General features: G+C 68.5%; 208 protein-coding genes and 5 tRNA genes (1 of these 213 cut by a window edge). 111 read left to right on the plus strand and 102 right to left on the minus strand.

Going from position 1 to position 230,686, the window contains the following annotated elements:
• The 5 genes from FQ377_RS04625 to secG all read left to right on the plus strand — a co-directional run.
• Nucleotides 1-129 (plus strand): Fe-Mn family superoxide dismutase (locus FQ377_RS04625; protein WP_316245913.1); only part of this gene is annotated, 129 nt, incomplete at its 5' end.
• A 109-nt stretch (nucleotides 130-238) separates the two neighbouring features.
• Entirely contained in the window at nucleotides 239-1,249 is a 1,011-nt protein-coding gene (gene gap / locus FQ377_RS04630; RefSeq protein ID WP_148600104.1) for a type I glyceraldehyde-3-phosphate dehydrogenase, read from the plus strand.
• A gap of 12 nt (nucleotides 1,250-1,261) precedes the next feature.
• Nucleotides 1,262-2,512, plus strand: coding sequence for a phosphoglycerate kinase (locus tag FQ377_RS04635; RefSeq protein WP_148600105.1), 1,251 nt, complete (start codon nucleotides 1,262-1,264; stop codon nucleotides 2,510-2,512).
• Nucleotides 2,513-2,607: 95 nt separating this feature from the next.
• Nucleotides 2,608-3,423: a triose-phosphate isomerase gene (gene tpiA, locus FQ377_RS04640; RefSeq protein WP_148600106.1), complete on the plus strand. Its 816-nt coding sequence runs from the start codon at nucleotides 2,608-2,610 to the stop codon at nucleotides 3,421-3,423.
• 54 nt (nucleotides 3,424-3,477) lie between these two features.
• Entirely contained in the window at nucleotides 3,478-3,729 is a 252-nt protein-coding gene (gene secG, locus FQ377_RS04645; protein ID WP_148600107.1) for a preprotein translocase subunit SecG, read from the plus strand.
• Between the two features lie 147 nt (nucleotides 3,730-3,876).
• Here the strand turns inward: secG and pgl are convergent, their stop codons facing one another.
• From pgl to tkt, 6 genes are read right to left on the minus strand one after another with little or no spacing between them, the layout of a single operon-like run.
• Nucleotides 3,877-4,692, minus strand: coding sequence for a 6-phosphogluconolactonase (pgl, locus tag FQ377_RS04650; protein ID WP_148600108.1), 816 nt, complete (start codon nucleotides 4,690-4,692; stop codon nucleotides 3,877-3,879).
• Nucleotides 4,682-5,626 carry a glucose-6-phosphate dehydrogenase assembly protein OpcA gene (locus FQ377_RS04655; protein WP_148600109.1) on the minus strand — a complete coding sequence of 315 codons (945 nt, stop codon included), beginning with the start codon at nucleotides 5,624-5,626 and terminating at the stop codon, nucleotides 4,682-4,684. The genes pgl and FQ377_RS04655 overlap by 11 nt, the downstream gene beginning before the upstream one ends.
• Nucleotides 5,623-7,170, minus strand: coding sequence for a glucose-6-phosphate dehydrogenase (gene zwf, locus FQ377_RS04660; protein ID WP_148600110.1), 1,548 nt, complete (start codon nucleotides 7,168-7,170; stop codon nucleotides 5,623-5,625). Before zwf ends, FQ377_RS04655 begins: the two co-directional genes overlap by 4 nt.
• Nucleotides 7,167-8,819, minus strand: coding sequence for a glucose-6-phosphate isomerase (locus FQ377_RS04665; RefSeq protein ID WP_148600111.1), 1,653 nt, complete (start codon nucleotides 8,817-8,819; stop codon nucleotides 7,167-7,169). The genes zwf and FQ377_RS04665 overlap by 4 nt, the downstream gene beginning before the upstream one ends.
• A gap of 5 nt (nucleotides 8,820-8,824) precedes the next feature.
• On the minus strand, nucleotides 8,825-9,934 hold the full coding sequence (gene tal / locus FQ377_RS04670) for a transaldolase (protein WP_148600112.1): 1,110 nt from the start codon (nucleotides 9,932-9,934) through the stop codon (nucleotides 8,825-8,827).
• 59 nt (nucleotides 9,935-9,993) lie between these two features.
• Nucleotides 9,994-12,180, minus strand: coding sequence for a transketolase (gene tkt, locus FQ377_RS04675; RefSeq protein WP_148600113.1), 2,187 nt, complete (start codon nucleotides 12,178-12,180; stop codon nucleotides 9,994-9,996).
• Between the two features lie 337 nt (nucleotides 12,181-12,517).
• Here tkt and FQ377_RS04680 point away from each other — a divergent pair, with 337 nt between their 5' ends.
• Both FQ377_RS04680 and FQ377_RS04685 read left to right on the plus strand, forming a co-directional pair.
• A complete protein-coding gene (locus tag FQ377_RS04680; RefSeq protein ID WP_148600114.1) occupies nucleotides 12,518-13,462 on the plus strand; it encodes a heme o synthase in 945 nt (314 codons plus the stop codon).
• 78 nt (nucleotides 13,463-13,540) lie between these two features.
• Nucleotides 13,541-14,440, plus strand: coding sequence for a dihydrodipicolinate synthase family protein (locus tag FQ377_RS04685; protein WP_148600115.1), 900 nt, complete (start codon nucleotides 13,541-13,543; stop codon nucleotides 14,438-14,440).
• A gap of 27 nt (nucleotides 14,441-14,467) precedes the next feature.
• On the opposite strand, the gene FQ377_RS04690 is transcribed toward FQ377_RS04685, so the two are convergent.
• From FQ377_RS04690 to FQ377_RS04700, 3 genes are read right to left on the minus strand one after another with little or no spacing between them, the layout of a single operon-like run.
• Nucleotides 14,468-15,442: a COX15/CtaA family protein gene (locus FQ377_RS04690; protein WP_148600116.1), complete on the minus strand. Its 975-nt coding sequence runs from the start codon at nucleotides 15,440-15,442 to the stop codon at nucleotides 14,468-14,470.
• Between the two features lie 5 nt (nucleotides 15,443-15,447).
• Entirely contained in the window at nucleotides 15,448-16,245 is a 798-nt protein-coding gene (locus FQ377_RS04695; RefSeq protein WP_148600117.1) for an ABC transporter permease, read from the minus strand.
• Nucleotides 16,242-17,153, minus strand: coding sequence for an ABC transporter ATP-binding protein (locus tag FQ377_RS04700; RefSeq protein ID WP_148600519.1), 912 nt, complete (start codon nucleotides 17,151-17,153; stop codon nucleotides 16,242-16,244). Before FQ377_RS04700 ends, FQ377_RS04695 begins: the two co-directional genes overlap by 4 nt.
• Nucleotides 17,154-17,318: 165 nt before the next feature.
• Here FQ377_RS04700 and FQ377_RS04705 point away from each other — a divergent pair, with 165 nt between their 5' ends.
• The 6 genes from FQ377_RS04705 to FQ377_RS04730 all read left to right on the plus strand — a co-directional run bounded on the left by FQ377_RS04705 (nucleotide 17,319) and on the right by FQ377_RS04730 (nucleotide 22,504).
• Nucleotides 17,319-18,143 (plus strand): helix-turn-helix transcriptional regulator, encoded by an 825-nt coding sequence (locus FQ377_RS04705; protein ID WP_395858465.1) that lies wholly within the window; start codon nucleotides 17,319-17,321, stop codon nucleotides 18,141-18,143.
• The gene (gene sufB, locus FQ377_RS04710; protein ID WP_148600119.1) at nucleotides 18,143-19,615 is read left to right on the plus strand and encodes a Fe-S cluster assembly protein SufB; all 1,473 of its coding nucleotides are present in this window, start codon (nucleotides 18,143-18,145) and stop codon (nucleotides 19,613-19,615) included. Before FQ377_RS04705 ends, sufB begins: the two co-directional genes overlap by 1 nt.
• A gap of 2 nt (nucleotides 19,616-19,617) precedes the next feature.
• The gene (gene sufD, locus FQ377_RS04715) at nucleotides 19,618-20,943 is read left to right on the plus strand and encodes a Fe-S cluster assembly protein SufD (protein ID WP_148600120.1); all 1,326 of its coding nucleotides are present in this window, start codon (nucleotides 19,618-19,620) and stop codon (nucleotides 20,941-20,943) included.
• The gene (locus tag FQ377_RS04720; protein ID WP_395858466.1) at nucleotides 20,943-21,299 is read left to right on the plus strand and encodes a non-heme iron oxygenase ferredoxin subunit; all 357 of its coding nucleotides are present in this window, start codon (nucleotides 20,943-20,945) and stop codon (nucleotides 21,297-21,299) included. Before sufD ends, FQ377_RS04720 begins: the two co-directional genes overlap by 1 nt.
• Nucleotides 21,300-21,361: 62 nt before the next feature.
• Nucleotides 21,362-22,120: a Fe-S cluster assembly ATPase SufC gene (gene sufC, locus FQ377_RS04725; protein WP_148600122.1), complete on the plus strand. Its 759-nt coding sequence runs from the start codon at nucleotides 21,362-21,364 to the stop codon at nucleotides 22,118-22,120.
• Nucleotides 22,121-22,174: 54 nt separating this feature from the next.
• Nucleotides 22,175-22,504, plus strand: a complete 330-nt coding sequence (locus FQ377_RS04730; protein WP_148600123.1) for a metal-sulfur cluster assembly factor — start codon at nucleotides 22,175-22,177, stop codon at nucleotides 22,502-22,504.
• Nucleotides 22,505-22,643: 139 nt separating this feature from the next.
• Here the strand turns inward: FQ377_RS04730 and FQ377_RS04735 are convergent, their stop codons facing one another.
• From FQ377_RS04735 to FQ377_RS04745, 3 genes are read right to left on the minus strand one after another with little or no spacing between them, the layout of a single operon-like run.
• Nucleotides 22,644-23,303, minus strand: a complete 660-nt coding sequence (locus tag FQ377_RS04735) for an energy-coupling factor transporter transmembrane component T family protein (RefSeq protein ID WP_148600124.1) — start codon at nucleotides 23,301-23,303, stop codon at nucleotides 22,644-22,646.
• Nucleotides 23,300-24,010, minus strand: coding sequence for an energy-coupling factor ABC transporter ATP-binding protein (locus FQ377_RS04740; RefSeq protein ID WP_262364280.1), 711 nt, complete (start codon nucleotides 24,008-24,010; stop codon nucleotides 23,300-23,302). Before FQ377_RS04740 ends, FQ377_RS04735 begins: the two co-directional genes overlap by 4 nt.
• Nucleotides 24,003-24,641 carry a biotin transporter BioY gene (locus FQ377_RS04745; RefSeq protein ID WP_148600126.1) on the minus strand — a complete coding sequence of 213 codons (639 nt, stop codon included), beginning with the start codon at nucleotides 24,639-24,641 and terminating at the stop codon, nucleotides 24,003-24,005. The genes FQ377_RS04740 and FQ377_RS04745 overlap by 8 nt, the downstream gene beginning before the upstream one ends.
• 165 nt (nucleotides 24,642-24,806) lie before the next feature.
• Between FQ377_RS04745 and FQ377_RS04750 the strand changes: the two genes are divergently transcribed.
• Nucleotides 24,807-26,405, plus strand: coding sequence for an ABC-F family ATP-binding cassette domain-containing protein (locus FQ377_RS04750; RefSeq protein ID WP_148600127.1), 1,599 nt, complete (start codon nucleotides 24,807-24,809; stop codon nucleotides 26,403-26,405).
• 12 nt (nucleotides 26,406-26,417) lie between these two features.
• Here FQ377_RS04750 and FQ377_RS04755 read toward each other — a convergent pair whose 3' ends face one another.
• From FQ377_RS04755 to FQ377_RS04765, 3 genes are read right to left on the minus strand one after another with little or no spacing between them, the layout of a single operon-like run.
• Nucleotides 26,418-27,257, minus strand: coding sequence for an SURF1 family cytochrome oxidase biogenesis protein (locus FQ377_RS04755; RefSeq protein WP_148600128.1), 840 nt, complete (start codon nucleotides 27,255-27,257; stop codon nucleotides 26,418-26,420).
• Nucleotides 27,258-27,548, minus strand: a complete 291-nt coding sequence (locus FQ377_RS04760) for a hypothetical protein (protein ID WP_262364281.1) — start codon at nucleotides 27,546-27,548, stop codon at nucleotides 27,258-27,260. It abuts the gene before it with no gap.
• On the minus strand, nucleotides 27,541-27,951 hold the full coding sequence (locus tag FQ377_RS04765; RefSeq protein WP_262364282.1) for a DUF3099 domain-containing protein: 411 nt from the start codon (nucleotides 27,949-27,951) through the stop codon (nucleotides 27,541-27,543). The genes FQ377_RS04760 and FQ377_RS04765 overlap by 8 nt, the downstream gene beginning before the upstream one ends.
• Before the next feature lie 159 nt (nucleotides 27,952-28,110).
• Between FQ377_RS04765 and fabG the strand changes: the two genes are divergently transcribed.
• Nucleotides 28,111-28,842, plus strand: coding sequence for a 3-oxoacyl-ACP reductase FabG (gene fabG, locus FQ377_RS04770; RefSeq protein ID WP_148600129.1), 732 nt, complete (start codon nucleotides 28,111-28,113; stop codon nucleotides 28,840-28,842).
• 65 nt (nucleotides 28,843-28,907) lie between these two features.
• Nucleotides 28,908-29,657, plus strand: a complete 750-nt coding sequence (locus FQ377_RS04775) for an SDR family oxidoreductase (protein ID WP_148600130.1) — start codon at nucleotides 28,908-28,910, stop codon at nucleotides 29,655-29,657.
• 19 nt (nucleotides 29,658-29,676) lie between these two features.
• Here FQ377_RS04775 and serB read toward each other — a convergent pair whose 3' ends face one another.
• Nucleotides 29,677-30,558 carry a phosphoserine phosphatase SerB gene (gene serB, locus FQ377_RS04780; protein WP_148600131.1) on the minus strand — a complete coding sequence of 294 codons (882 nt, stop codon included), beginning with the start codon at nucleotides 30,556-30,558 and terminating at the stop codon, nucleotides 29,677-29,679.
• 110 nt (nucleotides 30,559-30,668) lie between these two features.
• Here serB and FQ377_RS04785 point away from each other — a divergent pair, with 110 nt between their 5' ends.
• The 4 genes from FQ377_RS04785 to FQ377_RS04800 all read left to right on the plus strand — a co-directional run bounded on the left by FQ377_RS04785 (nucleotide 30,669) and on the right by FQ377_RS04800 (nucleotide 33,907).
• The gene (locus FQ377_RS04785) at nucleotides 30,669-31,454 is read left to right on the plus strand and encodes an ABC transporter ATP-binding protein (protein ID WP_148600132.1); all 786 of its coding nucleotides are present in this window, start codon (nucleotides 30,669-30,671) and stop codon (nucleotides 31,452-31,454) included.
• A 43-nt stretch (nucleotides 31,455-31,497) separates the two neighbouring features.
• Nucleotides 31,498-32,301: a TrmH family RNA methyltransferase gene (locus tag FQ377_RS04790; RefSeq protein ID WP_148600133.1), complete on the plus strand. Its 804-nt coding sequence runs from the start codon at nucleotides 31,498-31,500 to the stop codon at nucleotides 32,299-32,301.
• 115 nt (nucleotides 32,302-32,416) lie between these two features.
• On the plus strand, nucleotides 32,417-32,674 hold the full coding sequence (locus tag FQ377_RS04795; RefSeq protein ID WP_148600134.1) for a type B 50S ribosomal protein L31: 258 nt from the start codon (nucleotides 32,417-32,419) through the stop codon (nucleotides 32,672-32,674).
• Nucleotides 32,675-32,830: 156 nt separating this feature from the next.
• Nucleotides 32,831-33,907 (plus strand): lipoate-protein ligase LplAB, encoded by a 1,077-nt coding sequence (locus FQ377_RS04800; protein WP_148600135.1) that lies wholly within the window; start codon nucleotides 32,831-32,833, stop codon nucleotides 33,905-33,907.
• Here the strand turns inward: FQ377_RS04800 and pepN are convergent.
• Complete coding sequence (pepN, locus tag FQ377_RS04805; protein WP_148600136.1) at nucleotides 33,892-36,501, minus strand: aminopeptidase N; 2,610 nt, start codon at nucleotides 36,499-36,501, stop codon at nucleotides 33,892-33,894. The genes FQ377_RS04800 and pepN overlap by 16 nt on opposite strands.
• A gap of 34 nt (nucleotides 36,502-36,535) precedes the next feature.
• On the minus strand, nucleotides 36,536-37,780 hold the full coding sequence (gene glgC, locus FQ377_RS04810; protein ID WP_148600137.1) for a glucose-1-phosphate adenylyltransferase: 1,245 nt from the start codon (nucleotides 37,778-37,780) through the stop codon (nucleotides 36,536-36,538).
• Between the two features lie 127 nt (nucleotides 37,781-37,907).
• On the opposite strand from glgC, the gene glgA reads away from it, so the two are divergent.
• Complete coding sequence (glgA, locus tag FQ377_RS04815; RefSeq protein WP_148600138.1) at nucleotides 37,908-39,101, plus strand: glycogen synthase; 1,194 nt, start codon at nucleotides 37,908-37,910, stop codon at nucleotides 39,099-39,101.
• A gap of 379 nt (nucleotides 39,102-39,480) precedes the next feature.
• On the opposite strand, the gene FQ377_RS04820 is transcribed toward glgA, so the two are convergent.
• Together FQ377_RS04820 and FQ377_RS04825 are read right to left on the minus strand one after the other, a co-directional pair.
• A complete protein-coding gene (locus FQ377_RS04820; protein WP_148600139.1) occupies nucleotides 39,481-41,610 on the minus strand; it encodes an acyl-CoA dehydrogenase family protein in 2,130 nt (709 codons plus the stop codon).
• Entirely contained in the window at nucleotides 41,607-42,362 is a 756-nt protein-coding gene (locus tag FQ377_RS04825; RefSeq protein WP_148600140.1) for a TetR/AcrR family transcriptional regulator, read from the minus strand. The genes FQ377_RS04820 and FQ377_RS04825 overlap by 4 nt, the downstream gene beginning before the upstream one ends.
• A 63-nt stretch (nucleotides 42,363-42,425) precedes the next feature.
• Between FQ377_RS04825 and FQ377_RS04830 the strand changes: the two genes are divergently transcribed.
• The 8 genes from FQ377_RS04830 to FQ377_RS04865 all read left to right on the plus strand — a co-directional run bounded on the left by FQ377_RS04830 (nucleotide 42,426) and on the right by FQ377_RS04865 (nucleotide 52,343).
• Nucleotides 42,426-43,742, plus strand: coding sequence for an acetyl-CoA C-acetyltransferase (locus tag FQ377_RS04830; RefSeq protein ID WP_148600141.1), 1,317 nt, complete (start codon nucleotides 42,426-42,428; stop codon nucleotides 43,740-43,742).
• A complete protein-coding gene (locus FQ377_RS04835) occupies nucleotides 43,742-45,118 on the plus strand; it encodes a 3-oxoacyl-ACP reductase (protein ID WP_148600142.1) in 1,377 nt (458 codons plus the stop codon). Before FQ377_RS04830 ends, FQ377_RS04835 begins: the two co-directional genes overlap by 1 nt.
• Entirely contained in the window at nucleotides 45,115-46,080 is a 966-nt protein-coding gene (locus FQ377_RS04840; RefSeq protein WP_262364283.1) for a MaoC family dehydratase, read from the plus strand. The genes FQ377_RS04835 and FQ377_RS04840 overlap by 4 nt, the downstream gene beginning before the upstream one ends.
• A 43-nt stretch (nucleotides 46,081-46,123) precedes the next feature.
• Nucleotides 46,124-47,356, plus strand: a complete 1,233-nt coding sequence (locus tag FQ377_RS04845; protein ID WP_148600143.1) for a kynureninase — start codon at nucleotides 46,124-46,126, stop codon at nucleotides 47,354-47,356.
• A gap of 92 nt (nucleotides 47,357-47,448) precedes the next feature.
• A tRNA-Leu gene (locus FQ377_RS04850) sits at nucleotides 47,449-47,532 on the plus strand.
• 177 nt (nucleotides 47,533-47,709) lie between these two features.
• Complete coding sequence (locus FQ377_RS04855) at nucleotides 47,710-49,698, plus strand: heavy metal translocating P-type ATPase (protein ID WP_148600144.1); 1,989 nt, start codon at nucleotides 47,710-47,712, stop codon at nucleotides 49,696-49,698.
• A 70-nt stretch (nucleotides 49,699-49,768) separates the two neighbouring features.
• A complete protein-coding gene (locus FQ377_RS04860) occupies nucleotides 49,769-51,097 on the plus strand; it encodes a M20/M25/M40 family metallo-hydrolase (protein WP_262364284.1) in 1,329 nt (442 codons plus the stop codon).
• 52 nt (nucleotides 51,098-51,149) lie between these two features.
• Entirely contained in the window at nucleotides 51,150-52,343 is a 1,194-nt protein-coding gene (locus tag FQ377_RS04865) for an acyl-CoA dehydrogenase family protein (protein WP_148600145.1), read from the plus strand.
• 18 nt (nucleotides 52,344-52,361) lie between these two features.
• Here the strand turns inward: FQ377_RS04865 and FQ377_RS04870 are convergent, their stop codons facing one another.
• Nucleotides 52,362-52,595, minus strand: a complete 234-nt coding sequence (locus FQ377_RS04870; RefSeq protein WP_148600146.1) for a DUF5703 family protein — start codon at nucleotides 52,593-52,595, stop codon at nucleotides 52,362-52,364.
• 41 nt (nucleotides 52,596-52,636) lie between these two features.
• Between FQ377_RS04870 and FQ377_RS04875 the strand changes: the two genes are divergently transcribed.
• The gene (locus FQ377_RS04875) at nucleotides 52,637-52,951 is read left to right on the plus strand and encodes a hypothetical protein (RefSeq protein WP_148600147.1); all 315 of its coding nucleotides are present in this window, start codon (nucleotides 52,637-52,639) and stop codon (nucleotides 52,949-52,951) included.
• A 45-nt stretch (nucleotides 52,952-52,996) separates the two neighbouring features.
• On the opposite strand, the gene FQ377_RS04880 is transcribed toward FQ377_RS04875, so the two are convergent.
• On the minus strand, nucleotides 52,997-53,932 hold the full coding sequence (locus tag FQ377_RS04880; protein WP_148600148.1) for an aldo/keto reductase: 936 nt from the start codon (nucleotides 53,930-53,932) through the stop codon (nucleotides 52,997-52,999).
• 49 nt (nucleotides 53,933-53,981) lie between these two features.
• Here FQ377_RS04880 and FQ377_RS04885 point away from each other — a divergent pair, with 49 nt between their 5' ends.
• A complete protein-coding gene (locus FQ377_RS04885) occupies nucleotides 53,982-54,806 on the plus strand; it encodes an undecaprenyl-diphosphate phosphatase (protein ID WP_148600149.1) in 825 nt (274 codons plus the stop codon).
• Between the two features lie 23 nt (nucleotides 54,807-54,829).
• Nucleotides 54,830-56,140: a cysteine--1-D-myo-inosityl 2-amino-2-deoxy-alpha-D-glucopyranoside ligase gene (gene mshC, locus FQ377_RS04890; protein ID WP_148600150.1), complete on the plus strand. Its 1,311-nt coding sequence runs from the start codon at nucleotides 54,830-54,832 to the stop codon at nucleotides 56,138-56,140.
• 63 nt (nucleotides 56,141-56,203) lie between these two features.
• Here mshC and FQ377_RS04895 read toward each other — a convergent pair whose 3' ends face one another.
• Nucleotides 56,204-57,091: a PAC2 family protein gene (locus FQ377_RS04895; RefSeq protein WP_262364285.1), complete on the minus strand. Its 888-nt coding sequence runs from the start codon at nucleotides 57,089-57,091 to the stop codon at nucleotides 56,204-56,206.
• A 106-nt stretch (nucleotides 57,092-57,197) separates the two neighbouring features.
• Between FQ377_RS04895 and FQ377_RS04900 the strand changes: the two genes are divergently transcribed.
• The 18 genes from FQ377_RS04900 (at nucleotide 57,198) to FQ377_RS04985 (ending at nucleotide 78,035) form a co-directional block, all read left to right on the plus strand.
• Entirely contained in the window at nucleotides 57,198-57,974 is a 777-nt protein-coding gene (locus tag FQ377_RS04900; RefSeq protein WP_148600151.1) for an HAD family hydrolase, read from the plus strand.
• Nucleotides 57,971-59,125, plus strand: coding sequence for a site-2 protease family protein (locus tag FQ377_RS04905; RefSeq protein WP_262364286.1), 1,155 nt, complete (start codon nucleotides 57,971-57,973; stop codon nucleotides 59,123-59,125). Before FQ377_RS04900 ends, FQ377_RS04905 begins: the two co-directional genes overlap by 4 nt.
• Before the next feature lie 131 nt (nucleotides 59,126-59,256).
• Nucleotides 59,257-60,348 carry a tRNA (adenine-N1)-methyltransferase gene (locus FQ377_RS04910; RefSeq protein ID WP_148600153.1) on the plus strand — a complete coding sequence of 364 codons (1,092 nt, stop codon included), beginning with the start codon at nucleotides 59,257-59,259 and terminating at the stop codon, nucleotides 60,346-60,348.
• A gap of 117 nt (nucleotides 60,349-60,465) precedes the next feature.
• Nucleotides 60,466-62,223 (plus strand): proteasome ATPase, encoded by a 1,758-nt coding sequence (gene arc, locus FQ377_RS04915; protein WP_148600154.1) that lies wholly within the window; start codon nucleotides 60,466-60,468, stop codon nucleotides 62,221-62,223.
• Nucleotides 62,224-62,300: 77 nt separating this feature from the next.
• Nucleotides 62,301-63,866 carry a depupylase/deamidase Dop gene (gene dop / locus FQ377_RS04920; protein ID WP_148600525.1) on the plus strand — a complete coding sequence of 522 codons (1,566 nt, stop codon included), beginning with the start codon at nucleotides 62,301-62,303 and terminating at the stop codon, nucleotides 63,864-63,866.
• Between the two features lie 55 nt (nucleotides 63,867-63,921).
• The gene (locus tag FQ377_RS04925; RefSeq protein ID WP_148600155.1) at nucleotides 63,922-64,122 is read left to right on the plus strand and encodes a ubiquitin-like protein Pup; all 201 of its coding nucleotides are present in this window, start codon (nucleotides 63,922-63,924) and stop codon (nucleotides 64,120-64,122) included.
• 3 nt (nucleotides 64,123-64,125) lie between these two features.
• Nucleotides 64,126-64,968 carry a proteasome subunit beta gene (prcB, locus tag FQ377_RS04930; protein ID WP_148600156.1) on the plus strand — a complete coding sequence of 281 codons (843 nt, stop codon included), beginning with the start codon at nucleotides 64,126-64,128 and terminating at the stop codon, nucleotides 64,966-64,968.
• Between the two features lie 2 nt (nucleotides 64,969-64,970).
• The gene (gene prcA / locus FQ377_RS04935) at nucleotides 64,971-65,708 is read left to right on the plus strand and encodes a proteasome subunit alpha (protein WP_148600157.1); all 738 of its coding nucleotides are present in this window, start codon (nucleotides 64,971-64,973) and stop codon (nucleotides 65,706-65,708) included.
• Nucleotides 65,708-67,069, plus strand: coding sequence for a Pup--protein ligase (gene pafA, locus FQ377_RS04940; RefSeq protein WP_148600158.1), 1,362 nt, complete (start codon nucleotides 65,708-65,710; stop codon nucleotides 67,067-67,069). Before prcA ends, pafA begins: the two co-directional genes overlap by 1 nt.
• A gap of 136 nt (nucleotides 67,070-67,205) precedes the next feature.
• Nucleotides 67,206-68,174, plus strand: a complete 969-nt coding sequence (locus tag FQ377_RS04945) for an FKBP-type peptidyl-prolyl cis-trans isomerase (protein ID WP_148600159.1) — start codon at nucleotides 67,206-67,208, stop codon at nucleotides 68,172-68,174.
• Nucleotides 68,175-68,217: 43 nt separating this feature from the next.
• Nucleotides 68,218-68,613, plus strand: coding sequence for an FKBP-type peptidyl-prolyl cis-trans isomerase (locus tag FQ377_RS04950; protein WP_148600160.1), 396 nt, complete (start codon nucleotides 68,218-68,220; stop codon nucleotides 68,611-68,613).
• A 115-nt stretch (nucleotides 68,614-68,728) separates the two neighbouring features.
• Nucleotides 68,729-70,717, plus strand: coding sequence for a helix-turn-helix transcriptional regulator (locus FQ377_RS04955; protein WP_148600161.1), 1,989 nt, complete (start codon nucleotides 68,729-68,731; stop codon nucleotides 70,715-70,717).
• A 9-nt stretch (nucleotides 70,718-70,726) separates the two neighbouring features.
• Entirely contained in the window at nucleotides 70,727-71,077 is a 351-nt protein-coding gene (locus tag FQ377_RS04960) for a hypothetical protein (RefSeq protein ID WP_148600162.1), read from the plus strand.
• A gap of 34 nt (nucleotides 71,078-71,111) precedes the next feature.
• Nucleotides 71,112-71,465, plus strand: coding sequence for a Sec-independent protein translocase subunit TatA (gene tatA / locus FQ377_RS04965; protein ID WP_148600163.1), 354 nt, complete (start codon nucleotides 71,112-71,114; stop codon nucleotides 71,463-71,465).
• 69 nt (nucleotides 71,466-71,534) lie between these two features.
• Entirely contained in the window at nucleotides 71,535-72,320 is a 786-nt protein-coding gene (gene tatC, locus FQ377_RS04970; RefSeq protein ID WP_148600526.1) for a twin-arginine translocase subunit TatC, read from the plus strand.
• Nucleotides 72,321-72,376: 56 nt separating this feature from the next.
• On the plus strand, nucleotides 72,377-75,199 hold the full coding sequence (locus FQ377_RS04975; protein WP_148600164.1) for a DEAD/DEAH box helicase: 2,823 nt from the start codon (nucleotides 72,377-72,379) through the stop codon (nucleotides 75,197-75,199).
• Nucleotides 75,200-75,241: 42 nt separating this feature from the next.
• Nucleotides 75,242-76,882 carry an amidohydrolase gene (locus tag FQ377_RS04980; RefSeq protein WP_148600165.1) on the plus strand — a complete coding sequence of 547 codons (1,641 nt, stop codon included), beginning with the start codon at nucleotides 75,242-75,244 and terminating at the stop codon, nucleotides 76,880-76,882.
• A gap of 424 nt (nucleotides 76,883-77,306) precedes the next feature.
• Nucleotides 77,307-78,035, plus strand: coding sequence for a polyprenol monophosphomannose synthase (locus FQ377_RS04985; RefSeq protein ID WP_148600166.1), 729 nt, complete (start codon nucleotides 77,307-77,309; stop codon nucleotides 78,033-78,035).
• Between the two features lie 92 nt (nucleotides 78,036-78,127).
• Here the strand turns inward: FQ377_RS04985 and FQ377_RS04990 are convergent, their stop codons facing one another.
• The 4 genes from FQ377_RS04990 to FQ377_RS05005 form a co-directional block, all read right to left on the minus strand.
• A complete protein-coding gene (locus FQ377_RS04990; protein WP_148600167.1) occupies nucleotides 78,128-78,475 on the minus strand; it encodes an RNA polymerase-binding protein RbpA in 348 nt (115 codons plus the stop codon).
• A gap of 265 nt (nucleotides 78,476-78,740) precedes the next feature.
• The gene (locus tag FQ377_RS04995) at nucleotides 78,741-79,673 is read right to left on the minus strand and encodes an SPFH domain-containing protein (RefSeq protein ID WP_148600168.1); all 933 of its coding nucleotides are present in this window, start codon (nucleotides 79,671-79,673) and stop codon (nucleotides 78,741-78,743) included.
• Nucleotides 79,674-79,740: 67 nt separating this feature from the next.
• Nucleotides 79,741-80,223 carry an NfeD family protein gene (locus FQ377_RS05000; protein WP_148600169.1) on the minus strand — a complete coding sequence of 161 codons (483 nt, stop codon included), beginning with the start codon at nucleotides 80,221-80,223 and terminating at the stop codon, nucleotides 79,741-79,743.
• 104 nt (nucleotides 80,224-80,327) lie between these two features.
• On the minus strand, nucleotides 80,328-81,200 hold the full coding sequence (locus tag FQ377_RS05005; protein ID WP_148600170.1) for a putative RNA methyltransferase: 873 nt from the start codon (nucleotides 81,198-81,200) through the stop codon (nucleotides 80,328-80,330).
• 68 nt (nucleotides 81,201-81,268) lie between these two features.
• On the opposite strand from FQ377_RS05005, the gene FQ377_RS05010 reads away from it, so the two are divergent.
• Nucleotides 81,269-83,320, plus strand: coding sequence for a S9 family peptidase (locus FQ377_RS05010; protein ID WP_148600171.1), 2,052 nt, complete (start codon nucleotides 81,269-81,271; stop codon nucleotides 83,318-83,320).
• Between the two features lie 23 nt (nucleotides 83,321-83,343).
• Here FQ377_RS05010 and FQ377_RS05015 read toward each other — a convergent pair whose 3' ends face one another.
• Entirely contained in the window at nucleotides 83,344-83,994 is a 651-nt protein-coding gene (locus FQ377_RS05015; RefSeq protein WP_148600172.1) for a peptide deformylase, read from the minus strand.
• 121 nt (nucleotides 83,995-84,115) lie between these two features.
• Between FQ377_RS05015 and FQ377_RS05020 the strand changes: the two genes are divergently transcribed.
• The 7 genes from FQ377_RS05020 (at nucleotide 84,116) to FQ377_RS05050 (ending at nucleotide 91,311) form a co-directional block, all read left to right on the plus strand.
• Nucleotides 84,116-86,497, plus strand: a complete 2,382-nt coding sequence (locus FQ377_RS05020; protein ID WP_148600173.1) for an ATP-binding cassette domain-containing protein — start codon at nucleotides 84,116-84,118, stop codon at nucleotides 86,495-86,497.
• Between the two features lie 269 nt (nucleotides 86,498-86,766).
• Complete coding sequence (locus FQ377_RS05025; RefSeq protein WP_246021316.1) at nucleotides 86,767-87,927, plus strand: tyrosine-type recombinase/integrase; 1,161 nt, start codon at nucleotides 86,767-86,769, stop codon at nucleotides 87,925-87,927.
• A gap of 1 nt (nucleotide 87,928) precedes the next feature.
• Nucleotides 87,929-88,261: a helix-turn-helix domain-containing protein gene (locus FQ377_RS05030; RefSeq protein ID WP_136455080.1), complete on the plus strand. Its 333-nt coding sequence runs from the start codon at nucleotides 87,929-87,931 to the stop codon at nucleotides 88,259-88,261.
• Between the two features lie 551 nt (nucleotides 88,262-88,812).
• Nucleotides 88,813-89,715 (plus strand): hypothetical protein, encoded by a 903-nt coding sequence (locus FQ377_RS05035; protein ID WP_136455078.1) that lies wholly within the window; start codon nucleotides 88,813-88,815, stop codon nucleotides 89,713-89,715.
• Nucleotides 89,716-89,883: 168 nt separating this feature from the next.
• Nucleotides 89,884-90,456, plus strand: a complete 573-nt coding sequence (locus tag FQ377_RS05040; protein WP_148600174.1) for an MOSC domain-containing protein — start codon at nucleotides 89,884-89,886, stop codon at nucleotides 90,454-90,456.
• A gap of 110 nt (nucleotides 90,457-90,566) precedes the next feature.
• Entirely contained in the window at nucleotides 90,567-90,995 is a 429-nt protein-coding gene (locus FQ377_RS05045; protein WP_148600175.1) for a DUF3054 domain-containing protein, read from the plus strand.
• A 34-nt stretch (nucleotides 90,996-91,029) separates the two neighbouring features.
• Complete coding sequence (locus tag FQ377_RS05050) at nucleotides 91,030-91,311, plus strand: Lrp/AsnC family transcriptional regulator (protein ID WP_148600176.1); 282 nt, start codon at nucleotides 91,030-91,032, stop codon at nucleotides 91,309-91,311.
• A 75-nt stretch (nucleotides 91,312-91,386) separates the two neighbouring features.
• Here FQ377_RS05050 and trpD read toward each other — a convergent pair whose 3' ends face one another.
• Entirely contained in the window at nucleotides 91,387-92,448 is a 1,062-nt protein-coding gene (gene trpD, locus FQ377_RS05055; RefSeq protein WP_187393260.1) for an anthranilate phosphoribosyltransferase, read from the minus strand.
• A gap of 147 nt (nucleotides 92,449-92,595) precedes the next feature.
• On the opposite strand from trpD, the gene ctaE reads away from it, so the two are divergent.
• From ctaE to qcrB, 4 genes are all read left to right on the plus strand, one after another.
• Entirely contained in the window at nucleotides 92,596-93,234 is a 639-nt protein-coding gene (gene ctaE, locus FQ377_RS05060) for an aa3-type cytochrome oxidase subunit III (RefSeq protein ID WP_148600177.1), read from the plus strand.
• 86 nt (nucleotides 93,235-93,320) lie between these two features.
• Nucleotides 93,321-94,112 carry a cytochrome bc1 complex diheme cytochrome c subunit gene (qcrC, locus tag FQ377_RS05065; RefSeq protein ID WP_148600178.1) on the plus strand — a complete coding sequence of 264 codons (792 nt, stop codon included), beginning with the start codon at nucleotides 93,321-93,323 and terminating at the stop codon, nucleotides 94,110-94,112.
• A 78-nt stretch (nucleotides 94,113-94,190) separates the two neighbouring features.
• Complete coding sequence (gene qcrA / locus FQ377_RS05070) at nucleotides 94,191-95,213, plus strand: cytochrome bc1 complex Rieske iron-sulfur subunit (RefSeq protein WP_148600179.1); 1,023 nt, start codon at nucleotides 94,191-94,193, stop codon at nucleotides 95,211-95,213.
• 1 nt (nucleotide 95,214) lies between these two features.
• Nucleotides 95,215-96,897 (plus strand): cytochrome bc1 complex cytochrome b subunit, encoded by a 1,683-nt coding sequence (gene qcrB, locus FQ377_RS05075; RefSeq protein ID WP_148600180.1) that lies wholly within the window; start codon nucleotides 95,215-95,217, stop codon nucleotides 96,895-96,897.
• Nucleotides 96,898-97,038: 141 nt separating this feature from the next.
• Here qcrB and FQ377_RS05080 read toward each other — a convergent pair whose 3' ends face one another.
• The 6 genes from FQ377_RS05080 to FQ377_RS05105 all read right to left on the minus strand — a co-directional run bounded on the left by FQ377_RS05080 (nucleotide 97,039) and on the right by FQ377_RS05105 (nucleotide 103,051).
• Nucleotides 97,039-97,827 (minus strand): GntR family transcriptional regulator, encoded by a 789-nt coding sequence (locus tag FQ377_RS05080; protein WP_148600528.1) that lies wholly within the window; start codon nucleotides 97,825-97,827, stop codon nucleotides 97,039-97,041.
• A gap of 114 nt (nucleotides 97,828-97,941) precedes the next feature.
• Nucleotides 97,942-98,343, minus strand: coding sequence for a cytochrome c oxidase subunit 4 (locus FQ377_RS05085; RefSeq protein ID WP_148600181.1), 402 nt, complete (start codon nucleotides 98,341-98,343; stop codon nucleotides 97,942-97,944).
• Entirely contained in the window at nucleotides 98,340-100,067 is a 1,728-nt protein-coding gene (ctaD, locus tag FQ377_RS05090) for an aa3-type cytochrome oxidase subunit I (RefSeq protein WP_148600182.1), read from the minus strand. Before ctaD ends, FQ377_RS05085 begins: the two co-directional genes overlap by 4 nt.
• Nucleotides 100,067-100,939 (minus strand): aa3-type cytochrome oxidase subunit II, encoded by an 873-nt coding sequence (gene ctaC, locus FQ377_RS05095; RefSeq protein WP_148600183.1) that lies wholly within the window; start codon nucleotides 100,937-100,939, stop codon nucleotides 100,067-100,069. Before ctaC ends, ctaD begins: the two co-directional genes overlap by 1 nt.
• A 171-nt stretch (nucleotides 100,940-101,110) precedes the next feature.
• The gene (locus FQ377_RS05100; RefSeq protein WP_148600184.1) at nucleotides 101,111-101,488 is read right to left on the minus strand and encodes a HesB/IscA family protein; all 378 of its coding nucleotides are present in this window, start codon (nucleotides 101,486-101,488) and stop codon (nucleotides 101,111-101,113) included.
• A gap of 144 nt (nucleotides 101,489-101,632) precedes the next feature.
• Nucleotides 101,633-103,051 carry a dipeptidase gene (locus FQ377_RS05105; protein ID WP_148600185.1) on the minus strand — a complete coding sequence of 473 codons (1,419 nt, stop codon included), beginning with the start codon at nucleotides 103,049-103,051 and terminating at the stop codon, nucleotides 101,633-101,635.
• A gap of 128 nt (nucleotides 103,052-103,179) precedes the next feature.
• Between FQ377_RS05105 and FQ377_RS05110 the strand changes: the two genes are divergently transcribed.
• Entirely contained in the window at nucleotides 103,180-103,770 is a 591-nt protein-coding gene (locus FQ377_RS05110; RefSeq protein WP_148600186.1) for a DUF3043 domain-containing protein, read from the plus strand.
• Nucleotides 103,771-103,842: 72 nt separating this feature from the next.
• Here the strand turns inward: FQ377_RS05110 and FQ377_RS05115 are convergent, their stop codons facing one another.
• The gene (locus FQ377_RS05115) at nucleotides 103,843-104,922 is read right to left on the minus strand and encodes a quinone-dependent dihydroorotate dehydrogenase (protein WP_148600187.1); all 1,080 of its coding nucleotides are present in this window, start codon (nucleotides 104,920-104,922) and stop codon (nucleotides 103,843-103,845) included.
• 68 nt (nucleotides 104,923-104,990) lie between these two features.
• On the opposite strand from FQ377_RS05115, the gene FQ377_RS05120 reads away from it, so the two are divergent.
• Nucleotides 104,991-105,992 carry an alpha/beta hydrolase gene (locus FQ377_RS05120; protein WP_148600188.1) on the plus strand — a complete coding sequence of 334 codons (1,002 nt, stop codon included), beginning with the start codon at nucleotides 104,991-104,993 and terminating at the stop codon, nucleotides 105,990-105,992.
• A 12-nt stretch (nucleotides 105,993-106,004) separates the two neighbouring features.
• Here the strand turns inward: FQ377_RS05120 and FQ377_RS05125 are convergent, their stop codons facing one another.
• From FQ377_RS05125 to leuA, 3 genes are all read right to left on the minus strand, one after another.
• Nucleotides 106,005-106,802 carry an isoprenyl transferase gene (locus FQ377_RS05125; RefSeq protein WP_148600189.1) on the minus strand — a complete coding sequence of 266 codons (798 nt, stop codon included), beginning with the start codon at nucleotides 106,800-106,802 and terminating at the stop codon, nucleotides 106,005-106,007.
• Nucleotides 106,799-107,545, minus strand: a complete 747-nt coding sequence (recO, locus tag FQ377_RS05130) for a DNA repair protein RecO (RefSeq protein WP_395858467.1) — start codon at nucleotides 107,543-107,545, stop codon at nucleotides 106,799-106,801. Before recO ends, FQ377_RS05125 begins: the two co-directional genes overlap by 4 nt.
• Before the next feature lie 67 nt (nucleotides 107,546-107,612).
• Entirely contained in the window at nucleotides 107,613-109,355 is a 1,743-nt protein-coding gene (leuA, locus tag FQ377_RS05135; protein ID WP_148600191.1) for a 2-isopropylmalate synthase, read from the minus strand.
• Between the two features lie 222 nt (nucleotides 109,356-109,577).
• On the opposite strand from leuA, the gene FQ377_RS05140 reads away from it, so the two are divergent.
• Entirely contained in the window at nucleotides 109,578-111,545 is a 1,968-nt protein-coding gene (locus tag FQ377_RS05140) for a M13 family metallopeptidase (RefSeq protein WP_148600192.1), read from the plus strand.
• A gap of 77 nt (nucleotides 111,546-111,622) precedes the next feature.
• On the opposite strand, the gene FQ377_RS05145 is transcribed toward FQ377_RS05140, so the two are convergent.
• From FQ377_RS05145 to FQ377_RS05165, 5 genes are all read right to left on the minus strand, one after another.
• Nucleotides 111,623-113,191 (minus strand): LCP family protein, encoded by a 1,569-nt coding sequence (locus tag FQ377_RS05145; protein WP_262364287.1) that lies wholly within the window; start codon nucleotides 113,189-113,191, stop codon nucleotides 111,623-111,625.
• Between the two features lie 131 nt (nucleotides 113,192-113,322).
• Nucleotides 113,323-114,252: a GTPase Era gene (gene era / locus FQ377_RS05150; RefSeq protein ID WP_148600193.1), complete on the minus strand. Its 930-nt coding sequence runs from the start codon at nucleotides 114,250-114,252 to the stop codon at nucleotides 113,323-113,325.
• Nucleotides 114,239-115,549 (minus strand): hemolysin family protein, encoded by a 1,311-nt coding sequence (locus FQ377_RS05155; RefSeq protein WP_148600194.1) that lies wholly within the window; start codon nucleotides 115,547-115,549, stop codon nucleotides 114,239-114,241. Before FQ377_RS05155 ends, era begins: the two co-directional genes overlap by 14 nt.
• Nucleotides 115,546-116,019: an rRNA maturation RNase YbeY gene (gene ybeY, locus FQ377_RS05160; protein WP_148600195.1), complete on the minus strand. Its 474-nt coding sequence runs from the start codon at nucleotides 116,017-116,019 to the stop codon at nucleotides 115,546-115,548. The genes FQ377_RS05155 and ybeY overlap by 4 nt, the downstream gene beginning before the upstream one ends.
• On the minus strand, nucleotides 116,016-117,050 hold the full coding sequence (locus FQ377_RS05165) for a PhoH family protein (RefSeq protein ID WP_148600196.1): 1,035 nt from the start codon (nucleotides 117,048-117,050) through the stop codon (nucleotides 116,016-116,018). Before FQ377_RS05165 ends, ybeY begins: the two co-directional genes overlap by 4 nt.
• A gap of 457 nt (nucleotides 117,051-117,507) precedes the next feature.
• Here FQ377_RS05165 and FQ377_RS05170 point away from each other — a divergent pair, with 457 nt between their 5' ends.
• Entirely contained in the window at nucleotides 117,508-118,494 is a 987-nt protein-coding gene (locus FQ377_RS05170; RefSeq protein WP_187393261.1) for a GerMN domain-containing protein, read from the plus strand.
• A gap of 46 nt (nucleotides 118,495-118,540) precedes the next feature.
• On the opposite strand, the gene FQ377_RS05175 is transcribed toward FQ377_RS05170, so the two are convergent.
• From FQ377_RS05175 to hrcA, 3 genes are all read right to left on the minus strand, one after another.
• Nucleotides 118,541-119,308, minus strand: coding sequence for a 16S rRNA (uracil(1498)-N(3))-methyltransferase (locus FQ377_RS05175; RefSeq protein WP_148600198.1), 768 nt, complete (start codon nucleotides 119,306-119,308; stop codon nucleotides 118,541-118,543).
• Nucleotides 119,309-119,310: 2 nt separating this feature from the next.
• A complete protein-coding gene (gene dnaJ, locus FQ377_RS05180) occupies nucleotides 119,311-120,444 on the minus strand; it encodes a molecular chaperone DnaJ (protein WP_148600199.1) in 1,134 nt (377 codons plus the stop codon).
• Nucleotides 120,445-120,525: 81 nt separating this feature from the next.
• On the minus strand, nucleotides 120,526-121,539 hold the full coding sequence (gene hrcA / locus FQ377_RS05185) for a heat-inducible transcriptional repressor HrcA (RefSeq protein ID WP_148600200.1): 1,014 nt from the start codon (nucleotides 121,537-121,539) through the stop codon (nucleotides 120,526-120,528).
• Between the two features lie 172 nt (nucleotides 121,540-121,711).
• On the opposite strand from hrcA, the gene FQ377_RS05190 reads away from it, so the two are divergent.
• Together FQ377_RS05190 and FQ377_RS05195 are read left to right on the plus strand one after the other, a co-directional pair.
• Nucleotides 121,712-122,563 (plus strand): DUF3097 domain-containing protein, encoded by an 852-nt coding sequence (locus tag FQ377_RS05190; protein WP_148600201.1) that lies wholly within the window; start codon nucleotides 121,712-121,714, stop codon nucleotides 122,561-122,563.
• Between the two features lie 78 nt (nucleotides 122,564-122,641).
• Nucleotides 122,642-123,058: a DUF4870 domain-containing protein gene (locus FQ377_RS05195; RefSeq protein WP_148600202.1), complete on the plus strand. Its 417-nt coding sequence runs from the start codon at nucleotides 122,642-122,644 to the stop codon at nucleotides 123,056-123,058.
• Nucleotides 123,059-123,154: 96 nt separating this feature from the next.
• Here the strand turns inward: FQ377_RS05195 and hemW are convergent, their stop codons facing one another.
• Nucleotides 123,155-124,384, minus strand: coding sequence for a radical SAM family heme chaperone HemW (gene hemW / locus FQ377_RS05200; RefSeq protein ID WP_148600203.1), 1,230 nt, complete (start codon nucleotides 124,382-124,384; stop codon nucleotides 123,155-123,157).
• 30 nt (nucleotides 124,385-124,414) lie between these two features.
• Nucleotides 124,415-126,268: a translation elongation factor 4 gene (gene lepA, locus FQ377_RS05205; RefSeq protein ID WP_187393262.1), complete on the minus strand. Its 1,854-nt coding sequence runs from the start codon at nucleotides 126,266-126,268 to the stop codon at nucleotides 124,415-124,417.
• A gap of 184 nt (nucleotides 126,269-126,452) precedes the next feature.
• On the opposite strand from lepA, the gene FQ377_RS05210 reads away from it, so the two are divergent.
• Entirely contained in the window at nucleotides 126,453-127,019 is a 567-nt protein-coding gene (locus FQ377_RS05210) for a type II toxin-antitoxin system PemK/MazF family toxin (protein WP_262364288.1), read from the plus strand.
• A 204-nt stretch (nucleotides 127,020-127,223) separates the two neighbouring features.
• Entirely contained in the window at nucleotides 127,224-127,484 is a 261-nt protein-coding gene (gene rpsT / locus FQ377_RS05215; protein ID WP_148600205.1) for a 30S ribosomal protein S20, read from the plus strand.
• Between the two features lie 109 nt (nucleotides 127,485-127,593).
• On the opposite strand, the gene holA is transcribed toward rpsT, so the two are convergent.
• From holA to FQ377_RS05255, 8 genes are all read right to left on the minus strand, one after another.
• Complete coding sequence (holA, locus tag FQ377_RS05220) at nucleotides 127,594-128,610, minus strand: DNA polymerase III subunit delta (RefSeq protein ID WP_262364289.1); 1,017 nt, start codon at nucleotides 128,608-128,610, stop codon at nucleotides 127,594-127,596.
• A gap of 29 nt (nucleotides 128,611-128,639) precedes the next feature.
• Nucleotides 128,640-131,312, minus strand: coding sequence for a ComEC/Rec2 family competence protein (locus FQ377_RS05225; protein ID WP_148600206.1), 2,673 nt, complete (start codon nucleotides 131,310-131,312; stop codon nucleotides 128,640-128,642).
• Between the two features lie 62 nt (nucleotides 131,313-131,374).
• Nucleotides 131,375-132,205, minus strand: a complete 831-nt coding sequence (locus FQ377_RS05230) for a ComEA family DNA-binding protein (RefSeq protein WP_222861841.1) — start codon at nucleotides 132,203-132,205, stop codon at nucleotides 131,375-131,377.
• 257 nt (nucleotides 132,206-132,462) lie between these two features.
• Nucleotides 132,463-133,371, minus strand: a complete 909-nt coding sequence (locus FQ377_RS05235) for a DegV family protein (RefSeq protein WP_148600208.1) — start codon at nucleotides 133,369-133,371, stop codon at nucleotides 132,463-132,465.
• Nucleotides 133,371-135,869 (minus strand): leucine--tRNA ligase, encoded by a 2,499-nt coding sequence (gene leuS / locus FQ377_RS05240; RefSeq protein WP_148600209.1) that lies wholly within the window; start codon nucleotides 135,867-135,869, stop codon nucleotides 133,371-133,373. The genes FQ377_RS05235 and leuS overlap by 1 nt, the downstream gene beginning before the upstream one ends.
• Nucleotides 135,870-136,135: 266 nt before the next feature.
• On the minus strand, nucleotides 136,136-137,653 hold the full coding sequence (gene glpK, locus FQ377_RS05245; protein WP_148600210.1) for a glycerol kinase GlpK: 1,518 nt from the start codon (nucleotides 137,651-137,653) through the stop codon (nucleotides 136,136-136,138).
• Nucleotides 137,654-137,716: 63 nt separating this feature from the next.
• Nucleotides 137,717-138,460 (minus strand): MIP/aquaporin family protein, encoded by a 744-nt coding sequence (locus FQ377_RS05250; RefSeq protein WP_148600211.1) that lies wholly within the window; start codon nucleotides 138,458-138,460, stop codon nucleotides 137,717-137,719.
• Between the two features lie 138 nt (nucleotides 138,461-138,598).
• Nucleotides 138,599-140,341, minus strand: a complete 1,743-nt coding sequence (locus FQ377_RS05255; RefSeq protein ID WP_395858472.1) for a glycerol-3-phosphate dehydrogenase/oxidase — start codon at nucleotides 140,339-140,341, stop codon at nucleotides 138,599-138,601.
• Nucleotides 140,342-140,463: 122 nt separating this feature from the next.
• Here FQ377_RS05255 and FQ377_RS05260 point away from each other — a divergent pair, with 122 nt between their 5' ends.
• The 5 genes from FQ377_RS05260 to FQ377_RS05280 are packed head-to-tail and all read left to right on the plus strand — an operon-like array spanning nucleotide 140,464 to nucleotide 144,576.
• Nucleotides 140,464-141,456, plus strand: a complete 993-nt coding sequence (locus FQ377_RS05260; RefSeq protein WP_148600213.1) for a sugar-binding transcriptional regulator — start codon at nucleotides 140,464-140,466, stop codon at nucleotides 141,454-141,456.
• Nucleotides 141,457-141,498: 42 nt separating this feature from the next.
• Complete coding sequence (locus tag FQ377_RS05265; RefSeq protein ID WP_148600214.1) at nucleotides 141,499-142,326, plus strand: aldo/keto reductase; 828 nt, start codon at nucleotides 141,499-141,501, stop codon at nucleotides 142,324-142,326.
• Nucleotides 142,326-143,192: an alpha/beta fold hydrolase gene (locus FQ377_RS05270; RefSeq protein ID WP_148600215.1), complete on the plus strand. Its 867-nt coding sequence runs from the start codon at nucleotides 142,326-142,328 to the stop codon at nucleotides 143,190-143,192. The genes FQ377_RS05265 and FQ377_RS05270 overlap by 1 nt, the downstream gene beginning before the upstream one ends.
• A complete protein-coding gene (locus FQ377_RS05275; protein ID WP_148600216.1) occupies nucleotides 143,189-144,295 on the plus strand; it encodes a glycosyltransferase family 4 protein in 1,107 nt (368 codons plus the stop codon). The genes FQ377_RS05270 and FQ377_RS05275 overlap by 4 nt, the downstream gene beginning before the upstream one ends.
• On the plus strand, nucleotides 144,292-144,576 hold the full coding sequence (locus FQ377_RS05280; RefSeq protein ID WP_148600217.1) for a hypothetical protein: 285 nt from the start codon (nucleotides 144,292-144,294) through the stop codon (nucleotides 144,574-144,576). Before FQ377_RS05275 ends, FQ377_RS05280 begins: the two co-directional genes overlap by 4 nt.
• Nucleotides 144,577-144,625: 49 nt before the next feature.
• On the opposite strand, the gene FQ377_RS05285 is transcribed toward FQ377_RS05280, so the two are convergent.
• The 14 genes from FQ377_RS05285 to FQ377_RS05350 form a co-directional block, all read right to left on the minus strand.
• A complete protein-coding gene (locus FQ377_RS05285; RefSeq protein WP_148600218.1) occupies nucleotides 144,626-146,764 on the minus strand; it encodes a primosomal protein N' in 2,139 nt (712 codons plus the stop codon).
• A 55-nt stretch (nucleotides 146,765-146,819) separates the two neighbouring features.
• Nucleotides 146,820-148,031: a methionine adenosyltransferase gene (metK, locus tag FQ377_RS05290; RefSeq protein WP_148600219.1), complete on the minus strand. Its 1,212-nt coding sequence runs from the start codon at nucleotides 148,029-148,031 to the stop codon at nucleotides 146,820-146,822.
• Nucleotides 148,032-148,157: 126 nt separating this feature from the next.
• A complete protein-coding gene (gene coaBC / locus FQ377_RS05295; RefSeq protein ID WP_148600220.1) occupies nucleotides 148,158-149,369 on the minus strand; it encodes a bifunctional phosphopantothenoylcysteine decarboxylase/phosphopantothenate--cysteine ligase CoaBC in 1,212 nt (403 codons plus the stop codon).
• A 28-nt stretch (nucleotides 149,370-149,397) separates the two neighbouring features.
• Entirely contained in the window at nucleotides 149,398-149,658 is a 261-nt protein-coding gene (gene rpoZ / locus FQ377_RS05300) for a DNA-directed RNA polymerase subunit omega (protein WP_148600221.1), read from the minus strand.
• A 42-nt stretch (nucleotides 149,659-149,700) separates the two neighbouring features.
• Nucleotides 149,701-150,270, minus strand: a complete 570-nt coding sequence (gene gmk, locus FQ377_RS05305; protein WP_262364290.1) for a guanylate kinase — start codon at nucleotides 150,268-150,270, stop codon at nucleotides 149,701-149,703.
• A 10-nt stretch (nucleotides 150,271-150,280) separates the two neighbouring features.
• A complete protein-coding gene (gene mihF / locus FQ377_RS05310; protein ID WP_148600223.1) occupies nucleotides 150,281-150,619 on the minus strand; it encodes an integration host factor, actinobacterial type in 339 nt (112 codons plus the stop codon).
• Nucleotides 150,620-150,802: 183 nt separating this feature from the next.
• On the minus strand, nucleotides 150,803-151,651 hold the full coding sequence (gene pyrF / locus FQ377_RS05315) for an orotidine-5'-phosphate decarboxylase (protein WP_148600224.1): 849 nt from the start codon (nucleotides 151,649-151,651) through the stop codon (nucleotides 150,803-150,805).
• Nucleotides 151,641-155,009, minus strand: coding sequence for a carbamoyl-phosphate synthase large subunit (gene carB, locus FQ377_RS05320; RefSeq protein ID WP_148600225.1), 3,369 nt, complete (start codon nucleotides 155,007-155,009; stop codon nucleotides 151,641-151,643). Before carB ends, pyrF begins: the two co-directional genes overlap by 11 nt.
• Entirely contained in the window at nucleotides 155,009-156,211 is a 1,203-nt protein-coding gene (gene carA, locus FQ377_RS05325) for a glutamine-hydrolyzing carbamoyl-phosphate synthase small subunit (protein WP_148600226.1), read from the minus strand. Before carA ends, carB begins: the two co-directional genes overlap by 1 nt.
• The gene (locus tag FQ377_RS05330; RefSeq protein ID WP_148600227.1) at nucleotides 156,208-156,750 is read right to left on the minus strand and encodes a PH-like domain-containing protein; all 543 of its coding nucleotides are present in this window, start codon (nucleotides 156,748-156,750) and stop codon (nucleotides 156,208-156,210) included. Before FQ377_RS05330 ends, carA begins: the two co-directional genes overlap by 4 nt.
• Nucleotides 156,738-158,108: a dihydroorotase gene (locus FQ377_RS05335; RefSeq protein WP_148600228.1), complete on the minus strand. Its 1,371-nt coding sequence runs from the start codon at nucleotides 158,106-158,108 to the stop codon at nucleotides 156,738-156,740. Before FQ377_RS05335 ends, FQ377_RS05330 begins: the two co-directional genes overlap by 13 nt.
• Entirely contained in the window at nucleotides 158,105-159,142 is a 1,038-nt protein-coding gene (locus FQ377_RS05340) for an aspartate carbamoyltransferase catalytic subunit (protein WP_148600229.1), read from the minus strand. The genes FQ377_RS05335 and FQ377_RS05340 overlap by 4 nt, the downstream gene beginning before the upstream one ends.
• Nucleotides 159,139-159,720 (minus strand): bifunctional pyr operon transcriptional regulator/uracil phosphoribosyltransferase PyrR, encoded by a 582-nt coding sequence (pyrR, locus tag FQ377_RS05345; protein WP_148600532.1) that lies wholly within the window; start codon nucleotides 159,718-159,720, stop codon nucleotides 159,139-159,141. The genes FQ377_RS05340 and pyrR overlap by 4 nt, the downstream gene beginning before the upstream one ends.
• Before the next feature lie 509 nt (nucleotides 159,721-160,229).
• Nucleotides 160,230-162,464 carry a catalase gene (locus tag FQ377_RS05350; protein WP_316245915.1) on the minus strand — a complete coding sequence of 745 codons (2,235 nt, stop codon included), beginning with the start codon at nucleotides 162,462-162,464 and terminating at the stop codon, nucleotides 160,230-160,232.
• 562 nt (nucleotides 162,465-163,026) lie between these two features.
• On the opposite strand from FQ377_RS05350, the gene FQ377_RS15110 reads away from it, so the two are divergent.
• From FQ377_RS15110 to FQ377_RS05365, 3 genes are all read left to right on the plus strand, one after another.
• Nucleotides 163,027-163,404: a TIGR00366 family protein gene (locus FQ377_RS15110; RefSeq protein WP_262364291.1), complete on the plus strand. Its 378-nt coding sequence runs from the start codon at nucleotides 163,027-163,029 to the stop codon at nucleotides 163,402-163,404.
• Between the two features lie 65 nt (nucleotides 163,405-163,469).
• Nucleotides 163,470-164,282: a glycosyltransferase gene (locus tag FQ377_RS05360; protein ID WP_187393263.1), complete on the plus strand. Its 813-nt coding sequence runs from the start codon at nucleotides 163,470-163,472 to the stop codon at nucleotides 164,280-164,282.
• Nucleotides 164,283-164,359: 77 nt separating this feature from the next.
• On the plus strand, nucleotides 164,360-165,301 hold the full coding sequence (locus FQ377_RS05365) for a glycosyltransferase (protein WP_148600231.1): 942 nt from the start codon (nucleotides 164,360-164,362) through the stop codon (nucleotides 165,299-165,301).
• A 4-nt stretch (nucleotides 165,302-165,305) separates the two neighbouring features.
• Here FQ377_RS05365 and FQ377_RS05370 read toward each other — a convergent pair whose 3' ends face one another.
• Entirely contained in the window at nucleotides 165,306-166,220 is a 915-nt protein-coding gene (locus FQ377_RS05370) for a 2-hydroxyacid dehydrogenase (protein WP_148600232.1), read from the minus strand.
• 169 nt (nucleotides 166,221-166,389) lie between these two features.
• Here FQ377_RS05370 and FQ377_RS05375 point away from each other — a divergent pair, with 169 nt between their 5' ends.
• Entirely contained in the window at nucleotides 166,390-167,772 is a 1,383-nt protein-coding gene (locus FQ377_RS05375; protein ID WP_148600233.1) for a D-arabinono-1,4-lactone oxidase, read from the plus strand.
• 15 nt (nucleotides 167,773-167,787) lie between these two features.
• On the plus strand, nucleotides 167,788-168,648 hold the full coding sequence (locus FQ377_RS05380; protein ID WP_222861842.1) for a glycosyltransferase family 8 protein: 861 nt from the start codon (nucleotides 167,788-167,790) through the stop codon (nucleotides 168,646-168,648).
• 57 nt (nucleotides 168,649-168,705) lie between these two features.
• Here the strand turns inward: FQ377_RS05380 and FQ377_RS05385 are convergent, their stop codons facing one another.
• Nucleotides 168,706-169,269 carry a dihydrofolate reductase family protein gene (locus FQ377_RS05385; RefSeq protein ID WP_148600234.1) on the minus strand — a complete coding sequence of 188 codons (564 nt, stop codon included), beginning with the start codon at nucleotides 169,267-169,269 and terminating at the stop codon, nucleotides 168,706-168,708.
• 385 nt (nucleotides 169,270-169,654) lie between these two features.
• Here FQ377_RS05385 and FQ377_RS05390 point away from each other — a divergent pair, with 385 nt between their 5' ends.
• Entirely contained in the window at nucleotides 169,655-171,445 is a 1,791-nt protein-coding gene (locus FQ377_RS05390) for an immune inhibitor A domain-containing protein (protein WP_148600535.1), read from the plus strand.
• 199 nt (nucleotides 171,446-171,644) lie between these two features.
• The gene (locus FQ377_RS05395) at nucleotides 171,645-172,718 is read left to right on the plus strand and encodes a GNAT family N-acetyltransferase (protein ID WP_148600235.1); all 1,074 of its coding nucleotides are present in this window, start codon (nucleotides 171,645-171,647) and stop codon (nucleotides 172,716-172,718) included.
• Between the two features lie 76 nt (nucleotides 172,719-172,794).
• On the opposite strand, the gene nusB is transcribed toward FQ377_RS05395, so the two are convergent.
• From nusB to FQ377_RS05460, 13 genes are all read right to left on the minus strand, one after another.
• Complete coding sequence (gene nusB, locus FQ377_RS05400) at nucleotides 172,795-173,205, minus strand: transcription antitermination factor NusB (protein WP_148600236.1); 411 nt, start codon at nucleotides 173,203-173,205, stop codon at nucleotides 172,795-172,797.
• Nucleotides 173,202-173,765: an elongation factor P gene (gene efp, locus FQ377_RS05405; RefSeq protein ID WP_148600237.1), complete on the minus strand. Its 564-nt coding sequence runs from the start codon at nucleotides 173,763-173,765 to the stop codon at nucleotides 173,202-173,204. Before efp ends, nusB begins: the two co-directional genes overlap by 4 nt.
• A gap of 137 nt (nucleotides 173,766-173,902) precedes the next feature.
• The gene (gene aroB / locus FQ377_RS05410) at nucleotides 173,903-174,997 is read right to left on the minus strand and encodes a 3-dehydroquinate synthase (protein WP_148600238.1); all 1,095 of its coding nucleotides are present in this window, start codon (nucleotides 174,995-174,997) and stop codon (nucleotides 173,903-173,905) included.
• Nucleotides 174,987-175,571 (minus strand): shikimate kinase, encoded by a 585-nt coding sequence (locus tag FQ377_RS05415; RefSeq protein WP_262364293.1) that lies wholly within the window; start codon nucleotides 175,569-175,571, stop codon nucleotides 174,987-174,989. Before FQ377_RS05415 ends, aroB begins: the two co-directional genes overlap by 11 nt.
• 8 nt (nucleotides 175,572-175,579) lie before the next feature.
• Nucleotides 175,580-176,788 carry a chorismate synthase gene (aroC, locus tag FQ377_RS05420; RefSeq protein WP_148600240.1) on the minus strand — a complete coding sequence of 403 codons (1,209 nt, stop codon included), beginning with the start codon at nucleotides 176,786-176,788 and terminating at the stop codon, nucleotides 175,580-175,582.
• A 32-nt stretch (nucleotides 176,789-176,820) separates the two neighbouring features.
• Entirely contained in the window at nucleotides 176,821-177,711 is an 891-nt protein-coding gene (locus FQ377_RS05425; RefSeq protein WP_148600241.1) for a shikimate dehydrogenase, read from the minus strand.
• Between the two features lie 3 nt (nucleotides 177,712-177,714).
• Nucleotides 177,715-178,923: an endolytic transglycosylase MltG gene (gene mltG / locus FQ377_RS05430; RefSeq protein WP_148600242.1), complete on the minus strand. Its 1,209-nt coding sequence runs from the start codon at nucleotides 178,921-178,923 to the stop codon at nucleotides 177,715-177,717.
• Nucleotides 178,920-179,528 carry a Holliday junction resolvase RuvX gene (gene ruvX, locus FQ377_RS05435; protein ID WP_262364294.1) on the minus strand — a complete coding sequence of 203 codons (609 nt, stop codon included), beginning with the start codon at nucleotides 179,526-179,528 and terminating at the stop codon, nucleotides 178,920-178,922. The genes mltG and ruvX overlap by 4 nt, the downstream gene beginning before the upstream one ends.
• Nucleotides 179,529-179,535: 7 nt before the next feature.
• Nucleotides 179,536-182,214 carry an alanine--tRNA ligase gene (gene alaS, locus FQ377_RS05440; protein ID WP_148600244.1) on the minus strand — a complete coding sequence of 893 codons (2,679 nt, stop codon included), beginning with the start codon at nucleotides 182,212-182,214 and terminating at the stop codon, nucleotides 179,536-179,538.
• Nucleotides 182,215-182,346: 132 nt separating this feature from the next.
• Nucleotides 182,347-182,649: a DUF6167 family protein gene (locus tag FQ377_RS05445; RefSeq protein ID WP_262364295.1), complete on the minus strand. Its 303-nt coding sequence runs from the start codon at nucleotides 182,647-182,649 to the stop codon at nucleotides 182,347-182,349.
• A 22-nt stretch (nucleotides 182,650-182,671) separates the two neighbouring features.
• Nucleotides 182,672-183,046, minus strand: coding sequence for a DUF948 domain-containing protein (locus FQ377_RS05450; protein WP_148600245.1), 375 nt, complete (start codon nucleotides 183,044-183,046; stop codon nucleotides 182,672-182,674).
• A 161-nt stretch (nucleotides 183,047-183,207) separates the two neighbouring features.
• On the minus strand, nucleotides 183,208-183,834 hold the full coding sequence (gene rpsD, locus FQ377_RS05455) for a 30S ribosomal protein S4 (RefSeq protein ID WP_148600246.1): 627 nt from the start codon (nucleotides 183,832-183,834) through the stop codon (nucleotides 183,208-183,210).
• A gap of 273 nt (nucleotides 183,835-184,107) precedes the next feature.
• Complete coding sequence (locus tag FQ377_RS05460; protein WP_262364296.1) at nucleotides 184,108-185,565, minus strand: replication-associated recombination protein A; 1,458 nt, start codon at nucleotides 185,563-185,565, stop codon at nucleotides 184,108-184,110.
• A 74-nt stretch (nucleotides 185,566-185,639) separates the two neighbouring features.
• Between FQ377_RS05460 and FQ377_RS05465 the strand changes: the two genes are divergently transcribed.
• Nucleotides 185,640-186,359 carry an acVLRF1 family peptidyl-tRNA hydrolase gene (locus tag FQ377_RS05465; RefSeq protein ID WP_148600248.1) on the plus strand — a complete coding sequence of 240 codons (720 nt, stop codon included), beginning with the start codon at nucleotides 185,640-185,642 and terminating at the stop codon, nucleotides 186,357-186,359.
• An 88-nt stretch (nucleotides 186,360-186,447) separates the two neighbouring features.
• Here the strand turns inward: FQ377_RS05465 and rpe are convergent, their stop codons facing one another.
• The 5 genes from rpe to FQ377_RS05490 form a co-directional block, all read right to left on the minus strand.
• On the minus strand, nucleotides 186,448-187,104 hold the full coding sequence (gene rpe, locus FQ377_RS05470) for a ribulose-phosphate 3-epimerase (RefSeq protein WP_262364297.1): 657 nt from the start codon (nucleotides 187,102-187,104) through the stop codon (nucleotides 186,448-186,450).
• A 43-nt stretch (nucleotides 187,105-187,147) separates the two neighbouring features.
• Nucleotides 187,148-188,710 carry an RsmB/NOP family class I SAM-dependent RNA methyltransferase gene (locus FQ377_RS05475; protein WP_148600249.1) on the minus strand — a complete coding sequence of 521 codons (1,563 nt, stop codon included), beginning with the start codon at nucleotides 188,708-188,710 and terminating at the stop codon, nucleotides 187,148-187,150.
• Nucleotides 188,707-189,657 carry a methionyl-tRNA formyltransferase gene (locus FQ377_RS05480; RefSeq protein WP_148600250.1) on the minus strand — a complete coding sequence of 317 codons (951 nt, stop codon included), beginning with the start codon at nucleotides 189,655-189,657 and terminating at the stop codon, nucleotides 188,707-188,709. Before FQ377_RS05480 ends, FQ377_RS05475 begins: the two co-directional genes overlap by 4 nt.
• Entirely contained in the window at nucleotides 189,654-190,268 is a 615-nt protein-coding gene (gene def / locus FQ377_RS05485) for a peptide deformylase (protein ID WP_148600251.1), read from the minus strand. The genes FQ377_RS05480 and def overlap by 4 nt, the downstream gene beginning before the upstream one ends.
• 238 nt (nucleotides 190,269-190,506) lie before the next feature.
• A complete protein-coding gene (locus FQ377_RS05490; protein ID WP_148600252.1) occupies nucleotides 190,507-191,391 on the minus strand; it encodes a cytochrome in 885 nt (294 codons plus the stop codon).
• Between the two features lie 194 nt (nucleotides 191,392-191,585).
• Here FQ377_RS05490 and FQ377_RS05495 point away from each other — a divergent pair.
• From FQ377_RS05495 to FQ377_RS05515, 5 genes are all read left to right on the plus strand, one after another.
• A tRNA-Gly gene (locus tag FQ377_RS05495) sits at nucleotides 191,586-191,659 on the plus strand.
• A 52-nt stretch (nucleotides 191,660-191,711) separates the two neighbouring features.
• Nucleotides 191,712-191,782, plus strand: a tRNA-Cys gene (locus tag FQ377_RS05500).
• Nucleotides 191,783-191,808: 26 nt separating this feature from the next.
• Nucleotides 191,809-191,883: transfer RNA gene (locus FQ377_RS05505), tRNA-Val, on the plus strand.
• 28 nt (nucleotides 191,884-191,911) lie between these two features.
• Nucleotides 191,912-191,985, plus strand: a tRNA-Gly gene (locus tag FQ377_RS05510).
• 170 nt (nucleotides 191,986-192,155) lie between these two features.
• Nucleotides 192,156-192,404 (plus strand): antitoxin, encoded by a 249-nt coding sequence (locus tag FQ377_RS05515; protein ID WP_148600253.1) that lies wholly within the window; start codon nucleotides 192,156-192,158, stop codon nucleotides 192,402-192,404.
• Between the two features lie 74 nt (nucleotides 192,405-192,478).
• On the opposite strand, the gene zapE is transcribed toward FQ377_RS05515, so the two are convergent.
• The gene (gene zapE / locus FQ377_RS05520) at nucleotides 192,479-193,513 is read right to left on the minus strand and encodes a cell division protein ZapE (protein ID WP_148600254.1); all 1,035 of its coding nucleotides are present in this window, start codon (nucleotides 193,511-193,513) and stop codon (nucleotides 192,479-192,481) included.
• A gap of 151 nt (nucleotides 193,514-193,664) precedes the next feature.
• Complete coding sequence (locus FQ377_RS05525) at nucleotides 193,665-194,054, minus strand: VOC family protein (protein WP_148600255.1); 390 nt, start codon at nucleotides 194,052-194,054, stop codon at nucleotides 193,665-193,667.
• Nucleotides 194,055-194,145: 91 nt separating this feature from the next.
• On the opposite strand from FQ377_RS05525, the gene FQ377_RS05530 reads away from it, so the two are divergent.
• Nucleotides 194,146-194,640: a nucleoside deaminase gene (locus FQ377_RS05530; protein ID WP_148600256.1), complete on the plus strand. Its 495-nt coding sequence runs from the start codon at nucleotides 194,146-194,148 to the stop codon at nucleotides 194,638-194,640.
• On the opposite strand, the gene FQ377_RS05535 is transcribed toward FQ377_RS05530, so the two are convergent.
• Nucleotides 194,637-195,860: an amidohydrolase family protein gene (locus FQ377_RS05535; protein WP_148600257.1), complete on the minus strand. Its 1,224-nt coding sequence runs from the start codon at nucleotides 195,858-195,860 to the stop codon at nucleotides 194,637-194,639. The genes FQ377_RS05530 and FQ377_RS05535 overlap by 4 nt on opposite strands.
• Nucleotides 195,861-196,141: 281 nt before the next feature.
• On the opposite strand from FQ377_RS05535, the gene FQ377_RS14980 reads away from it, so the two are divergent.
• Nucleotides 196,142-196,588, plus strand: a complete 447-nt coding sequence (locus tag FQ377_RS14980; protein ID WP_222861843.1) for a class I SAM-dependent methyltransferase — start codon at nucleotides 196,142-196,144, stop codon at nucleotides 196,586-196,588.
• Nucleotides 196,589-197,022: 434 nt separating this feature from the next.
• On the opposite strand, the gene FQ377_RS05545 is transcribed toward FQ377_RS14980, so the two are convergent.
• Nucleotides 197,023-198,405, minus strand: a complete 1,383-nt coding sequence (locus FQ377_RS05545; RefSeq protein WP_148600258.1) for an NAD-dependent succinate-semialdehyde dehydrogenase — start codon at nucleotides 198,403-198,405, stop codon at nucleotides 197,023-197,025.
• Nucleotides 198,406-198,791: 386 nt separating this feature from the next.
• On the opposite strand from FQ377_RS05545, the gene FQ377_RS05550 reads away from it, so the two are divergent.
• A complete protein-coding gene (locus tag FQ377_RS05550) occupies nucleotides 198,792-199,709 on the plus strand; it encodes a sulfurtransferase (RefSeq protein WP_148600259.1) in 918 nt (305 codons plus the stop codon).
• Nucleotides 199,706-200,146 (plus strand): SufE family protein, encoded by a 441-nt coding sequence (locus FQ377_RS05555; protein ID WP_148600260.1) that lies wholly within the window; start codon nucleotides 199,706-199,708, stop codon nucleotides 200,144-200,146. The genes FQ377_RS05550 and FQ377_RS05555 overlap by 4 nt, the downstream gene beginning before the upstream one ends.
• Here FQ377_RS05555 and FQ377_RS05560 read toward each other — a convergent pair.
• Entirely contained in the window at nucleotides 200,130-201,398 is a 1,269-nt protein-coding gene (locus tag FQ377_RS05560) for an alpha/beta hydrolase family protein (RefSeq protein ID WP_148600261.1), read from the minus strand. The two genes, FQ377_RS05555 and FQ377_RS05560, sit on opposite strands and share 17 nt — an antisense overlap.
• A gap of 68 nt (nucleotides 201,399-201,466) precedes the next feature.
• Between FQ377_RS05560 and FQ377_RS05565 the strand changes: the two genes are divergently transcribed.
• The 13 genes from FQ377_RS05565 to FQ377_RS05625 all read left to right on the plus strand — a co-directional run bounded on the left by FQ377_RS05565 (nucleotide 201,467) and on the right by FQ377_RS05625 (nucleotide 216,504).
• Nucleotides 201,467-201,952, plus strand: coding sequence for a hypothetical protein (locus tag FQ377_RS05565; RefSeq protein ID WP_148600262.1), 486 nt, complete (start codon nucleotides 201,467-201,469; stop codon nucleotides 201,950-201,952).
• 14 nt (nucleotides 201,953-201,966) lie between these two features.
• On the plus strand, nucleotides 201,967-202,392 hold the full coding sequence (gene msrB / locus FQ377_RS05570; RefSeq protein ID WP_262364298.1) for a peptide-methionine (R)-S-oxide reductase MsrB: 426 nt from the start codon (nucleotides 201,967-201,969) through the stop codon (nucleotides 202,390-202,392).
• 204 nt (nucleotides 202,393-202,596) lie between these two features.
• Nucleotides 202,597-203,961: a DUF6421 family protein gene (locus FQ377_RS05575; RefSeq protein WP_148600264.1), complete on the plus strand. Its 1,365-nt coding sequence runs from the start codon at nucleotides 202,597-202,599 to the stop codon at nucleotides 203,959-203,961.
• Nucleotides 203,958-204,665, plus strand: a complete 708-nt coding sequence (locus FQ377_RS05580) for an SDR family NAD(P)-dependent oxidoreductase (RefSeq protein WP_148600265.1) — start codon at nucleotides 203,958-203,960, stop codon at nucleotides 204,663-204,665. The genes FQ377_RS05575 and FQ377_RS05580 overlap by 4 nt, the downstream gene beginning before the upstream one ends.
• A gap of 19 nt (nucleotides 204,666-204,684) precedes the next feature.
• Nucleotides 204,685-205,761, plus strand: coding sequence for a threonine aldolase family protein (locus FQ377_RS05585; RefSeq protein ID WP_148600537.1), 1,077 nt, complete (start codon nucleotides 204,685-204,687; stop codon nucleotides 205,759-205,761).
• Nucleotides 205,762-205,875: 114 nt separating this feature from the next.
• The gene (locus FQ377_RS05590; RefSeq protein ID WP_148600266.1) at nucleotides 205,876-206,502 is read left to right on the plus strand and encodes a DUF3000 domain-containing protein; all 627 of its coding nucleotides are present in this window, start codon (nucleotides 205,876-205,878) and stop codon (nucleotides 206,500-206,502) included.
• Between the two features lie 36 nt (nucleotides 206,503-206,538).
• Nucleotides 206,539-207,849 carry an HRDC domain-containing protein gene (locus tag FQ377_RS05595; RefSeq protein WP_148600267.1) on the plus strand — a complete coding sequence of 437 codons (1,311 nt, stop codon included), beginning with the start codon at nucleotides 206,539-206,541 and terminating at the stop codon, nucleotides 207,847-207,849.
• Nucleotides 207,850-207,931: 82 nt separating this feature from the next.
• Entirely contained in the window at nucleotides 207,932-209,182 is a 1,251-nt protein-coding gene (locus FQ377_RS05600) for a thiolase family protein (RefSeq protein WP_148600268.1), read from the plus strand.
• Nucleotides 209,179-211,305: a 3-hydroxyacyl-CoA dehydrogenase NAD-binding domain-containing protein gene (locus FQ377_RS05605; protein WP_148600269.1), complete on the plus strand. Its 2,127-nt coding sequence runs from the start codon at nucleotides 209,179-209,181 to the stop codon at nucleotides 211,303-211,305. The genes FQ377_RS05600 and FQ377_RS05605 overlap by 4 nt, the downstream gene beginning before the upstream one ends.
• A gap of 7 nt (nucleotides 211,306-211,312) precedes the next feature.
• Nucleotides 211,313-212,473: an acyl-CoA dehydrogenase family protein gene (locus FQ377_RS05610; protein ID WP_148600270.1), complete on the plus strand. Its 1,161-nt coding sequence runs from the start codon at nucleotides 211,313-211,315 to the stop codon at nucleotides 212,471-212,473.
• Nucleotides 212,474-213,352: 879 nt separating this feature from the next.
• Nucleotides 213,353-214,570: a quaternary amine ABC transporter ATP-binding protein gene (locus FQ377_RS05615; protein ID WP_148600271.1), complete on the plus strand. Its 1,218-nt coding sequence runs from the start codon at nucleotides 213,353-213,355 to the stop codon at nucleotides 214,568-214,570.
• Nucleotides 214,567-215,517 (plus strand): ABC transporter permease, encoded by a 951-nt coding sequence (locus FQ377_RS05620; protein WP_148600272.1) that lies wholly within the window; start codon nucleotides 214,567-214,569, stop codon nucleotides 215,515-215,517. The genes FQ377_RS05615 and FQ377_RS05620 overlap by 4 nt, the downstream gene beginning before the upstream one ends.
• 66 nt (nucleotides 215,518-215,583) lie before the next feature.
• Nucleotides 215,584-216,504 carry a glycine betaine ABC transporter substrate-binding protein gene (locus FQ377_RS05625; RefSeq protein WP_148600273.1) on the plus strand — a complete coding sequence of 307 codons (921 nt, stop codon included), beginning with the start codon at nucleotides 215,584-215,586 and terminating at the stop codon, nucleotides 216,502-216,504.
• Nucleotides 216,505-216,609: 105 nt separating this feature from the next.
• Here FQ377_RS05625 and FQ377_RS05630 read toward each other — a convergent pair whose 3' ends face one another.
• From FQ377_RS05630 to ileS, 5 genes are all read right to left on the minus strand, one after another.
• Nucleotides 216,610-217,566 carry an aldo/keto reductase gene (locus FQ377_RS05630; RefSeq protein ID WP_148600274.1) on the minus strand — a complete coding sequence of 319 codons (957 nt, stop codon included), beginning with the start codon at nucleotides 217,564-217,566 and terminating at the stop codon, nucleotides 216,610-216,612.
• Between the two features lie 53 nt (nucleotides 217,567-217,619).
• Nucleotides 217,620-218,036, minus strand: a complete 417-nt coding sequence (gene ndk, locus FQ377_RS05635; protein ID WP_148600275.1) for a nucleoside-diphosphate kinase — start codon at nucleotides 218,034-218,036, stop codon at nucleotides 217,620-217,622.
• Nucleotides 218,037-218,107: 71 nt separating this feature from the next.
• Entirely contained in the window at nucleotides 218,108-218,539 is a 432-nt protein-coding gene (locus tag FQ377_RS05640) for a DUF4233 domain-containing protein (protein WP_148600276.1), read from the minus strand.
• Between the two features lie 7 nt (nucleotides 218,540-218,546).
• Nucleotides 218,547-219,953, minus strand: a complete 1,407-nt coding sequence (locus FQ377_RS05645; protein ID WP_148600277.1) for a bifunctional folylpolyglutamate synthase/dihydrofolate synthase — start codon at nucleotides 219,951-219,953, stop codon at nucleotides 218,547-218,549.
• Nucleotides 219,946-223,272 (minus strand): isoleucine--tRNA ligase, encoded by a 3,327-nt coding sequence (ileS, locus tag FQ377_RS05650; RefSeq protein WP_316245916.1) that lies wholly within the window; start codon nucleotides 223,270-223,272, stop codon nucleotides 219,946-219,948. Before ileS ends, FQ377_RS05645 begins: the two co-directional genes overlap by 8 nt.
• 310 nt (nucleotides 223,273-223,582) lie before the next feature.
• Here ileS and FQ377_RS05655 point away from each other — a divergent pair, with 310 nt between their 5' ends.
• Nucleotides 223,583-224,728, plus strand: coding sequence for a cytochrome P450 (locus FQ377_RS05655; RefSeq protein ID WP_148600279.1), 1,146 nt, complete (start codon nucleotides 223,583-223,585; stop codon nucleotides 224,726-224,728).
• Nucleotides 224,729-224,818: 90 nt separating this feature from the next.
• Here FQ377_RS05655 and FQ377_RS05660 read toward each other — a convergent pair whose 3' ends face one another.
• Nucleotides 224,819-225,622 (minus strand): SDR family oxidoreductase, encoded by an 804-nt coding sequence (locus tag FQ377_RS05660; protein WP_148600280.1) that lies wholly within the window; start codon nucleotides 225,620-225,622, stop codon nucleotides 224,819-224,821.
• Between the two features lie 142 nt (nucleotides 225,623-225,764).
• Here FQ377_RS05660 and FQ377_RS05665 point away from each other — a divergent pair, with 142 nt between their 5' ends.
• The 5 genes from FQ377_RS05665 to FQ377_RS05685 all read left to right on the plus strand — a co-directional run.
• Complete coding sequence (locus FQ377_RS05665; RefSeq protein ID WP_148600538.1) at nucleotides 225,765-227,282, plus strand: SulP family inorganic anion transporter; 1,518 nt, start codon at nucleotides 225,765-225,767, stop codon at nucleotides 227,280-227,282.
• A 10-nt stretch (nucleotides 227,283-227,292) separates the two neighbouring features.
• Nucleotides 227,293-227,994, plus strand: a complete 702-nt coding sequence (locus FQ377_RS05670; RefSeq protein ID WP_148600281.1) for a TVP38/TMEM64 family protein — start codon at nucleotides 227,293-227,295, stop codon at nucleotides 227,992-227,994.
• Nucleotides 227,987-228,640, plus strand: coding sequence for a CDP-alcohol phosphatidyltransferase family protein (locus tag FQ377_RS05675; protein ID WP_148600282.1), 654 nt, complete (start codon nucleotides 227,987-227,989; stop codon nucleotides 228,638-228,640). The genes FQ377_RS05670 and FQ377_RS05675 overlap by 8 nt, the downstream gene beginning before the upstream one ends.
• Nucleotides 228,641-228,759: 119 nt before the next feature.
• Nucleotides 228,760-229,470 (plus strand): class I SAM-dependent methyltransferase, encoded by a 711-nt coding sequence (locus tag FQ377_RS05680; protein ID WP_262364299.1) that lies wholly within the window; start codon nucleotides 228,760-228,762, stop codon nucleotides 229,468-229,470.
• 42 nt (nucleotides 229,471-229,512) lie between these two features.
• Nucleotides 229,513-230,686 carry the 5' portion of a DUF2254 domain-containing protein gene (locus FQ377_RS05685; RefSeq protein WP_262364300.1) on the plus strand. Its footprint extends 158 nt past the window's final position, so only the first 1,174 of its 1,332 coding nucleotides appear in the window; its start codon is at nucleotides 229,513-229,515; its stop codon lies off the right edge, out of view.

Raw genomic sequence — 230,686 nt, forward strand, 5'->3', positions numbered from 1 at the left:
TTCTACCTGGACTACGTGAACGTGAAGCCCGACTACGTCAAGGCCTGGTGGAACCTGGTGAACTGGACCGACGTCCAGGCACGCCACCAGGCGGCCACCACCGGGGCCTCCACCCTCATCACCCCCTGACACTCCCGCACGAGAACGGCACGACGGTGTGCCCGGCCTGAGCTCTACCAGTCGCCGGCACCCGTGATGGGTTGATCGGTGGCACCACCTATGAAGGAGATGGAAACCAGTGACTACCCGTATTGGCATCAACGGCTTCGGCCGAATCGGTCGCAACTACTTCCGCGCTGCACTCGCCCAGAACGCGGATCTCGAGATCGTCGCCGTCAATGATCTGACGGACACCGCGACCCTCGCCCACCTGCTCAAGTACGACTCGGTCACCGGGCGGCTCGCGGAATCGGTCGAGGTGGACGGCGACGACCTGATCGTCGACGGCAAGCACGTCAGGGTGTACTCCGAGCGGGATCCCGCGAATCTGCCCTGGGCGGATCTGGGCGTGGACATCGTGATCGAATCCACCGGCCTGTTCACGAAGGCGTCGGCCGCCCGCAAGCACATCGAGGCCGGAGCCCGCAAGGTACTGGTGTCCGCGCCTGCGACCGACGAGGACTTCACAGTGGTCCTGGGGGTCAACGACGGCGACTACGATCCCGAGAACCACCACATCATCTCCAACGCCTCCTGCACCACCAACTGCCTCGGCCCCCTGGCGAAGGTGCTCAACGACAGCTTCGGCATCGAGCGCGGCCTCATGACCACGGTCCACGCGTACACCGCCGACCAGAATCTGCAGGACGGCCCGCACCGGGACCTCCGGCGGGCGCGCGCCGCGGCGATCAACATCGTGCCGACCTCCACGGGCGCCGCGAAGGCGATCGGTCTCGTGCTTCCCGAGCTGAAGGGGAAGCTGGACGGCTACGCCCTCCGCGTTCCCGTCCCGACCGGCTCCGTGACCGACCTGACCGCCACGGTGAGCCGCGAGGTCACAGCAGAGGAGGTCAACGAGGCGTACCGGGCTGCTGCAGCGGACGGTTCACTGAAGGGCTACCTCTCCTACACGGACGCTCCGCTCGTGTCCTCCGACATCGTCTCGGATCCGCACTCCTCCATCTTCGACTCGGGTCTCACGAAGGTCATGGGCAACCAGGTCAAGGTGGTCGCGTGGTACGACAACGAGTGGGGCTACTCGAACCGCCTCGTCGATCTCACCGAACTCGTCGCTGCCAAACTTTCCTAGGCGGGATCCATCGTGGCTTACGCATCTCTGGACGATCTGCTCGCCGAGGGCGTGCGCGGGCGGCGCATCCTCGTGCGGTCCGATCTCAATGTCCCCCTCAGCGGGGAGGTCCCCGCTGTCCGGGTCACCGACGACGGACGCGTACGGGCCTCCCTGCCCGTCCTGGAGCGTCTGACGGAGGCCGGAGCCGCCGTCGTGGTGATGGCGCACCTCGGGCGACCCAAGGGTGTTCCCGAGGAGAAGTACTCCCTCAAGCCGGCCGTGGACGTCCTGCGCGATCTGGCGCGCTTCCCGGTCACGCTGGCTCCTGACACGAGCGATGACGGTGCGCGCGCCGCCGCAGCCGGACTGGCGGAGGGCGAGGTGCTCGTCCTGGAGAACGTGCGGTTCGATGCGCGGGAGACCAGCAAGGACGACGCCGAGCGCTCCGCGTTCGCCCGGGAACTGGCCGATCTGGTGGGTGACGACGGCGCCTACGTCGACGACGCCTTCGGGGCCGTGCATCGCCGGCACGCGAGCGTCTACGACGTCGCAGCCCTGCTGCCCGCCTATCTGGGGGACCTGGTGACGGCGGAACTCACCGTCCTGGAACGTCTGACGCCCGAGCCGCAGCGGCCCTTCGTCGTCGTCCTGGGAGGGTCGAAGGTCTCCGACAAGCTGGCCGTGATCGAGAACCTGATCGGCACCGCCGATCGGATCCTCGTGGGCGGGGGAATGGTCTTCACCTTCCTCGCGGCCCAGGGGCACGACGTCGGATCCAGTCTGCTCGAGGAGGATCGCATCGACACGGTGCGTGGCTACCTGGAGCGCGGATCACGGGACGGCACGCAGTTCGTACTGCCCACGGACATCGTCGTCGCGGAAACGTTCGCGGCCGACGCCGAGCACGGCGTGGTCGCGGCGGATGCGATGGAGTCCGGGCCGTTCGGCAACGCCGGGATCGGACTGGACATCGGTCCGGCCACCGGAACCGACTTCGCCGCGAACATCGCCGAGGCGAGGACCGTCTTCTGGAACGGACCCATGGGGGTCTTCGAGTTCGACGCCTTCGCCACCGGGACGCGCGCGGTGGCCCAGGCCCTCGTGGACGCACAGGCGGCCGGGGCGCTGACCGTGGTGGGTGGAGGCGACTCCGCCGCGGCCGTCCGGGGCCTCGGTTTCGCCGACGGGCAGTTCGGGCACATCTCCACGGGCGGGGGTGCCAGCCTCGAGTATCTGGAGGGGAAGGAACTCCCCGGACTCACGGCCCTCGCCCGCGACTGACCGGGCCCGGACCCCCTGCTAGGACAACGGCGGGATCCGCGCGGGGGGAACCCGAGCGGATCCCGCCGTCATGAACGCAACGGATGGAGCAGCAGATGACCACCTCGACCAACGGCGCCTTCGATCGCCGACCCCTCATCGCCGGCAACTGGAAGATGAACCTGGACCACATGCAGGGAATCACGTTCCTGCAGAAGCTGGCCTGGACCCTCGACGACGCCGGTCACGACTTCTCGCGCGTGGAAGTGTCCGTCTTCCCGCCGTTCACAGACCTGCGCGGCGTGCAGACCCTCGTGAAGGGTGACACCCTCGACGTGGTCTACGGGGGTCAGGATCTCTCGCCCGAGGACTCCGGCGCCTACACCGGGGACATCTCCGGACAGTTCCTCCAGAAGCTCGACTGCACCTACGTGCTGGTGGGGCACTCGGAGCGGCGCACGATCCACGCCGAATCGGACGAACTGCTCAACCGGAAGGTGCACGCGGCCTATCGCCACGGTCTCGTCCCCGTGCTCTGCGTGGGAGAGGGACTGGAGGTCCGGCAGGCCGGGACACACGTGGAGCACACCCTGGAGCAGCTGCGCCGGGGAGTGGCCGATCTGTCCGCCGAGCAGGTTTCCTCCCTCGTGGTCGCCTACGAACCGGTCTGGGCGATCGGGACGGGGGAGGTCGCCGGCCCTGAGGACGCGCAGGAGATGTGCGCCGCAATCCGGTCCGAACTCGAGACGCTGTCCGGCGCGGAGGCGGCCGCGAGGACACGCCTCCTCTACGGAGGCTCGGTGAAGGCCGCGAACGCGGCCAGCATCCTCCGGGAGCGTGATGTGGACGGCGTCCTCGTGGGCGGCGCGAGCCTCGATGTGGCCGAGTTTGCTAGTATTGTCAGGTTCGAACAGCATCTGGTGACAGACTAGTTCCGAGCGTCGGCCGCTTCCGTGAAGCGGTCATCCGAGCCTTGAAAGGGCCCCGTGGAAATCCTCCGTATCATCCTGCTCGTCCTGCTCGGCGTCACGAGCCTCCTGCTCACTCTGCTGATCCTGCTCCACAAGGGTCGCGGAGGCGGCATGTCCGACATGTTCGGCGGCGGTATGACGTCCAGCATGGGGTCCTCGGGCGTCGCCGAACGCAACCTGAACCGCTTCACGGTTGCCCTGGGACTGTCCTGGGGCGTGGTGATCGTGGCGCTCGGTCTCATCCAGCGTTTCGCGGTCGACGCATAGATCGTCGAGAAGGCCCAGCTTCATCGAGCTCTTCGGCCCTGACCGAGTACGACGAGCACTACGGGCGATGAGCACCACGAGCATCGATGCAGAACGCCCCGCAGCCGAAGCAGGCTGCGGGGCGTTCTGCGTCCGGAGGAGGGTGGCTCAGTCGTCCGCGTCGTCGTCGGAGGTGATGAGTCGCCCCGGAAGTTGCTCCGCGGCGTCCTGGTCGACGAGCCACAGGGTACGGAGTCGTCCCCGCGCACCGGCAGCCGGGACCTGGACGTGGCCCGCTCCGGCGAGGGCGAGACCTACGGCACCTGCCTTGTCGCTGCCGCTGACGGTCAGCCACACCTCCTGAGCACTGTTGATCGCCTCGAGGGTGAGGCTCACGCGCTGCGGCGGAGGCTTCGGTGCATCGGCGACGCCCACCGTCGTCGAACCCCTGGTGCGGATGCCCCCGAGCTCGGGGAAAAGGGAGGCGATGTGGGCATCGGGTCCCACGCCGAGCAGGAGGACGTCGAAGCGGGGGAGCCGTGGATCCTGCTCCCCGGCACCGACCCCCTCCGTGCCTTCCGCCGAGGCGACTTCCGCCAATTGCCTCGCGTAGTCCTCCGCGGCGGCGTCCTGGTCGGGGAAGTCGTCCGTCGAGCCGAACTCGTGCACCTTCCGGGGATCCACCGGGATGTGCTCCAGGAGGGCCGAGCGGGCCTGGACGGCGTTGCGGTCCGGATCATCGGCCGGGAGGAAGCGCTCGTCACCCCACCAGAAGTGCACCCTGGACCAGTCCACGGCCCGATGGGCCGGTGACTCGGCTACCGCCTGCAGGGCTGCCGTGCCGATCGAACCACCCGTGAGGACCACCGTCGCGGTCCCCAGCTCGCTCTGCACATCCACCAGGCGCGTGATGAGCCTGGCGGCGACGGCCGCCGCCAGGGAGGCCTGGGACGGGTGGATGCCTACTCTCGGTTCAGCGCTCATGGTCCGGTACGCTCCTCAGCTTGGTCCGGGCAAGGCCCTGGGTGATGACTTCCCCGAACACTTCGTCGGGGTCCAACCGCCGCAGCTCCTCCGCCAGGCAGTCGCGCAGGCTCCGACGGGGCAGGGAGATGTGCTGGACGGGCTGACCGGGCTGGTGGAGTTCGGCGACGTCGAGATCGGGTCGGTACAGCTCGATGTCCCCGCCGTCGCGCACCAGGCGGACGCGTCTGAGCCCGGTGCCTGGGTCCCCGGCCACGATGGTCACAGGCACGTCGAGTGCCTGACCGAGCCACGCGGCGAGCAGGACGGTGCTGGGGGAGTCGGAGGCTCCCTCGACACTCACGGCGGTGACCGGAGCGTCGCCCCTGACCTGATCCATGACGGCGGCGAGCTGGACACGCCAGTTGGTCAGGCGCGTCCAGGCGAGATCTGTGTCCCCGGCCGTGTAGGTGGCACCGATGGTGAACAGTGCCTCCGTGGGCTCGGGTTCCTGGGCCGCGTCGGTGATCCTGCGGTGGGCGATGCTGCCGATCGAGGTCCGTCCGGTGGCCGCCGGGGCGCCGTGCGGCCACCAGGCGACGATCGGTGCGTCCGGCAGCAGCAGGGCGGAGACCAGCGACTCGTTCTCCTCGGCCAGGGCCCCGTACCCGCGGAGCACGATCACCTCCGAGGCGCCGGCGTCCCCGCCGACGCGGATCTGGCCGTCGAGTCTCGTCGGCTCGTCGGCGGAACCCTCGGCGAGGACGATGATCCGGCAGGGATGCTCGCGGCTGGCCTGGTTCGCGGCGTCGATCGCATCCTCCTCGTCACCGGAGCGCGTCATCACCACCAGCGTCAGGACCCGCCCCAGTGCCACGACGCCGCCACGGTCGCGCAGCGACATCAGTTCCTTCGACACCTTCGACGTGGTGGTGTCGGGTAGCTCCACGATCATGGCCTTCTCCAGGTTCGTCCGTCGGCTGTGAGCAGCTCGTCCGCCGAGTCGGGGCCCCAGCTTCCCGGCTCATAGGTCTCCGGCTGGCCGTCGAGCGACTGCCAGTACTTCTCGAACGGATCGAGGATCTGCCACGAGAGCTCCACCTCCTGCTGGCGGGGGAAGAGGGGTGGCTCTCCGAGCAGCACGTCAAGGATGAGGCGTTCGTAGGCCTCCGGACTGGACTCCGTGAAGGAGTGGCCGTAGCCGAAATCCATCGTGACATCGCGGACCTCGGTCTGGGTGCCCGGCACCTTCGACCCGAAGCGGATGGTGACCCCCTCGTCCGGCTGCACGCGGATGACGACGGCGTTCTGGCCGAAGTCCTCCTCGCTGTGATCCCTGAACAGGAGATTCGGTGCACGCTTGAAGACGACGGCGATCTCGGTCACCCTGCGTCCCAGGCGCTTGCCTGCCCTGAGGTAGAAGGGCACGCCCGCCCACCGACGGGTGTGGATGTCCAGGCGGAGCGCCGCGAAACTCTCCGTGGTCGAATCGGCAGGAATGCCGTCCTCCTCGAGGAAGCCGTTCACCTGTTCGCCGCCCTGCCACCCGGACTCGTACTGTCCGCGGGCCGAGCGGCCCGAGAGGTCCTCGGGTAGCTCGACGGCGGCGAGCACCTTCTCCTTCTCGGCGCGGAGGTGGTCCGCGTCGAACGAGATGGGTTCCTCCATCGCCGTGAGGGCGAGCAGCTGCAGGAGGTGGTTCTGGATGACGTCGCGCGCTGCTCCGACGCCGTCGTAGTACCCTGCCCGACTGCCGATCCCGATGTCCTCGGCCATGGTGATCTGCACATGGTCCACGTAGTTGGCATTCCACAGTGGCTCGAAGAGCTGGTTGGCGAAGCGCAGGGCCAGGATGTTCTGGACCGTCTCCTTGCCCAGGTAGTGGTCGATCCTGAACACGGCGTCGGGAGGGAAGACCTCCTCCACGATCCGGTTCAGCTCACGGGCGGACTCCAGGTCGTGCCCGAAGGGCTTCTCGATGACCACGCGGCGCCACTGGTCGTCCTCGGGCCGGGCCAGGCCGTGTTCGGAGAGTTTCTGGCAGACGGCCTCGAAAGCATTGGGTGGGATCGACAGGTAGAACGCGTGGTTACCGCGTGTTCCGCGGTTCCGGTCCAGCTCGTCGAGACACTCCTGCAGATTCCGGAAGGCGTCGTCGTCGTCGAAGGTGCCCTGGACGAAGCGGATGCCCGCCGCGAGCTGCTCCCACACGGTGTCGTTGAACGGCGTCCGCGCGTACTTCGTGACGGATTCCCTGACCTCCGCCACGAAGTCCTCATGACGCCACTCACGGCGGCCGAAGCCGACGAGCCCGAAACTCGGGGGCAGGAGCCCCCGGTTGGCCAGATCGTAGATCGCGGGCATCAGCTTCTTCCGGGCGAGATCACCCGTCACGCCGAAGAGGACGAGCGACGACGGCCCGGCGATCCGGCTGAGCCGCCGGTCGCGGGGATCACGGAGCGGATTAGACGTGGTGGACCTCCTGCCGGACGGACTCACCCGTTCTCCCCGGCACCGACGAGCGCGTCGACAGCCGCACGCACCTGGGCCACGCCGGCGTCGCGGTCCGTGAGGTGGAGCCGGAGCACGGGCCGTCCGTGCTCCGCGAGCACCTGCGCATCACCGGCGGCCTGGGCAGCGATGAGCTCGCCGAAACCGAAGGGCTGATCGGGTATCGCCACGTCCTCGCCGCTTGCCGCGGTGAGCTGCAGGAACACACCCACGGGGGAGCCCCCCTTGTGGTACTGACCTGTCGAGTGCAGGAAGCGCGGTCCCCAGCCGAAGGTCACAGGGCGCCCCGTGACGTTCGCGAGGGGCGCGCGGACCTGCTCGAGCTCCGACTGCCCATGGCGGTCCAGGTACGCCTGCACGGACAGATATCCGTGGTCCGGCAGGCGTCCCAGGAGGGCTTGCAGGGCTTCACCCACCGTCGTCGCGGAACCGAGCAGGTCGGGGTCCCCACGGACCTCCACGACGCCGTCCACGAAAGCGGGAGGAGCGGACTCCGGCCGATCGTCGAGCAGGCCCCGCGCTGCCTTCTTGGCGGCCTCGACGTCGGGCTGATCGAACGGGTTGATACCGAGGATCCGGCCCGCGACGGCGACGGCGTACTCCCAGACGAAGAGCTGGCTGCCCAGGCTCCCCCTGACCAGGACGCGGGTGGCATCGGGGGTTCCGCTGTCCGACACCCCGTCCGCCGCGTCGCCGTCGAGCGGTGCTAGGAGGACGGGCAGGACATCGGGAGCCACCGCGTGGACCTCGGGTGCGTCGATCGATGAGACGACGGGCAGCAGACCCGTCCCCAGCTTTCCCGTCGATTCGGCGATCAACTGCTCCGCCCAGTCCGCGAACCCGGGCAGGCCCGACCCGGCGTCGGCGAAGACGATCTTGTCGCGCAGCGGTGTGGTGCCGCCCAGGACCGCGCCGAGCTGCAGCCCCACGTTGTCCTCGGCATCGTCGCCGAGGAACTCGGCACTGTCCTCCGCGTCGTCAAGGAGGGTCTCGATGTCGGCCCCGGCCAGCCCGGACGGTACGAGCCCGAAGGCCGTCAGCGCCGAATAGCGGCCACCCACCTCGGGGTTCGCGGTGAACACCCTGCGATAGCCGGCCTTCCGCGAGGCTTCCTCGAGGGGCGATCCCGGATCGGTCACGACGACGATGCGCGAGGCCGCGTCGATACCGGCGTCGGTGAACGCCCGCTCGAAGAGGCGGCGCTGGGAGTCGGTCTCCACCGTGGAGCCGGACTTCGACGACACGACGATCATCGTGCGTTGCAGGTCCTCGTCGAGGGCAGCCCGCACCTGCTCAGGGTCCGTCGCGTCGAGGACGACGAGATCGACTCCCGCTTCCTTCGTGATGACCTCCGGAGCCAGCGAGGATCCCCCCATGCCGCAGAGGACCACGCGGTCCACGCCTTCGGCCCGGAGGTCGGCGCGCAGACCGGCAATCTCCGGGAGGAGGGCCCGTGAACCCTCGAACAGGTCGATCCAGCCGAGCCGGACCGACGCTTCGGTCTCTGCATCGTGGCCCCACAGTGTGGCGTCCTTGGCCATGAGCCTGGATGCCACCTGCTCGTCGACGAGGCCGGGTACGACCGCATCGACGGCGGCCAGGGCCGCTCCGGTCGCGATGAGTGCGAATGAACCCATGAGCCCTACTCCTTCGCTGCGTCTAGTGCGGACTGGACGGTCTCGAGCAATTCGGACCAGCTGGCCACGAACTTGTCGAGACCCTCGGTCTCGAGTTGCTCCACGACGTCCCTGTAGGACACGCCGACGGCGTCGAGGCTGTCCAGGACCCCGGTCGATTCCTCGTACGTCCCGGTGACGGTGTCACCCTCGACGACGCCGTGGTCTGCCATCGCATCGAGGGTCTTCTCCGGCATGGTGTTGACGACATCGGGGGCCACCAGGCCGACGACGTACAGCGTGTCCGGAAGATCAGGGTCCTTCACGCCCGTCGAGGCCCAGAGCGGCCGCTGGGCACTCGCCCCTGCTGCTTCGAGGACCTGCCAGCGCTCGGAGGAGAACTGTTCCTGGAAGATCTGGTAGGCCAGACGGGCGTTCGCCAGGCCTGCCTTGCCCTTGAGCGCCTTCGCCTCGTCCGAGCCGATGGTGTCGAGTCGTGCGTCGATCTCGGAGTCGACGCGGGAGACGAAGAAGGAGGCCACGGAGTGGAGGCTGGAAAGATCGTGCCCGTTCTCCTTCGCCTGCTCCAGGCCGAGCATGAAGGCGTTGATGACGGCGCGGTACCGCTCGAGGGAGAAGATCAGCGTCACATTGACGCTGATGCCCGCTGCAAGCGTCGACGAGATGGCCTCGAGTCCCTCGACCGTGGCGGGGATCTTGATCAGCACGTTGGTCCGCTGGACCTTCGCGTGCAGGCGCTTGGCCTCGGCGATGGTTCCAGCGGTGTCGCGCGAGAGGCGGGGATCCACCTCGATGGAGACGCGGCCGTCCACGCCCCCGGAGCGCTCGGCCTCCTCGGCGAAGAGATCGCAGGCCTGGGAGACGTCGTGCGTGGTGATGTCGAAGACGGCCTGGTCCACATCGGCCCCTGCCGCGGCGAGTGCTCCGACCTGGGAGGCATAGGACTCGCCCTGCTTGAGCGCCGCAGCGAAGATGCTCGGGTTCGTCGTGACGCCGACGACGTTCAGATCCTCGATGAGGTGCTTGAAGGCGCCCGAGTTGATGCGCTCCCGGGAGAGGTCGTCGAGCCAGATGGAGACTCCGGCGGCGGAGAGCGCGGCAGTGGGTGTTGTCATGATGTGCTCCTTTTCCGCGTCAGCGGAACTAGTGCTGGAAGAGGGACGGGAGGGGACTGCTACTGCTGGTCGCCGGTCTCGGTGGAGCGCGGGCCGGAGGGCATGGCCGCGGTGCCGTTCGGGGCCAGCGGATCGGAGCCGGCGGCTTCGATCGAGTCCCTTGCCGCGGCGGCGACGGCCTCGGAGGTGATACCGAACTCGCGGAAGAGCGTCTTGTAGTCGGCGGAGGCACCGTAGTGCTCGAGCGAGACGTGGCGGCCGGCGTCGCCGACGATGCCGTGCCAGCTCTGCGAGACACCGGCCTCGACCGAGACGCGCGCCCGGACCGACCGCGGGAGCACACTCTCGCGGTAGGAGGCGTCCTGCGCGTTGAACCATTCGAGGCAGGGCATGGACACGACGCGGGCGGAGATGCCGTCCGCCTCGAGGGCCTCGCGTGCCTCGACGGCGAGCTGCACCTCGGACCCCGTGCCGATGAGGATGACGTCGGGGGAGCCGTTCTTCGCCTCCGCGAGGACGTACCCGCCCCTGGCGACGCCGTCGGCCGCGGCGAAGGTGTCACCCTCGGCCGCGCCGCTGCCGCGCTCGTAGGTCGGGATGTTCTGGCGGGTCAGGACGAGACCGGCCGGGTTGTCGGTGTTCTCCAGGATGGTCCTCCACGCCACCGCCACCTCGTTGGCGTCGCCGGGGCGGACGACGTCGAGACCGGGGATGGTGCGCAGCGAGGAGAGCTGCTCGACCGGCTGGTGCGTGGGTCCGTCCTCACCGAGACCGATCGAATCGTGGGTCCAGACGTAGATCGCCGGCACCCCCATGAGGGCGCCGAGCCGGACCGCAGGGCGCTGGTAGTCGCTGAAGATGAGGAACGTCCCCGAGAAGGCACGCGTACTGCTGTGCATGACGATGCCGTTGACGATCGCGGCCGCGGCGTGCTCACGGATACCGAAGTGCAGCACCCGGCCGTACTTGTCGCCCGACCACATGTCGGTCTGGCGGCTCTTCGGGATGAACGACGGCGAGCCCTCGATGGTCGTGTTGTTGGACTCCGCGAGATCCGCGCTGCCGCCCCACAGCTCGGGGAGCACGGGGCCGATGGCTGTGAGGACCTTGCCGGACGCGGCGCGGGTGGACATGTCCTTGCCCGCCTCGAAGGTGGGGAGCTCCGACGTCCAGCCCTCGGGCAGGGTACGTGCCTGGATGCGCTCGAGCAGGGCAGCCTCCTCGGCATGGCCCTCCTGCCACGTGGCGAAGTCCTCCTGCCACGCGCTGTGGGCCTCGGCCCCGCGCTTCACGACGCTGCGGGCGTGCTCGAGCACCTCGGGGTCGACCTCGAAATGCTTCTCGGGGTCGAAGCCGAGCGCTTCCTTCACGGCGGCCACCTCGTCGGCACCGAGCGCCGAACCGTGGATCTTGCCGGTGTCCTGCTTGGTGGGCGCCGGGTACCCGATGATGGTGCGCAACGAGACGATCGAAGGCTTCGACGTCTCGTTCTTCGCCGCAACAAGAGCGGAATACAGTTCAGCGACGTCCTCGACGTACTCGCCGGTCTTCATCCAGTCCACGCGCTGGGTGTGCCAGCCGTAGGCCTCGTAACGGGCCAGGACGTCCTCGGTGAACGCCACGTCGGTGTCGTCCTCGATGGAGATGTGGTTCTCGTCGTAGAGCACCACGAGATTGCCCAGTTCCTGGTGCCCGGCCAGGGAGGAGGCCTCGGACGTGACACCCTCCTGGAGGTCGCCGTCGGAGGCGATCACCCAGATGGTGTGGTCGAAGGGACTCGTCCCTTCGGCGGCCTCGGGGTCGAACATGCCGCGCTGGCGTCGCTGGCCGTAGGCGAAGCCGACCGACGTGGCCAGGCCCTGGCCCAGCGGCCCGGTGGTGACCTCGACGCCGGTCGTGTGGCGGTACTCCGGGTGACCCGGTGTCAATGAGCCCCACGTGCGCAGGGACTGCAGATCCTCGAGCTCGAGTCCGTACCCCGACAGATAGAGCTGGATGTAGAGGGTCAGCGAGGTGTGGCCCGGGGAGAGGACGAAGCGGTCACGCCCGGTCCACTCGGCATCCGCAGGATCGTGCCGCATCAGTTTGTGGAACAGGAGATAGGCGGCCGGTGCAAGGCTCATCGCCGTACCCGGGTGCCCGTTGCCCACCTTCTCCACGGCGTCGGCTGCCAGGACACGGATCGTGTCCACTGCCCGCTGGTCGAGTTCGGTCCAGCTCAGGTCCTGCTGTTGCGTCTGTGGCACGTTTCCGGGCCCCTCTCTGTCCGGAACAGCCGAATCACCGGTGAGTGCCTACAGGCACGCGGTCGGGCCGGCCGTTCACCATTGAATCCTGCGAAGTCCCACTCCGGCACCGCGCGTCATCCGCGTACCGATGCGAAGTGGGCTTAGGACTCCACCCTATCCTTTTCGCCGTCCGGGGGAACTTTCCGGACGGCGGATGTCCTTCATCACGCCGGGGCACCCGCGGCTCCTCCTCCCCGGCGGACGGGGAGGAGGAGCTCCTGCCTCGAGTTCTACACAGCGTAAAAGGGTATGCTGGTGGTGTCTTTTCCTCCGGAAGAATCGAAAGTGTTGCCTTGTGAAGACCCAGCAGGTTACTGCTCCGGTGCGTTCTCCGCAGACCCGACCGGGCTTCGGCCGAAAAGCCAAGGCCTATTTCGCGCTGACGAAGCCGCGCGTGATCGAGCTGCTCCTCGTGACGACCCTCCCGACGATGATCTTCGCGCAGGGCGGCTTCCCTCCGTTCGGGCTGATCCTCGCCACCATGATCGGGGGTGCCTTCGCTGCGGGCAGTGCGGGCGCCTTCAACTGCTATTTCGACCGCGACATCGACAAGGTCATGCATCGCACGGAGAACCGTCCGCTCGTCACGGGTGAACTGACCCCGAGGGAGGCGCTGATCTTCTCCTGGGTCCTCGGGATCGGCGCCATTGCCATCCTCTGGTTCGGAGCGAACCCGCTGACGGGTCTCCTCGGCGTCGCCGCGATCTTCCTCTACGTGGTCCTGTACACACTGGTCCTGAAGCGCCGCACCTCGCAGAACATCGTCTGGGGCGGCGCTGCGGGCTGTATGCCCGTGCTCATCGCCTGGGCAGCCGTGACGAACTCCGTCGAATGGCCTGCCGTCGTCCTCTTCCTCGTCATCTTCCTGTGGACGCCACCCCATTACTGGCCGCTCTCCATGAAATACAGCGAGGACTACGTGGCGGCCAGCGTGCCGATGCTCGGTGCGATCGCCGGGGCCCGCGTGGTCTCGGTCCAGGTGGTGCTGTACGCCTGGGCGATGGTGGCCTGCTCGCTCCTGTTGATCCCCGCCGGAGCGGGATGGGTCTACTCGGTGGCCGCTCTCGCGGGAGGCGCCTGGTTCATCCGGGAATCCCACCGGCTGTACTCGCTGGCGCGCCAGGGCGAGCTGAGCAACAGGGCCGCGATGAAGGTCTTCCACGGCTCCATCAGCTATCTCACGGTCCTCTTCCTGGCCCTGGCCATCGATCCCTTCGTCGGCTCGGCCGTCCTGGGCTAGGTCGAGGGACCTTGCGGCTGGTCCTCAGGACGAGCGACTCCTCCGGGCAGAGGGCATGAAGCACCTAGGCTTGCAGGCATGAACTTCACCGGACTGATCGCCTACCCCATCACCCCGTTCCTGCCCGACGGCGAGGTCTCCCACGCCGAGCTGGGCGCCCTCGTCGTCGGAGTGATCCGCTCCGGCGTCGATGCGCTGACCGTTCTCGGATCCTCGGGAAGTTTCGCCTACCTCGACCGCGCGGAGCGTGCACGGGTGGCGCGGACGGCCATCGAAGCCGCGGACGGCCGCGTCCCGGTCGCGGTGGGCATCAGCTCCGTCGGCACTCGCGGCGTACTGGAGGCTGCAGCCGATGCGCAGGCGGCAGGAGCGGCCGGCCTCGTCCTGTCACCGGTCTCCTACGTCCCCCTGACCGACGACGAGGTGATGGTGCAGGTGAGGACCGTCTGCGCCGAGACCGACCTGCCGGTGTGCCTCTACAACAACCCGGGCACCACCCAGTTCGACTACTCCCTACCAGTGGTCGCCGAACTCGCCGCGATGGAGCAGGTCGTGGCCTTCAAGGACACTGCCGCCGACGCTGATACCTTCAACGAGCGCCAGGCGCGCCTCGCGGACCTCGTGGATGCACCCCTGAGCCACGGCGTCAGCGGGGACCTCCTCATGATGAGCGGGGAGGTGCGCTCCGACGCCTGGCACAGCGGCCCCGCAGCACTCCTGCCGGGGTACTACGGCCGGCTCCGGTCGGCTGTCCTCGCCGGGGACCAGCAGGAGGTGGAACGGATCCGCCAGGTCCTCTCACCCCTCGTGGAGCACGTCGCCGGACTCAGGAAGATCAGTGGCCTCCATCTCCTGGCCCGCGCCTGCGGCATCGCCGCGGGAGACCCGCGCGCACCCCTGCTGCCCAGCCCGGGATCGGAGCTGCGCGAGCTGGGGCGCCTGCTCGATCTCCTCGAGGCGGCCCTCGACGCCGACTGAGCCTCGTCAGGGCCCACCAGGCAGTGCTCAGGAGACGGTCTGCGGTTCCCTGGCCCGTGCCCGGCTGCCGGGAAGGGTCCTGCGCGTGGTCCCGGTGTACTGCGCATGGACGGCGGCGGCCACGAGCAGCGACGCCCCCAGCATGTGCAGGGCAACGAGGACGATCGGCAGGTGCAGGAAGTGCTGGACGTAGCCGATGGCGCCCTGCACCAGGACGGCGGCGGTGAGCAGGACCACGGCCTTCCGGAGCGTGCCCGTGACGCGCGACCGGTGGGCCACTATCGCTGCGAGCACCACGGTGGCGACGAGCAGATATACCGGGAGGGCGTGCAGGCGCGTGATGAAATCAGGGTCGAGCCCGTTCCGCGCAGCGCCGTGGTCGCCGGCGTGAGGACCTGACCCGGTGACCATCACACCGAGGACGACGGCGACCGACGTCAGCGCCGTGGAGGTGATGAGGAGCTGGCGCAGGAGCACAGGGGCAGCAGGAGTGTGCTGCTCGTCCCGGTACTGCTCGGTGGTCAGCCGCGACCGGTTGACCAGCACGGTCGCGAGTGCGATCAGCACCATGGACACGATGAAGTGGAGACCCACCACCCAGGGGTTCAGGTCCATCCAGACGCTGACGCCGCCGATGACGGCCTGGACGGGAATGCCGAGGGCAATGCCGATCGAGAGCCGGAACAGGTCCCTGCGGTCCCGTCGCATGCCGAGCACAGCGACGATCATGGCCACCGCAATGACCACGAGAACGAAGGTCAGGAGCCGGTTGCCGAACTCGATCACTCCGTTCAGGCCCATCTCGGGCGTGGTCACGATGCTGTCCGCCGTGCAGCGCGGCCACTCCGGACAGCCCAGGCCGGAGGCTGTCAGGCGCACGGCGCCACCCGTGACCACGATGCCGATCTGCGCGACCAGCGAGGCGACCGCGAGTCTGCGGACCACGGGGGTGGTGGTGGTGGGGAGAACGCCGGTGAACCGGGAGAGCGGGGAAAGAGTCATGGGATTCAGCTCCATTTGAACCAGCGGATGGCCGCGAGGCTGGCGAGGGCGGCCCAGGCCAGCAGTACCAAGCACGCGAGGGGGTCGAGGGCGCCGTCGAGGAAGGCGGTGCGGAGGCCGTCGCCCAGGGCAGCGGACGGCAGGACGGCCACGAAGCCCTGGACGATCTCGGGAAGGCTCCGCGCCGGGATGATGACGCCGCCGGCTGCGGCGAGGAGGATCCAGACGAGGTTCGTGACGGCCAGGGTCGCTTCCGGCCTGAGCGTGCCTGCCACGAGCAGTCCCAGCGCCGTGAAGGCCGCCGAGCCGACCAGCAGGAGCACGGCCGCGGGCAGGATCCCGGCGGGCAGCGGCGACCACCCCATCAGGAGGGCGGTACCGCCGATCACGACCAACTGCACGGCCAAAACCACGGCGACGGCGACGGCTTTCCCGAAGATCAGTCCTGATCGTCCAAGCGGCGTCGTCGACAGGAACCTGAGCACGCCGTAGCGACGGTCGAAGCCGGTGGCGATGCCCTGGCCGGTGAATGCCGTGGACATGGTGCACAGCGCGAGGACGCCGGGAGCAGCGATGTCGATGCGGCTTGCGCCGTAGCCGTCGAGGAGCGGGGTGATGACGAGTGCCACCAGCGCCAGGAGGGGCAGCACGATGGCGAGGACCAGCTGTTCGCCGTTCCGCAGCATTGCCAGCGCCTCGTAGGAGCCGTGCCGCACGACGCGCGTGCCGAGGGCGGCCGCTGCCCCGGGGCTCCGTGGCTCCACGGCAGGAGATTCCGTACCGGGCGTCGGGCGGGTGCTCATCGGATGCTCCGTCCGGAGATGTCGAGGAAGACGTCCTCGAGCGAGCGCGGTGCCATGGTGATGGCGGTGGGCATGACACCGTGCGCTCCCCACCACCCGGCCAGGAGCTCGACGTCCCGGGGTGTCAGTGCTCCCCGTATCACGTAGCGGCCCGGGTAGGGCTCGCTCTGCTGCAGATGGGGGAGGAGCTCGGCGGGAAGTGCCAGCCCGGGTACCGTCTCGAACTCCAGCTCGCGCAGCCCGTCGGCGTCCTGGTCGGCCGTCAGATCTGCGACCGTGCCCTCCGCGACCGTCCTGCCGCTCTCCAGGATGTAGACATAGTCGGCGAGTCGCTGGGCGTCGTCCAGCAGATGGGTGGTGAGGATGACGGCGAGCCCGTCCGCCCGGAGCTCGTTGATCAGGTCGAAGACGATCGTGCGGGACTGCGGATCGAGCCCTGCGCTCGGCTCGTCGAGGAACACCACCTCGGGCCGGCCCACGAGCGCACACGCCAGTGCAAGGCGCTGTCTCTGTCCTCCGGAGAGCCGACGGATGGACACCGCTCCGAATGCGCCGAGACCCAGGCGCTCCGCCAGCAGATCGACGGGCAGGGGTGCGCGGTACATGGAGGCGACATGCCGGAGCAGGGCCATCGGCCGCACGGACGGCGGCAGGCCCCCCTCCTGCAGCATCACACCGACGCGGGCGCGTAACTGGGGCGAGGCTCGGTGAGGATCCTCACCGAGGAGCCGCACCCGACCGGCATCGGCCCGCTGGAGCCCCTGCGCACATTCCAGGGTAGTGGTCTTCCCCGCACCATTGGCGCCGAGGAGGACGGTGACGGCGCCGCGGGCCGCCGAGAGACTGACGCCGTCGAGCACGCGCACCATGCGGCCGTCGAGGGAACCGACGGGACCGAAGTCCTTCATCAGGCCCTCGATCAGGAGGGCAGGGGCAGTTGTCGGCACAGCCCTATTCTACGACAGGTAGTAGTCGGAACGCGGGCGCCATGGATAGCCTCGCCTAAGTGGTGGAGTGGAATAGATTAGGTCATGATCGTGTTCTGTATTGTGTCGGCGAAAGGAGGAGCTGGAGTGAGTGCATCGGACGCAGTGACCACCCACACTTCTGCCGCCCTGCCCCAGCCGCTCGACGAACGGACCAGGGACCGGGTGCTCTCGTCGGTTCTCGAGCACGCACCCGTGAGCGCTGCGGAGCTCGGCGTACGCCTTGGCTTCACGCCCGCGGCCGTGCGCCGCCACCTCGACGCGCTGTCGCTGGACGGGCTGATCGAGATCAAGCGCGGGCGCGGACAGGGCGGCGGTGCGGGGCGGCCCGCCCGACGCTATGTCGTCAGCCAGCGCGGGCAGAGTGCCATCGGAGAGGACTACCTGGCAATCGCCAGGGCAGCTCTGACGCGACTCGGAGAAACGGTGGGCGCGGCGGGCATCGAGGACTTCGCCCGTGAGCGGTTCGCCGACATGGAGGAGCGCTACCGCCCGATCGTCGACGCCGCCGGGCCCGAGCTCGAGGCGAGGGCCGACGCCCTGGCCCAGGCACTGAGCGCGGACGGCTTCGTGGGCTCCACCCGGACAGTCGGATCACCGGTACGCCGCCCACCCACGCGTGAGGTACCGCGCTCCACGATGCTCGGGGTGCAACTGTGCCAGGGACACTGCCCCATCCAGGGCCTTGCCGCCGAGTTCCCCACGTTCTGCGAGCAGGAGACCGCGGTCTTCGCCCGTCTGCTGGGCGTCGACGTCCGGCGATTGTCCACGCTCGCCAGTGGCGGGCACGTCTGCACGACCCATATTCCCCTGGGACGCCCCACCGCGGCCCCGGCTGATCCGCTCAGCCAGGACTCTGCGACCCTGTCCGCCCCAGCAACGTTATCCACCCATCAGCAAGGAAGGCCGTGATGACGGATCAAGTAGACCGCAAGCCCATCGCATCGGCAGTGCCGGAGTCGACGATCAGCGACATCCTGGAACGCAACCCGGAGCTCGAAGGAATCGGTACGTACCAGTACGGCTGGGCCGACAAGAACGAGGCCAGCGACAACGCACGCCGTGGGCTGAGCGAGGAGGTCGTCCGCGACATCTCCGCGAAGAAGAACGAGCCTGAATGGATGCTCGATCTCCGGCTCAAGGGACTGAAGTACTTCGACCGCAAGCCCATGCCCGCCTGGGGTGCGGACCTCTCCGGCATCGACTTCGACAACATCAAGTACTTCGTCCGCTCCACCGAGAAGCAGGCGAACACCTGGGAGGACCTTCCCGAGGACATCCGCAACACGTACGAGAAGCTCGGCATCCCGGAGGCGGAGCGTTCCCGGCTGGTCTCCGGCGTCGCCGCACAGTACGAGTCCGAGGTGGTGTACCACCAGCTGCGCGAGGACCTCGAGCGCCAGGGTGTGCTCTTCCTGGACACGGACACAGCGCTGCGCGAGCACCCCGAGATCTTCAAGGAGTACTTCGGCACCATCATCCCGGTCGGTGACAACAAGTTCGCATCCCTGAACACGGCGGTGTGGTCGGGCGGTTCGTTCGTGTACGTCCCGAAGGGCGTCCACGTCGAGATCCCGCTGCAGGCGTACTTCCGGATCAACACGGAGAACATGGGCCAGTTCGAGCGCACGCTGATCATCGCGGACGAGGACTCGTACGTGCATTACATCGAGGGCTGCACCGCCCCGATCTACACCTCGGACTCCCTCCACTCGGCCGTCGTGGAGATCGTGGTGAAGAAGGGCGCGCGCGTCCGCTACACCACCATCCAGAACTGGTCGAACAACGTCTACAACCTCGTCACGAAGCGGGCCATCGCGCACGAGGGCGCCACCATGGAGTGGATCGACGGCAACATCGGGTCGAAGGTCACCATGAAGTACCCCGCCGTCTACCTGGTCGGGGAGCACGCCAAGGGGGAGACGCTCTCCATCGCCTTCGCCGGCGAGGGACAGCACCAGGACACGGGGTCGAAGATGGTGCACATCGCCCCGAACACCAAGTCCTCGATCATCTCCAAGTCCGTGGCGCGCGGCGGCGGCAGGGCGGCTTATCGCGGCTTGGTCCAGGTACGCGACGGCGCCACGCACTCCGCGAACACAGTGCGCTGCGATGCTCTCCTGGTGGACACGATCTCCCGCTCGGACACGTACCCGTACGTGGACATCCGCGAGGACGACGTCACCATGGGCCACGAGGCCACCGTCTCGCGCGTCAGCGAGGAGCAGCTGTTCTACCTGATGTCCCGGGGCATGCCGGAGGACGAGGCCATGGCCATGATCGTGCGTGGCTTCATCGAGCCGATCGCCCGTGAGCTGCCCATGGAGTACGCGCTCGAGCTGAACCGGCTGATCGAACTGCAGATGGAAGGGGCCGTGGGCTAGGAATGGCTGAGACAACCCATACGGACATCACACCGGACACCCCGCTCGACGGCGGGATCAGTGCCCTCGACGAGAAGGCACGTCTCGGCTCCGCCACCGTCGGACGGGCCTCCATCGACGGCTTCACCGAGGAGGGCGAACGCCTTCCCGGAGGAGATGACGGCACGGAGCAGCTCGGTTTCAAGAAGCACAGCCACGGCAATGCCCCGGTGATCCCCGAGGCGTCGCGTGGAGAACGCCGCCGCTCCTTCGACCTGGCGGACTTCCCGCCGCTGACGGGTCAGGAGGAGGACTGGCGATTCACCCCGCTGAAGCGCCTGCGCGGCCTCCATACCGATGACCTGACCGGTCCGGCGCCGGCCATCGAGGTCACCGGTGCCGGCAACGTGACGGTCGAGACCGTGGGCCGCGGGGACGCGCGCCTGGGCAAGGGCGCAACCCCGGAGGATCGTGTGTCCGCCGCTGCGTGGAACGCCTTCTCCGAGGCGACGGTCATCACCATCCCGCGGGAGACGGTGGCCGAGGGCGAGGTCATGGTGAGCATCACCGGACGCAGCGCGGAACCAGCCGCCCAGTACATCCTGATCCGGGCGGAGCAGTTCTCCAGGGCGGTCGTCGTGCTCGATCACGGTGGCTCCGTGGCGCTGGCGCAGAACGTGGAGATCGTGGTGGAGGACGGAGCAGAGCTGACGGTCGTCAGCGTGCAGGAATGGGACGACGACGCCGTCCACGTCTCCTCGCAGCAGGCGAAGATCGGCCGGGACGCACGCTACAAGCACGTGGTCGTGAGTCTCGGCGGCGATCTGGTGCGCCTGACGCCGTCGTCGATCTTCTCCGCCCCCGGCGCCGAGGTGGAGATGTACGGACTGTACTTCGCCGACGCGGGACAGCACCTGGAGCAACGCCTCCTGGTGGATCACGCCACACCGAACTGCACGTCCCGGGTCACCTACAAGGGTGCCCTGCAGGGTCAGGACGCGCACACCGTCTGGGTGGGTGACGTGCTGATCCGCAAGGCCGCCGAGGGCACCGACACCTACGAGACGAACCGCAACCTGCTCCTCACGGACGGCGCGCGCTCGGACTCGGTGCCGAACCTCGAGATCGAGACCGGATTGATCGAGGGCGCGGGCCACGCGAGCGCCACCGGCCGCTTCGACGACGAGCACCTGTTCTACCTGATGGCCCGTGGCATCCCGGAGAAGGCCGCCCGCCGCCTGGTGGTCCGCGGCTTCCTCACCGAGGTCATCCAGCAGATCAGGGTCCCCGCGCTCGAGGAGCGGCTCTCGGAGTCGGTCGAACGCGAACTGGCGGCGGGGAACCTCTGATGTCCGAGCCCAACGGTGAACTGATCTGCAGTGTCGACGACATCCAGGTCAAGCAGGCGCTGCGCGTGCTGATCGACGACTACCCGGTGGTCGTGGTGCGTGACTCGGACGGCGAGATCCACGCGCTCGGCGATACCTGCTCCCATGCCGACATCTCCCTGTCCGAGGGCGAGGTCGAGGGGTGCGCCATCGAGTGCTGGGGCCATGGGTCCCAGTTCGACCTGCGCAGCGGTGCCCCGCTGCAGCTCCCCGCGTACGAGCCGGTCCCGGTGTTCGCACTCGAGATCCACAACAACGATGTCTACGTCGACATCACCACGGTCACCAACGGAGCGCCCGCACCCCAGCTGGGGTGACGGCCGACGCCCACCGACTTCCTGTACACCACCTGCACCGCAGGCGAAGGAGAGAGAACACGATGTCCACGCTCGAAATCAAGGACCTGCACGTCAGCATCGACACGGATCAGGGAAACATCCCGATCCTGCGCGGCGTCACGCTGACGATCAACACCGGGGAGACCCACGCCATCATGGGCCCCAACGGCTCCGGGAAATCGACCCTCGCGTCGACGATCGCCGGGCATCCGCGCTATAAGGTCGACAGCGGCTCGATCACGCTCGACGGCGAGGACGTGCTGTCGATGAGCGTCGACGAGCGTGCCCGTGCCGGCCTCTTCCTGGCCATGCAGTACCCCGTCGAGGTCCCAGGTGTGACCATGACCAACTTCCTGCGCACCGCGAAGACCGCGCTCGACGGCGAGGCCCCGAGCCTGCGGCACTGGACCAAGGACGTCAAGACGGCCATGAGCAAGCTGCGCATCGACGCGGACTTCGCCCAGCGCAACGTCAACGAGGGCTTCTCGGGTGGCGAGAAGAAGCGGGTCGAGATCCTGCAGCTCGAGCTCTTCCGTCCGAAGTTCGCGATCCTCGACGAGACCGACTCGGGTCTGGACGTCGACGCCCTGAAGGTCGTCTCGGAGGGTGTGAACCGCGAGCACTCCAAGGGTGAGATGGGTACGCTGCTCATCACCCACTACACGCGGATCCTGCGCTACATCAAGCCCGACTTCGTGCACGTCTTCATTGCCGGCCGTATCGCCGAGCAGGGCGGGCCGGAACTCGCCGATCGCCTCGAGGAAGAGGGCTACGATCGATTCACAACGGTCGAGGCCTGACCGACCATCCCGTCCGGTGCCCTACGTGCCGGACCGCTCGAAAGGAGATCTTCGATGAGTGATGTGCAACAGGCACCAACGGCGTTGGACGACGTCGAGGAGGCGTTGCGGGACGTGATCGATCCGGAGCTGGGCGTCAATATCGTGGATCTTGGCCTGCTCTACGGCCTGACCTACGCCGACGACGGCGCCCTCCTGATCGACATGACCCTCACCACGGCGGCCTGCCCGCTGACGGATGTGCTCGAGGAGCAGGTGGGCCAGGTCCTCGACGGCGTGGTCGACGAGTGGCGCCTCAACTGGGTGTGGATGCCGCCGTGGGGTCCCGAGAAGATCACCGAGGACGGCCGCGACCAGATGCGTGCCCTCGGCTTCAACATCTGAGCTTCGACATCTGAGCAGCACAGGGATCTGGGTCCTGCGGTGGGGCGGTCACGGCGGTAGCCGGGGCCGCCCCACCGTCCTGCACCACCGTGGTCACGACCCGGAGTGGTCACGGCCCCGGTCATCCTGGCCACCGTCGTCACGGCCCGGTGCGGTCATCGGGCGGGTCCTCGTCGAGGTCCCCCTCTCCGAGTCCCCGTGCGGCCAGGGCCTCACCCGTCCGATGCGCATAGGCGACCGCCCCGAGCACGAGGGGTGTCACGACCACGCGGGGGTTGCGCTCCAGCCCGCGTGCACGTGCGGCCTGTCGCACGTCGACGAACAGACCCGCCAGATAGGGGATGCTGCGCAGCATGATGGACAGCGCCAGCGCGAAGCGCTCCGGATCGGCGCCGAGACGCCGGAACGGACGGACCAGTCGGACGACCCCGTCGAGCAGGTCCTGGGTAGCGGTGGTCAGGGTCAGGGCGCGCGCGGCGAGCAGGCACGCGGTGATCCCGCCCACCACGACGAACGCGCGGAGCCAGTCCTGAGCCAATCCCTGGTACAGCGCGAGGATCCCCAGCACGGGCGCCGCGGGCAGGAGCATCCGCAGAACACGTACGGGAGACAGACGGGCACCCACGATGAGGACCCCGAAGGTCAGAAGAAGGGCGACGGCGGTGGTCGTCGGGGAACGCCACGCGATGACGGCGACGGCGCAGGCCAGCGACGCGACGGCCTTGGGGGCCGGCGCCGTCCTGTACAGGAAACCGCGCCCCGGTTCGTACAGCCCCAGGGTTGCTCCGAAACCCCTCACGGTCCTCCGAGCGGAGCGCAGCTGCACAGTTGCCGATAGTGCGCGACGGCGTCGTCGGCCGGCCCGTCGAATACGATCCTGCCCGCGTCGAGCACGAGGGTCCGGTCGCTCTCGAGGGCGAAATCGAGATTGTGCGTGGTGAACACCACCTGCTGGTCCAGCCCGGCGATCAGTGAGCGCACCCGGGCGTCGTTGCGCAGATCCAGCAGCGTGGTGGGCTCGTCGGCCACGAGGATGCGGGGCTCGGTCGCGAGGACCACGGCGAGGGCCAGGATCTGCCGCTCACCGCCCGAGAGGTCGTAGCTGCTGCGATCGGCCAGGTGGTCGATACCGAAGCGCCGGAGGACTTCTCCGGCGCGCGAGCGGCGATCGCCGGACGAGAGCCGCAGGGTACGGAGCGAGAGTTCCACGTCCTCACGGCCTGTGGGCATCACGAGCTGCGAGAGGGGATCGGTGAAGACGAAGCCGACGCTTCGGCGCACCGTCCTGCCCATGGTCCGCGTGTCGTTGCCGTGCACCGCCACGGTTCCCTCCGTCGGCAGGAGCAGCCCGTTGATGAGCCGTAGCAGGGTCGACTTGCCCGAACCGTTGGCGCCTATCACGGAGATGCGCCGCTCGGCCAGCAAGAGATCCAGCGGCTCGAGCAGGGTCCGGCCCTCGGGATGCGTGCGCACCCCTGCGGCTCGGAACTCGATGGATTCAGGCACGAAGGGGTGGCTTCGCTGCCAGCAGTCGCGGGAAGGCTCGGTGGACCGAGACGGCCAGCAGCGCGGCGAGGACGTCCTTGACGACGTCGCCCGGCAGATACACCACATCGACCAGGATCGCATCCCGCAGGGGGAGCCCGGCATTGATCATGAGTCCTGTGATCCCGAGCGGGTGGATGGTGAGCAGACTCGCTGTGAGAGCGGCCAGGAACAGCAGTACGACGCGGAATTTGTGCGTACGGCGCAGCACACCGAGGGTGAGGAGTCCGGCCACGAGCGCAGCCAGGGGGAAGGCCAGGAGGTAGCCCGCGGTCGGTCCTGCCAGGACCCCGAAGCCTCCGCTGAACCCGCTGAACACCGGGAGGCCGATCAGGCCGGCCACGAGATAGAGCAGAACGGCCGCGGTCCCGCGTGCCGGTCCGAGCACGAGTCCCGCGAGCAGGACCCCGAGGGTCTGCAGCGTGATGGGGACCCCGAGCGGACCCACCGGTATACCGGGTAGGATTGCCAGGGCGGCGATGAGGGCGGCGAAGACGGCGACCAGCGAGAGATCGGTGGCGTCCCACCGGCGCCGGGTCGATCGACGACCGGTACCGGCCGTTCCCGTCACGGTCGTCCTGGCTGGCTGCATGGCTTTTGCTCCTTCTCCGGACCCGCGGTCTCACCGGTCGGTCGGCTGATGTGCCGGGAGCGCGGCCGCTCCTGCTTCTGTACCGAGACTAGCGCCGGTCACCCCGGGATCCTTTGTGGGATTCCTACAACACAGATCCTCCCTGTCCCATCGAAAGGCCCAATCGTGATTAGCGTTTCCAACCTTGAGTTGCGGGCCGGTGCCCGCTTGCTGATGGAGGGGGTGTCCTTCCGGATCGACCGGGGGGACAAGATCGGTCTCGTCGGGCGCAACGGCGCCGGCAAGACGACCATGACCCGTGTGCTGGCCGGGGAAGCACTGCCTGCCGGCGGCACGGTGACGCGCTCGGGCGAGATCGGCTATCTGCCCCAGGATCCGCGCACGCCGGACATGGATCAGTTGGCCCGCGACCGCATCCTCTCCGCACGCAACCTCGACGCCGTCGTCAATGACCTGCGCCAGGCACAGGAGGACATGGCCAGCGAGAAGACCTCGGTGCGCAACAAGGCGATGGCGCGCTACGACCGGATCGAGGCCGCCTTCCTCTCGGGCGGAGGCTACGCCGCAGAGGCCGAGGCCGCTGCGATCTCCTCCAATCTGGCGCTGCCCGAGCGCATCTTGAACCAGCCCCTGAAGACCCTCTCCGGCGGTCAGCGCCGTCGGGTGGAGCTCGCGCGCATCCTGTTCTCCGGCGCGGAGACCATGCTGCTCGACGAACCCACCAACCACCTCGATGCGGACTCGATCACCTGGCTGCGCGACTTTCTCAAGAACCACCAGGGCGGGCTGATCGTGATCAGCCACGACGTGGAACTGCTCGAGGCCACCGTGAACAAGGTGTTCCAGCTCGACGCGAACCGTGCCACCATCGACATCTACAACATGGGGTGGAAGCGCTACCAGCTCCAGCGCGAGACGGACGAGCGCGCCCGCAAGCGCGAACGGGCCAATGCCGAGAAGAAGGCCCAGGTCCTCATGGACCAGGCCAACAGGATGCGCGCCAAGGCCTCGAAGGCGGTCGCCGCGCAGAACATGGCCAAACGCGCCGAGCGCCTGCTCGGCGGCCTCGATGCGGTGCGCGCCACCGACCGCGTGGCAGCACTGCGCTTCCCGGAGCCGTCGCCGTGCGGCAAGACCCCCATGACGGCGGAGGGACTCAGCAAGGCCTACGGATCGCTGGAGATCTTCACGGATGTGGACCTGGCGATCGACCGGGGGTCGAAGGTGGTGATCCTGGGCCTCAACGGCGCCGGGAAGACCACGCTGCTGCGCATGCTGGCCGGCGTCGACACACCCGATACCGGACGCGTCATCGCGGGCCACGGGTTGAAGGTGGGCTACTACGCGCAGGAGCACGAGACCCTGGACACCGAGCGCAGTGTCCTGGAGAACATGAAGTCCTCCGCGCCCGACATGCAGGACGCCGAGGTGCGCGGCATCCTCGGCTCGTTCCTCTTCTCGGGCGACGACGTCGACAAGCCGGCCGGCGTGCTCTCCGGCGGCGAGAAGACCCGTCTGGCCCTCGCGACCATCGTGGCCTCCTCCGCCAACGTGCTGCTGCTGGACGAGCCCACGAACAACCTCGACCCCGCCAGCCGTGCCGAGATCCTCGGCGCCCTGAAGAACTACAGCGGTGCGGTGGTCATGGTCAGCCACGACGAGGGGGCGGTCGACGCGCTCGACCCGGAGCGCGTGGTCATGCTGCCCGACGGCGTGGAGGACCTGTGGAACCAGGACTACCTGGAGCTCGTCACTCTCGCCTAGTGGCTCGCCCGGTCACTTGCGGGCCTCGTCGCGCAAGGTCTGGGAATCGAGGATTGCATCCTCCTCCTCCTCGGCCGACGGACGCCGACGGCGAGTGGTGGACTTTGCTCGTGTACCCTCCCGTTCCCCGTCGCTGCGGCGCTGCTGCCGGGCGGCGTAGCCGAGGCCCACGAACGCGAGAACGCCGAAGGCGAACCACTGGAGGGCGTACGACAGGTGGGGTCCCTCGTCGATGGAGGGTTTCGGCGGGGCGATCGGAGTCTGTGCTGCGGAGGGCCGCTCGAGGGCCAGCAATCCGTAGGCCGCGTCCTGCAACGGATACTCGAGTCCCTCGGCCAGCGACGCGAGGTCGATGGACGCCACCTGGCCCTCGGGGGCGCCGCGATTGACGGCGGGCTCGGCCGGTTTGATCCGGGCCGTGACCGCCACCTCGCCGCGGGGAGGGGCGGGGATCTCGTCCGGGCGCCCGGCCTCCGCATTGCCGATCGGCAGCCAGCCACGATCTATCACCACGGCCGAGCCGTCCCCGAGCTTCAGCGGGGTGAGGATCTCGTACCCGGGTTGGCCGTTGAGGGGCCGGTTCCGCACGACCACCTGCTGATCGATGTCATAGGTTCCCACGAAGGTGACCGGCGTCCATTCCCGGGCGGGATCATAGCTGTCGAGGAGCCTCTCGCCCGGGACGTAGTCCACGGGCTCTGCATCGTAGTTGGCCTCGATGCGCTCGATGTCGGCGACGACCGCCTCCCGCCGCTCGAACTGCCATCGTCCGAGACCCACGCACCCGGCGGCGATCAGCACCACAAGGGCCAGCCAGCCCAGCCAGCGTGCGGAGAACAGGAAGCGGTACACCTAGCGGGTCTCCATGGGCTGGTCGGCGGCGAGGGGGAGCGTCTCCTTCCACAGGCCGCGCTCTCCCAGGTACTCCTCGAACCACGTCCTGTGGTCGGCGCACGCCCCCCAGGCCTTCCGCCGCTCGGGCGTATGGAGACGAGGATTGTTCCACAGCACCTGCCAGAGGGCAGGCGCGCTGCAATTCTTGCGCGAGCAGACCCGCCGGCCGTCGCCGCGCTGCGGTACCGCGAACAGACCGAGACCCGCTTCCGCGGCAGGAGGGCGTGGCTGCGCTGATGGGTCAGGCATCGGCACCCGTCCTCCCGGGGGTGTGGGAGCCGTGCGGACTCGCGGGGTCATCGAGGATTTCACCGCTGAGGACCGAACCGTCGTCTGCTCCCGCATCGCTGACCTTCGCTTCGATCTCCCGCACCGGAGCACGATCGATCAGGGCGTCGCTGTGGCGGATGCTGCTGGTGTCGCTCCCCCCGTTGGCGAGGATCACGGCGAAGTACGGCAGGAACACTGCTCCGGCGATCATGACCCACTGGAGCCAGGGGTAGGGGACCACGAACACGAGGATGAAACAGACGAGGCGGATACTCATGGACACGGAGTACCGGATCATGCGGCTTCGCATTTCGTCCGTGTGGGACTCACGCGCATCGGAGATGCTGTGGATGTCTGGGTTGTGCTTGGTTTGCTTGCTCATCACACTCCAAGAAGACTCCCCCCATTATCTCACTTCGGGTCCCGTTCCCGAAGTCGAGGAAAGCGCCGTTAGGATCGTCGGGACAGTTCGACAGTGGTTCTTCCATGAACCGAAGAACACCACGGACCCTTCCGGGTCCGCAGACAGAGGAGTTTCCCCTTGGCACCTGGTGCAGAGAGCAAGACGACCGGTCGGAGTGTCCTGGTCACCGGTGGCAACCGCGGTATCGGACTTGCTATCGCAAAGTCATTCGTAGCCAACGGCGACAAGGTTGCCATCACGTACCGGAAAGGTGAGATTCCCGCCGGAATGCTCGGAGTCCGGGCCGACGTCACCAGCGGGGAGCAGATCGACGCCGCCTTCTCCCAGGTCGAGGCCGAGCACGGCCCGGTCGAGGTGCTCGTGGCGAACGCCGGAATCACTCGCGACACATTGCTCCTGCGCATGAGCGAGGACGACTTCACCGACGTCGTCGACACCAATCTCTCGGGGGCCTTCCGGGTGGTCAAGCGTGCCTCACGCGGCATGATCCGCCTCAAGCGAGGACGCATCATCCTCATCTCGAGCGTCACCGGTCTCTACGGCGCTCCCGGCCAGATCAACTATTCGGCCTCCAAGGCCGGACTCGTGGGCATGGCCCGGTCCATCACGCGCGAGCTTGGGTCCCGCGGGATCACCGCCAATGTGGTCGCTCCCGGCTTCATCGACACCGATATGACGGCCGAACTGCCCGACGCCACGCGGACGAGCTATCTCGCCACCATTCCCGCAGGCCGCTTCGCCTCGCCCGAGGAGGTGGCCGGCGTCGTGACCTGGCTCGCGGGGGACTCGGCGGGCTACATCTCCGGCGCCGTCATCCCCGTCGACGGCGGTCTGGGCATGGGCCACTGACCCCCCCGGACCCTTCGTCCCCGGCCGTCCCCGGCACAGCTTCCACCCCGACCAGAAGGAGCATCATGGCCACCCTCGAGGGCACCACAGCAATAGTCACCGGATCCTCACGCGGCATCGGAGCCGACGTCGCGACGCAACTCGCGGCGCAGGGTGCCGCCGTCGTCGTCAACTACCGGCAGAAGGCGCCGCGCGCCACCAAGGTGGTCGCCGGCATCGAAGCCGCGGGCGGGCGGGCGGTCGCCGTGGGGGCCGACCTGACCGCCCCCGACGGTCCTGCGGCGCTCGTCGACGCCGCCGTGACCTCGTTCGGCGGGCTGGACCTGCTGGTGCTCAACGCCTCCGGAGGCATGGAGTCCACGATGGGGGAGGACTACGCCCTGCGGCTCAATCGCGATGCCCAGGTGGCCATGCTGACCGCGGCCGTCGAGGTGATGCCGCCGGGCTCGCGCGTGGTGTTCATCACGAGCCACCAGGCGCACTTCGTGGAGAAGGTCGAGACCATGGAGGCCTACGAGCCGGTGGCCCGCAGCAAGCGGGCCGGTGAGGACGCCCTGCGGGCCATGATCCCGGAGTTGGAGGCGAAGGGGATCTCGTTCGTGGTCGTCTCCGGGGACATGATCGAGGGAACGGTCACGGCCACCCTGCTGGACCGCGCCACGCCCGGTGCCATCGAGGCGCGGCGGCAGGAGGCCGGGCGACTCTACTCCGTGGCCGAATTCGCCACCGAGATCGTCAGGATGGCCACGAGCGAGGTACCCACCGGGCACACCGAGTACGTGGGCGGCGCCGAGGATTTCCTGGCCAAGAGCTGACCCGCCCCCGGCAGTCGGGCTAGACGTCCGACAGGTGCCGGACCACGTCGAGGTCCGGCAGATCGAGGGCCGCCCCCGCCGCGGCACGCACGGCGGGTTTGGCGTTGAACGCGACGCCGAGACCGGCGGCGGCCAGCATGTCGAGGTCGTTGGCGCCGTCGCCCACCGCGACCGTCGCGGCCAGGGGGACGGCTGCGCGTGCGGCGGACTCCCGCAGCACCCGCTCCTTCGTGCGGCGGTCGACGACGGCGCCCGAGACGCGGCCGGTCAGGCGGCCGTCCGCGATCTCGAGCTCGTTCGCCACCGCGAAGGTGAGGCGGAGTCGTGCCGCCAGAGGATCCAGCACCTGGGAGAAGCCGCCGGAGACGACACCCACGGGGTGCCCCGCGCGGTGGTAGGCGCTGACGAGCCGTTCGGCGCCGACGCTGAGCTCGATCCGGTCGACGACGTCGTCGATGACCGAGACCGGGAGTCCCCGCAGGGCGAGGACCCGCTGGTGCAGCGACTGCGCGAAGTCGAGCTCGCCGCGCATGGCGGCATCGGTCACTGCGGCCACCTCCGCCTCCCGGCCCGCGTGGGCCGCGAGCAGTTCGATGACCTCCTGCCTGATGAGGGTCGAATCGACGTCCAGGATGAGCAGCTTCGGTCCGGGCAGGTACACGGGTGCCGGGACGACGGCGGCACCGGCGCCCGTCGTCGGGCTCCAGGTGCGCAGGGCCACCCGGATCCTCGACGTCGGAGCGGAGGGTACGAGCTCCAGGGTGAGGACCTCGAACCTCGGCGTCCGCGCCCCTGCTTCGTCGACCACCCGTCCGAGCTCGCGCAGGACCGCGAGCAGGGAGGTGCGGTGACCGTCGTCGAGCCGTTCGGCATAGGCCACCACCCGGAGGTTCTGCGTCATGATGCGTTCCTGTTCCCGCCCTACCGGCGTCACGCGTCCGCGCCCGCGGCCTGCCCGGAGGGACCTCCGATGTCGCCACGGAGCTGCTCCTTAGCCTAGTGTCTAGGACCATGAGTGACGTTCTGGAACTGGCAGGAGTGAGCCTGGTCAGGGGTGGCAAGACGCTGCTCGACGGCATCGACTGGCAGGTCGGCGAGGGGGAGCGGTGGGTGGTCATGGGCCCCAACGGAGCGGGCAAGACCACCCTGCTGCAGCTCGCCGGAGCGCGCCTCCATCCCACCAGCGGCGTGGTCGGGATCCTCGACGAGGTGATGGGCGCCGTCGACGTCTTCGAGCTGCGCCCCCGTATCGGGCTCGCCTCGGCTGCCCTCGCCGCGCAGGTGCCGGAGCAGGAGACCGTCCTGAATGTCGTCGTGACGGCCTCCTACGGTGTCACGGGCCGCTGGCGCGAGGAGTACGAACGCCTCGACGAGCGCCGCGCGTTCCGGTTGCTCGACGCCTGGGGGGTGTCACGCTTCATGAGCCGGCCCTTCGGCTCGCTGAGCGAGGGTGAGCGCAAGCGCGTGCAGATCGCCCGGGCGCTCATGGCCGACCCGGAGCTGCTGCTCCTGGACGAACCGGCCGCCGGTCTCGATCTCGCCGGACGGGAGGATCTCGTGCGCCGGTTGAGCGAGCTGGCCCGGGACGAGGACGCACCCGCCATGGTGCTCGTCACGCACCACCTCGAGGAAGTCCCTCCCGGCTTCACGCACGCCATGCTGCTGCGCGACGGAGCGGTGGTCTCGTCCGGGGTCATCGGGGAGGTGCTGACCGAGGAGAATCTCGGTGCGGCGTTCGACGTCGAGCTCCGGGTCAGCGAGGAGAACGGCCGCTACAGCGCCGTCGCCCGGGCGTGACCGGACGGACCGCGGGTCGTCCGGGTCGTCCGGGTCACTCCTGATGCCGATCGTCGAGATCGCCGCTGCCGACGACCCGCGGATCTCCGACTACCTGGGGCTCACGGATGTCCAGCTCCGGCTGCTGAAGGAACCAGTCGAGGGGCTCTACATCGCGGAGGGACCGAAGGTGCTGCGCCGGGCGATCGACGCCGGGCACGCCCCGCGATCGTTCCTGCTCACCCCTGCCTGGTTGCCGGGGCTCGGGGACGTGCTCGCACGATTCCCCGAGATCCCGGCCTTCATCGCCTCCGAGGCCACGCTGCAGGCGATCACGGGCTTCCATCTCCACCGCGGCGCGCTGGCTGCTCTGCACCGGCCGGAGCCCCTGGACCTGCCCGACGTGCTGGCCTCCGCCCGGCGCATCGCCGTGATCGAGGACATGATCGACCACACCAATCTCGGCGCGGTCTTCCGGTCCGCCGCCGCCCTCGGGATCGATGCCGTGCTGCTCAGCCCGCGCAGCGCCGATCCGCTCTACCGCCGCGCGGTCCGGGTGAGCATGGGGAGCGTGCTGCAGGTGCCCTGGCTCAGGCTGGGCACCTGGCCGGAGGATCTCGGTCGCCTCAGCGCTGCAGGATTCACCGTCGCCGCGCTCGGGCTGGGTGCCGATGCCACGCCGCTGGATGCGTTCGACGCCCGCGCGCACGAGCGCCTGGCCCTGCTGCTGGGGACGGAGGGCGACGGTCTGAGCGCCGGCGCCCTCGACCGTGCCGACATCACGCTCACCATCCCCATGCACGCCGGGGTGGACTCCCTGAACGTGGCAGCCGCGGCCGCCGTCGCCTTCTGGCAGTGCCGTGCCTGACCGCGCCCTTCTCGCGGTGGACCCCCTGCTGCGCTAGTATGGACAGCTGGCCCCGTTGCCACTCTTTCCACCACCCGTGCCTGGCAAAATCCAGGCAACCAGAGAAGGTAGTCCCGTGAAGTCTGACACTCACCCCAAGTACCAGTCGATCGTGTTCCGCGACCTGGCCTCCGACAAGGCGTTCCTGACCAGGTCGACTGCCGGATCGTCCAAGACCATCGAGTGGGAGGACGGCAACACGTACCCGCTCATCGAGGTCGAGATCTCCTCGGAATCGCACCCGTTCTACACGGGCAAGCAGCGGATCATGGACTCCGCCGGTCGCGTGGAGCGCTTCAACGCCCGCTTCAAGAATTTCGGCGGCAAGAAGTAGCCCAGCATCACGCAGGACGCCGGGTGTCGAGCACCCCGACCGCAAGGAGAAGCCATACCCGCCCGGTGTGGCTTCTCCCGTTTAACCGATCACCCAGCAGATCACCGTCATCGAGCACCGAGCACGGGTCCACCCCGTACCGAGGAGAGCAGCACCATGGCCCACCCAGCGGACACCGAGCGACTGCACGGCGAGTACAAGACCCCGGGCGGGAAGCTCACCGCGGTCGACCTCTCGGTGGCGGACGGTCGCCTCAGCGGCGTGTCCGTGAACGGCGATTTCTTCCTCGAACCCGACGAGGCGCTGCTCGACATCAACGCGGCTCTCGAGGGGCTGCCTGCCGAGACGGGGCCGGGCGAACTCGCAGCGGCGATCACGGCAGCCCTGGACCCGTCGGTGGTGCTGTTCGGTTTCTCGCCGACCGCCATCGCCACGGCAGTGCGCCGTGCCCTGGGCAAGGCATCCGGTTTCTCGGACCACCAGTGGGAGATCATTCCTCCCACACCGCTCCCGACGGCCATGCACGTCGCCATGGACGAGATCCTGTCCCGAGACGTCGGCGCCGGCCTGCGGAATCCGACACTGCGGTTCTGGGAGTGGGAATCGCCGTCGGTGGTGATCGGCAGTTTCCAGTCCGTCCGCAACGAGATCGATCCCGAGGGCGCCGAACTGCACGGAGTCACCGTGGTGCGCCGTATCAGCGGCGGTGGGGCGATGTTCATGGAGCACGGCAACGCGATCACCTACTCTCTCTACCTGCCGCAGTCGCTCGTGGACGGCCTCAGCTTCGCGGACTCCTACCCGTTCCTCGACGCGTGGGTCATGGAGGCACTGGGGGCTCTCGGCATCGAGGCCTGGTACCAGCCGTTGAACGACATCGCGACGAGCATGGGGAAGATCGGAGGGGCCGCGCAGAAGCGCCTCGCGGGCGGCGGGATGCTGCACCATGTGACCATGAGCTACGACATCGACGCCGACAAGATGCTCGAGGTGCTGCGGATCGGCAAGGAGAAGCTCTCCGACAAGGGCACCGGGAGCGCAAAGAAGCGGGTGGACCCGCTGCGCCGCCAGACGGGGATCTCGCGCGAGGAGATCATCGATGTCATGACGGCGACCTTCCGTCGACGCTACGGCGCCGTCGACGCCACCCTGACCGCCGACGATCTCCGTCGCGCCGAGGAGCTCGTGGGGCAGAAGTTCGGCACGGAGGAGTGGCTCTACCGCGTCCCCTGAGCCTGGGCTCGCAGTGAGCGCAGCAGGTGGTCGCGCTCCTCCACGATGATGCGGCGCAGGGCGGCCGGGGCGTCCGGATTCGCCGTCAGCCAGCCATCCGTGCGCACGACGACGGCGTGGTCCTCGGGGGTGGACGCCAGATCCTGCCGCCCCGGATAGAGACCCCGGACGATCCTGCTGGCCATCTCGATGCCGCGCGTCGCCCAGACAGTGCGGAGCACCTCGAAGTACGGCTCCTCGTACTGCACCCGGAGCTCGCGGGAACCGAGCACGAATCCCTCGATCGCCGCGCTGAGGAGCTCATTGGACAGCCGGTCGTTGTGCACGGTCTCGTCCCAGGTGGCCCTCTTGATGGTGGCGTCCGGAATCGCCGAGGAGGCGAGCGTGAAGCCGACCTGCCCCGACGCCGTCCTGTCCGCCTCGCGCTCGGTCTCCAATTCGCCCGGGAGGATCCGCCCCTGGGCAGCGAGAGCCTGCAGGAACAACCAGCGCAGTTCCGCGTCGACGCGCAGTCCGGGGATCCGCTCGTCCCCGTCCAGGACCGCGCGGATCAGGTCCGCCGAGTTCCTGGCGCTGCGTGAGGTGAGGGCGAGCGCACGTGCCCAGACGAGTTGCAGATCGGAACCGGCGTGCGCCTCGTGCAGCCCGTCGCGGAGGCATGCCGCCAGCCGGTCGTGCAGTCCCGGACGCAGCGCTGCCGGTGCGAGCGTCTCGATCGCCGCACGGGCGTTGGCCAGCATGACCTGGAGGACACCCACATTCGTCTCGGCCGGGGCAGCGAGCAGCACCGCTCCGAGGTAGGAGGGGACCGGCAGGAGTGCATTCCTCGTGCTGGTCCAGAGGGCGCCGAGGCACGTTGCTCGCGCCAGCGGATCGCGCAGCCGGTGGATCGAGGTCAGGAGCGTCGAGAGTGAGCGTTCGTCGAAGGAAATGGCCGCGTAGGTCAGATCGTCGTCGTTGACCAGAAGCAGCTCCGGCTGGGTTGTGCCCGCGAGCGCAGGGACGGGTGTGCGTCCTCCCTCGACGGTCACGGACTCGGATGACGTGCGGACCAGCCAGCCGTCGTCGTCCACGTCGTACAGGCCCACCCTGATGCGGTGCGGGCGCGGCTGCTGGCGACCGGTGACGGGATCCGGTGCGTCCTGCACGATGGTGACGTCCGTGAAGCGGCCGGCCTCGACCGTGACCTCCGCCTGCAGTGCAGGAACTCCAGAGGTCAGCAGCCAGGATCGTGACCAGGCGCCCAGGTCCTCCCCGGTGGCGTCGGCGAGGACGTCGAGGAGGTCGGCCAGCGTGGTGTTCCCGTACTCGTGCTTCCGGAAGTACGTCCGTGCAGCGTCGAAGAAGGCGTCCCGGCCCACGAAGGCCACGAGCTGCTTCAGCACGGAGGCGCCCTTGGCATAGGTGATCCCGTCGAAGTTCTGCTTCGCGGCCTCCAGGTCCGGGATGTCCGCGACGATCGGGTGTGTCGTCGGGAGCTGGTCCTGGACGTAGGCCCACGCCTTCCGGCGGTTCGCGAAGCTGACCCAGGAGGAACTCCACCGCGTCGCCTCCGCCACGGCCAGCGCGCCCATGTAGTCGGCGAAGGATTCCTTGAGCCACAGGTCGTCCCACCACGACATGGTCACCAGATCGCCGAACCACATGTGGGCCATCTCGTGCATGATCGTGTTCGCCCGGGCCTCCCGCTGCGCCTCGGTGGCGGCGGACTGGAAGACGTAGTCCTCCGTGAAGGTCACGAGACCGGGGTTCTCCATGGCCCCGAGGTTGTACTCCGGGACGAACGCCTGGTCGTACTTGCCGAACGGATAGGGGTAGTCGAAGAGATCGTGGAAGAGGTCGAGTCCGCGCCTGGTCGTGTCGAAGATCTCCGGTGCGTCCAGCGAGGGCGCGAGGGACCGCCTGCAGTAGAGGGCGAGCGGAATCTCGAGGCCCTCTCCGGCCGTGCCGGGCCTGCCCGTCCAGACATCGGTCTCGCGGTGGTAGGGGCCGGCGAGCACGGTGGTGATGTAGGTGGAGATGCGCCGGGTCGGGGCGAACGTCCAGCGCGAGACCGGTATGGGGAAGTGCTCGGACGCGACCACGTCCGCCTCGGCACCGTTGGAGGCGACCGTCCAGTCCGCGGGTGCGATGACGCTGAAGGAGAAGGAGGCCTTCAGATCGGGTTGCTCGAAGTCGGCGAAGACGCGCCGTGCGTCCGCGGGCTCGTACTGCGTGTAGAGATACGTCTCGCCGTCGGCCGGGTCCACGAAGCGATGGAGGCCCTCGCCGCTGGAGCTGTAGCGTGCGCGTCCGGTCACGGTCACGGTATTGTGCTCCGCCAGGTCGTGGAGCACCACCCGGGCGCCGTCGCTCGCGGCGGCGGGATCGAGTACCGTGCCGTTCAGTTCCAGCCCTACGACTTCGCCGATGAAGTCCAGGAAGGTGCTGCTGCCCGGCTCACGGCAGCCGAAGACAATCGTCGTGGTGCTCGGATAGGTGGTCTCCCCGGCCGAGCGGGCCCCTGAAAGGTCGAGTTCGACGGCGTAGCTCTCGGTCTCCAGCAGTGCCGAGCGTGCAGCGGCTTCGTCCCGGCCCAGGTTCTCGTTCTCCATCCGGATATTCAACCACGCAGCACCGGCTGCGCACTCACTCCGGGGGAACGGCCTGGCCCTTGCTGATGATGGTCAGGCCGGAGTCCGTGACGGCGAAGCCGCGACGGCGATCCGCGTCGGCATCCACCCCGATCCTCGCGCCGGCGGGGATCCGCACGTTCTTGTCGATGATCGCCCGCCGCACCACGGCTCCGGAGCCGACCTGGACCTTGTCGAGCAGCACACAGCCGGTCACCTCCGCAGCATCGTCGACGAAGACGTCGGTGGCGAGGATGGAGGACTGGACGGCCCCGCCGGAGACCACGACGCCGGCCGAGACGATCGAGTCATGGGCCCCGCCCGAGCGGCCCGAGGAGCTACGCACGAACTTGGCGGGCGGGGAGATGCTCTGCCGCGTGTAGATGGGCCACTTCAGGTTGTACAGGTTGAACAGCGGCAGCGGGGAGATCAGATCCATGTTGGCGTCGTAGTACGAGTCCATGGTCCCGACATCGCGCCAGTACTGGCGGTCGCGATCGGTGGAGCCGGGGATCTCGTTCATGGTGAAGTCGTACACGGCGGCGTCATTGCGCTCCACGAAGTAGGGGATGATGTCCCCGCCCATGTCGTGCTTCGTGTCGAGGCGCCCGGCGTCCTCCTCGAGTGCCTTCAGCAGGGCATCGGTGGTGAAGACGTAGTTGCCCATGGACGCGAGGAAGCTGTCGGGGTCGTCGGGCAGGCCGGGGGTGCTGGAGGGCTTCTCGACGAAGGCCTTGATTCGTCCGGTGTCCTCCGGATCCACTTCGATGACCCCGAACTGGTCGACGAGATTCATCGGTTGGCGCACGGCGGCCACGCTGACCGAGGCGCCGCTCTTCACGTGGGCGTCGACCATCTGTTCGAAGTCCATGCGGTAGACGTGGTCCGCGCCGATCACCACCACGATGTCGGGCTGGGCGTCGTGGATCAGGTTCAGCGACTGGTAGATCGCATTGGCGCTGCCGAGGAACCAGCTCTTGCCCCGGCGCTGCTGCGCCGGCACCGACGCGACGTAGTTCTGCAGGAGGGTCGACATGCGCCACGTCTCCGAGACGTGCCGGTCGAGACTGTGGGACTTGTACTGCGTGAGCACCACGATCTGCAGGTACCGGGAGTTGACGAGGTTCGACAGGGCGAAGTCGATCAGCCGGTAGCTTCCCGCGAAGGGGACAGCGGGTTTCGCCCGGTCGGCCGTCAACGGCATGAGCCGCTTGCCCTCCCCGCCTGCCAGTACGACGGCGAGTACTTTCTTCGGTGCCACGTCGACCTCCCGCTCCTGATTGCCCTGCCCGGTCGACCGCTGCCCGGACGGGTGCAGGTCTTCGTCCCGGAACCGCTCCGGTCATCTCACACTAGAGGACTCGGACCTACTGCACTACGTTGAGGGAGTGCGTATAGACATTGTGACCAAGGAGTTCCCGCCCGAGATCTACGGTGGGGCGGGAGTGCACGTCGCCGAGCTCAGCCGGGTCCTCGCCGCCGAGGTGGAGTTGCGGGTCCACGCCTTCGGAGCGCCCCGACCCGGTGAGTACCACGGCGCCTCGGTGTCCTCCTACGGTGTGCCGGAGGGTCTCGTCGGGGCGAACGCCGCGGTGCAGACACTCGGGACGGACCTCCAGATGCTCGAGGGCATCAGCGGGGCCGATCTGGTCCACTCCCACACCTGGTACGCCAACATGGCAGGTCATCTCGCAGCGCTGCTGCACGGTATACCGCACGTCCTGAGCGCCCACAGCCTCGAGCCGCTGCGCCCGTGGAAGGCCGAGCAGCTCGGCGGCGGCTATGCGCTCTCGTCCTGGGCCGAGAAGACCTCCTACGAGGCGGCGGCCGCCGTCATCGCTGTCTCCGCGGGCATGCGCGCCGACATCCTCCGCAGCTACCCCGACGTCGATCCGGGCAAGGTGCACGTGGTCCACAACGGTATCGATGTCTCCCAGTGGTCGCGCGACGAGGACGACGATGTGCTGCGCACCCACGGCATCGATCCGGATCGGCCGAGCGTGGTCTTCGTGGGGCGCAATACCCGGCAGAAAGGTGTGCCCTATCTGCTGAGGGCGGCGGCATATCTACCCGCCGAGGTTCAGCTAGTCCTGTGTCTCGGCGCCGCCGATACACCCGAGCTGGCCGCCGAGACGCAGGGCCTGATCGACGACCTCCGTGCGCGGCGCGGCTCGGTGGTGCTCATCGAGAAGATGCTTCCCCGGCGGGAGGTGGTCCAGATCCTCAGCCACGCGACCGTCTTCGCGTGCCCCTCGATCTACGAGCCGCTCGGGATCGTCAATCTCGAGGCGATGGCCTGCGGAGCCGCCGTCGTCGCCTCCGCCACCGGCGGCATCCCCGAGGTCGTCGACGACGGCGTCACCGGTATCCTGGTGCCGCTCGAGCAGGTCCAGGACGGCACGGGGACGCCACTTGACCCGGAGGGTTTCGTGACCGACTTCGCCGCGGCCCTCACCGCCGTGGTGCAGGATCCGGAGAGGGCGGCAGCGATGGGCGCCGCCGGTCGCGCCCGCGCGGAGCAGCAGTTCGACTGGGGTTCCATCGGCGACGCGACGCTGGAGGTCTACCGCGGCGTCCTGTAGCTCCGGTCCGCGGACGGCCGGCATCCGCTCGGGCGAGGAGATCTGCAGGCCACCGCACTCGACCCAGAGGAAGCCCCCGGCAGCAGGAGAACTTCGTCCGAGTCCTCGAACGTGGGACGCCGTGGACAGCGCAAGCTCCGGCCGATCCCACCATTCGGGCGTGGACGGTGGGATCGGGGGAGTCATCCGTGCCAAACCCCGCCGTCGATCCCACCGCTGAGACCTGACACGTGGGAACGACCGGTCGTTCCCACCGGAGATCCCGGAAGGGTGGGATCGACGGCTCACCTCCCGTGGGACGGCGCACCTCCCGGGAGGCCCGGATACATGGGATGGACTGCCCACCCTCCGACGGATTGCACCGGCCGGGCGCAGCGCCCTACTTCGCGGCAGCGACAGCCCCGGACTTCCTCGCCTTCTTCGCCTTCTTCTCCCGGGCCGCGCGAGCGAGGAGGGTCTTCTCGTCGATCGGCGCGTCACCACTGGCGCGGCGCCGCCGGATGTAGGCGGCCGCCTCCTCCTGCCGCTCCCGTTCGGCCCCGCTGGCCACGGCCGAGCGCAGGTGCTCCTGTCCGTAGCCGAAGGCCTCCACCAGATCGAGCGCGTGTGGGCGGATCTTCGTCAGCAGGCGGTTGATGTAGCCGTCGAGGGTACGGGCCCGCTGGGAGGAGAGCCGGCCGTTCATGAGGAACCACGCCAGGTCCTTCTCGATCAGGCACAGCCCGAACAGATCGCGCAGGCGCGTCAGGACCTCCTTGGTCCCCGGGTCCTCGATCTTCTGCAGGCCCCGCGAGAACGCCTCCCACTGAAGGAGCTCGGCGTGTGCGTGGGCCACCTCGATGAGTTCGTTCTGGTGCTCGTTGAACAGTGCCGCGGACTTCTCCTGGGTCATCCCCTTCGCCCCGCGCAGGACAACGGCGAGATCGGCGACGCGGGACTGCACACGGTCAGAGAGGAGCTCACGCTGGGTGTCCTCGTCGCGCAGCGCGATCGCCGACTTCCTCTCGGAGCCCGAATCCGCCACGGTCTGCGCCACCCGGCGCAGACCGGAGCGGTGCAGGGTCTTCTCCGCGGCCTGGGACACGGCGTAGCGCGCCAGCACGCCGAAGTCCACGCCCTTGAATTCCTTGGCGTAGTCGGTCAGCAGTCGCTTGGCCACGAGCTGGAGGAGGATCGTGTTGTCGCCCTCGAACGTCACGTACACGTCGAGGTCGGCGCGCAGCGAGGCGAACCGGTTCTCGATCAGGAAGCCCTGGCCGCCGGTGGCCTCCCGGCACTCCTGAAGTGTGTCCAGTGCCAGCCAGGTGCTCAGGGGCTTCAGGGCCGCCGCGAGGGTCTCGAGGTCCTGGCGGTCCTCGTCGGTGTCGTGCTGCCCGGAGAAGACGTCGTCGAACTTCTCGAGCAGCTCCTCGTGGGCGAACGATGCCGCGTAGGTCGCCGCGAGCCGCGGCAGGAGGCGCCGCTGGTGACGCTGGTAGTCCATCAGGACCTCCTCGACGAGATCGGAGGAACCGTTGAACTGGCGACGCTGCGTCGAGTAGGTGATGGCGGCGGTCAACGCGAGCTTGCTCGCCGCGACCGCTGCGCCGTCGAGCGACACGCGACCCTGCACGAGGGTGCCGAGCATCGTGAAGAAACGCCGGCCCGGGGAGGCGATGGGCGAGGTGTAGCTGCCGTCCGGCGCCACGTCGCCGTAGCGGTTGAGCAGATTGGTCCGCGGCACGCGTACACCGTCGAAGTGCAGGCGACCGTTGTCGATGCCGTTCAGCCCGCCCTTGATGCCGTCGTCCTCCCCGCCGACGCCGGGCCTGAAGGACCCGTCCTCGTTGCGGAGCTCGACATAGAGACCATGGACACCGTGGTTGACGCCGTTGGTGATGAGCTGGGCGAACACGACGGCCGCCCGCCCGTCGATGGCCCCGTTGCCGATGTAGTCCTTCCACGCCGCGCGGAAGGGTGTGTCGATGACGAACTCGTCCGTCGCCGGATCGAAGGTGGCGGTGGTGGCGATGCTCGCCACGTCGCTGCCGTGGCCCGTCTCGGTCATGGCGAAGCAGCCGGGGATCTCCATGGACATGATGCCCGGGAGCCAGGCCTCGTGGTGCTGCGCCGTGCCGAGGTGCAGCACGGCGGAGCCGAAGAGGCCCCACTGCACGCCGGCCTTGATCTGCAGCGACGGATCCGCGATCACCAGTTCCTCGAAACCGGCCACATTGCCGCCGTGATTGTCCTCCCCACCGAAGGCGGCCGGGAAGGCCCGGTGCACCGCCTGCTGCTCGACCAGGTAGTGCAGCTGGTCGAAGCAGCGTGCGCGGTGGTCGTGGTGCGTGAGGCCTTCGATCTTGTGCACCTCGGGCCGTCCTGCCAGCTCACGCGCGGTGCGGCGGACGTCGGCCCACCGTCCCAGGAGGAGTTCGCCGAGCGCGGCGGTGTCGACGACGGCCTGGTCGTTGTCGGTGATCTCGACGGTGGCAGGGATCTGCTGCGGCGCGGAGAGGGTCTGTGTCATGGCGTGTCCTTCGCTTGGGGACGGCTGAGGGGGGAAAGGGGATGCATCAGGGCCTCGTCACGGCTGATGCCGTCGAAGAGCCAGCCCGTGATGTACCGGGCGAGCTGCTCCTCGGTGGGTCGGCGCGGCCCGGGTGGCGTGGAGAGCCACTGTTCGCCGACGGCCCGCACCATGCCGATCGCCGCCGTGGGCCAGTACTCGGGAGCCGCGTCCTCGGGGCCCGCGGAGCGTTCGGGCGCGAGGAGGTAGGCGCGCATGGGGCGCGAGATCATCGCGGTCACAGCCGCGAGGAAATGCGCGAGGGTGTCGTCGCCGTCCCCGCCCGCTGCGCTCGACTCGGCGATCCCCACCCGCGTGACGAAGGCGTAGACGTTCGGTGACGTCCTGGCCATCTGCAGGTAGGCCAGCACCATCGAGTGGAAGCCCTCCCGCGGACCGGTCGCGGCCTTCGCGGCGTCGAGCACCCTCTGCTGCATCTGGGCGATCACCACTTCCGCCACGGCCCGCTGCAGCCCGGTCTTGTCGCCGAAATAGCGGTAGTACACCGATTTGGAGGTGTCGGCGGTAGCTGCAATGTCCTCCATCGATGCTCCCGGACCGAGGGCGTCGATGGCCCGCCGTGCAGTCTTGATGAGCTCCCTGCGTCGCTCGGTGCGGTGCTCCGCCCAGCGGCTGGAGCGCCCGTCGGGGACGAGTTCGGAGCGTTCATCCGGCGCCACGGATGCCTTCGTCGGAGCGGGGGCCAACTTCATGATACCAAGCGTATCAGCTACGATAGGTATCGATAACTCACCTCTCCCACCAGGAGTACTTCCATGGCAGACCAGGCCCACGCTCAGACCACCGCCCGCTCACCCCGCACGGCTGTCGTCATCGGCGGCAACCGCATCCCGTTCGCCCGTTCCGGTGGGGCCTACGCGTACTCCTCCAACCAGGACATGCTCATCGCAGCGCTGGACGGGCTCGTGGCCCGCTTCGGACTGCAGGGTGAGCGCATCGGGGAAGTGGCAGCGGGTGCGGTCCTCAAGCACTCCCGCGACTTCAACCTGACGCGCGAGGCGGTCCTCGGCTCCGCACTCTCGCCCGAGACACCGGCCTACGATCTGCAGCAGGCATGTGCCACCGGCCTGGAGACGGTCGTGGGACTCTCCAACAAGATCAAGCTCGGACAGATCGACTCCGGCATCGCAGGAGGCGTCGACTCCGCGTCCGACGCCCCGATCGCCGTGAGCGAGGGCCTGCGCCGTGTGCTGCTGGACCTGTCCCGTGCGAAGACCACCCAGCAGAAGATCCGCATCCTCGGCACCCTGCGACCCAAGGACCTCTCGCCGAACGCGCCGGGAACGGGAGAACCGCGGACCGGACTGTCGATGGGGGAGCACCAGGCCATCACGACGGCGGCCTGGCAGATCACGCGGGAGGCCCAGGACGAACTGGCCTACCGGAGCCATCACAATCTCGCCGCCGCCTACGAGCGCGGGTTCTTCACCGATCTGATGACCCCCTACCGGGGCCTCGTGAAGGACGCGAATCTCCGCCCCGACACGTCGGTGGAGAAGCTCGCGACCCTCAAGCCCGTGTTCGGCAAGGAACTGGAGACCCCGGCGACCATGACCGCGGGTAACTCGACACCCTTGACCGACGGTGCCGCCGTCGTGCTGCTCGGCAGCGAGGAGTACGCCACAGCGCACAATCTGCCCATGCTCGCGAACATCGTCGACGCCGAGGCAGCCGCCGTGGACTTCGTCAACGGCGAGGAGGGGCTGCTCATGGCGCCGGTCCACGCCATGCCGCGCCTGCTCGCGCGCAACGGTCTCACCTTCGACGACTTCGACTTCTTCGAGATCCATGAGGCCTTCGCGGGGACCGTCCTGGGATCGCTGGCAGCCTGGGAGGACGAGGACTACTGCAAGCGCGTCCTCGGGCTCGACGGGGCGCTCGGGAGCATCGACCGGTCGAAGCTCAATGTGAACGGCTCGTCCCTGGCCGTCGGCCACCCGTTCGCGGCGACCGGTGGGCGCATCGTCGCCTCACTGGCCAAGACGCTGTCGGAGCAGGGCGGTCGCGGTCTTATCTCCGTCTGCGCGGCCGGCGGACAGGGCGTCGTCGCGATCCTCGAGGCGAGGAACTGATGACAGACCGGTACGTGGATCTCGTCAACACGCCGCTCGCGGCAAGGCTCGCCAAGGCCCTCGGACTCCCACGGCCGTCCGTCCTGCGGCGCTACACCCCGGGCGAGGCTTTGGCCACGAAGCCGGTCCTGGTGGCCGGGTCCGGCGCCGGGGCGGATGCGCTCGCCGAGGTCATCCTGGGCTGGGACGTCGAGGTCCGGCGCCACGTGCTGCCCGGCGAGAAGCTCAGCGCCGCCGTCGTGGTGCTCGACGCCGCGGACTCACCCGCGGATCTTTCCGCGCCGCTCCTGGAACTGGGCCAGGCGGTGAAACTACTCGTTCCCGGCGGACGCGTGGTGGGGATCTCCCGTGCGGCAGAGGACACGTCCGATCCGGCGCGGGCCGCCGCCCGCCAGGGCATCGACGGCGCACTGCGCTCGGTGGCCCACGAGCTGCGGGGAGGTGCCACGGCCAACGGCATCGTCCTGCGGGGGCAGACGACGACGACGGACCCCTCCACGATCGGCGCGCTTCGCTTCTTCCTCTCGGGCAAGAGCGCCTATGTGGACGGCCAGCTCATCGAGGTGCAGGCGGTACCCGAGGACAGCGTGTCCGACGTCGCGGCGGCCACCGCTGCCGAGGGGGAGGGCGTCCCCGACCGGCCCCTCGACGGCAGGACGGCGGTGGTCACCGGAGCGGCCCGCGGTATCGGCGCGAAGATCGCCGAGATCCTTGCCCGCGACGGCGCCCACGTGATCGCCGTCGATGTTCCGGCGGCAGGCGAACAGCTGGCGCAGGTGGCCAATCGGGTGGGTGGCACGGCGCTGCAGCTGGACATCACCGCACCCGATGCCGGGACGCGGATCCTCGAGCACGTGGGGCAGCGTCACGGCACCCTGGACATCGTGGTGCACAACGCCGGCATCACGCGCGACAAGCTGCTGGCCAACATGGACGCTGCCCGCTGGGACTCCGTGATCGCGGTGAACATCTCCTCGCAGCTCGTCATGAACGAGCAGCTCCTCGCCTCACCGGTCTTCTCGCCGACGGGGCGCATCATCAGCCTCGCCTCCACGAGCGGCATCGCGGGCAACCGCGGCCAGAGCAACTACGCCGCCTCCAAGGCCGGCGTGATGGGCATGGTCCGGGCGCAGGCCGCAGCGTTCCACGGCGGGGCCCGCACCATCAACGCCGTAGCCCCCGGCTTCATCGAGACGGACATGACGGCGAAGATCCCGCCTCTCACACGGCAGGTGGCGCGGCGCCTGAGCAGTCTGCAGCAGGGCGGCCTCCCCGTGGATGTCGCCGAGACGATCGCGTTCCTCGCCTCGGACGCCGCCGCGGGGGTGAACGGTCAGGTGGTGCGCGTCTGCGGGCAGAATCTGGTCGGAGCGTGAGCGGGCCGATCGCAGGTGGGACAGAGTCGGGGGAGGCAGAGTCGGACAACACGACGGAGCTGGACCAGGTGCCCGGTCTGCCCGGTCTCTACCGCCAGGCGCTCGCACTGGCTGCGCGACGCCGGATGGGCCGGGAGGACGCGCCGTCGTACCTCCCTGACGTGCAGCACGTCGTCCAGGGTGTCACGGCCGATCGCGCCGAGCTGACGCGCTTCCAGCACCTGCTGCGGTCTGCGGTGCGGGACCAGCTCCCATCGGCCTACCTGCACACCCTCGCGTTCCCGGTCGCAATGAGCGTCCTGGCTCGTCCCGACTTCCCGCTGCCCCTGCTCGGCATGGTGCATCTGAGCAACGAGGTGCACCAGAGCCGCCAGGTCGGCGCCTCCGAGCACCTCGAGATCACGGCCCGCGCCGAGGACCTGCGCGCACACCCCGCCGGCACCCAGGTTGACCTGGTGACGGAGATCAGCGTGGACGGCGAGCGCGTCTGGACGGGACGCTCGGTCTACCTGGCGCGCGGCGTGCGGATCGCCTCCGGTACCGGTACGCCGGACGCACCGGTGCGCCCGGCGTTCTCGCCACCCGTGCCGACCGGTGTGTGGCGCCTGGACGCCGGGACCGGGCGCCGGTATGCGGCGGTGTCCGGGGACTGGAACCCCATCCACCTGAGCCGGCCAACGGCTAAGCTGCTCGGCATGAAGGGCGCCATCGCCCACGGCATGTATCTCGCGGCACGGATGGTGGACCGGGCCGTCCCGGCGCCGTCGGGCGCCATCGACTGGCGCATCGACTTCCACACACCGGTCCCGCTCCCCGGCACCGTGACCACCTCCTTCCGCCGCTCGGACGAGGACGGCGGAAGGATCGACGTCGTCGGGTGGTCGACCGAGCTGCGGAGACCACACTTCACCGGGTGGGTGCACCCGGATCGGAACGATCCTGACGGACCGACGACTGCCTGAACACTCCGGACCGCACGGGCGCACCGAGACCTAGACTGGGCGCATGACTCGTACCGCTCTCCTCGATCGCGCCGCCGAGCTCGATGCCGCCGACCCGCTGGCCGCCCACCGCAAGCTCTTCCTCGATGCGGCCGACGACTCCGTGCGGGCGTACCTGGACGGGAACTCGCTGGGACGTCCGCTCGCTGCGACCGTCGACACTCTCACCTCGTTCGTCCAGGACCAGTGGGGAGGGCGTCTGATCCGCGGGTGGGACGAGGGCTGGCTGTCCCTGCCGCAGGAGATCGGCGACCAGCTCGGCCGGGTGGCGCTCGGGGCCGCGCAGGGTCAGTGCGTGGTGGCCGACTCCACCAGTGTGCTGCTGTACAAGCTGGCGCGGGCCGCCGTCGCCGCCCGCCCCGGGCGGACCGAGATCGTGGTGGACCGGGACAACTTCCCGAGCGACAGGTTCATCGTCGAGGGCATCGCCCGCGAGCGCGGTCTCACGGTGCGCTGGCTGGACGTCGCCTACGACGGCGGGGCCACGCCCGACGACGTCTCCGCCGTCGTCGGCGCGCAGACCGCCCTGGTGCTGCTGAGCCACGTGGCGTACCGCTCCGGCTTCATCGCCGACGTCCCGGCCATCACGCGCATCGCCCACGACGCCGGCGCCCTCGTCCTGTGGGACCTGAGCCACTCCGTGGGCTCCGTCCCCGCGGAACTGGACGCCTGGGACGTCGACTTCGCCACGGGTTGCAGCTACAAGTACCTCAACGGTGGGCCGGGGGCTCCCGCCTGGGCCTACGTGGCCGAGCGGCACCTGCCGACCCTGGACCAGCCGATCCTGGGGTGGCTGGGCAGCGCCGATCCCTTCAGGATGGGCTCCGCCTACGAGCCGGCCAATGGCATCAGACGCCTGGTCTCCGGCACGCCGCCGATCATGGGCATGCTCCCCGTCCAGGACATGCTCTCCGTGGTCGACGGCGTCGGCCTGGACGCCGTCCGTGCGAAGTCCGAGGTGCTGACGGCGTTCGCCGTCGACGCCGTCGACACGCTGCTCGCGCCCCACGGCGTGGTCCTGGCGTCACCGCGCGATGCCGCCCGACGCGGTGGCCACATCACCATCGACCACCCCGCGTTCGCCACGATGGTGCCCGAGCTGTGGAAGGAGGGCGTCATCCCCGACTACCGCAACCCCAACGGCATCAGATTGGGTCTCTCACCCCTGTCGACGTCGTTCGAGGAGACTGCGCTCGCCGTCGAGGCTATTGCCGCCCGACTCGGTGCCGAGGTATAGCGCGGTGGACACGCGCTGATTCACCATCGGAGCCATTCTCGTGTAGAGTCCTTCTCGTTGCTTTCAGCGGTTCAGGCCGCGGAAATCCACCCGCGCGGGTGGCGGAATGGCAGACGCGCTAGCTTGAGGTGCTAGTCCTCTTATTGAGGGTGGGGGTTCAAGTCCCCCTCCGCGCACGAATGGAAATGACCCCCACACTGGTTTCACATCACCAGGGTGGGGGTCATTTCCATGCGTGTGGCAAGCCATTCGGTGAGCCTTTCCGGGCCGGGCCGCGAGTCCCACGCCTGCTTCGGTTGTAGGGCAGGCTGGCCTGCGCTGCGCGGAAGCCGTTAATCCGGGACGATTGACGTATGAACCGTTCATTCCCCCTGGTCAGGACATATCCACTCGTGCTCGCGACGCTCCTGGTCGCCGCGATGGGCTTGATCCTTCTGGCCACTCCCGCGAGCGATGCGGCGCGGTGGATCGTGGGTGCGTATGCGCTTGTGATCGCGGCGTGGGAAGCAGCCGGGATGATCCGGCAGCTTCTCAGGGGGCATGCGGGGCTCGACATTCTTGCCGTCACCGCGATCACTGCTGCGGTGCTCGTGGGGGAGCCATGGGCAGCGCTCGTGGTGGTTCTGATGCTCACCGGTGGCGCGGCGCTCGAGGACTACGCCGAGAATCGGTCGAAGCGGGAACTCACCGCACTGCTGCGCAAGGCCCCGCAACGTGCCAATCGTATCCTCGACGGTGTCGCGGCGGACCGTCCCGCCGAGGCGCTCACCGAGGAGGTGCCCGTCGACGACGTCGAGGTCGGCGACCTGCTGCTGGTACGACCTGGCGCGCTCGTGCCAGTGAACGCGATCCTCGTGTCCGAGCATGCCGTGTTCGACGAGTCCTCCCTCACCGGAGAGAGCCTGCCCGTGGAACGTGCCGCCGGTGAGCGAGTATCGAGTGGTGCGGTCAATGGCCGGGTCGCACTCGTCATGCGTGCTGCTGCACGTGCCGCGGACAGCGAGTACCAGCAGATTGTGCGCCTGGTCGAGCAGGCCGCGGGCAGCAGGGCGAAGGTCGTCCGGCTCGCCGATCGGTACGCGGTGCCGTTCACCGTCCTCGCACTCGGGATCGCCGGGATCGCGTGGGCAGTCAGCGGCGAAGCCGTCAGATTCGCCGAGGTGCTGGTCGTGGCGACGCCCTGCCCGTTACTGATCGCAGCACCGGTGGCATTCCTCGGCGGCATGAGCCGCGCTGCGAGGTTCGGACTGATCGTGAAGGGTGGTGGCACCCTTGAACAGCTTTCGCGGGCGCGCTCGGCCGCCTTCGACAAGACCGGCACCCTCACCATCGGCAAGCCCATCCTGGAGCGTGTTCTGCCCGCCCACGGCTTCGGCGACGACGAACTGCTGCGCCTCGCGGCCTCAGCGGAGGTGTACTCCTCGCATGTCCTCGCCGATTCAGTCGTCGGTGCAGCGAGGCAGCGCAATCTGGCGCTCCTCGAAGTCGAGCATGCTGAAGAGATCGCCACGAACGGTGTGGCGGCGACCCTCAACACATCACATGGGCCGGATGCCGTGATCGTGCGGGTGGGTAAATCTTCCTGGCTACGCGAGTACGCTTCCGACCTCACGATCGCCGACCTCGCACCGGGCGAGCTCGCGATCTACGTCGCAGCGGGTCACCGCTTCGCCGGAGCTGTGGTCATGCGTGATCGGGTGCGTCCCGAAGCAGGGAGGGCTCTGCAGGAGCTACGGCAACTCGGCATCGAGCGCACGCTCATGGTTACCGGAGACATCGCCACCACCGCAGAACCGATAGCACGTGGTCTCGGGATCAGTGAGGTACATGCGGAGTGCCGCCCCGGTGACAAGGTGCGCATCGTCAGTGAGGTGCAGCCGCGACCGCTCATCATGGTCGGCGACGGCCTCAACGACGCCCCCGTGCTCGCTGCGGCCGACATCGGCTTCGCAATGGGAGCACGCGGTGCAACAGCGGCGAGCGAATCGGCCGACATCGTGAACCGCTTCGACACCCTCGCCTCGTTGCCGCGCGCGGTCAGGATCGGGCAGGACACCGTGCGGATCGCGTTGCAGAGCATCTGGCTCGGGATCATCATCAGCGTCGGGCTCATGCTCATCGCAGCCTTCGGCTTCCTGCCCGCGCTGCTGGGGGCATGGCTGCAGGAAGTAGTTGATCTCGTGGCGATCCTCGGCGCGCTCCGTGCACTCGGCCCGCGCTCCGAGCGTGGCCCTCGGTCGCCACTGGCCGAAGCGGCAGCCCACAAGGACGAACCCCCTGCTGCGCCCTCGTCCGAATTCTCTGGCCGTCCGGACGGCATCACCCGGACCAGCGAGAAGTGACACCTCGGTCCTCCAGTACTCGGACACCAGCAAGAGTGCCACGCCTGCCCTCCGGCGCTCGGTAGGCTGGGTGGACACCGCTACCCAGGAGGACCACGTGGGCATCACACCCGAAGATGAAGTCGTCAGGATCTGCCAGGAACTGATCCGCTTCGATACCTCGAACTTCGGGGACAACGAGGGTCCGGGGGAGCGCGCGGCCGCCGAGTACACGGCAGGGCTCATCGAGGAGGTGGGCCTGTCCACGCAGCTCTTCGAAGCCGCACCCGGACGCGCCTCGGTCCTCGCCCGCATGGAAGGCACGGATCCCTCCCTACCGGCCCTCGTGGTGCACGGACACCTCGACGTCGTGCCGGCGCAGAAGGAGGACTGGAGTGTGGACCCCTTCAGCGGTGAGGAGAAGGACGGTCTGATCTGGGGCCGCGGCGCCGTGGACATGAAGGACATGGACGCCATGATCCTGTCCGTCCTGCGGTCCATGCAGCGCGACGCCATCAAGCCCAAGCGTGACCTGATCTTCGGGTTCTTCGCCGACGAGGAAGCCGGCGGTGCCTACGGTGCCTCCTGGCTCGTGGACAACAAGCCCGAGGTCTTCGAGGGCGCCGCAGAGGCCATCTCGGAGGTCGGCGGCTTCTCCGCGACCATCGGCGGTCAGCGCACCTATCTGCTCCAGACGGCCGAGAAGGGCATCTCGTGGCTCCGCCTCGTGGCCCACGGCCGCGCCGGCCACGGCTCGCAGATCAACACCGACAACGCCGTCACGGCCCTTGCGCGTGCCGTCACCCGTATCGGCGAGTACTCCTGGCCCATCGAACTCACCCCCACCACACGCCAGTTCCTGGACGGCGTCACGGAGCTCACGGGTGTGGAGTTCGACGCCGACAATCCCGAGATCCTGCTGCGCGAGCTCGGCACGGTGGCGCGCTTCGTGGGTGCGACGTTGCAGAACACCGCGAACCCCACCGTCCTCAAGAGCGGGTACAAGCACAACGTCATCCCGGGCACCGCCGAGGCCCTGATCGACGTGCGGACCCTGCCGGGGCAGCAGGACCAGGTCCTCGAGATCATCCGAGGCCTTGCCGGCGAGGGTGTGGACGTGAGCTACGAGCACAAGGACACCTCGCTCGAGGTGCCGTTCGCCGGCAATCTCGTCGACTCCATGATCGACGCCCTGCACGCCGAGGACCCCGGCGCCAGGGTGCTGCCGTACACGCTCTCGGGCGGGACCGACAACAAGTCGCTGAGCCGCCTCGGGATCACGGGCTACGGCTTCGCGCCACTACAGCTGCCCGACGAGCTCGACTTCACGGGCATGTTCCACGGGGTCGACGAGCGGGTTCCCACGGACTCCCTACGGTTCGGGGCGAAGGTGCTCGCCCGGCTGCTCACCACCTACTGAGCCCCGCCCGCTGACCCTCCACCGGGCAGGACACCATTCGACAGGACATCCCATGACCGACACGAAGACTTCCGATCCGATCGCCGACGCTGCCGCGACGATCGAGCAGCTGCTGCCCGACGATCTGATCGAGCGCTTCAGGAGGCGGGCGGCAGGCTACGACGCCGGTAACTCGTTCTTCACGGAGGACTTCGCGGAGCTGCAGGAGAACGGGTACCTGCAGCTGCTCGTGCACACCAGGCCCGGCGCTGCCGGCGGCATGCAGCAGGCCGCCCGGGCCCAGCGCCGGCTGGCCGCAGCCGCTCCCGCCACCGCCCTCGGGGTCAACATGCACCTGATCTGGACGGCCGTTGCAGGGCTCCTCGCCGATCGCGGCGACGACTCGCTCCTGTTCGTCCTGGACGAGGTCCAGCGCGGCGAGATCTTCGCGTTCGGCGTCTCCGAACCCGGGAACGACGCCGTGCTCTTCGACTCGCTGACCCGAGTTGAACCGGTGGAGGGCGGCTACACCTACACAGGCACCAAGGTCTTCACGAGTCTGTCACCGGTCTGGACCCGGCTGGGTGTCTTCGGGAAGCTCCCGGGCGCGGAGGGCGACGGTGACGCCATCCTCCATGCCTTCGTGCCCCGGGGTGCTTGCGGTGTGGAGATCCTGGACGACTGGAACCCTCTCGGCATGAGGGCTACCAGGTCCAACACGACGCGCCTCGCGGACGTCCGGGTACCCACCGACGCGGTCTTCCGACGCACCCCTGTGGGACCGAACGCGGATCTGCTGGTCTTCGGGATCTTCGCCGCGTTCGAGACGCTCATCGCCTCGGTCTATCTCGGGATCGCCGATCGCGCCCTCGACCTGGCGGCCGACGCGCTCACGCGCCGCCGGAGCCATGTGGCGGGACGGCCGTTGTCGGACGACCCGGTCCTGCGCCAGCTCCTGGCAGGAGCGGCCATGGCCAGGACGGGGGCCGCTGCGGAGCTGCGCGCCGTGACGGCGGATCTCGACGCGGGCGTGGACGACCGTTCCCGGTGGTTCGCACGTCTCGTTACGCTGAAGACGCACGCGGTGGACGCGGCCGTGGCGGCGACCGGCGTGGCGTTGCACGTGGGCGGGGGATCCGGTTTCTCGGCGACGTCGGAGATCGTCCGCCTGCACCGCGATGCACTCGCCGGACAGTTCCACCCCTCCACCGAGGAGTCGGCACGGTCCACCGTCGCGACGAGTCTCCTCGGGCCGCCGTCGGAGTAGTCGCCGGCCCCCGCCCAGCTACGCCGTGCGTTCCACCCGCAGTACCTTGCGCCGCAGCCAGTACCGGCGGGCACCGCCGATGTAGATGCAGCTGCGCTCCAGTTCCCACTTGCCGTACTCCGCGTGCTCGGTGACCAGGCTCCGGGCTGCGGGCAGGGACTCGCTCGCCGAGACCGTCAGGACCAGGTATTCGTACTGCCTGCCGTAATCGCGCTTCCGAACGGCCGTCGCATTCTGGATTTGTTCTCGCATATGCCTCCAATTGTGCTGTCTTTACCGCTAACGTCTAGGCCATGAGCATAGATCCGCGTGTGGCGCTCGAGTCCCTGGTGTCGGCGCTCGAGGAGCATCTCGCGTCGTCGGCATCCCGGCGACAGGAGGACGACCCCGCGGTGGATGCAGCGTACCGCAGCATCGCGGCGGCGTTCGAGGTCTACGAGGAGGCCCTGTACGACGCCTTCGGGGAGGTCACCCCGCTCGAGATCTACGAGGAGACGGACGAGGACGACGAGGACGACGAGGACGACGACGAGGACCGGGAGGACGAGGAGTCCGGCTACGTGGCCGAGCTGATCGACGAGGAGGTCGAGCCGGTCCCCGAGTCCTAGGATCGCTCGATTCATCGAGTACCGTCGCCCCGCCGCGGGTGGTTCTCAGTCGAGCAGCGCGGAGACCTCGTCCAGGACCTCTGCGATCGGTTCCGCCACCGGAGCGCCAGCCGTGGCGAGGATCTCCTCCAGCTGCTGCGGGGTCCTGGCCCCGACGATCGCGGAGGCGACGCGTTCGCGGTGCAGCAGCCAGCGCAGGGCGAGTTCGTGCGGCCGCAGATCGAGGCCCCGCGCGGCAGTGCACAGTGCCTCCGTGACCCGCTGGGGTCTGCCCGACAGATACGGCTCCACGTAGGGCGCCCAGACATCGGACCCGCCCCGTGACTCGGCAGGTGTCCGCCCGCGGTACTTGCCCGTCAGGACGCCGCGCCCCAATGGTGCCCACGCCAGGATGGCCGCTCCGAAGGCTTCCACCGATGGCAGTACATCGCGTTCGGCCGTGCGATTCACCAGGGAGTACTCGACGTCGTCCACGACGATCGGGAACGGCGCCGTGGCGGCGGCACGTGCGAACTCCCAGCCCGTGTAGTTGGACAGACCGATGTAGCGGGCCCTGCCGCTGCTGTAGGCGGTCCCGAGGGCGCTGAGGGTCTCTTCCAGTGGCACGGCGGGGTCGGGGGACGGCGCGAGCCAGAGATCCACGTGGTCGGTACCGAGCAGGGACAGTGAACTGTCCAGCGAATCCAGGAGCCCCCGCCTCGAGCTGTCGAGGCGCCGGTTGCCGGAACGGGTGGTGCCGCCCTGCACCGCGAGGACCACCTCGGAGCGGGCCACCGTGTCACCGATGAAGCCGCCGAGCATGGCCTCCGCCTGGCCTTCTCCGTAGCGGGCTGCGGTCTCGACGAGCGTGCCCCCGGCCTCGGTGAAGAGCCGCAGCTGTTCGCGGGCGGCATCCTCCGCCACCTCGCTGCCCCAGTTCATGGTGCCCAGTCCCAGAGTCGACACGGACAGGCCGCTCGCTCCCACGTTTCGCCGTTGCATAGGCCCAGCCTAGAGGCTCCCGGGGCGCCGATGGCTTAGGGTCGGAAGCGTGAATTGGATAGAAGCGATCATCCTGGGGTTCGTCCAGGGCCTTACCGAATTCCTACCCATTTCATCGAGCGCCCACCTGCGCATCATCGGAGAACTGCTGCCCAACGCACAGGATCCGGGAGCGGCGTTCACCGCCATCACGCAGCTGGGTACGGAGACGGCCGTCGTCGTCTTCTTCTGGCGCGACATCGTGCGGATCGTCAGGGCGTGGTTCGGTGCCCTGAGGGGCACGGTGCCCCGTGATGATCCCGACGCCCGGATGGGCTGGCTCGTGATCATCGGCAGTCTTCCCATCGTGGTGCTCGGCCTCCTGTTCCAGGACCAGATCGAGAGCACGTTCCGCAGCATGTGGATCGTTGCCACGATGCTGATCGTCTTCGGCATGATCCTGGCTGTCGCCGACCGGGTGGGACGCCAGACCCGTGAGCTCACGCAGCTCACCTATCGTCACGGCATCCTGTACGGCTTCGCGCAGGCGCTGGCCCTGGTCCCGGGGGTCTCCCGTTCCGGCGGCACCATCACCGCCGGTCTGCTCATGGGCTACACCCGCGAGGCCGCCGCCCGCTACTCCTTCCTGCTGGCCATCCCCGCAGTCTTCGGCAGCGGCGTCTTCCAGCTCGTCAAGAGCTGGGACGAGCCGGGCCCGTACGCCCTGCCCGAGACGGCCCTGGCCACCCTGGTCGCTTTCGGGGTCGGCTTCGCCATCATCGGGTGGTTCCTGAAGTTCGTCAGTACGCGCGGTTACGGCCTCTTCGTCTGGTACCGCATCCTGCTCGGCGTGGCCCTCTACGTGCTCCTGGGCGCCGGGGTCATCACCGCCTGACGGCGGGCCGTAAGCTGGAACGTGTGATTGCGTGGAACTCGACCCCTGTCCCCGACCTCGACGGCACCCAGTCGGACCTGAAGCTGTTCGACACGGCTCGCCAGGAGCTCGTCCCCCTGCCGGTGCGAAACGAGCGAAGCCTCTACGTCTGCGGGATCACCCCCTATGACGCGACCCACCTGGGCCATGCGTCCACCTACGTCGCCTTCGACCTCCTGAACCGCACGTGGCGCGACACCGGGTCGAGAGTCTCCTACGTGCAGAACGTGACCGACGTCGACGATCCGTTGCTCACCCGCGCCACAGCGACGGGCGTCGCGTGGCAGGATCTCGCAGCCGAGCAGACCGAGCTGTTCCGTGAGGACATGGAAGCGCTCAACGTCCTGCCTCCGGACCACTACATCGGTGCTGTCGAATCCATCGAGTGGATCGTGCCGGTGGTGGAGGATCTGGTGGACCGAGGTCTCGCCTACGCCGTCCCGGGTGGGGACGGCGAGCCCGACGGTGACATCTACTTCTCCCTCGACGCCGTCTCCTCGCTCGGGGAGGGCGATACCGCACGCTGGTTCCTGGGCCAGGTCTCGCACCTGGATGCGGAGACGATGCTCGAGCTGTCCGCCGAGCGCGGCGGGGACCCGGCACGGCCGCACAAGCGCAACGCGCTGGACCCGCTGCTCTGGCGCGCCGCACGCCCCGGTGAACCCTCCTGGCAGGGCGGACGTCTGGGCCAGGGGCGACCGGGCTGGCACATCGAGTGCGCCGTGATCGCCAGGCGCTTCCTGCCGGCACCGTTCACCGTGCAGGGTGGCGGCTCCGATCTGATCTTCCCGCACCACGAGATGAGCGCCTCCCACGCCTGGGCGGCCGGGGGGGAACCCCTCGCCGAGCACTACGCGCACGCAGGCATGGTGGGCTACGACGGGGCGAAGATGAGCAAGTCCCTCGGCAACCTGGTCCTCGTGTCGCAACTGCGCCGTTCTGGGACGGACCCGGCGGCGATCCGCCTCGCCATCCTCGCCCACCATTACCGTTCCGACTGGTCCTGGACCGGCTCCGTCCTGCCGACGGCCGAGGCGCGGCTCGCCGCATGGCGGACCGCTGCCGATCTGGCGACCGAGGACGACGTCGTCCTCGTCAGTGACAGGGTGCGCGGGCACCTCGCGAACGACCTCGATGCACCCTCGGCCCTCGAGGCTGTCGATGCGTGGGCGGTCTCCACGACCGACAGGACGTCGTCGACGGACCCGGTGACCGGCCGGCCCCCGGCGTCGGTGCGCCGGCGGCTGGTCGATGTGGTGGACGCCCTGCTCGGCGTGCGCCTCGACCGCGCCTGAGCAGCACTCCGGTTCCGAGGCCACCCGCTCGACACCGCGCGTACGTCGGATGCGTCGGGGAGGCTACTCCCCGCGGCGTTTCCTGAGATACCGCTCGAACTCGCGCGCAATGGACTCGCCACTGGCCTCCGGCAGGTCCACCGTGTCCTTGGCCTCCTCCAGCTGGCGTACGTAAGCGGCGACCTCGGGGTCCTCGACGGCGAGCTCGTCGACCCCGCGCTCCCAGGCCTCGGCCTCCTCGGTCAGGATGTGCGAGTCGACCGTGATCTGCAGCACCTCCTCCAGCTTGTTCAGCAGCGCGAGCTGGGCCTTGGGAGAGGGGGACTGCCCCACGTAGTGCGGGACGGCGGCCCAGAGCGACATGGTGGGGATGTCCGCGAGCAGACCCATCTCGGCCAGTACCCCGACGATCCCGATCGGACCCTCGTAGGTGGATGGTTCGACGTCCAGGCTCTCGCGCACCATCGCGTCGTCGGAGGTGACGGTCACGGGGATGGGCCGGGAGTGGGGCACATCGGCGAGCAACGCCCCGACCAGAACGATGCAGTCCACTTCGAGCTCCTTCGCGAGGGCCACCAGTTCGGCCGTGTACGCACGCCACTTGTAGGAGGGCTCGACGCCGTTGACGAGGATGAGATCCACATTCGACTCGGGCACCTCGGTCTTGCTGATGCGTGTGGTGGGCCAGGTGATACGGCGCTGGCCGGAGGAGTTCCGCGACACCATCGGCCGGGTGAACTGGAAGTCGTAGAACTCGTCGGCGTCGATCGTGGAGATCCGCTCGCTCCCGAAGAATCGGCCCAGGTACTTCAGCGCGTCACTGGCCGCCTCGCCGGCGTCGTTCCACCCCTCGAAGGCCGCGAGCATGATGGTGATGCGCCGCTCGGGCTCATCGGCATCCTGGAAAAGTCCCTGTACCCCGCCCTGCCGGTTCTCGTCGAAGCTGTCCACGCTTCTCACCCTAGCCCCGCCGCCCGGGCGTGTCAGGCGTGCCCGTACGGCTTCGCGCACAGCATAGGCACCTGGGCCGGGAGGAGCCCACCGTAGACTTGGGATCATGGCATCCCCCTCCACCGACAGCGTCCAGACCCCACTCCATGACGATCCACGCGACGGTGACTCCACCCGTTCGGAGGCCCACAGGCTCCAGGCCGTGCTCTGGGACATGGACGGGACGATCGTCGACACGGAGCCCTTCTGGATCCGTGCCGAGAAGGAGCTCGTGGAAGCCCACGGGGGAACGTGGACGCCCGAGCAGGCCCTCGAACTCGTGGGGCAGGCACTCCAGTACTCCGCCACCCAGCTCCAGCGCGCCGGCGTCCGCCTCGGGGTCCAGGACATCATCGACCAGCTCACCGAGCAGGTCGCGGCCCAGGTCCGAACCGGTGCACCCTGGCGGCCCGGTGCACGGGAACTGCTCGCGGCACTGAACGAGGAAGGGATACCGTGTGCCCTGGTCACCATGTCAGAACCTCTCCTCGCGGGAGCCGTCGCCGACCAGCTCCCGGAAGGCACGTTCTCCCATCTCGTCACCGGTGACCGCGTGCGCCACGGCAAGCCCGACCCGGAGGCCTACCAGCTGGGCTTCGACCTCCTGTCCATGGATCATCCGGGGCTCAGCAAGGACCGCGTGCTCGCGATCGAGGATTCACTGCCGGGGGTGACCTCGGCGCTCGCCGCCGGCGTCGTGACCCTGGCCGTCCCGCACATCGGCACGCTCCCACCGGATGCCCGCCGCACGGACTGGGACACCCTGGTGGGCAGGACCCCCGCCCACCTCGCCGGCCTGCTCCCCGCGGGCGTGCGTCCCGACGCCGTCGCCCGGCACCGGTGAGCACCACCCCGAAGCCGGTCCGGGCCCAGCCCGCACCGGGTCTCTCGCTCGGGCGCATCCTCGGGATCCCCGTGGTGCTGGCCTGGTCGTGGTTCGTGATCACCGTGATCATCGCGCTGGTCTTCGGGCCGCGGGTCGCTGCGGCGTTCCCCGGTATCGGCGCCGGATCGTACCTCGTCGCCCTGGGCTACGCCCTGCTGCTCGCCGTCTCCGTGCTCCTCCACGAACTGGCCCATGCCCTGACGGCACGGGCCTTCGGCTGGCCCACCACGCGCATCGTGCTGAACCTGTGGGGCGGCCATACCCAGTTCGCCACCTACAACGCCTCACCCGGACGATCCCTCCTCGTGGCACTCGCCGGACCGGCCGCGAACTTCCTCCTCGCAGCGCTCGGCTGGGGTGTCCTGCAGCTCATGGAGTCGGGCTCCGTCGCCTACCTCCTGGCGACCATCCTCGTCTGGGCCAATCTGCTGCTCGCCGTGTTCAACGTGCTGCCCGGACTGCCCCTCGATGGCGGACGCCTGGTCGAGAGCGCGGTCTGGAAGGCGACCGGCAGCCAGGAGCGGGGAACGATCGCGGCAGGCTGGGCCGGCCGGGTGATCGTGGTTCTCCTGCTCCTGGCCGTTGTCGGCCCGCCCCTGCTGCAGGGCCGGTCGCCCGATCTGACGATCATCGTCATCGCCGTCGTCATGGGTGCCTTCCTGTGGATGGGGGCCTCGGCCGTGATCGAGAACGCGCGCATGCGTCTCCGCCTGCCGGAGATCAGCGCCGGGCGCCTCCAGCACCGGGCCGTAGGCCTTCCGTCGGGGACGAGCGTCCTCGCCGCCCGCCGCCTCCTGCGCGAGAACCCGGGCACCGTCGTGGTCCTGACCGGAGCAGCAGGGATCCCGGAAGCCGTGGTCGACGAGACCGCGCTCCTGGCCGTACCGGACGACGTCGCCGACACGACCCCGGTCTCGGCCGCCGCGCGCCGCCTCGGAGCCGGCGCGTACGTCCCCGAGAACGCCGAGGGCCAGGAGCTCGTGCAGTTCCTGGCACGGCTCGAGGGGAGTGAGTACGCCGTGATCGACCGCCGCGGTGCCGTCACCGGTGTACTCCACCAGCGGACCGTGGTGCAGGCCATCACCGGCAAGAGCGCTCCCGGCCCCTGAGGCAGTCGGAGTGCGCGCCGCCGCGGGCATTACGACGAGCCGACAGCAGGCGCCTGCACCCGACCCGCATCACCTTCCAGACTGTTCCCATCCTCCTGCCGGCCACGCCGGCGCACGCCGAAGGACCACGCATGACTTCCAGCCCGATCGAGCCCCCCACACCGACCACGCCCTCCTCGGAGAAGGCACCTCACGGCGCGGCAGCCCGCCGCGGCCCGTTCCGTCCCGGCGAGCGCGTGCAGCTGACCGACGAGAAGGGCCGGATGAACACCATCACGCTCACACCCGACGGCGCGTTCCACACCCACAAAGGCTTCCTCCAGCACGATGCGATCATCGGTTCCGACGAGGGCACCATCCTCGAGAACACCAGCGGGCAGCTCTACCAGGCGCTCCGGCCGCTCCTGTCGGACTTCGTCCTGTCCATGCCGCGCGGCGCGGCGGTGGTCTACCCGAAGGATGCCGCGCAGATCGTCACGATGGCCGACATCTATCCGGGTGCACGCGTGGTCGAGGCGGGCGTAGGCTCCGGCGCACTGTCCATCTCGCTCCTGCGGGCCGTGGGCGACGCCGGCTACCTCCACTCCTTCGAGCGGCGCTCCGAGTTCGCCGACATCGCCCGGGGGAACGTGGAGACCATCTTCGGCGGAGTCCACCCCGCCTGGCGGATCACGCTCGGGGACTTCCAGGAGCAGGTGGTGGAGCACGAGGAGCCCGGGTCCGTGGACCGGGTGGTGCTCGACATGCTGGCACCCTGGGAATGCCTCGACGCCGTCGCGACCGTCCTGGCTCCCGGAGGAGTGTGGATCAGCTACGTCGCCACGGTCACGCAGCTCTCCCGCACGGCCGAGGCGATCAGGGCGGACGGCCGCTTCACGGAACCCGAGGGATGGGAGTCGATGGTGCGCGGCTGGCACCTGGAGGGACTGGCGGTGCGGCCCGACCACCGTATGGTGGCGCACACAGGTTTCCTGCTCACGGCGCGCAGACTCGCCGACGGCGCCGTGGGCTTCACCCCCAAGCGTCGCCCGTCGAAGACCGGGTTCAGCGAGGAGGACCTCAACGCCTGGACACCGCGGGCAGTCGGTGAGCGGGAGGTGTCCGACAAGCGGCTGCGGAGGGTGGCGCGCGACGCGGCGTCGACCATCCAGCGCGGTGCGCTCCCTCCGGACGAGGCGCAGGCGCGGCGCGACGCCATCGCCGACGGCGGGGGAGTCGAGTAGCCCGTCCCGGCCCGGTCGGGGTCACCCGGGCCGGATCCCGGCACCCACGCAGGACCGTCAGGTGTCTGCGCTACAGTCGGAAGACAGCCGAAGGACCAACCCAAGGTGGCGAACAACATGTCGGAATCCGACGTCAATCCTCCCGCGGACGAGCAGCGGCGCGCCGGCTCGCCCGCCGCCGACCCTTCGGTGGCGCAGCGCCAACTCGGTGTGGTCCGCGACAAGCTGCGGGGCATCGACCGGCAGTTGGCGGCGGCCACGCAAAACAACGGCAAGCTCGTGAGTGCACTGGAAGCCGCCCGCACGGAGATCGTGCGGCTGAAGGCCGCCCTCGAGAAGGAGGGCGCGGCGCCCTTCAGCTTCGCGACGGTCATGCAGGTCAACCCGAAGCGGGCGTCCGAACCGGGCATCACCACCGACGCGACGGTGCAGGACACCGCTGACATCCTGCAGTCCGGACGCAAGCTGCGCGTCACGGTCAGCCCCCTCATCAGTGTCCGGCGGCTGGCACCGGGGCAGGAGGTGCTCCTGAACGAGTCCCTCACGATCGTTGCGGCCCTGGGCTTCGAACGTGCCGGGGAACTCGTCACCGTCAAGGAAGTGGTCGGCACGGACCGCGCCCTCGTGGTGGGCCGGACCGACGACGAACGCCTGATCAAGCTCTCCGGGCCGCTGCAGGCCGAGAAGGTCCGCGTGGGCGACGCCCTGGCGATGGACGCGAGATCAGGGTACGGGCTGGAGAAGGTACCCCGCAGCGAGGTGGAGAATCTCGTCCTCGAGGACGTCCCCGATATCGCCTACGGCGACATCGGAGGCCTGGGCCCGCAGATCGAGCAGATCAGGGACGCCGTCGAGCTCCCGTTCCTGCACCCCGATCTCTACCGTGAGCACGGCCTCAAGCCGCCCAAGGGAATCCTCCTCTACGGGCCCCCGGGCTGCGGCAAGACGCTGATCGCCAAGGCCGTGGCGAACTCCCTCGCCGCCCGGGCGGCGGAGCGCGCCGGCGTCGAGCAGATCAGGAGCTACTTCCTCAACATCAAGGGCCCGGAACTGCTCGACAAGTACGTCGGGGAGACCGAGCGGCATATCAGGCTGATCTTCGCGCGGGCCCGGGAGAAGGCCTCGGACGGCAGCCCCGTGGTCGTATTCTTCGACGAGATGGACTCGCTGTTCCGCACGCGGGGCACCGGGGTCTCCTCCGACGTCGAGACCACCATCGTCCCCCAGCTGCTCAGCGAGATCGACGGCGTCGAGAAGCTCGAGAACGTGATCGTGATCGGGGCGTCGAACCGCGAGGACATGATCGACCCGGCCATCCTCCGCCCTGGGCGCCTCGATGTGAAGATCAAGATCCAGCGGCCCGACGCCGAGGGTGCCGCCGAGATCTTCGCGAAGTACGTCACGGCGGACCTGCCGCTGCACGCGGACGATCTCGCGGAGAACGGCAACGACGCGCAGACCACCATCTCCGAGATGATCCGCCGGACGGTCGAGCAGATGTACTCGACCGACAAGTCCAACGAGTACCTCGAGGTGACCTACGCCAACGGGGACACGGAGATGCTGTACTTCAAGGACTTCAACTCCGGAGCCGTGATCCAGAACGTCGTGGACCGGGCCAAGAAGTACGCCATCAAGGACCTGCTCCTGGACGGCAGCAAGGGCCTGCGCATAGAGCACCTCATGCGCGCCGTGGTGGACGAGTTCCGCGAGCACGAGGACATGCCGAACACGACCAATCCCGACGACTGGGCGCGCATCTCCGGTAAGAAGGGTGAGCGCATCACGTACATCCGCACCATCGTGCAGGGCAAGGCTGGTCAGGAACCCGGAAAGTCGCTCGAGACCACGGCCAACACCGGTCAGTATCTGTGATCCGTTCGCCAGGGCGGTCGACGACCCGACCGGTGGGACTCCCACCGGTCGGGGAGGGGATCTCCGTCCACCGGGTCATGGGCACCGAGACGGAGTACGGCATCATCGCGCCGGATCTCCCGTCCGCCAACGCGACCCTCCTGTCCTCGCAGGTGGTCAACGCGTACGCGGCCACCCTGCGCCAGGGCCTCGGCAACCTGGCGGGAACCCGATGGGACTACACGGACGAGACGCCGCTGACAGATGCGCGCGGGTTCCGGATGGACCGCGCCAGCGCCCACCCGAGCCAGCTCACCGATGAACCCCCCGAGCTCAGTGCCGAGCAGATCGCCCTCGAGCGGGGCGGATCCGAGGAGATCCCCGTCCTCATGAACCTCGTGCTGAACAATGGCGCGCGGCTGTACGTCGACCATGCCCATCCCGAGTACTCCTCGCCCGAGGTGACCAATCCCCTCGACGCGGTCCTCTGGGACCGGGCCGGGGACCACGTGGCCGCAGCGGCGATGGACAGGATCAACGCCACGCCCGGCTTCTCCCCGGTGATCCTGTACAAGAACAACACGGACAGCAAGAGCGTCTCCTACGGCTCGCACGAGAACTACCTCGTACCGCGCAGCGTCCCGTTCTCCCGGCTCGCCGAAGCGCTCATCCCGTTCTTCGTCTCACGCCAGGTCATCTGCGGGGCCGGTCGCGTGGGACGCGGGCCGCTGAACCAGGAGGCCGGCTTCCAGCTCAGCCAGCGCGCCGATTTCTTCGAGAACGAGATCGGGCTGGAGACCACCGTGCGGCGGCCCATCATCAACACGAGGGACGAACCGCACGCCGTCGCGGAGAAGTACCGGCGGCTCCACGTCATCATCGGCGACGCGAATCTGAACGAGGTCTCCAACTACCTCAAGACGGGGACGACGGCGCTCGTCCTCGCCCTCATCGAACAGGGCCTGGCGCCAGTGCCCGCACTCGAGGACCCGGTGGACGCCCTGAGGGCCATCAGCCACGACCCAACGCTGCGGGCCCGCGTCCGCCTCACCGATGGCAGGACCATGACAGGCCTCGACCTGCAGGAGGTGTACTGCGACGCGGTCCTGCAGGCGCTCCCGGAGGACGCCGACGAGCAGACGCGCGACGTCGTGGAGCGCTGGCAGGCCCTCCTGGCGACGCTGCGGCGGGACCCGGCGGATGCCTCGCGCCAGGTCGACTGGATCGCCAAGCTCAAGGTGCTCGAGGCCTACCGCGCCCGCGACGGCCTGGCCTGGACCGACGCCCGGCTGGCGCTGGTGGACCTGCAGTACGCGGACCTCCGACCCGACCGGGGGATCTACGCCAGACTGGCCCGGCGCGGCGACGTCGAGCTCCTCGTGGAACCTGCCGAGGTGGCCCGGGCCGCCGTCGAGCCCCCGCGGGACACCCGGGCCTACTTCCGTGGGCGCTGCATCTCCGAGTATCCGGCGGAAGTGGTCGGGGCCAGCTGGGACTCGCTGATCTTCGAGCTCGCAGGGGAACGGCGCCTCCAGCGGGTCGAGACCCGGGAACCGCTGCGTGGCACTGCAGGGCTCACCGCGGAGCTCTTCGACCAGGCCGGCGATGCCGAGGATTTTCTCGCCCGGCTGTTGAGCGGACCGGATCGGCGCGTGGCACCATAGGAGCCTGAGCAACCTGATCACCTCGGTGATCGCGGGTACGGAAAGGGTGACCATCATGGCAACACAGGACCGCAGCACCACCTCCTCGTCGGCTGCGGCGGAGGAGGAGATCCCGGAACCCGCCGACGCTGCCCCCGCAGCCCAGGGCTCCGCGCAGACCCAGGGCGTCGACGACCTGCTGGACGAGATCGACGGCGTCCTGGAGTCCAACGCGGAGGAGTTCGTTCGCGGCTTCGTGCAGAAGGGCGGCCAGTAGCGGATGCTCCCGGAGGATCTGGCATCAGCGATACCCGGGGCCGCGGCCGGTTCGTTCGCCGGCTACCTGTCCGTCCATCACCCCTCCCTCCTGCCCTCGCCCGGGATGCCTCCGCCCTCGACACCGGGCGTGACCGGCACCCCGTCCGGCGCAGGCCAGCTGGCACCGCACGCGACGACGATCGTCGCCATGACCTTCCCGGGAGGCGTCCTCATGGCGGGGGACCGGCGCGCCACCATGGGCAACGTCATCGCGAGCCGCCACATCGAGAAGGTCTTCCCCGCCGATGACTACTCCGTCCTCGGGATCGCCGGCAGCGCCGGTATAGGGGTGGACCTGGCGCGCCTGTTCCAGGTGGAGCTCGAGCACTACGAGAAGATCGAGGCCACCAGGATGAGCCTCGACGGCAAGGCCAACCGGCTCGCCGCGATGGTGCGCCAGAATCTTCCCCTCGCGATGCAGGGCCTCGCCGTCGTGCCCCTGTTCGCCGGCTTCGACACCGAGCGCCGGGTGGGCCGGCTCTTCTCCTTCGATGCCACGGGCGGCCGCTACGAGGAGCGCGAACACCACTCGGTAGGCTCCGGCTCGGTCTTCGCCCGGGGCGCGCTGAAGAAGCTCTGGAACTCCGACCTGGACGAGGCGGCGGCGGTACGCGTGGGCGTGGAGGCGCTCTACGACGCCGCCGACGACGACTCCGCCACCGGGGGCCCGGACGTGGTCCGCGGACTGTGGCCCGTGGTCTACGTGGTGGACGCGGCCGGATCGCGGCGGGTCCCCGATCGGGAGCTCGAGGCCGTCGCCCGCGAGCTCATCGAGGCCCGTTCCTCCGCCGGACGGGAGGCCTAGGCATGACCCAGCCGTTCTACGTGTCCCCCGAGCAGTTGATGAAGGACCGCGCCGACTTCGCGCGGAAGGGCATCGGCCGAGGGCGGTCGGTGGTGGTCATGAGTTGCCGTGACGGCATCGCGCTCGTCGCCGAGAATCCCTCGCCCTCCCTGCACAAGCTCGGGGAGATCTACGACCGGATCGCCTTCGCGGCGGTGGGCAAGTACAACGAGTTCGAGAGCCTCCGGCAGGCCGGCGTGCGGTATGCGGACATCCGCGGCTACTCCTACGCGCGTGAGGACGTCACGGCCCGCGGGCTCGCCAGCGTCTACGCGCAGAGCCTGGGTGCGGTCTTCACGGCGGAGAGCAAGCCGTTCGAGGTGGAACTCGTGGTGGCCGAGGTGGGCCGCACCCAGGAGGCGGACCACCTGTACCGGCTGATGTTCGACGGCTCCATCGCGGACGAGGCGGGCTTCGTGGTCATGGGTGGGGCTGCGGACGCCGTGGTCGACGCACTGCGGGCCTCCTGGTCCCCGGAGCTCGGCCTCGGTGAGGCCGTGTACGCCTCCGCCCGCTCCCTGCGGAGGGCCTCGGGCGAGAGGACCGACGACTCGTCCGGCGATCGGACACCCGATGCGTCGGTCCTCGAGGTGGCCTTCCTCGAGCGCGATCCGGACACGCTCCGGGGCAGTCGCCGTGCCTTCCGCCGCATCGGGGAACCCGAACTCGGCACACTGCTGCAGCACGGACAGGACGCCTGATGGAACGACGCATCTTCGGCGTGGAGACCGAGTTCGGGATCTCCTACTCCGGGCCCAACTCCCGTCAGCTGTCTCCCGAGGAGGTGGCCAGGTACCTTTTCCGCAAAGTGGTGAGCTGGGGCAGGTCCTCGAACGTCTTCCTCACGAACGGCTCCCGGCTGTATCTCGATGTGGGGTCGCACCCTGAGTACGCCACCGCCGAGTGCGACGACCTCGCGCAGCTCATCGCCCACGATCGGGCCGGCGAGCTGATCCTCGAGGACCTCGTCCAGGAGGCCCAGCGGAAGCTAGCGCAGGAGGGCTACGACGGCAGGATCTACCTCTTCAAGAACAACACGGACTCGGCCGGCAACTCCTACGGCAGCCACGAGAACTACCTGATCCCCCGCAGGATCGAGTTCGCCCGCCTCGCCGACATCCTCATCCCCTTCCTCGTCACGCGGCAACTGCTGGTCGGAGCGGGCAAGGTCCTCGCCACGCAGACCGGTTCCCTCTACGCGTTCTCGCAGCGCGCCGACCACCTGTGGGAGGGCATCTCCTCGGCGACCACCCGGTCGCGGCCGATCATCAACACCCGCGACGAACCCCACGCCGACGCCGAGCACTACCGCCGCCTGCACGTGATCGCCGGGGACTCCAACATGTCGGAGACCACCACGCTCCTCAAGATCGGATCCGTCGATCTCCTCCTGCGCATGGTGGAGGCCGGGGAGCAGATGCGTGACTTCCGCCTGGAGAACCCGATCCGGAGCATCCGGGAGATCTCCCACGATCTGAGTGGACGCCAGCTGCTGAAACTGGCGAACGGCAGGCAGCTGACCGCCATCGAGATGCAGCGGGAGTACCTCGGGCGTGCGAGCGCCTTCGTGGAGCGGCACGGCGCGCACAACGACCACGTGCCCGCGATCCTCGACCTGTGGGCGCGGGTCCTCGACGCCGTCGAGACCGGTGACACCACCGGCATCGACACGGAGGTGGACTGGGCGATCAAGAAGAAGCTGATCGACCGCTATCTCGCCCGGTCGGGGGAGGACCTCGACTCCGCGAGGGCGGCCCAGCTGGATCTCACCTACCACGACATCTCCCGGCAACGCGGGCTCTTCTTCCTGCTGCAGGCACGGGGGGAAGCGGCGCGCGTCATCGAGGACACGGTGATCAAGGAAGCCGTGGACACCCCTCCCCAGACCACGCGCGCCAAGCTGCGCGGGGAGTTCGTCCGACGCGCGAAAGAGGCGAACCGCGACTACACGGTGGACTGGGTGCACCTCAAACTGAACGACCGCGCCCAGCAGACGATCCTCTGCAAGGATCCTTTCGCCTCGGTGGACGAGCGCGTGGACCTGCTTCTGCAGCAGCTGTAGCAGGCGGCGGCGGGGCGTCCCCGGCACCCTCCGGAGCACCGGCCCGGAACCGGTCGGCGCCCATCAGCCGTTAGGCTTGTCGGAGCTTCCCCGTCCGCTGACCTCACTGAGCGGACATCGACTCGAAAGTGGTTCTGTGCGAAAAGTACTTGCAATCCTGCTTCCGCTGCTGCTCACGCTGACCGCGTGCGGCGGAATGACGACGGACGACGTGATGGGGGGATCCGCCGGGAACGCCGCGGGTGCCACCGAGATCCTCGACTCGGTGACCGTGAGCGGGGGATCGGACGAGGAACCCCCGACGGTGGAGTTCGACCCGCCGCTCGACATCACGGGCGTGGCGGCGAAGACGGTCGTCGAGGGCGACGGCGACGAGGTGCAGGCCGGTGAGCGTGTGACCTACCAGCTGATCTCGCTCAACGCCGAGGACGGCGAAGTGCTCGGCGACACCTACAGCCGCGGCGAGCCGCAGCCCCTGCCGGTCGACGACACCCTCAAGGAACAGGACGCCGAACTGTACGACGTCCTCGTCGGTACGAAGGTCGGCGCGCAGGTGGCCTACACCAGACCGGTCGACGCAGCCGCGGAGGGGCAACCCGCAACACCACAGCAGCTGATCGTGTTCCGGATCATCTCCTCCGAAGAGCTTCCGCCGCCCCCGCCCGAGCCGGAGATCCTTTCGCCCGAGGGCGTGCAGAAGCTCGACGACGACGGACAACTGCCCACGTTCACCTTCGACGACGACGGCGCGCCCGCGGTCAGCATCCCCGACAACGAGCCCTCCGACGACCTCGTGGTCAAGGTTCTCGAGGAGGGCGACGGCGAGACCGTCACTGAGGCGGACACGATCACCGCCAACTACACCGGCTGGACCTACAGCGACGGCGAGAAGTTCGACTCGAGCTTCGACCGCGGCGAGCCCGCCACCTTCCCCCTCAGCAACGTGATCCAGGGCTGGACGAAGGGTCTGGCCGGCCAGAAGGTCGGCTCGAAGGTCATGCTGGTCATCCCCGAGCCCTGGGCCTATCCCGAGGCGGGGCAGGGGAGTCCTGAAGGGACTCTCGTGTTCTTCGTCGAGCTCGTCGGCAAGGACTCCGCGGAATAGTCCGCAGCAGCCACGCACCCATCGAACGCTAGGAGAAACCATCATGTCCTTCGGACAGCGCAAGCTCGACCGCGAGAAGCCGGAGATCGACTTCCCCGACCACGGAGCGCCCACCGAGCTCCTCGTCGAGGACCTCATTCCCGGCACCGGTGAAGAGGCGAAGGCCGGCAACACCGTCTCCGCACACTACGTGGGAGTGGCATTCTCCACCGGAGAGGAGTTCGACGCCTCCTGGAACCGCGGTGCACCGCTCGACTTCAAGGTCGGGGCAGGGCAGGTCATCGAGGGCTGGGACCAGGGTCTGCTCGGCATGAAGGTGGGCGGGCGGCGACGACTCGAGATCCCGTCCCGCCTGGCCTACGGCTCCGGCGGTGCAGGCTCGGCCATCGGACCCGACGAGGCGCTGATCTTCGTCGTCGATCTGCTGGGTGTCCGCTAGCAGCATCCTCCGGGGCCCGCAGATCCGGGCGCCGCAGCTTTGTCCGCAGGGGACGCAGGCCGGCCGGCGCCGGCGGGCGTCCCCTGCGCCAGTGCCACGAAGGTAGGGTTTCACCGTGTCCGCAAAACGTACCGAGCGTCTCCTCACGCTCGTGATCATGCTCCTGTCGAGCCGCCGCGGGTTCACCAAGGAGGACCTGTTCTCCGAGATCGACCTGTACCGCGAGGCGACGTCGAGCGCCGCGCGTGAGAAGCTCTTCGACCGGGACAAGGCCGCCCTGCGTGAGCAGGGCATCCCGCTGGAGTCGTTCAGCGAGGACGCCATGTTCGACAACGACAACACCGTGCAGCGCTACCGGATCAACGCCGAGGACTACCGGCTGGGAGGTGTGAGCTTCCTGCCCGAGGAATACGCCGTCCTCAATCTGGCCGCCGGTGTCTGGGACCAGGGATCACTCGACTCGGCCGCGTCGCGGGCGCTGAGGAAGCTCAGTTCGCGCAGTACCGACGGCGACGTCGAGCTCACTCCGCTCATCCAGCCGCGGATCACCACCGACGCCCCGTACTGGGACATCGTCTGGCAGGCGCTCACGTCGCGGAGCCCGCTGCGCTTCCCCTACCGGGCCGCCAGTACAGGGCGCGAGGAGGTCCGCACCATCCACCCGTGGGGCATGGGGGCACGGTTCGGCCACTGGTACGTCGTGGGGTATGACACCACCCGGGAGGCCGAGCGCTTCTTCAGGCTCTCCCGTATGACCGGTGAGCCGGTGGTGCTCGGAGGCACTTTCGAGGTCCCCGCCTCCTTCGACATGAACAGGACGCTCTCCTCGCTCTCGCGTACCGAACCGGACCGGACCGCCGTCGTCGCCGTTCGTCCCGGCTCCTGCCAGGTCCTGCGCGTCCGCAAGGACACCGAGGTGACCCGGACCGGACAGGAGTGGGATCTGCTGCGCGTCCCGTACGCCGCCTCCAGCCCGATGGCAGCCACTATCGCCGGGCTGGGCGTCAACGCGCGGGTGGAGGAGCCGCAGGAGCTGGTCACCGAGGTGGCGCGCCTGCTCGACGGCGCGTACGAGGCCGCCGGGAAAGCGCCGCGCGATCTGGAGATCACCGACGGTGTGCGTCCGGCACCGCGGCGGAAGGCCTCGTCCCAGGATCATCTGCTGCGCCTGCTCGACCTCGTCCCCTATCTCCTGGCGCACCCCGGCGCGGAGATCGGGGAGACGGCCCGGAGATTCGAAATCAGCGAGAGCCAGCTCACGAAGGATCTCGATCTCCTGTTCGTCAGTGGTCCCCGGCATTATCCTGACGCTCTCATGGACGTGAATATCGAGGACGGCCGGATCTACCTGAGCAACGCCCGCGATCTCGCAGAACCGGTGAAGCTGAGCATGGACGAGGCGTGCTCCCTGATCGTGGGGCTGCAGGCGCTGCAGGAACTGACCGGGATGCGGGACAACGAGGCGATCGTCAGTGCGCAGACGAAACTGTCGATCGCCGCCGGCGATGCGGCCCGCATCGGCAACGCCGTCGCCACCAAGCTCACGGAAGACGATCTCGACCCTACGCTCGAGGTCCTCCAGGCGGCGCTGCAGGGCGGGGTCCGGATCGCTGTGGACTATTTCGTTCCCACCCGGGACGAGATCACGCACCGCCTACTCGAACCGATCAGGATCTTCCTCCATCAGGACACCTGGTATCTCGAGGCGTGGAGCACCGAGGCGAACGGGCTGCGCAATTTCCGGCTCGATCGCATCCAGAGTGCGCGCCTGACCGAGGAACCCGCCACGGCCGGCCGCGACGAGGTGTCCCTGGCCAGGACCAGGCGTACGTCCTCGCCCTACCGCGCGGCGGAGGCGGACCAGACCGTGACGCTCGTGCTCGAACCGAGCGCCCGCTGGATCGCAGCGCAGTACAACGCGGAGGCCGTGCAGGAACTGGGCGAGGACCGCCTCGCCGCCCGCCTCCGCGTGGCCTCGAGTGCGTGGATCCCCGGCCTCGTGGCTGGTCTCGGGGGATCGGCGGCGGTCAGCGCCCCGAACGCCGTCCGCGAGGAGACCCTGCGGTGGCTCGAGGCGGCCCGCGCGCACCACGCGCTGACCTAGACTGGACCCATGCTCTGGTGGATGTGGATCGTGCTGTGGGTGGCCCTCGTGCTCGTCGGGATGATCTTCCTCGGGGTGGTCGGGTATCGAGTCTTCCGGCGTGGAGTGAGGACGTTCGCCGAATTCGGGGACGCCATGGACCGGCTGCAGGTGGATGCGTCCTCGGCTGACGACGCGTCCGCGCGCAGGCCGGAAGTTCCCGACATCCGTGTTCCGGCCGTGTTCTCGGCACCCGAGGACGTGCGCGCTGCGCGGCAGCGGGCCACCGTACGGCGCCTCGACGACCGCCGCAGCAGGCGTGTGGAACTGCGCGCGAGCCGCCGTCAGCCGCAACTGCTGCGGGACATGCCCCACCTGTGACCTAGACTGGGGTGACCAACGAGAGGAACTGGGCATGAGGCTCGAAGGCTGGCACATCGTGATCATCGTCGTCCTGGCGATCGTCCTGTTCGGCGCCCCCAAACTGCCCGGCCTCGCCCGGAGCGTGGGTCAGTCCCTGCGGATCTTCAAGTCCGAGGTGAAGCAGATGAAGGACGAGAACGGCACGGACGAGACCGGAACGGATCCCGTGGAGGGCCGCGTGGTCGGGCAGTCCCGGGATACCTACGCTTCCACCCAGCGGGACCCGGGACACGGATCCACCGGCTATGGATCCACCGGGCACGAAGCAACGGGGCAGCCGCCCCATCGGGCGGGCGACGACCCTGGTCCGGCGCAGCAGAGCGGCTCGTCCCACACCAACCGGTAACCGGCGAGGACGACCGTGTCACCTGCGAAAACGCGAACGCGCGGTAGGAAGGCCAATCCGGAGGGGCGCATGGCCCTCAAGGAGCACCTGCGCGAAGCCCGCAACCGCCTCTTCATCTCCGCGATCGCCGTGATCCTCGGTACTGTGGGCGGCTTCTTCCTCTACAACCCCGTGCAGCGAGCCCTGGCCTCGCCGATCATCGCGATCGACGAGAAAGAAGGTCGGACGGCGTCGCTGAACTTCGCCACCGCGGCGTCCCCCTTCGATCTGCTCATCCAGGTCTCGGTGTTCCTCGGCGTGATCATCTCCTCGCCCGTGTGGCTGTACCAGATCTGGGCCTTCATCACCCCCGGGCTGAAGTCCAAGGAGCGTCGTACGGCCCTCGCGTTCATAGCGGTCGCCGTGCCGCTGTTCCTGGCCGGGATCGGGTTGGCGTGGCTGATCCTGCCGAACGCCGTCCGCGTGCTGACGGAATTCACGCCGGAGGACTTCTCGAACCTCATCGACGTCTCCGTGTACTTCACCTTCGTCCTGCGACTCATGCTGGCCTTCGGGATCGCCTTCCTGCTCCCAGTGCTGCTCGTGGGGCTGAACATGGTGGGTCTCGTCTCGGGCAAGCAGATCCTCAAGGCCTGGCGCATCACGGTCTTCCTGGTGTCACTCTTCGCCGCGATGGCTGCACCGGGCGGAGACGCCCTGAGCATGTTCTACCTCGCCGTTCCGCTGCTGCTGCTGTTCTTCGTCGCGATCGGACTGTGCCTGCTCAACGACCGGCGCCGCGCACGCCGGGCCCACGCCCGCGAGGCTGCCGTCGAAGCCGGTGCCGATACGGCGTCGTCACTGGAAGCCCTCTAGGCGCACGGGCCGGAAGCGGGCACGTCCGGCCGCCGTCGAACGCTTAGGCTGGAAAGATGAGTACCCCAGCGGAGAGATACGCAGCAGCCAGGGCCCGCATGGAACACTCCCGCACCCAGCTCTCGCAGTTCGAGCAGACGCTCGACTTCGACCTGGACCCCTTCCAGCGGGAGGCCTGCACCGCGCTCGAGGAGGGACGCGGCGTCCTCGTCGCCGCTCCCACCGGAGCCGGCAAGACCGTGGTGGGGGAGTTCGCCGTCTTCCTGGCATTGCGTCACGGGCTCAAGGCGTTCTACACCACGCCGATCAAGGCACTCAGCAACCAGAAGTACACCGAGCTCGCCGCCGTGCACGGTGGCGACCGCGTGGGCCTGCTCACGGGTGATACGAGCATCAACGCCGACGCCGAGGTGATCGTCATGACCACCGAGGTCCTGCGCAACATGCTCTACGCCAACTCGGCTGCATTGGACCAGCTGGGCTACGTGGTGATGGACGAGGTGCACTATCTTGCCGATCGTTTCCGCGGGGCGGTATGGGAGGAGGTCATCATCCACCTGCCCACCGACGTCAAGGTGGTCTCCCTCAGCGCCACGGTCTCCAACGCGGAGGAGTTCGGCGCCTGGCTGGACACCGTCCGCGGAGACACGGACGTGGTGGTCTCCGAGCACCGGCCGGTACCCCTGTGGCAGCACGTGATGGTGGGGAACGATCTCATCGATCTGTTCGCCGGTGACATCGCGTTCGACGAAGCAGCCCCGGGCGGCGCCGTGTCCGGAGCCCGGGACCAGTACGAGGTCAATCCGGAACTGCTGGATCTCGCGAGCAACGAGGTCCGGCTGAACCAGCGCTCGGCAGGGGGCGGGAACGGACGGCGTGGGAAGTCACGCAGCGGCCGGGGCGGACCGCCGCCCACGACCATGGTGCGGCGTGCCACAAGACCCCAGGTGATCAGTGCCCTCGACCGGGCGGATCTGCTGCCCGCCATCACCTTCATCTTCTCCAGGGCCGGCTGCGAGGCGGCCGTCACCCAGTGCCTGCACGCCGGACTGTGGCTGACGACCGAGGAGGAGCAGGACCGCATCAGCGCGACGGTGGACGCCGCGACGATGGACATCCCGCGGGACGATCTCGAGATCCTCGGTTTCTGGACCTGGCGCGAGGGACTGATCCGAGGGTTCACCGCCCACCACGCGGGCATGCTCCCTACCTTCAAGGAGATCGTGGAGCGGCTCTTCGCGGGCGGACTGGTCAAGGCGGTCTTCGCTACGGAGACCCTGGCGCTCGGCGTCAACATGCCGGCACGCACCGTGGTGCTGGAGAAGCTGGACAAGTTCAACGGCGAAGCACACGTCGACGTGACGGCAGGGGAGTACACCCAGCTCACGGGGCGGGCCGGACGACGCGGCATCGACGTCGAGGGCCATGCCGTGGTCCTCTGGCAACCGGGCACCGACCCGGGCGCTGTCGCCGGTCTCGCCTCGCGGCGCACCTACCCGCTGAACTCCAGCTTCCGGCCCACCTACAACATGAGCATCAACCTCGTGGCCCAGTTCGGTCGCGCCCGCTCGCGCGAGATCCTCGAGACCTCCTTCGCCCAGTTCCAGGCGGACCGCTCGGTGGTGGGCCTGGCCAAGCAGGTCCGCAGCCGCGAGGAATCCCTCAGAGGGTACGAGAAGTCGATGACCTGCCATCTGGGCGACTTCGGGGAGTATTCGAAGCTGCGGCGTGAACTGTCCGATCTCGAGTCGAGGGCGTCCCGCGACAGGTCCCGCACGCTGCGCTCGGCCGCGGAGTCCTCACTGGAGTCCCTGCGCCCGGGCGATGTCATCGATGTGCCGGGCGGGCGCAGTCAGGGCTTCGCCGTCGTCCTGGACAGTGACTCCGCCCGGGAACCGCGACCCACGGTCCTGACGCTCGAGACCCAGATACGGCGTGTCGGCGCCCAGGATCTCGACGGCCCGGTCGAGGTGCTCTCACGCATCCGGATCCCGAAGAACTTCAGCGCCCGGAGCCCCAAGGACCGCCGCGACCTGACGTCCTCCCTGCGCAACGCACTCCACGACAGGCGCCCGCCCCGCCCCGGCGCGGACCGTATCGCGGCCGCGTACTCCGCCTCCGCTGCCGCGGAGGAGCGTGCGATCACCGACCTGCGCCGCCGACTCCGCGCCCATCCGTGTCACGGTTGCAGCGACCGCGAGCAGCATGCCCGCTGGGCCGAGCGCTGGTGGAAGCTGCGGCGCGAGACGGACAAGCTCGCCGGACAGATCAAGGGACGCACGAATACAATCGCCAAGACCTTCGACCGCGTCTCCGAGGTCCTCGGGCACTACGGGTACCTGGAGACCGGCGAGGACGGCGTGGTGGTCAGCGCCTCCGGACAGAAGCTCCGCCGCATCTACGGCGAGAAGGATCTCCTGATCGCACTCAGCATCGAGGAGGGGGCGTTCGGCGGGCTCAGTGCCGCCGAACTGGCCGCGGTCACCACCGTGCTCGTGTACCAGGCCAAACGGGAGGAACGCGGTATGCGCCCGGTCATGCCGAGCGCCGCACTGGAGGTATCCGTCGAGACGATGATCCGTCAGTGGTCCCGCCTGAACGACGTCGAGGAGCAGCATCGCCTCCCGGTCACGGGAGAACCCGAGCTCTCGCTCGTCTGGCCGATGTTCAAGTGGGCGCAGGGCCGGTCCCTGCAATCCGCCCTGAGCGGGACGGACCTCGCGGCCGGGGACTTCGTGCGCTGGTCCAAGCAGGTGATCGACCTCCTCGACCAACTGGCCAAGGTGCCCGATCTGCCCGGGAATCTGCACCAGAGCTGCGTGCGGGCCATCCGGCTGGTCCGTCGCGGGGTGGTGGCATACTCGAATGTCACTGCATGATCTCCAGTCCACGCCCCCCACAGGAAGTCAGCACAGTCTCTGATGCCACTCGTTGAGCGCCCGAAGCCGATCCTCTACCGCAATGGTTCGGTGTACAGCCCGTCCGATCCTTTCGCCACCGCAATGCTCGTCGACGGCGGGACCGTTGCCTGGGTGGGGTCCGAACACGCGGCCGCCAATCTTGTGGGTCCCGACGTGGTCACCGTCGATCTGGACGGCGCGCTGATCACGCCGGGCTTCGTCGACGCCCACATGCATACCACGGAGACAGGCATCGCCCTCGGATCCATCGATCTCACGGCCTGCCGCTCGCTCCAGGAGCTGCTCACGGCCGTGTCCGGCGCAGCTGCCTCCGGCGCCTCGACGATCCTCGGTTACGGCTGGGACGAATCAAGGTGGCCGGAGAAGCGTGTGCCCACCGCCGCCGAGCTGGACCGCGCCGGCGGTGGCGCGCTCGTCTACCTGGTCCGAGCCGATATCCACTCGGGGGTCGTCTCCGGCACACTGGCGGCGGGGCTCGGACTGGCCGGCACGGACGGTTGGGACGACGGCTTCGTGGTGCGCGCGGCGCACGAAGCCGTCCGGAAGGCCACCCGGCTCCTGAGCCCCGACCAGCGCCGTACGTACCAGCAGGCAGCTCTGCTGCACGCCGCCTCGCGAGGCTACGTGGCGCTCACCGAGATGGCCGCGCCGCACATCGCCCCCCGCGAGGACCTGGAGGTGCTGCTCTCCCTCGACGGCCCGCACCGGGACCTGCCGTTGCCCGAGGTGATCCCGTACTGGGCGCAGCTGACCTCGACGGCAGCGGAGGTCAGGGAGCTGATGCAGGGGTTCGACGGCAGGCTGGCCGGGCTCGCCGGTGACCTCAACGTGGACGGATCCATCGGTTCGCGGACCGCCGCTCTGCGCGAGGACTACAGCGACGACGCCGGGAACCGGGGCACGCTCTATCTGGGGGAGGAGGACGTCGCAGCCCACCTCCTCGCCGCGACGACCGAGACCGTCCAGGCGGGCTTCCACGTGATCGGCGACGCCGGGCTCGACGTCGTGCTCCGTGCGCTCGAGCGGACCGCGCAGGCGACGGGCGTGGAGGCGGTGCGCCGCGCCCGCCACCGGCTGGAGCACGTCGAGCTCGCGGACGACGACGCCATCGCGGCGCTCGTGCACTTCGGTGTGGCTGTCAGCGGACAGCCGGTCTTCGACGCCCTCTGGGGTACGGCGCACGGACTCTACGACCAGCGGCTGGGTGTCCGGAGGTCCGGGATGAATCGCTTCGCCTCGCTCCTCGCCCGGGGGGGCCTCGTGGCACTCGGCTCGGACAGCCCCGTGACCCCGCTCGATCCATGGGCGTCGGTCCGGGCCTGCCTGCACCACAACACCGCGGCGGAGAGGATCTCGGGTCGCGCAGCCTTCATCGCCCACACGCGGGCCGGTTGGCGGCTCTCGGGTCGCAGCCCCATGCTGGGCCAGCTGGCTCCGGGCACACCGGCGTCGTTCGCCGTGTGGAAAGTGGACGAACTGATGGTGCAGGCGCCCGACACCCGGGTCCAGTCCTGGAGCACCGACCCCCGCGCGGGCACTCCGCTCCTGCCTGCCCTCGACACCGAGAACGCTCCGCTGTGCCTGGAGACAGTGCACGAAGGGCGTCGTCTCTACCACCTCGACGGGTTCTCCGCCGCCTAGACCAGCACGGACGGCGGCGCCGTACGCCAGGGCCCGTCAACGTGCCTCTGACCTGCATCGAAGCACATCGCCGCAGGTCAGGGTCTCGTTGACACCTCCTCCACAGCACGTAAACTTTTTCCCTACGGGTTCAAAGACCTTCTGACGGAGGGAACCTGACCGGACTTCACAGGCACACTGCATCGGCCCCCTCGGGTGGCGCGTGGTGCCCTGACCGGTGGAGTCGGTATGCACAGGGCAGGTCCACCCATCAGCAGAGAACAGTGTCCGCACGCGTGCGGCCGCCGGTACGAAGATGAGTGGATCTGTCCGGTGCCCCACCCGGCGCGCCTGCGGCCTCCCCGCGGTCGCCTATACTGGCACACTGGCTCCGCCTCCGGAGCGATTCCTGCGCTGAGCGCGCACCGACGGAAGGTCCACCTGCGTGCGAGTCGTCACGATCATTCCCACCTACAACGAGATCGAGTCGCTACCGCTCACCCTCGGGCGTCTTCGCGCAGCGGTTCCCTCCTCCGACGTGCTGATCGTGGATGACAACAGTCCGGACGGCACGGGCGACCTCGCCGACCGCGCAGCCGCAGGCGACGACCAGGTACACGTGCTGCATCGGACCGGTAAGGAAGGTCTGGGCGCCGCGTACATCGCGGGCTTCCGCTGGGGGATGGAGCGGGAGTACGACCTGCTCGTGGAGATGGACGCCGACGGGTCGCATCGTCCCGAACAGTTGCAGAGCCTGCTCGACGTCGTCGACGGCGCCGACCTGGTGATCGGAAGCCGCTGGGTCAGGGGCGGCAGCGTGGAGAACTGGCCGCTACGGCGTACGCTGCTCTCCCGTGCCGGGAGTTTCTACTCGCGCACCATGCTCGGTCTGCCTGTCCGCGACATCACCGCAGGTTTCCGCGTCTTCCGGCGCACCACGCTCGAGGCCCTGGATCTTTCGGCGGTGGAATCCGTGGGCTACGGCTTCCAGGTGGACATGACGTTCCGGGTGGCACGGTTGGGCCTGCGGATCGTCGAGGTGCCCATCACCTTCGTGGAACGCGAGCTCGGGGCCTCCAAGATGAGCGGGAACATCGTGCTCGAGGCCATCCTCAATGTGACGCGCTGGGGCCTGGATGCCCGCTGGAAGAAGCTCACCGGTTCGGCCGGGTAGTCAAGGAAGCCGCCCGCTGCGGTAGGCACCGGGGTGGAACGACGTGAGGCACCCGCCACGACGGGTGCCTCACGAATCTCTGTCAGGGGGTGTCAGGCCGAACGGCGCTCTCCGCGGCGTTCGCGCAGGATGGTCAGCCGATCCTGGAGAATCTGCTCGAGTTCGTCCATGGATCGGCGCTCCAGCAGCATGTCCCAGTGGGTGCGGACCGGCTTGTCGTTCGAGGTGTCCGGCTTCTCCCCGTCGACCAGGAGTGCTTCCTTGCCGGTCTTCGACACCCACGTCGCGGGGATATCGGCCTCCGAGGAGAAAGTGACGAACACACGCTCCCCATCGGCGCAGCGGTACTCCACCCGCTGGCGGGGAGCAGGCTCGACGCCGGACTCCGTTTCCATCGACTGCGCTCCGAGGCGCATGCCGCGCAGGCTGCGATCGCTCATGGTCTTCTCCTACTCACTGTGGCCGCCCGGGTTTCGGCCGGCCGTCTTTGCTGTCCTTCACCGCTCGCAATCACCAGGACTGCGCCTACTGGGCACGGCACCGTCCAGGGGTATGCCTGCGTAACTGTCTCTGCAGCGCTGTGTCTGCATAACACCGGGCGGGCGGACGATGTTCCGACTGGGGGCCGGTGCACGGATAAACACCTAAGTATACAGGCGTGGCCGCCACCTCCGAGCGATGACGGCCACGCCTGTCGGGAACCGATCAGTTTTGGCTGGTGAACTCCGGTCCGTCGGCAGGCGAGTCCGGAGTCGTGGTGCCCAGCATGTTGCCGATGCCCTTCAGCGCGTCGCCGACCTCACTCGGGATGATCCAGAGCTTGTTGGAGGAACCGTCGGCGAGCTTCGGGAGGGTCTGGAGGTACTGGTAGGCAAGCAGCTTCTGCGTCGGATTGCCCTTGTGGATGGCGTCGAAGACCTTGTGGATGGCCTGGGCCTCACCGTCGGCCCGGAGGATCGCGGCTTTCGCGTCTCCCTCCGCCGCCAGGATGGCCGCCTGGCGCTGGCCCTCGGCGGTCAGGATCTGCGACTGCTTGGTGCCCTCGGCGGTGAGGATGGCCGCACGGCGGTCACGCTCGGCACGCATCTGCTTCTCCATGGAGTCCTGGATGGACAGCGGTGGATCGATGGCCTTGAGCTCCACCCGACCCACGCGGATACCCCAGCGGCCGGTCGCCTCATCGAGCACGCCGCGCAATTGACCGTTGATCTGATCACGGGAGGTCAGGGCCTGCTCGAGGTTCAGCCCGCCGACCACGTTCCTCAGGGTGGTCGTGGTCAGTTGCTCGACCGCCTGGATGTAGTTGGCGATCTCGTAGGTCGCTGCCCTGGCATCGGTGACCTGGAAGTACACGACGGTGTCGATCGAGACCACGAGGTTGTCCTCGGTGATCACCGGCTGCGGAGGGAAGGAGACCACCTGCTCACGGAGATCGAGGATGGGCAGGAGCCGGTCGACGAACGGGATCAGGATGGTCAGACCCGGGTTGAGGGTGCGCTGGTACTTGCCGAGCCGCTCGACCACGCCGGCGCGTGCCTGCGGGATGATCCGGACCGACTTCACCAGGACGACGAGAACAAAAATGATGAGGACGACCAGGACCAGTGTGAGTCCGATCGTTCCGGGTGTGCCGTTCATAGATCCCCTTGGTTGTGGTGATGCACCCCGGCGGGACGCAGGATGGCTCGGAGGTGGTGGTGCTGATCTAGTCGTGCACGATCGGCGGTGGGCCGTCCGGTCCGGACAGGGCCGGTTCGACGACGGCCGTGGCGCCGTCGATCCGTGCCACCGACACCCGCGCCCCGGCGGGAAGCGGGACACCGTCGGCCGAGCGCGCCGTCCAGGTGTCTCCGCCGATCTTGACCGTTCCGGAGAGGCTCGTCACCGGCTCGAGGGCGAGCGCTGTGGCCCCGATCAGCCGGTCCATGTTGTCGAGCTGGTCCGCCGGGCCCTTCCTCAGGTGTCGTACCGCCACGGGACGTACAAGCAGGATCATCAGCAGGGACACCACGGCGAAGACGACGATCTGGAGGACGGCTCCGACTCCCGTCAGAGCCGCGACGAGACCGCCCAGAGCTCCGACCGAGAGCATGATGAAGAACAGATCCAGCGTGATGGTTTCCACCGCGGCGAGCCCCAGGAACAGGATCAGCCAGATGATCCATCCGTTGTCGAGCAACCATTCCATGGTGCACACCCCTTGATCCGGCACCGCGTGGAGCGCGGCCCTGTGACCATCATCGCAAAGGCCTCCGACATTACCTAGGGCACCGCATCGCTGCGGGGTCCTCGTTACTGTTCCGTGCCCTGCTCCGCCGGAGTCCACGACGAGTGACGCACGTGCTCCCGGGCCAGGACCTGGACGGTGAAGCGCGCCCACACCCGGAGCGCGGTGTCGGGTCCGTCCGCTGCAGTGGCCGGCGCGTGGTGGGCCGCGGGACCCATCGCCAGCGCCGAGCGGGCCAGATCCCGCGGCAGGATCATCACGTAGTCGAGGTCCTCCCGGTGGACCTCGGTCAGGAGGCCCTCGAACGCCGCCACGACGTCGTCGGCCTTCTGGTCCGGGACCGCGAGGAGCGGGCCCACGAGCTCCAGCCCCGCGAGATGGCCCGGACGCGGCGTGACGACCACCGCGCAGCCGCCCGGAGCGAGTACCCGGGAGAACTCTGCGGGGTTCCGCGGCGCGAAGACATTCAGGAGGAGGTCCACGGAGGCGTCGGACAGCGGCAGTGACCGCCAGAGGTCCCACACGACGCTGATCCCGCCGGGAAGCGCGCGGGCGGCCCGGCGGAGGGCTGTCTTCGAGATGTCGAGCGCCACCGGGAACGCCGTGGGCCAGGCTTCGACGACGCCCTCGAGGTAGTACCCGGTCCCCGCCCCGGCGTCGAGGATGACGCTGGGGGAGGGCACGTGTGTTCGTGCGGCCGCGACGAGGGCGGAGCGCAGTGGCTCGTAGTGGCCCGCACGGAGGAAGGACTCCCGTGCGTCGACCATCCCGGCGGTGTCGCCCGCGAAAGGAGACCCCTTGCCGGTGAGCAGATTGACATAGCCCTGGCGGGCCATGTCATAGCGGTGGCCCCGCCGACACGCGAGCATGCGGTCACCATCGGTCAGGGACTCACCGCAGACAGGGCAGATCAGCAGGGAGTCAGGCAGGGCGGACATGACCCCAGCCTAGAGAAACATCCGCCGTACCGTTGACTCAGGCTACTGTTTCCGGTCTGATCAGGAGAGTGAAACCAGACCAGATCGATCTTCTGACAACGCTCGGCGCACCAGCCCTCCACCCCGACGGATCCCGTCTTGTCGTGGCCGCGACGCGCCCCGACTTCCGCGCCGACTCCTACGTGGGCCAGCTCTGGGAGATCACGCTCGACGGCGGGCGGCGCCGCCTCACGCGTGGTTTCCGGGACACGGACCCCCGGTACTCGCCCGATGGTTCGGTGCTGCTCTTCCTCCGCGCCGCCGCCGGGGGGAAGCCGCAGCTGTTCGCCGCTCGGGCGAGCGGGGGCGAACCGGTACAGGTGACGGACCAGCCGCTCGGCGTCGGACAGTTCGCCATCTCCCCGGACTCGACGCTGATCGTCTTCGCCGCCCGCGTGCCCGAACCCGGCCGCTACGGAACGGTGGACGGTGTCACTCCGGGGCTGGAGGACGCCCGGCTCATCACGCAGAACAAGTACCGGATGAACGGCCTCGGGTACACCACGGACAAGCGCTCGCAGCTGTTCTGCGTGGACGTTCCCGATCTCGACGCCGAACCGTTCATCGAGGCCGTGGGCCGCGCCGCGCAGGACAGGCAGCAGGGCGCCGCCGACAACGGGGAGCACGACGGCGTGCAAAGGGCTCGCCGGCTGACCTCGGCGGACGCGGACCACCTGGAGCCGGTCTTCGCCGCGGACGGGCAGCGCATCGTCTTCACCGCCTCCCTGGGGCCCGACGCAGACACCACGCTCGTCTCCGACCTCCACTCGATGGCGCTCGACGGCGGTGCTCCCCGACAGCTCACGAATCTGGCGGGGGACACCCTGCTGGGGTGCGGTGCGGCTCAGCCCAGCAGGGACGGCGCATGGCTGTTCTTCCTCGCCTCCGATCTCTCGCCCACGGGCCTCGACTTCGTCGCCCGGAACACCGCCCTGTACGTCATGCGCACCGACGATCCCGCTTCGGTCACGCGTCTCAGCGACCCCGAGACCGTCGACATCGGCGATGTCCAGGAGATCGTCCCGGACGGCCCGGACACGGTCCTCGTGGTCAACCGCGCGCGCGGCTCTGGCGAGCTGCTGCGTGTGGGGGCCACGGGGAAGTCGGAGACCCTCGTTGAGGGCCCCACCGTGGTCACGGGGGCCGCGACGTCGGAGGGGACCGTGGTCGTGTCCTTCACCGACCCGTCGACCGCGGGCGATGCCGCTGTCGTCGAGCACGGCTCCCTCCATGTGCTCACCGACTTCTCCGCGCCGCTGCGTCGGCACACCCGCGTGGGCGAGCCGCAGGAACGCTCGTACCCCGCGCCGGACGGGACGCCGGTCCACGGATGGGTGGTGCTGCCCGAGGGACAGGGCCCGCACCCTGTCCTCCTCGTCATCCACGGCGGGCCTTTCGCTCAGTACGGATGGGGATACTTCGACGAGGCACAGGTCTACGCGGCTGCCGGGTACGCCGTGCTGCTCTGCAATCCCCGCGGGGCGGCAGGGTACGGCCAGGCACACGGCCGGGTGATCAAGGAGGCGATGGGCACGGTGGACCTCGACGACGTCCTCGCCTATCTCGAGGGCGCGCTCGCCGAGTTCGGGTCCATGGACCACGAACGGCTCGGGGTCATGGGCGGGTCCTACGGCGGGTATCTGACGGCGTGGACGATCGCCAACGATCATCGGTTCCGCGCCGCGATCGTGGAACGCGGCTACCTCGACCCACCGTCGTTCGTCGGCTCGTCCGACATCGGGTGGTTCTTCTCCGAGGGGTATACCGGAACCGATCCGGCACGCGTGGAGGAGCAGAACCCCTTCGCGAAGATCGGGGAGGTCCGCACACCGGCCTTCGTGGTGCACTCCGAGGAGGATCTGCGCTGCCCGATCGAGCAGGCACAGCGGTACTACACCGCCCTGAAGAAGCAGGGTGTGGAGACGCAACTGCTCGTCTTCCCGGGAGAGACCCACGAACTCTCACGGTCCGGCTCACCCTGGCACCGCCGGCAGCGGTTCGAGCACATCCTGCGCTGGTGGTCCACGTATCTTCCGACGGATGCCAACCCCGCGGACAAGGATCGCTCCGACGCACGATAGGGCCTGCGAGCCGCCCGGCGGGGTCAGAAACCCAGTCCGCGCCGGGCGGCGTCGATCGAGGGTTGATTCCACCGGTCCCGTTCCCCGTCGGCGGTGAGGGATCTGAGAATGGCCCGGTCCAGGTAGAGCCGCCCGTCGAGGTGGTCGGTCTCGTGCTGGAAGATGCGGGCCGGCCACCCCTCGAGCACCGTCCTGACCATGGTGCCATCAGGAGCCGTGTAGGTGGCGGTGATGCTCCGGTGACGTTCGACGACGGCCTGGTAGCCGGGAACCGACAGGCAGCCCTCGTAGAACGCCTCGAGCCTGTCGTCCGTGGGCTCGTAGCTCGGATCGACGACGACCGTGAACGGCAGGGGAGTCCGTGAGCGGGCCGTGGCGATGTCCACGTCCCGCACGCCGCTGTCCTCGAGCACGGCGAGCCGGAGGGGTATGCCGAGCTGCGGCGCCGCCAGCCCCACCCCCGGGGCCGCATGCATCGCGGCCCGCAGGGTGGTGACGAGCCGGGCGAGGGTGGCGTCGTCGAGCCGGCCGGCGACGTTCTGCGCCCTGCGTCGCAGGACGGGATGGCCTGCCCGGACAATAGGTGGCAGGTCCACCGCGAGGACGGCCGCCACGAGAGCCGCGAGCTCCTCACGCGTGGTGGTGTCCGGCAGATTCTCGGAGGCGGTTCTCATTGCTCCAGCCAATCACGGGGCAGGACAGGTCAGGCACGCCCATTGCCGGGCGGGGTCCGGCGGCGGAGAATCGGACGAGCGGGACGGCGACACTCACCTGGCTGTTGGAGGCTGAACGCACATGACAATGACCGGAACCGCGGCTCAGGCGGGACACGCAGCGGACACGCACGACCTGATCCGGGTTCGGGGCGCGCGGGAGAACAACCTCAAGGATGTCACCATCGACATCCCGAAGCGTCGGCTCTCGGTCTTCACGGGCGTCTCGGGGTCGGGGAAGAGCTCTCTGGTCTTCGACACCATCGCCGCCGAATCGCAGCGCATGATCAACGAGACCTACAGCGCTTTCCAGCAGGGCTTCATGCCCACGCTGGCCCGGCCGGAGGTCGATCTCCTCGAGGGACTCACGACGGCGATCATCGTGGACCAGGAGCGCATGGGCGCCAATCCTCGTTCCACCGTCGGCACGGCGACCGACGTGAACGCGATGCTGAGGATCGTCTTCTCCCGTCTCGGGCAGCCCCACGTCGGGTCCCCGCAGGCGTACTCGTTCAATGTCGCCTCGATCAGCGGCGCCGGTTCGGTGACCTTCGAGCGCGGTGACACGACCGTCAAGGAACGTCGCAGCTTCACGATCACCGGCGGCATGTGTCCGCGCTGCGAGGGCACGGGATCCGTGACGGACATCGATCTGACGCAACTCTACGACGCCACGAAATCGCTCAACGGGGCAGCGCTCACCATCCCCGGATACAGCATGGACGGCTGGTACGGGCGCATCTTCGGTGGCTGCGGCTTCTTCGATGCCGACACGCCCATCGAGCAGTTCTCGGAGGGCCAGCTGCACGACCTGCTCCACCGGGAGCCGACCAGGATCAAGGTGGATGGCATCAACATCACCTACGAGGGGCTCATCCCGAAGCTGCAGAAGTCGATGCTCACCAAGGACCGCGAGGCGATGCAGCCGCACATCCGTGCTTTCGTGGACCGCGCCATCACCTTCACACCCTGCCCGGACTGCGACGGTACCCGGCTGAGCGAGGCGGCCCGGTCCTCCAGAATCGACGGCGTGAGCATCGCCGATGCCTGCAGGATGCAGATCAGCGATCTCGCCGGCTGGGTACGCGGGCTCGACGAGCCGACCATGGCGCCGGTGCTCGCAGCGCTGGGGGAGACACTCGGGTCCTTCGTGGACATCGGCCTCGGGTATCTCAGTCTGGACCGACCCTCCGGCAGCCTGTCCGGTGGGGAGTCCCAGCGCACCAAGATGATCCGGCATCTCGGCTCGTCCCTGACGGACGTCACCTATGTCTTCGACGAACCCACCATCGGCCTACACCCGCACGACATCGAACGCATGAACTCGCTGCTGCTCAGGCTGCGGGACAAGGGCAACACCGTCCTTGTGGTCGAGCACAAGCCGGAGCTGATCGCGATGGCCGACCACGTGGTCGATCTCGGCCCGGGTGCAGGCGGCGCGGGCGGCTCGGTGTGCTTCGAGGGTTCGGTCGAGGAGTTGCGTCGCAGTGGAACACTCACGGGCAGGCATCTCGACGACCGCGCCGCGCTCAAGGAATCGCTACGGACACCACGCGGCGTCCTGGAGATCCGGGGGGCCACCGCGCACAATGTGCGGGATGTCGACGTCGACATCCCGCTGGGCGTGCTGTGCGTCGTGACCGGCGTGGCCGGCTCCGGCAAGAGTTCGCTGATCCACGGCTCGGTCTCCGGCAGGGACGGCGTCGTCGCGGTCGACCAGACGGCCATCAAGGGCTCGCGGCGGAGCAATCCGGCGACCTACACCGGCATGCTGGAGCCGATCCGGAAAGCCTTCGCGAAGGCCAACGGGGTCAAGCCCGCGCTGTTCAGCGCGAACTCCGCGGGTGCGTGCCCCACGTGCAACGGTGCCGGCGTGATCTTCACCGACCTGGCGATGATGGCCGGTGTCGCGACCACGTGCGAGGTCTGCGGCGGCCGACGCTTCATGGCGGAGGTGCTCGAGTACACCCTCGGCGGTCTCGACATCAGCGAGGTCCTGGCCCTGCCCGTCAGCGACGCCGCGATCTTCTTCGCGGAAGGGCAGTCGAGGGTGTCCGCCGCAGCCGCGATCCTGGGCCGGCTGGCCGACGTCGGGCTCGGATACCTGAGTCTCGGGCAGCCCCTGACAACCCTGTCCGGCGGCGAACGCCAGCGCCTGAAGCTCGCCACCCGCATGGGCGACGAGGGAGGTGTCCTCGTGCTCGACGAGCCGACCGCCGGCCTGCACCTGGCCGATGTCGAGAATCTGCTCGGTCTGCTGGACCGACTGGTCGACACCGGCACCTCGGTGATCGTCGTCGAGCACCACCAGGCCGTCATGGCACACGCGGACTGGATCATAGACCTCGGACCGGGCGCCGGGCACGACGGCGGCAGGATCGTGTTCGAAGGATCACCGGCCGATCTCGTAGCGACGCGGGCGACGCTGACCGGTCGGCATCTGGCGGGGTACGTCGGCGCCTGAGCCGGCCGGTGATCGATGTGTGACTGGACCAGAGAGCCGATGGTCATCCCCTTTCGCGCTTCTGGGTTGATCGCCGATAATCTACATTATGTCAGGTAGAGCCTGGCATGTTCGCATCAGGTGCGTATTGGCCGGTTCCCTCGACCTCCGCGCTGCCGCGGGTTTCGGAGGGCCGGGTTGCCGGCCAGTCGGCGCTGCCTTGACGCGTGGGTAATGCATTAGACCAGCGGGAATGGCTTGTGACTGGGGCGTTTACGGCGTGCTTGACGGTGTTCGCGGTTAATGCGAATATTTCGCGCATCATGCGAAGTGTCATTGAGGTGGGTCCGGGGTCGGTGCCCGTTCACTTGCAGGGTGCCGTCGCGGTGCTCAATGAGGAGGAAACGGTCTGGGAGGCGATGCTCAGCGGGTGGCGGGCGCAGCAGTTCGCCCGGAATTTGGCGCCGTCGACGGTTGATCGCCGACGGGAGTTGGTGACGCGGTTTCGCGTCTGCGCTGACGCTTATCCGTGGTCGTGGACGGTCGGCGCGGTGGACGAGTTCTTCCTCGAGTTGCGCGCGGTCGGGGGCGCCGCGCAGTCCACGATTCTGGGTTATCAGGGCGCGCTGCGGATGTTCCTCGAGTACGTCTGTGATCCGCGCTACGGCTGGGTCGAGCAGTGCTGGCAGCGTTTCGGGGATCATCCGGCGCAGGTGTTCCACGAGTGGAATACCGCTCGTCACGCGCAGAACGGGATAGCGCAGCCAGGCAAGCGCCCCTACACCCGCGATGAGCTGCAGGACCTGTTCGACTGCGCCGACGAGCGTGTCGTCCGGATCCGCCAGAAGGGTAGCAAAGGCTGGGTTACCGCGTTCCGAACCGCGACGATGATGAAGGCTGCCTACGCCTGGGGCCTGCGCCGCAACGAGGTCCGCTCCCTTGATCTCGTCGACTGCGCTTCGAACCCGGCGGCACGGCAGTTCGGCGATTTCGGGATCATCTACGTCCGCTTCGGGAAGGCAATGCGCGGATCCCCGCCGAAACGACGCAGTGTGTTGAGCTTGCCCGAGATGGACTGGTCGACCGAGATCATGCGGCAGTGGGTTGAGGAGGTCCGCCCGTTAATCGCCCGCCCGAGGGCGAGTTGTCTTTGGCCCTCGGAGCGCGGCGGCATGATCACCGCCGATGCGGTCAGCCGGGCATTCAATGAGGTCAAGCGAGAGGCCGGTCTGGATGACGAGCTCGATTTCCACTCGCTGCGACGCTCCTATGTCACGCACCTGCTCGAGGACGGTTACGACGCGTTCTTCATCCAGCAACAGGTAGGCCACGAGCACGCATCCACGACGTCGATCTACACCGGCGTCTCCCCCGACTATCGCGCCCGCGTCGTCAGCGATGCGATCGCTCGAATGGCCACGACGATGATTCCCACCGCAGCGAAGGACTGACATGAGACGTCGAATCGAATACACCTGGCGACTACGCGAGCTGATGGCTGCGCGCGGAATGAACACCATCTCGGACCTGCTCCCCCACCTCGCAGACCGGGGCATCGAACTCTCCGCCTCGCAGATCTATCGTCTCGTCGGCTCCAAACCGGAACGAATGAACCTGACCCTGCTGGGCGCGCTCCTGGACACCCTCGACTGCAGCTTCGAAGAACTCTGCCCAACCACTATTGAGGCGGAGAGCTCGAGGACCACGAAGAAGGCCGTTGGAGACGGACCCTCCCCGGACGGCTCGATTCGACCGGCGCGCGCCCGGATCCGCCGACCGGAATGACCGGTCCGCGAACACCAGGTCGGCGCTGCTGCGTTCGCTGCGCGGCGACAGGGGTTAAGTTCGCGACAACCTGGCCAGAAGGGAGTATTTGCCGACGCTGCTACCAGCAGGCCACCCGACGCCACGGTATCTGCCCGGCCTGTCTCACCCAACGACTGCTACCCGGTCGCATCGGCGACGCGAACGTCTGCACGGATTGCGCCGGCATCCCGAAAGACTTTCACTGCAGTCGATGCGGACGCGAAGACGAACCCGTCCGCATCGGACTTTGCGCCCACTGCGCTCTAAACGACGACCTCACCGTTCTCCTCGACGACGGCACCGGCCAGATCGCTCCGGCGCTGCTCCCCCTCCACACCGCGCTCACCGAGCAGAGGCATGCTCGCAGCGCAACTATCTGGCTCATCACCAACCCGGACGCCACCGCGCTCCTGGGCGACCTCGCGAGAGGAACTCAACCGCTGGAGCACAGCACCTTCACCAGCCACCCACACCCGAGGAAAGTCGCCTTCCTGCATGAGCTGTTCATTGAGCATCAGCTGCTGGGCCCAATGAACCTCGACATCGAACGGTTCCAGACCTGGCTTACCGCCAAGCTCTCCTTCGCCCCCGAAACGGACGCGCGAATCATCACGCAATACGCACGCTGGGTCCACCTCAACCGGATGCACCGCCTCGCCGAAACCGGCATGCTGACCAAAGGGACGATCCTCTCCGCACGGCAGTCAACCACCGTCGCGCTCGGCTTCCTCGCCTTCCTCGCGGGCCGCGACAGCACCCTCGCACAATGCACACAGACCGACATCGATCAGTGGCTCGCCGACGGCCCCACCACCCACAGCTTGTCCCGCGGGTTCGTCCGCTGGGCCATCGAGCACCATCACGCACCGCACGTCGACTTCCCCTATCGGGTAGCGAAGACCGAACCCATCCTCAGCCAGCCGCAGCGCCTCGCGTCGATCCAGCTCGCCCTTGACGAACATACCGACCTCACTGACGCGGACCGCGCCGCCGCGGTGCTCTTCCTCGTCTTCGGACAACCGCTCACCCGCATCTCACGCATGACGCGCGACCAGATCGAACGCCGCCACAACGCCACGATCCTGCGCGTCACCGACGACGAGATCCTCGTACCATCGCCCTTCGACAACGTTCTGACACAACACCTCGAACGGCTTCCTCACCAGAACACGACCGCGCATCGCGGCGACCCGCGCTGGCTCTTCCCCGGCGCCCGCCCCGGACAGCCCATAAATCACAACACCCTCATGACGCGACTGCGAGACGCGGGCATCGAAATCCGCGCCGCTCACAACGCGGCTCTGCGCGCCCTCGTCCTCGACATTCCCGCAGCGATCGTCGCGAACACGCTCGGATACAGCTACCAGATCACCGACAAGCACCGCCGGAACTCAGGCGCCACCTTCATCGACTACATCAACCACCGCAGCTGACAGCTCAAATACGCCGGTCACCAACACGCAGGTCCAGCACTAGCGGCAAGAGCGACCCATCTTCACGACATTCTTTCCCGTACTAGCTCCTGGGCGCCCTCCCGCTGTTCTTCGCGGCTGCCGACGGAAGCCCGAGTGGCACGGCTGCAGACCGGCTAGCGTTGCAGCATGGACCACGAGTACCGCTACGACGTCGAAATACTGCACCTGCTGGTCTCGAAGGACCATGCCTACTTCGGACGCTCCCGGGACGGCGTGGCGGACGTCGCCACGACCGACGCCGACAGGGTCGACGTCGTCGCCGGCAAGGGCATCGTGGGTGATCGTTTCTTCGGCAAGGCAGCCCACATGGACGCCGCGATGACCCTCTTTGCCGTCGAATCGCTAGAGGACATCGCACAGCAGCTCGGATCACCCTCTTTCGATCCCCTGCTCCCGCGTCGGAATGTCGTCCTGCGGGGGGCGGAGCTCGCTCCACTCGTCAGCGAGGACTTCGTCCTCGAATCCGACGGCAGCAGTGTCTCGTTCCACGGTGGTCGGCCCGCGCACCCCTGCGTCTGGATGGATCGGGTCCTGGCACCGGGAGCTCATAAGGCGATGCGCGGACGGGGTGGAATCCGGTGCCGCCCCCTGAGCAGCGGGCTCCTCCACCGGGGACCCGCCGTGCTCGTCAGTCCGGTCCCGCTCGACGCCGCCAGGGCGCACATCGCCTCGGTCCGCCTCCCCAGCCGTCTGCCCTGACCTCTCCTGCCGGGTGCGTCGCTCCCCCGGCGCAGTTCCCCCGCCGACTCCGTGGAGGGCCGCGAGGATACGCAGGGGCCTTCGGCACATCCCGGGGCTACGCTTGCACCATGGCCCGCCTACCGGACTCCCCCGCCGCCCGGCGACCGGGCAGGCGCAGCGGACCGGGCGGTGCAGCCGCCTGGACCGCGGCCGACGTCGCCCTGATCCTCGTCTTCGCCACCCTGGGGCGGCGGACACACGAACACGGCATCACACCCGCCGGGATTCTGCAGACGGCCTGGCCGTTCCTTTCCGCCTATGCCATCGCCGCCACGGCCGTCCGTTCCTGGAGGTCCGCCCGCAGCGCCTGGCCCACCGGCGTCGTCCTCTGGCTGGGGACCGTTGCGGGCGGTCTTCTCCTCAGGGCTCTTGCCGGCGCTTCGGTGGCGCTCAGCTTCCAGCTGGTCACCCTGCTCGTGCTCGGCGGTCTGCTCCTGCTTCCCCGGCTCGTCGGTCGCGCCCTCGCACGGCGTCGGTCACGCGTACCGGTAGCGTAGGACGACGACTCCCCGGTTCCGCGAAAGGCATGCCATGATCACCGCGTTCGTCCTCATTCAGACCGATGCCTCACGTATCCCCGAGAGCGCCCAGTCCATCTCCGAGATCGAGGGCATCAGCGAGGTGTACTCGGTCACCGGCGAATGGGATCTCATCGCGATCGCCCGCGTCAGCAGGCACGAGGACCTGGCGGACGTCATCGCCGACCGCCTGTCGAAGATCGAGGGCATCCGTTCGACGACGACGCAGATCGCCTTCCGCTCGTACTCCCAGCACGATCTGGACGCCGCCTTCTCGCTCGGCTTCGACAGCTGACGTCGTCGAGAGCTGCCGCTTCCTGCAGTTGCCTGATGCTGCACCCGGCCGCGCTGTACGAGCCCGCCGGTGCGCTCAGTAGGATCTGCTGACCTCGACCCACCGCTCCAGGACGCCTGCGGCGGCGCCTGAGTCGATCGACGCGCGGGCACGGGCCATGGCCGAGATGATCCGGTCGACGAGACCGCCGTCCGCCCGCTCCTCGAGAGCCACGAGACCGGCCGCGGCGTTCAGGACGACGGCGTCCCGCACGGGTCCGGACTCGCCGCGGAGGACGGTACGCACCACCGCGGCATTGCCCCTGGCATCGGTCCCACGCAGCGCATCGACCGGTACGACGTCGAGACCGAAATCCGCCGGATGGACACCGTGCGCGCGGACCGCTCCGTCACGGACCTCCCAGATCGTGGAGGTCCCGCTCGTCGTCAATTTGTCCCTGCCGTCGTCGCCCCGGAAGACCAGCGCACGGATGCCCCGGGCGGCGAGCACACCGGCCATGAGGGGGGCCATGCGGGCGTCGGCGCAGCCGAGCGCCTGAGCGCTCACCCCGGCCGGGTTGCTCAGGGGGCCGAGGAAGTTGAAGGCCGTCGGCACCCCGAGTTCGCGCCGTGGAACCGCCACGTGTTTCATCGACGGATGGAACACCTGCGCGAAACAGAAGGTGATGCCCGCCCGCTCCGCCGTCCGCGCGACGTCGGCAGGCGCCAGATCGAGCCGGACACCGAGCTCCTCTATCACGTCCGCCGCTCCCGAGGCCGACGACGCCCCCCTGTTGCCGTGCTTGACCACCTTCGCTCCCGCGCCGACCGCCACGAGGGAGCTCATCGTCGAGATGTTGAGCGTGTTCAGACCGTCTCCGCCGGTGCCGACGATGTCGAGCGTGGGCCCGGTGACCTCGATTCGGTGCGCCCTGTCGAGCATCGCCTGGACGAGTCCGGCAAGTTCGTCGACGGATTCCCCCTTCGCCCGCAGCGCCACGAGGAACCCCGCGATCTGGGCGTGACTCGCCTCGCCCGACATGATCGAATGCATCGCCCAGCGGCTCTGCTCCGTCCCCAGATCGCTTCCTGCCAGGAGGGCCGAGAAGATCGAGGGCCAGGTGGACGGCAGCGCTGAGGGGGTTGTCGGCAGGCTCACCGTCCCAGATTATCTACGAATTGTAGAAAGTCATGCCGCGGAACTTCCGCGTCAAGACGGGCGTCGTTGTGGACCGCCCTGCACCGAACCACTCCGCAGGCCGTTTCGCGTTGGTGATCGCGCCGCGCTTGGGGCCATAATGATCTCGTGACCTCCGCGACCCAAGCCCCCAGTGCCGCGCCGCATCCCGCGCTGAACCGCCCCAACATGGTCTCCGTCGGGACCGTCGTCTGGCTGTCCAGCGAGCTGATGTTCTTCGCAGGCCTCTTTGCCATGTACTTCACCCTGCGCTCCACCTCCGGTGAGCTATGGGCCATGGAGACCGAGAAGCTGAACGTGCCGTTCGCGCTCGTCAACACCATCATCCTGGTCTCGAGCTCCTTCAGCTGCCAGTTCGGGGTCTTCGCCGCAGAGCGCCTGCAGCCCCGCCGCACGGGCGGGCCCTTCGCCATCGCCCGCTGGGGCATGGTCGAGTGGTTCCTCCTCACCTTCTTCATGGGCGCCATCTTCGTCTCGGTCCAGGCCTACGAGTACGCGGAGCTCGTCTCCGAGGGCGTCTCCCTGTCCTCGAACCCGTTCGGTTCGGCCTTCTACATCACCACCGGCTTCCACGGGATCCACGTGATCGGCGGACTCATCGCCTTCCTGCTGATCATCGGCCGCGCCTTCATCGCGCGGCAGTTCGGTCACTTCGAGGCCACCTCCGCGATCGTGACGTCCTACTACTGGCACTTCGTGGACGTGGTCTGGATCGGGCTGTTCCTGATCATCTACTTCCTCCAGTAATTGGCACCCGCTCGCTCTTCTACTAGAGGTAGAATTCAATGAAGAAGTCCGGCAGCTCCGGTATCACAAAAGGCAGGAAGCAACCCGTGAAGGCACTCTCGCAGAGGCGGCGTCACCCCCTAGCAGCTGTAGCGCTGCTCCTGATGGCGCTCCTCGCCACCGGCGGGATCTACGCCGCGGCCAGTACCGCCAACGAAGCACAGGCACAGACCACCACCTTCACGGCCAATGACGTCGACGAGGGAAGCAAGCTCTTCGCCGCCAACTGCGCCTCCTGCCACGGCATGGGTGCTACCGGTTCCGACGCGGCGCCGTCCCTCGTGGGCGTAGGGGCGGCCTCCGTGGACTTCCAGGTCGGCTCGGGACGCATGCCCATGCAGATGGACGGACCGCAGGCCCAGGTCAAGCCGGTTCAGTTCGACGACGAACAGATCCGCCAGATGGCGGCATACGTCGCCTCCCTGGGAGCCGGGCCTGCCATTCCCTCCGACGAGATCCTCGATCCCGCCGAGGGTGACAGTTCGGCCGGGGGCGAGCTGTTCCGCGTGAACTGCGCCATGTGCCACAACGCGGCCGCGGCCGGCGGTGCACTGACCCGGGGTAAGTACGCTCCCTCCCTCGAAGGGACGAGCGAAAAGCACATCTACGAGGCCATGGTCACCGGCCCGCAGAACATGCCGGTCTTCAGCGACGCGAACATCACGCCCGAGGACAAGCAGGACATCATCGCGTTCCTCAAGACCATCGAGGAGCAGGGCTCCCCCGGTGGGGCGGACCTGGGCTCGCTCGGACCGGTGTCGGAGGGACTGTTCATCTGGGTTGCCGGGCTCGGCGTCATCATCGCCTTCACGGTGTGGCTCACGTCAAGGTCCTCATGACCATCCGAGGGTCCTCCGTCGACGAATCACCTGTAGATCTACGAACACTGCCACACCTGAAGAAGGATGCGAGGGATCATGGCCGACTCTAGTCACGGCACCCCGGGAACGACGGTCGCCGTCGGTTCGACGGGCCGGCAGCTGGACGAGTTCGACAATCCGGGTCTGCCACCGCACAGGCCACGCCTGGCGGACCGGGACCCCCGCGCAGAGAAGCGTGCCGAGCGCCAGGTCGCCCTGCTCTTCGCGATCTCGGTGGTCGGGACCCTCCTGTTCTTCGTCGGGTACTTCTTCATCCCACTCGACCAGACGATCGAGCGGCTCCGGCTGCAGAATCTGATGCTCGGCCTGGGCACCGCCTTCGCGATGCTCGGTATCGGCGTCGGGATCGTGCACTGGGCCAAGACGCTCATGCCCGACCACGAGGTCACCGAGGATCGCCACGACATCCGTCCGGAGAGTGATCGTCAGGACGCCGAGAAGATCGTCAACGACATCCTCGACGAATCGGGTATCAAGCGTCGCCCACTGATCCGCAACACGCTCCTCGGAGCGGCCCTGCTGGCACCTCTCCCGGCGATCGCGATCTTCCGCGACCTGGGTCCACTGCCGGGTAATGCGCTCAAGGAGACCATGTGGGACGCGGGTGTCCGCCTTACGCGGGACCCGAGTGGGACCCCCATCCGGGCCGCCGATGTCACTATCGGCTCGGCCTTCCACGTCATCCCGGAGGGACTCAATGAGGCCGAGCACAAGCTGGAGGAGAAGGCCAAGGCCGTCGTCCTCCTCATGCGCCTCGACCCCAATGAACTCAACCCCTCCCCCGGCAAGGAGGACTGGGCATATGACGGGATCGTCGCCTACTCCAAGATCTGCACGCACGTCGGCTGCCCCGTAGCACTGTACGAACAGCAGACGCACCACCTTCTGTGTCCCTGCCACCAGTCGACGTTCGATGTGGAGCACGAGGCAAAGGTGATCTTCGGACCAGCGGCTCGCCCGCTGCCGCAGCTACCCATCGAGGTCGATGACGAGGGCTATCTCGTCGCGTCGAGCGATTTTCAAGAACCAGTAGGACCTAGTTTCTGGGAGCGAGGCTGACATGAGCAGCTCAACTGCGACGCAAACCTATGTACCGAAGACCCGCGTCGGCAAGGTGACCGATTACGTCGACTCGCGCGTCGGCGGCTCCGCGATCGTCAAGGAGTTCGGTCGGAAGATCTTCCCCGATCACTGGACATTCATGTTCGGGGAGGTGGCCCTCTACACCTTCGTCATCCTGCTCCTCTCGGGCACGTTCCTCACCTTCTTCTACGATCCCTCCATGGCCGAGACCACCTACGAGGGCAGCTATTTGCCGCTGCGTGGCGTGGAGATGTCGGTGGCCTACGCCTCCTCGCTCGACATCTCGTTCGACATCCGTGGTGGGCTTTTCATGCGCCAGGTACACCACTGGTCCGCGCTGCTGTTCGTCGCCGCGGTGGCGGTCCACATGCTGCGCGTCTTCTTCACCGGAGCGTTCCGCAAGCCCCGTGAGTTCAATTGGATCATTGGTTGCACGCTCCTCATCCTGAGCCTCGCGGCCGGTTTCACCGGGTACTCGCTGCCTGATGATCTGCTGTCGGGTAACGGTCTGCGCATCATCGACGGCGTCATGAAGTCCATCCCAGTGGTCGGAACATATCTCAGCTTCTTCCTGTTCGGCGGGGAGTTCCCGGGAACGGCCATCATCGGCCGTCTGTACGTGCTCCACATCCTGTTGGTGCCGGCAGTCATCCTGCTCATGATCGGTCTGCACCTCTTCCTGGTCGTCCTGCACAAGCACTCGCAGTTCCCCGGCCCGGGCCGCACGAACACCAATGTGGTCGGATACCCGGTAGGCCCGGTATACGCAGCGAAGGCCGGTGGATTCTTCTTCATCGTCTTCGGTATCCTCGCCGCCATCGCCGCAGCATTCACCATCAATCCGATCTGGAACTACGGGCCGTACGACCCCTCCCCCGTCTCGGCCGGCACGCAGCCGGACTGGTACATCGGGTGGGTGGACGGTGCCCTCCGGCTGATGCCCGGGACCATCGGGAACTTCGACTTCGAGTTCATGATCCCGTTCCCGTGGGGCACCAATGCCCTGCCGCTGAACGTGCTCATCCCCGCACTGGTGCCGGCGATCATCCTGTTCACCCTGATGTTCGCCTGGCCCTGGATCGAAGCGTGGGTCACGAAGGACACGCGTGAGCATCATCTGCTGGACCGTCCGCGTAATGCTCCCACCCGCACCGCCATCGGTGTTGCCGGCGTGACGTTCTACTGCATCATGTGGGCCGCCGCCAGCTCGGACCTCATCGCGACCCACTTCATGGTCTCGCTGAATGATGTGACCTACTGGCTCAGGGTCCTCGTGATCCTCGGTCCCATCCTGGCGTTCATGGTGTCTCGGCGCATCTCGCTCGCCCTCCAGCGCAAGGATCGTGAGATCGCGCTGCACGGCCGGGAGACCGGTCGGATCGTACGGCTTCCCCACGGTGAATTCATCGAGGTGCACGAGCCGGTGGACGACTACAAGCTGTACACGCTGACCAGCTTCGAGTCGCCCCAGGCTGAGTTGCCGACGCCGGACAAGGATGGCAAGGTGAGCCGTCTCGACAAGGTCCACGGACGGGTCTCCCGATTCTTCTTCGAGGACAGGGTGGCTCCGGTCACCCCAAGGGAACTCGCGGCATCGCACGGTGACCACCACGAAGAGGTCGCTGGTGCCAAGGACCGTGAGGCCATCTCGAGCCGGTAGCCACGACATAGAGCACTGACGAAGGGCCCGAGCGTTCACCGCTCGGGCCCTTCATCTGTCCCTGTCGCGGAGCTGCTTCGTCCGTGCTGGTCGGAGGAGGGTCAGCGGTATTGGCTGGAAGGCTCCTGCGACCCCCAGCGCCTAGCCGAGACGCTTGGAGCTGTAGGCGCGCGGGGTGCGTACGCCGGGGCGCTGCAGCGGCACCCAGAGCTTGTACCGGTCGGCACGATAGTAGGACACCGAGTAGTCGATCATGGCCCGCGCTACATAGGCATGCCGTTGGATCTTCAGGAGAGGGGCACTCAGCTCCACATTGAGCAGACGGGCGATGGAGGGTGATGCTGCTGTGGCCTCGATGGTGTCCTCGCCCCACTCCATGACGAGCCCGTACTTCTCGCTCAGCACGTTGTACAGCGAGGTGGGCGGAGGATCGTTCAGAATTCCCTGCACACGATGGGCCGGGATGAAGTTCTCGTCCACGCTCATCGGCTCTCCGTCCGCGAGCAGCTGTCGCCTGAACCTGATGACCGGTTGCCCGATCTCGATCTGGAGTTCCCGAGCCACGAGGGGCGTGGCCGCCTGCTGTTCGAAGCTGAGGACCCTGGCATCGGGTACCATCCCTCGGCGGATCATCTCCTCCGTATAGGACGTCAGCTTCATCTGCAGGTCGAGCTTGCTCCGCGAGACGAAGGTGCCCAGCCCCACGATGCGCTCCAGGACCTCCTCGGCGACGAGAGCGTCGATCGCCTGGCGGACCGTCATCCGGGCCACGTCGTAGTACTCGCTCAGCCGGCGCTCCGACGGTATGGCTGCCCCGGGCTCTCCGTGCCCTCCGACGTAGGCCCTGAGGCTCTCCCGCAGCTGCACATGTTTGGCCTCCACGGACGTCGGATCAAGGCGCTCCGCATCGAAGGGACGAGGCAGGATCATGGTCTGCTCCCCCGGAAGGTCAATTGCCGCTCCCATCGGTCCACGGTGGTCACGGGCTTAAACGACAGGAAGCCTGCCGATGGCAGGCTTCCTGGATAGTGACTGATCATGGTGTCAGTGGGCGTGGTCCCCACGGCTGTACTCGAACACCCAACCGACGAGGGCGATCACCGCGAAACCCATCCCGATGTAGAGGATCCAGAATCCGACGGCGAGGCCGAGGAACCCCGTGGCAGCCGCGAGGGCCAGGGCCAGGGGCCACCAGCTCCACGGGCTGAAGTGCCCCTGTTCACCGGAGCCCTCGTGGATCTCGGCGTCGAGACGGTCCTCCGGACGCAGTCCTACCCGGTTACCCGTGAAGCCGAGGTAGAACCCGATCATGCCCGACAGCCCGCCGGACAGATACAGCGCCAGGAAGCCTACCGGCTCCTGCCACTCGACGAGTACGCCGTACACGGTTCCTACCAGGAAGAAGAACGGGGTGAGGTAGGTGAAGAGCTTCGTCTCGATTTTCACGCGTTGGTGTCCTGTCGGTCGGCCGCCCCCATGAAGCCCGCAGCACTCTCATCGGGAGTGTGGGTCTGCTGCAGCTCCGGGTGATGCAGGTCGAGTGCCGGGCGCTCCGAGCGGATGCGCGGCAGTGAGGTGAAGTTGTGCCGCGGCGGCGGGCAGGAGGTAGCCCACTCGAGGGAGGCACCGAAGCCCCATGGATCATCCACGTCCACCTTCTTGCCTGTGCGCCAGGTGATGTACACGTTCCAGAAGAACGGGATCATCGAGGCTCCGAGGACGAAGGATCCCACGGTGGAGAATTGGTTCATAGCCGTGAAGCCGTCCTCCGGCAGATAGTCCGCGTAGCGGCGGGGCATACCCACGACGCCGAGCCAGTGCTGGATCAGGAAAGTGGCGTGGAAGCCGAGGAAAAGCATCCAGAAGTGGATCTTCCCGAGCCGCTCGTTCAGCATCTTGCCCGTGAACTTGGGCCACCAGAAGTAGAATCCGGCGAACATCGCGAAGACCACGGTGCCGAAGACCACGTAGTGGAAGTGGGCGACCACGAAGTAGGTGTCCGAGACGTGGAAGTCGAGAGGGGGCGACGCCAGTATGATGCCGGTCAGCCCGCCGAAGAGGAAGGTCACCAGGAAGCCGATGCTCCAGAGCATGGGCGTCTCGAAGGTGATGGACCCCCGCCACATGGTGCCGATCCAGTTGAAGAACTTAACCCCGGTGGGCACCGCGATCAGCATGGTCATGAAAGCGAAGAACGGCAGTAAGACCGCTCCTGTGACATACATGTGGTGGGCCCAGACGGTCACCGAGAGCGCGGCGATCGCGATGGTCGCGAAGACGATGCCCTTGTACCCGAAGATCGGCTTCCGGCTGAAGACTGGGAAGATCTCGGAGACGATACCGAAGAAGGGCAGGGCGATGATGTACACCTCGGGGTGCCCGAAGAACCAGAAGAGGTGCTGCCAGAGGATCGCTCCGCCGGCTTCCGGATCGAAGATGTGGGCACCGAAACGACGATCGGCACCGAGCGCGAACAGGGCCGCTGCGAGGGGCGGGAAGGCCATCAGTACGAGGATGCCTGTGATGAGCGTGTTCCAGGTGAAGATCGGCATGCGCCACATGGTCATGCCGGGAGCACGAAGGCAGATGATGGTCGTGATGAAGTTGACCGAACCGAGGATGGTCCCGAAGCCGGAGAGGGCCAGACCGAAGACCCAGAGATCTCCGCCCACTCCCGGTGAGAAAGTGGTGCTGGACAGCGGTGCATAGGCGAACCAGCCGAATGAGGCGGCACCCTGCGGTGTGATGAAGCCGGACACCGCGATGGTGCTGCCGAAGAGGAAGAACCAGAAGGCCAGTGCATTGAGCCGCGGGAAGGCGACGTCGGGCGCGCCGATCTGCAGGGGCATGATGACGTTCGCGAATCCGGCGAACAGCGGTGTGGCGAACATCAGGAGCATCACGGTGCCGTGCATCGTGAAGAGCTGGTTGTACTGCTCCTTGGTCTGGAGGATCTGCATGCCGGGCTCGAACAGCTCGGCCCGGATGATCAGTGCCATGACGCCGGCGAAGCAGAAGAAGACGAAGGACGCGATCAGGTACATGTACCCGATGGTCTTGTGGTCGGTCGACGTGATCCAGTTGACGACGATGCGTCCTTTGGACCTCGGAACGACACGCGGAGCCGCGACGGTCCCGGCTTCCTCAAGGGTGTATTCGAAGGTGGACATCAGCTGCTGCTCCTGGCTGGGTCGGTGTCGGGATCATCATCCGGATAGGAGTCGCGGTCGTACTCGTCTCCGAGCTGGCCGTCCTCGAGTTGCGCCATCTGTGCGTCGAACTCGGCCTGGGAGACCACTTCGACGTTGAACAGCATCTCCGAGTGGTACTGGCCGCACAGTTCGGCGCACTTCCCTGCGAAGGTGCCTTCCTTCGTGGGCGTCAGGTTGATGTAGTTGGTGCGGCCCGGATAGAGGTCGCGCTTCTGCAGGAATGCCGGCACGAAGAATGAATGCTGGACATCGCGGGCGTTGAGCTGCAGCTCCACTGACCGGTTCACCGGAAGATAGAGGGTGGGGAGATTCTCCGGGACTCCTTCTTCACCGTTCAGGTTGGCCTGCACCCCGGTGGAGTACTTGTCCTCCTTCACGTAGTTGAAGTCCCACGACCACTGCTTGCCACGCACATCGACGACCACATCGGGGTTGTCCACGCGGGCATCGATCGTGGCGATGTCACGTTCCGTGAAGTAGAAGAAGACCATCACCATGAAGATCGGGATCGTCAGGTAGAAGACCTCGAGGGGCAGGTTGTAGCTGATCTGGCGCGGGTATCCCGTGTCGTTCTTCCGGCGACGGTACGCGACCATGCACCAGATGATCAGACCCCAGGTGATAAGTCCTACGATCGTCGCCGCGATCCAGGAATTGACCCAGAGATCGGTCACGAGACCGGTGTGGTTGGTGTTGTCGCGGTCTGCCGGCAGCCAGCCCTTCTGGGCCTCTGCCGAGCAACCACTCAGTAGGAGAGCGCCGGCCAGCGAGATGCTGGAGATCTTCGCGATCCTGACGTTCTTGCTACCGGCTCGGTCCTGCGATCTCACAGACGGACCTTCCTTTTCTACGTGCGTTGCCACCCGCCCAGGAAGCTGTCCGGGGTGCACCTCCAGTTTTACTACTCACTGTAGAGCTTACCTGTACGACCCGCGATTCGGTGACATGAGAAGGGCCCGGAACCCGCCGTTTCAGCGAATTCCGGGCCCCGTCGTGACGTGCTAGTGGAAGGAATCCCCGCAGGCACAGGATCCGCCGGCGTTGGGATTGTCGATCGTGAAGCCTTGCTTCGAGATGGTGTCCTCGAAGTCGATGGAGGCTCCCGACAGATACGGGACGCTCATCTTGTCCACGATGACCTCGACACCGTCGAACTCGCGCACCGCGTCGCCCTCGAGGACGCGCTCGTCGAAGTACAGCTGGTAGATAAGGCCCGAACAGCCTCCGGGCTGGACGGCGACGCGCAACCGCAGATCGGTGCGGCCCTCCTGCTCGAGCAGGCTGCGAACCTTCCCGGCCGCCACCTCGGAGAGGTCCACCTCGTGGGCGGTGAGTTCTGCTGAATCCATGGTGGGTGCGGTCTCGGTGGGCGTGCTCATGGTGTTTCTCCTAGCTCGGACCTTCGTGCGTCCGCTCTGAATGCCGCGGTCTGGAGCGGCCTGGGTCAATTCTACGCCGGGTCTGTTACTTGGGGGAACGTCCGGGAGGAACCGAAGATTCCTCCCGGATGTCCGCCGTGGGCCCTATATCCGGGTCAGCGCCCCGTCGTCGATCCGCGCGAGGAGGATCGCCTCGGCGAGGATCGCCTTCTTGAACTCCTCGAGATGGAGGGATTCGTTCGCGCTGTGGGCGCGGGAGTCCGGGTCCTCGACGCCGGTGATGAGGATCTGCGCCGAGGGGAACACTTCGGTGAGGTCGGCGATGAAGGGGATGGAACCGCCCATGCCTGCCTCGACGGCGTCGACGCCCCACGCTTCCCGGAGGGATTCCAGGGCCACCTTCGACGCCGGCTCGGAGGTATCCGTCTGGAAGGGACTTCCCGTCTCCCCCGGAGTGAAGGTGACCTGAGCCCCGAACGGAGCATGCGCTTCGACGTGCGCCCGGACGGCGTCCATGGCCGCTCCCGGTTCCTGCCCCGGTGCCAGCCGGAGGCTGAACTTCGCGCGGGCCTGCGGCAGCAGGGTGTTGGAGGACAGTGCCACGCTCGGGATGTCCATCCCGATGATGGACAGTGCCGGCTTGTGCCACAGGCGCGAGGCGATCGAGCCGGTGCCGGCGAGTTCCACGCCGTCGAGCACCGATGCATCGGAACGGTAGTCCTCCTCCCGATAGTCCACGGATGCGTGGTCGCCGCTGGCGAGCCCGGAGATGGCCACGTCACCGGCGTCGTCGTGCAGGGTGGCGATGAGTCGTGCCAGGAGGGTCGGGGCGTCGAGCACCGGGCCGCCGAACATGCCCGAGTGCACCGCGTGCTCCAGCACCCGCACCTCGATGGTGCCGTCCACGAGTCCGCGCAGGCTCGTGGTCAGTGCGGGCACGCCGACCTTCCAGTTGCTCGAGTCGGCCACGACGATGACATCCGCCTCGAGATCGTCGCGGTAGGTCTCGAGGAAGGTGCGGAAGGTCGGCGAGCCAGCCTCCTCCTCCCCCTCGATGAACAGGGTGACGCCGACGCCGAAGGAATTCCCGAGGACCTCGCTGAGCGCGCCGAAGGCACCGATGTGCGCCATGACGCCTGCCTTGTCATCGGCTGCCCCGCGGCCAAACAGCCTGCCGTCGCGTTCGGTCGCGACGAACGGCGGTGTCTCCCACAGCGCCTCGTCCCCCGGCGGCTGGACGTCGTGGTGGGCGTACAGCAGCACGGTCGGCCGACCCTCGGCGGCCGGGCGGCGCGCGACGACGGCCGGACCGCCCGGAACGCCGTCGTTGTCGACCCGCAGGATCCGGACGTCGTCGATCCCCACGCCCCTGATCAGGCCGACGACGGCGTCCGCGCTGCGGTCGAGCTCGCCGGCGTCGAAGGCGTCCCAGGCGATGCCCTGGATGGCGACGAGGTCCGAGAGTTGCTCGACGATACGCGGGAAGGCGGCGTCGACGCTGGCCCGCAAGAGGTGGGAACGGTGCGTCGCGTCGTTCGATGGCGTGCTGGAGGTATCTGTCATGCCAGCACACTACACAGACGTTCCCGGTTCCCTCCGCGGAGCGTCGAATCCCGCGCGGACCTCGCTGCCCACGCCTGCCGCGCCCCGGCGGTAGGTACGGGCCTGCGAGCACCCGGTATCCTGAAGAGGTGTTCGGACGAAACAGAGAAGCCCCCACTGCCCAGGAAGCGGTCGACAACGCTTCGAAGCTGCCCGAGGACCGCCGCTCGCCCGGCAAGGGCGCACCGACGCCCAAGCGCAGCGTGCAGGAGGCCGCCCGCAGGCGGCCACTCGTACCGAACGATCGCAAGGCTGCGCGGGACCAGAGCCGTTCCGTTGCGCGGGACGACCGGGCGCGGACGCGTCAGGCCCTCGATACCGACGACGAGCGCTATCTGCCGTTGCGCGACAAGGGGCCACAGCGCCGCTACATCCGCCAGTTCGTCGATGCGCGCGTGAATCTCGGTGAATTCCTCATGATCGCCGCCCTCTTCTTCGTGGTGCTCAGCTTCTTCCGGTCGCTCACGGTCCAGAGCGCCGTCCTCATGGCGTTCTGGGTGCTGATCGTCGCCGTCATCCTCGACACGATCGTGATGCGGCGGAAGGTGAAGAAGAGGCTCACGGAGAAGTTCGGGGAACCGAACCAGGGCGATCTCTGGTACGCGACCACCCGCGCGCTGCAACTGCGTCGACTCAGGCTGCCCAAGCCGCAGGTGCGCCGGGGCGATTACCCTTCCTAACCGCTTCCCGGTACCGCTCCCCGGGTGTGCCCGGGCGTGCGGCTGCCGTCTGTCGTTCCGGTCACGCGAGCCTCAGGCGGTCGATCGCGCCCGTGCAGCCAGCGCGCGATTGATCCGATGCGCCCAGAGGGGGCCCTCGTAGAGGAATCCGGTGTAGCCCTGGACGAGGGTGGCGCCGGCCTCGAGTCGTTCCACGACGTCCTCGGCGCTCTCTACGCCGCCCACACCGATGATCGCCAGCTCGGGGCCCACGGCCGCTCGGAGGCGGACGAGGACCTCGAGGGATCGCGCTCTGAGGGGGGCACCGCTGAGGCCGCCGACCCCCCGCGCGATGACCGTGTCCGGATCGGTGCGGAGGTTCCCGCGCGTGATCGTCGTGTTGGTGGCCACCACGCCGTCGAGGCCGAGTTCCAGCGCCAGCGCACCGATGTCGTCGATGTCCTTGTCCAGCAGATCCGGCGCGATCTTGACCAGGAGGGGCACGTGCCGGTCCGCGGCCTCGTCGGCTGTACGACGCACTGCCTCCAGCAGGGGCCGGAGCTGGTCCACGCCCTGCAGGAGCCGCAGGCCGGGAGTGTTCGGCGACGACACGTTGACCACGAGGTAGTCGGCCACGGGGGCCAGCTCGCGGGCGCTCTCGAGGTAGTCCTCGACGGCGTCCGCGATGTCGACCGCCTTGGTCTTGCCGATGTTGGCGCCGACGATCGGACGCCTGCCCGGGCCGTAGCGGCGCTCCAGCGTACGCCGGGCCGAGCGGAGGCGCGGCGCCACCTGCGCGGCGCCGTCGTTGTTGAAGCCCATGCGATTGATCACCGCCCGATCCTCGACCAGGCGGAAGAGCCGTGGCCTGGGGTTGCCTGGTTGGGCCCGGCCCGTGATCGTCCCGATCTCGACGTGGCCGAAGCCCAGCGCCGTGAGGGCCAGGACACCTGTGCCGGCCTTGTCGAAGCCGGCGGCGAGTCCGAAGGGCGAGGGGAAATCCACCCCGAACGCGGTTGTGGCGAGGGACTCGTGGGGTGCGCACCGGCGGCGCAGCACCCAGCCGACGGGTGTGCGGTCCACCATCCGGATGAGGGTGGAGCCGATCGTGTGGGCCTTCTCCGCATCCATTCCGGAGAAGGCGATCCGGAAGAACGTCGGGTAGATACGCATGACTCCAGAATCCCACGCGCACTGCGCACCTCCAAGTTGTGTCAGGACGGGCGGGGTAGGGTCAGGGCATGCCAGAGCCCTGGTCCGAGGACGTCCTCGGCGCCTCGTTCCGTTCGAAGACCCTTCCCCTCGAATCCGACGACGAAGGGCCGCGCGCCGCGACCCTCGTCGCCTACGAACCCGACGGTCCGGTACCCGCGCCGGTCGCGGAAGGCACCGGGCGGGTCCGGGCGGTGCTTTATCTGCACGGCTTCAGCGACTACTTCCTGCATGCCGAGCTCGCCCGGGCCCTGCACGAGCAGGGCTGGGCCTTCTTCGCGCTCGACCTGCACAAGTACGGACGCAGCCTGCGCCCGGGCCAGACCCCGGGCTTCGCCACGTCGCTGGAGGACTACGACGCCGATCTCGAGGCCGCACTCCGAGCGATCCGGCAGCGGCTGGACGAGCGTGCAGCGGTGCCGGTTACCGTCGACCTCGTCCTGATGGCGCACTCCATGGGAGGGTTGATCGCCACACTGTGGGCCCACCGCAACCCGGGTCGAATTGCTGCCCTGGTGCTCAATAGTCCCTGGCTCGACCTGCAGGGAAGTGCACTGCTGCGCACGGCCGCCCAGGGAATCCTCGACACCGTCTCCCGCCGTCGACCCAAGGCAAGGATCCCGTTGCCCGAACTCGGGTTCTACTTCCGGAACATCAGCGACTCCCGCGACGGCGAGTGGCCCATCGATCCGGCGTGGCGCCCGGAGGCCGGGTTCCCGGTCCGCGTCGGCTGGCTCCGAGCCGTCCTCGCCGGGCATGCAGTCCTCGCCGACGGCGTCTCCATCGCGGTGCCGGTCCTCGTGGTCTGTTCCCGGGCCTCCACCATCAGTGCCACGTGGAGCGAGGCGATGCGCTACACGGACAGCATCCTCGATGTCACCCCGATGGTGCACCGGGCCGCCGAGCTCGGCGACGACGTCACGCTCCGCCGCCTGCCCGGCGCCCTCCACGACGTGTTCCTCTCCGAGCCGGCGGTGCGGCGCGAGGGCACTGCGGCGGTGCTGGGGTGGCTGGAGCACCGGGTTCCGTGACCGGGATGCAGGTCAGGCGCCCGAGGCGGCCCGGTCCACCGCTCCCCCGTAGCGACGATCGCGTGCTGCGTACTCCTCGATGGCCCGCCACAGGGTCCGGCGGTCGACGTCGGGCCACAGCGTGTCCATGAAGACCATCTCCGCATAGGCTGACTGCCACAGCATGAAGTTGGACAGCCGCTGCTCCCCCGAGGTGCGAAGGAACAGATCGACGTCCGGCAGGTCCGGCTCGTCCAGGTAGCGCTGGATGGTCTTCTCGCTCACGGACGACGCCTTGAGGGTGCCTGCAGCGACATCTTCGGCGATGGCGCGCGCCGCATCGGCGATCTCCGCCCGCCCGCCGTAGTTGACGCACATGGTCAGGGTGCAGGTGGTGTTGTGGCGCGTGTGCTGCTCGGCGTCCTCGAGCTCCCGGATGACGGACTGCCACAGCTTGGGGCGTCGCCCCGACCAGCGGATCCGCACCCCCCAGGCGTCGAGCTGGTTCCGCTGACGCCGGAGCACCTCCTTGTTGAAGCCCATGAGGAACCGCACCTCCTCGGGAGACCGTTTCCAGTTCTCGGTGCTGAAGGCATAGACCGACACGTGCCGGACACCGATCTCGATGGCGCCCGCGACGACGTCGAGCAGGGCCGCCTCTCCGGCCCGGTGGCCCTCGGTCCGCGGTAGACCGCGCTCATTCGCCCAGCGTCCGTTGCCGTCCATGATGATCGCGACATGAGCGGGCACGAAGGCCTGCGGGATGGCGGGCGCCTGCTCGCCGCTCGGGTGGGGCCATGGCGCGTCGGGACGGCGGTCGGACTTCCTCATACCCGCTCCACGTGCTTGAGGGAAGGGACGGAGCGCTCCAGGTGCCACTGCAGGTAGGCCGCGACGAGGCCCGCGCTCTCGCGGCGCGCACCGTTCCCGGACGAGTCGGCGGTGGCCCAGTCCCCCGTGAGCAGCGCCGCGAGCAACTCCATCGCGGCGGCGGAGGGTGAGGCGGACCCGGGTGGTCGGCACGCGGGACACACGGCCCCGCCGAGCGGGGCCGAGAAGGCACTGTGGGGTCCGGGCGCACCGCAGCGCGCGCAGTCCGTGAAGCTGGGGGCCCACCCCGCCGTCGCCAGGGCCCGGAGCAGATACGAGTCGAGGATGAGCTCGGCCGGGTGCAGATCCCGGCTCAGGGCGGAGAAGGCCCCGGCGACGAGGGCATACTGGGCGCTGCCCGCCTCCGAGATGTCGGTGAGGCGCTCCGCGGTCTCGGCGATGGCCGTCGCGGCCGTGTAGCGCCCGTAGTCCGAGGCGATGCCGTAGCCGTGGGACCCCCTGGTCTCGGCCTGGGTGACGATATCCAGATTCCGACCGTGTGCCAGGAGCAGGTCCACGGCCATGAACGGTTCCAGGCGCGAGCCGAATCTGCTGCTCGTCCTCCGTACGCCCTTGGCGACCGCACGCACCTGGCCATGGTCCCGGGTCAGGAGCACGATGATGCGGTCGGCTTCGCCGAGCTTGTAGGTGCGCAGGACGACACCGTGGGTGCGGTAGGTACGTGACGCGGAGGACGAGGGCACGAGATTATTGTCCCATCTGTCGCCCCCACGGAAGCCGCCCGCCGCACGGATGGGCGGCATCCGTGGCTCAGGAGGCGTCGCGGACGGCCCGGTTGGCTGCGGAGACAACAGCCTTCAATGCCGCCATCGTGGTGTTCGCGTCGATCCCCGCTCCCCACAGCACGCGGTCCCCGATGGCGCATTCCACGTAGGCTGCGGCGCGGGCATTGCCGCCGGAGGACAGGGCGTGCTCGGTGTAGTCGAGGACCCGCAGGTCCACGCCGTCCTGGCGCAGGATCTCCAGCAGCGCATCGATCGGGCCGTTGCCCTGTGCCGAGCGGCGCTGCTGGACGCCGTCGACCATGAGGGTGGTGGCGAGTTTGAAGGACCCGTCCTCCGCCGTGTCGGTGTTGACCGAGGTCAACGCGTAGTGACCCCAGGCTCCGGCTCCGCCCTCGGCGCGGACCGGCAGGTACTCGTCCTGGAACACGGACCACAACTGCGCGCCACTGACCTCGCCCCCCTGCGACTCCGTGCGCCGCTGGATGACCCCGGAGAACTCGATCTGGGCCCGGCGCGGCAGGTCCAGGCTGTGCTCGTTCTTGAGCAGGTAGGCAACTCCGCCCTTGCCGGACTGCGAGTTGACGCGGATCACCGCCTCGTAGGAGCGCCCGATGTCCTGCGGGTCGATGGGCAGGTAGGGAACCGCCCAGGGCAGGTCCTCGGTTCCGACGCCCGCCTCAGCGGCGTCGCGTTCCATCCGGTCGAAACCCTTCTTGATCGCGTCCTGGTGGGACCCGGAGAACGCGGTGAAGACCAGATCCCCACCGTAGGGTGAACGCTCCGGCACGGTGAGCTGGTTGCAGTATTCGGCGGTCCGGCGGATCGCGTCCATGTCCGAGAAGTCGATCTCCGGGTCGATGCCCTGGCTGAAGAGATTCATACCGAGGGTCACGAGGTCCACGTTGCCCGTCCGCTCGCCGTTGCCGAACAGGCAGCCCTCGATCCGGTCGGCGCCGGCGAGATAGCCCAGTTCCGCCGCTGCGACTCCCGTTCCGCGGTCGTTGTGGGGATGCAGCGAGAGGATGATGCTGTCGCGGTCCGCGAGATTACGGCTCATCCACTCGATCGAGTCGGCGTAGACGTTCGGGGTGGCCATCTCGACGGTGGCGGGCAGGTTGAGGATCAGCTGGCGGTCGGACGAGGCCTCGAAGACTGCCGAGACCTCGTTGCTGATCCGGGCGGCGAACTCCAGTTCCGTTCCCGTGAAGGACTCCGGCGAGTACTCGTAGGTGATCTCGGTGTTGCCCATGTTCTCCTCGAACTTGCGGCACAGCCGGGCCCCCTGGAGCGCGATGTCGATGATGCCGTCCTGGTCCTGGTTGAACACGACGCGCCGCTGCAGGACCGACGTGGAGTTGTACAGGTGGACGATGGCCCGGTCCGCCCCCTCGAGGGAGGCGTAGGTCCGCTCGATCAGGTGCTCGCGGGACTGCGTGAGGACCTGGATGGTGACGTCGTCAGGGATGCGGTCGCCCTCGACGAGCTGGCGGACGAAGTCGAAGTCCGGCTGCGATGCCGAGGGGAAGCCGACCTCGATCTCCTTGTAGCCCATCCCCACCAGGAGGTCGAACATCTTGTGCTTGCGCTGGGGATCCATCGGGTCGATCAGGGCCTGGTTACCATCCCGGAGATCGACCGCGCACCAGCGCGGAGCCTTGGTGATGACCCGATCGGGCCACGTCCGGTCCGGTAGGTCCACGGTGATCAGGTCCTGGAACGGGCGGTACTTGCCGAACGGCATTCCGGATGTCTGCTGTGCCTTGAGCATGGGGGGCCTTCTCTTCTCGCTGAGCTGGGGTGCCGGTGGCCGGGCATGTCAGACGCCGCGGCGAGGGTCGGCCGGTAGCTCGAACGTCTAGCTGGCCCCGCCGCGGCACCGAAGAAGAGTCATCCGTGCACGCATGCCGTCACCCTAGCACGGGCCATAGGATGGCTTCTCAGGAGCGCGGGCCCACGGATGCCGGCGCCGCGGAGGAAACAGGAAGCGCCCATGACGATCAGCACACTCGACCCGGACCAGCTCGACACGGACGTCCGCCCGCAGGACGACCTGTTCAGGCACGCCAACGGCGTATGGCTGCGCGACGCGGTGATTCCGGACGACCGGCCCCTGGCCGGGTCGTTCACGGCACTGCGTGATGCCTCCGAGCTCGCGGTCCGCACCATCATCGAGGAAGCTGCTGCAGCGACCCCGGACGGATCGGCGCCGGCAGCAGGAGACGCGGGAGTGAAGCTCGGGTTGCTGTACGCCGGGTTCATGGACACCGATCGGATCGAGGCGGAGCGATCGACTCCGGTCGAACCCCTGCTCGAGCGGATCGGGGCGACGACGTCGATCGCGGAACTGGTGTCCTTGAGCGCGGGTCTCACCCGCTCGGGTGTCCAGGGTGTGCTCGCTCCCTACGTCAGCAACGACGCCGGTGACCCGGAGCGCTATCTGCTCCACCTGCACCAGTCGGGCCTGGGGCTCCCGGACGAGTCGTACTACCGCGAGGAAGGCTTCGCCGAGACACGCACCAGGTACAGGGACCTGCTTGCGGCGCTGTTCGGGCTCGTCGGTACGGACGACGCCGGGGCCACCGCGGATCGCGTCCTGGCGCTCGAGACCCGCCTCGCCGCCTCGTCCATGGGGAGTGTGGAGCGCAGGGACCCGCAGAAGACGTACAACCTGCTGGAGCACGACGAGCTGACCGGCATGTCGGCGGTGCTCGAGCCCTGGCTACGAATCGTCGCCGACACGCCCGGACAAACCGCGGAGGTGGTGCTGAACCAGCCCGACTTCGTGCGGGGTCTCGATACGGCCCTCGCCGAGGAGAGTCTCTCCGACTGGAAGCAGTGGCTGGCCAGCCGCGTGCTCCTGCACGCCTGCGACTACCTCGACGAGCGCTTCGTCGAGGCCGCTTTCGCCTTCTACGGCACCCACCTGGCCGGCACGCCGCGCCTGCGGGAACGCTGGAAGCGCGGCGTCGCCCTCGTCGAGGGAGCCATGGGAGAGGAGATCGGACAGCGTTATGTCCAGCGGCACTTCCCCGCGACCCACAAGGCGGCGATGCTCGACCTCGTGGCCAATCTGATCGGGGCCTACGAGTCGTCCATCGCGGCGCTGACCTGGATGACCGACGCGACGCGCGAGCGGGCCCTGGAGAAACTCTCCCTGTTCAGCACCAAGATCGGCTACCCGGAGGAGTGGATCGACTACACGCCCCTCGAGGTCAGGCCGTCCGATCTGTACGGTAATGTGCTGCGCGCCGCCGAGTTCGAGCACCGCAGGCAACTGGACAAGCTGGGTGGACCCATCGATCGCGGTGCGTGGCTCATGACGCCGCAGACCGTCAACGCCTACTACATGCCCACCATGAACGAGATCGTCTTCCCCGCAGCCATTCTCCAGCCGCCGTTCTTCGACATCGCCGCCGACGCCGCTGTGAACTACGGCGCCATCGGGGCGGTCATCGGCCATGAGATCGGGCACGGCTTCGATGACAAGGGCTCGCAGTTCGACGGGACCGGACGGCTGCTGAACTGGTGGAACGAGGCCGACCGGGAGGCCTTTGACGCCCTGACGGGCCGTCTTGTGGACCAGTACGCAGCGCTGGCCCCGACCGAGGTGCCGGACCGGACGGTGAACGGTGAACTGACCCTCGGGGAGAACATCGGCGATCTCGGCGGACTGGGCATCAGCTACCGGGCGTATCTCCTCAGCCTCGAGGGCGCGGAGCCTCCGGTTGTCGACGGCCTGACCGGGACCCAGCGGTTCTTCCTGTCCTGGGCCACATGCTGGCAGCAGAAGATCCGGCCCGAGGAGGCCGGACGGCGACTCACCGTCGATCCCCACTCCCCGAACGAGTTCCGCTGCAATCAGGTGGTGCGCAACCTCGACGAGTACCACGAGGCCTTCGACGTCGCGGCCGGCGACGAGCTGTGGCTGGACCCCGAGGACCGCGTCCGCATCTGGTGACGCCCCGCGCTCCTGCTGCTCCCGGGCGGCTCTGAGGGGACGCTCGGGTGTGCGGTGGTCCGTCCTGCCGGTTCGTCCTACAGGCCGGACGACGCCTGGCAGGTCTTCTGTTCGGCCGTCTGGCCGTCGAGTTCGCTGGAGAGCGGCGGCCGGGCGATCCTGGTACCCGTGGCGAGATCGACGCCGACGACCAGCTGCAGTCCGGTGGCTGTCCCGCTGAACAGGACCCGGACTGCCGGGACCCCGAAGCGCTCGGCGAGATCGGCTGCGGCGGCGTCGTACCCGGTGCCGAAGAGGATCTGTGTCTTTTCTGCCTGCTCGGCGTCCAGCGGGACGGCCTGCGTGTACCCGGTGTCGAGGAGCAGCTCCTGCACCTCGCCACCGCGATCAGGGTCGTTCGTGGCGTTGAGGACGAGCACGGGGATGCTCGCGGGATCGATCGCCGGGACCTCCGCCGCCTCGGTGGTCGGCGCCTGCCCCGATGGTGCCGGAGTTCCTCCGGTGGGGGCGGTCTCCGACGGCTCGGTGACGGGCTCCTTCTCGGACAGCCCGCGGTCCTGCCGGAGTGCCTGGAAGAGCGGCTCCGCCCGCACTTCGTCGAGGACCAGCCGGTTGGGGTCCTCGACCCATGGCTCCGTGGGCACCGTCACGAATGCGATCTTCCCCAGATCCACGTCCTTCAGTCGGTCGGCGATCTTCAGCAGCTCGGCGGGTTTGGAGAGTTCCTCGTTGACGGTCAGGTTCCGCGTGACGACCTCGGCGATGGAGTAGAGCTTCGGCAGGTTCGTCAGGGTTCCCTCGGCCTGTACCTTGCGGGCCATGGACGCCAGGAACGACTGCTGGGCTGCGATCCGTCCTGCATCTCCCCCGTCGCCGAAACTGTACCGGGTGCGCAGGAATGCCAGGGCCTGGTCTCCCTCCACCTCGCTCGTCCCGGCGGGCAGGCTCAGCCCGGAGTACTCGTCGTCGACCGGTTCCTCCACGCAGACCTCCACACCACCGAGGGTCGAGGAGAGCTCCTTCACCGCATTGAAGTCGGCCATCATGAAGTGATCGATCGACAGGCCCGTGAGGTCGTTGATGGCGGCGACGGTGCATCCCGGGCCGCCCTCCTTGAGCGCCCCGTTGAGTTGTCCCAGCTGAACGGCCTGCGACACCTCGTCCGTGTCCGGGCTGATGCACCGAGGCAGAGGCACGAGCAGATCGCGGGGGAAGGACACGACCGTGACGTCCTCGCGGTCGGCGGAGAGCGCCACCAGCATCATGACGTCGGAGTTGCCCTCGCCCGAGGAGAGGTCCTCGCCGCCGATGAAGTCGCCGCCGTTGCCCGTGCGGGTGTCGGTGCCGAGGACGAGGATCTGGAGCGGATCCTTACTGGAGTCGACCGGGAGGGCCGATTCCTGCCCCTCGCCAAGATTCAGGGGCGAGGTCAGGACGTTGGACTGCAGCCGGATGACCTGGATGGCGACGAAGGCCATGGCTGCGAGCAGCACGGCGGCCAGCACGATCGCGGTCAGGCGCAGACCCCCGTGAGTCCCCTCGTGCCGCAGGTGCCGACCGACGGAAGGTGCTCCGCCCGACGCCCCTGCTCCGACTGCGGGGTCGCCGAGGGCGTCCGCGCCGTCGGGGGGCGATTGGCCGGTCATGCCCGTGCTCCTTCACTGGAGGGTGGTGGATCGTGTGAACGTTACCGCCGTCATGCCCGGGCGGATGCAAGGACACGGGTGCGCTCCGGTTCCCGTTATCGAGAGGAGCGCACGGTGTGCCCGCGAGGGCGTCAGAATCCGAGCTTCACGAGCTGCTTGGGGTCCCGCTGCCAATCCTTCGCGACCTTCACGTGCAGATCGAGGTAGATCCTGGTTCCGAGCAGGGCCTCGATCCCACGGCGCGCGACGATCCCCACGTCCCGGAGCCTCGCTCCGCCCTTGCCGATGATGATCGCCTTCTGCGACGGCCGCTCCACGTAGAGATTGACGTGCACGTCGAGCATCGGGTTGTCCTCGCTGCGCCCCTCCCGCTGGATCATCTCCTCGACGACCACGGCGAGCGAGTGGGGCAGCTCGTCGCGCACGCCCTCGAGGGCCGCCTCGCGGACGAGCTCGGCCACCATGACGGCCTCGGGCTCGTCGGTCAGCTCGCCGTCCGGATAGAGCATGGGTGAAACGGGCATGAACGTGCTGAACACCTCTGCCACGGTGTCCACCTGGACCCCACCCGTGGCGGAGACCGGCACGATGTCGGCCCAGCCGTCGGGTCCTGCCACATCCGTTCCGAGCTTCGCGACGGCGAGGAGCTGTTCCGTCAGCGCCTGGCGGTCCACGAGATCGGTCTTCGTCACCACGGCGATCACCGGCTTCCGGTGAAGCCGGGCGAGCTGCTCCGCGATGAAGCGGTCACCCGGCCCGATCTTCTCGTTGGCCGGCAGGCAGAACCCGACGGCGTCGACCTCGGCGAGGGTGTCAGCGACGAGATCGTTGAGCCGCTGCCCCAGCAGGGTGCGCGGGCGGTGCAGGCCCGGTGTGTCGACGAGGATCAGCTGGCAGTCCTCGCGATTGACGATGCCTCGGATGGTGTGGCGCGTGGTCTGGGGCTTCGCCGACGTGATGGCGACCTTCTGCCCCACCAGTGCGTTGGTCAGGGTGGACTTGCCCGCGTTGGGCCGTCCGACGAGCGAGACGAATCCGGCCCGGTACTCAGCGTCGCTCATGGTCTGCCTCTGCTTCTTCTCGCTCGGCGTGCTCGGATTCTTCCGGAGGGAGGCGGTAGGCGACGACGTGGGAGACCCGGTTCCGTCGGCCTTCCACGCGCTCCGCCCGCAGCCCGATACCGTCAATTGTGACCTCTGATCCCACGATCGGCACCCTGCCGAGGGTCTTGGCGAGCAGTCCGCCCACCGTGTCCACCTCCTCGTCGTCGAGATCGAGGCCGAACAGTTCTCCGAGGTCGTCGATCCCCATGCGTGCGCTGACCCGGAAACCCGCGTCGTCGAGCGGCTCCTGCTCAGGGACCTCCGAATCGTACTCGTCGACGATCTCCCCCACGATCTCCTCGATGAGATCCTCGAGTGTCACGAGTCCGGCTGTGCCGCCGTACTCGTCGATGACGATCGCGACGTGCGTGGACTCGCGCTGCAGTTCTCGCAGGAGGTCACCGACGGCCTTGGACTCCGGCACGAACCGCGCCGGCCGGGCCACGACGTCGACCGATCGGGAGAGGTTCGACGCCGGGCGCCCGTGGAGATCGGCGACGACGTCCTTGAGGTACAGCAGGCCCTTGATGTCGTCGGAACTCTCCCCGATCACGGGGATCCGGGAATAGCCGGAGCGGAGGAACAGGGGCATGGCCTCGCTGAGCGTCGATCCGGAGTCGATGGTGAGCATGTCGGTGCGCGGGACCATGACGGAGCGGACCTTGGTGTCGCCGAGTTCGAACACGGAGTGGATCAACTCCGCCTCGTTGTCCTCGATCATCTCCGCGTCCGAGGCCCGTGAGAGCAGCTCCCGGAACTCCTCCTGCGTGAAGAAAGCCGCCTCGTCCCGTGCCGCACCGGGTGTGACGGAACTGCCGACGCGCACCAGCCACCGCGGGATGGGGCCGAGGACGGCGGCGAGCACGGCGACGGGACCGCCGGTCAGGCGGACCACCGTGGCCGCGTGCACCCGGCCGAGCTGACGCGGTGAGATGCCCACGATCGCGAAGCCGACCAGCGCCATCACAGCGGTGGCCAGGAGCCCTGCGAGCCAGATGTTGTCCAGCAGGTCGTGGAACAGGATCGCGACGGCGACGGCGCCGGCCATCTCGAACCACACGCGCCAGAATCGCAGCGCGTGCATGTGGGCGATCGGGGCGTCGAGGATCCGTCGCAGGGAGGACCTGCCCGACTCCTCGACGAGGGCAACACCTTCCTGGCGCGGGAGATAGACGAAGGCCGCCTCGGCAGCCGTGACCAGCGCAGCCGTCAGGGTGAAGAGCAGGCCCAGGAGTGCGAGGAGCCAGATGGTCAAGCGCGGGTCTCCTTCGGCGCCCGGCCGCCGAGGAACTCGGACAGCAGCTGACGCTGGAGATCGAACATCTCCTTCTCCTCCGCGGGCTCGGCGTGGTCGTAGCCCAGCAGGTGGAGGACGCCGTGGGTGGTGAGCAGGAGGAGCTCATCGTCGGTCCCGTGGCCTGCAGCGGCACCCTGGGCCGCGGCGACCTCGGGGCACAGGACGATATCGCCCAGCAGCCCGGCCGGTGTCACCTGTCCGGGCGCTCCCGGGCGCAACTCGTCCATCGGGAAGGAGAGGACATCGGTGGGCCCCGGCTCGTCCATCCACTCCACGTGCAGTTTCTCCATGGCGGCGGTGTCCACCAGGATGATCGACAGCTCGGCCTCGGGGTGGAGGAAGAGGGACTCGAACAGGAACGTGGAGAGGCGGACGAGGGACTCGGCGTCGACGTCGTGGTCCGTCTCGTTGTTGACCTCGACGCTCATCGCCCGGCCGCCGTCCGCATGATCCGGTGGTGCCCGGCCCGCTGCTCCTCGTCCCACACCCCGTAGGCCGCGACGATGTCGCCGACCAGCCGGTGACGCACGACATCGGAGGCATCGAGTTCACTGAAGTGGACGTCGTCGATGTCGTGGAGGATGTCCCGCACGATCCGCAGACCGGAGCTCGTTCCGCTGGGCAGGTCCACCTGGGTGACATCGCCCGTGACAACCATCTTCGACCCGAAGCCGAGGCGCGTCAGGAACATCTTCATCTGCTCCGGCGTCGTGTTCTGTGCCTCGTCGAGGATGATGAACGCATCGTTGAGGGTCCGGCCGCGCATGTACGCCAGGGGCGCCACCTCGATGGTCCCCGCTGCCATGAGACGAGGAATGCTGTCCGGATCCATCATGTCGTGGAGCGCGTCGTAGAGCGGACGGAGGTACGGGTCGATCTTGTCGTTGAGCGACCCCGGCAGGAAGCCCAGGCGCTCCCCCGCCTCGACGGCCGGACGCGTGAGGATGATCCGGTTGACCTCCTTGTGCTGCAGCGCCTGGACGGCCTTGGCCATCGCGAGGTACGTCTTACCGGTGCCGGCCGGGCCGATCCCGAAGACGATGGTGTTGCTGTCGATCGCATCGACGTAGGAGCCCTGGTTCTGCGTCTTCGGGCGGATGGTCCGCCCCCGCGAGGACAGGATGTTCACCGACAGGACGTCCGCCGGCCGGACGGCGCTCTGGGTCTTGAGCATGGTGACGAGCTGCCCTAGGACCTGGGGGGTCACCGTGGCGTTGTTGCTGGCCATGGTTTGAATCTCCCCGATCAGGCGCTCCGTCCGCAGCACATCCGCCGACGGGCCGGTGATGGTCAGCTCATTGCCGCGGGCCTGGAGCCCGACGCCGGGGAAGGAGTCCTCGATCAGGCGGAGAGCCTCGTCGTTGGATCCGAGCGCCTGTACCATCTGCTCCGTGGAGTCGAAGACGAACGTCCTCGTGTCCAGCCCTGCGGTGTTGATGCCTGATGAAGATTCGCTCATAGTTCGGCCGTCCGGCCTCTGATCGCCCCTCGTACGAGTAGTTGCACTGGTGGATGGTGCTGCGTCCGCTCCGCGTCGATGGGCCCGAGATCACCAGGACAGTCGTACAGCGCGCACAGCACAATGTTACGGCATGGGCCTGCGGCGGCAGCAGGGGATCCGGTGGACCGCCGCCCGGCCCGGACGGCGGGCGATGACGGACAGGGCGCATCGCGAAGCGGTGACGAATTCGTATCGATCAGGTTGCACATCGCCGACATCGCGGCAATCGGCGTCCGGGGGCGGTTCCGCCTGTGCCAAGCTGAGACGGACCCTGGGGATCGGGCGAAACCGCTCCTGCGTGATGCGCCTCCAGCAGCCGCTCAGCTCTCCGGGTCACCCTGTCCTCAGCAGGGACACCGGCACCTGCCGCGTCCCGTCGACCGAACCGCGTTGCGCCCGAAGGAAAGGGGCAGGTATGAGTGAGCCCGATCCCCTCCGGACGAAGAGACTCGGTCTCGGGGGCATCCTGCTCATCACGGGCGCGGTCCTCGTCGCCGGTACGGTCTTCGTTGCTCCCACCATCGGCCCGGTCGACGGTACGGCGATGACCACGGATCTGACCACGGCACCCACGCCGGACCCGACGTCCGGTGCCGGAACGACGTCGTCGGCCGGCGCGGCCCGGAGCGTGGACCCTGCTCCCTCCCCCGTAGGGCAGGCGGGTTCGCTGGTCCCGGTCTACTGGGTGGGCGAGACCGGTGGCGTCGACCGCCTGTTCAGGGAGTTCCGCAGATCACCCGCCGGTGCCTCCGGCGACGCCATCTCGGACGCCGTGCACCTCATGACCTCGGAGGATCCCCTCGACCCGGACTACCGCTCTCCGTGGAGCCCTGCTTCTGAGGTGAGCTCCTCGATCTCCACGGACAATGTCATCACCCTCGATATCTCCTCGGACGCCTTCGACGGGCAGCTCGGCGAGGAGGACGCGCTTCTCGCCGTGCAGCAGCTGATCTACACCGCGACGGCGGCGGCCTCGGATGCCGGACTGATCCGGGGAGGCGAGTCGAGCTCGGTGATCGTCCTCGTGGACGCCACCGCCGACTACCGGGCCTTCGGCTCCGTCGATCTCGGGGGCGAGTGGTCGCGCGACGCCTCCGTCCTCGCGCCGGTGTGGATCATCGACCCGCAGGAGGGTGTGGGGCTCGACGCCGGCGTCCTGACGGTCCACGGGGTCGCCTCGGCACCACGGACGACGGCGACCTGGAGCATCCTCCCCCTGAAGAAGGGCCGCCCGGACCCCGGACACCCCGTCGGCGAGGGAGTGGTGGGCATCGGCGGGGACGGCGCGGCGGGCACCTATTCCTTCTCCGTCGAGCTTCCCCCAGGCCGCTACCAGATCACGGTCTCTGTTCCCTTCGAGGGCCGGGCTGCGGCGGATTCGTCCACCGTCGTCGTCGGATAGTCGGCGGTAGAGCCGCACCGTCGCGGTTGGGCGGACGCGAGCCGACCTACCAGCGTCCGAGCATGTGGTTCAGGAGGACGAGGGCCGCGGGGCCCGCCGACGAGGACCGCAGGACATGTGGACCGAGCCTGGCTGCTGTGGCCCCCGCGGCCTGCAGGGAGTGCAGCTCCGCCGCGCTGATCCCGCCCTCGGGCCCCACCACCACGGCGGTGGCGGACGGGTTCTCGAACATGCCGGTATCCCGCAGGACGGAGATGCTCTTCGCGAGCGAGGAGGTGGCGTCCTCGTGGAGGACGATTACGTGGTCGAGCCCGGAGGCCCAGCGTACGAGCCCCGGGGTGTCGACGAGTGCATGGACCTCCGGGACGAAGGACCGGCGGGACTGCTTGGCCGCCGCCGCGACGAGCGACTGCCACTTCAGGCGCCCCTTCTCCGTCTTCTCGCCGCGCCAGCGGACAATGCTGCGCTCGGCGTGCCACGGGACCACCGCGTCCACACCGAGCTCGGTCGCTGCCTCGACGGCCTGCTCGTCGCGCCCGCCCTTCGCGAGGGCCTGGACCAGGACGAGGCGCTGCCCGGGCTCCGGATCCTGCCCGGCACAGTCGATCCCGATCTCGAGTGTTCCTGCTCCGACGGCAGTGACACTGCCGCTGATGCGGTAGCCGGTGCCGTCGGAGATGTCGACCCGCTCCCCCGGCCCGAGTCGGCGCACCGTGGCCGCATGGCGGCCCTCCTCGCCGTCGAGGACGAAGAGCTCACCGGGCACAACAGCCCGGACGGCGTCCCGCGGGGCGAAGAAGAGGGGCCGCGTCACGGTCAGCGGTTCCCGAGTCGCTCCCGCAGGCGGGCGAAGACGCCCGAACCGTTGCTGGCCAGCTGCCCGTCGGTGTACTCCTCGCTGCGCAGTTCGGCGAGCTGGCGCAGGAGCTCCTCCTGCTGCGGATCGACATTGCGGGGCGTCTCCACGTTCAGGTGGACCCGGAGATCTCCCCTGCCCTGGTTCCTCAGGTGCGTGACGCCGAGGTTCCTGAGGGTCAGGATCTCCCCGGACTGCGTGCCCGGTTTGATCGACAGCTCCTGATCGCCGTCGAAGGTGTCCAGGCGGACGGTCGTGCCGAGGGCGGCGGCCGTCATGGGGACACTCAGGGTGACGTGGAGATCGTCGCCGTCGCGCAGATAGGTGGAGTCCGTGTTGACGCGGATCTCCACGTACAGATCGCCCTGCGGACCCCCGGCCACCCCGGCCTCACCCTGTCCGGCGAGCTGGATGCGCGTGCCCGTTCCGACACCGGCGGGAACCTTGATGGTCAGGGTCCGGCGAGCACGGACGCGGCCCTCCCCGCTGCACTCGTGGCACGGGTGGGGGATGACGGTGCCGTATCCCTGGCAGGTGCCGCAGGGTGCGCTGGTCATGACCTGGCCGAGGATGGAACGTACGGCACGCTGGACCTGACCCGAGCCGCCGCAGATGTCGCACGTGCGCACTGTGGTGCCCGGCTGGCAGCAGGTGCCGTCGCAGGTGGGACACACCTCTGCCGTGTCCACCTCGATCTTCTTGTTCGAGCCGAAGACGGCGTCCTTCAGGTCGATCCGCACGTTGATCAGTGCGTCCTGGCCGCGCCGGGTCCTTGACGGGGTGCCGGCCTGCTGCCCACCATTACCCCCGAAGAACGTCTCGAAGATGTCCTGGAAGGCGAAGCCGGAGCCGGAGTAGCCGGCGCCGTACCCGGTGTCGGTGCCGTTCTCGTTGCCGGTCGTGTCGTACACGCGCCGTTTCTGCGGGTCCGACAGGACCTCGTAGGCGCGGGTCACGAGCTTGAACTCCTCGGCGGCGTCGTCCCCGGTGTTCACATCCGGGTGGAGCTTCCTGGCCAGTTTGCGGTACGCCTTCTTGATCTCTTCCCCGGTCGCACCCTGCGCCACACCGAGGACCTCATAGTGATTACTCACTCGTGCACATCACTTCCTGTTGAGAACTGTTGTCTGCTGAACGCGGTCGTACCGTCTTCCGGAGGACCGCCCTGATACGGCCTACTCCTCGAGTACCCGCGAGACGTAACGCGCGACGGCGCGCACCGCCGCCATCGTCGTGGGGTAGTCCATCCTGGTGGGCCCGAGCACCCCGAGCCGTGCGCCGGCGTCGGGACCGTATCCCGTGGCCACCACCGAGGCCTCCGAGAGCCCGCCGTAGGGATTCTCGCTGCCGATCCGTACCGAGATGCCGCGCGCGTCGAACTCCATCTCGGACAGGAGGCGCAGCATCACCACCTGCTCCTCGAGTGCCTCCAGGACCGGACCGATGCTGAGCGGGAAATCCCCCGTGAACCGGGCAAGATTGGCGGTGCCGGCGAGCACGATGCGATCGTCCCGCCCGAGATCGGCGAGCTGCCCCAGCGCTCCGGCCATGGTACCCCCGTGGGCCCTCAGTGCCGGAGGGAGCTGCGGGAGGACAGCGTCGAGGGCCGCGGGCAGGGCTGAGAGTTTCAGGCCGGACACCGCGGACTGCAGGCGCTGTTTGAGCTCTGAGAGCTCCGCTTCACGGATCTCCATCGGCATCCACACCACGCGCTGCTGCACGCTGCCGTTGGTGGCGATCAGGACCATCAGGACCTGCTGCGGTGCCACCAGCACGCACTCGACGTGACGGACCGATGCGCCCTGGGCGCGGGGGAACTGGACCACGGCCACCTGATTGGTCAGTTGCGCGAGCAGCCGGACCGTCCTGGCCATGACGTCGTCGAGGTCCTCGGCTCCGTCGAGGAGCGACTGGATGGCATTCTTCTCCGCCGCCGACAAAGGCTTCACCTCGGAGATCCGGTCCACGAAGAGCCGGTACCCCTTGTCCGTGGGGATGCGGCCCGAGCTGGTGTGGGGGGCCGCGATGAGCCCCTCCTCCTCCAGGACCGCCATGTCGTTGCGGATCGTGGCCGAGGAGACGCCGAGCTGGTGCCGGTCCACAAGTGCCTTGGACCCGACCGGCTCGCGCGAATGGACATAGTCCTCGACGATCGCCCGGAGAACCTCCAGGCGGCGTGGTTCACTCATCCTCTGGTCACCTCCGGGTCTGTTCCTCTGTCGTGGGCTCGCGACGCGGGCGGCCCGAGCGGTTAGCACTCGACACGCCCAAGTGCCAAGTCTAATACGATCCGGCCGATTGTTAGCATTGGACACCGGTGCCGGCATCCGCCCGGACCGTTGTCTGGAGGACAGGTCAGGGATGGACTACGGCTGGGGCGCACAGGACCTCTCCGCACCGGCACGGGTGCAGCTCCGCGACGTGCCCGTCGAGCGCCGGATGGTCCTCGAGGACGTCCAGAGCGGCTTCGTCGGGGCGGTGCTGCGGGTGGAGAAGTCGGGCGGCCTGCACGTCATGGTCCTCGAGGACCGGCGCGGCAAGCAGCGGACCTTCCGCCTGGGCCACGGATTCCTGCTCGAGGGTGTCCCGGTGCACGTCGTCGCGCCCGCCGCCGCGACGAAGCCTGCGTCCACCCGGACGGCCTCCGGCTCGGTGCGGGTGGAGAACTCGAGGGCGCGGACCGCCCTGGCCAGCAGGATCTGGGTGGAGGGGCAGCACGACGCCGAACTCGTCGAGAAGGTCTGGGGCGACGACCTGCGGCTGGAGGGGATCGTCGTCGAGCCGCTGCACGGTGTGGACGACCTCGAGGGTGCCATCCGGTCCTTCGCACCCGGGCCGGGGCGCAGACTCGGCATCGTCGTCGACCACCTGCTCCCGGGCACCAAGGAGTCGCGGATCGCCCGGCAGGCCATGACCGTATCCGGGGCCCGGGAAAACGTCCTGATCGTGGGGCATCCGTATGTGGACGTCTGGCAGGCGGTGAAACCAGGCGTGCTCGGCCTCACGGCCTGGCCCGTGGTGCCGCGTGGGCAGGACTGGAAGACCGGCATCCTCGCGGGTCTCGGCTGGGCCCACCACGACCAGGCCGCCGTCGCGCACGGGTGGAAGCGCATCCTCGGCTCGGTCACCAGCTATGCGGACCTTGAACCCTCACTGCTCGGTCGCATCGAGGAAGTCATCGACTTCCTCACCGCCACCCCGGACCAGGCCTGAGCCGCCACGAACCGACCAGCACGTATCCTTGACCCAGAAGGCGGAGTCCCTGGTCCGCCCGCCAGCAAAGGAAGCACGTTGTCCAACACCGCCGAGAACCCGCAGCACGGGCAGGGCACCTCGGAGCCCGCGTTCGAGGGGACGCCGGCCCACGCCCCTCCGCTGACGGCGTCGGAGGACCGGCAGTTCGCCACCCTCGCACACTTCGGTGGCATCCTCGGCTTCATCCCGTCCCTGCTGATCTACCTGATCTTCAGGAACCGGGGCCCCTTCACCGCACAGGAGTCGAAGGAAGCGCTGAACTTCACGCTGCCCCCGACCGTCCTCGCGCTCCTCGCCTGGCTGCTCTCACTCATCCCTCTGATCGGCGCGGTGTTCGCGGTCCTCAATGCACTGATCTGGCTCACCATCACCCTGCTCTCCGTCCACGCGGGTATCCAGGTCAATCGGGGCAAGCCCTATCGCTACGCCCTGAACCTGCGCCTCATCGCCTGACTCTCTGCAGCTCCCGACTCTCTGCATCCCTGACATCCGGCCGCGCCGCCTTTCTCGGAAAGGCTGGGCCGCCTCAGCCGGGAAGGCTGTGCCCCCTCAGTCGGGAAGGAGACGTCGCACGACGGCGTCGGCCAGCAGGCGCCCCCTGAAGGTGAGCACCACGGCGCCGTCGAAGGCCGCCGCCGGCTCGATCAGTCCGTCGGCGATGAGCCCGGCGACGGCGGTCCGTCCTCCCGGGGTGAGCCGGTCGGTGGGCAGGCCGTCCCGGAGCCGGGCACGCAGCATGACGTCCTCGACCGACCGGTCGGCGTCCGACAGGACCTCGCGACCGGCGCCCGGCGAACGGCCCGCCTCCAGCGCCTGCGCGTACGCACGCGGATGCTTGACGTTCCACCAGCGGGTCCCACCGACATGGGAGTGTGCGCCGGGCCCGGCGCCCCACCAGTCGTCACCGCGCCAGTACGCGAGATTGTGCCTGCACCGGTCATCGGCTGTCCGGGCCCAGTTGCTCACCTCGTACCACGTGAAGCCACCTGCGGTGAGCAGCTGTTCGGCGAGCGCGTACTTGTCGGCATGGTCGTCGTCGTCGATGGGAGCCACCTGGCCCCGCCGGATCTGTGCGGCCAGGCGGGTGCCTTCCTCGATGATCAGGGCATAGGCGGAGATGTGGTCCGGCTCGTAGGACAGGGCGGTGGACAGAGTGGTCCGCCAGTCCTCGAGGGACTCCCCCGGCGTGCCGTAGATGAGATCGAGGCTCACGGACAGCCCCGCGTCCCTCGCCCAGGCCACCGCCTGCGGTACGCGGGAGGGTGCGTGGGTGCGGTCCAGGACCGCGAGCACGTGGGGAACGGCCGATTGCATCCCGAAGGAGACGCGGGTGAAGCCGGCCTCACGCAACGTCCGCAGGGACTCCGGCGTGACCGAGTCCGGGTTCGCCTCCGTGGTCACCTCGGCGTCGGGTGCGAGCCCCCACAGCGACGTGGCGGTGCGCAGGATGGTCCCGAGGTCCGACGCCGGGAGCAGCGTGGGTGTGCCCCCGCCGAAGAACACGGTGGACAGGGCCCTCTCCGGCAGCCCGGAGGAGGCCAGCACACGTGCGCCGAGGGCCAGCTCTCCGAGCACGGAGTCGGCGTAGGCATCCTGCGACGCCCCTCCCCCGAGCTCCGTGGCCGTATAGGTGTTGAAGTCGCAGTAGCCGCAGCGAACCGCGCAGAACGGGATGTGCACGTAGAGACCGAAGTTCCTCGCGGACGCCCCGTCGACGGCGGCTGTCGGCAGGGCGCCGTCGTCGGGCGCCGGAAGACCGAGAGGCAGCGTGCTAGGCACCGGGACCTCCCGGCGAGCCGGACCGTACTCTCACTTCCTGGCTTTGTCCTTCGACTCGTCGGAGGACAAAGCGGCGATGAAGGCTTCCTGGGGCACTTCCACGCGTCCGACCATCTTCATGCGCTTCTTGCCCTCCTTCTGCTTCTCGAGCAGTTTGCGCTTGCGGGTGATGTCGCCGCCGTAGCACTTGGCGAGCACGTCCTTGCGGATGGCCCTGATGCTCTCACGGGCGATGATGCGGGCGCCGATCGCGGCCTGGATGGGCACTTCGAACTGCTGCCGTGGAATGAGCTCGCGCAGCTTGCCGGTCATCATGACGCCGTAGGCGTAGGCCTTGTCCCGGTGGGTGATGGCGCTGAAGGCGTCCACCTGATCGCCCTGCAGCAGGATGTCCACCTTGACCAGATCGGACACCTGGTCGCCGTCGGCCTTCCAATCCAGGGAACCGTAGCCGCGCGTCTTGGACTTCAGGAGGTCGAAGAAATCGAAGACGATCTCCGCCAGCGGCAACCGGTACCTGATCTCCACCCGGTCCTCCGACAGGTAGTCCATGCCGCCGAGCACGCCGCGCCGCTGCTGGCAGAGCTCCATGATGGCACCCACGAACTCGGAGGGGGCGAGGATGGTGGCGGACACCATGGGTTCGCGGACCTCGGCGATCTTGCCCACCGGGTATTCGCTCGGATTGGTCACCAGCAGCACGGTCTTGTCCTCGAGGGTCACCTGGTACTCGACGTTCGGCGCCGTCGAGATCAGGTCGAGGTTGTACTCACGCTCGAGCCGCTCACGGGTGATCTCCAGATGCAGCAGACCAAGGAAGCCCACGCGGAAGCCGAAGCCCAGTGCCGCGCTGGTCTCCGGTTCGTAGACCAGCGCGGCATCGTTGAGGGTGAACTTGGCGAGCGCGTCGCGCAGCACCGGATAGTCCGTGCCGTCGAGCGGGTAGAGACCCGAGAAGACCATGGGCTTGGGATCCTCGTAGCCGCCCAGGGACTCCGCGGCCGGCTTCACCAGGGTGGTGACGGTGTCACCGACCTTCGACTGCCGGACGTCCTTGACACCGGTGATCAGGTATCCCACCTCCCCGACGCCGAGGCCCTTGGAGGGCTTGGGCTCGGGTGAGCTGACCCCGATCTCGAGTAGTTCGTGGCTCGCTCGCGTGGACATCATCTGGATGCGCTCGCGCGGACGCAGGTTCCCGTCGACGACGCGGACGTAGGTGACAACACCGCGGTAGGTGTCATAGACGGAGTCGAAGATCATGGCGCGTGCCGGTGCGTCGGGATCCCCCGTGGGGGCGGGTAGCTCCCGCACGATCTTGTCCAGCAGGGCCTCGACGCCCACGCCGGTCTTGCCGGAGACCTGCAGGACGTCCTCGGGATCCCCGCCGATGAGGCCCGCGAGCTCCGCGGCGTACTTCTCGGGCTGGGCGGCGGGCAGATCGATCTTGTTCAGCACCGGGATGATGGTCAGATTGTTCTCCATCGCCAGGTACAGGTTCGCCAGCGTCTGCGCCTCGATGCCCTGCGCCGCGTCGACGAGCAGGAGGGCTCCCTCGCACGCCGCGAGGGAGCGGGAGACCTCGTAGGTGAAGTCCACGTGGCCCGGTGTGTCGATCATGTTCAGGGCGTAGGAGATACCGTCGACCTCCCACGGCAGCCGCACGGCCTGCGACTTGATGGTGATGCCCCGTTCCCGCTCGATATCCATGCGGTCCAGGTACTGCGCCTTCATGTCACGCTGTTCGACGGCGCCCGTGAGCTGGAGCATACGGTCCGCCAACGTGGATTTGCCGTGATCGATGTGAGCGATGATGCAGAAGTTCCTGATGATCGCCGGGTCGGTGGCGGCGGGCACCGGGGCGGTGCGGGCCATGGGTGACACGTGGGTTCCTCACGTTCGTGGGACGGGGAGGGCGGACGCCGTGCCGGCGCTGCCTCTCGGACGGCCGACAATGGTTCGCACCAGTTCTCTTCCCTCAGTGTCCCACGCGGCGGCAAACGCCCCGGTACCGGACGATGCGGCGGGGGGTGGCGTCGGGCCCGTGCCGGTCGGTACGATCCGTGCCATGGTAAGCGTCGGATCCCTCCTGTCCCTGGCACGCCGCATCATCCGCGTGGTCGACAGCGCGTCGGGCACCACGGATGCCGACAGGCGCCGCAGCGGCCGGCGGAAGCGCTCCGCCGGAGCCCGCGGGCCGAGCGCACCCGTGCCCCGTCCGGGTCACCGCCCGGCGCGCGGGACCGAGGACGGCCCACGGCAGCGGGCGCTGCTCTCGTACTCGCCCTCCCACGACGGAGAACCGGATCCCGGAGAGATCGTCTGGACCTGGGTGGCGTACGAGGACGACCCGAGCCAGGGCAAGGATCGACCGGTGCTGCTCGTGGGCCGCGACGGCGGGACCCTGCTCGGGCTGATGCTCACGAGCCGGGATCGCAACAACACCCTGGAGCATGACGACCGCTATGTCGACATCGGTATCGGTGCCTGGGACCGGCAGGGACGGCCCAGCGAGGTGAAGGTGGACAGGTTGCTGCGCATCGGCTCCGAGGAGATCAGGCGGGAGGGTGCCGTGCTCGACGTCGACCGCTTCCGCCGGGTCATCGCCTCCGTGCCCGAGCACCTGCTCGGCTGACCCGCTGCCGACCGGGCGCTCCGGCGGACCGGGCCGGCACCCGACCCTGCCCGATGCCCATTTCTGCTAGTCTGTACAGCTGTGTGTCCGCGCAGGTCTTCGGGCACTTCAGCCGATCTCCACACGGTATCCCCACGCCGCTCAGTCGTCGGTCGGCCGAACTACCCTCACGACCAGTCCGCAATACAAAGAAAGTTCTCATACGTGGCAAATATCAAGTCCCAGAAGAAGCGCATCCTCACCAACGAGAAGGCGAGGCAGCGCAACAGCTCCATCAACTCCGAGCTGAAGACCGCCATCCGCTCCGTGAACACGGCGATCGCCGGGTCGGACAAGGACGCCGCCACCACGGCCCTGCAGAACGCCAGCCGCAAGCTGGACAAGGCCGTCAGCAAGGGCGTACTGCACCGCAACAACGCGGCGAACCGCAAGTCTGCCATCTCCAAGAAGGTCAACGCGCTCTGAGCTGCGGACCCTCGGACGGAGGGCCCCACTCCTGAGGGAGTGGGGCCCTCCGTCGTTTGGGCCGAGTCATTCGAGACATATCGATCGACTTGCCTGAGACCCGATCCGGTCAGTCGTCGCCGAGTGCCATGACGGTGACAGCCCGCTCCACCGCATACACCGGATCCCGCGCCTCACCCTTGACCTGGGCATCCGCGTCCGCCAGGGCCCGGATACTGCGTGCGAGCGCTGCCGAGCTGAAGCGCCGGGCTTCCCTGCGCGCCTGGTCCACCTGCCACGGCGCCATGCCCAGTTCCCCGGCCAGCTGACCCGAGGACCCCCGGGCACCGTGGACCTTCGCCACGGCGCGCACCTTCATGGCGAGCGCGGCCACGATCGGCACCGGGTCGGCGCCCGTCGCGAGCGCGTGGCGGAGCATCGACAGCGCCTGGGCGGTACGCCCGGCCAGGGCGGCGTCGGCCACCTTGAAGCCGGTGGCCTCGATCCTGCCGCCGTAGTACTTCTCGATCAGTTCCACGGTCACCTCGTCGGAGGTGTCGGCGATCAGCTGCTGGCAGGCCGCAGCGAGCTCGGCCAGCCTGGATCCGACGGAAGCGACGAGGGCCCGTACGGCGTCCGGTTCGATGCGACGCCGAGCGAGACGGAACTCCGTGGTGACGAACTCCGCTCTCTCGGCGTCCTTCTTCAGGGGTGAACACTCGACGATCGTGGCGCTGCCCATGGCCTTCACCGCGTCGAGCAGCTTCTTGCCGCGGTTGCCGCCCGCATGGCTCAGCACGAACACGACGTCGGGCGCCGGATCGGTGAGGTAGGCGAGCGCGTCGACGAGGAAGTCGTCGCTCATCTGGGCCAGGCCGGAGGCCTCGATGATCTTCCAGTCGCCGAACAGCGACGGGCTGGTCTGCAGGGCGAGGGCTCCGGCCTCGTAGGCTCCGGCGTCGAAGCGGACGAGCTCGGCGTCGGGCTGGACCGCCCGGACCTGGTGGCGGATGGACTCCGCGGCCCTGGAGGCGAGATACTCCTCGGGGCCGATCAGGAGGACGACGGCTGACGGCTTCGCCTCGCGCCAGGAGATCGGCTGCCGGCTGCCGCCGCTGCTGCGCGCACCCTTCGGTGGTGTGGCCACGAGGCGGCTCCCTTCTGTTGGATCAACACCTACTGTCGCACGGCACCACCGCGCCTCAAAGCCGTGCCCCGGGGCTGGTGCGTCGGGCCGGCAGGGGATGGCTCCGCGACGCCTCTGCCTCCGACTGCCAGGCGGCGGCCGGAGGCTCGACCTGTGGCGCGCACCTCGAGTTTCGTGCCCACGATGTCGACTCTGAAGGAGCCGAGGTCGTCCGTCCGGGCGACGGCGATTCCGTCGGCACCCAGCGCCTCGAGGGTTGCCGGGTGCGGGTGGCCGTAGTCGTTGTCGCGTCCCACGGAGATCAGGGCGAGGCTCGGCCGGACGGCGTCGATGACCGCGGTTCCCCCGTTCCGCGCGCCGTGGTGGGCAATCTTCAGCACGTCCACGGAGCCCTCCTCCAGCGCGGGGTGCTCCCGCAGCAGGACATCGGTGGCTCCTTCCTCGAGATCGCCCATCAGCAGCACACTCAGGGGACGCCCCGGGGCGGGGGCGAGGATCCCGAGCACCGCACTCGAATCGTTCTCCTCCGCTCCGGCCTCGTGTCCGCCGGCGTGGAGGACGTCGATGCTCAGCGGCGGCAGATCGAGGTCCGAGGCCTCGGTCAGCCTCGTGGCATCCACGCCCGCGTCCGCAGCAGCCTCGGTCACCGCCCGGGGCAGGCCGTCCTCCCCCGTGGAGTAGTACAACGCAGTCACGGTCCGTCCGCGGACCGCACCCTCGATACCCCCGTAGTGGTCCTCGTGCAGATGAGAGATCACCAGTGCGTCGATCACCCCGATGCCCAGGCGGTCCAGGCAGTGGTCCATCGCGTCGGGGTCGGGCCCGACGTCGACAACCAGAGCGTGGTCCGCTGTGGTCCTGACGACGATCCCATCGCCCTGCCCGACGTCGCACAGAGCCATGATCCACCGATCCTCGGCCGGCGCCGGTGCCCACACGACGAGCAAGGTTCCCCCAGCGAGCACCGGGACCAGAAGCGCCACGATGACGGCACGCGACGGTCTCCCTCCGAGCCACCGAGGCCATCGCCCGTCCGGCGGAGGGAGCCCCCGCGCGCTGGGCTTGTGCGTCCGGCACCGGTCCACGTTCGAGCTCTGATCCGCCGTCGGGATCTGATCCTGCATCGAGCCCTGATCCGCGTTCCGACTCTGGTCGGTCGTCTCCTCCCGCGCCCCGCGGCGGTGTCCTCGCGGGTGCGATGACCGCGCGATGACCAGCACCACGATGGCGGAGCCGACGGCAGTGACTGCGGTGCCTCCGATGCCCGGCATCCAGGGCAGTGAGGCCACCGGTGCCGCGGCGAACGTGTCGGCGATGCCTGCCACCCACCGCGTGCCCCACTGCGCCGCGAGGATCAGCGGGTGGGCGAGCGCCGGCGCGGAGACGAGCGCCAGGACCGCGAGCATGCCGAGGAGGGTGATGCCCGGCACAGCGGGTGAGGCCAGGACGTTCGCCGGGAGCGAGTACAGCGGCAGGGCGGGCTGGAGCAGGACGATGACGGGCAGGCAGAACAGCTGGGCGGTCGGCGGTATCGCCAGCACCTGAGCCACGAGCCGGGGCATGATCCGCGTGAGGACCGCGACGACCATCGGCCCGGCCGTGATGAGCCCGAGGGTCGCCAGCACGGACAGGATGAAGGCGAAGGACACGCAGAGCCAGGGATCCGCGGCCAGGAGCACGATGATCGAGACCAGCAGGAGGGTCAGGGACACCCTGCCCCGACCCGACAGGACGGCGATGATGCCGATGGTGCCCATGAGCGCGGCACGGAGCACGCTCGGTTCGGGCCGGACCAGCAGGACGAAGCAGAGGAGGGCGACGACCGCGCCCGCTGCCGCGAGGAATCGGGGTAGTCGCAGGCCTCGTAGGCCCAGGTAGGCGAACCCCACCACGTAGGAGCAGTTCGCCCCGCTCACGGCGGTGAGATGCGTCAGGCCGGTGGTCCTCATGGCGTCGGCGAGTGTCCGGTCCATACCCGTGCGATCGCCGAGAGCCATTCCCGGCAGCAGGCCCCCGTCCCGCTGGTCGCGCAGCGAGAGGTCACGGAAGTCGCGCCTGAGTTCCGCGGTGTAGGCGAGCCAGCCGCCTGCCTTCCCGATCGTCGGTGCGCCCGCGGGGACGAAGACAGCCACCGCTCGGCCGATCCGGTCCGGCGGAGCCACTGTCCCATATGCCCGGACGGTGTCCCCCGTCCCCAGGGTGCCCCACAGTTCCGGGCCGAAGACCACGACCGGCGTCCGGGCGGCGAAGGCCCTGCCTCGCAGTATCCCCCCGGTCACCTCCGCCTCGACCATGAAGCGCTCGCCACCGCCGAACGAGCCGGGACCCACGGCCACGGGCTCTCCGGAAACACGGAGCTGGGCGACGAGCGGGATCTTCCCCTCGACGGCTTCGGCCACCGGCCCGTGCTCCGCACGGGCGAGACTTCCGCCGGCGGACAGCAGGACCAGCGCCAGGGCGGCCAGTGGGACGATGCCCTGCACCGGCACGACGGCCCATGGACGGCGATCCTCCCCCGGGGCCGGCAGAGCCAGAGCCACGAGCGCTGCGGCGGCTCCCGCGGTGATCAGCCCGGCAGCCGTCGCGTGGATCGCCTCTCCACGCAGGGCCAGGATGGCGCCGAGCCAGGCCGCGGCGACCGCCGGGACGAGACGGACGTCTCCCGCCCAGCGCCATCGCGGAGGACGTCCGGCCGCTGGCACCGCACCCTCCTCCGGCGGCACTCCCGCGGGTCGCGTGGGATGGGGACGCGACGGGTGGGTTCTCACCGCACGGAGACGAGCGGCAGGATACCCTCGAGCATCGCCGGGCCGATACCCGGAACGGCGTCGATGTCCTCCGCCTGCAGGAAGGGCCCGTTGTCCTCGCGCCAGTCGATGATCCGCTGGCCGAGGACCGGGCCCACGCGGGGCAGTGTTTCGAGCTCCGCGAGCGTGGCCGTGTTGAGGTCGATCGCTCCGCCGGGGCCCCCTCCCTGACCGTTACCGGAGCCGGCAGGACCGCCCGCCGTAGGGCCCGCCCCGGAGCCCGGTGACGCGAGTACCGCCGGGTGCTCCCCCGGACCGATCCTCGGTTCCTCCCCGACTGCGAGGACGTGAATGTGCTGGCCGTCGACGGGCGGAGCCGCAAGATTGACGATCTCCAGGTCGGCGTCCGGGAGTGCTCCCCCCACCTCCTCGAGGATCTCTCCCAGCCGTGTCCCGTTCCGCACGGTCACGACGCCAGGAGTGGCGACCGCCCCGGTGACGTACACGATGATCGTGCCGGCGCCGTCCTGCTCCAGTGGTCCACCCGCCGTGCCGCTCCCCGGTCCTCCACCCGCACCCGGACCGACAGGATCTTCCGCCGGGGGCGGGGTCCCGACCGGCGGTGCTGACGCCGCGGACGAACCTGATGCAGTGGGGCGGGCGGCGTCGAGTTCCACGGAGATGGCAGCGGCGGACGGCTCGGAGCTGCGGACGAGGAACAGTGCGGCTCCCACGGCCAGGGCCACGCCGAGGAATACGAGGGCGGCCGACCGGCCGACCCGCCACCGGAGGCCGGCGCGGTCGAAGGTCCTCCCCCCGGTGATGCCGTCGGCAGTCCTGGTGTCCACAGTGGCGTCGTCAGCAGGGTCCCGATCGGCAGCGGCGTGGTCCGGAGAGTCCCGATCAACAGAGCCCGGAGCGGCGCGGGCCCGGGCGTGCAGTAGTGACGCCGGCGGATCCGCCTCCGGTACGGGGTCCGGTCGGCGGGGATCCCCCGTAGTCGGCCATCGATGCGTTCCCATGGCCCCACGCTAGGAGGTCAGGTCGGCTCCATCGGATCGGGTCGCGCCTATGTGGACATCCCCCGACGCGTGAAGGATCCGGCTCAGCGCTCCCCGGATGCCGCGGAACTGACGGTGACCGCTACCACACCGAGCCCCGCGTGCGCGGCGAGGACGGCGGGGCACGGTGCCGTCGCGACGGACGCAGCGCCGGCGACGGTCTCCAGGCGCTCCGCGAGAGCGAGGGCGTCCTCCTCGTTGCCGAAATGGTGCACGGTCAGGTGGACGCTGCCGCTCCGCGCGGCGACGTCGTCCGTGGTGAGTTCCTCGAGCCGCTGCAGCCCGCGTGCCGCCGAGCGCATGCGCTCCAGCGGCACCAGTGCGCCACCGCGGACATGCAGGATGACCCGGACCGACAGGAGGCTACCCAGCCACCCGGCGGCCGCCGTGATGCGCCCACCGCGCCGCAGCTGCTCGACACTCGGGACGTAGAAGTAGAGGGAGGACGCCCGCGCGATCATCGCCGCCGTCGCCGCCGCCGCGTGCAGCTCCGCACCTGCCCGCACCGCGTCCAGCGCCGCGAGGGCCGCTCGGCCCTGTGCCATTCCCGCGGTACGCGTGTCGATGACTTCCACGGGCAGCGCCGCGCGGGCGGCGGCCATGCGTGCCGCGTCCACCGTGCCGGAGAGCAGGCCGGAGAGATGGACGGAGACGACGCCGTCGAACCCCTCGTCGGCGAGCTGCCCGTAGGCGCGGTCGAACTGGCCCGGCGACGGACGCGAGGTGCGCACGTCCGCCCCTGCCGCCAGGGCCACCATCAGGGGTGCTGTGACGTCGTCGTGCTCGCCGGTGAGGATGTCGTTCCCGACGAGCACCGGCAGGGCGACGGTGCGGATCCCGTGCGCCGCACCGCCGACCTCCAGCCACTCGGGCGGGAAGCCGGCCGCCGAATCGGTGACGACGGCGATGCGCGCCGGTACCTCCGTACGGCCGGGGGCGGCTTCGGGGTGCATCAGGCCGGGACGATGTTGACCAGCTTGGGGGCCCGCACGATGACGGTGCGGATGCCGCGCCCGTCCAGTACCCGCTGCACTTGTTCGCTGGCCAGCGCGAGCTCGCGCAGCTCGTCCTCCCCGATGTCGGGCGAGACCGTCAGGCGCTCCCGCACCTTGCCCTGGACCTGGACCACCGCGACCACGCTCTCCTGCCGCACCAGCTCCTGGTCGACGGCGGGCCAGCCGGCGGTCGCGACGGTCGCCTCGTGGCCCAGGCGGTTCCAGAGGTCCTCCGCCGTGTAGGGCGCGAAGAGGCTCAGGAGGATCGCCACGGCCTCGGTGGCCTCGCGCACAGCCGGATCCGCGCCGCCCACGCCGGAGTCCACAGCCTTGCGTGTGGCGTTGACCAGCTCCATGAGCTTCGCGATCGCCACGTTGAACTTGTTGGCCTCCATCAGCGCGGCCGCCTCGGAGACGGTGCGGTGCGTCATCGAGCGCAGGGCCCGATCCCCCGTCGAGGGGTCGGTCCCCACGTCGCTCGTAACATCCGTCCCCAATCGCCACGCGCGCGCCAGGAACTTCGCGGAGCCCGACGGCGAGACATCGGCCCAGTCGACGTCGTCCTCCGGCGGCGACGCGAACACCATGGTGAGGCGGACGGCGTCCACCCCGTAACGGTCCAGCTGCTCGCCCAGGTCAACCCCGTTGCCGAGGGATTTACTCATGGCCCTGCCACCGTTGAGCACCTGACCCTGGTTCAGCAGCGCGCCGAACGGCTCGGTGAAGTCCACCATGCCGAGATCGAACAGGACCTTGGTGAAGAAGCGGCTGTAGAGCAGATGCAGGATGGCGTGCTCCACGCCGCCCACGTACTGGCCCACCGGCAGCCACCGGTTCACCGCCTCGGACTCGAAAGGAGCGGTATCGAGCTGCGGGTCGACGAAGCGCAGGTAGTACCAGGACGAATCCACGAAGGTGTCCATGGTGTCGGTATCGCGCTCGGCAGCGCCACCGCAGGCCGGGCACGGGACGTTCACCCACTCCTCGACCGCGGCCAGCGGCGAGGTTCCCTTCGGCGCCAGTGCCTCGCCGCGCAGACCCTCCGGCAGTGTCACCGGGAGCTGGTCGTCCGGCACCGGGACCTCGCCGCAGGACGGGCAGTGGATGATCGGGATGGGAGTACCCCAGAAGCGTTGCCGCGACAGCAGCCAGTCCCGCAGGCGGTAGTTGACGGTGTGCTCGCCGGTCCCCTGTCCCTCGATGAGCTCGATGGCACGACGGATGGCGGCGTCGCGGTCCAGTCCGCTGAGCTCGCCCGAATTGACGAGGGTGCCCTCGCCGACGGTGGCGACGCCGGTCTCCGCAGCGTCCTCGGCGCCGGTGTCCACGACGGTGCGCACGGGGAGGTCGAAGGTACGGGCGAAGTCGAGGTCCCGCTGGTCGTGGGCAGGGACGGCCATGATGGCACCCGTGCCGTAGTCGGCCAGCACGTAGTCGGCAGCCCAGACGGGCAGCTTCTCCCCGGTGAGTGGATTGATCGCATGGCGGCCGGTGAAGACGCCTGTCTTCTCCCGCTCCGTGGCCTGCCGCTCGATCTCGGACAGGCCCTTGACCTGGTCCCGGTAGGCCTCCAGCTCCGCCCGGCGGTCCGCGGTGACGAGGTCCAGCGCCAGCGGGGCGTCCGCTGCGACGACGAAGAAGGTGGCCCCGTACAGGGTGTCGGGGCGTGTGGTGAAGACCGGCACGTCCACGGCCGGCCTCTCGCCGTCGGCCTCGATGGCGAAGCGCACGTGCGCCCCCTCGGAGCGCCCGATCCAGTTGCGCTGCATGGCCAGGACACGCTCTGGCCAGCGCCCCTTGAGCTGCTCCATGTCGTCCAGCAGTCGATCGGCGTAGTCGGTGATCCTGAAGTACCACTGGTTCAGGTTCTTCTTGGTCACCAGGGTGCCGCAGCGCTCGCATGCCCCGTTGACGACCTGCTCGTTGGCGAGCACCGTCTGGTCCTTCGGGCACCAGTTCACCGGGGAGTTCTTGCGGTAGGCCAGGCCCCGCTGGAAGAACCGCACGAACAGCCACTGGGTCCAGCGGTAGTACTCGGGGTCGGAGGTGTGGACCCGCCTGCTCCAGTCGGCGCTGATCGCATAGCGCTTGAAGGACGTGGCCTGGGTCTCGATGTTCGCGTAGGTCCACTCCGCCGGATGCGCGTTGCGCTTGATCGCCGCGTTCTCGGCGGGCAGCCCGAAGGAGTCCCAGCCGATGGGATGGAGGACGTCGAAGCCCTGCTGCCGGTAGTAGCGCGCCACCACGTCCCCCATGGCGAAGGCCTCGGCGTGGCCCATGTGCAGATCGCCCGAGGGGTAGGGGAACATGTCGAGCACGTAGCGGCGCTCGCGCTCGCCGTCGTCGGACGGGGCGAAGGGCTGGAGCCTGTCCCATACGGCGGGCCATCTCGCCTCGATGGCCGCGACATCGTAGGTGTTCTCGTCCGGCTGGACGTCCCCTTGGTTGGTGCTCACTGTATGGCCTGTCCTTGTCGGTGGAACGTGGTGCCGGGCATGCCCTTCCGGCCGGCGGGCGACGCGCTGCTGGGTGTGGCCGGTCGGCGCCGAACACACAAAAGCCCCTCACACAGGAGGGGCCGCCGCAGGGTCGTGACCGAGCGGCTAGGGAAGGAGGAGGATCCGCAGCATGGCACCACTTTAGCAGTGTGCTCCTGCGACCCCGGCGGCGGGCACCGCGCGCCCGGTCCGTCGGTCGGACCGGGCGCTCGGTGACTGCTGTGCTACTCGACGTCCTCGTCGACCCAGTCGAAGGTCTTCGTGACGGCCTTCTTCCACAGGCGCAGCTGACGGTCGCGCTCGGCCGCGTCCATGGTCGGGTTCCAGCGCTTGTCCTCCGACCAGTTGGCCGCGAGCTCGTCGGTGTCCTTCCAGAAGTCGACGGCGAGTCCCGCGGCGTAGGCTGCGCCCAGCGCGGTGGTCTCCGTGACCTTCGGGCGGATGACCGGGATCCCGAGGATGTCCGCCTGGAACTGCATGAGGGCATCGTTGGCCACCATACCGCCGTCGACCCTCAGGTCCTCCATGTCGACACCGGAGTCGGCATTGGCGGCATCGAGTACCTCACGGGTCTGGAAGGCCGTCGCCTCCAGCGCTGCACGGGCAATGTGGCCCTTGTTCACGAACCGGGTCAGCCCCACGATCGCGCCGCGGGCGTCCGACCGCCAGTACGGTGCGAAGAGGCCGGAGAACGCGGGCACGATGTAGACGCCGCCGTTGTCCTCCACGGTCGTGGCGAGCTGCTCCACCTCGGGCGCGCTCTTGATCAGGCCCAGGTTGTCCCGGAGCCACTGGATGAGCGAGCCCGTGACGGCGATGGATCCCTCGAGCGCGTACACCGGCTTGGCGTCTCCGAGCTTGTAGCAGACCGTGGTGAGCAGGCCGTTCTTGGATTGGACGATCTCCTCGCCGGTGTTGACGATCATGAAGTTGCCCGTGCCGTAGGTGTTCTTCGCGCCGCCCTTGTCGAAGGCCGCCTGCCCGAAGGTCGCCGCCTGCTGGTCGCCGAGGATCCCGGCCACGGGGGTCTCCCGCAGCAGCTGCGAGGTGTGCACCGTGCCGTAGACCTCGGACGAGGACTTGATCTCGGGCATCATCGACAGAGGGACACCGAAGTCGGCCAGGATCGACTCGTCCCAGCTGAGGGTCTCCAGATCCATGAACAGCGTGCGGGACGCGTTGGTCACATCGGTGATGTGCACGCCTCCGTCGGTGCCGCCGGTGAGATTCCAGGTGACCCAGGAGTCGGTGTTGCCGAAGATGAGGTCGCCGGCCTCCGCCTTCTCGCGTGCACCCTCGACGTTGTCGAGGATCCACTTGATCTTCGTGCCGGAGAAATAGGTGGCCAGCGGCAGGCCCACCGTGGCCTTGTAGCGCTCCACCCCGCCGTCCTTCGCGAGTTCGTCGACGATGGACTGTGTCCGGGTGTCCTGCCAGACGATGGCGTTGTAGACGGCCTGGCCCGTGGTCTTGTCCCACACGACGGCGGTCTCGCGCTGGTTGGTGATACCGACGGCTGCGATGTCGTGCCGCGTGAGATTGGCCTTGGAGAGGGCCGATCCGATGACCTCGCGGGTGTTGTTCCAGATCTCGGCCGGGTCGTGCTCCACCCAGCCGGCTTTCGGGAAGATCTGCTCGTGTTCCTTCTGCCCGGACGAGACGATCTCGCCCTTGTGGTCGAAGACGATGGCCCTGCTGGAGGTGGTGCCCTGGTCGATGGCGATGACGTACTGCTGTGACATGTCGTACTCCTTCAGTTCATGAGGGGGTGATCAGCGGCTGCGGAGAGTCGCAGGAGCCTGCTCTCAGGCGGCGATGACGGGGAACGAGATGAACTGCACGACGATGCCGGCGAGCGCACCACCGACGATCGGTCCGAAGAACGGGACCCAGGCGTAGGCCCAGTCGCTGGAGCCCTTCCCCTTGATGGGCAGGAAGGCGTGGGCGATGCGCGGGCCGAGGTCACGGTTCGGGTTGATGGCGTATCCCGTGGGCCCACCGAGGGATGCGCCGATGCCGACCACGAGGAGTGCGACGGCCAGGGGGCCGATCTGGGTGGGGGTCCCGGCGAACGAGAGGATGACCAGGACCAGGACGAAGGTCGCGATGACCTCGGTGACCAGGTTCCAGCCGTAGGAACGGATGGCCGGACCGGTGGCGAACACACCGAGCTTGTTGGCCGGATCCGGCTCCTCGTCGAAGTGGTTCTTGTAGGACAGCCAGCACAGGACGGCGCCGACGATCGATCCGAGCATCTGAGCTGCGAGATATCCGAGTGTGGTGGCGAAGGTCTTGTCGACACCGGGTGCGTATTCAGCGGCGTCGCTGAAGAGCAGTCCGATGGTGACGGCGAAGTTCAGGTGCGCTCCCGAGAGGGCCGCCACGTAGACACCCGCGAAGACCGCGAGCCCCCACCCGAAGTTGACCATGAGAAAGCCGCCGTTGTTGCCCTTGGTCTTGGCGAGCGCAACGTTCGCGACCACACCCGTACCGAGCAGCAGCAGCAGCATTGTGCCGAAGGTTTCGGCGACGAATACTTCCAGAGACATCCTTGACTCCTTTGTCTATTCACTTGTCGACGGGTGCCGCCGCCTCGACGGCACCCGTTGGTTCCCCCCGGCAACCGCTGCCGTTGGCCATGCACCGCTGCGAGTGACAGCGGTTCGACGTCGTCGCGGCGGGTGCCGCTACGAGGTCAGGCTTGTGACGTGCACCCTGTGGGCCTCGGCGAGGACCTTGCCGGCCAGCTCGATCTCCGCAGCCGACTGCGCTGCGTCCCAGCCGAGCAATGGGGCGAGGGCCTCGGACAGCTCCGCGAGCAGCTCCTCGGTGACCAGTCCACGGAAGGCCAGCGAGGTACGGCGGATCAGCACGTCGATCAGGTGACCGATCTGCTCGTGCTCCACCATGTAGGCCAGTTCGCGGGTGCTCAGTTCGGCGGTCGAGGTGAACACGCGGTCGGGTCCTTCGGTGAGGTAGTCGATGACATCGCTCGCCCTGGTCCCGTAGCGGGTCAGCAGGACCCTCACGCGCGCCTCGTCGAACCCGGGGCGCACCATGCCCCTGACCCAGGCGCGTTCGGCCGCCTCGTCCGTGGGGAAGTCCTTCCCGCCGCCGATGGCCAGGCCCGCCGTGGAGGTGCGGCGCGGGCGGCCCAGTGCGGCGAGCGTGTCGTCGGCGAGATGCTCGGACAGCGCACGGAACGTGGTCCACTTGCCGCCCACGAGACTCAGCGTGGTCACCGTACGGCCGTCGGTCTTCTCCTCGCGCTTCTCGATCCGGTAGTCGCGTGACACGAACCCGGGCTGGGTCTCGTCGTGCCGCGGCAGCGGACGGACGCCGGAGAAGCTGTACACGATGTCTTCCTTGGCAACCGTGATGTCCGGGAAGACGTGGCCGATGAGTTCGAAGAAGTAGTCGATCTCCTCGTCGGTGCACACCGCCTGCTCGGTGACGTCGACGTCGATGTCGGTGGTCCCCACGAGAACCCTGTCACCCATCGGGTAGATGAGCACGATCCTGCCGTCCACGTGCTCGAAGAAGATCTCGGTCCCGTTGCAGGCCTTCAGCAGCTCCGGGTGGTCGAGCACGATGTGCGAACCCTTGGTCCCGCCCATGAAGCGGCTCTCGGTGCCCAGTGCGGCATTGGTCTCGTCCGTCCAGGCACCCGAGGCGTTGACGACGACGTCGGCCCGGAAGGTGAAGGTCTCACCCGTGAGCTCGTCGCGCAGTTCCACACCGTCCTCACCCGCACCGATCGCGCTGACGTAGTTGGCCGCCCGGACCGCGGGGTTGGCGAGCTGGCCGTCGCGGAGCACATCGAGCGTGAGCCGCTCGGGGTTGTGGACGGAGGCGTCGAAGTAGGTGGCGGCGTACTTGACGTCCTTGCGCAGGTCGGGCATGGAGGCGAGGGCCTTCTTGCGGCCCACGAAGGAGTGCCGGGGTACGTTGCCGCCGTCGCGGGAGAAGAAGTCGTACATGGTCAGGCCGGCCTTGATGAGCACGGCGCCGCGCTCCACCTGCTTGCCCTGCTTGTGCGTCAGGAAGCGCAGCGGTGCGGAGAGGATACCCGAGAACGTGGAGTAGATGGGGATCGTGGTCTGCAGGGGCTTGACGTAGTGGGGAGCGATCTTCATGAGGGCGTTACGCTCGATCACCGATTCGCGGACAAGACGGAACTCGCCGTTCTCGAGATAGCGGATACCGCCGTGGATCATGTGCGAGGAAGCACCGGAGGCACCCTGGCAGTAGTCGCCGCGTTCCACGAGAGCCACGTCCACTCCCTGGAGCGCCAGATCCCGGAAGGTGCCCACCCCGTTGATCCCGCCGCCGATGATGAGCACGGAGGCTCGGGGGTTGTCCCTGAGCTCCTGCACCACCGTGCGGGTCGATTCTGCTGCGCCTTCGTGACTGGTCCGGCCGGCTGGGATGCTCAAGGTACTACTCCGTAACGTCAATGTCTGGAATGGTTGCTGCCCCTCAAGTGTCCGAGGACTGCAAATAACAGTCAACCGCATTGCACGAACGTGCACTGGTGGCCGACACTGGTGTCATGACGGCGACGAATGAGGCCGAACCCCCACTCCCCGGGCACGCCTCCGGCAACCGGTCGCGCGAGGCCCTGCGTGCCGCGCAGATGTACTACCTGCAGGACCTGACCATGGACGCCATCGCGCGGGAACTGCGGACCTCGCGCTCCACGGTGTCGCGGCTGCTGTCGATGGCGCGCGAGACGGGTCTCGTGCAGATCCAGGTGAACAACCCGACGGAGCGCACGCCCGCGCTGGAGCAGCAGATCAGTCGCCGCTTCGACATCGACGCGCACGTGGTGCCGATCGCGGACACCGTCAACGACTCGGAGGTGCTCAACCGCGTGGCGCTGCAGGCGGCGCGCACCATCGGTCCGCTCGTGGACTCCAACGCGATCATCGGCGTGGCCTGGGGCTCCACCCTCAGCGCCGTGAGCCACTGCCTCACCCGCAAGCAGACCCACGACAGCACGATCGTGCAGCTCAACGGTGCGGGCAATACCGAGACCACAGGCATTTCCTACGCCAGTGAGATCCTGCGCCGGTTCGGGCAGGCCTACGGGGCGCGTGTGGAGCAGTTCCCCGTGCCTGCGTTCTTCGACCACGCTGCTACGAAGCAGGCCATGTGGAACGAACGCAGCGTGCGGCGCATCCTTGATCTGCAGGACCGCATGACCATGGCCATCTTCGGCGTCGGCTCCATCGGGGCTGGCATCCCCAGCCACGTCTACAGCGGCGGGTACCTCGATCCGGAGGACCTGGAGACCCTGGAGGCGGACGGCGTGGTGGGCGACGTGGCCACGATGTTCTTCCGGGCCGACGGCAGCCACCGGAACATCCTGCTGAACGAGCGCAGCACCGGACCTGATCTGGGTGATCTCCGGCGGGTCGACCGGCGCATCTGCGTCGTGTCCGGCGAGTCGAAGATCCACGGCCTCCGCGGGGCGCTCGCCGCAGGCCTGGCCACGGACCTCATCCTCGACGAAGGCTCCGCGCGGCGCCTGATCGGAGCCTGAGTCGATCACCCCACCCGGTGCGGGCCTCGGTAGAGTGCCCTCATGACGCACTCCCTGCCCCACGCCCAGCTCGCCGACGGACACTCCATGGACGTGATCGGTTACGGCGTCTACAAGGTGCCGCCCGAGGACACCGAGCGGCTGAGTTCGACGGCGCTCGGGAGCGGCTACCGGCTCATCGACACGGCCGCGCTGTACGGCAACGAGGCCGGCGTCGGCGCTGCCGTGCGGTCCTGGACCGGCGATCGCGACGACCTGTTCGTCACCTCGAAGGTGTGGAACGACGCCCACGGGTACGACGCCACGCTGCGCGCCTTCGACACCAGCATGGACCTGCTCGGACTCGACCGGCTCGACCTGTACCTGATCCACTGGCCGTGCCCGGCGCAGGACCTGTACGTCGAGTCGTGGCGCGCCCTGATCCAGCTCCGTGCGGAGGACCGCGTGCGCTCAGTGGGCGTCTCGAACTTCCAGCAGGACCACCTGCAGCGGCTGCTCGACGAGACGGGCGTTGTCCCGGTCCTGAACCAGGTGGAGCTGCACCCCTATCTCCAGCAGCGCGAGCTGCGCGCGTTCCACGAGCAGCACGGGATCCTCACCCAGGCCTGGAGCCCACTCGGGCGCGGCAGTGTGCTCGACGATCCCGTGATCGGCGAGCTCGCGGAGCAGCTCGGACGCACGTCCGCCCAGGTGGTGCTCCGCTGGCACCTGCAGCACGGGATCCTCACCATCCCGAAGTCCAGCACGCCGGAGCGCATCAGCTCGAACCTGGACATCTTCGGCTTCGTGCTCGACGACCGGCAGATGGCGGCCCTGGACGGCCTGGACCGGGACCAGCGCTCCGGCTCGCATCCCGACCGGGTGGGGTGATGCGCCGAACGGTCGCCCACACCGTCCCGTGGGAGGGCACGATGCAGCGGGTGTGGGACATCGCCGCGACGGGGAGGGCCGCAGGTGCAACGACGATCGTGATGGTGCACGGCTTCCGCGGCGACCACCACGGACTGCAGCGCCTCGCCGAGGAGCTACCGGAGCATCGCGTCCTCCTCCCGGATCTGCCCGGCTTCGGCCAGGGCCAGGAACTGCCCGGAACCCACGACGTCGCCGCCTACGCCCGCTTCATCGGTGAATGCGTCCTCGACCTCGCGGACCATCGCCCCGTGCTGCTGGGACACTCCTTCGGCTCCATCGTCGCCGTGGCGGCGGCGGCGGCGCGGCCGGAGGCCGTGGCGGCGCTGGTACTCATCAACCCGATCAGCACGCCGGCCCTCGAGGGACCCAGCCGTCTCGCGTCCCGGGCGGCCGAGGCCTACTACGTGGCGGCGGACCGCCTGCCGGAGCGCGCGGGCCGGGCCCTGCTGGCGAATCGGGTGATCGTCCGGCTCATGAGCGTGTTCATGGCGACGACGAAGGACCGCTCGCTGCGCCGCTGGATCCACGGCCAGCACCGCGCGTACTTCAGCTCCTTCACCAGCCGCCGCGTGGTGCTCGAGGCCTTCCGCGCCTCCATCTCCGGCACCGTGCGGGACCGGGCCCCGGAGCTCGCGGTGCCGGTCCTGCTCGTGGTCGCGGAGCAGGATCCCCTCGGCTCCCAGGAGAGCCAGCGCGAGCTCGCGGCGCTCATCCCGGACGCTACGCTCCGGGTGATCCCCGGGGTGGGGCACCTGGTGCACTACGAGAAGCCGCGGGAGGCTGCCCGGCTCATCGAGGAGTACCTGGAGGCCCTGCCCGGATGAGGATCCTCGTCGACGCCCGCTTCACCCGCACCGACCAGCACGACGGCATCAGCCGCTACGGGGCGGGACTCATCGCCGCGCTCGCCACGACGGACGACGTCGTGATGCTCATCAGCGATCCACGGCAGCTGGCACTGCTCCCGGACGTGCCCCACGTGCGCGTCACCAGCCCGCTCTCCCCCGCCGAGCTGTTCATCGCCCTGCGGATCAACCGGCTCCGACCCGACGTCGTCGTCTGCCCCATGCAGACCATGGGGTCCTGGGGGCGCCGCTACCCGCTCGTGCTCACGCTGCACGACCTCATCTACTACCAGAACCCCACACCGCCGGGCTTCCTCCCCCTGCCGGTGCGCCTGCTCTGGCGGCTGTACCACCTGGCGTACTGGCCGCAGCGCATGCTGCTGGACCGCGCAGACGTCGTCGCCACCATCTCCGAGACCACGGCCAGGCTGATCGGGGCGCACCGGCTCACCCGCCGGCCCGTGCTGCTCGTGGGGAACGCACCCCAGCCGGCGCAGTCCCACCGGGACCCGGCCGCCCCGCGCTCGCCCTCGCTGCTCTACATGGGCTCCTTCATGCCGTACAAGAACGTGGAGACGCTTGTCCGGGCCATGCAACTGCTCCCCGGACATACACTGCATCTGCTGAGCCGCATCACGCCCACGCGCCGCGCGGAGCTCTCGGCCCTGGCTCCGGAGGACCGCGTGGTGTTCCACGACGGCGTCACGGACGCCGCGTACCAGGACCTGCTCCACGACTCCACGGCCCTCGTGACACTCTCCCGGGCGGAGGGGTACGGACTGCCCGTCATCGAGGCGATGGCCACCGGGACACCCGTGATCGCGAGCGACATCCCCATCTTCCGCGAGGTGGGGGGCCGTGCCGCGGCCTACGTGGATCCCGACGACCCCGCGGCCGTCGCTGCCGCCGTTCGTTCACTGGATGACGCCGGGACCTGGACCGCTGCCTCCCGCGCCGGAGTGGAGCGCGCCGCCACGTACTCGTGGGCGACCTCGGCCCACCAGCTCCGGCAGGCATGCCGCCGGGCTGTTGCGGAATTCGACCGACGGCGAGCCGGGCGGGCGGCAGGGGCCCTCCCATGAGTGATCTGCAGTGCCCCGCCACGGCCGTTCTCGTGGAGACCGGCGCCACCGAGGAGACGTCGACGGACCGGCGGCGGATCGCGGCCCGCTTCGAGCTGCGGACGGGTGAGGACGTCGACGCGTTCGTCGGGGCGACGGCGGACGAGTTCCGCGGGGAGGCCTTCGTGGTTGCCGCGCCCGGCCCCTCCCTGGTTCGGGCCCTGCGGCTGCACCGGATCCGGGAGGATCCTCCGGTGGCGATCGAGGTCGACGCGGACGGCTGGCGCGTCGCGGCGCCCTGACCCGGGTCGGAACCGCAGTTCATGCACGCGGCGTCGACGACCACGGACGCTACAGCACATCCAGCGCGTCGAGGCGGAGGTGCACCGGCTCCGCCCGACGCGCGGACAGCGCCGCCCGACGTGAGCGCAGCTGCCGAGTGACACCTGCGGCCGCACGGTAAGGGAAGAACACGAGGGCGCGGTGGCTGCCCTGGCCGGCCAGCGCTTCGGTGGATGCGCCGCCCCGGATCGGAGTGCCGGCCGCGGCCCGGGCTGCGGCCTGGGCGTCCCGGCGCACATCGGGGGGAACGGGTGAGGGACCGACCACGCGCGCCACGCCGTCCAGGTCCATGCCCTCGAGGAAGTGCAGCACGGCCTCCCGCGAGCCGGTCAGCACCGCGAAGCGGACCGCCGGGGGCAGTCCGAGCTCCTGGCGTTCGGCCAGCTCGCGCGCTGCGGCACCGGCAGGATCCCAGCGCACCAGGTGCCCGGCGGCGACGTCGTCGTCGCCCGTGATCACCACCGTGCCGCCCAGCGCGGCCGGCCGAGCGAGGACGGCGGCGGAGAACCAGCGCCGCCGGGCCTCCTCCCCGGCACGCAGGGACTCGCGGCCCAGGAGGGCGTTGCCGTCGAGCAGGATGACGGCGGCGTACCCGGTGGCGGCGACGGGCTCGGCGCCGGGCGTCGCGACGACGACGGCGGGTGCCTCCCCGACGTCGTCCACGATGTGCTCGCCCGCGGAGGAGACGACCGGAATTCCCGGGAAGGCCCTGCCGAGTTCCTCGGCGGTCCGCGTGGACCCGGAGACCGTTGCCCGGAGCCGGGTGCCGCCGCATTCGGAGCAGGACCACTGGGCTTCGGGCCGTCCGCACCAGCGGCACGCCGGGAGAGCGTTCCGCCCGGTCTGCGCCAGGGGTCCGGCGCAGACCCGGCAGCGCGCAGGATGCCGGCACCGTTCGCACGCCAGGGCCGGGGAGAACCCCGTGCGTGCCACCTGCAGCAGGACGGGTCCGTGACGCAGCCCCACCTGCGCCGCGGACCACGCCACATGCGGGATACGCGCCTGTGCTGCCAGCGGATCGCGTTCGAGCTGATAAGCGTCGGTCGCGTGCATCACGCGCGGCGTGGACCGGCGCACCTCGGGGCGATCCGCCTCGATTGTCCTCGCCCACCCGGTGTCCACGAGCCGCTGGGCCTGGGTGGACCGCGTGAAGGACGCCAGGAGCACTGCCGCACCCTTCTGCTCGGCGCGCAGCAGCAGCACGTCGCGCACGTGCTGATAGGGGGCCCGCTGCTCCACGTGCTGATCGTCGCCGTCGTCCCAGAGGCACACGAGGCCGAGGTTCCGCACCGGTGCGTAGGCGGCCGAGCGGGTTCCCACCGCCACGGTCGCGGCCCCCGTGAGCAGCCGCAGGAAGTTCCGGTAGCGGGGCGTGGCGCCGTCCTCCGCGGTCAGGCGGGCCACCGCGGCTGCGCCGAGGCGGGCCACGAGGGCGGCCTCCACGCGGGCGAGATCACGCTGATCCGGCACGACGACGACCGCCCCGCGACCCGATGCCGCAGTTGCGACGACGGCGTCGGCGAGCTCCGCCGTCCAGGCGGCGCTACCGTAGCCGCCGAGGCTCGTCAGCGCGGCGCGCGGCGACTCCCCGGCCGCGAGGTGCTGCAGGTAGGCGGGTCCCGTGGGATAGCGGAGGAAGCCCCCCGAAGGGCCGGGGTCTCCCGGAGCAGCACCGTCGGCCGTGTGGTGCCGCGGCTCCAGGAACTCGGCCTCGACGCGCGCCATCCGGGGAGGCACGGCCGAGCGGAGCACATCGCTCACCATCCCCGCAGCGCGCTCCGCCACACTGGTCGCGAGATCGAGGATCTCCGGTGTGAGGACCTGCAGCGGGGAGACGATCTTCGCCAGGGGCAGCAGGGTGGCCGTCGTGCTGGCCTCGGCGACCCGTTCCGCGAGGAACCCCGCATGCTCCCGCCCAGCGAAGCGGACTTTCACCCGCACGCCGGGCTGTGCGTCGGCGTCGAGTTCCGCGGGCACGCTGTAGTCGAAGTAGCGGTCGAGGTGCGGCAACTGCCCGTCGAGCAGCACACGTGCAATCGGCAGCGCCGCGGCCCGGACGGGGTCCGCCGAGGGCAGCCTGGCAGGACCGAAGCCGTGCAGGAGGGTGAGCTGCCCGTCGTCCCCGCCATGGTCTGTGCGGTCCGTCATGATGCTGGTGTCCAACAGCCGGTCTGTGGGCTGCCGGACGCTCCCTCCCCCCGGATCAGGCGTTGAAGTAACTGCGCAGCTTGTCCACCCTGTCGGTCCGCTCCCAGGTGAAGCCGTCCTCCTCGCGGCCGAAGTGGCCGTGGGCTGCCGTACGCTGGTAGATGGGACGCTTCAGATCGAGCGCGTTGATGATGCCGAGCGGCCGCAGGTCGAAGATCTCCCGGATAGCGTCACCGATCGCCAGGGGGTCCACCGTCTCCGTCCCGAAGGTTTCCACGTAGACACCCACGGGCTGCGCCATGCCGATCGCGTAGGCGATCTGGATCTCGGCACGGCGCGCCAGCCCGGCGGCCACCACGTTCTTGGCCACCCAGCGCATGGCGTAGGCGGCCGAACGGTCCACCTTCGAGGGATCCTTGCCGCTGAAGGCCCCACCTCCGTGACGGGCCATGCCGCCGTAGGTGTCCACGATGATCTTGCGTCCGGTCAGCCCCGCGTCGCCCACGGGACCGCCGATCACGAATGCACCCCCCGGGTTGAGGATGTGGCGCACGGCGGAGGTATCCAGCTCTGACGCACTCAGCACCGGCGTGATGACGTGCTCCACCAGGGCTTCGCGGAGCTCGTCGAGGGAGACCTCCGCTGCGTGCTGGGAGGAGATCACCACGGAGTCGATGGAGACCGGCGTGTGGCCGTCGTACCCGATGGTCACCTGGGTCTTGCCGTCGGGCCGCAGGTAGGGCAGGGTGCCGTCCTTGCGGACGGTGGTGAGCCGTTCGGAGAGTCGGTGGGCCAGCCAGACCGGTGTGGGCATGAGCACCGCGGTCTCGTCGCTCGCGTACCCGAACATGATGCCTTGGTCGCCGGCGCCCTGCGCGTCGTAGGGGTCCAGCCCGGTGCCCTCGCGTGTCTCCAGGGAGGTGAACACCCCGGAGGCGATCTCCGGGCTCTGCTGTCCGATCGAGACCGAGACACCGCAGCGGGCGCCGTCGAAGCCGTTGGCCGAGGAGTCGTAGCCGATCCCCAGGATGGTCTTGCGGACGATGTCGGGGATCTCCACGTAGGCCTCGGTGGTGACCTCGCCGGCCACGTGCACCAGGCCGGTGGTCACAAGCGTCTCCACGGCCACCCGGGACTCGGCGTCCTGGGCGAGCAGACCGTCGAGGATCGCGTCGCTGATCTGGTCGCAGATTTTGTCCGGATGGCCCTCCGTCACCGATTCCGAGGTGAACAGGCGCAGCGCAGGAGCAGTACTGGGTGAATTCACCTGCCCACTCTACTGGCTTCGCCGTGACGCTCCCGCCCGGAGGCCGGATGCTCCATCCGCTCGCGATCGACCGCCATCGTGACTGCCATCCCGACCGGCAGGACGACCGGCAGGACGACCGGCAGGTCAGTCCTGGAGCAGCCCGGCCGCGTGGGCGATCACGGCATCGGCGATGGTGCGCTTGCTCCCCCGGATCGCGGCGGACTCGGTGCCCCGCGCGTCGAGGATGGTGATCTCGTTCGTGTCCTGGCCGAAGACCAGGTGGGAGCCCACCACGTTGAGGACCAGGAAGTCACAGCCCTTGCGGGCGAGCTTGGCCCGGGCGTGCGAGACCGGATCAGCGGTGGCGTCGCCGGTCTCCGCTGCGAAGCCGGCGATCACCAGCGGCCCGGTACGTCCGGCGCGCGCCAGGACGGCATCGCGCAGGACGTCGGGATTGCGCACGAGCGTGATCACGGGATCCTCGCCGTCGCCCTTCTTGATCTTCGCGTCCATGACCTCGGCCGGGCGGTAGTCCGCGACGGCCGCGGCCATCACGAGCACATCGGTGGTGGGCAGTGCCGCGAGCACGGCCTCCCGCAGGTCCAGGGCCGACTCGACCCGGACGACGTCGCAGCCAGCGGGCGGCGGAACCTCCGCATGGGCGAGGACGAGCGAGACGTGCGCCCCCTGGGCGAGGGCTGCCTCGGCCAGGGCCATGCCCTGCTTTCCGGAGGACCGGTTACCGAGGAACCGAACCGGATCGAGCGCCTCGCGGGTGCCTCCGACCGAGATGGTGACGCGCTTCCCGTGCAGCGCACCGGTACCCGCGCGGCGCGCGGCGGCACGCATGGCCGCGGCGAAGATGTCCGCCGGCTCCGGCAGCCTGCCCGGCCCGGAATCGGCGCCCGTCAGACGCCCGGAGGCCGGCTCGACAACGGTGATGCCGCGCCCTCGGAGGGTCTCCACATTGGCGCGCGTAGCGGCGTGCTGCCACATCTCGGTGTGCATGGCGGGAGCCATGACCACGGGCCCGTGGGCCATGAGCAGCGTGCCGGTGAGGAGGTCGTCGGCCAGCCCTGCGGCGGCGCGGGCCAGGACGTCGGCAGTGGCGGGCGCCACCACGATGAGGTCGGCCTCGTGGCCGAGCCGCACGTGGCTGACCCTGTCGACGGCGTCCCAGACGCTGTTGGTCACGGGATTGCCGGAGAGAGCTTCCCACGTGGCGGTGCCGACGAAGCGGGTGGCGGCCTCGGTGGGGATCACCGTGACGTCATGCCCCGCCTCCGTGAAAAGACGGAGGAGGGATGCTGCCTTGTAGGCTGCGATCCCTCCTCCGACACCAAGTACTATGCGCACCGGTCTGCTGCCTCCTCGGCGGGCCCGATTACTCGGACGTGTCCATGGGCGAGGAGACGAGCATGCCCTCGTCGATCTCGCGCAGCGCGATCGAGAGGGGCTTCTCGTTGAGCTTCGTGTCGACCAGCGGGCCGACGTACTCGAAGAGGCCCTCGTGCAGCTGCGAGTAATACGCATTGATCTGGCGGGCGCGCTTGGCGCCGAAGATCACCAGGGCGTACTTCGAGTCCGAGGTCTCCAGCAGGGAGTCGATGGACGGGTTGATGATGCCTTCGGGCTGAGTTGACACAAAATCTCCAAGGGGTGGTCGGAACGGCGCGCGCAGGCCTTCTCAGCGCTGCAGCGGGTGCAGTCCCATCAGTGAAACGAGCTCGTCTGCCGCATGCTCCACGGAGTCGTTGATGACGGTGTGGTTGAATTCCGGCTCGGCGGCAAGCTCCAGTTTAGCGGTTTCCAGCCGTTGCTGCTGCTCCTGGGCTGTTTCGGTGCCCCGACCCACGAGCCGGCGCACCATCTCGTCCCAGCTGGGCGGGGCCAGGAACACGAAATTGGCCTCCGGCATGGTCTCCCTGACCTTGCGTGCTCCCTGCAGATCGATCTCCAACAGCACCCGGCGCCCCTGGTCGATGGCCTCCTGGACGGTGCGCCGCAGGGTGCCGTACCGGTTCCTCCCGTGGACCACGGCCCACTCCAGGAGTTCACCGTCCGTCGTCAGCTGATCGAACTCCTCGGGAGAGACGAAGAAGTAGTGCACGCCGTCCTCCTCGCCGGGCCGCGGTGGCCGGGTGGTGGCCGAGACGGAGAGCCAGACATCCGGGTAGTTGTCACGGATGTAGGTCGACACCGTCCCCTTGCCCACCGCCGTCGGGCCTGCCAGGACTGTCAGCCGGGATAGTGACACGAATGCTTCCTCACTTACCGGCGGGGCCGGCATTCTGCTGGTCGAGGTACTCGACCAGGGCTTTGCGCTGATGGATGCCGAGGCCGCGCACACGGCGTGTGGCGGCGATCCCCACCTCGGCCATGATGGTTGCGGCGCGGACGTCGCCCACGCGGGGCAGCGCCTTCAGCAGGTCCAGGACCTTCAGGCGCCCCACGGCGTCGTCGCCGCCGGGATTCTCGATCACTTCCGCCACCGAAAGACTACCCGCCTTCAGCCGCGACTTGATGTCCGCCCGGGCCAGCCGCGCCGCCCCGGCCTTCTCGCGGGCAGCGGCCCGTTCGGCCTCCGTCAAGGGCTTCAGGTTCACAGGCCCTCCCGGGGCCGGACAGCACCGGAGGGCGTCCGCTCGTTGTCTGGATGGAACAGGTCTGGATGGAACAGGTCTGGATGGTTCGGGGACGGGTTCGTCGACGACGGGCGTCGCTGTGCTGTCGAACCTACCGGGGTCGCGAGGGGTAAATCAATGCACGACCCGGGCGCACCAGGCGGCTCACGCGAGGTGGTCCCGGGTCCGCTCGGCGGCGGTGCGCAGGCGGCCGGCGTCGGGTCCGGCGGCGAGGACGGAGCGGCTCGCCGTCGGCAGCACGAGTGGCAGGGCGTCGCCGAACGCGCCGGCCAGTGCCTCCCGGCCCGCACCCTGGGCTCCGATACCGGGGGCGAGGATGGGTCCGTTCAGCGCCGGCAGGTCCAGTCCGAGCCGCTGGGCGGCGTCCCCGATGGTGGCCCCGACCACCAGACCCACGTGTCCCGGTGCCGGTCCGATGTTCTCCGCGGTCGCAGCGGCGGCGATGGAACGGGCGACCGATTCGGCCCCGCCGGCGTGCTGCACCGACAGCCCCTCCGGATTGGAGGTCAGCGCCAGCACGAACACCCCGCGGCCCGTGGCTGCTGCGAGCTCCAGGGCCGGGCGCAGGGACTCGAAGCCGAGATAGGGGTTGAGGGTGACGGCGTCGGCGGCGAGCGGTCTGCCCTCCCCCAGCCACGCCTCGGCGTAGGCCTGCATGGTGGAGCCGATGTCCCCGCGCTTGGCGTCCGCGATGGTGAGCACCCCGGCGTCGGCGGCGCGGGCGAGCAACAGCTCCAGGACGGCGAGCCCGCGCGCCCCGTGCCGCTCGAAGAGGGCCACCTGCGGTTTCAGTGCGGCGGCCACGGGTCCGACGGCGTCCAGCACCGCGAGCGCGAAGTGCTCCAGTCCCGCTGGTGTGTCCTCGAGCCCCCAGGCGGCCAGCAGCGCGGGGTGCGGATCGATGCCCACGCACAGGCTCCCCCGGGCGCTGCGGGCCGCGGCGAGCCGCTCCCCGAAGGATGCCCGGGGAGCCGTGGATGCCTCAGGATCCACGAGCAGCCCCGCTGGCGGCGTGCTGGGTCGCGGCGTACTGGGCTGCGGCGTGCTGGGTGGCAGCGTTCAGGGTTGCCGCCTGCAGATTCGCCGCATGCTCCTGCAGGCTCGTGACCGACCACTCGTACGAGCGCATGGCCTCGATCGCCTGGACCGCGGCACCCACCTCCGGGATGGTGGTGATGACCGGCAGCCCGTAGGAGGTGGCGGCCGCGCGGATCTCGTAGCCGTCCCCGCGCGCCTGCCCACCGGAGGGGGTGTTGATGATCATGTCGATCCCGCCCTCGGTGATGCGGTCCACGATGGTGCCCTCCCCGTCTGCACCGATGCCCTCGGCGACCTTGCGGACGGTCGTCGCGGGGATGCCGTTGCGCCGCAGGACGTCGGCGGTGCCGCCCGTGGAGACGATCTCGAAGCCCAGGTCCACGAGCCGCTTGACCGGCATGATGATCGCGCGCTTGTCCCGGTTCGCCACCGACACGAAGACCGTGCCCTGCACCGGCAACGCCGCATTGGCCGCGGCCTGGCTCTTGGCGAAGGCCGTGTCGAAGTACTTGTCGATCCCCATGACCTCGCCCGTGGAGCGCATCTCGGGACCCAGGAGCGAATCGACCACCCTCCCCTCCGGCGTGCGGAAGCGATTGAACGGCAGCACGGCTTCCTTGACCGAGACCGGGGCGTCCAGCGGGAGGGTGCCGCCGTCGCCCGCCGCCGGCAGCAGACCCCGCCCGCGGAGCTCCGCGATGCTCACGCCCGTGCCGATGAGTGCGGCACCCTTGGCGAGCTGGACGCCGGTGGCCTTCGAGACGAACGGGACGGTGCGGGAGGCCCGCGGGTTCGCCTCGAGGACGTAGAGCACGTCGGAGGCGAGCGCGAACTGGATGTTGACGAGTCCGCGCACCCCGACACCCTCGGCGATCGCCAGGGTGGCCACGCGGACCCGCTGCTGGATGTCGGCGCCGAGCGAGATGGGCGGCAGCACGCAGGCGGAGTCGCCGGAGTGGATGCCGGCCTCCTCGATGTGCTCCATGATGCCCCCGAGGTACATGTCCGTGCCGTCGTAGAGGGCGTCGACGTCGATCTCGATGGCGTCCTCGAGGAATCTGTCGATCAGGACCGGGTGCGCCTCGGTGATCTCGGTGGCATTGACGATGTAGCGGGCCAGATTCGGCTCGTCGTAGACGATCTCCATCCCGCGGCCGCCCAGCACGTAGGAGGGGCGCACCAGGACGGGGTAGCCGATGTCGTCGGCGATCCTCCGGGCGTCCTCGAAGGACACCGCCGTTCCGTTCTTCGGGGCGATGAGCCCTCCGGCGTCGAGCACGCGGCTGAACGCGCCGCGGTGCTCGGCGAGGTCGATCGCCTCGGGCGAGGTGCCTAGAATGGGGATCCCGGCGTCGGCCAGTTCCTGGGCGAGCTTGAGCGGGGTCTGCCCGCCGAGCTGCACGAAGACCCCGAGCACCCCGCCGGTGCGCTGCTCGGCCGCGATGACCTCCAGGACGTCCTCGAGGGTCAGCGGCTCGAAGTAGAGGCGCGTGGAGATGTCGTAGTCCGTGGACACGGTCTCGGGGTTGCAGTTGATCATCACGGTCTCGTGGCCGGCCTCGCGCAGCGCCATGGTCGCGTGGACGCACGAGTAGTCGAACTCGATGCCCTGCCCGATCCGGTTGGGACCGGAGCCGAGGATGATGATCGAGGGCTTCTCGTGACGGGCCACCTCGTCCTCCTCGTCGTAGGAGGAGTAGTGGTACGGCGTGTACGCCGCGAACTCGGCCGCGCACGTGTCCACCGTCTTGAACACCGGGCGGATCCCGAGGGCGTGCCGCACACCCCGGACCACGGCGTCGGGCATGGAGGTGAGGGCCCCGATCTGCTCGTCCGAGAAGCCGTGGCGCTTGGCCAGGCGCAGGATGTCCTCGGTGAGGTCGGTGGCCGAGCCCACCTGACCGGCGATCTCGTTCAGCAGCTGGAGCTGGTCGAGGAACCACGGGTCGATCCCCGTGGCCTCGTACAGGCGCTCCAGACTCGCCCCGCCGAGCAGGGCGCGCTGCACCTGCGAGAGGCGCTCGGTCGTGGGCCGCTTCGAGGCCTCAACGAGGGCGTCCACCTCGTCCGGCGCCACAGGGGCGAAGGACAGCTGGGAGCCGCGTTGTTCGAGCGAGCGGAGCGCCTTCTGGAGCGCCTCGGTGAAGTTGCGGCCCATCGCCATGGCCTCCCCCACGGACTTCATGGTGGTGGTGAGGGTGGGATCGGCGGCCGGGAACTTCTCGAACGCGAAGCGCGGCACCTTGACCACCACGTAGTCGAGGGTGGGCTCGAAGGAGGCCGGGGTCTTCAGGGTGATGTCGTTGGGGATCTCGTCGAGCGTGTAGCCGAGCGAGAGTTTCGTGGCGATCTTGGCGATCGCGAAGCCCGTGGCCTTCGACGCGAGCGCCGAGGACCGCGAGACCCGTGGGTTCATCTCGATGACCACGACGCGGCCGGTGTCGGGCTCGATGGCGAACTGGATGTTGCACCCACCGGTGTCCACGCCGACTTCGCGGATGACGGCGATCGAGATGTCTCGGAGGCGCTGGTACTCGCGGTCGGTGAGGGTCAGGGCGGGTGCCACGGTGATCGAGTCGCCGGTGTGGACGCCCACGGGGTCCACGTTCTCGATGGAGCAGACCACCACCACGTTGTCGTTCTTGTCCCGCATCATCTCGAGCTCGTACTCCTTCCACCCGAGGATGCTCTCCTCGAGCAGCACCTCGCTCGTGGGGCTGTACTGCAGGCCCTGGCCCACGATGCGGCGCAGATCCTGCTCGGTGTAGGCAAGGCCGGAGCCCAGGCCTCCCATGGTGAAGGAGGGGCGGACCACCATGGGGTAGCCGAGATCGTCCGCCGCGGCGAGGGCCTCGTCGAGCGAGTGGATGATGGACGAGCGCGCGGATTCGGCACCGCAGCGGGCCACCACGCCCTTGAACTTCTCGCGGTCCTCCCCGAGCTCGATCGCGGCTATGTTGGCGCCGATCAGCTCGACGCCGTATTTCTCCAGCACGCCGTTCTTGTCGAGGGCGATCGCCGTGTTGAGCGCGGTCTGGCCGCCGAGGGTCGGCAGGAGCGCGTCGGGGCGCTCCTTCTCGATGATCTTCGCCACGACCTCGGGGGTGATCGGCTCCACGTAGGTGGCGTCGGCGAATTCGGGGTCCGTCATGATGGTGGCCGGATTGGAGTTCACGAGGATGACCCGCAGGCCCTCCTCGCGCAGCACGCGCAGCGCCTGGGTACCGGAGTAGTCGAACTCGGCGGCCTGCCCGATGACGATCGGGCCGGAGCCGATGACCATGACACTCGTGAGATCGGTTCTGCGGGGCATCAGTTCACTTCCTGCACTGGGGAGCCGGGGGCGTTCGTCCCGGTCTGCTTCTCGGTCAGTATGAGCTCGATGAAGCGGTCGAAGAGGTAGGCGGAGTCGTGCGGACCGGCGGCTGCCTCCGGGTGGTACTGCACGGAGAAGGCCGGCAGATCCAGGCAGGCCAGGCCCTCCACGACGTCGTCGTTCAGGCTCACGTGGCTGACCTCCACCCGGCCGTAGGACCCGGCAGGCGCCTGCACGGGTCCGTCGAGCGGCGCGTCGACGGCGAACCCGTGATTCTGCGAGGTGATCTCCACCTTGCCCGTGCGGCGGTCCAGCACGGGCTGGTTGATGCCGCGGTGGCCGTAGGGGAGCTTGTAGGTGCCGAAGCCCAGGGCCCGCCCGAGGATCTGGTTACCGAAGCAGATGCCGAAGAACGGGATCCGCTCGTCGAGGACGCGGCGCAGGAGCTCCACCTGGGGCTCAGCGGTTTCCGGGTCGCCCGGTCCGTTGGACATGAACACGCCGTCGGCGCCGGTTGCGACGACGTCGTCGAACGTGGCCGTGGCGGGCAGGACCACGCAGCGCACCCCGCGCTGGGCGAAGTGCGTGGGCGTCATGGCCTTGATGCCCAGGTCCAGGGCGGCGACGGTGGCCACCGGCTCCGCGGCCCAGCCGTGGTCGGCGGGCTCGACGACGTACGCCCGGTCGATGCTGACCTCCTCTGCGAGGCGCAAGCCCGCCATGGAGGGCTGCTCGAGAACCTGCTCGACGAGCCGGGCGTCGTCGGACAGGACGTCGGCGCCGGAGAAGATCCCGGCGCGCATGGCGCCGCGCTCGCGCAGGTGCCGGGTGATGGCGCGCGTGTCCACGCCCTCGATGCCCACGACACCCTGGGTGCGCAGTTCCTCGTCGAGGCTCTTCTCGGAGCGCCAGTTCGACGGGCGGCGGGCGGCGTCGCGGACGATGTACCCGGCCACCCAGATGCGCCGGGACTCGGCGTCGGCGGCATTCACACCCGTGTTGCCGATGTGCGGTGCGGTCTGCACCACGAGCTGGCGTGCGTAGGAGGGGTCGGTGATGGTCTCCTGGTACCCGGTCATGCCGGTTGCGAAGACGGCCTCGCCGAGCGCGGTGCCCTCGGCGCCGTAGGAGCTGCCGCGGAAGATCCGCCCGTCCTCGAGGACGAGCACCGCGGGTACTTTCGGTGGAACTGTGCTCACGGGTGATTCCTGTCGTCGGCGGTGGGTGGTGCGTCTGTGGGGAGGAGCGCGGCGATGGCCGCGACGAGCTGGGATTTGTGGGCGGCGTGGCGTGTGCGGAAGCCGGTGTCCACGCGGTACTCACGGTCCGTGCCGGCGGGTCCGAGGCGCCAGGTCACGACGACGAGGCCCTCCTTCTCGACGAACTTGCCCGTCATGCCGCTCGTCAGCTGCACGGAGACCAGGTCCCCGCGCGGCATGAAGACGGACGGGGCGCCGGTCCGGGCGATCAGGACGCCGTCCGGTTGCACGGAGGCCACGGCGTTGCCGCGGAGACCCAGCCCGTGGACGGCGATGCGGTCCAGCCAGTCCCCCGCCGTCGTCGTGGAGACGTACTGGCCGTCCGCCTCGTAGAGGACCCGGCCCGGCTCGGCGGGTACCTCGGGTGGCGTGGGGACGTCGGACTGGCGGCGGAGGCGATTGCGCCAGCCCAGGGCCATGAGCGCGACGATCACCACGATGATGCCCAGCGGCAGGAGGGCCCAACCTACCTGGTCCATGCGGCGGCCTCCCGTGCCGGGGCGACCTGCCGCGGCGTCGCGAGCGCTCCGTCGAGGACCGTGGCGTGCCCGGCATAGAACGTGGCGCGGACACTGCCGGGCAGTTCCAGGCCGCGGAACGGACTGTTGCGGCCCTTCGTGGCCATCGCGGCCGGGTCGACCGTCCAGCGCGCGGCGGGATCGACGAGGATCAGATGCGCAGGTTCACCCGCCACGAGCTCCCGACCCTGGTCGTGGAGCCGTCCGATGCGCGCCGGGATCACCGAGGTGACGCGGGCGAAACCCTCCCAGTCCAGCAGGCCCGTTTCCACCATGGCGTGCTGCACCACGGACAGGGCGGTCTCCAGTCCCGTCATGCCCATGGCGGCCTGCGCCCACTCGCAGTCCTTGTGCTCGGACGGGTGCGGGGCGTGATCGGTGCCGACCACGTCGATGGTCCCGTCGGCGAGGGCCTCCCGCAGCGCCTGGACGTCGTCCGCGGTGCGCAGCGGCGGATTCACCTTGTACACGGGGTCGTAGCTGCGGACGAGTTCGTCGGTGAGGAGCAGGTGGTGCGGGGTGACCTCGGCCGTGACGTCCACGCCGCGCGCCTTGGCCCAGCGGATGATCTCCACCGAGCCGGCCGTGGACACGTGGCAGACGTGCAGGCGGGAGCCCACGTGCTGGGCCAGAAGCACGTCGCGGGCAACGATGCTCTCCTCGGCGACGGCGGGCCACCCGGTGAGGCCGAGGACGGCCGAGACGTCGCCCTCGTTCATCTGGGCGCCCTCGGTCAGGCGGGGTTCCTGGGCGTGCTGGGCAATGACGCCGTCGAACGCCTTGACGTACTCCAGAGCGCGGCGCATCAGCACCGGGTCGTGGACGCAGACGCCGTCGTCGGAGAAGACGCGGACGGTCGCGCGCGATTCGGCCATGGCTCCGAGCTCTGCGAGCCGCTCTCCCCCGAGCCCCACGGTCACGGCGCCCACGGGCCGCACGTCCACCCAGCCGGAGGCCAGGCCGAGGCTGTGAACCTGCTCCACCACGCCGGCGGTGTCGGCCACGGGTGAGCTGTTCGCCATGGCGTGGATCGCGGTGAACCCGCCGAGCGCAGCCGCGCGCGATCCGGTCTCCACCGTCTCGGCGTCCTCCCGGCCCGGTTCGCGCAGATGCGTGTGCAGATCCACCATGCCGGGGAGCGCCACGAGCCCGGTGGCGTCGATGGTCACCGCCGACGGCGAAGCCTGGGCCGCGGCGGTGTCGCCGACGGCGGCGATGCGGCCGTCCCGGAGCAGGAGATCCGCGCTGGTCTTCCCCAGGATCGAGGCGTGCCGGATGAGGTATTCGGTGCTGGTGGCGTGCTGTGTGGTGTCGGTCATCGCGTGGTGCGGCCTTCCGGGATGGGCAGGTCATGGGGCAGCGAGTGGGTCTCGTCGTCGCGCGGCTCGTCGTCGTGCGGGTCGCCGGACAGCAGCAGGTAGAGCGCGGCCATGCGCACCGAGACGCCGTTGCGGACCTGGGCGAGGATGGTGGAGCGGGGCGAGTCGGCGGCGGCGGAGATCTCTAGCCCGCGGTTCATGGGGCCCGGGTGCATGATCACGGTGTCGTCGAGGCCCATGATGTCCAGCAGGGCGAGCCGGCCGTCGTCGAACCCCCAGCGCCTGGAGTACTCCCGCGTGGAGGGGAAGAACGCGGCGTTCATGCGTTCGGCCTGGAGGCGCAGCATCATGACGGCGTCGGGACGCTGGGCTATGGCTTCGTCGAGATCGTAGAACACCGTGCAGGGCCAGGAGCCGATGCCCACGGGCAGCAGCGTGGGCGGGCCAGCGAGCAGCACCTCGGCGCCGAGCGTGGTCAGGAGCCACACGTTGGAGCGCGCCACGCGGGAGTGGAGCACGTCCCCGACGATCAGGACCTTCATCCCGGCGAGCGTGGTCCCCGCCGACGGGGTGCCGCCGATGCGTGCCCAGTGCCGGCGCAGCGTGAACGCGTCGAGCAGCGCCTGGGTGGGGTGCTCATGGGTGCCGTCGCCGGCGTTGATCACTGCCGCGTCGATCCAGTCGGAGGCCGCGAGCCGTGCGGGGGCGCCCGAGGCCGGGTGGCGGATCACCACGGCGTCGGCGCTCATGGCCTCGAGGGTCTGCGCCGTGTCCTTCAGCGACTCGCCCTTGGACACCGAGGAGCCCTTGACGGCGAAGTTGATGACGTCGGCGGAGAGCCGTTTCGCTGCGGCCTCGAAGGAGATCCTGGTGCGGGTGGAGTCCTCGAAGAAGAGATTGACCACGGTGCGTCCACGCAGGGCCGGGAGCTTCTTGATCTCGCGCTCCCCCACGGCGGACATCTCCTCGGCCACGTCCAGCAGGCGCAGGGCGCTCGCCGCTGAGAGATCGCGGGTGCTCAGGAGGTGCTTCATGCGCGGTCCTCGATGACGACCTCGTCGGCTGCAACGCCGTCGAGCCCGTCGATCTCGCCCAGGTGCACGCGGACGCGTTCGCGGGAGGACGTGGGGAGGTTCTTGCCCACGTGATCGGCGCGGATAGGCAGTTCGCGGTGTCCGCGGTCCACGAGGACGGCCAGACGCACGATGCGGGGCCTGCCGAGGTCAGCGAGGGCGTCGAGTGCGGCGCGGATGGTGCGGCCGGAGTAGAGGACGTCGTCCACGAGCACCACGACCTTGTCGTCGATGCCCGACGGCGGTAGTTGGGTGGCCTGCGGTGAGCGGGTGGGGTTGCGGCGGAGATCGTCCCGGTACATGGTGACGTCGAGCTGGCCGGTGATCAGATCAGGATCCACGGCGTCGTCGACGGCGGCGATCTTCCGGGCGAGGCGCTGGGCCAGCGGGAAGCCCCTGCGGGGGATGCCGAGGAGGATCAGATCGGCGCTGCCCTTGTTCGCCTCGAGGATCTCGTGGGCGATGCGCGTGAGGGCGCGGTCCATATCTGCTGCTGCGAGAACAACGCGCTTGGTGATGCCGGATTCGGGGGCAGGCATGGTCATGACACGCTTCCTCCTTCCCCGCCTCACAGGACGGAATTTAAAGGCTGGTTGCGGGATCAAAGCTAGCACAGGGACGGTTGCTGGCTGGGCGGGATTGGGTATGACGGCCGCGGGGCCTTGGCCCACCGCACATACGTGACACTCTCTCCAACGGAGCGGACATCCGATGAGCAGGCAGCCGCGCCAGGGCAGCCTTGGCTGGCTCAGCGAGTAGAGCGCGGGGACGACGAACCAGGTTGCCTGGACGAACCTGTACCCATCCTCCGCGGTGAGAGTCGCAGCAAAAATACCCGCCGAATCGGGGACACACCAAACTCTCCATCAAACACGGCGAGGTCAAGGACCTCGGCGTGGGCTGCATCCTCGAACTCCGCGACCCGAACACCATTGCTCTCGAGCTGTCAGCCCCAAGGACTGGATGACGGGTGAGTTGGTGCTCACTCCACTTTGGGACGGACTCCTGCAGGCAGGAATCCGTCCCAACTCATCGGTACCGCTGCCGGTCAAGCGGCAGGGAATCGTTCCCAGACACGGTGCTGAGCAAGTAATACCTTCAGCTGCTCCACGACTGCTGACGTGTCGTCGCCGACAACTACTCCGGGAGCGGTCGAGGGCACTCCCGCCGCTGCAAGAGCGTTCGCGGCATTACCCCACCCGCCCAATGCTTTGGCGTGGCGGTATGCTTCAGCGAGCATAAGGCTGGCTCGGGGGTCTACCGACGCGTACCCAGTGGGATCTCCTGCCTTGGCATCACGGCTGTCCGTCGCGTCGCTGCCGGGGGCGCTGGAACCGGCAACGAGGATCGCGTCGAACTCGGTGGAACGCGCGGTGAGCCAGGTGCGCTGCACCACGATCGATGTGCCGAGCTTCCCCCCCTTCGGCGCAATCACCAAGGGCACCATCCCCGCAGCATGAATGTCCTGCCGGACACTATCGATCGATTCCAGGTCGCTGGACTCGTCGGCGATGATGCCGATGATCCGCCCATCGATCGGCCACGTCTTACCGATCTGGGAGAGAGCGGGACTCGCTGCGGATTCCTCCATCGTCACCGTTGAAGCAGGGGTGGGCAGTCCTAGGCCCTGGGCAACTTCAGCGCAGAGCCGCTCGTCGATGTTGGCCAGGCTCTGCAGTTGCCGAATCCGGATGTTCTCCTCATAGCATTTGCCCAGTTCGAAGGTATACGCCTGGATGACGTGGTCCTGCTCCACTTGGGTCAAGGACCGGAAGAACATCCCGACCTGGCTGAAGTGATCATCGAAGGTGGCCGGGGATTCACGGACCTTCCGGGAGGCGGGAAGCTCCTGCGGCACCTCGATGTAGGCGTTCATGTCCTCCCCGGCCAGGAAAGGGCACCCGCCGTCGAGCGAGTTGGGCTTGTAGGGTGCCACACCACCGTGGACAGCTGTCTGATGCATTCCGTCACGAAGCATGTCGTTCACTGGTGTGAGCGGCCGGTTGATGGGGAGCTGGCTGAAGTTCGGCCCGCCGAGCCTCGAGATCTGGGTATCGATGTAGGAGAACAGACGTGCCTGCAGCAACGGGTCATTCGTGACATCGATGCCGGGAACGAGGTGTCCCGGGTGGAAGGCGACCTGCTCGGTCTCCGCGAAATAGTTGGTTGGGTTCGCGTTGAGTGTCATGGTGCCGATGATCTGTACCGGCGCGAGTTCCTCGGGCACGAATTTCGTGGGGTCGAGAAGGTCGATTCCCTCGAACATCTCCTCAGGGGTGTCCGGAAAAGTCTGGATTCCGAGATCCCATTGAGGGTAAGCGCCGGCCTCGATGGTGTCGGCGAGGTCGCGACGGTGGAAGTCCGGATCCATGCCGTTGATGATCTGAGCCTCTTCCCATACCAGGGAGTGCACGCCCTGCCGTGGCTTCCAGTGGAACTTCACCAATGTGGTCTCACCGGCCTCGTTGACAAGCCGGAAAGTATGCACACCGAATCCCTCCATGGTCCGGAAGGACCGTGGGATGCCCCGGTCTGACATGTTCCACATCGTGTGGGCCTGCGCCTCCGTATGGAGGGACACGAAGTCCCAGAACGTGTCGTGCGCGCTTTGGGCCTGCGGGATCTCCCGGTCCGGGTGTGGCTTGGCGGCGTGGACGACGTCGGGGAATTTGATGCCGTCCTGGATGAAGAACACCGGAATGTTGTTACCCACGAGGTCATAGGTACCCTCGTCGCTGTAGAACTTCGTCGCAAACCCGCGAGTGTCCCGAACCGTGTCCGCGGAACCACGTGAACCAAGGACCGTGGAGAAACGGACGAAGACCGGCGTTTCGGTTCCCGCGCCGAGGAAGCCGGCCTTGCTGACCCCGACGCCGGCCCCATTGGCGACGAAAACGCCGTGCGCTGCAGCGCCTCGCGCGTGAACCACGCGCTCGGGAATGCGCTCGTGATCGAAGTGGGTGATCTTCTCCCGCAGGTGATGATCCTGCAACAGGATCGGACCGCGCGGACCTGCCTTCAGGGAATGGTCCGTCTCACGCACCCGCGTGCCCTGCGCCATCGTCAGGAAACGCCCACTCTGCGACACTGCTGTCTTCGCAGCACCCGTGGGAACACCGGTCGGCGACACCGTCTCCGGCGAATCCTGGTCAGGCTTCGGAGGAAGCGGCTCACGGGGCTCGATCGGCTCCACGAGGGAGGGAGCCTCGACCGACGATGCACCCGGAATGGGCACATCGACATCGGACGGGTTGTGACGAGTATGGTCTTCGTTCCTGGACACTCGAGCCTCCATACGGTTGCCGGACGGTCCCGCAACGGCGCCAAGACCCTCACATCATCCTACTGGAACTACCAGGGGCGGCTTGTGAAAGAGGTGAAAATCCGACGCCAAGGTCACTTCCAGCGAGCGCAGATCCAAGGTGTGAGCGCGGGGTGCATGTGATGTCCTGAGACATCACCCCGATCCTTTCTACACACCTCTCCTTATGGCTCAACCTCTGTCCCGCCTCGCAGAACAGATTGGCCGCAGCAGTAAACCATCACGGCGATGCCCGGTCCTCATCACCTGGGGCCTCGGCCTGGTCATCGGCGGACTGCTCGCGAAGGAGGTCGCTGCACAGACCCGGGCCAAAAGGATGCCCCTGCACTGTCCCATGCTGGTCGCGGTAGGGTCTCCGGCTTCGTGGTCTGGCACATGGGCTACTCCGGCTCGGGCCCACTGACTGCCGCCACGGAGGGCTCGTTCAGCGCCGAACAACTCGACCGCACCCTCCCTGTTGCGAAGACGACGTTTTCCTGATGGAGCATCACCGCCACCATCGCCACGGTGGTCCTGGTTGCCGGTGCCCTGGCGCTGGTGGCACCGAAGGCCGGCGAGCGGATCATCGACCTGCAGATCGATCGGCCTCGTGTCCGACGGCATCGTGAGCATTGCCAGCCCCTCGACGTTCGGCGTCCTCGCACTGTTCTCCGACGGCCTCGTGAACTTCTTCGTCCCCTCCGACGGTGGACAGTTCGCGGTGCAGGCCCCGATCATGCTCGACGCCGCAGCCCGGCTCGAGGTGGACCCGTCGGTGGCCATCATGGCGATCTCCTACGGGGACCAGCGGACCCCCGTCCTGTCACCCCAGGGACGAACCGCTGCAGGAGAGCGCCGTGGCAGCCGGCACCGCACCGGAACGGTATTCTTCACTGTCGTTGCACCTCTCCACCTGACCTGACGGGACCTGATGTTCGTGACCAGTTCGTACGGCGATCGTGGGCGCCGTGCGTCCCATGCCGAGCAGTGACCTCCTCGAGCACAACAGCGTCGACGCTGGTGGTCATTCCCGCGTTCGGTTCGCCCGAGCTGACCGATGCGGTGGTGCATGATCTGTGCCGCGACGGGAACGATCTGGACCCGGACGTGCGCATCGTGGTGGTCGACAACGCCGGGGACTACGTCCTCCCGCAGGGGCGCATCTCGGTCCATCGCCCAGGGCGGAACCTGCGGTGGATCGGCGCCGCCAACTGGGCCCTGGAGACGTCGTCGCGCGAGGGACATGCGGTCTGCGTGGTGCTGAACAATGACATCCGGCTCTCTCCCGGGTTCCTCGATGGACTGCTCGCGCCGTTCTCGACGACGGACGACATCGCGCTGGCCGCTGCCTGCTACGACGATTTCTGGCTCCACCAGCGGGCCCACACCATCCCGTCCACCGCCGCGGAGTATGTCCCACGCGATGTGCTGCGTGACGTCGACTTCTGTGACGGCACCGCCATCGCGTTCGCAGTGCCTGCCGTCGTCGAGCTGGGGGGTCTCGATGAGGTGACCTTCCAACGCCATGGCTACGGTGCGGACATCGACCTGGCGATCCGGGTGCGGGCGGCCAGGCTACGGTGCGTGGTCACGGAGGGCGCCTACGTCTCGCACCTGCGGCGGCAGACGATGAACCGGACCGGTCAGAGCTCCGAGGGCAACCGGGCGGAGATTTTGGACGGGCTGAATGCCAAGTGGGGCGACACCTGGCGGGCGAACGTGGGGCTCGGACCGGACTCGTTCCCAGCCCACAACGTCGGCAGCGGCGCGTCGTGGTACCTGAGCCCTCCGGTATGGTGAGCCGTCCCAGGGCGTGCCCGGGGCGGATCATCTACGCGGGCTTCGCCACCGCCCACCACAGCGGAGGGGTGCACGTCATGACCCAGCACGTCCGGCTGCTGCGTGAGCGTGGCCACGAGGCCTGGTTGTGGCTGCCTGATCCTGCTGACCGTACCGACTGGATCGCGGATGACGTACCGATGGTATTCGGTGCCACCACTCCGATCGGCGCCGACGACCTTCTGGTGGTGCCGGAGACACCGACCGTCCACGGACGCGATCCGGCACCCGGCGGCCGCAAGGTCATCTTCAACCAGAACCACTTCTACACCTTCGCCGCAGGCGCTCCCGGCGATGATTTTCCTGGGTGGGCGCCGGCACCGGCGATGTGGGTCGTGTCCACCGAGAGCCGGGACGTGCTGGCCGCCGTGCTGCCCGGACTGCCGGTGAGCGTGGTGCCCAACCCGGTCGACGGCGAGCTGTTCGCGCCCGTCACGACCGAGCAGGTCCGAGTGAGCTGGTTCCCCAGGAAGCGGCCCCGGGAGGCTTCCCTGCTCAAGCGCCTGCTGGCCGGCGACTCTCGGCTCGCCGGGGTCGATCTGGTGGAGCTGATCCACACCCCGCGCGCCGAGGTGGCCGCCACCCTAGCCGCCTCAGCGATCTTCGTCGCCCTCGGGCACACCGAGAGCTTCGGTCTGCCGGTCGCCGAAGCGCTGGCCTCGGGGAGTCTCGTGGTCGGCTACGACGGCGGCGGCGGGCACGAACTGTTCGAGGCACCCGGTGCCTGGAGGGTCCCGGACCAGCGACCACTGCTCCTCCGTGACCAGGTAGTGGACCTGGTCCAGAACATCGAAGCCCTGTCAGCGGTGCGCGCCGCGAACCGCCTCTGGGTGCTGGACCGCTACACGTTCGCCCGGACCGGCGCAGCGCTGGAAGAGGCGGTCGCGGCAGCGCGGGTCCGGCCCGGAAGCGACGCCGTGGCCGTCCATCCGGCTGCCTGGCTCGACACCCTCGGTCCGCACTTCACGGCGTACGCCTGAGGGCTCAGTCGGCGCCCTTCGCCACGTTGATGAGGTCCTCGCCGGCCACGTACCGGCGCACCTGCTCATTGACCAGCGCGAAGGCCCGCGGACCGGACTGCGCGATGAAACCGGCCGCATGCGGGGTGATGATCAGATTCGGCGCCGTCCACAGCGGGTGGTCTGCGGGCAGCGGCTCCGGCTCCATCACATCCAGGGCCGCCCGCAGCCGGCCGGACGTCAGCTCGGCGAGCAGCGCTGACGTGTCGACGATCTTGCCGCGGGCTACGTTGACCAGTAGGGCGCCGTCGGGCATCCGGGACAGGAACTCGGCATCCACGAGTCCGGTCGTGTCCGGGGTGAGCGGAACGGTCAGCACCACCACGTCAGCTTCCGGCAACAGGCTCGGCAGCTCCGAGGTGGCGTGGATGCCGTCCCGTGCAGTGTGCGCCACGAGCACCGGGACAGCGTCGAAGCTCCGCAGCCGGCGGGCGGTCTGCTCTCCGAGGTCGCCGGCGCCGATGATCAGAACCCGCTTGTCACGCAGGTCGTCGGCCTCGATCGGGTCCCACCGGCCCTGTCGCTGCTCCTCGATGAAGTGGGGCAGCTGGCGCAGCGTGGCCAGGACGACGGTGAGGACCAGCTCGGCAACCGCAGAGCCGTGCACACCGCGCGCGGTGCACAGGGAGACGCCGTGCGGGACGTGGTCAATGATGTCCTCCACGCCGGCGCTCGTCAGCTGGGTGACCTCGAGCTTCGGCATGGCGGCGAACTTGTAGTCGAGGTTCGTGGAGTCCTCTACCTGCGGCACCCAGAAGACGGTCTCCTCCAGACGCTCGGGCTTGTCGCCCTCGCCGTCCCAGACGATCACCTCCACTCCGTCGGGAAGGGTTCCGAGGAGGTCTCGGGCGTTCGAATCGGGGACGCATACGATAGTCACCGCTTAAGTGTAGTCACCACCCTGACCGCGCCTCAGCTAGTGTGTTTTTGGGGACTTCTACAGAAGTACGAAATTTTTTCCCGGCATGGGAACTACCAGTGCCGGCTCATCAGTTGTGCAGATCAATGCGGCTTTGAAGGCAGAATCGAACTCCTACAGGAGATGTGCCATGGATACCACGCAGCTCGCCTACCCACGCCAGGAGCAGGACCTCGCCGGTGAGGACACCCGGCTCCGCAACTGGGCCAAGAACTCTCGCCTGGGTCCAGCCGGTTCGGTGTTCGCTCCGGCCACGGAGTCGGAGCTGTGCGACTTCCTGTCCACCAGTGACGGCGCGGTCCGGATGATCGGGAGCCGAATGTCGCCCGGCAGGATGATGCAAGTGGCGAACGGGAGCGGCACGCTGCTCGACCTGAGCCGGCTCAGTGGCCTGATCTCGAGCACCGACAACACCGTGACGTTCGCCGGTTCCACCCCGCTGGCCGATGTGTACGCGTTCCTCACCGCGCGGGGGCAGATGCTGGACGCTTCGCCCGGGGTGATCGCGGAGCAGACTCTGGCAGGCGCCCTGTCCACCGGGACGCACGGTCAGGGGCTGCAGCAGAGCTCGATCGCGGGCTCCGCGCTGTCGATCCGCGTGGTGCTGGCCGACGGCACGGTCGCGGAGTACGCGCAGGACCACCCGGACTTCCCCGCCGTCCAGCTCGGCCTCGGCTCCCTGGGCGTCATCACCGCCGTGACTCTGCGTGCACGGGAGTCGATGATCTACACCTGCCTCAAGAAGGCCGTCGACGCCGATACCCTGGAAACGGACCTGGAGACCTGGAACCGCGACAACCTCATGGTCAAGGCGTGGTGGTTCCCTCAGGAGAACCAGGTCCAGGTGTGGACCGCCAACGAGGCGTCGGACGACGACGTGGTGCGGTATCGAGCCGAAGACAGCGAGTTGCTGGAGCATGCGACCACCAACGCGACCATGAACGACACGGTGGAATCGACGTTGCGGCAGTTGCGCGATGATTCCAGAGGACTTGCCGACGACGGCAAATCGCTCCGTACCGTAAGCCGCTTCCGGGACTTCACCGACGTCACGGGTGATATCTACCAGGTGTTCTGCCGGGGCATCGCGACCCCGCAGATCAACGTCGAGATCGGCATTCCGCTGGCCAGAGCCGGAGCGGTGATCAAGAAGATCAAGGACTGGCACGCACAGACGCGTCCCCGGATGCACTACCCGGTGATCCTGCGCTGCACCGGCGCGTCCGAGGGGTGGCTGAGCCCGTCCCACGGCCAGGACACCTGCTACTTCGGCTTCGTGGTCTACTACTCGGCCGATGGCTCGCTGTCCGAAGAGGGCGACAGCTTCCTCCGGGCAGTGGAGCGGGCCCTGGCCGAGGAGGGCGGCCGCCCCCACTGGGGCAAGTACTTCGACGAGTCCCTGTACGACTGGCCTGCGATCTACCCGCAGTGGGAAGCCTTCCGGCGGGTCCGCGAGGCACTCGACCCGCAGCACCGCTTCGCAAATGTGTTCACCGCGGCCCTGCTCGACTGATTGGACCCGGCCACCATGACAGGAGCACCATCGATGAACGCCTGGGTGACGTTGCTGACGCAACCCGACTACGTGGTCGGGGTCCGGACGCTGCGGGCCTCGCTCGAGGCCTCCGGCAGCACCACCCCGCTCGTCGTCATGGTGACCCAGGGAATCGACGAGGAGGCCCGGCGCCTCCTGCAGGACGACGGGTGCCTCCTGCACGAGGTGGCGCCGCTGCGTCCGGCCGGAGGGTCGACCGACAGCTACGCCAACTCCCGGTTCGCGGAGGTGTGGACCAAGCTGGCCGTGTGGGGACTCACGGAGTTCGAGCGTGTCGTCTTCCTGGACGCCGACATGCTGGTGATTCGGACCATGGATGAGCTGTTCTCGCTGGACCTGGCCGACGGGGCCATTGCCGCCTGCCACGCATGCCGCTGCAACCCGAACCGGATCGCGAGCTATCCTCCGAGCTGGACGCCCGAGACCTGCTTCTACACCTACTGCCGGGGCGGGGATCATGTCACCGAACCGGGTGCGACCGACAACTACCTCAACGGCGGCTTCCTCGTGCTGTCGCCTGACGAGGCGGTCCTCGCCGAGATGGTGGGGCGGCTGGCGTCCGTGGACGATCTGTCGCGTTACCCGTTCGCCGAGCAGGACTTCCTCAACGAGTTCTACCGCGACCGCTGGCAGCCGCTGCCTTATGTGTACAACGCGCTGAAGACCCTGCCGCACCAGCACCCACAGGTCTGGGACCCGGCAGCGGTGAAGAACATCCACTACATCATCGACAAGCCGTGGGCCAAGCCCCTCGACCCCACCGACCGGTACGTCGAGGTGAACCGCCTCTGGTGGGAGATGGCCGACACCCTGGGCGCACCCGTTCCCTCCTGATTTCGGCGGTCGAAGCACCGGACGTTCGACTTCGCGTCGTTGCCTCGAAGGAGCTGGCTACACCCCCACCGTCGTGGAGTGCGGACCGTAGGAGGCCAGGACATTGCCTCTGCTCGTCGTCGTGACCTCCTGTAGCGCGAGTCTCGTGACGGGATCCGCGGGTTCGAACAGGTGGCGGCCCGCGCCCGCGACCACCGGGTGGGTCATCAGGGTCAGGGAGTCGAGCAGCCCCGCAAACAGGAGCTGGCGGACCAGCGAGATACTGGCACAAACCGCGATCTCGCCGCCCTCCGTCTGCTTGAGTGCGCGAACGAAATCCTCGAGTGGCCGGTCCATGAGGGACGCGTTCGTCCAGTCGAGCTGCCCCGAGAGGGTGCGGGACGCCACGAACTTCTCGACAGGATTGATGAAGGAGCCGAAGGGGTCCGTCGCTTCGGCCGTCGGCCAGTGCTCGGCCCATTCCTCGTAGCCGCGACGTCCGAGCAGCACAGTGTCCACCCTGCTGATCATGGCGCCCATCCCGGCACCGAGCTCGGCATCGAAGCTGTCGAGCTGCCATAGATGGGGAGATTCGACCACTCCGTCGACGGAGGCGAAGAGGCCTGCTGTGACTCGACGCATGGGAGTGCTCCTGTCCGACGGAAGTGCTGCTGTCCTCCAGTAGACGGCACGCAGTGCCGTGAGTCACCACTCCACGGCGAATCGCTACGCCCCGCACGACTTCCATGAGGGCTGCCAGGACCGAAGGAGCCCGATCGACTTCATGTCCAGATCGAGCGTGTCATTCACGGACATCGCAGGGAAGCTGTCAAGAAGAAGAATCGCCGCCTCGCCACCTCCCTCCTGTGTCCGCGACGGGTGCTATCGTCTCCTCCGGAATATGTGACCTAGGCAACATATTCGCCTCCCAGGGCTCTCGACCCGAGGAGGCACTTGCTCCGACTGGGACATTTCACAAAGGAGAACCTTGAATCTCACCACTCATACCCGGAGGCTGCGGTGCGCGATGGCGCTCGCCGTGACCACTGCCGTCGTGCTTGCTCCCGTGAGCGCGCAGGCCACCACCGACACGACCGCGGCCTCATCGACAGCGAGCACCTCGTTCTCGTCCTCCCCCAGCGCCGACGGCACGGCGAAGAAACTCGACGACCGCGCCGATCCCGCCGCCGAGCAACGCCGTGACCTGAACCGGCAGGCCGTGGAGAAGGTCATCTCCGGCGAGGCGAAGGTGGAGAACCGTAACGGGTCCAAGGCGGTCAAGATCGCTCCGGGCCAGTGGGCACAGTACGGGCTGCAGGACAGTGACCAGATTCTCTCCTTCCTCGTCGATTTCGGGGACCAGGTGGACCCGCGCTTCCCCTCATCGGCACTTGGCCCCGCCCATGACTCCATCCCTGAGCCGAACCGTGCGGTGGACAACTCCACCAACTGGTCCGACAGTTTCGACCGCGAGCACTATCTCGACATGTTCTTCTATGAGGAGGACGAGTCCCTCAAGGGTGTCTACGAGGAGATGTCCAGTGGCCGGTACACCGTCGACGGTGACGTCAGTGAATGGGTGACCGTTCCCTACAACTCGGCCAGCTACGGGCAGACCGAGAGCCAGGCGGACATGACCCGCTTCGTGCAGGACACCGCCAACGCCTGGTACGACGCGCAGATCGCCGCCGGCAAGACGCCTGCCGCGATCGACGCCTACCTTGCGACATTCGATCAGTGGGACCGCTACGACTTCGACAAGGACGGCGACTTCGACGAGCCCGACGGGTATATCGATCACTTCCAGGCGATCCACGCCGGGGAGGGTGAGGAAGCGGGCGCGGCAGAATCGGCCATCTGGTCGCACCGCTGGTCCGTTGGCCAGGCCGGCCGCGGTACCTCCGGTCCCGCCGCCAATCCGTACGGCGGCATCAAGATCGGTAACTCGAAGGTGTGGATCCGTGACTACACCACCGAGCCGGAGAACGGCGGCCTCGGGGTGTTCGCCCACGAGTTCGGCCACGACCTCGGCCTGCCCGATCTCTACGACACGAGTGGTGGAGAGAACGGCACGGGCTTCTGGACCCTCATGAGCTCCGGCTCCTGGCTCGGCCACGGTGACGGCGCGATCGGTACCACCCCGAACCACATGGGCGCCTGGGAGAAGCTGCAGCTCGGCTGGCTGGACTACGAGACAGCCACAGCAGGAGCGAAGTCGACCCACAAGCTCGGCCCGTCGTACCACGCCACGAAGGCGCCGCAGGCCGTTGTCGTGAATCTTCCCAAGGACGCGGCCGGCAACAACCGCTTCTACATCGCGGAGAACCGCGTGTACGCGGGCTACGACGCCACGCTTGCCGTTGGACCGTACAACTTCGGGCGGGGTCTCACAGCTCCCGACACCGTTGAGCACTACGCCTACCAGGACGGCCTGAGCATCACGTACTGGAACACGGCGCAGCGCAACAACAATACGCGCCAGCACCCCGGAGCAGGCCTCGCGCTCCCCGTCGATGCACATCCGAAGGCCATGACCTGGTCCGACGGCACCGTGGTCCGCAATAGGATCCAGAGCTTCGACGCCACCTTCGGCAAGCAGGCCACCGACGCGCTCAGCCTTACCCGCGAGACAGCCGCCGGCCTCACCACCCTCACGGCACGATCGCAGCCGGGTGTCGCAGTCTTCGACGACACCGATCCCAACGCCTACTACGACACGGCGAATCCCCAGGGATCCGTCGTCGTCGCCGGCACCGGAACGAGGATCGAAGTCAAGCAGTCGAACTCCACCGGCATGCTGACCCTGCACGTTCGATAGGGCATCGGCGTCAGAACACCTAGGAGGAGCCGGGAGTGATCTCCCGGCTCCTTCCGTATGAAGCGGCCCAGCGAGGTCGCTCGATCGTCGCTGACTATCCCAGCAGGGGTGGGCGGCCGAGCATCCGGGTGCGAACGGTCAAGCGCAGACTCACCTGCCCAGGCATGGGTCGACGGCGCTGACTGGATAGGGTGGGTCCATGAATTCCGCGGATGCAGTCGACATCAGCGAACTGGCCATCCCCGACGATCTGATGCACCCGGGAGCCGAGGCCTTCGAGGCGATGGTGGAGGTCCGGAACAGGGTCGAGACGGAGATTCTCGGCACTCCGGCGCTGTCCCACTCTGCCGCCGAGCTACTGCCCGGTTTCCGGAACCCCTACAAACCGAGACGACTGTTCGTCGCACGGTCAGGCGGCCACACGGTTGCCCGCGCCATCCTCTCCTGGCGGACGGTGACAGGGTCCCCTGTCGCGACGGTCAACGTGGAGGTACGGAGCGACGCACGCGGCCAGGGCATCGGGACAGCCCTGCTCGAGCGCATGGAAGCCCTGGCCCGGGATTTGAACCTCACGACCGTTCAGAGCTACGTCACCCATCCAGCCCTCGCCGACAAGGATCGGGTCGAACCTCTGAGCGGGTACGGGTCCCTATCGGCCTCCGACCCGGGCGTCCGCTTCCTCACCCGGCACGGCTACGCCCTCGAACAGATCAAGCGCATCAGCTTCCTCGACCTGCCACTCCCCGATCGGGAACTCACTGCATTGCTGGAGGATGCCAGGGCCCAGGCCGGCTCCGCGTACAACGTTGTACAGTGGCACGGCTCCACCCCGGAGCACTGGGTGGCCGACCTCGCCGTGCTCAAAACCAGGATGAGCACCGAGGAGCCTTCCGCCGGCCTGCACACGACCGAGGACCCGTGGGACGAGCAGCGGGTCCGCAGACGGGACGACGACCAGGAGGCGAGTGGCCGACTGCTCATGACGACCGCCATCGAGGACTGCCGCACGGGGCGGCTGATCGCTGTCACCGAAATCTCACTCCCCGGACCCACAGGCGGCGTGGCCGCGCAGGAGGACACACTCGTCCTGCCCGGCCATCGCGGTCACCGACTGGGGATGCTGGCCAAAGCCGCCAATCTGCGGCAGGCCGACGCACGGGCACCGCAGATCTACACTTTCAACGCCGAGGAGAACCGCCCGATGCTGTCCATCAACGAAGCACTCGGATACCGCGCGGCGGGCTACGACGGAGCGTGGGAGAAGATGCTCTGACCCGGTGTGCGGTGACGGGCCCGGGATCCTGCTCGGTGACCCTGGAAGCAGACGCTGTGTGACGCCGGGATGCGCCCTATGCGAGCAGGGTCGGCTTGAGCTGCTGCAGTCTGCCGAGGAGTCCGTTGACGAACTTCGGTGACTCGTCGGTGGACAGCATCTTCGCGAGCTCGACGGCCTCGCTCACGGCGACGCCGTCGGGCACGTCGTCGTTGTAGAGCAGTTCCCAGCTCCCGATCCGCAGGATCATCAGATCCACGGACGGCATCCGCTCCAGGGTCCAGCCCTGGGAGTAGGTGCTGAGGAACTCGTCGATCTCCTCCTGGCGCTCGAGCACGCCCTCGACCACGTCGACCGTGTAGTCGGCGATGATCATGTCCGTCTTCTCGCGGCGTGCGCGGATGACCTCGAGGACGGGCACGTCACGCTGTGTGGACTCGAAGAGGATGTCCAGCGCCCGGCGTCGCGCCTTGCTACGTGCACTCACTCGTTGACGCGTCCCAGGTACTCACCGGTCCGGGTGTCGATCTTGACCTTGGTGCCGGTGCCCAGGAACAGCGGAACCTGGATCTCGTGGCCGGTCTCCACCGTGGCGGGCTTGGTGCCGCCCGTGGAGCGATCGCCCTGCAGGCCGGGCTCGGTGTAGGTGATCTCGAGGACCACCGATGCCGGCAGCTCCACGTACAGCGCCGAGCCCTCGTGCATCGCGATGGTGGCCATCTGGCTCTCGAGCATGAAGTTGGCCGCGTTGCCTACGATCTTGCCCGGCACGGTGATCTGGTCGTAGTCCGTCGTGTCCATGAACACGAAGTCCTCGCCGTCCTTGTACAGGTACTGGTAGTCGCGGCGATCCACCGTGGCGGTCTCGATCTTCAGCCCGGCGTTGAAGGTCTTGTCGACCACCTTGCCCGAGCGGATGTTGCGCAGCTTGGTGCGCACGAAGGCACCGCCCTTGCCCGGCTTCACATGCTGGAACTCCAGGACGTTCCAGAGGTTGCCCTCGAGCTTGAGCACGGTGCCGTTCTTGATGTCGTTCGTGGTCGCCACAGCTTCGCTTTCGTCGGTTTCGCGGGAGGATGGGCCGGCCGAGGCACGGCGGGCACGCGGAGGCGCGCCAGAAGTCCGTGGATCAGTCTACCCCGCGCTGCCCGCGGCGCCGTCGGACCGCCTCCCCGCCGGAGCGGTCAGGAGGCGATCTCCTGGTACGCGGCGAACAGCAGCGAGGTGTCCGGGACCTCGAGCATGCCGGGCCTGCCGATCCCGTCCAGCACCACGAAACGCAGCAGGTCACCCCGGGACTTCTTGTCGCGGCGCATGCCGTCGAGCAGTGAGGCCCAGCGGTCACGCCGGTAGGTCACGGGCAGTCCGAGCAATTCGAGGATGCTCCGGTGGCGGTCCGCCTCGGCGTCACCGAGGCGACCGACCATGCGGGAGAGCTCCGCGGCGAAGACGAGCCCCACGGAGACCGCGGCGCCGTGCCGCCAGGAGTACCGTTCCGCGAGCTCGATGGCGTGCGCCAGCGTGTGACCGTAGTTCAGGTACTCGCGGCGTCCGGCTTCGCGCAGATCGTCGGACACGATAGCGGCCTTCACGGCGATGGAGCGTTCCACGAGCTCCCGCACCACCGGCGAGGAGGCATCTGTCGCAGCATCGGTGTCCTGCTCGATCAGATCGAGGATCACAGGGTCGGCGATGAAGCCACACTTGACCACCTCCGCCAGTCCCGTGACCAGTTCGTTCTTCGGCAGCGTGGCGAGCGCGTCCAGATCCACGAGGACGGCAGCGGGCGGATGGAACGCGCCCACGAGATTCTTGCCCTCGGAGGTGTTGATGCCGGTCTTGCCGCCCACGGCGGCGTCCACCATGCCGAGCAGGCTCGTGGGCAGGTGCACCACGCGCACGCCGCGCAGCCACGTCGCCGCGACGAATCCGCCCAGATCGGTGACCGCGCCACCGCCCACCGTGACCACGGCATCCGAGCGCGTGAAGTCGTTCTGTCCCAGGACCTGCCAGCAGAAACCCGCCACCTGGAGGTGCTTGGCCTCCTCGGCGTCGGGGATCTCCGCGGTCACCGCCGTGAAGCCGGCATCCGCGAGCTCGGCGCGCACCGTGTCTCCGGTGGCACGGAGCGCGCGGGGGTGGATCACGAGCACGCGGCGCACGCGCTCGCCCAGGATCTCCGGGAGCCGCTCGAGGAGACCACGCCCGATCACGACGTCGTACGTGCTCTCGCTCGTGGTCCCCGTGACGGGGATGATGGTCGGTGCGTCAGTCGCCATGGGTGTCTGTCCTGCTCTCGTGATTCGCGCCCGCGGTGCGGGGCGGGGAAGCGGTGTGCCGGTCGGGAAGGAGGTGGGGCAGGGCCCGGACGACGGCGTCGGCCGTTCCGCGCACGCTCAGCCCGCGCGTGTCGATGACCACGGACGCGAGGCGTGCGTAGATCGGCCGGCGCTGGTCGTAGAGTTCCTGCCACCGCTCCAGCGGATTCCCTGCCAGCAGCGGGCGCTTGGAATCGCGACTGATGCGCGGGAGGACGGTCCTTGCATCCGTGTCGAGGAAGACCACGGCGGCGTCCTGCAGAACCGCCTGCGTCCCGGCGTCCAGCACCGCTCCCCCGCCCAGGGAGACGATGCCCGCGTCGGTCACGGCGCCCTGCACGACGTCGGCCTCGAGCAGGCGGAAGCCCTCCTCACCGTGCTGGTCGAAGAGGCCCCTGATGGGACCGTACCGCTCCACGAGCACGCGGTCCGTGTCCACGAACGTCCGCCCGGTGCGGCGGGCGAGCATCCTGCCGACAGCCGTCTTCCCCACAGCCATCGGGCCGATCAGCACCACGGTGTCCGAGGGGGCCATCGGTGAGCTCAGGACCGGGCGGAGTCGAGGAACTGCGGGATGCTCTCGAGGTAGGTGCGCAGATTGCGGGCGGTCTCCGCCAGGCTGTCGCCACCGAACTTCTCGGCGACGGCATCCGCGATGACCAGGGCCGTCATCGCCTCGGCGACCACGCCCGCTGCCGGGACCGCACAGACGTCGGAGCGCTGGTGGTGGGCACGCGCCGCTTGTCCCGTGCTGACGTCGACCGTGCGCAGGGCGCGGGGCACGGTGGCGATCGGCTTCATGGCGGCACGCACGCGCAGGACGTCCCCGATGCTCATGCCGCCCTCGATCCCGCCGGCCCGGTTGCTGGCGCGGACGATCCCGCCCTCGTCGTCGTGGACGATCTCGTCGTGGGCGGCGGTTCCCCGACGTGCGGCCGTCGCGAAGCCGTCCCCCACCTCCACGCCCTTGATAGCCTGGATGCCCATGAGTGCGGCTGCAAGCCGCGCGTCGAGGCGCCGGTCCCAGTGGACGTAGCTGCCCAATCCTGGCGGCAGTCCGTAGACCACCACCTCCACGACGCCGCCGAGGGTCTCACCCTCCTTGTGGGCGGCGTCGACCTCCACCACCATGGCGTCCGAGGTGTCACGGTGGAAGCAGCGCAGCGGATCGGCATCGAGCGCGATGACGTCCTCGGGAGCCGGCAGCAGCGCGTCGTCGGGGACGGAGACGGTGGCGATGGACACTGTGTGGCTGACGAGCCTGATGCCGAGCCCTGCGAGGAACCGGGCGGCGACGGTGCCGAGAGCCACGCGGGTGGCGGTCTCGCGGGCGCTGGCACGCTCGAGCACGGGCCGGGCCTCGTCGAAGCCGTACTTCTGCATGCCGGTGAAATCGGCATGACCGGGCCGGGGTCGGGTGAGCGGGGCGTTGCGCGCGGAGGCGGCGAGCTCGGCGGCGTCATCGTCGCCGAGCGGGTCCGCGGACATGATCTTGTCCCACTTGGGCCACTCGGTGTTGGCCACTTCGATGGCCACCGGGCCGCCCTGCGTGAGCCCGTGGCGCACGCCGCCGGTGATGCGGACCTGGTCGAGTTCGAACTTCATGCGGGCGCCGCGCCCGTATCCGAGCCGCCTGCGCGCCAGGGCTGCCTGGATGTCGCCGCTGGTGATCTCGACCCCCGCGGGGATCCCCTCGATGATCCCGACCACGGCGGGGCCGTGCGATTCTCCTGCTGTCAGCCAACGCACCATGGTTTCCATCCTGCCATGCGGCAGCGCGCGGGTCAGCGCCGGGGCACGTCCACTGCGTCACACATCGCGGCCAGGATGGTGTCCCTGTGCTGCTGGACGTCGGGGAAGAACAGGCGCACCTGCTCCACCGCCTGCTGGATGAGCATGTCGAGGCCGGGCACGATCACGCCGCCGCGCTCCTGCCACACCGCTGCGAGATCGCTGGGCCACGGGTCGTACGCGACGTCGAGGAGCGTCCCGTCAGTCGTGAAACCCGTATCGTCCGCGAGGAAGCCCGCCAGCGCATCGGCGCCGTGGGGCGGGAGGGTGGAGACGATGACGTCGGCGGCGGCCACTTCTACCGCGCCGTCGTCCCACGGGACCATGACGATGCCGATCCCGAGCTGCTCACCGACGCGGTGGAGATCGGCGGCCGCCTCCGGGCGGCGCACGATCACACGGCAATCCCCTGCTCCGAGCTGCGCCAGGGCGGCGATCGCCGCCGCGGCGGTGGCCCCTCCGCCGAGGACCACGGCCCGTGCGGGCGCCCCGGCACCGGCAGCGACGAGGGCGTGCAGCACACCGGCGACGTCGGTGTTGTGTCCGGTGAGGATGCTGCGGCGGGCATCGGCGGGGTTCGCGGTCGCGACGACGGTGTTGACCACGCCGAGCGCGCCCGCGGGCTCGGTCACCGTGTCCATCAGCCGGGCCGTGCCGGCCTTGAGCGGCATGGTGACGGAAAGCCCACGCCACCCGGGATCGCCGCGCACCGCATCGACGAATCCGACCAGTTGTGACTCGGTGACATCCTCCGCGGTGTAGGTGCACGAGATCCCGAGAGCCCGATAGGCCGCCGCATGGAGCCGCGGGGATTTCGAGTGGCCGATCGGCGAGCCGATCACGGCCGCCCGGAGTCCCGGAGCGGCCGTGGGCTCACTCGGCACGACCTACTCGCACTGCCCCTCGTTGTCCGCGCACCACTGCTCGTACTCCTGGACGTAGCCCAGGTGCTCGGCGTAGGTCTCGGAGAACTTGGTCTCCCCGGTCTTCAGATCGACAGTGACCCAGAAGTAGAACGGCACATCGGCAGGATTAACCGCGGCGTCGATGGCTTCGTCGCTGGGTGAGCCGATGGGGCCCTTGGGCAGGCCGGTGTTGGCGAACGTGTTGTACGGGTTGGACTTGTCAGCCTTCTCCTCCGGGGTGAGCTGATAGGTCCGCTCCCCCAGGCCGTAGGCGACCGTGGCGTCCGACTGCAGGAAGCCGTTGGTCTCCGTGTTCCCCGGTGTCAGGCGATTCTCGATCGACCCCGCAACCGTGGCGTAGTCCCCTTCCTGCGCCTCGGCCTGCACGATGCTGGCGATCGTCAGCGTCCGGTACTGCTCGTCCGGGTCGGTGACGCCATCATCGGTGAGCCGGTCCGTGGTGGCGGTGATCATCTCGGTGACGATGTCCGTGGCGGTCGCGTCGATGTCGAAGCGGTACTCCCCCGGGTGCAGGTATCCCTCGAGCGAGAGAGCCTGCGAGGGCAGCCCGAACTGGGTCGGGTCCTCGGCCAGGGCCGTGAACTCCGCAACGGGTATCCCCGTGGACTCGGCGAGGATGTCGAACACCTCGCCCTGGCGCAGGTCACGCGCGACGGCAGCATAGGAGACGAGCGTGGGGTCCTCGCCCAGGAGCGCCTCGGCTGCTCCCTCGGCGGTCATCTGGCGTCGCAGCTCGTACTCGCCGGGCTGCACCTCGCGGCCGTCCGAGATCTCGCCGAGCGCCGTCACGAAGACACCGGCGTCGGCCACGATGTCGGCATTCTCCAGTCCGGTGCCGACGGCGAGGGCGCCGGCTCCCTGCTCCACCGTGAACACCGTCTCCTCACCGCCCGGGCCCGCGTAATCAGTCACCTCGTTGAAGCCGAGCAGGTCTCGGAGCATCAGGGCGACGCCGAAGACCGTGCCTGCGAAGACGAGAAGGACGACGAGGACGATCACGGTACGACGGCGGCGGCGTCGCTGCTTGGCCTTGGTGCGGGGCGGGGGGTTCTGCGTGTCCGGCCCACCCTCGTCCTGGGCCACGAAGAAGTCCTCGACGGTCTCCGGGTGGGCGCCGTGGGCGCCGTCGGTTCCTTCGGTGGAGGGGGCGGAACGGGATTCGCGACTCACGCTTCCTCTTCCCTCCTGCTCGACGACATGTTCTTCATGGATGGCTCCTCCGTAGGGGTGGGCAGCGGGCGTGGAACACCCGCTGCGTCACGTGTGGGAACCGGATCCCCCACATCCCGTCCGCGCGAACGTTGCATGTCGATGGCATGCTGGAGAATTTCGACGGCAGCCACCTGGTCCACCACTTTACGATGCTCGCGGCTGCTGAGGCCAGCCGAGTGCAGCGACCGATGGGCGGAGACAGTGCTGAGCCGCTCGTCGACGAGTCGCACCGGGATGGGGTGCGCCTGCCGGACGAGTTCCTCGACCACCAGCCCGGCGTACTCCCTCGCCATCTCCGCCGATGCCCCCTCGCGCCCGCTGAGGTTCTTCGGCAGGCCGATGACGATCTGCACGGCGTCGCGCTCGATCGCCTCGCGGGCCACGAGCCGCACGTCGTGGTTCCGGCGGGCGTCACGTTTCAGCGTCCTCACGGGCGTGGCGAGCAGGGAGTCCCTGTCGCAGGCGGCCAGGCCCACCCGCACCTGGCCGACGTCCACGCCCAGTTTCGGGCCCACCGGGTACGACGGCCCGGCATCCTGCCCGCCGGGATTCGGGCCAGTCACGGCGCCCTCAGCGATCCGCGACCGCCGCGCGGACCGCCGACAGCGCGTCGGGGATGCGTGCGGGGTCTGCGCCGCCGCCCTGGGCGACGTCATCCTTGCCGCCTCCGCCGCCGCCGAGGATCGTCGCGGCCGTGCGAACGAGCGCCCCGGCCTTGATCCCGGTGCCGCGGGCGCCCTCGTTCGTGGCGATGAGCACCAGCGGCCTGTCCTGGGCAACGCCGGCTGCGGCCACGACGGCGGGCTCCGAGCCCAGTCGGCCACGCAGGTCGAGCACGAGCGTGCGGAGTTCGTCGGCGCCGCCGATCTCGCCGGCGTCGTGCGCGATCACGCGGACGCCGTCGACGTCGACGGCGGTGTCCACGAGGGCTCCCGCCGCGGCCACGAGCTGTTCCTTCCGCAGCCGGTCGAGTTCCTTCTCCGCACCCTTGAGCCGGGTCAGTGTGGCCGCGAGGCGCTCCGGGAGCTGCACCGAGGGCACCTTGAGCATGTCGGACAATTCCGAGACGAGGGCGCGCTCAGCGGCGAGGTGGCGGAAGGCGTCGAGCCCTACGAGAGCCTCCACACGCCGGTTGCCCGAGCCCACCGACTGCTCGCCGAGCAGCGTGAGACTGCCGATGAGCGACGTCGACGCCACGTGCGTGCCGCCGCACAGCTCGCGGGAGAAGTCCGCGTTCATCTCGACGACGCGCACGGTGTCGCCGTAGGCCTCGCCGAAGAGCGCGGTGGCGCCGAGCTCCTTCGCCTCGGTGAGGGACATGATCTTCGTCTCCACCTCGTAATTGTTGCGGATCGCGATGTTGGAGACCTCCTCGATCTCCGAGCGGGCCGCGGCGCTGATGCCCTCACCCCAGGAGAAGTCGAAGCGCAGGTACCCGGCCTTGTTGAACGAACCGCGCTGCAGCGCCTCGGGGCCGAGGATCTCGTGCAGAGCTGCATGGACGATGTGCGTGCCGGAGTGGGCCTGCTCCCCGGCGTGCCTCCGCTGGCGGTCGACGGCGGCGGTCACGGTGGCGCCCTGCGCCGCCTCCCCCTCGCGGACGATCGCGCGGTGCACGCTCAGGCCCTTGAGCGGACGCTGGACATCGAGCACCTCGAGGACGAAGCCGTTGCCGGAGATGAGTCCGACGTCGGCCGCCTGACCACCGGCCTCGGCGTAGAACGGGGTCTGGTCGAGGACCACCTCGATCTCGTCACCCTGCCGTGCGCTCGGCACGGACTGCCCCTTCTCGAGGAGACCGATGATCACGGCCTCCGACGTGAGCTCGTCGTAGCCGGTGAAGACGGTCTGCCCGCGTCCGAGGAGTTCGGTGAAGACCGAGAGATCGGCATGGCCGGTCTTCTTCCCACGCGCGTCGGCCTGGGCACGCTGGCGCTGCTCGAGCATGAGGGACCGGAAGCCCTCGGCGTCGACGGAGAGACCGGCTTCCTCGGCCATCTCCAGCGTCAGGTCGATGGGGAACCCGTAGGTGTCGTGCAGGCTGAAGGCGTCCTGGCCGGACAGGGGTCGTTGCTCGGCGAGGGACTCCTTGACGGCCTCCTCGAGTCGCGCAGTACCCGAGGCGATGGTCCGCAGGAACGCCTTCTCCTCGGCGTAGGCGATGCGGCTGATGCGCTCGAAGTCCGCCTCGACCTCCGGGTAGGACCCCTTCATCGCGTCGCGGGACGCAGGCAGCAGTTCGGGGAGGCAGGCCTTCTCCACTCCCAGCAGGCGCATGGCGCGCACCGCACGCCGGATGAGGCGGCGCAGTACGTATCCGCGACCCTCGTTGGAGGGGCTCACGCCGTCGGCGATGAGGAGCAGGGACGACCGGATGTGATCGGCGACCACCCGCATGCGGACGTCGTCGGTGTGGTGCGGATCCTCGGCGGACTCGGCGCTGGTGTAGGCCTTCCCGCTGAGCTCGGCAGCACGATCGAGGACGGGGCGTACCTGGTCCGTCTCGTACATGTTCTCCACGCCCTGCAGGATCATCGCGAGGCGCTCGAGGCCCAGGCCCGTGTCGATGTTCTTCTTCGGTAGTTCACCCAGGATCTCGAAGTCGTCCTTGCCGATCCCCTCGCCGCGCTGGTACTGCATGAAGACCAGATTCCAGATCTCGACGTAGCGGGCATCGTCGGCCTCCGGGCCGCCGTCCACGCCATAGGCCGGGCCGCGGTCGTAGAAGATCTCGGAGCAGGGTCCGGCCGGACCGGGCTGACCGGTGGACCAGTAGTTGTCCTTCTTGCCCATCTTCTGGATCCGCCCGGCCGGGACACCGATGGTGTCGCGCCAGATGGTCAGGGCTTCCTCGTCCTCGTGGTAGACCGTGATCCAGAGCTTCTCCGCGGGCAGCCCGAAGCCGCCGTCGGCGACGCTGCTGGTCAGCAGCTCCCAGGCCATGCGGATCGCTTCCGCCTTGAAGTAGTCACCGAAGGAGAAGTTTCCGCACATCTGGAAGAACGTCCCGTGGCGGGCCGTCTTGCCCACTTCCTCGATGTCCCCGGTCCGGATGCACTTCTGGACGCTGACCGCCCGGTCGTAGGGAGCTTCCTCGCGAGCCGTGAGGTAGGGGATGAACGGCACCATTCCGGCGACCGTGAACAGGAGGGAGGGGTCGGAGGACACGAGGGATGCGGAGGGCACCACGGTGTGCCCGTTCTTCTCGAAGTAGCTCAGCCAGCGGGTGGCGATCTCATGGGACTTCATGGGTGGATCCTTCGGTGGGGTGATCAGGGCGCGGGAGGAACCGCGGGCATCACGGGGCCCTGCGGGCCCGGGCCCCGGCGACTGCCGGCGGAGCGGGCACGCACCCGGACGAGGCAGGTGCCGCCGGTGGGATCAGCGCAGGGAGCGCCGGGTGGGTTGGACGGCGACGTCGGGTGTGACGGAGGCATCCCCGACCGGGCCGGGTGCCGCCGGGGCGGCGGGCACCTCCACGCCCAGGGCCGAGCGCAGATCGTTCTCACGCTCGGACATCGCCGAGCGGACGGCGTCGGCGAAGTCGGCGATGCTGTCGCCGACCTGGCCCACGGCGCGGTTCAGGCCCTCGGGGCCGAGGGTGGACTTCGCCTGCGAGACCTTGCGCACCGCGACGACGCCGATGGTGATCCCGGCTGCAAGCCAGAAGACTCTTCTGATCATCGTTCTCTCCGTTTCAGTGGGGCTAGCGGCTACGGCGGCGGCGCGCGGGGGAGGTCCGTCCGGCGAAGGCCGAGCGGACGCCGTAGGAGAACGCCGACACCTTGATGAGCGGGGCGCCGATCGTGGCCGCGACCAGGGATGACAGGGCGGAGATGTTGGCCGATGCGTCGGAGACGTTCGAGGTGATGCCGTCGACGGTCTTGAGCTGCTGGTGCGTGGTGCTGACGGTGCTCGTGACCTCCTCGATCAGCGGCGTCGTCTCTTCCGTCACCGTCCTGATGGCCTTGCGGAGCTCGTCGAACACACGGCCGAGCTTCCAGATCGGCACGGCGAGCAGCAGGACCAGGACGGCGAACACGCCAGCAGCTATGAGGCCCGCAATATCTCCACCTGACATGGGCGGTCTCCTTTACGCAGGGGTGGCCTCGTGGCGAGGCCGGGCATGGGGATTTCTTGCTCTTAGTACCTTACAGAAGGAAGAGCCCGCGGCAGTGCCGCGGGCTCTTCCCTTACATACCGCTCCGGCTGCCCATCAGGCGTGGGAGGGGATGCGGTCGATCAGCGAGCGTAGTACTCGACGACGAGCTGCTCTTCGCAGGTCACGGGGACCTCGGAGCGCTTGGGGCGGCGCACGAGGCGGGCCTGGAGCTTGTCGAGCTGGACGTCCAGGTAGCCGGGGACGGCGGGAAGGACGTCGCGATGCGCACCGGCTGCGGCAACCTGCAGCGGGACCATGGTCTCGCTGCGGCTGTGCACGTGGATGAGCTGACCCTCGGCGACGCGGAAGGACGGACGGTCCACGCGTGCGCCGTCGACCATGATGTGACGGTGCACGATCAGCTGGCGGGCCTGGGCGCTGGTCCGGGCGAATCCGGAGCGGAGCACGAGCGCGTCGAGGCGCATCTCGAGCAGCTCGATCAGGTTCTCACCGGTCAGTCCTGCCGTGCGGCGGGCTTCCTCGAAGATGCGGGCCATCTGGGCTTCGCGGATGTTGTACTGGGCGCGCAGCCGCTGCTTTTCGCGCAGACGTACGGCGTAGTCGCTGTCCTGCTTGCGACGCGCGCGGCCATGCTGGCCCGGCGCGTAGGGCCGGCGCTCGAGGTACTTCTCTGCCTTGGGGGTCAAAGCGATGCCGAGGGCTCGCGAGATGCGAACCTTCCGACGGGCACGTGTGTTGTTGGCCACGTCTACCTTTCGATGTTTTCGCGGCGAAGAGACGTCAGCCGCGAGGGCATCAGTACTTCCTGGTGTCGCTGGCCTCCACTTGCGGAGAGCCGGGATTGGCCGCTTCCCGGTACTACAGTCCGTTGCGACCCTGGCCGCCGCCGAAACCGCAGGACAGATCCTGCGGCGGTATCGGGGAGACGGCTGGTACACGACGACTTGCCAGTCAGCGTCCAATGCTAGCAGTCACGCGGAGGGGTCATCGAATCGCTCATGGGTTTCCGGCCTGGCTCTCTACCTCCCGCGGATGATGCGGCGCAGGCGGGACAGCCGCGCGGCGATGTCCCGTTCCAGTCCGCGGTCCGTCGGCTCGTAGTAGTTTCGCTCGGCGAGATCGTCCGGTGCGTACTGCTGCGTGGCGATCCCGTGGGGCGCATCGTGGGAGTACGTGTAGCCCTTCCCGTGGCCGAGCTGCGAGGCCCCGGGATAGTGGGCGTCACGCAGGTGCGCGGGGATGCCCTGCCCGCGGCCTGCCCGCACGTCCGCGATGGCAGCATTGATGCCGTTGTAGGCGGCGTTCGATTTCGGGGCGGTGGCGATGTGCACCACCGCCTCCGCGAGGATGATGCGGGCCTCGGGCATCCCCACGAGCTGCACCGCCTGGGCGGCGGCGACGGCGGTCTGCAGCGCCGTGGGATCTGCCATCCCCACGTCCTCGGCGGCGGAGATCATGAGCCGGCGGGCGATGAACCGGGGGTCTTCCCCTGCCTCGAGCATCTTGGCCACGTAGTGCAGTGCGGCGTCGACGTCTGATCCGCGGAGCGACTTGATGAACGCGCTGGCGACGTCGTAGTGCTGGTCCCCCGCCCTGTCGTAGCGCAGGGCGGCCACATCCACGGCCTTCTCCGCGTGCTCGAGCGTGACGAGGGCGGGAAGGGATTCCTCGTCGCCGCCATCCTCATCCTCCGGGGGCCCGGCCGGGTGCTCCCCGGCTCCGGCAGGATCGGCCGCGGGACCGGAGCTCCGTTCCGAGCGGGCGACGCCGGCCGCGGCCTCGAGCGCCGTCAGCCCTCGCCGGGCGTCACCGGCCGCCAGCCGGACGAGGTGCTCGAGCGCCTCGTCGGAGACCTCGACCGATCCCGCCAGCCCGCGCTCGTCGTCGACGGCTCGCTGCAGCAGGCCGCGGATGTCCTCCTCGTCGAGCGGCCGGAGCGTCTGCAGCAGCGAGCGGGACAGCAGGGGCGAGACGACGGAGAAGGATGGATTCTCGGTGGTTGCGGCGATCAGCACCACCCATCCGTTCTCCACGCCGGGCAGCAGGGCGTCCTGCTGGGCCTTGTTGAAGCGGTGGATCTCGTCGAGGAACAGGACCGTGGTCTGGCGGTACAGATCGCGGGTGGTCAGGGCCTCGTCCATGACCCGGCGCACGTCCTTGACCCCGGCGGTGATCGCGGAGAGCTCCACGAACGTGCGTCCCTGGCCGCGCGCGATGACGTGGGCGAGCGTCGTCTTGCCGGTGCCGGGTGGCCCCCAGAGGATCACCGACGAGGGAGCCGCATGCGCTCCGGGATCCTGTTCGCCGGCGAGGGTACGCAGCGGCGAGCCACGGCCCAGCAGATGCTGCTGGCCCACCACCTCGTCCAGGGAACGCGGCCGCATCCTCACGGCCAGGGGGCTGCGCGGTCCACCGGAGGCGCGTCCCGGCGAGGCGGGGCCGTCGTCCTCGGCTGCTGCGCTGAAGAGATCATTCACGCGCTCCACGTTACTGTGGGCTCCTGACGACGCCCGCGCCATCGTGCCCGGCAGCCGACCACGAAGGACACGCCATGGCCCAGACCAGATCGGTCCTCCTCGAAGCACACCGCCTCGAGGGCTGGCTCACCCGGTTCCTCGCGCGCAACGGCCCCTACACCATGGAACCCGATCCAGGCTCGGAGGCCTCGGTGCGCATCATCGCCGCCAACGGGTGCGCCGCAGTGCTGACGCCCCCGTTGCCGGCCGGTCCCCGGAGCAGCCTGTCGGCGCCGTTGTCGGGTGGTCACGGCGTCGGCTCTGGGTCCCCCTCCCTGACCCGCGACCACGGAGCCGACCTGGTCGCGGCGCTGCTGGGCCGTCTCGATCTCTCCCTTCCCGTGGGCCTGCTCCTGATCCGCCGCGGAGGCTACTCGGTGGGCGTGGCCCGCCAGGGGCGGATCCTCGCCTCCAAGACCGGCACGCGCTACGTCCAGGGCAGGACGGCGGCCGGCGGCTGGTCGCAGCAGCGGTTCGCCCGCCGGCGGGCGAACCAGGCGGCGGGCCTCGTGGAGGAGACCGCGGGGCGCGCTGCTGCACTCCTCGCGGCGCACCCGCCGTCGTCCCTGCAGCTCGGCGGGGACAGGACCCTCGCCGGCCAGGTCCTGGCGGAGCCGATCCTCAGAGCATGGGCGGGTCTGCCGCAGACGCCCTTCCTGACGGTGCAGGATCCCCGGTACACCGTGCTCGAGGAAGCCGCGCGTTCGGCACTCTCGATCCGCATCACCGTGACTGATCCGCCGGTCGCCAGCTGACTCCGGAGGCCACCAGCGATTGAGCGAGGGGATCCCTCGATGCGGGTGATCAGCGACCGTGACGGACGCCGCTGACCATCGCGCTTGATCATCGGCTCGCGGCGGCTGCCGTCCGCAGGGACTCGATGGCGACGGCGGCGTCGTCCGCTCCATACACCGAGGAGCCGGCCACGAACACCGTGGCTCCGGCGTCCGCAGCCCGTTGGATGGTTTCGGTCGTGATACCGCCGTCCACCTGGACGACCAGGGGAAGACCCGCGCCCCGGATGGCCTCGGCGGCCCTGCGGATCTTCGGCAGCGTGAGATCCAGGAAGCTCTGCCCGCCGAAGCCGGGCTCCACCGTCATCACCAGGAGCATGTCGAGTTCCGCCAGCATGTCCAGATACGGCTCCACAGGAGTGGCCGGCCGCAAGGCCATACCCGCCCGGGCACCGGCGTCGCGCAGCCCGCGCGCCAGTCTCACCGGTGCGGCAGCCGCCTCCGCGTGGAAGGTCACCGACGCCGCCCCCGCCTCGGCGTACTGCGGCGCCCAGCGGTCGGGGTCCTCGATCATGAGGTGCACGTCCAGTGGCAGCGGGCTCACCTCGTGGATCCGCTGCACCACCGGGAGCCCGAGGGTCAGATTCGGCACGAAGTGGTTGTCCATGACATCCACGTGCACGGCATCGGCGGTGCCGATGCGCTGCAGTTCCGACTCCAGATTGGCGAAGTCCGCTGAGAGGATGCTCGGGTTGATACGGATCACTGTGGTTCCTTTCACGTGCCTGCGGAAGAGCTGCCGCGAGGCCTCAGCGGGTCCTGCGGAGCAGGGCGAGATACATGGCATCCGTGCCGTGGACATGGGGCCAGAGCTGTGCGCTCATCCCGTGGCCGGCCTGCAGCGGGCCGCCGATGCTCACGGCATCGAGCGCGGCCCCGGCGTCCAGGCGCTCGAACTCGGGCCGCTTGCGCAGGCAGTCGTCCACCACGGCGTCGGTCTCCGCGTGGTGTGGGGAACAGGTCACGTACGCGACCACACCGCCGGGCGCGACGGCGTCGAGCGCGGAGGTCAGCAACTCGCGCTGGAGAGGTGCCAGGTCCACGAGATCTGCCGGTCGCCGGCGCCAGCGCGACTCCGGTCGACGACGGAGTGCGCCGAGCCCGGTACACGGTGCATCGACGAGTACGCGGTCGTAGCTGCCCGGCTCCTCGGCGCCCACGTCCCGGCCGTCCCCCACCCGGACCGTCCACGACTCCTCCGGCAGGGGGCGCAGGGCCTGCCGCACCAGCTGCGCGCGGTGCTCGATCGGCTCGTTCGCGACCACGTGGACGCCGGTGTCCTGCCCGAGCGCCGAGAGCAGTGCGGTCTTGCCGCCCGGTCCCGCACAGAGATCGAGCCAGCGCTCGGGTTCGGTGCTGTCCACCTCGACGGCGGCGAGCGCGCGCGCCACCAACTGGGAGCCGGAATCCTGAACGCGGAGCGTGCCCGTGCCGATGCCGGGGAGCCGGCTGATGTCACCGCCTGCGTAGTAGGCGGAGTCGGGAGCCAGGCGTCCGGGTTCGGCACCGTCGTCGAGCACCTCCTCGAGCGTGCCGAGCCCCGGCAGCGCCACGAGATGCACGAGGGGCGCCGCGTTGTCGGCGGCGAGCAGGCTGTCCAGCTCCGCGACGTCGCGCCCATGGGCCACGAGTGCCTGGCGGAAGGCGCGGACGATCCACTCCGGGTGGCTGTGGGTGAGGGAGGCGATCGTGACGGGGTCCGTCAGTCCGGTGACCAGGTCGTCGACCCAGCCCTGGAGATCGCGCGCACTCACCTTCCGGAGCACGGCGTTCACGAGCGACGAAGGGCCGGCCCCGATGACCGCCCGGACCAGGCCGACGGTCTGGTCGAGTGCGGCGTGCGCCGGCACGCGCATGGCAAGTAGCTGGTGCACCCCGATCCGCAGGGCGTCCAGCACCGCGGGGTCCAGTTTACCGAGGGGCCGGTCCACGCACCTGGCGAGGACGGCGTCGTAGGTCCCCTGACCGCGCAGTGCCCCGTAAGTGAGCTCCGTGGCGAAGCCGGCGTCGCGGCGGTCGAGGCGGTGCTTGCGGATGCTCGCGGGCAGGACGAGGTTGGCATAGGCATCGTCCGCAGCGACGGCCCGCAGGACCTCGAACGCCACGAGGCGTGCGGGATCGGCACGGCGTGTGCGCTGCGACGGCGCCGCGTCGGAGAACTGCCGCTGCCCACCACGATTGCGTTCGCGACCCTGGTCGTCGCGCCGGCGATGGGCTCCCTGCGCGGGGCCTCCGGTTCCACCCGCCTCCCCCGCTCGTCGCGGACGATTTCCGTCCCGTGACCCGCTGCCGGATCCTGCGCTTCCCGTCATACGAACACCAGCTCTCCGCGCGCTGCCGCGCCTCGTGCCCAGTCGAGGGCATCCATCATCTTCTTGCCCGCCGGCTGGAGGCGCCCCAGCCTGACGGGCTGCGAGCCCGTGCCCACGAGGACGTTCCTGCCGTCCACGCGGAGCACTCCGGGGCCCAGGGCCTCCTGCGGTGGAGTGGATTCGCCGGTGGCCACTGCGGACGCCGCGTCCGTGACCGGCCCGAGCTTCACGCGCTGGCCGTCGAGGGTGGTCCACGCTCCCGGCTCCGGCGTGACGGCGTTGATGCGGCGTCGTACGGCGACGGCCGGCTGGGACCAGTCGATCCGCGCGTCGTCGATCGTGAGCTTGGGCGCGGCGCTCGGCTCGCCGGTCTGCGGTGTGGGCGTGAGTTGCCCGGCATCGATCCCGGAGAGCGTCTGGACGAGCAGGACGGCGCCGCTGTGCGAGAGGCTCCCGAGCATCTCACCGCTCGTGGCCGAGGGCTCGAGCGTCTGGGTCATCACCCCGAGGACCGGCCCCGTGTCGAGGCCTTCCTCGAGGAGGAATGTGGTCGCGCCCGCCACGTCGTCCCCGGCCAGGACCGCGTGCTGCACGGGAGCCGCACCCCGCCACGCCGGGAGGACGGAGAAGTGCAAATTGACCCAGCCGTGCCGGGGAACCATCAGTGCGGCCGGCGGGACGATGCCGCCGTACGCGACGATGGCCGCGGCGTCGAGTTCGAGGCCCGCGAGTTCGGCGACGAGTTCGGGTGTGAAGCGGTTGGCCTTCAGGACCGGCAGTCCCAGCTCGACGGCGACGGCGGCGACGGCGCTGGGCGTGAGGATCCTCCGCCGCCCGACCGGCGCGTCGACGCGCGTGAGGACGGCCGCGATGTCGAAGCCGGCGTCGACGAGAGCGCGGAGTGACGGGACCGCGACCTCGGGCGTCCCCGCGAAGAGGATCCTCACCGGCTGGCCCGGGTGCCGGTGGGATCCGCGGAGCGCGCCGGTGGTGCCGACGATGCGCCCTGCACGAAGCTCGAGCCGAGGGTGCGCGACCGCTCAGCCGCCGTGCGGGAGGTCACCCGGTTGTAGTCGGCGCGCCGGATGGCCCGGAGCGCGTTCTTGCGATCCTCGCCCACGAGCCGGTCGATGTAGAGCGTGCCACCGAGGTGGTCCGTCTCGTGCTGCAGGGCGCGGGCCAGCATGCCGGTTCCCTCGACCACGATCTCGTGCCCCGAGACATCCACTCCGGAGACCCGGGCCCAGTCCGTCCTGTCGATGTAGCTGCCGACGCCGGGGACGGACAGGCAGCCCTCGACGTCGGACTCCCCCTGGGACGGTCCGGCGGTCTCCAGCACGGGGTTGACCACGTGCCCCTCGACGCCGTCCACGCGATACGTGAAGACCTGCAGGCCCACGCCGATCTGGGGAGCGGCGAGACCGGCCCCCTGGACATCGATCATGGTCTCGGTCATGTCCTCGATCAGCCGCGCCAGCTCGGGCCCGAAATCCGAGACCGGGGCGGCCGGCGTGCGGAGGATCGGATCGCCGATCATGCGAATACTCAGGACGGACATCGGTGCTTCGTTCCTCACGTCGGTCGCGCCGCCCGGCGGAGGACGCGGGCAGCACGGTTCGGTCGGCGTGGCCGGGGCCACGAGGTTCCCGTCAATCCTAGTGCCGGGTCACCGACCGCTCGCTCGGGCTACTCCGTGAGAGGATCCGGGTCCCCGGGTGCGGCCGCCGCCGACATCCGGAGGAGGCGACGGAAGCGACGTCCGGTGACGTGACAGGGGGGCGACGTCGAGGAGTTGCTCAGGCGGAGTGCGTCGAGTGGGCTGATTCGTCCGCCGGGGTCCTGGCCGGCGGAGGTCCGATGGGCAGGAGCGCCCGGCCGGCCTCCTCAGCCTCCAGCCCCGCCTCCCAGGCGCGGCGCAGGGCGCAGAACCGCAGCCAGTGCTGCTTCAGGACCGCCGGGTTGGCCCGCATGGCACGTACCTCGGTCTGGCCGACGGCGACGCCGAGCAGGAGGGGTTGGTCCCCGTGCGCCCATGGGCCCCACCGGCCCTGCTCGGGATCCACGAGGGACTCCTCGGCCTTCATCCCTGCGACGAGCTGCATGACCACCTTGTCGTCGAGTGCCTTCACGAACCCGTCTCGATCGGTCTTCTTGGTCTTGTAGTCGATCAGGCAAGTACGTCCGCCGATCGTGGCGACGAGGTCCAGGGTGCCCGCGTAGCCCAGCGTCGCGTTCCAGACGGTCAGCTCCGCCTCGATCGGGCGGACGTCGTACAGCTCCCACCATTCGTCGAAGCGCTGGGCGAAGCCACCCTCCTCGTGCTCCTCTAGTGCGAGCCGGGCGGCGTCGACCTCGTCGGGCCGCCCGAGCGCCCGCAGCGCCACCTGCTCGCAGTAGTGGTGAACGCGGGTGCCGCGCAGTGCGGCGTCGTCGCGGTACCGCTCGGCTGCCGTCGCCGCCTCCCGCACTGCCGTCCTCAGTTCCGAGGGCTTGCCGAGCGCCCCCGGCAGGCGCGGGTCCCGGGAGAGCGCGCTGGCTGCCATGTGACCGAACCACCCGCCCAGCGAACTGGGCAGCTGCGAGATGACGGTGGTGATCGACGGCACCGTGGGCTGCTCGGAGGTGGATCGGGCGTACATCCTGCCGTGCGGTGTCGCGTGCGCGAGGAGGGGTGCGGTCATGGTTCCACTCTCCCAGATCCCTCTGACAGACCGGTCCCGCGATGGCGCGCCGGCGGCAGGATCCGGCCCCGTCATGCCTGCCGCTGGATTGGACGAACCCCCGGACGTCCTATAGTGTTTCCTCTCGTTGGAAAACGAGGAATCACCGTTGGATGCACGGCATCGTGCGATGGTTCCGAAAGACTTTTTCTTCTGCGGACGTAGCTCAGCTGGCTAGAGCACCACCTTGCCAAGGTGGATGTCGCGGGTTCGAATCCCGTCGTCCGCTCGCAAGTCACCGTAGGGTCGGAACTCACCGGCCGCCGAAGCGATTCGGTCATGGTGGGGTGGCCGAGAGGCGAGGCAGCGGCCTGCAAAGCCGTATACGCGGGTTCGAATCCCGTCCCCACCTCACTACGGTACGAGCACCATGGAAATGGGCGATTGGCGCAGCGGTAGCGCGCTTCCCTGACACGGAAGAGGTCACTGGTTCGATCCCAGTATCGCCCACCACAGCGTCCCTTCGGGGACGCTTTTCTTTGCGGACGTAGCTCAGCTGGCTAGAGCACCACCTTGCCAAGGTGGATGTCGCGGGTTCGAATCCCGTCGTCCGCTCTCGGGCCGAACGTCGGCCATTGCCCGGTCCTGGCGAGGACCGGGCATTTTTTGTGTCCCCGGGATCCGCTGCGGCCGCGTGGTGACGACGCCACAGGACATCCCTCCCACCTGGCCTAGGATGACTGCACGGAGACGGACCACGTCTCCATGACCGAAAGGAGGTGTCCGTGGGTTTATTGGACGGGCTCAAGGGCAAGGCCGGCACCCTCGCGGGTAAGGCAGGCGAACTCGTTGGCGACAATGCCGACAAGGTCAAGGACGGTCTCGGTAAGGCTGGCGACTTCGTCGACAGCAAGACCGGTGGCAAGTACTCGAACCACATCGACGGGGCGCAGGACAAGGCTTCGGAGATGGTCGACAGATTCGACAAGAAGGACGGCAACGACGACGTCAGCCCTCCCCCGCCGGCCGTGTGAATCCCAGCCTGGCAATACAGAAGCGCCGGTACCGCCGAGAGGCGGCACCGGCGCTTCTTGCGTCCGTCGAGGATCTAGCCGGGCACCTCACTGCCCTGACGGGCGAGCGCTGTGAGGCGGGAGACCGCCCGGTAGTACTTCTTGAGGTAGCCACCGCTCATCATCTCGTCCGTGAACAGATGGTCGAAGGTGGTCCCGCTGGCCATGATCGGCACGTCGCGGTCATACAGGCGGTCGGCCAGGACCACGAAGCGCAGGGCGACGGACTGCTCGGTGATGGTCCCGACGTCGTGCCAGGCAACGGCGTCGACGCCATCGAGCAGTTGGCGGTACCGGCTGGGATGCACATCGGCGAGGTGTCGCACCAGTTCGGTGAAGTCGTCCTCCGCGACGACTCCTGCCGGGTACGTCGCGATGCGTTCCCGGAGCGACTCCTCGTCCAGTGCCTCCGGGGCCTCGGGCAGTCCGCGGTGCCGGTAGTCCTCGCCATCGATCCTGGCCACCTCGAACTGGTCGGCGAGGACCTGGATCTCGCGCTGGAAGTCCTCCGCCGCGAACCGGCCGTCCCCCAGCGACCCTGGCAGCGTGTTGGACGTGGCGGCGAGTTTGACGCCGGCGTCGGCGAGTTCGCGCATCAGCCGCGACATCAGCACCGTGTCGCCGGGATCGTCGAGCTCGAACTCGTCGATGCAGACCAGGCTGTAGGTGCTGAGCGCGTCGACGGTCTTCCGGAAGGTCAGGGCGCCCACCAGATTGGTGTACTCCACGAAGGTCCCGAAGGCCTTCCGGCCCGAGGATGCATGCCAGAGCGAGGCGAGCAGGTGGGTCTTGCCGACACCGAAGCCGCCGTCGAGGTAGATGCCGGCCCTCGTGGTCTCCTTCTTTCCTCCGCCGAACAGCTTGCGCAGGCCCGACGGCTTGGACTCGTCGACCGACGCGGCGAACTCGCGGAGCTTGGCGACGGCCGCGGACTGCGACGGCTGTTGCGGGTCGGGGCGATAGCTGTCGAAGGACACGTCCCCGAAGCGCGGCGAGGGGTAGAACCCTCCCAACAGCTCATCGACGGAGACCTTCGGTGCGCGCTCGGTCAGGTGTTCGATGGTTGGCACGGATCTTGCTGCTTTCTGTCGCCTGCAGGAGGAGGGCGCGCGCCCGGAGCGGTCGCTGCGCACAGCAAGACTACGGCACCCGGACCTGCTGGAAACTGCGGATTTACCCGTGGACCTACCGTGGTACCGGTGGCCGTCGCAGTCCTCGGGACTAGGCGCTGAGGAAGATCTCCAGTGCTGTTCCATCGGGATCGCGGAAATTGACGGCGGTCCCGTAGGAGGCGTCCACGAGACCGCTGTGTTCCACCCCGAGGGTACTGAGGTGATCGGCCCATGCCTGCAGCTCCTGCCGCGTGTCGACCCCCAGCCCCAGGTGGTCCATTCCGGGCCTGAATGGCGTGAAGATCTCGCCGGTGGGACGGGCGTGCTGGGTCAGGCCGAGATTGGTCCCATCAGGAAGGGTGAAGAGCCGCCGCTCCAGATTGTCCCCGGACAGCTCGCCCGAGGGCGGGAAACCCAGCACTCGCTCGTAGAACGCCGTGCTGATCTCCAGATCGTTGACGGTCAGGGCAAGATGATTGATTCCGGTGACGGTAGGCATGGTTACAGTCAACCGCACCCGGGCAGAGGATGGGCCGGTCCGCGGTCCGCCCCGTGGACTAGATTGAGGTCCTCGACGTCAGGAGCATTTCGTGCAGATCCACCACTCACTACTTCGGCGCTGCGTGGAGCTCGCCTCGGAGGCGCTCGACGCCGGCGACGAGCCGTTCGGATCGGTCCTCGTAGGCGCTGATGGTGGGGTCCTCCACGAATCCCGCAACAGGGTCAGCGGAGGGAACGCGACCCTCCATCCCGAATTCGCCATCACACAGTGGGCCGTGGCGGAACTGACGGCCGAGCAGCGCGCCGCCGCGAGCGTCTACACCTCCGGGGAGCACTGCCCCATGTGCAGTGCAGCGCACGCCCTGGTAGGTCTCGGACCGATCGTGTACGCGTCGAGCACCGAGCAGCTGTTCTCCTGGCTCCGGGAATGGGACCAGGAGCTGCCCGCCTTCGCACCCCTGCCCATCGCCGAGGTCGCTCCGGACGTGGAGATCTCTGGTCCGTTCCCCGAGTACGAGGGTGTGATGAAGGCCCTCCAGGCGCGAGCCCGCAAGATCGTCCGACCCGTCCCCGGCGGATCCTAGTAGGGGGAGCCGGCGGAGAGGACGGTCAGCCCGTCGGCCACGACGACGCCGTCGTGCAGGACCGTGCGGTCGGTGCCGCGGTCCATGACGGCGGACGTGATGGTCTCACCGTCCACCAGCACCAGATCGGCGCGATCGCCCACGGACAGGCCGGGCCGGTCTCCGACGGAGGCCAGTCTCGGCACGTCGCGATCCATGATCGAGGCACCACCGATCGTGGCGACGGCTAGCGCGTGTCCGATGAGCTCGTCCCTGCGGAAGCCGTTGACGAAGGCCAGCTGCCAGGTGCGGTCGAGCAGATCGCAGGTGCCGTAGGGGCTCCAGTAGTCGCGCTGCCCGTCCTCGCCGAGCCCGAAGCGCACACCGGCGTCGGTCAGCTGATCCAGGGGAAGGTGGTTCGAGGTGCTCGGGGCCACGGACGTCATGGAGATGTCCAGCTCGGCGAACGTGTCGATCAGGCGTCGGCTGGTGGACTCGTCCACGCTCCCCAGCTCGTAGGCGTGCGAGAGATTTACTCGTCCCTGCATCCCCAGAACCCGGGTGCGTTCGGCGATAAGATCCGCCGAGAAGACCCCCATGGTGCCCGGTTCGTGGAGGTGGATGTCCACATCCACCTGGTACTTCTCCGCGAGGCCGAAGACGACGTCGAGGTGACGCACGGGATCGCGGTCCAGTGCGCACGGGTCGATGCCGCCCATGACGTCGGCACCGGCCCTCAGCGCATCCTCCAGGTACTTCTCCGTACCGTCCTCCAGCAGGATGCCGGCCTGGGGGAACACGATGATCTGGACCTCGGCCTCGGCCGCGAACTTCTCCTTCGCGGACACGACGGCCTCGTATTTCTCCAGCTTGCAGTCCACGTCCACCTGCGCGAAGGAGCGCACTCGGGTGGTACCCCTGGCGATCATGCGTTCCAGGGTGCCTGCCACACGCTCCTCCAGGCCGATCTCGGCGTCACGCCAGTGCTCGCGGTCGTTGCTCATCATGCCCCACACACCCGGCCGGCCGGTGTGCTCGCGGAAGGGCAACCCGATGCGGGTGGAATCGAGATGGACATGGACGTCGGTGAAGGACGGCAGCAGGATACGGCCCCGGCCCGGTACTTCTCCTGCGCCCGGCCGGCGCTGCGGATCATGGGGAGAGACCGACGCGATCCGCCCCTGGTCGATCACGACGTCGCTCGCTTCTGCGGCCCACGGCCTGACGTTGCTGATGAGCATGGTGCCCCTCCTCGTTCCTCGGACCAGTGCATTCGGCGCGACCGGATGCAGAGCTCGCGGCATGATCCCCCCTTCCGGCCCGGTCGGGTCCGCCAAGAGGTGGAGGAAATGTGTGCGCGTTCGCCCTGCTTGCCGACGAGATTGAGGAACTCGACGGGACGGGCGGGAAATCCATGCGTCCGCATTTCCCTTCGGCACTACAGATTGCCAGAGGATGTCTCGCGGAGCATCATCGGGACGGAGGTGAATACGTCACCTGCAACCGGCCCGGGAGAACAGAAATGACACGTGGACCTGCAGCGCGCACCGTCGGGATCACGGCGGAAGCCGGACCGCCGAGCGGAGGTAGGGATGCGACAGAGCACGCCTTCGACCAGGGGTACTGGGACCAGATCTGGGCAGGGGACCGCGCAGCGGCAATGGGCGGCGCTCGACCCAGTCCCCACCTCGTCCGCGAGGTCGCGCACCTGCCGCCGCGCAGCGCCCTCGATGCAGGCTGCGGCTCAGGTGCCGAGGCGAGATGGCTCGCCGAGCGAGGCTGGACGGTCACCGGAGCGGACATCGCCGCCGCAGCACTCGACCGCGCGGCGGAGCGGGCTGCCGCTGCCGGGGTCACCGAGCGGACCCGCTGGCTCCAGGTGGACCTCTCGACCTGGGAACCGGACGAGTCCTACGACCTGGTCACCACGCACTACGCTCATCCCGCGATGCCCCAACTGGACTTCTAGGACCGCATCGCCGGGTGGGTACGCCCCTCGGGAATCCTCCTCATCGTCGGTCACCGAAGGCACGAATGGGCACGGGCACGATCAAGGGCACGATCGGTCCGGGAGCGACGGCGGCGGGCATGATGCCGGCTCCCCACCGGCCTCGGCCTCAGCGACGGCGGCCGAGATCGCCGCCCGCCTCGAGCCCGCGCAGTGGCGGATCCTGACCTCCGAGGAGTCACGCCGCACGGTGTCCGACCACGACGGTCACGGCACCACGCTTCAGGACGTCGTCGTCAGGGCCACCCGACTCGCGTGACCCTGCCGCCCGCCGGACGGTCGACCGTCTCGTCGACCAAGCACGAGCGCCGAGGAGTCCGGTTCCGTGGAACCGGACGCCTCGGCGCCCCGGGCAATCGTGTTCGCGCTCGCCTCGGAGCTCCGAGGCCGCGACCCTACCTCTTCAGGTGCGAGGTCCGGCGTAGCCGCGTGTTGACGAATTCGCCCATACCCCAGCGACCGAGCTCCCGACCGAAGCCGGAGCGCTTCACTCCGCCGAAGGGCAGGCCGGGCAGCGTGGTGCCGTGTTCGTTGACGTAGGCCATGCCGACGTCGAGCTGATCGGCGACCTCCTGGGCCCGGGCGATATCGGTGCTCCACACCGAACCACTCAGACCGAAATCGACGTCGTTGGCGAGAGCCACGGCTTCCTCAGGTGAATCCACGCCGTAGACGACGGCGACGGGGCCGAAGATCTCCTCCGAGTACGCGTCCATGTCCTTGGTGACTCCGGAGAGTACTGCAGGCTGCATGAAGGCTCCATCACCCTCGGCGGCCTGACCGCCCACATGGAGGGTGGCACCCTGCTCCACCGCACGCTGCACCTGCGCCACGACGCGGTCCCGAGCCTCCACTGAGGACAGCGGACCCATCTGGGTGTCCGACTTCGTCGGATCACCGACCTGCACGTTCTCGAACACCGAGACGACCGTGGAGAGGAATGCGTCGAACTCCGAGTTGGGGACGATCATCCGCTTGGGAGAATTGCACGCCTGTCCCGCGTTGGAGAGCCGCGCTTCGGCTGCGATCTCAGCCGTCTTCTGCACTTCGCCGTCGTCGAGCACGATCAGCGCGTCCGATCCGCCGAGTTCGAGCACCACCTTCTTGAGGTTCTTCCCCGCCGTCTCCGCGACTGCCGCGCCGGCCCGCTCGCTGCCGGTGAGGGAGATCCCGCGTACCCGAGGATCGGCGATCATCTCGGCAATCTGCTCATTGCTGGCGAAAATATTGATGTATGCGTCTTCCGGGATTCCGGCAGTATGCATGATCTCGGCCATCAATTCGGAGGACGCCGCACAGATGGGCGCGTGCTTCAGCATGACAGTATTTCCCGCCATGAGATTAGGACCCGCGAATCGCGCTACCTGGTAATAGGGGAAGTTCCACGGCATCACTCCGATCAGCGGACCGACCGCCTCGGTCTGCGTCATGGACTCGTCCGCGCCCTGAGGGTCGAGTAGTTCCGGCTCGAGCAATTTCGGTCCGTTCTCGGCGTACCAGCGATAGATCGCCCCGGACAGCTCGGCTTCTCCTACCGCCTCCGCGAGTGGCTTCCCCATCTCGCGTGCGATCAGCTCGGCCAGTTCGTCCTTCCGGGCATCGTAGGCATCGGCGACCTTCGACAGTAGCTGTGCGCGTTCCTCAACCGGAACGTCGCGCCATGATGCGGCGGCACGATCCGACCGCTCGATGATCCCGGCAACCTCGGTGTCCGCCAGTGTCGTGAATTCCTGCTCGGTTTTGCCCGTGGCAGGATTGGTCAATGAATACGTCGTCATCTCTTCACCATATGCCGACGACAAGTCCACTGTCGATTCTTCGAAGATCGACGCGTCCAATCTCGTAAAGAATCCCCACGAGGGAATAAAGCAGCATTCCTTATTGCTGTGTAGTTTCCAACAAAAGCGCTTCTGTGCCATTGATCAGGCGCCAGCAGTGACCAGTAAGCCGCTGGCGGGCGCGGACGGAAGATCGCTCAGGTTCGTCTCGGTGAATTCCGCCTCCGACAGTGAGCGGACGGGTTCCTCCTCGATGCGGAAGCGCAGGGCTATCTGAGGTCGGCGCTCCCCGGAACGGAAGGACGCCGGAAGCAATGTCCCGACGACCTCGTTAGGCTGGGTAGCAAGACAGAAGCAGTGTCCCCACAGCTACGCGAGAGGCCCCCATGACCCTGGCTCCAGATACGCAGGACAAGTTCGCCGAGTACGCCCATCCGGAACGGCTCGTCTCCACCGACTGGCTCGCCGCCAACCTCGACACCGATGGCCTCGTGGTCGTCGAATCCGACGAGGATGTCCTCCTGTACGAGACAGGGCACCTGGCGGGTGCCGTCAAGATCGACTGGCACACCGAGCTCAACGACGAGGTGACCCGCGACTACATCGACGGCGAGGGATTCTCGCGACTCATGGCCTCCAAGGGCATCTCCCGGGACACCACCGTGGTCATCTACGGTGACAAGAGCAATTGGTGGGCGGCCTACGCACTCTGGGTCTTCACGCTCTTCGGTCACGAGGACGTCCGACTGCTCGACGGCGGCCGCGACAAATGGATCGCGGAGGGCCGGCCGATCACCACGGACCGCCCTGAGATCACCGCCACCGAATACCCGGTCGTGGAGCGCAACGACTCCGTCATTCGCGCCTACCTCGACGACGTGCTCGAGCACTTCGGAAAGCCGCTGATCGACGTCCGCTCCGGCGACGAATACACGGGCGCCCGCACCACCATGCCCGCCTACCCGGAGGAGGGCGCCCTGCGCGGTGGGCACATCCCCACCGCACAGTCTGTCCCCTGGGCCCGCGCCGCAGCCGAGGACGGCAGCTTCCGCACCCGCGCCGAACTCGATGCGATCTACCGCGACGAAGCCGGCCTGAAGGACGGGGACGACGTGGTGGCTTACTGCCGCATCGGCGAGCGCTCCAGCCACACCTGGTTCGTGCTCACGTATCTGCTCGGCTTCCAGAACGTCCGCAATTACGACGGCTCATGGACCGAATGGGGCAACGCCGTCCGCGTGCCGATCGTGAAGGGCTCCGAGCCCGGCGAAGCCCCGGTGCTCCCGTCGCGGTCGTCGCGATGACCACTGAGGCCATCCCGTCGAAACTCGCGGAGATCATCGACGACTTCCAGGATCTGACGGAGCCGGATCGCCTGCAGTTGCTGCTGGACTTCTCGCGCGAGCTCCCCGAGTTGCCCGAGCGCTACGGGGAGCATCCCGAACTGCTGGAGCGGGTAGTGGAGTGCCAGAGCCCGCTGTTCCTGACCATGGAGATCGGTGACGCACCCGAGCGGGCCGTGCACCTGTTCTTCTCAGCACCGCCTGAGGCTCCCACCACACGCGGGTTCGCCGGCGTGCTGCTCGAGGGGCTCGACGGACTCCCCGCAGCGGAGCTGCTCGCGGTACCCGACGACGTGCCGGACCGGCTCGGTCTCACCCGTGCCATCACGCCGCTGCGGATGCGGGGCATGAGCGCCATGCTGGGCCGGATCAAGCGGAAGATCAGGGAAGCGCAGTAACGCTTCCCCACGGCCGTCCGCCACCAGGGAGGACGCGGCCGTACAGATGCGCGTGGAGCCAGCGTTCGACGGCGGCCTCCCAGCGCTGCGGGTCCACGTTCCACTCCTTGGTGTGGCGTGCCCGCTGGAAGCGTTCGAGCGTGACGAACGCCGGGTTCTTCGCGGCCAGGGCCGCGGATGGCCCGATCGGCACGAACTCGTCGTCCTCACTGTGCAGGATGAGGGTAGGCAGAGTGAGCTGTTCCGCCCGGGCTATCCAGTCCATGCTCCGCAGGTCCAGGGGCGCCGCGAGACCCGTGATCCTGCGCGCACGGCGGCTCGCGAGCAGATACTGACCCAGCCGCCCGACGGGCGCCGGAATGCGGTTCAGCGCGGCATGGTGCGCCAGGACCTCGATCCAGTTGATCACCGGTCCGTCGAGCACCACCGCGGTGATACGGCGACGGTGCCGCGAGAGATCCGCGGTCTGGAGGACGATCGCGCCACCCATCGACCACCCGAAGAGGACCACGTCTCGCGCCCCGTGCGAGACCGCGAAGTCGATCGCGGCGTCGACGTCGTGCCACTCGGTCATCCCGAGTCCGTAGCGGCCGTCCGGCGCAGACGGCGCCTCGCCGTCATTCCGGTAGGACACGACCAGGCTGGTCAGCCCCAGGGACCGCGCGGGGGTGAGCGCGCGCAGCGCCTCGGCACGCGATGCTCCGCGACCGTGGACCATGATGGCCCAGGTACGGGCGGGCGCCTCGGCCCGTACCAGCCAGGCGGGCGCCACGCCCCCCTCCACGGGGACGAGCACCTCCTCCTCGGCAAAACCCATCGCGGCCGGCGAGGGGTACACGGCTCCGCCCCACCAACCACGTGTGGCTGTTTCCAGATCACCCGTGTAGACGGTCTCCACGTCCCGCTCGACGGTGCCCTCACGGGGAACGTAGGAGCGGATCGCTCCGATCCGGGCATGACCGGCACCCTGCTGGAAGTACAGGCTGTAGGTCCCGTCGACCGTCGTGTCCTCATTGGCCGGCAGAATCACGGTCCGGCTGCCCCCCGAGCCGACGACGGCGAGGATGTCGAGATTCTCGTCCCTCGTACGTGCAGGCGTCACGATCTGCCGGGCGAAGAAGACGGCGAGTCCCGAGACCACGCCGGCCATCGAGGACGCAAGGGCCGCACCCGCCCCCACCCCCAACGCCGTCCACCTCAGCCAGGGAGCAGTGCCGCTCCGGACCACCGTCGCAGACCTCTTCGATGCCATAGCTTCCTTTCTACCCTGCCCACCCAGCGTCGTCGATCCACGCCACGGTGCCGCAGTACAGTGGCGCAATGACGCAAACAATCCTTGTGCTCGCCGAGGAAGCCCTGACGCACCCCGATCTCCTCAATCTGCAGACCCTGCAGGGAGACGAGCCGGCCGAGGTGGTGATCCTGATTCCGGAGGAGCGCAACGAGTCCGTCCTGGGTCAGTTCTTCCGCCATCTCGGGCTGCTGGAGGTCGGTGAAGCGTTCCGGTCGTTCTCGGCGGACGATCGCCGGCAGGACGAGGTGGAGGCCCGTACCGCCCTCGAGCAGTCCCTTCAACTGCTCTCCCGGGAGGGTTTTTCCGCGTCGGGCCATACGACGACGGGCGATCCGGTCGACGCCCTCGTCGAGGAGGCCGGCACGAGGGCTGCGGTGCAGGCCATGGTCATCACGCGGCCCCATGCGTTGGCGGACACCTTCCACACGGACTGGGCCAATCAGGCCCAGGACAAGCTGGGCATCGCGGTGCTCCATGTCTATGCGGGAACGGGATTTATCGGCGACTCCTAGGCGTTATGAAGAGTATGACTACTGAATCAGAAATCTACCGCCCGGAAATCGAGAAGTCCGACGAGCAGTGGCGCCAGGAACTCTCCCCCCAGGAGTACGCGGTACTGCGCAAGGCGGGCACGGAGCGCGCCTATGCGGGCGAGTACTACGACGAGAAGACCGCGGGGACGTATGCGTGCCGCGCCTGCGGCGCCGAACTGTTCACGAGTAATGAGAAGTTCGACTCGCACTGCGGCTGGCCCTCCTTCTGGGCGCCGCTCGCCGAGGACAAGGTGCGCTATCTGCACGACCGCTCCATGGGTATGGAGCGCATCGAGGTGCGCTGCTCGCGCTGCGACTCCCACCTCGGGCATCTGTTCAAGGGCGAAGGCTTCGACACCCCGACCGATCAGCGCTTCTGCATCAATTCCATCTCCATGAAGCTCGTCGAGGCGCAGTAGCAAGTCCTGCTCGTCGCTCCTTCGGAAGGCCGGCCCTCGGGCCGGCCTTCCTCGTACTGGTCAAGCGACGCTGGTCCACGAGACGGTCCTGCGATCAGTCAGCGTAAGAGTTACTTCACAATGAGCTTCCTGAGTATAAGTAGCGCTGTCTTCAACGCTAGGCTTCTTGCAAGGATCAGCGACGACGAAGAGGAAGCAGGAGCCATGACCATCAGCACACTGGCACCGGTAGACAGCAGCCCACAGGCCACCCCGGCGTGGCAGGCGCTCAAGGAAGCGGTGCACGGGCTGCGCCTCCTGCAGGTCAAGGACGGGTCCATCCCCGAGACCGGGGACCACGACGAAGCGTGCCGGCTGGTGGCAGCCATCACGGCGGCGGTGCAGGATCTGGCGCCCCGCTTTCCTCACGACGCCGAGTACCTGCAGCGGACGGTCGCGGCATTCGAGGCGTGGCAGGGCAGCGCCTTCGCCATCCCGGACTTCCTCGAGCCGCTCCTGGCCTTCCAGCCGCAACAGGACCGCCTCGACGGGCTCCAGCACCTCGTCGTCTTCCCGATGTACACCCAGAACGGCAGCACCAACCGGTTCGTCGAAGCCGTGCTCATCGAGGTGCTGTGGCCGGAGTTCATCGCCGAGCTCGAGGCCGGCGACTACTCCAACGCCCTGTTCGTCCCGATTCGGTTCCTCGATTTCACCGAGGGCTACGACACCAATTCGGCGGTCCTGTTCCCGGAGACCGTCGCCGTGAGCTCCACGCCGACATTCACCTGGGGTGCCATCTTCGCCGACCGCGAAGCCGCACGCTTTCGCCGCGTGGTCAGGGCCGCAGCCGACATCACACGCCTGGATCTGCCCGCCGACGCCCTCGAGCTCCTCGACGACCAGCAGCTCACCGAGGAGACCTTCGTCATGTGGGACCTCATCCACGACCGCACCCACATGCGTGGCGATCTGCCGTTCGATCCGTTCATGATCAAGCAGCGCATGCCCTTCTTCCTCTACTCCCTCGAGGAGCTGCGCTGTGACCTCACCGCGTTCCGCGAATCGGTGCGGATCGAGAAGGACGAGGACGCCTCCCCCGAGGCGCGCAGGCACGCGAAGCTCGTCCAGTACGCCGTGATCTTCGATCGCATCTTCCGCTTCAGCATCACGGGCAGCCGCGTCCGCAACTACGACGGCCTGGGAGGACAGCTCCTGTTCGCCTGGATGCATCAGCACCATGTGCTGCACTGGACCGACACCAAGCTGACGATCGACTGGGAGGAAGCGGCCGACGTCGTCGTCGCCCTCGGTGAGCAGATCGAGCAGCTGTACTGGCGCTCCATCGACCGGCCCAAGATCGCCCACTGGCTCGCCGCCTACGAGCTCGTCTCCGCGACGGTCACCCCGCACCCCGCCTCGGTGTGGGCGAAGGGCCCGGACGCGCTCGAGCTCACCGGTCCGCCCCGGGCGCTCACCGACGCCGTGCTCGACGACGAGTTCCCGCTCTCCATGTTCTTCGAGGCGCTCGACCGCAAGATGAAGCCGGTCATCGAGTCCACAGCGGGCATCACGGCGGACTCCGCATGAGCGCGCCCGGCGCACAGCGCACCGCCGTCGTGGCCGGGGCCACGAGTGCTTCGGGAATCGCCCTGACCCACAGGCTCCTGGAGAAGGGCGCTGACGTGGTGGCCGTCGGCTCCGACGCCGGACGTCTTGCCGCGGCCTACGCGGGCCTCGACGGCGTGGGCCGGCAGGTGTGCGACCTGACGGATGAGGCCGCCGTCGCCGACCTCGCGGGCCGGGTCCGGCAGGACCACGGTGGAGCCGACGCCCTCTTCCATCTCGTGGGCGGTTGGCGCGGCGGCAAGGGCATCACCACCCAGCGCACGGACGACTACGCCTTCCTCCACACCTCGGTGTTCCTCACGCTCTTCAACACGAGCAGGGCCTTCTACGACCAGCTCGCGGACCGGGGCGGCCGGATTGCCGCGGTCTCCGCGACGGCGGTCGCCAGGCCGACCGCCGCCAATGCCTCCTACGCAGCCGTGAAGGCCTCGGTGGATGCCTGGCTGCAAGCCGTGGCGAACGGCTTCACGAAGGACGGGGTGGAGGCGGCGTCCACCGCCATCGTGGTCAAGGCCCTCGTGGACGATGCCATGCGCGCCGAGCAGCCCGAGCGATCCTTCCCGGGCTTCACGCACGTCGACGATCTCGCGACGATTCTCGTGTCCCTCCTGGACACCCCGGCCGCCGAAATCAACGGAGCCCGCATCGACGCCGGTCGGGGATAATGGTCCAGTGACCGACACCATGGATGTTCCCGCTGTGAACCACGCGCCCACGAGCCTGCACGATCGCACCCTGCGCAGCTTCGCCTCCGACAACTACTCGGGAGTGCATCCCGAGGTCCTCACGGCGCTGGCCGCCGCGAACGAGGGGCACCAGGTGGCGTACGGCGAGGACCAGTACACCGCCCGGCTCCTCGAGGTGATGGAGCACCACTTCGGCGACGGCATCTCCATCTTCCCCGTCTTCAACGGCACGGGGGCGAATGTGCTCTCGCTGCAGTCGATCCTCCCGCGCTGGGGTGCCGTGATCTGCCCGCAGACCGCCCACATCAACGTGGACGAGAACGCCGCTCCGGAGCGCGTGGGCGGGATCAAGCTCCTCACCGTCCCCACTCCCGACGGCAAGCTGACCCCGGCGCTCATCGACCGGGAGGCCTGGGGCTGGGGGGACCAGCACCGGGCGCAGCCTCTGGCCGTGTCCATCACCCAGACCACCGAACTGGGCACGCTCTACTCCGTGGCCGAGATCAGGGCCATCGCCGACCACTGCCACGCCAAGGGCATGCGCCTTCACATGGACGGGGCGCGCCTCGCGAACGCAGCGGCTGCACTCGGCCAGCCCCTGCGCGCCTTCACGCGCGACGCCGGAGTGGACATCCTCTCCTTCGGCGGCACGAAGAACGGCCTCATGTTCGGCGAGTGCATCGTCGTGCTGAACCAGGAAGCATCCACCGGTCTGGACTACTTGCGCAAGCTGAACATGCAGCTCGCCTCGAAGATGCGCTTCGTCTCGGCGCAACTGATCGCCTTGCTCGAGGGTGACCTGTGGCTCCGGTCGGCCTCCCACGCCAATGCCATGGCCGCCCGCCTGACGGAGGGTGTCCGCGGCATCGAAGGTGTGACCCTGACTCAGGAGACCACGGCCAACGCGGTCTTCGCCATCCTCCCTCCCGGCGCCGCCGATCGCGTCCGCGAGAGCTTCCGGTTCTACGACTGGGACCTCGCAGCAGGCGAGGTGCGCTGGATGTGTTCGTTCGACACCACGGAGGACGACGTCGACGCCTTCGTCGAGGCGATCCGCCGGGAAGCGGGGGCCTGACCCGAGCCGCACGCCTGCTGCTCGGCGATCCGGCCGCGGCCGGCAGGTAGGGCAGGGAAGGCCTCCTCGGCGCGCCGCCCTCCGTCCGGCCGACCCAGCGCATAATCTGCGGTGGTGAGTGCAACCGGTGGCGTGTCGCAGCTTCCCGCGGAGTTCGTCGATGCCCTGACCGCACTCCGGGCAGCAGTGCGTCGCAGCCCCCTCCGCCTGGAGGAGATCCCCGCACCCTCTCGTCTCGCCCCCTTCGCCGTTGCCCTCGGGGCCGACATCGTGGACCTCCCGTCCACGGGACCGTTCTCCCCGCAGCGCCCGTTCACCCCCGCACCGGGACCGGAGGAGCTCGCCACCGGCCGTTTCATCCTGCTCTACGACCCGCAGGGCTCCTCCGTGTGGAACGGGAAGTTCCGGATCGTCACGTACATCCGCGCGCAACTCGAATCAGCCATGGGAGAGGACGCGCTCCTCAGCTCGGTCGCCTGGACCTGGCTCTGCGAGGCGCTCGAGAATCACGGGGCCCGCCACCACAGCATTGCGGGCACAGCAACCCGGATCCACTCCGAGAGTTTCGGCACCCTCGAGGATCGCGCCGACACCATCGATATCGAGCTGAGGGCGTCCTGGACGCCGGAGGTCGCGGGTATCCGCCGCCACCTCGAGGCGTGGGCGGAGCTGGTCTGCATGTTCGCCGGTCTGCCCCCGCTCCCGGAAGGCGTGACCCACCTGCCCCACCGCCGGTCCTGAAGTGTCGGGAACCAACGGGGTTAGACTGCGAGGACCATGAGTGCCCATACCTCCGAACAGACGGACAGCACCACCTCCGCTGCATCCGCCGTCGAACCCGAAGCCCCCGCTCTCCCACTCCTGAACGAACCGCAGGACGGCGTTCCCCTCGTCATCGACACACGGGCCGGCCTCGAACGGGCCGCAGCCGCCCTGGCTGCAGGAACCGGGCCGGCGGGCGTGGACGCGGAGCGGGCCTCCGGATTCCGCTACGGACAGCGGGCGTTCCTGGTGCAGATCCGCCGCCAGGGCTCCGGCACCTGGCTCATCGATCCCGAACCGTTCGACGACCTCCGCCTCATCGACGACGCGCTCGCGGGCGTCGAGTGGATCCTCCACGCCGCGAACCAGGACCTGCCCGGGCTGGCAGACCTCGGCATGCACCCCAGCAGGCTCTTCGACACGGAACTCGCCGCCCGGCTCGCCGGTCTTCCCCGGGTGGGACTCGCCGCGGTCATCGAGTCCCAGCTCGGCTTCACCCTGGCGAAGGAGCACTCCGCCGCGGACTGGTCCAAGCGACCCCTGCCCGAACCCTGGCTCCGCTACGCAGCACTCGACGTCGAGGTCCTCGCAGAGCTGCGCGACAAGCTCGCCGCCCTGCTCGACGAGGGCGGCAAACTGTCCCTCGCGGAGGAGGAGTTCGAGCACATCCGGCGCACTCCGGCGGCGGAACCACGGGTGGATCCATGGCGCCGGACATCAGGACTCCACCAGTTGCGCGACAGACGACAGATCGCCGCGGTACGGCAGATCTGGCTCGAACGCGAGGAGCTCGCACAGCGCCGCGACGTCGCCCCCGGACGCCTCATCCCCGATTCCGCGATCATCGCCGCTGCAAAGGCCATGCCGGGCACCGTTCCTCAGCTACTCGCCACGAAGGGCTTCCATGGGCGGGCGGCGCAGAAGGAGGCTCCGCGGTGGCTGCGGAGCATCAGCGAGGCCCGGAACCTCACCGAGCTGCCTCCGCTGCACATCCCGACGAACGCGCCCCCGCCCCCGCGCACCTGGCCCGAGCGGGATCCCGAGGCCGCCGCCCGGCTGCAGACTGCCCGCCCCCGTGTGGCGCGTCGGGCGGAGGACCTCGGCATGCCCGTGGAGAATCTGATCACCCCGGATCACCTCCGCCGCGTCGCCTGGCGTCCCCCCGCCGAGATCTCGCTGGAGAGCGTTTCGGCGGCACTGACCGATCTGGGGGCCCGCCGCTGGCAGATCGAGCAGGTCGCAGCGATCATCACCGTGGCCTTCCTCGACCCCGAACCTCTGATCGACAAGAATCAGCAGGACGTCCGCGTCGCTCCCGGATCCTGATTCCGGACGCGGAGCATTGGTTGCACGCCATGTTACCCACCAGTAACATTGGCGCGGATCAACATCTCAAGGAGGAGCACACGTGAGCCCAGAACCCGGCACCGCGTCCACACGGAGCGCAACGAGATCGGTGCGCGACGTCGTCTTCGTCGACGGAGTACGGACCCCGTTCGGACGAGCGGGCGAGAAGGGGATCTACGCAGGAATGCGCGCCGACGACCTCGTGGTCAAGTGCATCCGGGACCTGATGAGGCGCAATCCCTCGTTGCCGGCCGCGCGCGTGGACGAGGTGGCCATCGCGGCCACCACACAGACCGGCGACCAGGGTCTCACCATCGGCCGTACCGCGGCCCTCCTCGCGGGACTGCCCCGCTCGGTGCCGGGCTTCGCGATCGACCGCATGTGCGCGGGCGCCATGACTGCCGTCACCACCACGGCGTCGGGGATTGCCTTCGGAGCCTACGACGTGGTGATTGCAGGAGGGGTGGAGCACATGGGGAACCATCCCATGGGGTCCGGAGCAGATCCCAACCCGCGCTTCGCGTCGGAGCGGATCGTCGATCCCGCTGCGCTCAACATGGGCAACACCGCCGAGAATCTGCACGACCGCTTCCCGGGCATCACCAAGGACCGGACCGACGCTTATGCGGTGCAGAGCCAGCAGAAGCTCGCCAGGGCCTACGACGCCGGTCAGATCCAGCCCGACCTCGTACCGGTGGCCGGCAAGAAGGCCGGATCCGGGTGGACACTGAACACCGCGGACGAGCCACCCCGCCCGGGCACCACGCTGGAGGACCTTGCGAGCCTGCGCACGCCCTTCCGCGCCCATGGCCGGGTGACCGCGGGCAACGCGGCCGGGCTGAACGACGGCGCCACAGCAGCCCTGCTCGCCTCGGGCGACGCCGCGGAAGAGCTCGGGCTACCCGTCCGGATGCGCCTGGTCGGTTATGCGTTCGCCGGGGTGGAGCCCGAGGTAATGGGGATCGGGCCGGTCCCCGCGACGGAGAAGGCCCTGCGCCAGACCGGCTTGAAAATCGACGACATCGGTCTCTTCGAGATCAACGAAGCCTTCGCCGTCCAGGTCCTGAGTTTCCTCGACCACTTCGGCATCGACGACGAGGACCCCCGCGTCAACCGATACGGCGGCGCGATCGCCGTCGGCCACCCGTTGGCGTCCTCCGGCGTCCGGCTGATGAACCAGCTCGCCCGCCAGTTCGAGGAAGACCCTGACGTGCGGTACGGCATGACCACGATGTGCATCGGTCTCGGCATGGGTGCCACCGTCATCTGGGAGAACCCCCACCACGAGCACTACGGACAGGATGCAGCATGAGCTTCGAACGCTACGACGAACTGGCCGGGCTCTTCCCGGCTGAGATCGTCACCCACTCCTACGTCGAGGACATCGATCTGCCCGAGGACGCCGGTGTCCTCGCGCTGGTCACACTGGACAACGATCTGGACCAGACGAAGCCGACCACGCTCGGTCCCACCACTCTGATCGAGTTCGGCCGTACCCTCGAGACCCTGAAGGAGCGGGCTGCGTCCGGCGAGATCGTGGGGGTCGCCGTCACCGGCAAGCCCTACTTCCTGGTTGCCGGAGCAGATCTCAGCACTGTGAAGAGCGTGAAGTCCGAGCATCTGGGCAGGCTCATGGCTGAACTCGGACACGAGGCGTACGATCTCCTCGCCGACATGGGTGTGCCGAGCTTCGCCTTCATCAACGGCGTCGCGCTCGGCGGGGGTCTGGAGGTAGCGTTGGCAGCCACCTACCGCACGGTGTCCGCCGGTGCCAAGGGCATCGGTCTTCCCGAGGCTTTCATCGGGCTCGTCCCGGGTTGGGGCGGTGTGTACCGCCTGCCTCGCCTGATCGGTCCCGCGAACGCGGTCAAGGTCATGATCGAGAACCCCCTGAGCAACAATCGAAGCCTCAGCGGCGCAGAGGCGTACGAGCTCGGCATCGCCGACGCGCTCTTCGAACCTGCGGACTATCTCGAGCAGTCCCTGCTCTGGGCGGCACGAGTGCTCCGCGGTGGCAGCGCGGAGGAGTCCGTGGAGCAGCGCCGCCGCGAACTCGCCGATTACGACGACGACGCCTGGGTGTCGGCCGTCGCCGCCGGCCGGGCGTTCGTCGAGGCGAAGACGGGCAACGCCGCTCCCGCGCCGTCGCGTGTGCTGGACCTCCTGGAGGCGGGACTCCAGCTGTCACAGAAGGAATCGGCGGCGGCGGAGTGCAACGCCCTGGCCGAGCTGATGCAGACACCGGAGTTCCAGTCGACGGTGTACGCGTTCCTCGACCTCGTGCAGAAGCGTGGCAAACGTCCCGCAGGAGCACCGGACAGGAAGCTCGCTCGCCCGGTGTCGAAGGTCGGTGTCGTGGGTGCCGGCCTCATGGCGAGTCAGCTCGCCCTCCTGTTCGCGCGCCAGCTGAAGGTCCCGGTGGTTCTCACCGATATCGACCAGGCACGCGTGGACAAGGGTGTCGCGTACGTTCATGCGGAGATCGAGAAGATGCTCGGCCGGAAGCGCCTGTCCCAGGACGCGGCGAACCGCACCCGTGCCCTCGTCACGGGCTCGGTGTCGAAGGACGCCTTCGCGGACGCCGACTTCGTCATCGAAGCGGTCTTCGAGGAGATGTCCGTCAAGAAGCAGGTCTTCGCCGAGGTGGAGGCCGTCGTCTCCCCCGAGTGCATCCTCGCGACCAATACGTCCTCGCTCTCCGTCGCCGAGATGGCGGCAGACCTCCAGCACCCCGAGCGTGTGGTGGGTTTCCACTTCTTCAACCCGGTAGCCGCCATGCCGCTGCTCGAGGTGGTCCGCGCGCCGAGGACCGATGACGCCGTCCTGGCCACGGCCTTCGTCGTCGCGAAGGGACTGAAGAAGAACGCCGTCCTGGTCCAGGACGCCCCCGCCTTCGTGGTCAACCGCATTCTCGGCCGGATGTTCGGGGAGATCACTGCGGCCTTCGATGAGGGTACCGACGCAAAGACAGCGGATACGGCCCTCGCTCCGATGGGCCTGCCGATGAGCCCCTTCAAGCTCCTTGCGCTCGTGGGCCTACCCGTGGGCCAACACGTCCAGGAGTCACTGCACACTGCCTTCGGGGATCGGTTCCACGTCTCGGAGAACCAGCAGAAGCTGATCGACGCCGGAGTCAGAAGCCTGTGGGAGAAGCAGGAGGACGGGACGCACGCGGTGCCCGAGGCGACGCTGGCCCTCATGGACCGTGGCAGCAGCCCGTCGACCGCGGAGGAGGTTCTCCGGCGCACGCAGGACGGCCTTGCCGACGAGATCGGACGCATGCTCGACGAGGGTGTGGTGGCTGCGCCCGAGGACATCGATCTGTGCATGATCCTGGGTGCCGGATGGCCCATGCACCTCGGCGGCATCACTCCGTACCTCGACCGTGTGGGTGCTTCGGAGCGCGTGAACGGCAAGCAGTTCCATCAGGAGTGATGCTCGAATGATCGATCCTTCGGATCTCATCGACCTCGACGGCCTGCTCACGGACGGTGAACGCGCTGTGCGCGATGGTGTGCGCGAGTTCGTGGACACCGAGATCAGACCCAATATCGCCGGTTGGTACGACCGCGCGGAATTCCCGCTGGAGCTCGTGCCGCGCCTGGCCGAACTCGGCCTCCTGGGCATGCACATCGAGGGGTACGGGTGCCCGGGCCGGAGCTCCGTGGAATACGGGTTGGCGGCCCTGGAACTGGAAGCCGGGGACTCGGGACTGCGCACGTTCGTCAGTGTCCAGGGCTCCCTCGCGATGAGCGCGATCGCGAAGCACGGCACGGAGGAGCAGAAGAACGAGTGGCTCCCTGCGATGGCAGCCGGATCCGTGCTCGGTTGTTTCGGCCTCACCGAGCCCGCGGGAGGCTCCGATCCCGGGAGCATGCTCACCTTCGCGAAAAAGGACGGCGACGGCTGGATCCTCAACGGCAGCAAGCGCTGGATCGGTCTGGCGTCGGTTGCACAGGTGGCGATCATCTGGGCGATGACCGACGACGGCGTCCGCGGCTTCCTCGTCCCCACGGACACCCGAGGTTTCACGGCGACCCCCATCGCCCAGAAACTCTCCATGCGGGCCTCGATCCAGTGCGACGTGGAGCTCACCGATCTCCGGCTGCCCGGCACAGCGCTCCTTCCCGGGGCGAAGGGGCTGCGCGGGCCCTTCGAGTGTCTCAATGAGGCGCGCTACGGGATCATCTGGGGCGCCATGGGCGCTGCACGCGACAGCTACCTGGCAGCGCTGGACTACTCGAAGGAGCGCCTGCAGTTCGGCAAGCCGCTGGCCGGCTACCAGCTCACCCAGCTCAAACTCGTCGACATGGCCCTGGAGATCAACAAGGGAATCCTGTTGGCGTTGCAGCTGGGGCGCCTCAAGGACGCCGGTGCGGTACAACCGCACCAGATCTCCATGGGCAAACTCAACAACTGTCGGGAAGCCATCGCAATCTGCCGGGAAGCACGTGCGATGCTCGGCGGCAACGGCATCACGCTCGACCACTCGCCGCTACGGCATGCGAACAACCTCGAGAGCGTGCGTACCTATGAGGGAACCGACGAGATCCACACCCTGATCCTCGGCAACCACATCACCGGCATATCGGCCTTCCGCTAGGTGCATGTCGACCTCCCGGGCGGCGCCGGCGTAGCGTGGTCGGAGGTATTACCGCTGGAGCGCACCTGATGGAAGGGGCGGGTCGCCGACATCGCGACGGTAGTGCTAGCCATCACCATCACCTGGTGCATTTGGCGGGCAGGGTCAACGGGACGGTGCTGTGGGCAAATCTGCACCTCCTGTTCTGGCTCTCGCTCATCCCGTTCAGCACCCGGTGGATGCAGCAGACCGACTTCGCACAGGTGCCGGTGCTCACCTACGGCATCGACCTCCTGCTGTCCGCCGTGGCCTTCCTGATGCTCCGCGGCGCGCTCGTCCGGCAGGACGGGCCGGACGGCCACCTCGCCCGTGCGCTGCGCGACGACCGGAAAGGGAAGCTGTCCCCTGCTCTATCTCGCCGGGATGGCGGCGACCCTCGTCCACCCGTGGATCGGGCTGGGCGCCTACGCGGTCGTGGCCCTCATGTGGCTGCTCCCAGAGCGCGGGATCGAACGATATGTCGCGCAGCTCAACGAGTGAGCTCGTGGACATTCGACGCGCACGGTGCGGATATCGCCAGCCCATGTAACGACTGAGCACCTATTTGGACCCCCTCGGGGAGCGCCGGTCACCAGGTCGACAGGAGCGAGGAACAGGCCGGCTTCGGCCAGCTGACGGCGATCAGGGCCCTATCTGCTCCCTGTCCGCCGGTGAAAAGGCATCACCGCCGAGCTTCGCCTGACCGAATGTGGTGGATTCTGCAAGGGTATATTGGCTCCTCGGTTCGACAGACGCTGTCCAGCCCTGTCCAGATCCCGAGGGGAATTGTCGAGCCGACCGACTTTTCATGCAGCAGGCGAAACACCGAGAGCACGATTCAATTCGAGGAACGGAGTATTCGTGCCAGTCATCGAGGCCAACGAGATCTTCAAGGTCTTCGGCCCCAAGCCCGAGCGAGCTGTCGAAAGGCTGCGCTCCGGAGCGACCCGCGAGGAGCTCCGCAAGGACGACCTGACCCCCGCCGTCATCGACGCCACCTTCGACGTGGGCGAGGGCGAGATCTTCGTGGTCATGGGCTTGTCCGGGTCAGGGAAGTCGACGCTCATCAGGATGGTGAACGGACTCCTCATGCCCACCGCGGGATCCATGAGCATCACGGGCGAGGACATCACGCGACTGAGCGGCAAGGACCTGCGCCGGGTGAGGCGGGAGAAGGTCAGCATGGTCTTCCAGCACTTCGCGCTCCTCCCCCACCGCACGGTCGGGGAGAATGCGGCGTACGGGCTGAAGGTCCAGGGCCTCAACCGCTCCGAGCGCGAGGCGAAGGCCGAGGTGGCCCTCCAGATGGTCGGCCTCGACGGTTGGGGAGGTTCCCTGCCGGGCGAACTCTCAGGGGGCATGCGTCAGCGTGTGGGCCTCGCCCGGGCGCTGGCTGCGAAAACCGACGTCATGCTCATGGACGAGGCGTTCAGCGCCCTCGATCCCCTGATCCGCCGGGAGATGCAGGACCAGTTGGTGGATCTGCAGCACCAGCTCGGCAAGACCATCCTGTTCATCACCCATGATCTCAACGAGGCGATGCGCCTCGGCGACAGGATCGCCATGATGCGCGACGGACGGATCGTCCAGGTCGGCACGACGGAGCAGATCCTCAACGACCCCGCGAACGACTACGTGGCCAAGTTCGTCCAGGACGTGGACCGTACCCGGGTCCTCACCGCCTCGGCGATCATGGAGGCTCCCGTGGCGCTGCTGGGAAGCGAACAGGGCCCCCGCGCGGCCCACCGGCTCCTGCGCGAGAACCAGCTCTCCAGCATCATGGTGGTGGGCCGCGACAAGACCCTGCGGGGCATCGTGCACGAGCACGAGGTGGCCGACGCGGTCCGCAAGGGCTCGGATGATCTGGACGGCCTCCTGCGCAGCGCCGCCACCGTGCGCGTCGACACCGCACTCGCCGATCTGATCACCGCCGCAGCGGAGAGTCCGGCGGCTCTGGCCGTGGTGGACGAGCACGGCAAGCTCCGCGGAGTGGTCCCGCGCGTCACCCTGCTGAACGCCCTCGGTGATCCCAATACGGTCGTCGAGCACGTAGGACCCGACGAGAAGGTGATGGCATGAGCGTATCCACCAGCCAGTTCAGTGAGACGGGTGTTCCCCGCGTACCGGTCGGCGACGGCATCGAGGTCGTGTTCGACTGGGTGGACGACAATCTCGGCGGGTTCTTCCGTTCCATCCGCGATCTCATCCTCGGCGCCACCGACGGGCTGGCCGATGGACTGAACGCACCCGCACCCCTCGTGCTCGTGGTGCTGTTCGCAGCCCTCGCCTGGCTGGTCAAGGACTGGAAGTTCGCGCTCGTCTCATTCATCGGCCTGGCCTTCGTGATCAGCGTGGACCAGTGGGAGAACGCGATGACCACGCTGTCACTGGTGCTCATAGCCACGATCATCGCGCTCGTCATCGCAATCCCTGTCGGGATAGCGGCCGCCCGCTCACCCTCGGTCAGCAACGCCGTGCGGCCGGTGATGGATCTCATGCAGACCATGCCGGCCTTCGTCTGGCTCGTGCCCGTGGTGACCCTCTTCAGCATCGGTGTGGCGGGCGGCGTGGTCGCCACCGTGATCTTCGCGCTGCCGCCCGGGGTCCGCCTGACCGAACTCGGGATCCGGCAGGTGGACGCCGAGGTGGTCGAGGCCGGCCACGCCTTCGGCAGCTCACCGGGGCAGATCCTCCGCGGGATCCAGATCCCTCTGGCGCTACCGACCATCATGGCCGGCGTCAACCAGGTGATCATGCTGGCACTGTCGATGGCGGTGATCGCGGGACTCGTGGGCGCCGGAGGACTCGGTGGGGCCGTGACCTCCTCCATCTCCCAGCTCGACATCGGCCTCGGCTTCGAGGCCGGACTGTCGGTGGTGGTCCTGGCCATCTACCTGGACCGGACCACCGCGGCCGTGGGCGGCGGGGCAGCAGCCCGTGCCCGCCGCATCACCGGCGGCTTCGGCCGCATGCTCGGCCGGTCCCGCACCACCGCTGCCCCCGTCCCCGCGGGCAGCCCCACCTGATCCCCCAGCTACTGCACGGGAACCCTCCACCAGCGGTTCCCTCCGATGAGAAAAGGAAGAAGAGCCATGACGAAGAAGTTGCACGCACGTAATCTCGGCCTGTTCGCCGCGCTGATGAGCCTCACGCTCGGCGCCACCGCCTGCGGATCCGACAGCTCCGACGACAGCGCCGGCGACAGCGGTTCGGCCGATGAGAACCAGACCATCGCCCTGGGCATCATCCCCTCCTGGACCGATGGGCTGAGCACCGCCTACCTGTGGCAGGACATCCTCGAGGACGAGGGCTTCGAGGTGGAGATCAAGGAGCTGAGCGAGGCGGCCCCGCTGTACACCGGGCTGTCCAACGGCGACGTGGACGTCTACCCCTCGGGCTGGCCGGACGCGACCCACGCCGAGTACATGAAGGAGTACGGGGACGACATCGAGGATCTCGGGACCTACTACGACAACGCGAAGCTCACCTTCGCCGTCCCGGAGTACACCGACATCGCATCGATCGCCGACCTCACGGGTAACGCCGACCAGTTCGACGGCAGGATCGTGGGCATCGAGCCGGGTGCGGGCCTCACCGCCGTCACCAAGGACAGCGTCATGCCGGCCTACGGGCTGGACGGCGACTACGAGCTGGTGGAGTCCTCCACCACCGCGATGCTGACCGAACTCCAGAGCGCCATCGACGCCGAGGAAGACATCGTGGTGACCCTGTGGAAGCCGTTCTGGGCCAACAGCGCCTTCCCGCTGAAGGACCTGGAGGACCCCGAGGGTGCGCTCGGTCCCGTGGAGGGCCTGCACACCCTCGCCCGCACCGGCTTCGCGGAGGACTTCCCCGAGGTGGCCGACATGATGGCCAACTTCACGCTCGACGACGAGCAGTACGGCCAGCTCGAGGACCTCGTGGTCAACGAGTACGGTTCGGGCAAGGAGGCCGAAGCCGTGGACCAGTGGCTGGAGGAGAACCCCGACTTCGTCGACAGCCTCAAGAGCTGACCTGGACCATGGAAGGAGGAGGGCCGGTGCTACCGGCCCTCCTCCTTCTTGTCGTGCACCCGCACCCGGGCCCCCGGGGAAACCCCGGGGATGGCTACCGATCGGCTACGCCGGGAACAGACGGTCCAGTTCCTGCAGATCCTCCGCCGACGGCGACCAGTCCGCAGCTGCGGCATTCTGCAGCACCTGCTCGGGCGACGTCGCTCCGGCGATCACGGAGCCGACGGACGGCTGGGCGGCCAGCCAGGAGAAGGCGACCTGAACTTCGCTGACCTCACGCTCCGCTGCGAACCGGGAGTACGCCTCGAGCTGGTCCCAGTCGGCGGTCTCCAGCAGATTCTTCCGCGAGTGTGTCAGGCGGCTTCCCGCCGGCACCTCATCGCGGCGGTACTTACCGGTCAGGAGGCCGTTCGCCAGCGGGAAGTACGGCAGGACGCCGAGTCCGTACGCCTCGGCGGCCGGCACCACCTCACGCTCCAGCCGGCGGTCCAGCAGGCTGTAGGGGTTCTGCGCGGAGATGAAGGGTGTGTACCCGCCGCTGCGTGCTGTGAACTCGGCCTCGGCCACCTGCCAGCCCGAGAAATTCGAGTGCCCCAGGTAGCGCACCTTGCCGCTGGTCACGAGGTCGTCCAGCGCGGCCAGGGTCTCCTCGATCGGCGTGAGGACGTCCGGGGTGTGGTACTGGTACAGGTCGATCCACTCCGTGCCGAGGCGGCGCAGCGAGGCTTCGACCGCCCGGACGATGTAGCGGCGTGATCCGCGCGCATTCCAGTCCCGCCCGTTGGCGCCGTCCATGTCGAGCCCGAACTTCGTGGCGAGGACCACGTCGTCGCGCCGGGAACCCAGGGCCTTGCCGAGTTGGATCTCGCTCACTCCCGGCGCCCTGCCGTACATGTCGGCCACGTCGAAGAGCGTGATGCCGGCGTCGATCGCGGCGTGTACGACGGCGTCGGTCCCCTCCTGCGACTCGGAGGCGGTGCCGGTCCTGCCCAGGTTATTGCAGCCGAGCCCGACGGTGGAAACGCTGAGTCCGGAGGAACCCAGTCTGCGATAGGTCATCATGGTTCCAACCTACCAACACCGTTGCCCCGGGCACACGATCCGGCGCGCCGGGTTCAGGCGAACCAGACGCCGATCTCGCGCTCGGCCGATTCCGTCGAGTCCGATCCGTGCACGAGGTTCTGCTGGACCTTGACGCCCCAGTCGCGCCCCAGGTCACCGCGGATGGTACCCGGTGCCGCAGTCGTGGGTTCCGTGGCGCCGGCGAGGGAGCGGAAACCCTCGATGACGCGCTGCCCCTCGAACACCGCCGCCACGATGGGTCCGCTCAGCATGAACTCGACGAGCGGCTCGAAGAAGGGCTTGCCGGCATGCTCGGCGTAGTGCTGCTCGAGCAGGTCGCGCGTGGCGTACACCTGCTTGAGGTCGGCGATGCTGTAGCCCTTGGCCTCGATCCGCGACAGGATGGTCCCGGTCAGTCCGCGGGCTACGCCGTCGGGCTTGACGAGGACGAGGGTGCGCTCGGTGCTCATGTGATCTCCTGGGTCTGCGGCATCGGCGATACCGCGATGGTTGGGTGCTCGGAAAGATTCTACCGACGGTCTCATTCGGGGTTCGCCTTCTCCCACTCGGCCTGTAGCCTGTCGCGCTCCACGTTCTCCCGGTCGATGCGCGTGCCCTGGCGGATGCCATAGAGCCAGGTCACGGCGAACGCGGCACCCACCAGGAACATGGTGGGTTCCAGGAAGCCGCCGGCGATGATGACCAGCTGCAGGAACCAGCCGAGGCCGATCCCCCATCGCTTCGTCACGACGGCGCAGGTCAGGATCAGGACGACGCTGAGGACCAGCCCCGAGGTCAGGATGAGCACGGGGCTGATCTCGTCGCGCCTGAGCCCGAGGACGGCCAGTGTCGCGAAGAACACCACGAACGCCTCGAGCGCCAGGACCGTCGAAGCGAAAAGGACCTTCGTGGACCGACGCTTCCGTGGCATTCCGGGCCGCCACTCGCGCTGCGCCTTCGTCATGCGTGCCATGCCGTGCCTACTTCCCCAGCAATGTTCGGGCTTCGCCGACCACGGTGATGGAGCCGGTCACGAGGATCCCTCCGGCGAGATCGTTGTTCTCCTCGGCCTTCATCACGGCCCATTCCAGGGCGTCGTCGAGACCCGGGAGGATGGTGATGTTCTCCTCTGCGAAGCCGGCAGCGAGAGCGGCCTGCAGCAGATCCGCGGCCGGCACGGAGCGCGGCGACGTGGACTGCGTGAGGCAGAGATCCTCGAGCATGCCGCCGAGCTCCTCGTGCAGTTCGGCGAGCATGCCGGCCGCGTCCTTGTCCTGCAGCGCCCCGATCACCAGGACCAGGCGCGAGAAGTCGAAGGCCTCCCGGATGCCCTTCGCTGCGGCACGGGCGCCGGCCGGGTTGTGCGCAGCGTCGACGATGATGCTCGGGGCGGTGCGGACCACCTCGAGGCGGCCCGGTGAGGTGACGGCACGCAGGCCGTTCCGCACGAGCGTGGTGTCCAGCTCCCGCTCTCCTCCGCCGAGAAAGGCCTCCACCGCGGCGACGGCCAGGGCGGCGTTCTCCGCCTGGTGCTCGCCGTGCAGCGGGACCAGCAGCTCGCCGTAGCGACCCGCGAGGCCACTGAGCGAGACCACCTGCCCGCCGACGGCGACGGACCGGGACTCGACGCCGAACTCGATGCCCTCGAAGCGGAACTCCGCGCCGACCTCCTGCGCCCGTTCCAGGAGGACCTGCGCGGCGTCGCGGGACTGGATGGCGCTCACGAGGAAGGCTCCGGGCTTGATGATGCCCGCCTTCTCCAGGGCGATGTCCTCCACCGTGTCCCCGAGGAGATCCGTGTGGTCGAGGGAGATCGGCGTGATGACGGCCACCTGGCCGTCACCCACGTTGGTGGCGTCGGTGACCCCGCCGAGCCCCACCTCGATCACGCCGACATCGATCGGCTCGTCGGCGAAGATGGCGAACGCGAGGATGGTGATGCACTCGAAGTAGGTCAGGCGCGCTTCCCCGGCGACGAGGAGTTCGCCGTCGACGATGTCCAGATAGGGCTTGATCTCGTCCCAGACGCGGACGAACGTCTCGTCCGGCACCGGCTCCCCGTCGATGCTGATGCGCTCGGTCACGCGGGACAGGTGGGGGCTGGTGTAGCGGCCAGTGCGCAGATCGTGCGCCAGCAGGATGCTCTCGATCATCCGGGCGGTCGAGGTCTTCCCGTTGGTCCCTGTGATGTGGATGATCGGGAAGGCCCGGTTCGGCTCCCCGAGGATCTCCATGGCCCTGTGCAGCGGAGCCATCCGGGGCTCCATCCTGTCCTCGGGGGCACGGCTGAGCAGATCGGCGTAGACGCTCTCCACGGAGAAGGCGTCGTGATCCGGCCGATCCTCCTCGGTGCTGCCGGTGTCGGTGGTGCCGTTCGTGTCATCCATGCACTGACTCCTGTTTCTCGACGGTGACCTTCTCGACGGTGATGGCGAAGTCGCCGTCGGCGTCCTCGTCGGCGATGATGCGCAGCCGGACGGTCAGGGTCTCGGCACTGATCAGCTCCGCGTTCGCCTCCAGTGCGGCCACCTGCGCGGGTGCCACTCCGATGACGGTGCTGATGCGATCGCTGATCCGCAGATCCGCGTCGCGGCGCGCCTGCTGCACGGCCCTGATCGCATCCCGTGCCGTACCCTCGGCCGCGAGCTCGTCGGTGACCTCGGTGTCGAGCACGAGGAACCCGCCACCGGGAAGCACCGTGACGGCCTTCGATTCGGCCTCATTGCCGACCACGACGGTGTCGAGCGTGTACTCGTGCGGTTCGAGGGCCAGTCCGCCGACGACGACCCCGCCGTCGCCGTCGACGTGCCACTCCCCCGCCTTCGAGGCCTTGATGGCCGTCTGCACGTTCCTGCCCAGGCGTGGGCCGGCGGCGCGTGCATCGACCACGAGGCGCTGGGTGATACCGAACTCCGACGGATCCGCGTCGGCCGAATCGACGAGCCGCACCTCCTTGAGATTCAGCTCGTCGGCGATGATGGAGCGGTACTGGCCTCCGAGGTCCGTGGCGCCGGGCGCCACGACGGTCAGCTCCCGCAGGGGCAGCCGGACGCGCAGGTTCGCGGCCTTCCGCAGGCTCGACCCGACCGAGCACACCTGGCGGGTGCGGTCCATCTGCTCCACGAGCTCGGGGTCGGCGGGGAACGACGTCGTGTCCGGCCAATCGGTCAGGTGGACCGAGCGGCACCCGGTGAGTCCGCGCCAGATCTCCTCGGTGACGAGCGGCAGCAGGGGCGCTGCGACCCGGCACACGGTCTCCAGGCACGTGTAGAGCACGTCGAAGGCGTCCGTGTCCTCGTCGAAGAACCGCTGGCGGCTCCGCCGCACGTACCAGTTGGTCAGGGTGTCCAGGTACCGGCGCAGGGACTCGCAGGCCTCGCTGATGGTGAAGGCGTCCAGCGCCTCCGTGAGATCACGGACCAGATTGCCGGTGTTCGCGAGGATGTACCGGTCGATCGGTTCGGCCAGGCTCGCAGCGGCCTCGGGCGTGACGGTCCTCGCCTCGTAGCCCGCGCCGTCGAAGGCCGCGTTGGTGTACAGGGCGAAGAAATGCCAGACGTTCCACAGCGGCAGGATCACCTGGCGGACACCGTCGCGGATACCCTGCTCCGTGACCACCAGATTGCCGCCCCGCAGGATCGGCGAGGCCATGAGGAACCAGCGCATCGCGTCCGAGCCGTCGCGATCGAAGACCTCGGAGACATCTGGGTAGTTCTTGAGGCTCTTGGACATCTTCTGGCCGTCGGAACCAAGCACGATCCCGTGGCTGATGACGTTGCGGAAAGCCGGCCGGTCGAACAGGGCGGTGGAGAGGATGTGCAGCATGTAGAACCAGCCGCGCGTCTGCCCGATGTACTCCACGATGAAATCGGCAGGATGGTGGGTCTCGAACCACTGCTCGTTCTCGAACGGGTAGTGCACCTGGGCGTACGGCATGGAGCCGGAATCGAACCAGACGTCCAGCACGTCCTCGACGCGGCGCATGGTGGACCGGCCGGTGGGATCGTCCGGATTGGGACGCGTCAGCTCGTCGATGAAGGGGCGGTGGAGGTCCACCTCGCCCTCATGGTTGACAGGAAGTCGGCCGAAATCGGCCTGCAGCTCGGCAAGAGAGCCGTAGACATCGGTCCGTGGGTACTCGGGGTCGTCGGACTGCCACACCGGGATGGGGCTGCCCCAGAACCGGTTCCTGCTGATGGACCAGTCGCGCGCGTTCGAGAGCCAGGTGCCGAACTGGCCGTCCTTCACATTGCCCGGGATCCACGTGATGTCCTGGTTGAGTTCGACCATGCGGTCGCGGATCTTGGTGACCTCCACGTACCAGGAGGACACGGCGCGGTAGATGAGGGGATTACGGCAGCGCCAGCAGTGCGGGTAGCTGTGGACGTAGCTGGACTGGCGGATCAGGCGCTCACCCGCCTTGAGGACGCGCGTGATGACGCGGTTCGCCTCGAAGACCTGCAGCCCGGCGATCTCCGCCAGCGGGCCGCGGGAGAACAGTGGGAGGAACCGGGCCTTCTCGTCGACGGAGAGGATCACCTGGATGCCGGCCTGCTCGCAGACCGCCTGGTCCTCCTCGCCGTAGGCCGGCGCCTGGTGCACCAGCCCGGTACCGTCCGTCGTCGTGACGTAGTCCGCCACGAGGATGCGGAAGGCGTTCCGGTACCCGCCCTCCTCGGGATCGGCGAGGTAGTCCCAGAGCGGTTCGTACGTGAGTCCCTCGAGCTCGGAGCCGAGGTGGCGGGAGGTGATCGCCTCACGTGCGGCGGCCGCGTCGGCGAAGCCGAGATCCTTCGCGTAGTTGCCGAGGAGATCCTCGGCGATGAGATAGCGCCGGGTAGCGTGGTCGCGCTCGGCGTCGACCACCACGTAGGTGATGCCCGGTCCGACGGCGAGCGCCGCGTTGGTGGGCAGGGTCCAGGGCGTGGTGGTCCAGGCGAGGGCCTCCACCCCGGCGAGCTGTTGGGACAGCTCTGTGGTGCCCACGCGGAGCGGGAAGGAGACGGTGACGGTCTGGTCCTGGCGGTCCTGGTAGACGTCCTCGTCCATGCGGAGCTCGTGGTTGGACAGCGGCGTCTCGTCGTTCCAGCAGTAGGGCAGCACCCGGTACCCGCTGTAGGTGAGGCCCTTCTGGTGCAGCGTCTTGAAGGCCCAGAGGACGGACTCCATGTACTCCGGGTTGAGGGTCTTGTAGTCGTTGTCGAAGTCCACCCAGCGGGCCTGGCGCGTCACGTAGTCACGCCACTGGTCGGCGTACTTCATGACCGAGGCACGGGAGGCGTCGTTGAACTTGTCGATCCCCATGGCGAGGATCTGCTGCTTGTCCGTCATACCCAGTTGCTTCATGGCCTCGAGCTCGGCCGGCAAGCCGTGGGTGTCCCAGCCGAAGCGCCGCTCCACGCGGTGCCCGCGCTGCGTCTGGTAGCGGGCCACCAGGTCCTTGGCGTAGCCGGTGAGCAGATGACCGTAGTGCGGCAGTCCGTTGGCGAAGGGCGGACCGTCGTAGAACACGAACTCGTTGGACCCGTCCACGCCGGCAGCCCGTGCGTCGATCGAGGCCTGGAAGGTGCCGTCCTGCTGCCAGTAGTCGAGTACGCGTTCCTCGAGCTCGGCGAGGCGCGGCGAAGCGCTGGACCCGGTGGAGGCGCGCGGGCCGTCCTGGGATTCCAGTGCTGGGGAGACTGCTTTGGGATAGATCTGCGGCATGGTTCTCATCCTGTGTGCGGCGGCGGGTGGAGCAGGAGTCCTGCCGTGAGGACGGGTGCCGTCTCGCCCGCGACCGGCTGCCTGACCGGGTGCGGGGTCCTGGACCCGCGGTACCACCTCACTTGCCGCCGTCGCCCCCGGCGCCGCTGACCGCGGACGCTGCGGGCGGGAGGAAGCCGCTCGTTCGGGCTGTGACGGGCCGTCCCGTCCGGTTCTACGGGCCGCCGTGGTGGCCGGCCTTCTTCCGGAAGCTCGCCGGTGATTGCCGGGTCGGTGCTTGTGCCCCGATTCTAGCCCGGCGCGGAATCCGTTGTCGAAAGCACGGCACGCCGGGTGGCGGGCCGTGCGCCGCGGTGCGGGTCTGGCAGGCGGTGACGTGGACACGGTCCTGAGCCGGTCTCCCGAGCCCTTCTCCCCCGCCAGCAGCGAGAAGCGGGCAGCGCTGGCCCACTTCGAGCCCCACAACGTCCTCATCTCGCGTGGGCCCGTCCGGACGGTACGCCGCGCGCTGCAGGAGCAGGTCCTCGACTCCGAGCACCCGGTCCACCATCTGGCCGACCGCTTCGTCCCGGTGGTGGAGGAGGAGATGCAGCACCTGCTGGCCGGCGCGCTGCGCACCGGCTCACTCCCGTGGGAGGAGTTCCTCGACGCCTGGTACCGCGTGGTCCGTCGGGTGGTGTTCGGTGATCACGCGCGGGACGCCACGGAGCTCACGGACCTGATCATCAGGCTGCGCCGGGACGGGAACTGGGCCTTCCTCAAACCGGTACGCCGGCGGACCAGGGCCCGGCTCCTGCAGCGGATCGGCGCCGAGCTGGCTATCGCCGATCCGGGAAGTCTTGCGGCCGTCATGGCAGCAGCGCCGAAGGGTGACGGCGCGGAACCGTCCGACCAGGTACCGCAGTGGCTGTTCGCCTTCGATCCCGCCGGCATGGCGACCTTCCGGGCACTGACGGTCCTCGCGACCCACCCGGCAGCGCTGGCCGAGGCGCGGCGCGAGGTCGACGGCGACACCTCGGGCCGCCGGGTTCTCCCCTACCTCCGTGCCACCATCCTGGAGTCGCTGCGCCTCTGGCCGACGACTCCCATGATCCTTCGCCAGACCACGCAGCCGGTGCAGTGGGAGCACGGGCTCATGCCGGAGGGCTGCGGCGTCCTGGTCTTCGCCCCGTACTTCCATCGCGACGAACGCGCGTTGCGCCGTGCCCACGACGTCTTCCCGGAGCGCTGGCTGACGGACGAGGACGACCCCTGGCCGCTCGTGCCCTTCAGCGACGGGCCGGTGGTCTGTCCCGGCCGCCTCCTGGTGCTGCTCCTGACGAGTGCGGCGCTGGCGTCGGTGGTGGGTGGCCACGAGCTCGCTCCGGGTTCGGGCCCGCAGCTCGCTTCGGACACTCCACTTCCGGGCACCCTCGACCACTACTCCATGACCCTGGAGGTCTCGAAGCGGCCGTGAGCCGCACCAGCCCACTCGCCGACGTCGAACCACGACGCCGGTCACCCGCCGCCGGTCCGGGTGGCTGCCCACCGCCCGTTCCGGCAGAGGCTAGGCCCGGAGGACCTTGTGGTTGGCCGCCTGCGCGAGCGGACGGAGCACCAGCTGGTCGATGTTCATGTGGTGCGGCGCGTTGAGTGTGAACGCGACGGCCTGGGCGACGTCGTCGGCCGTGAGCGGGTACTCCACCCCCTCGTAGACCTTGTCCGCCGCTGCCCTGTCCCCGCCCAGGCGATTGAGCGCGAACTCGTCGGTTCGGACCATGCCCGGTGAGACCTCGATGACGCGGATGTTGTTCTCGGCCTCCTCGAGGCGCAGCGAACGTGCCAGTGACACCTGGGCCGCCTTGACCCCGCAGTACCCGGCTCCGCCCTCGTAGGCCGCGAGCGCCGCGGTGGAGGTCAGGAACAGCACGCTCCCCTGGCCCGAGTCGCGCAACGCCGGGAGCAGGGCGCGGGTCATGCGCATGGAGCCGAGCACATTGACCTCGTACATCCGTTCCCAGTCCGCGGTGACCGAGTCGGCCACCCGGTCCGCTCCGAAGGCACCGCCGGCATTGTTGACGAGCGCGTGCACGGCGCCGCCCGCCGCGACCTCCGCGGCGAAGGCGTCGACGGAGGCCTGATCCGTGACGTCCAGGGCCACGGGAACTGCACCCGTCTCCTCCGCGAGCGCGGCGAGCCGGTCCGTGCGCCGGGCGGCGGCGACCACGGCCCATCCGTCGCGTCGCAGGGCCCGGACGGTGGCTGCTCCGATGCCAGAGCTGGCGCCCGTGACGATTGCGCGCAGGGCCTGGGGAGCGGGCTCCGCCGGGGCGCCGAGTGGTCGTGTGTCCTGGGTGCTGGGGTTCTCCATGGGCCCATGCTAGCCAGCCCGCGCTAGGGTTGTAGCGGGCGCGCCACGCGCCCCGCCATCGAGGACCCCGCACACCGGCGTGACCGAGGTATCCGGCGCCCGCGAGCAGACCCGCTCCGACCGCACCGAAGGACCACTGCCCATGCAGACCACCACCGCCCCGGCGGGCCCCACACCCACCGAGCGCCAGTCCGTCCTGCGCACGCTCAGGAGTCCACGACTGCTCAAGACAGAGGTGCTGGCCGGACTCGTGGTCGCACTCGCACTGATCCCCGAAGCCATCGCCTTCTCCATCATCGCCGGGGTCGATCCGCGGCTGGGTCTGTTCGCCTCGTTCACCATGGCCGTCTCCATCGCCTTCCTCGGTGGGCGACCGGCGATGATCTCCGCCGCCACGGGTGCGGTGGCCCTCGTGATCGCCCCGCTCGTGGACAGTCACGGCGTGGACTACTTCATCGCCGCGGTGATCCTCGGCGGGCTGTTCCAGGTGGTGCTCGGCCTCACCGGCGTGGCCCGCCTCATGCGCTTCATCCCACGCTCCGTGATGGTGGGCTTCGTCAACGCGCTGGCCATCCTCATTTTCCTGTCACAGGTCCCCGAACTGATCGGGGTGCCGTTCCTCGTCTACCCGATGGCCGCCGTCGGGCTGCTGATCGTCTTCGGGCTGCCCCGGCTGACGCGGGCGGTCCCGGCGCCGCTGGTCGCCATCGTGGTCCTCACGGTCTTCGCGGTGCTCGCCAACGCCGTCGTCCCCACCGTCGGCGACAAGGGAGAGCTCCCCGAGAGTCTGCCGTCACTGATGTTCCCCGACGTCCCGCTGACGCTCGAGACCCTGCAGATCATCGCCCCGTTCGCCCTGGCGCTTGCTGCCGTGGGCCTGCTCGAATCCCTCATGACCGCCAAGCTCGTCGACGACATCACCGACACCCGCTCGGACAAGACGCGGGAGTCGTGGGGCCAGGGCGCGGCGAACATCATCACGGGCTTCTTCGGCGGCATGGGTGGATGCGCGCTGATCGGCCAGACCATGATCAATGTCAAGGTCTCCGGTGCCCGGACCCGCATCTCGACGTTCCTCGCCGGCATCTTCGTCCTCCTGCTCGTCGTCGTCCTCGGCGGGATCGTCGCGCTCATCCCCATGGCGGCCCTCGTCGCGGTCATGATCTTCGTGGCCATCAGCACCTTCGACTGGCACAGTGTCAGGCCCACCACCCTCCGGCGCATGCCCAGGAGCGAGACCACGGTCATGCTCGCCACGGTGGTCGTCACGGTCTGGACCGAGAATCTGGCGATCGGCGTCGGAGCAGGGGTCCTGGTGGCCATGGTCGCCTTCGCCCGGCGGGTAGCCCACTTCGTCACTGTCGAGCGGACCGAGGCGGAGCACGACGGCGAACGCGTCGCCACCTACACGGTGAACGGTGAACTGTTCTTCGCGTCCTCGAACGACCTCTACACCCAGTTCGAGTACGCGACCGATCCGCAGCGGGTGATCATCGACCTGCACGACTCGCACCTGTGGGACGCCTCGACCATCGCGGCACTGGACGCCATCCAGGAGAAGTACCGGTCCTCCAGCACCGAGGTGCAGGTGGTGGGTCTCAACGACGCCTCGACCATGATGCGCGAGCGCCTGGGCGGCACGCTCGGCGCCGGCCACTGACCGAGGGACCATGCAACAGCACGGAGCGGCATCCGAGGAGGGCCGTTCCCCCCTGCCGCCGTCCGAGCCGGGCTCTCCCGTGCGCCGCCTGGTCCTCCTGGGCGCGGTCGTCGTCGCCGCGACGCTTGTCGTCCTGCTCGTCCCCCTGCCCGACATCGACCGGCTCCGGGGGTTCGTGGAGCAGGCGGGCCCTTGGGGGCCGGTCGCGTTCGTCCTCGGCTACGCGGCGCTGACCCTCGCACCCGTCCCGAAGAGCGTGCTGTCCATCGCCGCCGGCGTGCTGTTCGGTTTCTGGACGGGACTGGCGCTCGTCTACGTGGCCGCCCTGCTCGGCGCCGCGGCAGGCTTCTGGTTGGGGCGGGCACTTGGCCGGGACGCCGTCGAAAGATTGACGCGGGCACGGGTGGAGCGCGTCGACGCCGTCCTGAGCTCCCGGGGTTTCATCGCGGTGGTGGGTCTGCGGCTCGTCCCGGTGCTGCCCTTCACGGTGATCAACTATTCGGCCGGCCTGACCTCCGTGCGCTGGTGGCCCTACTTCCTCGGCACCATGGTGGGCATCCTGCCCGGCACCGCGAGCTATCTCGCGCTCGGCGCCTTCGGTTTCGACCTCGGCTGGCCGGCCCAGATGGGAATCGCGGTCCTGGGCCTCTTGACCCTCGCCGGAGTGATCGTCGCCGTCCGTGCGCGTCACACCCCGGGGCACCATGTTTGACTCCAGGCTCAGACCACTCCTGGCACCCCTGCTCGATCGGGCGGCCGCGGCCGTAGATGTTCACTGGATCACCCCGAACCGGCTCACCGGTGTCAATCTGGTGCTCGGCCTCGCGAGCGCCGTCCTCGCCGCCACCGGATCATGGCTCCCGGCCCTGGGGGCGTGGCTGCTCTGCCGCCTCGCGGACGGCGTGGACGGCCCCCTCGCCCGGCGGCGCGCGACACGCGGGCCCTCGCCGCGATCCGGAGCAGATACCGGTCAGGGCGGCTTCTGGGACATCTCGGCGGACTTCGCGGTGTACGGCGCCACGGTGATCGGCGTGGCGATCGGTGCGGCAGCCGGGTACGGAGCGCCGTGGCTGCCCTTCCTGGTGGTCCTCTTCGCGTACTACCTCAACGGCAGTGTCTTCCTCGCGTTCTCCTCCATCGCCGAGCGGACCGGACGAAGGATCGACGACGGCCGGTCCCTGTCCTTCCTGGGCGGACTGGCGGAGGGAGCCGAGACCGTGCTCGTCCACTCCCTCTGGCTGCTGTTCCCGTTCCTCGCCTGGCAGATCGCTGCCGTCTGGGGCGCCCTGGTGCTGCTCAGCGCCGTGCACCGCATCATCGCCGGGTACCGGGCCCTCGGGCGGCCCGCCGGTCTCTGAGCCGGGCCGCCGCCCGTCGGCGCGTGGCGCTGCGTCCGTGGTGCGGCGGCCGTCGCCCGGTGCCCGGTGGTACCTTGTCAGAGCCCCGGCGGACCCTGCCGCCATCCCGAGGACTGGACGTGCCGACCATCGCCGAGAAGTACAGCCTCTTCGCCCCGCTCTACGATCTGCTGTCGGCCGAGTACCCCGTCTATCACGCCGGACGCAGACTGGGCGTGGATTCGCTCGGCCTGCGCGAGGGCGAGCAGGTGCTGGACCTGGGCTGTGGAACGGGCCTGAACTTCCCCCTCCTGCAGCGCGCCGTCGGTCCGGGAGGCTCGATCATCGGGATCGACCGCAGCGCGCAGATGCTTGCGCAGGCACGGCGACGGGCTGACCGGCAGGGGTGGGCCAACGTGACCCTCCTGCAGGCGGACGCAACCACCCTCGACCCCCGGGAGATCGCCCGGAGACTCGAAGCGGCCGGCAGCCGAGCGCTTTCGGACGCCGCGCTCGCCACCTACGCGCTGTCACTCATGACACCGTGGCGCCGGGCCTGGTCGGGGATGCTCGGACTCACCCGCCCGGGCGGGAGGCTCTCGGTCGTGGACATGCAGGACCCCACCGGGCGATTCGCCGCCCTGACACCGCTGGCCCGCCTCGCATGCACGCTCGGTGGCGCCGACATCACGGCCCATCCGTGGCGCGGCGTTGAGCAGGACTGCGACGACGTCGCGCACTTCTCGGCCCGCGGCGGGCACCTGCAGATACGCACCGGTAGCAGGCCGGATCCCTCTCACCCCGGCGGGTCGTGGACCACAGCGCCCGACGGCACGAGCGTCCGACAGTAGGCTGACGAGCGGAGTGCACGGCACGTTGGAACGGACGACGGGATGCGGATGAAGAACCTCGAGGGTGAGTCGCTGCGCGATTCGCTGCGGACCCAGCTCTGGCCGGTCCCCCTGATCGCCGTCGTGCTGGCCGTGGCCCTGGGCCAGTTCCTGCCGTTCCTCGACCGGATTCTCGAGGACTCCCTGCCCCCGACGGTCAGCGGTCTGCTCTTCGGTGGAGGCCCGGGAGCCGCCCGGTCCCTCCTGGAGACCATCGCGGGCTCCATGGTCACCGTGACCTCGCTGACGTTCTCCCTCACCGTGGTCACCCTGCAGCTGGCGAGCAGCCAGTTCTCGCCGCGGCTGCTCCGCACCTTCACCAGCGACCGCTTCGTGCACAACACGCTCGCGCTGTTCCTGGCCACCTTCGCCTACGCCCTGACGGTGCTGCGGAGCATCCGGATCGAATCCAGCGACGGTAGCGGCTTCGTCCCGGAACTCGCGGTCACGGTGGCCTTCGCGCTCACGCTCGCCAGCGTCGTCGGCCTCGTCCTGTTCCTCGCCCATCTCGCCCGGCAGATCCGGGTGGAGACGATGCTGCGGGACGTACATCGCGAGAACGACCGCACCCTGGACCGGATCTTCCCCACCGAACGACGCCAGGAACCCACAGACCTCCCCTCCTCACCGGGGCAGCCCCTGCACATCACCTCGTCCGGCTTCCTCCTCAGTGTGAATCGCGGCAGGGCGAGGAGCGCCGCGGCGAACGCCCGGGCCTTCGTGGTCATCGATGCCCATCCCGGCGCCTCGCTGGTGCACGGCATGCCGTTCGCGCGGGTCTGGGGCGCAGGCGGTCCCCTCACGGCGGACGACCTCTCGGACCTCCAGGAGAAGCTGAACGAGGCCGCGCGGATCGGGTTCGAGCGGACCTCGACGCAGGATGCGGCCTTCGGACTCCAGCAGCTGCTCGACGTCACCAACAAGGCGCTCTCCCCCGGGGTCAACGATCCGACCACCGCCGTGCACGCCATCGGCCACCTGGCCGCCGTCCTGTCCTCGATCGCCCGCCGGGCCACGGGGCCGGAGACGGTATCCGACGACGACGGGACGCCCCGCGTGGTCCTGACGTACCCGACCGCCGTGCAACTCCTCGATCTCGTGATGGACCAGGTGATCACCTACGCGTTCACGGACCCGCGCACCGCGGACCGCGCCCTGGCGATGCTCCGTGAGATCA

Origin of the sequence: Arthrobacter echini, from assembly GCF_008107445.1 — a bacterium.
GTDB classification, from domain to species: domain Bacteria; phylum Actinomycetota; class Actinomycetes; order Actinomycetales; family Micrococcaceae; genus Arthrobacter_D; species Arthrobacter_D echini_A.

Coding starts and splice junctions, on each gene's coding strand:
- tpiA (WP_148600106.1), top strand. CDS start 2,608: ATGACCACCTCGACCAACGGCGCCTTCGATCGCCGACCCCTCATCGCC.
- pgl (WP_148600108.1), bottom strand. CDS start 4,692: ATGAGCGCTGAACCGAGAGTAGGCATCCACCCGTCCCAGGCCTCCCTG.
- FQ377_RS04655 (WP_148600109.1), bottom strand. CDS start 5,626: ATGATCGTGGAGCTACCCGACACCACCACGTCGAAGGTGTCGAAGGAA.
- FQ377_RS04665 (WP_148600111.1), bottom strand. CDS start 8,819: ATGGGTTCATTCGCACTCATCGCGACCGGAGCGGCCCTGGCCGCCGTC.
- tal (WP_148600112.1), bottom strand. CDS start 9,934: ATGACAACACCCACTGCCGCGCTCTCCGCCGCCGGAGTCTCCATCTGG.
- FQ377_RS04685 (WP_148600115.1), top strand. CDS start 13,541: ATGAACTTCACCGGACTGATCGCCTACCCCATCACCCCGTTCCTGCCC.
- FQ377_RS04690 (WP_148600116.1), bottom strand. CDS start 15,442: ATGACTCTTTCCCCGCTCTCCCGGTTCACCGGCGTTCTCCCCACCACC.
- FQ377_RS04695 (WP_148600117.1), bottom strand. CDS start 16,245: ATGAGCACCCGCCCGACGCCCGGTACGGAATCTCCTGCCGTGGAGCCA.
- FQ377_RS04700 (WP_148600519.1), bottom strand. CDS start 17,153: ATGAAGGACTTCGGTCCCGTCGGTTCCCTCGACGGCCGCATGGTGCGC.
- sufB (WP_148600119.1), top strand. CDS start 18,143: ATGACGGATCAAGTAGACCGCAAGCCCATCGCATCGGCAGTGCCGGAG.
- sufD (WP_148600120.1), top strand. CDS start 19,618: ATGGCTGAGACAACCCATACGGACATCACACCGGACACCCCGCTCGAC.
- FQ377_RS04720 (WP_395858466.1), top strand. CDS start 20,943: ATGTCCGAGCCCAACGGTGAACTGATCTGCAGTGTCGACGACATCCAG.
- sufC (WP_148600122.1), top strand. CDS start 21,362: ATGTCCACGCTCGAAATCAAGGACCTGCACGTCAGCATCGACACGGAT.
- FQ377_RS04730 (WP_148600123.1), top strand. CDS start 22,175: ATGAGTGATGTGCAACAGGCACCAACGGCGTTGGACGACGTCGAGGAG.
- FQ377_RS04745 (WP_148600126.1), bottom strand. CDS start 24,641: ATGCAGCCAGCCAGGACGACCGTGACGGGAACGGCCGGTACCGGTCGT.
- FQ377_RS04760 (WP_262364281.1), bottom strand. CDS start 27,548: ATGCCTGACCCATCAGCGCAGCCACGCCCTCCTGCCGCGGAAGCGGGT.
- FQ377_RS04765 (WP_262364282.1), bottom strand. CDS start 27,951: ATGAGCAAGCAAACCAAGCACAACCCAGACATCCACAGCATCTCCGAT.
- FQ377_RS04775 (WP_148600130.1), top strand. CDS start 28,908: ATGGCCACCCTCGAGGGCACCACAGCAATAGTCACCGGATCCTCACGC.
- serB (WP_148600131.1), bottom strand. CDS start 30,558: ATGACGCAGAACCTCCGGGTGGTGGCCTATGCCGAACGGCTCGACGAC.
- FQ377_RS04785 (WP_148600132.1), top strand. CDS start 30,669: ATGAGTGACGTTCTGGAACTGGCAGGAGTGAGCCTGGTCAGGGGTGGC.
- FQ377_RS04790 (WP_148600133.1), top strand. CDS start 31,498: ATGCCGATCGTCGAGATCGCCGCTGCCGACGACCCGCGGATCTCCGAC.
- FQ377_RS04800 (WP_148600135.1), top strand. CDS start 32,831: ATGGCCCACCCAGCGGACACCGAGCGACTGCACGGCGAGTACAAGACC.
- pepN (WP_148600136.1), bottom strand. CDS start 36,501: ATGGAGAACGAGAACCTGGGCCGGGACGAAGCCGCTGCACGCTCGGCA.
- FQ377_RS04820 (WP_148600139.1), bottom strand. CDS start 41,610: ATGACACAGACCCTCTCCGCGCCGCAGCAGATCCCTGCCACCGTCGAG.
- FQ377_RS04825 (WP_148600140.1), bottom strand. CDS start 42,362: ATGAAGTTGGCCCCCGCTCCGACGAAGGCATCCGTGGCGCCGGATGAA.
- FQ377_RS04830 (WP_148600141.1), top strand. CDS start 42,426: ATGGCAGACCAGGCCCACGCTCAGACCACCGCCCGCTCACCCCGCACG.
- FQ377_RS04835 (WP_148600142.1), top strand. CDS start 43,742: ATGACAGACCGGTACGTGGATCTCGTCAACACGCCGCTCGCGGCAAGG.
- FQ377_RS04845 (WP_148600143.1), top strand. CDS start 46,124: ATGACTCGTACCGCTCTCCTCGATCGCGCCGCCGAGCTCGATGCCGCC.
- FQ377_RS04855 (WP_148600144.1), top strand. CDS start 47,710: ATGAACCGTTCATTCCCCCTGGTCAGGACATATCCACTCGTGCTCGCG.
- FQ377_RS04865 (WP_148600145.1), top strand. CDS start 51,150: ATGACCGACACGAAGACTTCCGATCCGATCGCCGACGCTGCCGCGACG.
- FQ377_RS04870 (WP_148600146.1), bottom strand. CDS start 52,595: ATGCGAGAACAAATCCAGAATGCGACGGCCGTTCGGAAGCGCGATTAC.
- FQ377_RS04875 (WP_148600147.1), top strand. CDS start 52,637: ATGAGCATAGATCCGCGTGTGGCGCTCGAGTCCCTGGTGTCGGCGCTC.
- FQ377_RS04880 (WP_148600148.1), bottom strand. CDS start 53,932: ATGCAACGGCGAAACGTGGGAGCGAGCGGCCTGTCCGTGTCGACTCTG.
- FQ377_RS04900 (WP_148600151.1), top strand. CDS start 57,198: ATGGCATCCCCCTCCACCGACAGCGTCCAGACCCCACTCCATGACGAT.
- FQ377_RS04910 (WP_148600153.1), top strand. CDS start 59,257: ATGACTTCCAGCCCGATCGAGCCCCCCACACCGACCACGCCCTCCTCG.
- arc (WP_148600154.1), top strand. CDS start 60,466: ATGTCGGAATCCGACGTCAATCCTCCCGCGGACGAGCAGCGGCGCGCC.
- dop (WP_148600525.1), top strand. CDS start 62,301: ATGGGCACCGAGACGGAGTACGGCATCATCGCGCCGGATCTCCCGTCC.
- FQ377_RS04925 (WP_148600155.1), top strand. CDS start 63,922: ATGGCAACACAGGACCGCAGCACCACCTCCTCGTCGGCTGCGGCGGAG.
- prcB (WP_148600156.1), top strand. CDS start 64,126: ATGCTCCCGGAGGATCTGGCATCAGCGATACCCGGGGCCGCGGCCGGT.
- prcA (WP_148600157.1), top strand. CDS start 64,971: ATGACCCAGCCGTTCTACGTGTCCCCCGAGCAGTTGATGAAGGACCGC.
- pafA (WP_148600158.1), top strand. CDS start 65,708: ATGGAACGACGCATCTTCGGCGTGGAGACCGAGTTCGGGATCTCCTAC.
- FQ377_RS04950 (WP_148600160.1), top strand. CDS start 68,218: ATGTCCTTCGGACAGCGCAAGCTCGACCGCGAGAAGCCGGAGATCGAC.
- FQ377_RS04960 (WP_148600162.1), top strand. CDS start 70,727: ATGCTCTGGTGGATGTGGATCGTGCTGTGGGTGGCCCTCGTGCTCGTC.
- tatA (WP_148600163.1), top strand. CDS start 71,112: ATGAGGCTCGAAGGCTGGCACATCGTGATCATCGTCGTCCTGGCGATC.
- tatC (WP_148600526.1), top strand. CDS start 71,535: ATGGCCCTCAAGGAGCACCTGCGCGAAGCCCGCAACCGCCTCTTCATC.
- FQ377_RS04975 (WP_148600164.1), top strand. CDS start 72,377: ATGAGTACCCCAGCGGAGAGATACGCAGCAGCCAGGGCCCGCATGGAA.
- FQ377_RS04980 (WP_148600165.1), top strand. CDS start 75,242: ATGCCACTCGTTGAGCGCCCGAAGCCGATCCTCTACCGCAATGGTTCG.
- FQ377_RS04990 (WP_148600167.1), bottom strand. CDS start 78,475: ATGAGCGATCGCAGCCTGCGCGGCATGCGCCTCGGAGCGCAGTCGATG.
- FQ377_RS04995 (WP_148600168.1), bottom strand. CDS start 79,673: ATGAACGGCACACCCGGAACGATCGGACTCACACTGGTCCTGGTCGTC.
- FQ377_RS05000 (WP_148600169.1), bottom strand. CDS start 80,223: ATGGAATGGTTGCTCGACAACGGATGGATCATCTGGCTGATCCTGTTC.
- FQ377_RS05005 (WP_148600170.1), bottom strand. CDS start 81,200: ATGTCCGCCCTGCCTGACTCCCTGCTGATCTGCCCTGTCTGCGGTGAG.
- FQ377_RS05015 (WP_148600172.1), bottom strand. CDS start 83,994: ATGAGAACCGCCTCCGAGAATCTGCCGGACACCACCACGCGTGAGGAG.
- FQ377_RS05020 (WP_148600173.1), top strand. CDS start 84,116: ATGACAATGACCGGAACCGCGGCTCAGGCGGGACACGCAGCGGACACG.
- FQ377_RS05030 (WP_136455080.1), top strand. CDS start 87,929: ATGAGACGTCGAATCGAATACACCTGGCGACTACGCGAGCTGATGGCT.
- FQ377_RS05035 (WP_136455078.1), top strand. CDS start 88,813: ATGAACCTCGACATCGAACGGTTCCAGACCTGGCTTACCGCCAAGCTC.
- FQ377_RS05040 (WP_148600174.1), top strand. CDS start 89,884: ATGGACCACGAGTACCGCTACGACGTCGAAATACTGCACCTGCTGGTC.
- FQ377_RS05045 (WP_148600175.1), top strand. CDS start 90,567: ATGGCCCGCCTACCGGACTCCCCCGCCGCCCGGCGACCGGGCAGGCGC.
- FQ377_RS05050 (WP_148600176.1), top strand. CDS start 91,030: ATGATCACCGCGTTCGTCCTCATTCAGACCGATGCCTCACGTATCCCC.
- qcrA (WP_148600179.1), top strand. CDS start 94,191: ATGGCCGACTCTAGTCACGGCACCCCGGGAACGACGGTCGCCGTCGGT.
- qcrB (WP_148600180.1), top strand. CDS start 95,215: ATGAGCAGCTCAACTGCGACGCAAACCTATGTACCGAAGACCCGCGTC.
- FQ377_RS05080 (WP_148600528.1), bottom strand. CDS start 97,827: ATGATCCTGCCTCGTCCCTTCGATGCGGAGCGCCTTGATCCGACGTCC.
- ctaD (WP_148600182.1), bottom strand. CDS start 100,067: ATGTCCACCTTCGAATACACCCTTGAGGAAGCCGGGACCGTCGCGGCT.
- FQ377_RS05100 (WP_148600184.1), bottom strand. CDS start 101,488: ATGAGCACGCCCACCGAGACCGCACCCACCATGGATTCAGCAGAACTC.
- FQ377_RS05105 (WP_148600185.1), bottom strand. CDS start 103,051: ATGACAGATACCTCCAGCACGCCATCGAACGACGCGACGCACCGTTCC.
- FQ377_RS05115 (WP_148600187.1), bottom strand. CDS start 104,922: ATGCGTATCTACCCGACGTTCTTCCGGATCGCCTTCTCCGGAATGGAT.
- FQ377_RS05120 (WP_148600188.1), top strand. CDS start 104,991: ATGCCAGAGCCCTGGTCCGAGGACGTCCTCGGCGCCTCGTTCCGTTCG.
- FQ377_RS05125 (WP_148600189.1), bottom strand. CDS start 106,802: ATGAGGAAGTCCGACCGCCGTCCCGACGCGCCATGGCCCCACCCGAGC.
- leuA (WP_148600191.1), bottom strand. CDS start 109,355: ATGCTCAAGGCACAGCAGACATCCGGAATGCCGTTCGGCAAGTACCGC.
- FQ377_RS05140 (WP_148600192.1), top strand. CDS start 109,578: ATGACGATCAGCACACTCGACCCGGACCAGCTCGACACGGACGTCCGC.
- FQ377_RS05145 (WP_262364287.1), bottom strand. CDS start 113,191: ATGACCGGCCAATCGCCCCCCGACGGCGCGGACGCCCTCGGCGACCCC.
- era (WP_148600193.1), bottom strand. CDS start 114,252: ATGAGCGACGCTGAGTACCGGGCCGGATTCGTCTCGCTCGTCGGACGG.
- ybeY (WP_148600195.1), bottom strand. CDS start 116,019: ATGAGCGTCGAGGTCAACAACGAGACGGACCACGACGTCGACGCCGAG.
- FQ377_RS05165 (WP_148600196.1), bottom strand. CDS start 117,050: ATGAGCGAATCTTCATCAGGCATCAACACCGCAGGGCTGGACACGAGG.
- FQ377_RS05170 (WP_187393261.1), top strand. CDS start 117,508: ATGAGTGAGCCCGATCCCCTCCGGACGAAGAGACTCGGTCTCGGGGGC.
- hrcA (WP_148600200.1), bottom strand. CDS start 121,539: ATGAGTGAACCACGCCGCCTGGAGGTTCTCCGGGCGATCGTCGAGGAC.
- FQ377_RS05190 (WP_148600201.1), top strand. CDS start 121,712: ATGGACTACGGCTGGGGCGCACAGGACCTCTCCGCACCGGCACGGGTG.
- FQ377_RS05210 (WP_262364288.1), top strand. CDS start 126,453: ATGGTAAGCGTCGGATCCCTCCTGTCCCTGGCACGCCGCATCATCCGC.
- FQ377_RS05235 (WP_148600208.1), bottom strand. CDS start 133,371: ATGCACCCCGAAGCCGCCCCCGGCCGTACGGAGGTACCGGCGCGCATC.
- glpK (WP_148600210.1), bottom strand. CDS start 137,653: ATGTCACAGCAGTACGTCATCGCCATCGACCAGGGCACCACCTCCAGC.
- FQ377_RS05250 (WP_148600211.1), bottom strand. CDS start 138,460: ATGTCTCTGGAAGTATTCGTCGCCGAAACCTTCGGCACAATGCTGCTG.
- FQ377_RS05260 (WP_148600213.1), top strand. CDS start 140,464: ATGACGGCGACGAATGAGGCCGAACCCCCACTCCCCGGGCACGCCTCC.
- FQ377_RS05265 (WP_148600214.1), top strand. CDS start 141,499: ATGACGCACTCCCTGCCCCACGCCCAGCTCGCCGACGGACACTCCATG.
- FQ377_RS05270 (WP_148600215.1), top strand. CDS start 142,326: ATGCGCCGAACGGTCGCCCACACCGTCCCGTGGGAGGGCACGATGCAG.
- FQ377_RS05275 (WP_148600216.1), top strand. CDS start 143,189: ATGAGGATCCTCGTCGACGCCCGCTTCACCCGCACCGACCAGCACGAC.
- FQ377_RS05280 (WP_148600217.1), top strand. CDS start 144,292: ATGAGTGATCTGCAGTGCCCCGCCACGGCCGTTCTCGTGGAGACCGGC.
- FQ377_RS05285 (WP_148600218.1), bottom strand. CDS start 146,764: ATGACGGACCGCACAGACCATGGCGGGGACGACGGGCAGCTCACCCTC.
- carB (WP_148600225.1), bottom strand. CDS start 155,009: ATGCCCCGCAGAACCGATCTCACGAGTGTCATGGTCATCGGCTCCGGC.
- FQ377_RS05330 (WP_148600227.1), bottom strand. CDS start 156,750: ATGGACCAGGTAGGTTGGGCCCTCCTGCCGCTGGGCATCATCGTGGTG.
- FQ377_RS05335 (WP_148600228.1), bottom strand. CDS start 158,108: ATGACCGACACCACACAGCACGCCACCAGCACCGAATACCTCATCCGG.
- FQ377_RS05340 (WP_148600229.1), bottom strand. CDS start 159,142: ATGAAGCACCTCCTGAGCACCCGCGATCTCTCAGCGGCGAGCGCCCTG.
- pyrR (WP_148600532.1), bottom strand. CDS start 159,720: ATGCCTGCCCCCGAATCCGGCATCACCAAGCGCGTTGTTCTCGCAGCA.
- FQ377_RS05365 (WP_148600231.1), top strand. CDS start 164,360: ATGACCCAGCACGTCCGGCTGCTGCGTGAGCGTGGCCACGAGGCCTGG.
- FQ377_RS05375 (WP_148600233.1), top strand. CDS start 166,390: ATGGATACCACGCAGCTCGCCTACCCACGCCAGGAGCAGGACCTCGCC.
- FQ377_RS05380 (WP_222861842.1), top strand. CDS start 167,788: ATGACAGGAGCACCATCGATGAACGCCTGGGTGACGTTGCTGACGCAA.
- FQ377_RS05385 (WP_148600234.1), bottom strand. CDS start 169,269: ATGCGTCGAGTCACAGCAGGCCTCTTCGCCTCCGTCGACGGAGTGGTC.
- FQ377_RS05390 (WP_148600535.1), top strand. CDS start 169,655: ATGGCGCTCGCCGTGACCACTGCCGTCGTGCTTGCTCCCGTGAGCGCG.
- FQ377_RS05395 (WP_148600235.1), top strand. CDS start 171,645: ATGAATTCCGCGGATGCAGTCGACATCAGCGAACTGGCCATCCCCGAC.
- aroB (WP_148600238.1), bottom strand. CDS start 174,997: ATGGCGACTGACGCACCGACCATCATCCCCGTCACGGGGACCACGAGC.
- FQ377_RS05415 (WP_262364293.1), bottom strand. CDS start 175,571: ATGGCCCCCTCGGACACCGTGGTGCTGATCGGCCCGATGGCTGTGGGG.
- aroC (WP_148600240.1), bottom strand. CDS start 176,788: ATGGTGCGTTGGCTGACAGCAGGAGAATCGCACGGCCCCGCCGTGGTC.
- alaS (WP_148600244.1), bottom strand. CDS start 182,214: ATGAAGTCCCATGAGATCGCCACCCGCTGGCTGAGCTACTTCGAGAAG.
- FQ377_RS05445 (WP_262364295.1), bottom strand. CDS start 182,649: ATGATCAGAAGAGTCTTCTGGCTTGCAGCCGGGATCACCATCGGCGTC.
- FQ377_RS05450 (WP_148600245.1), bottom strand. CDS start 183,046: ATGTCAGGTGGAGATATTGCGGGCCTCATAGCTGCTGGCGTGTTCGCC.
- FQ377_RS05465 (WP_148600248.1), top strand. CDS start 185,640: ATGGCCCAGACCAGATCGGTCCTCCTCGAAGCACACCGCCTCGAGGGC.
- FQ377_RS05475 (WP_148600249.1), bottom strand. CDS start 188,710: ATGACGGGAAGCGCAGGATCCGGCAGCGGGTCACGGGACGGAAATCGT.
- def (WP_148600251.1), bottom strand. CDS start 190,268: ATGTCCGTCCTGAGTATTCGCATGATCGGCGATCCGATCCTCCGCACG.
- FQ377_RS05490 (WP_148600252.1), bottom strand. CDS start 191,391: ATGACCGCACCCCTCCTCGCGCACGCGACACCGCACGGCAGGATGTAC.
- FQ377_RS05525 (WP_148600255.1), bottom strand. CDS start 194,054: ATGCCTACCGTCACCGGAATCAATCATCTTGCCCTGACCGTCAACGAT.
- FQ377_RS05535 (WP_148600257.1), bottom strand. CDS start 195,860: ATGCTCATCAGCAACGTCAGGCCGTGGGCCGCAGAAGCGAGCGACGTC.
- FQ377_RS14980 (WP_222861843.1), top strand. CDS start 196,142: ATGACACGTGGACCTGCAGCGCGCACCGTCGGGATCACGGCGGAAGCC.
- FQ377_RS05545 (WP_148600258.1), bottom strand. CDS start 198,405: ATGACGACGTATTCATTGACCAATCCTGCCACGGGCAAAACCGAGCAG.
- FQ377_RS05550 (WP_148600259.1), top strand. CDS start 198,792: ATGACCCTGGCTCCAGATACGCAGGACAAGTTCGCCGAGTACGCCCAT.
- FQ377_RS05555 (WP_148600260.1), top strand. CDS start 199,706: ATGACCACTGAGGCCATCCCGTCGAAACTCGCGGAGATCATCGACGAC.
- FQ377_RS05560 (WP_148600261.1), bottom strand. CDS start 201,398: ATGGCATCGAAGAGGTCTGCGACGGTGGTCCGGAGCGGCACTGCTCCC.
- FQ377_RS05565 (WP_148600262.1), top strand. CDS start 201,467: ATGACGCAAACAATCCTTGTGCTCGCCGAGGAAGCCCTGACGCACCCC.
- msrB (WP_262364298.1), top strand. CDS start 201,967: ATGACTACTGAATCAGAAATCTACCGCCCGGAAATCGAGAAGTCCGAC.
- FQ377_RS05575 (WP_148600264.1), top strand. CDS start 202,597: ATGACCATCAGCACACTGGCACCGGTAGACAGCAGCCCACAGGCCACC.
- FQ377_RS05580 (WP_148600265.1), top strand. CDS start 203,958: ATGAGCGCGCCCGGCGCACAGCGCACCGCCGTCGTGGCCGGGGCCACG.
- FQ377_RS05585 (WP_148600537.1), top strand. CDS start 204,685: ATGGATGTTCCCGCTGTGAACCACGCGCCCACGAGCCTGCACGATCGC.
- FQ377_RS05595 (WP_148600267.1), top strand. CDS start 206,539: ATGAGTGCCCATACCTCCGAACAGACGGACAGCACCACCTCCGCTGCA.
- FQ377_RS05605 (WP_148600269.1), top strand. CDS start 209,179: ATGAGCTTCGAACGCTACGACGAACTGGCCGGGCTCTTCCCGGCTGAG.
- FQ377_RS05610 (WP_148600270.1), top strand. CDS start 211,313: ATGATCGATCCTTCGGATCTCATCGACCTCGACGGCCTGCTCACGGAC.
- FQ377_RS05620 (WP_148600272.1), top strand. CDS start 214,567: ATGAGCGTATCCACCAGCCAGTTCAGTGAGACGGGTGTTCCCCGCGTA.
- FQ377_RS05625 (WP_148600273.1), top strand. CDS start 215,584: ATGACGAAGAAGTTGCACGCACGTAATCTCGGCCTGTTCGCCGCGCTG.
- FQ377_RS05630 (WP_148600274.1), bottom strand. CDS start 217,566: ATGATGACCTATCGCAGACTGGGTTCCTCCGGACTCAGCGTTTCCACC.
- ndk (WP_148600275.1), bottom strand. CDS start 218,036: ATGAGCACCGAGCGCACCCTCGTCCTCGTCAAGCCCGACGGCGTAGCC.
- FQ377_RS05640 (WP_148600276.1), bottom strand. CDS start 218,539: ATGGCACGCATGACGAAGGCGCAGCGCGAGTGGCGGCCCGGAATGCCA.
- FQ377_RS05645 (WP_148600277.1), bottom strand. CDS start 219,953: ATGGATGACACGAACGGCACCACCGACACCGGCAGCACCGAGGAGGAT.
- ileS (WP_316245916.1), bottom strand. CDS start 223,272: ATGCCGCAGATCTATCCCAAAGCAGTCTCCCCAGCACTGGAATCCCAG.
- FQ377_RS05660 (WP_148600280.1), bottom strand. CDS start 225,622: ATGGAGAACCCCAGCACCCAGGACACACGACCACTCGGCGCCCCGGCG.
- FQ377_RS05665 (WP_148600538.1), top strand. CDS start 225,765: ATGCAGACCACCACCGCCCCGGCGGGCCCCACACCCACCGAGCGCCAG.
- FQ377_RS05670 (WP_148600281.1), top strand. CDS start 227,293: ATGCAACAGCACGGAGCGGCATCCGAGGAGGGCCGTTCCCCCCTGCCG.
- FQ377_RS05675 (WP_148600282.1), top strand. CDS start 227,987: ATGTTTGACTCCAGGCTCAGACCACTCCTGGCACCCCTGCTCGATCGG.